At 63.0% G+C, this 230175-nt stretch carries 200 protein-coding genes, 2 other RNA genes, 4 pseudogenes and 1 riboswitch (1 of these 207 cut by a window edge); of the genes and pseudogenes, 83 read left to right on the top strand and 123 right to left on the bottom strand.

Annotated elements, in window-relative coordinates:
- The 3 genes from IB264_RS14635 to IB264_RS14625 all read right to left on the bottom strand — a co-directional run.
- Positions 1–1050, bottom strand: the 5' portion of a protein-coding gene (locus IB264_RS14635) for a multidrug effflux MFS transporter (protein ID WP_025427632.1). The gene continues 165 nt to the left of window position 1, outside the view; 1050 of the gene's 1215 nt are visible here — the first part of the coding sequence; its start codon is at positions 1048–1050; its stop codon lies off the left edge, out of view.
- A gap of 127 nt (positions 1051–1177) precedes the next feature.
- On the bottom strand, positions 1178–1801 hold the full coding sequence (locus IB264_RS14630; RefSeq protein WP_025427633.1) for a histidine phosphatase family protein: 624 nt from the start codon (positions 1799–1801) through the stop codon (positions 1178–1180).
- Positions 1802–2073: 272 nt separating this feature from the next.
- Complete coding sequence (locus IB264_RS14625) at positions 2074–2826, bottom strand: pyridoxine 5'-phosphate synthase (protein ID WP_025427634.1); 753 nt, start codon at positions 2824–2826, stop codon at positions 2074–2076.
- Between the two features lie 457 nt (positions 2827–3283).
- Between IB264_RS14625 and IB264_RS14620 the strand changes: the two genes are divergently transcribed.
- The 3 genes from IB264_RS14620 to IB264_RS14610 all read left to right on the top strand — a co-directional run bounded on the left by IB264_RS14620 (position 3284) and on the right by IB264_RS14610 (position 6373).
- Positions 3284–4396, top strand: coding sequence for a hypothetical protein (locus IB264_RS14620; protein WP_025427635.1), 1113 nt, complete (start codon positions 3284–3286; stop codon positions 4394–4396).
- A 416-nt stretch (positions 4397–4812) separates the two neighbouring features.
- On the top strand, positions 4813–5493 hold the full coding sequence (locus IB264_RS14615; RefSeq protein ID WP_025427636.1) for a MerR family transcriptional regulator: 681 nt from the start codon (positions 4813–4815) through the stop codon (positions 5491–5493).
- 205 nt (positions 5494–5698) lie between these two features.
- The gene (locus IB264_RS14610) at positions 5699–6373 is read left to right on the top strand and encodes a spermidine synthase (RefSeq protein ID WP_025427637.1); all 675 of its coding nucleotides are present in this window, start codon (positions 5699–5701) and stop codon (positions 6371–6373) included.
- A gap of 81 nt (positions 6374–6454) precedes the next feature.
- Here the strand turns inward: IB264_RS14610 and IB264_RS14605 are convergent, their stop codons facing one another.
- Together IB264_RS14605 and IB264_RS14600 are read right to left on the bottom strand one after the other, a co-directional pair.
- Complete coding sequence (locus tag IB264_RS14605) at positions 6455–6814, bottom strand: VOC family protein (protein WP_025427638.1); 360 nt, start codon at positions 6812–6814, stop codon at positions 6455–6457.
- A 39-nt stretch (positions 6815–6853) separates the two neighbouring features.
- Positions 6854–7981 carry an ATP-dependent RecD-like DNA helicase gene (locus tag IB264_RS14600; RefSeq protein WP_025427639.1) on the bottom strand — a complete coding sequence of 376 codons (1128 nt, stop codon included), beginning with the start codon at positions 7979–7981 and terminating at the stop codon, positions 6854–6856.
- A gap of 404 nt (positions 7982–8385) precedes the next feature.
- Here IB264_RS14600 and IB264_RS14595 point away from each other — a divergent pair, with 404 nt between their 5' ends.
- The 4 genes from IB264_RS14595 (at position 8386) to IB264_RS14580 (ending at position 11349) form a co-directional block, all read left to right on the top strand.
- Entirely contained in the window at positions 8386–9474 is a 1089-nt protein-coding gene (locus IB264_RS14595) for an AbrB family transcriptional regulator (protein WP_057211151.1), read from the top strand.
- A 141-nt stretch (positions 9475–9615) separates the two neighbouring features.
- Positions 9616–9987 (top strand): hypothetical protein, encoded by a 372-nt coding sequence (locus IB264_RS14590; protein WP_025427641.1) that lies wholly within the window; start codon positions 9616–9618, stop codon positions 9985–9987.
- Positions 9971–10525 (top strand): RNA polymerase sigma factor, encoded by a 555-nt coding sequence (locus tag IB264_RS14585; RefSeq protein ID WP_192433718.1) that lies wholly within the window; start codon positions 9971–9973, stop codon positions 10523–10525. Before IB264_RS14590 ends, IB264_RS14585 begins: the two co-directional genes overlap by 17 nt.
- Entirely contained in the window at positions 10522–11349 is an 828-nt protein-coding gene (locus tag IB264_RS14580) for an anti-sigma factor (RefSeq protein WP_025427643.1), read from the top strand. Before IB264_RS14585 ends, IB264_RS14580 begins: the two co-directional genes overlap by 4 nt.
- Before the next feature lie 348 nt (positions 11350–11697).
- Here the strand turns inward: IB264_RS14580 and IB264_RS14575 are convergent, their stop codons facing one another.
- From IB264_RS14575 to nthA, 3 genes are read right to left on the bottom strand one after another with little or no spacing between them, the layout of a single operon-like run.
- Positions 11698–12087: a nitrile hydratase accessory protein gene (locus tag IB264_RS14575; protein WP_375154966.1), complete on the bottom strand. Its 390-nt coding sequence runs from the start codon at positions 12085–12087 to the stop codon at positions 11698–11700.
- The gene (nthB, locus tag IB264_RS14570) at positions 12056–12715 is read right to left on the bottom strand and encodes a nitrile hydratase subunit beta (RefSeq protein WP_025427645.1); all 660 of its coding nucleotides are present in this window, start codon (positions 12713–12715) and stop codon (positions 12056–12058) included. Before nthB ends, IB264_RS14575 begins: the two co-directional genes overlap by 32 nt.
- Positions 12712–13356, bottom strand: a complete 645-nt coding sequence (gene nthA / locus IB264_RS14565) for a nitrile hydratase subunit alpha (RefSeq protein ID WP_192433714.1) — start codon at positions 13354–13356, stop codon at positions 12712–12714. Before nthA ends, nthB begins: the two co-directional genes overlap by 4 nt.
- A gap of 346 nt (positions 13357–13702) precedes the next feature.
- Between nthA and IB264_RS14560 the strand changes: the two genes are divergently transcribed.
- The 3 genes from IB264_RS14560 (at position 13703) to IB264_RS14550 (ending at position 16667) form a co-directional block, all read left to right on the top strand.
- The gene (locus IB264_RS14560; RefSeq protein ID WP_025427647.1) at positions 13703–14716 is read left to right on the top strand and encodes a hypothetical protein; all 1014 of its coding nucleotides are present in this window, start codon (positions 13703–13705) and stop codon (positions 14714–14716) included.
- Between the two features lie 188 nt (positions 14717–14904).
- On the top strand, positions 14905–16188 hold the full coding sequence (locus tag IB264_RS14555; RefSeq protein WP_025427648.1) for an SDR family oxidoreductase: 1284 nt from the start codon (positions 14905–14907) through the stop codon (positions 16186–16188).
- The gene (locus IB264_RS14550) at positions 16188–16667 is read left to right on the top strand and encodes a DUF2269 domain-containing protein (protein WP_025427649.1); all 480 of its coding nucleotides are present in this window, start codon (positions 16188–16190) and stop codon (positions 16665–16667) included. The genes IB264_RS14555 and IB264_RS14550 overlap by 1 nt, the downstream gene beginning before the upstream one ends.
- Here IB264_RS14550 and IB264_RS14545 read toward each other — a convergent pair.
- Positions 16659–17252: a LysE family translocator gene (locus IB264_RS14545; RefSeq protein WP_025427650.1), complete on the bottom strand. Its 594-nt coding sequence runs from the start codon at positions 17250–17252 to the stop codon at positions 16659–16661. The two genes, IB264_RS14550 and IB264_RS14545, sit on opposite strands and share 9 nt — an antisense overlap.
- Positions 17253–17529: 277 nt before the next feature.
- Here IB264_RS14545 and IB264_RS14540 point away from each other — a divergent pair, with 277 nt between their 5' ends.
- Entirely contained in the window at positions 17530–18375 is an 846-nt protein-coding gene (locus IB264_RS14540; RefSeq protein WP_025427651.1) for an aldo/keto reductase, read from the top strand.
- A 627-nt stretch (positions 18376–19002) separates the two neighbouring features.
- Here IB264_RS14540 and IB264_RS14535 read toward each other — a convergent pair.
- From IB264_RS14535 to IB264_RS14505, 7 genes are all read right to left on the bottom strand, one after another.
- Positions 19003–19497 (bottom strand): nucleoside deaminase, encoded by a 495-nt coding sequence (locus IB264_RS14535; RefSeq protein WP_025427652.1) that lies wholly within the window; start codon positions 19495–19497, stop codon positions 19003–19005.
- A gap of 472 nt (positions 19498–19969) precedes the next feature.
- Complete coding sequence (gene ilvN, locus IB264_RS14530; RefSeq protein WP_025427653.1) at positions 19970–20542, bottom strand: acetolactate synthase small subunit; 573 nt, start codon at positions 20540–20542, stop codon at positions 19970–19972.
- Positions 20543–20564: 22 nt separating this feature from the next.
- A complete protein-coding gene (locus IB264_RS14525) occupies positions 20565–22343 on the bottom strand; it encodes an acetolactate synthase 3 large subunit (RefSeq protein WP_025427654.1) in 1779 nt (592 codons plus the stop codon).
- A 795-nt stretch (positions 22344–23138) separates the two neighbouring features.
- Entirely contained in the window at positions 23139–24356 is a 1218-nt protein-coding gene (locus IB264_RS14520) for an MFS transporter (protein WP_025427655.1), read from the bottom strand.
- Positions 24357–24611: 255 nt separating this feature from the next.
- On the bottom strand, positions 24612–25145 hold the full coding sequence (locus IB264_RS14515; RefSeq protein ID WP_025427656.1) for an SRPBCC family protein: 534 nt from the start codon (positions 25143–25145) through the stop codon (positions 24612–24614).
- A gap of 421 nt (positions 25146–25566) precedes the next feature.
- Complete coding sequence (locus IB264_RS14510) at positions 25567–25929, bottom strand: hypothetical protein (protein ID WP_244494216.1); 363 nt, start codon at positions 25927–25929, stop codon at positions 25567–25569.
- Between the two features lie 43 nt (positions 25930–25972).
- A complete protein-coding gene (locus tag IB264_RS14505; protein WP_192433712.1) occupies positions 25973–28414 on the bottom strand; it encodes an arylsulfatase in 2442 nt (813 codons plus the stop codon).
- Between the two features lie 216 nt (positions 28415–28630).
- Here IB264_RS14505 and IB264_RS14500 point away from each other — a divergent pair, with 216 nt between their 5' ends.
- Positions 28631–30655, top strand: a complete 2025-nt coding sequence (locus tag IB264_RS14500) for an ATP-binding protein (RefSeq protein ID WP_162174744.1) — start codon at positions 28631–28633, stop codon at positions 30653–30655.
- A 269-nt stretch (positions 30656–30924) separates the two neighbouring features.
- Positions 30925–31326, top strand: coding sequence for a VOC family protein (locus tag IB264_RS14495; protein ID WP_025427660.1), 402 nt, complete (start codon positions 30925–30927; stop codon positions 31324–31326).
- A 29-nt stretch (positions 31327–31355) separates the two neighbouring features.
- Here the strand turns inward: IB264_RS14495 and cax are convergent, their stop codons facing one another.
- A complete protein-coding gene (gene cax / locus IB264_RS14490) occupies positions 31356–32456 on the bottom strand; it encodes a calcium/proton exchanger (protein WP_057211147.1) in 1101 nt (366 codons plus the stop codon).
- 61 nt (positions 32457–32517) lie between these two features.
- Positions 32518–32859 carry a potassium channel family protein gene (locus tag IB264_RS14485; protein WP_025427662.1) on the bottom strand — a complete coding sequence of 114 codons (342 nt, stop codon included), beginning with the start codon at positions 32857–32859 and terminating at the stop codon, positions 32518–32520.
- Between the two features lie 186 nt (positions 32860–33045).
- Here IB264_RS14485 and IB264_RS14480 point away from each other — a divergent pair.
- Positions 33046–34188 (top strand): annotated as a pseudogene (locus IB264_RS14480) (sulfatase-like hydrolase/transferase); the annotation flags it as partial.
- A 166-nt stretch (positions 34189–34354) separates the two neighbouring features.
- On the opposite strand, the gene miaA reads toward IB264_RS14480, so the two are convergent.
- The gene (gene miaA, locus IB264_RS14475) at positions 34355–35266 is read right to left on the bottom strand and encodes a tRNA (adenosine(37)-N6)-dimethylallyltransferase MiaA (protein WP_025427664.1); all 912 of its coding nucleotides are present in this window, start codon (positions 35264–35266) and stop codon (positions 34355–34357) included.
- Between miaA and serB the strand changes: the two genes are divergently transcribed.
- Positions 35265–36152 (top strand): phosphoserine phosphatase SerB, encoded by an 888-nt coding sequence (gene serB, locus IB264_RS14470; protein WP_025427665.1) that lies wholly within the window; start codon positions 35265–35267, stop codon positions 36150–36152. The genes miaA and serB overlap by 2 nt on opposite strands.
- Positions 36149–36724, top strand: a complete 576-nt coding sequence (locus IB264_RS14465; RefSeq protein WP_025427666.1) for a GNAT family N-acetyltransferase — start codon at positions 36149–36151, stop codon at positions 36722–36724. Before serB ends, IB264_RS14465 begins: the two co-directional genes overlap by 4 nt.
- 272 nt (positions 36725–36996) lie before the next feature.
- On the opposite strand, the gene IB264_RS14460 is transcribed toward IB264_RS14465, so the two are convergent.
- Complete coding sequence (locus IB264_RS14460) at positions 36997–37899, bottom strand: LysR substrate-binding domain-containing protein (protein WP_025427667.1); 903 nt, start codon at positions 37897–37899, stop codon at positions 36997–36999.
- A gap of 94 nt (positions 37900–37993) precedes the next feature.
- Between IB264_RS14460 and IB264_RS35145 the strand changes: the two genes are divergently transcribed.
- Positions 37994–38122 (top strand): hypothetical protein, encoded by a 129-nt coding sequence (locus IB264_RS35145; RefSeq protein ID WP_255569857.1) that lies wholly within the window; start codon positions 37994–37996, stop codon positions 38120–38122.
- A 330-nt stretch (positions 38123–38452) separates the two neighbouring features.
- On the opposite strand, the gene IB264_RS14455 is transcribed toward IB264_RS35145, so the two are convergent.
- From IB264_RS14455 to IB264_RS14415, 9 genes are all read right to left on the bottom strand, one after another.
- The gene (locus tag IB264_RS14455; protein ID WP_371412250.1) at positions 38453–39892 is read right to left on the bottom strand and encodes a DegQ family serine endoprotease; all 1440 of its coding nucleotides are present in this window, start codon (positions 39890–39892) and stop codon (positions 38453–38455) included.
- Between the two features lie 466 nt (positions 39893–40358).
- Entirely contained in the window at positions 40359–40745 is a 387-nt protein-coding gene (locus IB264_RS14450; RefSeq protein ID WP_025427669.1) for an ACT domain-containing protein, read from the bottom strand.
- A gap of 5 nt (positions 40746–40750) precedes the next feature.
- Positions 40751–40936, bottom strand: coding sequence for a DUF2065 domain-containing protein (locus tag IB264_RS14445; RefSeq protein WP_025427670.1), 186 nt, complete (start codon positions 40934–40936; stop codon positions 40751–40753).
- A 7-nt stretch (positions 40937–40943) separates the two neighbouring features.
- Entirely contained in the window at positions 40944–41867 is a 924-nt protein-coding gene (hflC, locus tag IB264_RS14440) for a protease modulator HflC (protein ID WP_025427671.1), read from the bottom strand.
- Positions 41864–42961, bottom strand: a complete 1098-nt coding sequence (gene hflK, locus IB264_RS14435; RefSeq protein ID WP_025427672.1) for an FtsH protease activity modulator HflK — start codon at positions 42959–42961, stop codon at positions 41864–41866. The genes hflC and hflK overlap by 4 nt, the downstream gene beginning before the upstream one ends.
- Positions 42962–43214: 253 nt before the next feature.
- Positions 43215–43751 carry a dihydrofolate reductase gene (locus IB264_RS14430; protein ID WP_025427673.1) on the bottom strand — a complete coding sequence of 179 codons (537 nt, stop codon included), beginning with the start codon at positions 43749–43751 and terminating at the stop codon, positions 43215–43217.
- Complete coding sequence (locus tag IB264_RS14425) at positions 43744–44349, bottom strand: glutathione S-transferase (protein WP_025427674.1); 606 nt, start codon at positions 44347–44349, stop codon at positions 43744–43746. The genes IB264_RS14430 and IB264_RS14425 overlap by 8 nt, the downstream gene beginning before the upstream one ends.
- Before the next feature lie 151 nt (positions 44350–44500).
- Positions 44501–45295 (bottom strand): thymidylate synthase, encoded by a 795-nt coding sequence (locus IB264_RS14420; RefSeq protein WP_025427675.1) that lies wholly within the window; start codon positions 45293–45295, stop codon positions 44501–44503.
- 163 nt (positions 45296–45458) lie between these two features.
- Positions 45459–45767, bottom strand: a complete 309-nt coding sequence (locus IB264_RS14415; protein WP_025427676.1) for a DUF2853 family protein — start codon at positions 45765–45767, stop codon at positions 45459–45461.
- Positions 45768–45911: 144 nt separating this feature from the next.
- Here IB264_RS14415 and ssrA point away from each other — a divergent pair.
- The 4 genes from ssrA (at position 45912) to IB264_RS14395 (ending at position 47581) form a co-directional block, all read left to right on the top strand.
- Positions 45912–46275: a transfer-messenger RNA gene (gene ssrA / locus IB264_RS14410) on the top strand.
- 111 nt (positions 46276–46386) lie between these two features.
- A complete protein-coding gene (locus IB264_RS14405) occupies positions 46387–46902 on the top strand; it encodes an SspB family protein (protein ID WP_025427677.1) in 516 nt (171 codons plus the stop codon).
- A 20-nt stretch (positions 46903–46922) separates the two neighbouring features.
- Positions 46923–47132: a DUF4169 family protein gene (locus IB264_RS14400; protein WP_025427678.1), complete on the top strand. Its 210-nt coding sequence runs from the start codon at positions 46923–46925 to the stop codon at positions 47130–47132.
- A 212-nt stretch (positions 47133–47344) separates the two neighbouring features.
- Complete coding sequence (locus tag IB264_RS14395) at positions 47345–47581, top strand: ribbon-helix-helix domain-containing protein (protein ID WP_025427679.1); 237 nt, start codon at positions 47345–47347, stop codon at positions 47579–47581.
- Here the strand turns inward: IB264_RS14395 and IB264_RS14390 are convergent.
- The gene (locus IB264_RS14390) at positions 47561–48445 is read right to left on the bottom strand and encodes a GGDEF domain-containing protein (protein ID WP_025427680.1); all 885 of its coding nucleotides are present in this window, start codon (positions 48443–48445) and stop codon (positions 47561–47563) included. The genes IB264_RS14395 and IB264_RS14390 overlap by 21 nt on opposite strands.
- 401 nt (positions 48446–48846) lie before the next feature.
- Between IB264_RS14390 and IB264_RS14385 the strand changes: the two genes are divergently transcribed.
- Positions 48847–49638, top strand: a complete 792-nt coding sequence (locus IB264_RS14385) for a hypothetical protein (protein WP_025427681.1) — start codon at positions 48847–48849, stop codon at positions 49636–49638.
- 389 nt (positions 49639–50027) lie between these two features.
- Here the strand turns inward: IB264_RS14385 and IB264_RS14380 are convergent, their stop codons facing one another.
- Both IB264_RS14380 and IB264_RS14375 read right to left on the bottom strand, forming a co-directional pair.
- Positions 50028–53765, bottom strand: coding sequence for an AsmA-like C-terminal region-containing protein (locus IB264_RS14380; RefSeq protein ID WP_025427682.1), 3738 nt, complete (start codon positions 53763–53765; stop codon positions 50028–50030).
- A 167-nt stretch (positions 53766–53932) separates the two neighbouring features.
- Complete coding sequence (locus IB264_RS14375; RefSeq protein ID WP_025427683.1) at positions 53933–55339, bottom strand: FAD-binding oxidoreductase; 1407 nt, start codon at positions 55337–55339, stop codon at positions 53933–53935.
- 320 nt (positions 55340–55659) lie between these two features.
- On the opposite strand from IB264_RS14375, the pseudogene IB264_RS14370 reads away from it, so the two are divergent.
- Positions 55660–56096: pseudogene (locus tag IB264_RS14370) on the top strand (DUF1772 domain-containing protein).
- Between the two features lie 76 nt (positions 56097–56172).
- Here IB264_RS14370 and IB264_RS14365 read toward each other — a convergent pair.
- The gene (locus tag IB264_RS14365) at positions 56173–59313 is read right to left on the bottom strand and encodes an efflux RND transporter permease subunit (protein ID WP_025427684.1); all 3141 of its coding nucleotides are present in this window, start codon (positions 59311–59313) and stop codon (positions 56173–56175) included.
- Entirely contained in the window at positions 59310–60494 is a 1185-nt protein-coding gene (locus IB264_RS14360; protein WP_025427685.1) for an efflux RND transporter periplasmic adaptor subunit, read from the bottom strand. Before IB264_RS14360 ends, IB264_RS14365 begins: the two co-directional genes overlap by 4 nt.
- A 316-nt stretch (positions 60495–60810) precedes the next feature.
- Between IB264_RS14360 and IB264_RS14355 the strand changes: the two genes are divergently transcribed.
- From IB264_RS14355 to IB264_RS14340, 4 genes are all read left to right on the top strand, one after another.
- Positions 60811–61632 carry a cyclase family protein gene (locus IB264_RS14355; RefSeq protein ID WP_025427686.1) on the top strand — a complete coding sequence of 274 codons (822 nt, stop codon included), beginning with the start codon at positions 60811–60813 and terminating at the stop codon, positions 61630–61632.
- A gap of 132 nt (positions 61633–61764) precedes the next feature.
- A complete protein-coding gene (locus tag IB264_RS14350) occupies positions 61765–62169 on the top strand; it encodes a carboxymuconolactone decarboxylase family protein (RefSeq protein ID WP_025427687.1) in 405 nt (134 codons plus the stop codon).
- A gap of 135 nt (positions 62170–62304) precedes the next feature.
- A complete protein-coding gene (locus tag IB264_RS14345) occupies positions 62305–64749 on the top strand; it encodes an ATP-dependent helicase (protein ID WP_025427688.1) in 2445 nt (814 codons plus the stop codon).
- 382 nt (positions 64750–65131) lie between these two features.
- The gene (locus IB264_RS14340; protein WP_128090488.1) at positions 65132–65434 is read left to right on the top strand and encodes a hypothetical protein; all 303 of its coding nucleotides are present in this window, start codon (positions 65132–65134) and stop codon (positions 65432–65434) included.
- 34 nt (positions 65435–65468) lie between these two features.
- On the opposite strand, the gene IB264_RS14335 is transcribed toward IB264_RS14340, so the two are convergent.
- The 4 genes from IB264_RS14335 to IB264_RS14320 all read right to left on the bottom strand — a co-directional run bounded on the left by IB264_RS14335 (position 65469) and on the right by IB264_RS14320 (position 68065).
- Positions 65469–65915 (bottom strand): DUF488 family protein, encoded by a 447-nt coding sequence (locus IB264_RS14335; RefSeq protein WP_025427690.1) that lies wholly within the window; start codon positions 65913–65915, stop codon positions 65469–65471.
- Positions 65916–65966: 51 nt separating this feature from the next.
- Complete coding sequence (locus tag IB264_RS14330; protein ID WP_025427691.1) at positions 65967–66428, bottom strand: GNAT family N-acetyltransferase; 462 nt, start codon at positions 66426–66428, stop codon at positions 65967–65969.
- A 190-nt stretch (positions 66429–66618) separates the two neighbouring features.
- Entirely contained in the window at positions 66619–67260 is a 642-nt protein-coding gene (locus tag IB264_RS14325; protein WP_225906331.1) for a cysteine hydrolase family protein, read from the bottom strand.
- A 130-nt stretch (positions 67261–67390) separates the two neighbouring features.
- On the bottom strand, positions 67391–68065 hold the full coding sequence (locus tag IB264_RS14320) for a phosphoribosyltransferase (RefSeq protein WP_025427693.1): 675 nt from the start codon (positions 68063–68065) through the stop codon (positions 67391–67393).
- A 248-nt stretch (positions 68066–68313) separates the two neighbouring features.
- Between IB264_RS14320 and IB264_RS14315 the strand changes: the two genes are divergently transcribed.
- Positions 68314–69558, top strand: a complete 1245-nt coding sequence (locus tag IB264_RS14315; RefSeq protein WP_025427694.1) for a diguanylate cyclase — start codon at positions 68314–68316, stop codon at positions 69556–69558.
- A gap of 107 nt (positions 69559–69665) precedes the next feature.
- Positions 69666–70166, top strand: coding sequence for a CreA family protein (locus tag IB264_RS14310; protein ID WP_025427695.1), 501 nt, complete (start codon positions 69666–69668; stop codon positions 70164–70166).
- Between the two features lie 82 nt (positions 70167–70248).
- Here IB264_RS14310 and IB264_RS14305 read toward each other — a convergent pair whose 3' ends face one another.
- The 4 genes from IB264_RS14305 to IB264_RS14290 all read right to left on the bottom strand — a co-directional run bounded on the left by IB264_RS14305 (position 70249) and on the right by IB264_RS14290 (position 73988).
- Positions 70249–70545, bottom strand: a complete 297-nt coding sequence (locus IB264_RS14305; protein WP_025427696.1) for a hypothetical protein — start codon at positions 70543–70545, stop codon at positions 70249–70251.
- 247 nt (positions 70546–70792) lie between these two features.
- Positions 70793–71257, bottom strand: a complete 465-nt coding sequence (locus tag IB264_RS14300; protein ID WP_018326507.1) for a chemotaxis protein CheW — start codon at positions 71255–71257, stop codon at positions 70793–70795.
- A 2-nt stretch (positions 71258–71259) separates the two neighbouring features.
- A complete protein-coding gene (locus IB264_RS14295) occupies positions 71260–73395 on the bottom strand; it encodes a methyl-accepting chemotaxis protein (protein WP_038577246.1) in 2136 nt (711 codons plus the stop codon).
- Between the two features lie 179 nt (positions 73396–73574).
- Positions 73575–73988: a MarR family transcriptional regulator gene (locus IB264_RS14290; RefSeq protein ID WP_309141651.1), complete on the bottom strand. Its 414-nt coding sequence runs from the start codon at positions 73986–73988 to the stop codon at positions 73575–73577.
- A gap of 148 nt (positions 73989–74136) precedes the next feature.
- On the opposite strand from IB264_RS14290, the gene IB264_RS14285 reads away from it, so the two are divergent.
- From IB264_RS14285 to IB264_RS14270, 4 genes are all read left to right on the top strand, one after another.
- Positions 74137–75336, top strand: coding sequence for an NAD(P)/FAD-dependent oxidoreductase (locus IB264_RS14285; protein WP_025427699.1), 1200 nt, complete (start codon positions 74137–74139; stop codon positions 75334–75336).
- A 64-nt stretch (positions 75337–75400) separates the two neighbouring features.
- Positions 75401–75559, top strand: a complete 159-nt coding sequence (locus IB264_RS14280) for a hypothetical protein (RefSeq protein ID WP_025427700.1) — start codon at positions 75401–75403, stop codon at positions 75557–75559.
- Between the two features lie 186 nt (positions 75560–75745).
- Positions 75746–76345: an SCO family protein gene (locus IB264_RS14275; protein WP_025427701.1), complete on the top strand. Its 600-nt coding sequence runs from the start codon at positions 75746–75748 to the stop codon at positions 76343–76345.
- 155 nt (positions 76346–76500) lie between these two features.
- Complete coding sequence (locus tag IB264_RS14270) at positions 76501–77376, top strand: 50S ribosomal protein L11 methyltransferase (RefSeq protein WP_025427702.1); 876 nt, start codon at positions 76501–76503, stop codon at positions 77374–77376.
- Between the two features lie 66 nt (positions 77377–77442).
- Here the strand turns inward: IB264_RS14270 and IB264_RS14265 are convergent, their stop codons facing one another.
- The gene (locus IB264_RS14265; RefSeq protein ID WP_025427703.1) at positions 77443–79206 is read right to left on the bottom strand and encodes an adenylate/guanylate cyclase domain-containing protein; all 1764 of its coding nucleotides are present in this window, start codon (positions 79204–79206) and stop codon (positions 77443–77445) included.
- A gap of 736 nt (positions 79207–79942) precedes the next feature.
- On the opposite strand from IB264_RS14265, the gene IB264_RS14260 reads away from it, so the two are divergent.
- Entirely contained in the window at positions 79943–81778 is a 1836-nt protein-coding gene (locus tag IB264_RS14260; RefSeq protein WP_025427704.1) for an aminopeptidase P family protein, read from the top strand.
- A gap of 259 nt (positions 81779–82037) precedes the next feature.
- Here IB264_RS14260 and IB264_RS14255 read toward each other — a convergent pair whose 3' ends face one another.
- From IB264_RS14255 to IB264_RS14230, 6 genes are all read right to left on the bottom strand, one after another.
- The gene (locus IB264_RS14255) at positions 82038–82277 is read right to left on the bottom strand and encodes a hypothetical protein (RefSeq protein ID WP_025427705.1); all 240 of its coding nucleotides are present in this window, start codon (positions 82275–82277) and stop codon (positions 82038–82040) included.
- Between the two features lie 228 nt (positions 82278–82505).
- The gene (locus IB264_RS14250) at positions 82506–82820 is read right to left on the bottom strand and encodes an AzlD family protein (protein ID WP_025427706.1); all 315 of its coding nucleotides are present in this window, start codon (positions 82818–82820) and stop codon (positions 82506–82508) included.
- Between the two features lie 3 nt (positions 82821–82823).
- Positions 82824–83543 (bottom strand): AzlC family ABC transporter permease, encoded by a 720-nt coding sequence (locus tag IB264_RS14245; RefSeq protein WP_025427707.1) that lies wholly within the window; start codon positions 83541–83543, stop codon positions 82824–82826.
- 418 nt (positions 83544–83961) lie between these two features.
- A complete protein-coding gene (gene panB / locus IB264_RS14240; protein ID WP_025427708.1) occupies positions 83962–84783 on the bottom strand; it encodes a 3-methyl-2-oxobutanoate hydroxymethyltransferase in 822 nt (273 codons plus the stop codon).
- A gap of 2 nt (positions 84784–84785) precedes the next feature.
- Positions 84786–85661 carry a pantoate--beta-alanine ligase gene (gene panC, locus IB264_RS14235; RefSeq protein WP_025427709.1) on the bottom strand — a complete coding sequence of 292 codons (876 nt, stop codon included), beginning with the start codon at positions 85659–85661 and terminating at the stop codon, positions 84786–84788.
- Positions 85662–85857: 196 nt separating this feature from the next.
- Positions 85858–86244 carry a VOC family protein gene (locus tag IB264_RS14230; RefSeq protein ID WP_025427710.1) on the bottom strand — a complete coding sequence of 129 codons (387 nt, stop codon included), beginning with the start codon at positions 86242–86244 and terminating at the stop codon, positions 85858–85860.
- A gap of 387 nt (positions 86245–86631) precedes the next feature.
- Here IB264_RS14230 and IB264_RS14225 point away from each other — a divergent pair, with 387 nt between their 5' ends.
- Positions 86632–87042, top strand: a complete 411-nt coding sequence (locus tag IB264_RS14225) for a VOC family protein (RefSeq protein WP_025427711.1) — start codon at positions 86632–86634, stop codon at positions 87040–87042.
- Positions 87043–87253: 211 nt separating this feature from the next.
- Positions 87254–87907, top strand: a complete 654-nt coding sequence (locus IB264_RS14220) for a CatB-related O-acetyltransferase (protein WP_198956844.1) — start codon at positions 87254–87256, stop codon at positions 87905–87907.
- Positions 87908–87941: 34 nt separating this feature from the next.
- Here the strand turns inward: IB264_RS14220 and ligA are convergent, their stop codons facing one another.
- The 10 genes from ligA to aqpZ all read right to left on the bottom strand — a co-directional run bounded on the left by ligA (position 87942) and on the right by aqpZ (position 101435).
- Positions 87942–90095: an NAD-dependent DNA ligase LigA gene (gene ligA, locus IB264_RS14215; protein WP_025427713.1), complete on the bottom strand. Its 2154-nt coding sequence runs from the start codon at positions 90093–90095 to the stop codon at positions 87942–87944.
- Positions 90096–90176: 81 nt separating this feature from the next.
- Positions 90177–91139 (bottom strand): hypothetical protein, encoded by a 963-nt coding sequence (locus IB264_RS14210; RefSeq protein ID WP_025427714.1) that lies wholly within the window; start codon positions 91137–91139, stop codon positions 90177–90179.
- Positions 91140–91222: 83 nt separating this feature from the next.
- On the bottom strand, positions 91223–92896 hold the full coding sequence (gene recN / locus IB264_RS14205; protein WP_025427715.1) for a DNA repair protein RecN: 1674 nt from the start codon (positions 92894–92896) through the stop codon (positions 91223–91225).
- A 20-nt stretch (positions 92897–92916) separates the two neighbouring features.
- Complete coding sequence (locus IB264_RS14200) at positions 92917–93783, bottom strand: outer membrane protein assembly factor BamD (protein ID WP_025427716.1); 867 nt, start codon at positions 93781–93783, stop codon at positions 92917–92919.
- 172 nt (positions 93784–93955) lie between these two features.
- Positions 93956–94909, bottom strand: coding sequence for a UDP-3-O-acyl-N-acetylglucosamine deacetylase (gene lpxC, locus IB264_RS14195; protein ID WP_025427717.1), 954 nt, complete (start codon positions 94907–94909; stop codon positions 93956–93958).
- A 337-nt stretch (positions 94910–95246) separates the two neighbouring features.
- Complete coding sequence (gene ftsZ / locus IB264_RS14190) at positions 95247–97016, bottom strand: cell division protein FtsZ (protein ID WP_025427718.1); 1770 nt, start codon at positions 97014–97016, stop codon at positions 95247–95249.
- A 207-nt stretch (positions 97017–97223) separates the two neighbouring features.
- Positions 97224–98555, bottom strand: a complete 1332-nt coding sequence (ftsA, locus tag IB264_RS14185) for a cell division protein FtsA (protein WP_025427719.1) — start codon at positions 98553–98555, stop codon at positions 97224–97226.
- Positions 98552–99457 carry a cell division protein FtsQ gene (gene ftsQ / locus IB264_RS14180; protein ID WP_225906334.1) on the bottom strand — a complete coding sequence of 302 codons (906 nt, stop codon included), beginning with the start codon at positions 99455–99457 and terminating at the stop codon, positions 98552–98554. Before ftsQ ends, ftsA begins: the two co-directional genes overlap by 4 nt.
- 32 nt (positions 99458–99489) lie before the next feature.
- Positions 99490–100416, bottom strand: coding sequence for a D-alanine--D-alanine ligase (locus tag IB264_RS14175; RefSeq protein WP_025427721.1), 927 nt, complete (start codon positions 100414–100416; stop codon positions 99490–99492).
- Positions 100417–100748: 332 nt separating this feature from the next.
- A complete protein-coding gene (gene aqpZ, locus IB264_RS14170) occupies positions 100749–101435 on the bottom strand; it encodes an aquaporin Z (RefSeq protein WP_025427722.1) in 687 nt (228 codons plus the stop codon).
- Between the two features lie 323 nt (positions 101436–101758).
- Between aqpZ and IB264_RS14165 the strand changes: the two genes are divergently transcribed.
- On the top strand, positions 101759–103069 hold the full coding sequence (locus IB264_RS14165) for an MFS transporter (protein WP_025427723.1): 1311 nt from the start codon (positions 101759–101761) through the stop codon (positions 103067–103069).
- A gap of 118 nt (positions 103070–103187) precedes the next feature.
- Here IB264_RS14165 and IB264_RS14160 read toward each other — a convergent pair whose 3' ends face one another.
- From IB264_RS14160 to IB264_RS14075, 18 genes and pseudogenes are all read right to left on the bottom strand, one after another.
- Positions 103188–103634, bottom strand: a complete 447-nt coding sequence (locus IB264_RS14160) for a hypothetical protein (protein ID WP_025427724.1) — start codon at positions 103632–103634, stop codon at positions 103188–103190.
- A gap of 297 nt (positions 103635–103931) precedes the next feature.
- Positions 103932–104906 carry a UDP-N-acetylmuramate dehydrogenase gene (gene murB, locus IB264_RS14155; RefSeq protein WP_025427725.1) on the bottom strand — a complete coding sequence of 325 codons (975 nt, stop codon included), beginning with the start codon at positions 104904–104906 and terminating at the stop codon, positions 103932–103934.
- 2 nt (positions 104907–104908) lie between these two features.
- Entirely contained in the window at positions 104909–106318 is a 1410-nt protein-coding gene (gene murC, locus IB264_RS14150) for a UDP-N-acetylmuramate--L-alanine ligase (RefSeq protein WP_025427726.1), read from the bottom strand.
- Positions 106315–107439, bottom strand: coding sequence for an undecaprenyldiphospho-muramoylpentapeptide beta-N-acetylglucosaminyltransferase (gene murG, locus IB264_RS14145; RefSeq protein WP_025427727.1), 1125 nt, complete (start codon positions 107437–107439; stop codon positions 106315–106317). The genes murC and murG overlap by 4 nt, the downstream gene beginning before the upstream one ends.
- A 3-nt stretch (positions 107440–107442) precedes the next feature.
- Complete coding sequence (gene ftsW, locus IB264_RS14140) at positions 107443–108597, bottom strand: putative lipid II flippase FtsW (RefSeq protein ID WP_025427728.1); 1155 nt, start codon at positions 108595–108597, stop codon at positions 107443–107445.
- A gap of 99 nt (positions 108598–108696) precedes the next feature.
- Positions 108697–110088, bottom strand: a complete 1392-nt coding sequence (gene murD, locus IB264_RS14135; RefSeq protein WP_025427729.1) for a UDP-N-acetylmuramoyl-L-alanine--D-glutamate ligase — start codon at positions 110086–110088, stop codon at positions 108697–108699.
- Between the two features lie 7 nt (positions 110089–110095).
- Positions 110096–111196 (bottom strand): phospho-N-acetylmuramoyl-pentapeptide-transferase, encoded by a 1101-nt coding sequence (gene mraY / locus IB264_RS14130; protein WP_025427730.1) that lies wholly within the window; start codon positions 111194–111196, stop codon positions 110096–110098.
- 236 nt (positions 111197–111432) lie between these two features.
- Positions 111433–112872, bottom strand: a complete 1440-nt coding sequence (locus tag IB264_RS14125) for a UDP-N-acetylmuramoylalanyl-D-glutamyl-2,6-diaminopimelate--D-alanyl-D-alanine ligase (RefSeq protein ID WP_192433710.1) — start codon at positions 112870–112872, stop codon at positions 111433–111435.
- 1 nt (position 112873) lies between these two features.
- Positions 112874–114337 carry a UDP-N-acetylmuramoyl-L-alanyl-D-glutamate--2,6-diaminopimelate ligase gene (locus IB264_RS14120; protein ID WP_025427732.1) on the bottom strand — a complete coding sequence of 488 codons (1464 nt, stop codon included), beginning with the start codon at positions 114335–114337 and terminating at the stop codon, positions 112874–112876.
- Between the two features lie 67 nt (positions 114338–114404).
- A complete protein-coding gene (locus IB264_RS14115; protein ID WP_025427733.1) occupies positions 114405–116153 on the bottom strand; it encodes a penicillin-binding protein 2 in 1749 nt (582 codons plus the stop codon).
- On the bottom strand, positions 116153–116536 hold the full coding sequence (locus IB264_RS14110; RefSeq protein WP_025427734.1) for a hypothetical protein: 384 nt from the start codon (positions 116534–116536) through the stop codon (positions 116153–116155). The genes IB264_RS14115 and IB264_RS14110 overlap by 1 nt, the downstream gene beginning before the upstream one ends.
- Before the next feature lie 7 nt (positions 116537–116543).
- The gene (gene rsmH, locus IB264_RS14105; protein WP_025427735.1) at positions 116544–117569 is read right to left on the bottom strand and encodes a 16S rRNA (cytosine(1402)-N(4))-methyltransferase RsmH; all 1026 of its coding nucleotides are present in this window, start codon (positions 117567–117569) and stop codon (positions 116544–116546) included.
- A 14-nt stretch (positions 117570–117583) separates the two neighbouring features.
- A complete protein-coding gene (mraZ, locus tag IB264_RS14100; protein WP_025427736.1) occupies positions 117584–118024 on the bottom strand; it encodes a division/cell wall cluster transcriptional repressor MraZ in 441 nt (146 codons plus the stop codon).
- A 588-nt stretch (positions 118025–118612) separates the two neighbouring features.
- An RNA gene (gene rnpB / locus IB264_RS14095) (RNase P RNA component class A) lies at positions 118613–119012 on the bottom strand.
- A 97-nt stretch (positions 119013–119109) separates the two neighbouring features.
- Positions 119110–120307 (bottom strand): annotated as a pseudogene (locus IB264_RS14090) (NAD(P)/FAD-dependent oxidoreductase).
- 331 nt (positions 120308–120638) lie between these two features.
- The gene (locus IB264_RS14085) at positions 120639–121166 is read right to left on the bottom strand and encodes a lytic transglycosylase domain-containing protein (protein ID WP_025427738.1); all 528 of its coding nucleotides are present in this window, start codon (positions 121164–121166) and stop codon (positions 120639–120641) included.
- A gap of 228 nt (positions 121167–121394) precedes the next feature.
- Positions 121395–122159 carry an N-acetylmuramoyl-L-alanine amidase gene (locus tag IB264_RS14080; RefSeq protein WP_192433708.1) on the bottom strand — a complete coding sequence of 255 codons (765 nt, stop codon included), beginning with the start codon at positions 122157–122159 and terminating at the stop codon, positions 121395–121397.
- Complete coding sequence (locus IB264_RS14075; protein ID WP_025427740.1) at positions 122156–122863, bottom strand: DnaJ family molecular chaperone; 708 nt, start codon at positions 122861–122863, stop codon at positions 122156–122158. The genes IB264_RS14080 and IB264_RS14075 overlap by 4 nt, the downstream gene beginning before the upstream one ends.
- Before the next feature lie 406 nt (positions 122864–123269).
- Here IB264_RS14075 and IB264_RS14070 point away from each other — a divergent pair, with 406 nt between their 5' ends.
- The 3 genes from IB264_RS14070 to IB264_RS14060 all read left to right on the top strand — a co-directional run bounded on the left by IB264_RS14070 (position 123270) and on the right by IB264_RS14060 (position 126323).
- A complete protein-coding gene (locus IB264_RS14070; RefSeq protein WP_025427741.1) occupies positions 123270–124484 on the top strand; it encodes a pyrophosphate--fructose-6-phosphate 1-phosphotransferase in 1215 nt (404 codons plus the stop codon).
- Positions 124485–124578: 94 nt separating this feature from the next.
- The gene (locus IB264_RS14065) at positions 124579–125214 is read left to right on the top strand and encodes a LysE family translocator (protein ID WP_025427742.1); all 636 of its coding nucleotides are present in this window, start codon (positions 124579–124581) and stop codon (positions 125212–125214) included.
- Between the two features lie 116 nt (positions 125215–125330).
- Positions 125331–126323: a lytic transglycosylase domain-containing protein gene (locus IB264_RS14060; protein ID WP_025427743.1), complete on the top strand. Its 993-nt coding sequence runs from the start codon at positions 125331–125333 to the stop codon at positions 126321–126323.
- 38 nt (positions 126324–126361) lie between these two features.
- On the opposite strand, the gene IB264_RS14055 is transcribed toward IB264_RS14060, so the two are convergent.
- Complete coding sequence (locus IB264_RS14055; RefSeq protein WP_057211116.1) at positions 126362–127717, bottom strand: serine hydrolase; 1356 nt, start codon at positions 127715–127717, stop codon at positions 126362–126364.
- Positions 127718–127781: 64 nt separating this feature from the next.
- Positions 127782–129344 carry a bifunctional diguanylate cyclase/phosphodiesterase gene (locus IB264_RS14050; protein ID WP_057211114.1) on the bottom strand — a complete coding sequence of 521 codons (1563 nt, stop codon included), beginning with the start codon at positions 129342–129344 and terminating at the stop codon, positions 127782–127784.
- 177 nt (positions 129345–129521) lie between these two features.
- Between IB264_RS14050 and IB264_RS14045 the strand changes: the two genes are divergently transcribed.
- The 5 genes from IB264_RS14045 (at position 129522) to IB264_RS14025 (ending at position 135107) form a co-directional block, all read left to right on the top strand.
- Entirely contained in the window at positions 129522–130772 is a 1251-nt protein-coding gene (locus IB264_RS14045) for a DUF3419 family protein (RefSeq protein WP_025427745.1), read from the top strand.
- Positions 130769–131503: a class I SAM-dependent methyltransferase gene (locus IB264_RS14040; protein WP_025427746.1), complete on the top strand. Its 735-nt coding sequence runs from the start codon at positions 130769–130771 to the stop codon at positions 131501–131503. Before IB264_RS14045 ends, IB264_RS14040 begins: the two co-directional genes overlap by 4 nt.
- Before the next feature lie 120 nt (positions 131504–131623).
- Positions 131624–132409, top strand: a complete 786-nt coding sequence (locus IB264_RS14035) for a GH25 family lysozyme (RefSeq protein WP_025427747.1) — start codon at positions 131624–131626, stop codon at positions 132407–132409.
- A 153-nt stretch (positions 132410–132562) separates the two neighbouring features.
- Positions 132563–133756 (top strand): lytic murein transglycosylase, encoded by a 1194-nt coding sequence (locus IB264_RS14030; protein ID WP_025427748.1) that lies wholly within the window; start codon positions 132563–132565, stop codon positions 133754–133756.
- Positions 133757–134168: 412 nt separating this feature from the next.
- Positions 134169–135107 (top strand): DMT family transporter, encoded by a 939-nt coding sequence (locus IB264_RS14025; RefSeq protein ID WP_025427749.1) that lies wholly within the window; start codon positions 134169–134171, stop codon positions 135105–135107.
- A gap of 512 nt (positions 135108–135619) precedes the next feature.
- Here IB264_RS14025 and metF read toward each other — a convergent pair.
- The 4 genes from metF to IB264_RS14005 all read right to left on the bottom strand — a co-directional run bounded on the left by metF (position 135620) and on the right by IB264_RS14005 (position 140758).
- Positions 135620–136561: a methylenetetrahydrofolate reductase [NAD(P)H] gene (metF, locus tag IB264_RS14020; protein WP_025427750.1), complete on the bottom strand. Its 942-nt coding sequence runs from the start codon at positions 136559–136561 to the stop codon at positions 135620–135622.
- A 2-nt stretch (positions 136562–136563) separates the two neighbouring features.
- Positions 136564–137583 carry a metalloregulator ArsR/SmtB family transcription factor gene (locus IB264_RS14015; protein ID WP_192433706.1) on the bottom strand — a complete coding sequence of 340 codons (1020 nt, stop codon included), beginning with the start codon at positions 137581–137583 and terminating at the stop codon, positions 136564–136566.
- A gap of 660 nt (positions 137584–138243) precedes the next feature.
- A complete protein-coding gene (gene ettA / locus IB264_RS14010; protein WP_025427752.1) occupies positions 138244–139893 on the bottom strand; it encodes an energy-dependent translational throttle protein EttA in 1650 nt (549 codons plus the stop codon).
- A 118-nt stretch (positions 139894–140011) separates the two neighbouring features.
- Positions 140012–140758, bottom strand: a complete 747-nt coding sequence (locus tag IB264_RS14005; protein ID WP_081788876.1) for a ribonuclease T2 — start codon at positions 140756–140758, stop codon at positions 140012–140014.
- A 196-nt stretch (positions 140759–140954) separates the two neighbouring features.
- Here IB264_RS14005 and IB264_RS14000 point away from each other — a divergent pair, with 196 nt between their 5' ends.
- Genes IB264_RS14000 through IB264_RS13990 form a run of 3 tightly spaced genes read left to right on the top strand, consistent with a single transcriptional unit; the run spans position 140955 to position 144596 of the window.
- The gene (locus tag IB264_RS14000; RefSeq protein ID WP_025427754.1) at positions 140955–141938 is read left to right on the top strand and encodes an alpha/beta fold hydrolase; all 984 of its coding nucleotides are present in this window, start codon (positions 140955–140957) and stop codon (positions 141936–141938) included.
- Positions 141939–141950: 12 nt separating this feature from the next.
- Positions 141951–142904 carry a DMT family transporter gene (locus IB264_RS13995; protein ID WP_025427755.1) on the top strand — a complete coding sequence of 318 codons (954 nt, stop codon included), beginning with the start codon at positions 141951–141953 and terminating at the stop codon, positions 142902–142904.
- Between the two features lie 45 nt (positions 142905–142949).
- On the top strand, positions 142950–144596 hold the full coding sequence (locus tag IB264_RS13990) for a thiamine pyrophosphate-binding protein (protein WP_025427756.1): 1647 nt from the start codon (positions 142950–142952) through the stop codon (positions 144594–144596).
- A gap of 276 nt (positions 144597–144872) precedes the next feature.
- Here IB264_RS13990 and IB264_RS13985 read toward each other — a convergent pair whose 3' ends face one another.
- From IB264_RS13985 to IB264_RS13975, 3 genes are all read right to left on the bottom strand, one after another.
- Positions 144873–145223, bottom strand: coding sequence for a cupin domain-containing protein (locus tag IB264_RS13985; protein ID WP_025427757.1), 351 nt, complete (start codon positions 145221–145223; stop codon positions 144873–144875).
- Positions 145224–145380: 157 nt separating this feature from the next.
- Positions 145381–145719: a TIGR01244 family sulfur transferase gene (locus IB264_RS13980; RefSeq protein ID WP_025427758.1), complete on the bottom strand. Its 339-nt coding sequence runs from the start codon at positions 145717–145719 to the stop codon at positions 145381–145383.
- Between the two features lie 77 nt (positions 145720–145796).
- The gene (locus tag IB264_RS13975) at positions 145797–146642 is read right to left on the bottom strand and encodes a DUF4432 family protein (protein WP_025427759.1); all 846 of its coding nucleotides are present in this window, start codon (positions 146640–146642) and stop codon (positions 145797–145799) included.
- A gap of 166 nt (positions 146643–146808) precedes the next feature.
- Here IB264_RS13975 and IB264_RS13970 point away from each other — a divergent pair, with 166 nt between their 5' ends.
- Together IB264_RS13970 and IB264_RS13965 are read left to right on the top strand one after the other, a co-directional pair.
- Positions 146809–148236 carry a L,D-transpeptidase gene (locus tag IB264_RS13970; protein ID WP_025427760.1) on the top strand — a complete coding sequence of 476 codons (1428 nt, stop codon included), beginning with the start codon at positions 146809–146811 and terminating at the stop codon, positions 148234–148236.
- Between the two features lie 490 nt (positions 148237–148726).
- Positions 148727–150016: an FAD-binding oxidoreductase gene (locus tag IB264_RS13965; RefSeq protein ID WP_025427761.1), complete on the top strand. Its 1290-nt coding sequence runs from the start codon at positions 148727–148729 to the stop codon at positions 150014–150016.
- 431 nt (positions 150017–150447) lie between these two features.
- On the opposite strand, the gene IB264_RS13960 is transcribed toward IB264_RS13965, so the two are convergent.
- The 7 genes from IB264_RS13960 to IB264_RS13930 form a co-directional block, all read right to left on the bottom strand.
- Positions 150448–151968: a globin-coupled sensor protein gene (locus IB264_RS13960; protein ID WP_025427762.1), complete on the bottom strand. Its 1521-nt coding sequence runs from the start codon at positions 151966–151968 to the stop codon at positions 150448–150450.
- Positions 151969–152257: 289 nt separating this feature from the next.
- Positions 152258–152977 carry a ParA family protein gene (locus tag IB264_RS13955; protein ID WP_025427763.1) on the bottom strand — a complete coding sequence of 240 codons (720 nt, stop codon included), beginning with the start codon at positions 152975–152977 and terminating at the stop codon, positions 152258–152260.
- A gap of 234 nt (positions 152978–153211) precedes the next feature.
- Positions 153212–154360 carry an iron-containing alcohol dehydrogenase gene (locus tag IB264_RS13950; protein ID WP_025427764.1) on the bottom strand — a complete coding sequence of 383 codons (1149 nt, stop codon included), beginning with the start codon at positions 154358–154360 and terminating at the stop codon, positions 153212–153214.
- Positions 154357–155742, bottom strand: a complete 1386-nt coding sequence (locus IB264_RS13945) for an aldehyde dehydrogenase family protein (RefSeq protein ID WP_025427765.1) — start codon at positions 155740–155742, stop codon at positions 154357–154359. The genes IB264_RS13950 and IB264_RS13945 overlap by 4 nt, the downstream gene beginning before the upstream one ends.
- Positions 155743–155828: 86 nt before the next feature.
- Entirely contained in the window at positions 155829–157193 is a 1365-nt protein-coding gene (locus IB264_RS13940) for a glutamine synthetase family protein (protein ID WP_025427766.1), read from the bottom strand.
- A gap of 95 nt (positions 157194–157288) precedes the next feature.
- Positions 157289–158836, bottom strand: coding sequence for an amino acid permease (locus tag IB264_RS13935; protein WP_025427767.1), 1548 nt, complete (start codon positions 158834–158836; stop codon positions 157289–157291).
- A 111-nt stretch (positions 158837–158947) separates the two neighbouring features.
- Positions 158948–159721 carry an N-formylglutamate amidohydrolase gene (locus IB264_RS13930; RefSeq protein WP_025427768.1) on the bottom strand — a complete coding sequence of 258 codons (774 nt, stop codon included), beginning with the start codon at positions 159719–159721 and terminating at the stop codon, positions 158948–158950.
- A 173-nt stretch (positions 159722–159894) separates the two neighbouring features.
- Between IB264_RS13930 and IB264_RS13925 the strand changes: the two genes are divergently transcribed.
- The 7 genes from IB264_RS13925 to IB264_RS13895 all read left to right on the top strand — a co-directional run bounded on the left by IB264_RS13925 (position 159895) and on the right by IB264_RS13895 (position 166502).
- Positions 159895–160773, top strand: coding sequence for a MurR/RpiR family transcriptional regulator (locus IB264_RS13925; RefSeq protein ID WP_025427769.1), 879 nt, complete (start codon positions 159895–159897; stop codon positions 160771–160773).
- 187 nt (positions 160774–160960) lie between these two features.
- Entirely contained in the window at positions 160961–162064 is a 1104-nt protein-coding gene (locus IB264_RS13920; RefSeq protein WP_025427770.1) for an ABC transporter substrate-binding protein, read from the top strand.
- A gap of 282 nt (positions 162065–162346) precedes the next feature.
- Entirely contained in the window at positions 162347–163222 is an 876-nt protein-coding gene (locus IB264_RS13915; RefSeq protein ID WP_025427771.1) for an ABC transporter permease subunit, read from the top strand.
- Positions 163219–164007, top strand: a complete 789-nt coding sequence (locus tag IB264_RS13910; RefSeq protein WP_025427772.1) for an iron ABC transporter permease — start codon at positions 163219–163221, stop codon at positions 164005–164007. The genes IB264_RS13915 and IB264_RS13910 overlap by 4 nt, the downstream gene beginning before the upstream one ends.
- A gap of 4 nt (positions 164008–164011) precedes the next feature.
- Positions 164012–165073 carry an ABC transporter ATP-binding protein gene (locus IB264_RS13905; RefSeq protein WP_025427773.1) on the top strand — a complete coding sequence of 354 codons (1062 nt, stop codon included), beginning with the start codon at positions 164012–164014 and terminating at the stop codon, positions 165071–165073.
- Positions 165074–165267: 194 nt separating this feature from the next.
- The gene (locus IB264_RS13900) at positions 165268–165621 is read left to right on the top strand and encodes a TfoX/Sxy family protein (protein WP_025427774.1); all 354 of its coding nucleotides are present in this window, start codon (positions 165268–165270) and stop codon (positions 165619–165621) included.
- 166 nt (positions 165622–165787) lie between these two features.
- A riboswitch (FMN riboswitch) is annotated at positions 165788–165937 on the top strand.
- Between the two features lie 91 nt (positions 165938–166028).
- Positions 166029–166502, top strand: a complete 474-nt coding sequence (locus IB264_RS13895; RefSeq protein ID WP_025427775.1) for a 6,7-dimethyl-8-ribityllumazine synthase — start codon at positions 166029–166031, stop codon at positions 166500–166502.
- Between the two features lie 240 nt (positions 166503–166742).
- On the opposite strand, the gene IB264_RS13890 is transcribed toward IB264_RS13895, so the two are convergent.
- From IB264_RS13890 to IB264_RS13810, 17 genes are all read right to left on the bottom strand, one after another.
- Complete coding sequence (locus tag IB264_RS13890) at positions 166743–168020, bottom strand: low temperature requirement protein A (RefSeq protein ID WP_025427776.1); 1278 nt, start codon at positions 168018–168020, stop codon at positions 166743–166745.
- Between the two features lie 357 nt (positions 168021–168377).
- Positions 168378–168815 carry an RpiB/LacA/LacB family sugar-phosphate isomerase gene (locus tag IB264_RS13885; RefSeq protein WP_025427777.1) on the bottom strand — a complete coding sequence of 146 codons (438 nt, stop codon included), beginning with the start codon at positions 168813–168815 and terminating at the stop codon, positions 168378–168380.
- Between the two features lie 42 nt (positions 168816–168857).
- Positions 168858–169625 (bottom strand): triose-phosphate isomerase, encoded by a 768-nt coding sequence (locus IB264_RS13880; RefSeq protein WP_025427778.1) that lies wholly within the window; start codon positions 169623–169625, stop codon positions 168858–168860.
- Complete coding sequence (locus tag IB264_RS13875; RefSeq protein WP_025427779.1) at positions 169622–170407, bottom strand: DeoR/GlpR family DNA-binding transcription regulator; 786 nt, start codon at positions 170405–170407, stop codon at positions 169622–169624. Before IB264_RS13875 ends, IB264_RS13880 begins: the two co-directional genes overlap by 4 nt.
- A 104-nt stretch (positions 170408–170511) precedes the next feature.
- Positions 170512–171450, bottom strand: coding sequence for a sugar phosphate isomerase/epimerase (locus IB264_RS13870; RefSeq protein ID WP_025427780.1), 939 nt, complete (start codon positions 171448–171450; stop codon positions 170512–170514).
- Between the two features lie 14 nt (positions 171451–171464).
- Positions 171465–172304, bottom strand: a complete 840-nt coding sequence (locus IB264_RS13865) for a TIGR01459 family HAD-type hydrolase (protein WP_025427781.1) — start codon at positions 172302–172304, stop codon at positions 171465–171467.
- Positions 172301–173587, bottom strand: a complete 1287-nt coding sequence (locus tag IB264_RS13860; protein ID WP_025427782.1) for an FGGY-family carbohydrate kinase — start codon at positions 173585–173587, stop codon at positions 172301–172303. Before IB264_RS13860 ends, IB264_RS13865 begins: the two co-directional genes overlap by 4 nt.
- Complete coding sequence (locus IB264_RS13855) at positions 173584–174636, bottom strand: class II aldolase/adducin family protein (RefSeq protein WP_025427783.1); 1053 nt, start codon at positions 174634–174636, stop codon at positions 173584–173586. The genes IB264_RS13860 and IB264_RS13855 overlap by 4 nt, the downstream gene beginning before the upstream one ends.
- 12 nt (positions 174637–174648) lie before the next feature.
- The gene (locus tag IB264_RS13850) at positions 174649–176181 is read right to left on the bottom strand and encodes a glycerol-3-phosphate dehydrogenase (protein WP_038576262.1); all 1533 of its coding nucleotides are present in this window, start codon (positions 176179–176181) and stop codon (positions 174649–174651) included.
- Positions 176181–177218 (bottom strand): 2-hydroxyacid dehydrogenase, encoded by a 1038-nt coding sequence (locus IB264_RS13845; protein ID WP_025427785.1) that lies wholly within the window; start codon positions 177216–177218, stop codon positions 176181–176183. Before IB264_RS13845 ends, IB264_RS13850 begins: the two co-directional genes overlap by 1 nt.
- Positions 177215–178792, bottom strand: a complete 1578-nt coding sequence (locus IB264_RS13840; RefSeq protein ID WP_025427786.1) for an FGGY-family carbohydrate kinase — start codon at positions 178790–178792, stop codon at positions 177215–177217. The genes IB264_RS13845 and IB264_RS13840 overlap by 4 nt, the downstream gene beginning before the upstream one ends.
- Entirely contained in the window at positions 178792–179916 is a 1125-nt protein-coding gene (locus tag IB264_RS13835; RefSeq protein ID WP_025427787.1) for an ABC transporter ATP-binding protein, read from the bottom strand. The genes IB264_RS13840 and IB264_RS13835 overlap by 1 nt, the downstream gene beginning before the upstream one ends.
- Positions 179913–181031 carry an ABC transporter ATP-binding protein gene (locus tag IB264_RS13830; RefSeq protein WP_057211104.1) on the bottom strand — a complete coding sequence of 373 codons (1119 nt, stop codon included), beginning with the start codon at positions 181029–181031 and terminating at the stop codon, positions 179913–179915. Before IB264_RS13830 ends, IB264_RS13835 begins: the two co-directional genes overlap by 4 nt.
- A 3-nt stretch (positions 181032–181034) precedes the next feature.
- Entirely contained in the window at positions 181035–181892 is an 858-nt protein-coding gene (locus IB264_RS13825; RefSeq protein ID WP_025427789.1) for a carbohydrate ABC transporter permease, read from the bottom strand.
- A gap of 10 nt (positions 181893–181902) precedes the next feature.
- Entirely contained in the window at positions 181903–182826 is a 924-nt protein-coding gene (locus IB264_RS13820; protein ID WP_025427790.1) for a carbohydrate ABC transporter permease, read from the bottom strand.
- Between the two features lie 157 nt (positions 182827–182983).
- Positions 182984–184426, bottom strand: a complete 1443-nt coding sequence (locus IB264_RS13815; RefSeq protein WP_025427791.1) for an extracellular solute-binding protein — start codon at positions 184424–184426, stop codon at positions 182984–182986.
- Positions 184427–184552: 126 nt separating this feature from the next.
- On the bottom strand, positions 184553–185521 hold the full coding sequence (locus IB264_RS13810; RefSeq protein ID WP_025427792.1) for a sugar-binding transcriptional regulator: 969 nt from the start codon (positions 185519–185521) through the stop codon (positions 184553–184555).
- A 32-nt stretch (positions 185522–185553) separates the two neighbouring features.
- Here IB264_RS13810 and IB264_RS13805 point away from each other — a divergent pair, with 32 nt between their 5' ends.
- Positions 185554–185850 carry a hypothetical protein gene (locus tag IB264_RS13805; protein ID WP_057211102.1) on the top strand — a complete coding sequence of 99 codons (297 nt, stop codon included), beginning with the start codon at positions 185554–185556 and terminating at the stop codon, positions 185848–185850.
- Between the two features lie 339 nt (positions 185851–186189).
- Here IB264_RS13805 and IB264_RS13800 read toward each other — a convergent pair whose 3' ends face one another.
- A complete protein-coding gene (locus IB264_RS13800) occupies positions 186190–186993 on the bottom strand; it encodes a LuxR C-terminal-related transcriptional regulator (protein ID WP_025427794.1) in 804 nt (267 codons plus the stop codon).
- A gap of 186 nt (positions 186994–187179) precedes the next feature.
- Between IB264_RS13800 and IB264_RS13795 the strand changes: the two genes are divergently transcribed.
- From IB264_RS13795 to IB264_RS13775, 5 genes are all read left to right on the top strand, one after another.
- Positions 187180–188268 carry an ABC transporter ATP-binding protein gene (locus IB264_RS13795; protein ID WP_025427795.1) on the top strand — a complete coding sequence of 363 codons (1089 nt, stop codon included), beginning with the start codon at positions 187180–187182 and terminating at the stop codon, positions 188266–188268.
- A 71-nt stretch (positions 188269–188339) separates the two neighbouring features.
- Positions 188340–189500 (top strand): spermidine/putrescine ABC transporter substrate-binding protein, encoded by a 1161-nt coding sequence (locus IB264_RS13790; RefSeq protein WP_025427796.1) that lies wholly within the window; start codon positions 188340–188342, stop codon positions 189498–189500.
- 78 nt (positions 189501–189578) lie between these two features.
- Positions 189579–190445 (top strand): ABC transporter permease, encoded by an 867-nt coding sequence (locus IB264_RS13785; RefSeq protein WP_025427797.1) that lies wholly within the window; start codon positions 189579–189581, stop codon positions 190443–190445.
- Complete coding sequence (locus IB264_RS13780; protein WP_025427798.1) at positions 190445–191263, top strand: ABC transporter permease; 819 nt, start codon at positions 190445–190447, stop codon at positions 191261–191263. Before IB264_RS13785 ends, IB264_RS13780 begins: the two co-directional genes overlap by 1 nt.
- A 4-nt stretch (positions 191264–191267) precedes the next feature.
- Positions 191268–192029, top strand: coding sequence for an SDR family NAD(P)-dependent oxidoreductase (locus IB264_RS13775; RefSeq protein ID WP_025427799.1), 762 nt, complete (start codon positions 191268–191270; stop codon positions 192027–192029).
- A gap of 296 nt (positions 192030–192325) precedes the next feature.
- On the opposite strand, the gene IB264_RS13770 is transcribed toward IB264_RS13775, so the two are convergent.
- The 7 genes from IB264_RS13770 to IB264_RS13740 form a co-directional block, all read right to left on the bottom strand.
- Positions 192326–193132 (bottom strand): class I SAM-dependent methyltransferase, encoded by an 807-nt coding sequence (locus tag IB264_RS13770; RefSeq protein ID WP_025427800.1) that lies wholly within the window; start codon positions 193130–193132, stop codon positions 192326–192328.
- Positions 193133–193325: 193 nt separating this feature from the next.
- Positions 193326–194987 carry a urocanate hydratase gene (locus IB264_RS13765; protein ID WP_025427801.1) on the bottom strand — a complete coding sequence of 554 codons (1662 nt, stop codon included), beginning with the start codon at positions 194985–194987 and terminating at the stop codon, positions 193326–193328.
- Positions 194988–195298: 311 nt separating this feature from the next.
- Complete coding sequence (locus IB264_RS13760) at positions 195299–195628, bottom strand: TfoX/Sxy family protein (RefSeq protein WP_025427802.1); 330 nt, start codon at positions 195626–195628, stop codon at positions 195299–195301.
- Positions 195629–195739: 111 nt separating this feature from the next.
- Entirely contained in the window at positions 195740–196837 is a 1098-nt protein-coding gene (locus IB264_RS13755; protein WP_025427803.1) for a DUF917 domain-containing protein, read from the bottom strand.
- 1 nt (position 196838) lies between these two features.
- Positions 196839–198098: a Zn-dependent hydrolase gene (locus IB264_RS13750; RefSeq protein ID WP_025427804.1), complete on the bottom strand. Its 1260-nt coding sequence runs from the start codon at positions 198096–198098 to the stop codon at positions 196839–196841.
- Between the two features lie 8 nt (positions 198099–198106).
- Complete coding sequence (locus IB264_RS13745; RefSeq protein WP_025427805.1) at positions 198107–199486, bottom strand: dihydroorotase family protein; 1380 nt, start codon at positions 199484–199486, stop codon at positions 198107–198109.
- 42 nt (positions 199487–199528) lie between these two features.
- Positions 199529–201067: an aromatic amino acid lyase gene (locus IB264_RS13740; protein ID WP_025427806.1), complete on the bottom strand. Its 1539-nt coding sequence runs from the start codon at positions 201065–201067 to the stop codon at positions 199529–199531.
- Between the two features lie 209 nt (positions 201068–201276).
- Here IB264_RS13740 and IB264_RS13735 point away from each other — a divergent pair, with 209 nt between their 5' ends.
- On the top strand, positions 201277–202473 hold the full coding sequence (locus IB264_RS13735) for a LysR family transcriptional regulator (RefSeq protein WP_025427807.1): 1197 nt from the start codon (positions 201277–201279) through the stop codon (positions 202471–202473).
- 232 nt (positions 202474–202705) lie between these two features.
- Here IB264_RS13735 and IB264_RS13730 read toward each other — a convergent pair whose 3' ends face one another.
- Positions 202706–203743: a GlxA family transcriptional regulator gene (locus IB264_RS13730; protein WP_025427808.1), complete on the bottom strand. Its 1038-nt coding sequence runs from the start codon at positions 203741–203743 to the stop codon at positions 202706–202708.
- Positions 203744–203851: 108 nt separating this feature from the next.
- Here IB264_RS13730 and IB264_RS13725 point away from each other — a divergent pair, with 108 nt between their 5' ends.
- The 9 genes from IB264_RS13725 (at position 203852) to IB264_RS13685 (ending at position 216292) form a co-directional block, all read left to right on the top strand.
- Positions 203852–204754, top strand: a complete 903-nt coding sequence (locus tag IB264_RS13725; protein ID WP_025427809.1) for a 3-keto-5-aminohexanoate cleavage protein — start codon at positions 203852–203854, stop codon at positions 204752–204754.
- Positions 204755–204765: 11 nt separating this feature from the next.
- Positions 204766–206256 (top strand): carnitine 3-dehydrogenase, encoded by a 1491-nt coding sequence (locus tag IB264_RS13720; RefSeq protein WP_025427810.1) that lies wholly within the window; start codon positions 204766–204768, stop codon positions 206254–206256.
- A gap of 277 nt (positions 206257–206533) precedes the next feature.
- Positions 206534–207694, top strand: coding sequence for an acyl-CoA dehydrogenase family protein (locus IB264_RS13715; RefSeq protein ID WP_025427811.1), 1161 nt, complete (start codon positions 206534–206536; stop codon positions 207692–207694).
- A gap of 230 nt (positions 207695–207924) precedes the next feature.
- Positions 207925–209991, top strand: a complete 2067-nt coding sequence (locus IB264_RS13710; RefSeq protein ID WP_025427812.1) for an acetate--CoA ligase family protein — start codon at positions 207925–207927, stop codon at positions 209989–209991.
- Positions 209992–209995: 4 nt separating this feature from the next.
- Positions 209996–210778, top strand: a complete 783-nt coding sequence (locus IB264_RS13705; RefSeq protein WP_025427813.1) for a carnitinyl-CoA dehydratase — start codon at positions 209996–209998, stop codon at positions 210776–210778.
- A gap of 340 nt (positions 210779–211118) precedes the next feature.
- Positions 211119–212708, top strand: coding sequence for an ABC transporter substrate-binding protein (locus tag IB264_RS13700; protein WP_025427814.1), 1590 nt, complete (start codon positions 211119–211121; stop codon positions 212706–212708).
- Positions 212708–213823, top strand: coding sequence for an ABC transporter permease (locus IB264_RS13695; protein WP_025427815.1), 1116 nt, complete (start codon positions 212708–212710; stop codon positions 213821–213823). Before IB264_RS13700 ends, IB264_RS13695 begins: the two co-directional genes overlap by 1 nt.
- Positions 213820–214647, top strand: coding sequence for an ABC transporter permease (locus IB264_RS13690; protein ID WP_025427816.1), 828 nt, complete (start codon positions 213820–213822; stop codon positions 214645–214647). Before IB264_RS13695 ends, IB264_RS13690 begins: the two co-directional genes overlap by 4 nt.
- Positions 214640–216292: an ABC transporter ATP-binding protein gene (locus IB264_RS13685; RefSeq protein ID WP_025427817.1), complete on the top strand. Its 1653-nt coding sequence runs from the start codon at positions 214640–214642 to the stop codon at positions 216290–216292. Before IB264_RS13690 ends, IB264_RS13685 begins: the two co-directional genes overlap by 8 nt.
- 81 nt (positions 216293–216373) lie before the next feature.
- Here the strand turns inward: IB264_RS13685 and IB264_RS13680 are convergent, their stop codons facing one another.
- A complete protein-coding gene (locus IB264_RS13680; protein WP_025427818.1) occupies positions 216374–216715 on the bottom strand; it encodes a PAAR domain-containing protein in 342 nt (113 codons plus the stop codon).
- 173 nt (positions 216716–216888) lie between these two features.
- Positions 216889–217683, bottom strand: a complete 795-nt coding sequence (locus IB264_RS13675) for a helix-turn-helix transcriptional regulator (RefSeq protein WP_025427819.1) — start codon at positions 217681–217683, stop codon at positions 216889–216891.
- A gap of 128 nt (positions 217684–217811) precedes the next feature.
- On the opposite strand from IB264_RS13675, the gene IB264_RS13670 reads away from it, so the two are divergent.
- From IB264_RS13670 to IB264_RS13640, 7 genes and pseudogenes are all read left to right on the top strand, one after another.
- Positions 217812–219401: an ABC transporter substrate-binding protein gene (locus tag IB264_RS13670; RefSeq protein WP_025427820.1), complete on the top strand. Its 1590-nt coding sequence runs from the start codon at positions 217812–217814 to the stop codon at positions 219399–219401.
- Positions 219402–219523: 122 nt separating this feature from the next.
- Entirely contained in the window at positions 219524–221518 is a 1995-nt protein-coding gene (locus IB264_RS13665) for a CocE/NonD family hydrolase (protein WP_025427821.1), read from the top strand.
- 39 nt (positions 221519–221557) lie between these two features.
- Positions 221558–222079, top strand: coding sequence for an HPP family protein (locus tag IB264_RS13660; protein WP_244445412.1), 522 nt, complete (start codon positions 221558–221560; stop codon positions 222077–222079).
- Positions 222076–222643, top strand: a pseudogene (locus tag IB264_RS13655) (TetR/AcrR family transcriptional regulator). Before IB264_RS13660 ends, IB264_RS13655 begins: the two are co-directional and overlap by 4 nt.
- Positions 222644–222776: 133 nt before the next feature.
- Entirely contained in the window at positions 222777–223244 is a 468-nt protein-coding gene (locus IB264_RS13650) for an SRPBCC domain-containing protein (protein WP_371412246.1), read from the top strand.
- Positions 223237–224832 carry an MFS transporter gene (locus IB264_RS13645; protein WP_234907748.1) on the top strand — a complete coding sequence of 532 codons (1596 nt, stop codon included), beginning with the start codon at positions 223237–223239 and terminating at the stop codon, positions 224830–224832. The genes IB264_RS13650 and IB264_RS13645 overlap by 8 nt, the downstream gene beginning before the upstream one ends.
- A gap of 124 nt (positions 224833–224956) precedes the next feature.
- On the top strand, positions 224957–225376 hold the full coding sequence (locus tag IB264_RS13640) for a GFA family protein (RefSeq protein WP_025427825.1): 420 nt from the start codon (positions 224957–224959) through the stop codon (positions 225374–225376).
- A gap of 12 nt (positions 225377–225388) precedes the next feature.
- Here the strand turns inward: IB264_RS13640 and IB264_RS13635 are convergent, their stop codons facing one another.
- Entirely contained in the window at positions 225389–225790 is a 402-nt protein-coding gene (locus IB264_RS13635; protein WP_025427826.1) for an ACT domain-containing protein, read from the bottom strand.
- 232 nt (positions 225791–226022) lie between these two features.
- On the opposite strand from IB264_RS13635, the gene msrA reads away from it, so the two are divergent.
- Complete coding sequence (gene msrA, locus IB264_RS13630; protein WP_038577286.1) at positions 226023–226700, top strand: peptide-methionine (S)-S-oxide reductase MsrA; 678 nt, start codon at positions 226023–226025, stop codon at positions 226698–226700.
- Between the two features lie 43 nt (positions 226701–226743).
- Here the strand turns inward: msrA and IB264_RS13625 are convergent, their stop codons facing one another.
- Complete coding sequence (locus IB264_RS13625; RefSeq protein ID WP_025427828.1) at positions 226744–227667, bottom strand: alpha/beta hydrolase; 924 nt, start codon at positions 227665–227667, stop codon at positions 226744–226746.
- Between the two features lie 160 nt (positions 227668–227827).
- On the opposite strand from IB264_RS13625, the gene IB264_RS13620 reads away from it, so the two are divergent.
- Together IB264_RS13620 and IB264_RS13615 are read left to right on the top strand one after the other, a co-directional pair.
- Complete coding sequence (locus IB264_RS13620) at positions 227828–228736, top strand: LysR family transcriptional regulator (RefSeq protein ID WP_025427829.1); 909 nt, start codon at positions 227828–227830, stop codon at positions 228734–228736.
- Positions 228737–228941: 205 nt separating this feature from the next.
- Positions 228942–230102, top strand: a complete 1161-nt coding sequence (locus IB264_RS13615; RefSeq protein ID WP_025427830.1) for an ABC transporter substrate-binding protein — start codon at positions 228942–228944, stop codon at positions 230100–230102.
- Positions 230103–230175: the final 73 nt, after the last annotated feature.

Here is a 230175-nt window from a genome sequence, read left to right as displayed (position 1 = left end):
GGAGGCGATCAACGATGCGCCGAGGCCCGCAACCTGGCCAAGCGAGCGCATAGCCATGGCGTTCAGGTTGCCGAACAGCACCCCGACTGCAAAGAACGCCGCAAAGCCGAGCACCATCAGCACGGTCAGTGGCGGCCGTCCGCCCCAAAAAATGGATGCCGCCAGCATCATCAGTCCCGCCGTCGCCAGCCCGACAAAACCATAGCGTGCCATTGTCTCCGCCCCAAAGCGCTGCACAAGTTTTGCGTTGAGGAACGAAGCAAGCCCGATCCCTGTGGCCAGCATCGCAAAATACAATGGGAAGGTTTGTCCGATCCCATAGGCATCGAAGAAGAGATCGGCCGCCGTGCTGAGGTAAAGGAGCTGCGCACCGAAGACGAGCCCGGTCGCCACGATCAGCAGCGTCACGCGCCGATTTGACAGGATACGCCGCCCGTTCGACAGCAGAAGCCTCGGACGAAAGGGAATGCGTTTCCCGGCCGGCAATGTTTCCGGTTGCCGCATGACCAGCCACAACCCGAGAAGGCCTGCCACAGCGAGATAGACCACGAAGACGCTGCGCCAGCCGCCGACCGCGATGATACCCTGCGCCAACGTCGGAGCCAGCATCGGCACGAGAATGAAGAGCGTGAACATGAATGACATGACGCGGGCCATGGCATCGCCCTCGAACTGGTCGCGGATCATCGCCCGCGTGGCGATCTTCGGTCCGGAGACGCCGACCCCCTGAAGAAATCGGCCGAGAATCACCATTTCGAGTGAGCCTGCCACCATGGCGATGACCGTACCGAGCGCATAGACGCCAAGGCCCAGAACAAGCGCTTTCTTTCGTCCCATCGCGTCGGAGAGCGGGCCCAGCAGCAACTCTCCGAACGCCATGCCGAGGATGAAAAGCGATATGATGTGCTGGGTAGAGAGCGGCGGCGCAACGCCGACATCGGCCCCGATCTGACGCAAGCCCGGCAACAGCGCATCGATGCTGATGGAGGTTAGCGAGGTCAGAAGGGCATAGAGAGCGATACGCTCGCGGAAACTGGTGGGAGATGTCATTAGCCGCACACAAAGGAAAAGATAGGCTCGACCTATAGCAGTCAAGCCGCAGGTTTGCGCGCGCCAGTCGCAAGACTCGTTCGAGAAACTTTGCTCCTGAAAGTTCAGCGTCTCGGTTTCACGGCGCTCAGGAGTTCAGGTGGGAGGCATCCGCCAGGCTGATGACTGCCCGATTTCGGAAGAAATCGTCCTGGCGCAGATGCGTGATGCTCCCGGATTTTGCCGGGAAACTCAGGAAGCCCGAGGCATCGATCGGTATCTTCATCCACGCGGCAAGGACCAGCGTGAGTGTAAAGCCATGGGTCACGATGATCTGTGTCTCGCAAGGCCGCTCGACGATCGCGTTCACGCAAGGGTAGACACGGGCTGCCACGTCGCGCCGGGTTTCCGCGCCATCGATGCCGCAATGGTAATCGAGCCGGTTGTCGTCCGGCGCCGGGCTATACCGTGCGTCGAGCCACGCCTGGGGTTTGCCGCCCGCCACACCGTAGCTGATTTCCCTGAGATCGGCGGTCTCCGTCACCGGCCGCTGGAAGCGCTTTGCAATGGCAGCCGCCGTCTGCGATGCGCGGCGAAGATCCGAGCTATGGATCTCCACCTCGTTCCCGCCGATGAGGTCCAGCAGCTGCTCGGCAGTTGCCGCCGCGTCCTCGTGGCCGCGAGTTGTCAGGTCGGTGTCGTACCAGCCTCCCACCTTGTCCTCTTCGTGGTGGATGGATTGAGTGTGGGTGACGACGAAAATGTCTTTCATATCGGCAATCTCATGAATTTCGCCTCGTCGGTCCGGTTTTCGCGACACAGCAACTGCATGGCGCGCCTTAAATCGGAATCGATCGACGGAGAAAATTATGCAGAAATTTTAAAATGTTACAGCGCCGCGCGGCGCTGCAAGAGTGAACATTCCGCCATGCCAGCGCTTGCGGAATACGTCGCGAAACTCGCGACGTCCCCATGGGCTCCGCGCCCGCCTGCCGCTCTGAATGGCGCGCCCGTCAGGGACTGCGTCGCCTGCAAATGGTGGCTTCAAACCGTCTGGCCGCAGGCGCGGCGGAAGCGGCGCACGGTTTCGGCCATGCCATACTCCAGCGCATCTGCCGTCAGGCCATGGCCGATCGACACTTCGGCGAGGTTGGGGATGTGCCTGGCGAGCAGCGGCAGATTGGCGACTGTCAGGTCGTGCCCGGCATTGACCTCGAGCCCGAGGCTGGCGGCGATTTCCGCCGTGCGGCCGAGTTCGGCGGCAATCTTTTCCGCCTTCTCGGGGTCGTCATAGCAACCGCCATAGGGGCCGGTATAAAGCTCGATGCGGTCGGCACCCGTCTCCTTGGCAATGCGTAGCGCCTCGGTGTCCTCGTCGCCATCGGCAAACAGCGAAACGCGAAAGCCCTTTTTCTTCAGCCGACCAACGACGCTGCCGAGCAGGTTGTGGTTCTTGCGGAAGTCCCAGCCATGGTCTGAGGTCGCCTGCGCCGGATCGTCAGGTACCAGCGTCACCTGTTCCGGCTCGTGCGTTTCGACGAGGCGTAGAAACTCCTCGTTCGGGTAGCCTTCCATGTTGAACTCGGTCGCTGAGAATTCGTCGTCGATGAGATCGCGGATCGGCTGCAGATCGGAGAAGCGCACATGGCGCTGGTCGGGGCGCGGATGCACCGTCAGCCCGCTTGCGCCGGCTTCAAGAGCAATGCGGCCGAGCGCAGTGACGGACGGCCAGGGAAGATCGCGCCGGTTGCGCAGCATGGCAACGGCATTCAGATTCACGGACAGTTTTGCGGGCATGTCGGAACTTTCCAGAGGCGGGCAATGTCAATGCAATGTTCTACTGCATAATTGTAAAAACAGAAAACAGTTTGGACCAAGATTATGCAGCAATTCCAAAGAGTACGTTCGCCAGCGAAAGTCGGCTCCGGCGTCGCTTGTTTGCCGGCCATGCCTTGACGAAACCTTGACATTAGTGGGGCCTAACATGCAGTGCGTCCAGCAAGACCCATCAACCAAGGCAAAAACCGATGCGGATGTCGGCGATGCAAGGTCGCAAAAGACGCACCGCTACGTTCTGCCACAGGGGACGGTCGCAATTTTGAGTTTATTTCAGATAAATCTCAAATTTGGGGTCAAGCATCCTGACAACAGCTTTTTTTGAGCCTAAATTTCCGAATCATATCGAATTGCGGCAGATCTGCCCTTCGATCTCTTTCATAAAGTTTCGCGACGAATGAACCTGGAGCAACAATTGATGATGGCGGTCGAAAGACCCTGCGACGAGACGATACGGCAAAACCTTCGCCGTATCCTCGAGAGCAAGTCTTTCGCGCGTTCCGAACGCCTGCGCGCTTTTCTCGCCTATGTGGTCGAAAAGGAGATGATCGGCGAAGGCCCGCAATTGAAGGGCTATTCGATCGCCATCGACGTCTTCGACCGCCCTCAGGCGTTCAATGCCGACAGCGATCCGCTGGTGCGGGTGCATGCCGGCAAGCTGCGCAAATTGCTCAAGGCCTATTACGAGACCGATGGCGCCGAGGACGAATGGCATCTGGTCATTCCCAAGGGCACCTATGTACCGGAATACAGCCGCCGGCAGATCGATGCGGCCTGCCCCGCCGAGCCACAGACGCGCCAGCCGAAGCTGACGCGCAAGCGCCTCCCCGGCCAGAAGACGGCCTGGCCGCCGGCACCGTTGTCTTCGCCGCTGGCTGTGCTGTCGGTGCTGCCGCTTTTGTTGTTTGCGCCGCTGCCTTCACCGGAAATGACGATGGACATCGATGCGCAGGCGAAGCTCTTCAACGGCCGCCATTCGATCGAGCGCGTGCTGCCCTCCGTCAACGTCGCCATATCGGGAGACCAGAACGCCGACGTCAAAGCCTTCGCCGTCGCCCTTCGCGCCGCCGCTCAGCGCCACCGGACACTGGCGCGCGCCACCGACGGCGACGCCGGACGGCCGGTATCGCGCAATGCGGCGCTGTCGTTTTCGCTCGAGCTGACCTGGTACGACGCGCCTGCGGCCGGTGTGCGCGTTACGCTCAAGCATGATGGCGAAGGCGTGCCGCTGCGGCAGGATTTCATCACAAGCGAACGATTGAAGAGTGAGCCCGATCTGCTGTTTGAAAGCATGTCGCTGGCATCCGAACTGTTTTCCCTCGATGGCGAGATCTACACCCATGCGAGCGAAGAACAGATCCAGAGCCCGCTGATGGATTGCATGACGGCAACCGCCCAGTATCGCAAGCTGCTGACCCGCGGCAGCTTCGAAAGCGCCTGGTCCTGCCAGCAAAAACTGGCACCGCTGCGCGGCGACGAGCCGCTGTTCATCCTCAGCGCAAACAGCCCACTCCGGGTCATCGGCCACTGACGGAAAACCATGCTGCCTGCGTCCTAAGCGGCCCGCCAGCATGGCCCAAACCAGCACTTCCCCTGCAATATTCAGGACTATTCATATATGTGATTCGCGTATACGGTGTGGCCATGCGTTGGGAATTGGTGCCTGGTTGCTCGTCAGGCAAGCACAATTGTCAGCAGTAGCCGCGCCCTTCGCGGTGTGCCCCAGCCGAGCAGCAGTCGCTATCGTCGACCATCGACGGTTGCATTGGAGCGCGGATCGCTTCCGCTCCGGTCATACCGTGCGATCGCGACGAGTTCCTGATGCCTGCGGCATAATTCCGTAAATCGGCAGCGATATCGGGATCAATTATGCAGCAAATCGAAGCGTGACGGCTGCCTTCGCCCCCTTGAACAGGCGCGCGGCACTGTCAAACGGGGATCATCGATATGCCGCGAGACCACTGGAAGTACGAGGGCGCGCTGGCGGCGCCGGAGCGCACCGGCTACCTGCCCAGACTGCCGCTTCCCCATCACGATCCCTCAAGCCCGCTTGCAATCGCCGATATGGCCGATGCCTTCGGCGTCACCCACCGCACCCTGCATTTCTATGAGGAGAAGGGCCTGCTGACCGCCGCCCGCATGGGGCCGATGCGGGTCTATGGACCGGACCACATCCGCCGCATGGCCGTCATCAACGCCTGCCGTGAAATCGACATGCCGATCGCGGCCATCCAGGAACTGCTCGCTGGTCTTGCCGGCGCCGACGACCAGACAGAGGCCGACCGGCTGTTCAAGGAAGCGCTGTTGTCACGACGCCGGGAACTGGCGGCGCAACAATCCAACCTGCGGCGCCAGATGCAGCGCATCGCCGAACTGCTGGAAAACGAAGCTGAACAGGGCGAGGCCTCGTCCGATGACGCCGAAAACGTGCATCTCTCGCCGATCGAGAGCGAATGCCTCACATTCATGGCCGAAGGTTACCCGGCTGCACGCATCGCCCGGCTGATGGAGATGGATCTGGCCGCAGCGCTGACGCTCGAGGCCGGCATCATCCGCAAGTTCAACGCCCACAACCGCTTCCAGGCCATCGCCAAGGCGGTGCTATCAGGCATGATCGCCGCGGAATAACCAGGCGCGACGCTTCGCGCTATCGGACGTATCTAGCCGAGATCCCGCGCTGGTCACGGGGATGAAGCATCGCGGTGTCGAAATTCCCGTCGCCGAAAAGGGCATCGTGAGGGGGCAATTCTCCCTGGATCATCGACAATGTGATGTCTTCAGCGCCACGCTCATGTTACGAGGCGCTTGAACGATGCAATGAGAGACGACCCCGATGCTTCCCTGGATCCTGCTAGACCGCGCAACCATTCCCGGTGATGGCGACGAGTTGCGCCTGAAGAGCCGCGGCAGCGAATTTTCCATCATGCTCGGCTCGACGGAATTGATGAACAGCCGGCTGAGCGGATCGGAAGAGGCGCTGGCGACGCTGAGCTGTGAGCGGATTGCCTGCCGGAAGAATGCCCGCATGCTGATCGGCGGCCTCGGCATGGGGTTTACCTTGCGGGCCGCATTGGGCGCGCTGCCTGATGATGCCAGGGTGGTGGTCGCAGAGCTCGTGCCAGCTGTCGTCGAGTGGGCGCGCGGACCGATGGCGGATCTCCACCAAGGCACGCTCGACGATCCACGCGTCGACATCCATGTCGGCGATGTCGGCGCGCTGATCCGATCGAAGACCGCCGCTTACGATGCCATCCTGCTCGATGTCGACAATGGTCCGGATGGCTTGACGCGCGCCTCCAACGACAGCCTCTACAACCACACCGGCCTTCGCGCGGCCAAGGCTGCCCTGCGCCCAAACGGCGTGCTTGCCGTCTGGTCATCGGCGCCGGACAGCGCCTTTACGCGCCGCTTGCGCGAAGTCGGCTTTGCCACCGACGAGGTGAATGTGCGCGCCAACGGCAAGCGTGGTGGTGCCCGCCATGTCCTGTGGATGGCGACCAAGCGCTAGCAAAGAGCAGAAAGAGCGGCGCGCGCTTCAGATCCGGCCGCGGCGCGACGGAGCCAAGAAAAACGCCGCGCTATTCGACAGTCACCCGTTGCGAAAAGCGCGGCTTGAGACCGAGATCGGATCGTCGCACGGGTCCTTCGCGTTGGCGAAGACATAGCCATCGGCCTGATGGATGGCCCCAAACACCAGCCCTTCGGCAGCGCAGCGCTCGCAGAAGGCTTCGACGTCTCTCACGTCGAATACCAGCTTGACCAGCGACTGGCCGCGCCGCTGTCCCTTGGCCGCCGGGTGGATCATCAGGTTGGCCCCGCCTTCCCCGCAGATCAGCTCGATGATCCGGTCGCCCGCCTCGTCGCATGCTTGAAAGCCGAAGTGCTTCTCGTAGAAGCGGACGGTCGCCTCGACGTCTTGGGCGTAAATGATGATCCTGTTGATCGGCACTGAAATCTCCCTCGATCGAAGACTTAGGCCTGCCCGTCCTCAGCGAACGATCGTCAGGCGCTCGGCCGCACGGGTGATCGCGGTATAAAGCCAGCGCTCGCGGGTATCGCGAAACGCCCAGCTCTCGTCGAACAGCACGACATTGTTCCACTGCGAGCCCTGCGCCTTGTGCACCGTCAGCGCGTAGCCGAAGTCGAATTCGTCGTAGCGCTTGCGGGTCGACCAAGGAATTTCGCCCTCGACCTCTTCGAAGGCTGCCTTCAGCAGCTTGATCTTGGCGGCACCGCGATCCATGTCGTCGTCCTCAGGGCGGATCATCAGGTTGATGCCGGGCTTCACCGTTTCCTTCGACGAGCTCATGACCTGCCAGAGCGAGCCGTTGAGCAGGCCCTTGGCCGGGTCGTTGCGCAGGCAGACCAGCTTGTCGCCGGATTGCGGATATTCGCTGGTAAAGCCCTTGAGCTCGCGAAGCCGCTGGTTGTAGCGCCGCCGGGTCTTGTTGGTGCCGACCAGCACCTGGTCGGCCTCCAGCACCAGCTCCTGGTTGACCTGCCCGCGGCCGATCACCTGGGTGGTGCCGTAGTCGCCATGCATGATCTCGTTGCCTTCGCGCACCTGCATCGCCAGCCGGATGATCGGGTTGTCGCGGGCCTGGCGGTGAATGTCGGTCAGCAGATAGTCCGGATCCTGATTGGTGAAATAGCCGCCGCCGGTGACCGGCGGCAACTGGCCGGGGTCGCCGAGAACCAGGATCGGCGTGCCGAAGCTCATCAGGTCCTTGCCGAGCGCCTCGTCGACCATCGAACATTCGTCGACGATGATCAGCGCCGCCTTTGCGACCGGGCTTTGCCGGTTGATGGAAAACATCGGCGCGATCGAGGTCTTGCCGGTCTCCTCGTCGGAAACCTCCTCCTCGCCGCGCGGCCGGTAGATCAACGAGTGAATGGTCTTGGCGTTGCTGGCACCCTTGGAGCGCAGCACCTGGGCGGCCTTGCCGGTAAAGGCGGCAAACAGCACGTCGCCATCCACATGCTCGGCGAAATGGCGCGCAAGCGTCGTCTTGCCGGTGCCGGCATAACCGAACAGCCGAAAGAGCTGCGAGCGGCCCTCTTTCAGCCATTGTGAAACGGCCTTGAGGGCCTCGTCCTGTTGCGGAGCAAATTGCATGATCCGAAGTGTCAGGATTCGGGGTGCACAAGCAAGCCCGGATTTCGGGTCGTCGTATCCTGCCGGACGCCCGGCACCCGCGTTTGCAACGACCTCCATCGCGAAATCCCGCACCAGATCAAGGAGCTATCATCGATCTGCCGCGCGCCGGGCTGCCCAGCGCCGCGCCGCAATGGCGCAGGCGTGTCACATGACGGCACCCCCATCCAGTCGTTTCGGCCGCCCGCCCTATCCGCTGTGGCACTTCTGGCCCTGTGGCCAGCCTGCCGCTTGAATGCCTGCGCGCAATGCTGCTAACGAGCGGTTGCGCGGCGGCGAACCGATCCCTGCATGGGCCAGCCCCGACAAACGGATCAGGCGGGCACGAACACGTCAACCGCCTGAGGCAATGCCGGAGAATGCCCTTGAAGCCCGACCAGCCCGCCACGCCCTCGTCTTCGGACCCTGTCGGCATCGGCCGCCTTGCGCCGACGCTGCAATGGCTGCTTCTCACGCTCGTCTCCGTGATCTTTGCGACAGTCCTCGAATTGGTCGGCATTCCCGCCGGGCTGTTGATGGGGCCGATGCTCGCGGCCGTGCTCTTCGGCATGAACGGCGGCACCATCCGCCTGCCCAAGCAGGTGTACTTCTGCGTGCAATTCATTCTTGCAATGATGATCGCCGGCGCGATGACGCCCGGCATGCTCGGCACCTTTTCCGGCAACTGGCCGCTGTTCCTCGGCGTCATTCTCTCCGTCATCGCCGTCAGCACGCTCTGCGGCTGGGTGATCACCCGCATGCGCATCCTGCCGGGCACGACGGCGATCTGGGGCTCGTCGGCGGGTGCCGCCTCCACCATGCTCTTGATGGCGGATGCCTATGGCGCCGATGCGCGCCTCGTCGCCTTCATGCAGTATCTGCGCGTCATCTTCGTCGCCAGCACCGCGACGATGGTCGCCCATCTCTGGGTGACCGGCGCGGAGGCCGAAACCGCAATCGTCTGGTTCGAGCCTGTCTCGATCCTGCCGTTCCTGGCAACGCTTGCCGTCGGGCTCGGCGCGGCCTTTGCCGGCCGGATGCTGCGCGTGCCGGCCGGCGCCTTCCTGCTGCCGTTCCTCGTCGGCGCCGTGCTCAATGTCAGCGGCGTCATGACCACCGAGCTGCCGCAATGGCTGCTGGCGCTCTGTTACGCCCTGCTCGGCTGGAACATCGGCCTTGGCTTCACCCGCTCGATCCTTGCCCACGCGCGCCGCGCACTGGTGCCGACGGTGATCTCAATCGTCGTCTTGATCTCGTTTTCCGGCCTGCTTGCCCTGCTGCTCATCAAGGTCGCCGACATCGACCCGCTGACGGCCTATCTCGCCACCAGCCCGGGCGGGCTCGATTCGATCGCGGTCATCGCCGCTTCGAGCAATGTCGACCTCTCCTTCGTCATGGCGCTGCAGTCCGCCCGTCTCATGATCATCACCATGATCGGCCCCGCACTCGCCCGCTTCGTCGCCAACCGCGCCTGAAAGCGGTGCGGCTCGCCGGCACTTGAAAAAAGTGCGACGATGCAACAATTCCGGGAATAATCCCCGCCCTCCTCGTGTCTCATGTCAGGATCCGCGCGCCTGCGCACTCCGCTAGATTCAAGTTGAGGAAGGAAAGCTCCCATGAGAACGTTACCGCTCGCTATTGCCATTTCCCTTGTCGCCGGCGCCGCCTTTGCGGCACCTCCGGTCAAGACGGTCGAAACGGCAAAGGGCAATGTGCTCGCCGCCGCCAACGGCATGACGCTTTACACCTACAAGGACGACCATGGCGGCGTTTCCAGTTGCTATGACGCCTGCGCGAAGAACTGGCCGCCCTTCACGGTCGAAGGCGATGCCAAGGCGGAAGGAGCCTACACGGTCGTCGAACGCAAGGATGGAGCCAAGCAGTGGGCCAAGGACGGTATGCCGCTGTATTTCTTTATCAAGGACAAGAAGATGGGTGACATTACCGGGGATGGCTTGAAGGGCGAATGGGATGTCGTCAAGCCGTGATGGCGTGAATATGGATGCGGGGGCGAAAAGCCCCGCATCCGACCGGTTCGAGGAGGATGTGCTGGCGCTGATGCCGGCGCTCCGGCGCTATTCGCGCAGCCTTGTGCGCTCGGATCCTGATGGTGAAGATCTGCTGCAGGATTGTGTCGAGAAGGTTCTGGCGCGCCGCGCCCAGTGGCGCGGAGTCAACCTGCGTGCCTGGGCCTTCACCATCATGACCAATCTCAGCCGCAACCGGCACCGGCACACCGCGCTGCACCCGCAGGTCGAGCTCGACGACAACCTCGGCCTCCAGGCGGAAACCCAAGAGAGCGATCCGCTCGAACGCTCGCGGCTGGAACGGGAGCTGAACGGCCTTTCGGCGGAAAACCGCTCGGTGCTGATGCTCGTGGTGATTGAGGGATACCGATACCAGGATGTGGCCGACATGTTGGCCATTCCGATCGGCACGGTGATGTCCCGCCTGTCGCGGGCGCGTCACCAGCTTGCCGAAGCGATGAAGGACGACAACGTGATCAGCATGCGGAGACCGAAATGACGGACGAATTGAACACCGTCTCCGAAGACGACCTCAACGCCTATGTCGACGGCTTCCTGAGCGAGGCGGACCGGGCGCGGGTCGAGCAATGGCTCGAGCGCAACCCCGCGCGCGCCGAGGAGGTCCGCCAGTGGCAGGGCCAGGCAACCGAACTCCGCGCCATGTTTTCGACCTATGCCCGCAGTGACGAGCGCGACCGGGCGTTGCTCGCAGGTACGAGCAGCCGGGGCGCGGCCGTCGCTTCGCGCGATCGCTGGACTTTGCGCCTTGGCGGCCGCATCGCCGCCGGTCTCCTGCTCTTTGGCGCCGGCGCCCTCAGCGGACTTTATGCCCCGCATGTCCTCGCCCCCGAACGTTCAGAACAGGTTGCCCTGGTGACTGAGAGCTTGCCGCGGCAGGCGCAGTCAGCGTTTCTCATCTATGCAAGCGAGGTGCGCCACGCCGTCGAGGTCGGGCCGGACCAGCAGACCCACCTTGCCACCTGGCTCGGCAAGCGGCTCGATCATCCGCTCAACATTCCCGATCTGTCGAAACTCGGCTTTTCGCTCGTCGGCGGCAGGCTGCTACCGGTCAACGGCAAGGCGGGCGCGCTGTTCATGTATGAAGACCCGAGCGGCCAGCGGTTGACCGTGCTTCTCGGCCGCAACCCGGACAACCGCGAAACCAGCTTCCGCATCGACAGCAGCGGCGGCGTCGAAACCTTCTACTGGATCGACGGACCGATCGGCTATGCCGTCACCGGCGAAGTGCCGCGTACGCTTCTGCAACAGGTCGCCGACGAATGCTACCGCCAGTTCGAGAAGCCGGCAGCCGCCAAGAGTTGACGGCGTCAGAGACGACTGCAGCGCTGCCGCAACTGAAAGCGTTTCGAGGTTAAAACCGTCGCCATATCATAACGTTGGCTCAGTTTTCGAAGCATCGATTCACGTTACGTGATGTTCCGTGGAGATGGCCCCTCATCCGGCCTGCCGGCCACCTTCTCCCCGCACGCGGGGAGAAGGAAACTTGTGGCTCGCGGCCACTCCACGTCAGCCATTCGCTGCCGAGGTGCTCGTCAACGACAGATGCCAGGTGGCAACGCTATTGTCGTCCACGTCCCCTCTCCCCGCCCGCGGGGAGAGGGCTAGGGTGAGGGGCAAACCCGCTCGCGTCCCATGAGATATGACAGACCGCTACCGCAGCGGGTCGTTCTCGATCAGGATCGGATGCCCATGCGGCGTCGCCTCGGCCGCGCGCTGCCAGCTCTTCGTCAAGGTTTCCAGCTGCCCGCTGGAGGTGATCGAAAGCTCGGTGACGAGCCGCGACAGCGCCGCCACCCAGCAATCGAAATAGTCGCTGGCATCCGCCTTGCGGCCGGGCTTGTAGAGTTCGGCGGGAAGCGCCTCGGCCCATTCGTTCCAGGAAAAGACGCCCTTTTCGTGCAGTCTCACCGTCATGGCAAAGGCAGACGCCTGCCACAGCTCGGCGAAGACGGGATCGCCCTCGGGCGATTTCGGCAGCTCGGCGGAGGCGGCAAGCGGCGATGTCGTCTTACAGGTGCTCAAGGTAGCTCTCCCAGGCATCGATCGACACCGTCAATGTCGGGTCGGCGCCCTCGCCCCAGATCTCAGCCCCGTCAAACACCACTGTATAGAGCCACTGCGCGCTCTCGCCGCGGCCATGGGCGTTATCATCGGGAAAGACGAAGGAACCCTGCACCGCCTCGATCGTGCCGAGCTTGGCGCGGGCATAGCGCGGCAGCCGCGTATGGGTCGTCGGGTTGAAATTTTTGGTGCGCACCTGTTCGCCGACGACGAAGCGCGGGCGCGTTTCGACCAGCCGGTCGCAAGAGCCGCCCTTGGCAAGCACCGCCGGCACCATGTCGGCCTTCAGCACGCGCTTGGGCTCGGCTCCTTTCTCGAGCATTTGGCCGCCGTCGAGTTCGGCCTGGGTCACGAAACCGTGGCGCTTCAGCAGCGTCTCCAGCGCCCGCGTCCAGATCTCGTAATAGCTCGCCGAGAGATAGGTGGCAGGCGGCAGGTTTTCACGCGCATGCCGGCTCTCGTCGATGGTCCAGGCGCCGAAGGCGCCGCAGGAAAGCGTCACGCCGAGCGCCCGTTTTTCCCATTCGGCGTGAAAATAGGGTTCGTTGGTCTCGGGCGCGACCGGACCCATTCCATGCTGCCCGCCGAGATCGTGCGGCCCGTTCATCGCAGCGCCTCGGTGACAAGCGCAAGCCCGGTACCGATCATGGAATCGCGGGTCACCAAATCGGCAAGCTCTTCCTCGCGGAGCCCCTCTGTCCCCACCGGCCGCTCCGGCACGACGAGATAACGCAGCTCCGCCGTCGAATCCCAGACGCGAATGCGCCTGTCCTCGGGGAGCATCAGCCCGAATTCCGCCAGCACCCCGCGCGGATCGATGACCGCGCGCGAGCGATAGGGCGGCGCCTTGTACCAGACCGGCGGCAGGCCGAGCACCGACCAGGGATAACAGGAGCAGAGCGTGCAGACGACGAGGTTGTGGGTGTCGGCCGTATTGAACACGGCGCGCATGTGCTCGCCCTGCCGGCCGGTATAGCCGAGGCTGGCGATCGCCGCCGTTGCGTCGCCCTTCAGCCAGTCGGCAAATTCGGCGTCGGTCCAGGCCTTGGCAACGACGCGGGCGCCGTTTCGCGGGCCGATCTTGGTCTCGTAGGTCTCGACGATGGCATCGATCGCCGCCGGATCGATCAGGCCCTTCTCCGTCAACACCGTTTCCAACGCCTTTACCCGCGCCTCCATATCGGTGAAATGGTTGTCGTGGTGATGGTCGTGAGCATGGTGATCGTGACCATGATGGTGTTCGGACATTGCCTGGCTCCTCGCAGCACGGCGCCTCGCGGCTGCGCAGATGGCGCCGCTGCCTCCCTGAGGCAATAGTCGTAGCGAATAAACGCCGATTTCGAAATCGATTTTACCAGCGGCCGTGGACCGGAATTGTCACCGTAACAAGTCCGGTTCGACGCGGTTTGCCATCGCTGTCAAAACGGCCCGTTTGATTGCAAGCAATCATCAGGAAACGGCGAAGGCACGATTGCACACCACCTCCGTCACAAGTCTGAAGTTGCGCTAAGGTCTTAGCAAGCGGGGTGATTCGACGCCACGACGCCTTGTGGGCGGAAGGCGGAGGACGGAGCATTGGGGGAACTGGCAGCGCATGACGACACCAATCGAAAGTGCTTTCCCGTCCCGTGCTATCCGCGTCGTTGCGCCCGTCTTTTCCCTCGGCTTCTTTTTCCTCTTCCTGGCACTTTTGCCGTTGCCATTGGCGGTGGGCCTGCTCCGGCTCCCGATCGACGAGATCAGGCGTGATTACGCCATCAGCCGGAACCCCGTTCTCGTCAGCGGCGCAGAGATTTGCTCGGTCGATTGCCTGCCTGGCAGCGGCGAACCCCAGCTCTGCAGCACGCAGGTTCGCTTTCAGCACGATGGTCAGCCCCACGAGCAAATCTTGAACACCCGTTCGGTCGGTCAACCCGGCCTTTGCCGGCACGGCAACATCACAATCGCCGGCGACAGCCCCGAGCATGTCAGCCTCACCCATGATTATCGCAGCGTCATTCGCACGACGGCGCAGCGGCTCATCCTCGGAGCCGGCCTTGTGCTGTTCAGCCTGGTCATGCTGAGCAACGCCATCCCCATTCTCCTTGCCCGCCGCGCCGCCGGCCGGCGGTATTTGCTGAAGCCCATCATCGTCGATCTGAGCGGCAGCCAAATCCTGCGCTACGCCCCGAGCGTTCCCTTTGCGCGCGGTACTATAAAGACAGCCTATACCCGGATGAAGCCAGGCCAGCGCCCACTGTACCTCCGGCCGACGAGCGACGACCGCGCGCTGCCGACAACCCCCTTCGCCGGACATGCCTACCCCGCCCTCGCCGTCATCACCGAAGGCGTCCCGTTACCGATCCTGCTTGACGAGAAACTCACCCGGCTTGAACTGAGCGAGGCCGAGCGCAATCACATTCGAGCGGCAATCGATGAGACCATAGGGGTGTCCTTCGGCGACCTCCTATCCCCCGCGTTCGTCAGGGAAAAACTCATTCGACCGTTGCGGAAAGACAATCCGGTCGATAGGCCACGATTGCCTTCAAAATGGGCATTCCGGCTTGCCATAGTCATTCCGCCAATGCTGCTGCTCGCTGTCTTGTCCATTATCGACCAGTTCTTGTGATAGGTTCGCCCTGCCCCCTGCCGCGTCGGTTGTTGACCTAGCAATCGCAGGCTTGCCCTGGTGCCCGCAGCAGCCTCTGCTGTTGCATGATGCCGGCTCCATCCGAGGCGCGAAGTCGTCCAATCCACCTTCGCTGCTCGATCATTTTTACCCGCCAATTTTCGCTGGCAGCTCTGTAAACTGACGTCATGAAAATTCTGATTCTCGGCGCCACCGGCTTCATCGGCTCGGCCCTCCTCGATCGACTGACAAGCGACGGACATGGGGTGACCGGCCTTGGTCGCAATGTCGCCCGCGCCCGGCTGAAACGGCCGGGAGCGTCATGGATTGCCGCCGACCTTGCTGAGATGCGCAAGGCCGGCGACTGGCTGCCGCTGGTCGAGACGCATGACGTGGTCGTCAACTGCGCCGGCGCGCTGCAGGATGGCCTGGCCGATCATGTCGCTGCAACCCAGGAAGCGGCGATGCTGGCGCTCTATACCGCTGCCAAAAACAAACCGCCGATGCGCATCGTGCAGATCTCGGCGCCGCGCGGCGATGCCGGCACTGACCTCGCCTTTCTCGCCACCAAGTTCCGCGCCGACACGGCGCTTGCGGAAAGCGGCGTGTCGCATGTCATTCTGCGGCCGGCGCTGGTGCTCGGCCGCAATGCCCATGGCGGCTCGGCCCTGCTCAGGGCGCTTGCCGCCCTGCCCTTCGCGATCCCGCTCGTCCACGCGCAAAGCCGCGTCGAAACAGTTGCCCTTAGCGATGTCACCGAGGCGGTCAGCGCCGCCGTCGCAGGTCTCCTGCCCGAACGAAGCGACCTCGTGCTCGGCCACCCAGAGCGGCCACCCCTTGCCGAGCTCGTCGCGCTGCACCGCCAATGGCTTGGCCTATCGCCAGCTAGGATCGTTTCGCTGCCGGCCCCGCTCGCCGCACCCGTCGGGCTCCTTGCCGATATCGCCGGACGGCTCGGCTGGCGCTCGCCACTGCGCTCGACTGCGCTTTCGGTGATGGCCGGCGGCGTCTCAGCCGAGGATGACGCTCACGCCCCGGTGCCGTTTCTGTCGGCCCGCCAAAGCCTTTCGGCTGTGCCATCCGGCGTGCAGGATCTCTGGTTTGCCCGGCTTTATCTTTTGAAACCACTGTTGATCGTCGGGCTGTCGGCCTTCTGGTTGCTTTCGGGGCTGGTCCCGCTCTTTGCCATCGATGCGGCGAGACAGCATTTCCTGCGGTTCCTGGCCGAAGGCCCGGCAACGGCGTTGACGCTGTTGACCTGCCTTGCCGATATCGTGCTCGGAGCCGCGGTGCTCGTCCGCCCGTGGGCGAAACAGGCGCTCTTGGGAATGCTGGCGCTGACCGCCGCCTATCTCGCCTCCGCAACCCTGGCGGAGCCCGAACTCTGGACCGATCCGCTCGGGCCGCTCGTCAAGGTTCTGCCGTCGATCCTGTTGACGCTTGCCACCCTCGCCATTCGGGATGAACGCTGATGTTTCCGGACGACCTCCTGCGCCTCGCCCATGTCATCGGCGCCACCGTGCTCTTCGGTACCGGCGCCGGCATCGCCTTCTTCATGCTGATGGCGAGCCGCACGCGCGATGCGCGGCTGATCGCCCATGTCGCCGGCACAGTCGTGGTCGCAGATACGGTCTTCACCGCCACAGCCGTGGTGTTTCAGCCGATCACCGGATATCTGCTGGCGACAAGCATCGGCTGGTCGCTTGCGGAAGGGTGGATCGCGCTGTCGCTGATCCTCTATGTCGTCACCGGCCTGTTCTGGCTTCCCGTGGTCTGGATCCAGATCCGGCTGCGCAATCTGGCGCAGCTTGCTGCGGCGGAGAACACGCCGCTGCCGCCGGCCTTCGATCGGCTCTATGCCATCTGGTTTGCCTGCGGCTTCCCGGCCTTCTTTGCCGTTGTCGGCATTTTCTGGCTGATGCTGGCAAAGCCGCAGTTCCAGCTATTTTAGCATCGGCCACAGGCTGACGACGAGCAGCACCGCCATGGTGATGTTGAACCATTTGAGCCGTGCGGGCTCCGACAGCCATTGGCGCAGGGCCGAGCCGAAACCGGCCCAGGTGGAGACGCTCGGTACGTTGACGAGGGCAAAGACCAGGCCGACGGCAAGCACGCTGGCGATGTAGCTTTCGCCGCCGGTATAGGTCGCCATTGCCGAGACTGCCATGACCCAGGCCTTGGGATTGACCCATTGGAAGGCCGCCGCCTGCAGGAAGGTCATCGGCACGGCGCCGGCCTTGCCTTCGCCGAGCGAGCGCGAGGTGCCGATCTTCCAGGCGATCCAGACGAGATAGGCACCGCCGGCAAACTTCAGGGTGGTGTAGAGCAACGGTACGGCGTGGAGAAGCGCGCCCAGGCCGAGACCGACGGCGATCAGCAGCGAGAAGAAACCGGCACCGATCCCCAGCATATGCGGGATGGTGCGCACGAAGCCGAAGTTCACGCCCGAGGCAAAGAGCATCATATTGTTCGGGCCCGGCGTAATCGACGTCGTGAGCGCGAACAGAAACAACGCCAGGAGCGTATCGGCCTGCATTATCTTCCTCCACCAGGATTAGGTCAACATAATTGACCTAATCCTGGCAACCAGCCCGGAATTGTCACGGTGACAACATCGGGCGACCACCGGCCTGATAGGACGGAACGGGAGTTGGGTCGAGTTCCGCGCCCGAGATATCGCGACCAGCAACGCGCCTGCGCGCCGAGAAAAGGCACCTCGAAAGACCCGCCGATTGCGCTAGATTGCGACATACGAAACGCTGGGACCCGCCCAACGCTTAATCCCGTCCACGTCCGACCAAGGGGAAAGCCGAATGCACGATCCGATCCCGACCACCACGCTCATCGATGGACGCTCCGTTCCGGTTCTCGGCCAGGGCACCTGGCGCATGGGCGACGAGCGCTCGCGCGCCGCAGAGGAAGTGAAGAGCCTGCAGGCCGGCCTCGACCTCGGCATGACGCTGATCGACACCGCCGAAATGTACGGCAACGGCGCCTCGGAGCGCGTCGTCGGCGAGGCGGTCAAAGGCCGGCGCGACGAAGCCTTCATCGTCAGCAAGGTGCTGCCCTCCAATGCCAGCCGGATCGGCACCGAGGCCGCCTGCGAGCGCAGCCTGAAGCATCTCGGCATCGACCATATCGATCTCTACCTGCTGCACTGGCGCGGCGGCTATCCGCTCGCCGAGACGGTGGCGGCGTTCGAAGCCCTGAAGAAGGCCGGCAAGATCGGCGCCTGGGGCGTTTCCAACTTCGATGTCGACGACATGGAGGAGTTGTTGGCGGTTCCCGGCGGCAAGAACGTCGCCGCCAACCAGGTTCTCTACAATCTCTCAAGGCGCGGCATCGAATATGATCTCCTGCCCTGGTGCCAGAAGCGCGGTGTCGCCGTCATGGCCTATTCGCCGCTCGACGAGGGCCGGCTCTTGCGCAACGCGGATCTCGTCCACATCGCCAAGGCGCACCAGGCAACGCCGGCGCAGATCGCACTCGCCTTCCTGAAAACCCGCCCCGGCGTGATCTCGATCCCCAAGACTGGCTCGGCGGAACGCGCCCGCGAAAACCGCGACGCGATGGACATCCACCTGACCCCGGAAAACCTCGCGACCCTCGACAACGCCTTCCCGCCACCGAAGCGCAAAAGGTCGTTGGAGATGATTTGAGGGCCGACCGTTTAAGGCCCCACTCGGATCTTTCCGGCAGAAATTGGCAGGTTCAGCTCTCATGATGACGGGTCGTGGAGACGCTGGGGACCGGCCAACCCCCCCGTCATTCCTGTGCTTGTCACAGGAATCCAGCCAGCCCAAGTCTTTGGGCTGAAAGGTCTTTTGACCCGACGGACGTCGAGTCGCTGGATTCCGGCACTACAGCGCCGCGCGTCTTATTAGGCGCGCAAAGGTCGCTGTAGCACTTTGAATTGCTGCATGTATCCTTAGGATACATGCAGTGGGCCGGAATGCGGGAGAATGGCGTGCCCCTATCGCGTGTAGGCTGTTTACGGGATTAGCCAACTGCCTGGCCTGTCGAAGTTTCCTGGCGACTTGCACAGCGTTCCGCCCGCCCCTCATCCGGCCCGCCGGCCACCTTCTCCCCGCCTGCGGGGAGAAGGATAGATGCGGCAAACTTGCGCAATTAGGCAGAAACTGCCACCAGACTCCAATCCATTGGACTCATAGGATCGTCGCGATCCAGAGCATTTCCAGGAAAAGTGCGAAGCGGCATTCCGTCAGGAAATGCGTAAAAACAAAGAGATAGGGCGTTTCTGCGACTCCGTTTAAATCGGAAACGCTTTAACGACGAGACCAGTATTCTTCGTGGAGTTTCGCCGCCTCGTCCACAAGCATGGGGCCGACGACTTCCGTTGGGCGCTGACCGGCGGCGAACACGATGTGGCAGGGGAGATCAAGCGTCGGATTTTCCTCGCTCGCGCCTATCTGTTGTTTCATCTCTCTCTCGGACAGGCCAAACACGACGCGCCCTATGCCTGCCCAATAGATCGCGCCTGAGCACATGGCGCATGGCTCCGCGGACGTGTACATCGTGCATCCGGCAAGAAAATCCAAATCATAGGCTTTGCCGGCGCGCGTGGCTAAAAGCCGCTCCGCGTGGGCCGTGCGGTCGCCACCTTCCGAACTGTAGCCGTTGCACTGTTCCAGTAAGACATTGCCGTCACGGTCGGCGAGAATTGAACCAAACGGGTGATCCCCGCCCTCGCGCGAACGCCGCGCCACATCGAAGGCCTTCCGCAAAAGTGTCTCATCATAGGGCCGCTTGCTGCTTGCCATTTTGTGAGCTCCTGAGAATTATCGCGGTTCATTCACCACTAATGTTTCCCCGGTAACGGAACGGGTAATTTGCATTCTCTGCCAGGTAAAAGGATGTCAGCTCCCCAGCGCCGCCTATCTGCCATTCCCCCGATGAACAGATACAAGAATCAATTTGATCTTTTTTGACTTTGGCAGCAAGGCCGATCGAGGTGCGAGCTTGTCAGGGAAGAATCGGGGGGACGGGTGGCAGTCGCCACCTAGAGCATTTCCAGGAAAAGTGCGAAGCGGTTTTCCGTCAGGAAATGTGTCAAAACAGGGAGATAGAGCGTTTCTGCGACTCTGTCTAAACCGGAAACGCTCCAGTTGCGCAAACTCGAAGTTGCACCCCCTCTCCCCGCCTGCGGGGAGAGGGCTGAGGTGTGGGGCAAACACCCCCCGCCTGGCTCAGATAGGCCAGACAAGGGTCACCCCCCTACCCGCTAACCTACAATCACATCCCCTGCGGGCCGCGGTTCATCGCGGCGATGCCGGTGCGGCAGACTTCGATGAGACCGAGCGGCTTCATGATGGCGATGAACTGTTCGATCTTCGACGACTTGCCGGTGATCTCGAACACGAAGTGATCGATATTGGCGTCGATGACGGAAGCACGGAAGGCATCTGCCAACCGCAGGGCCTCGACGCGATGGTCGCCCGAGCCATGCACCTTGACGAGCGCCAGCTCGCGCTCGACCGGGCGGTCATGGCCAAGCGTGCCGGCACGCACGGTGAGATCGACGACCCGGTGGACCGGAACCAGCCGCTCGAGCTGGTTCTTGATCTGGTCGAGCACGTGCGGCGTGCCGCGGGTGACGATGGTGATGCGCGAGAGATGCGCCTGATGTTCCGTTTCCGAAACGGTCAGGCTCTCGATGTTGTAGCCTCGGCCGGAGAACAGGCCGATGACCCGGGCGAGAACGCCCGGCTCGTTGTCGACGAGAACCGAAAGCGTGTGCGTTTCGGCGACTTCGGTTTCCTTGGCGATGAAATAGGCGGAACCGGTCGGTTGAAGGTGTGCGCTCATTTTATTGTTTCCTGTCCCTATCTCAAACCAGCTGGCGGCCCTTGGCGTCGATCGCGTTGGCGACCGCTTCGTCCGTGGCTTCGTCCGGCAACAGCATCTCGTTGTGCGCCTTGCCCGATGGGATCATCGGGAAGCAGTTGGCGAGGTTGGCAACGCGGCAATCGAAGATGACCGGCGCCGGCGTGTCGATCATGCGACGGATCGCATCGTCGAGTTCGCCCGGCTTGTCGCAGCGGATGCCGACACCGCCATAGGCTTCCGCCAGCTTGACGAAGTCAGGCATCGCCTCGGTGTAGGAATGCGACAGACGGTTGCCGTGAAGCAGCTGCTGCCACTGGCGCACCATGCCCATGTACTGGTTGTTGAGGATGAAGATCTTGACCGGCAGGCCGTACTGGACCGCGCAGGACATTTCCTGGATGCACATCTGGATCGAGGCATCGCCGGCAATGTCGATGACGAGGCTGTCGGGATGCGCGACCTGGACGCCGATGGCAGCCGGGAAACCGTAACCCATCGTGCCGAGACCACCCGAGGTCATCCAGCGGTTCGGCTGTTCGAAGCCGAAGAACTGGGCGGCCCACATCTGATGCTGGCCGACTTCGGTGGTGATGTAGGTGTCGCGACCCTTGCTCAACTCATAGAGCCGCTGGATCGCGTATTGCGGCATGATGACGTCGTCGTTGGCGGCATAGGCCAGCGAGTTGCGCGCCCGCCACTTGACGATGCCTTCCCACCAGTCGGCCAGCCGTGTCTTGTCGTCCGCCTTTGTGGCCGCACGCCAAAGCCGGACCATGTCTTCGAGAACCGAGCCGACATCGCCGAGGATCGGCACGTCGACGCGAACGTTCTTGTTGATCGACGACGGATCGATGTCGATGTGGATTTTCTTGGAGTTGGGCGAGAACGCGTTGAGGCGGCCGGTGATGCGGTCGTCGAAGCGCGCGCCGACGCAGATCATGACGTCGCAGTCATGCATCGCCATGTTGGCTTCGTAGGTGCCGTGCATGCCCAGCATGCCGAGCCAGTTCTTGCCGGAAGCAGGATAGGCCCCCAGCCCCATCAGCGTCGAGGTGATCGGGAAATTGGTGAGCTCGACCAGTTCGCGCAGCAGCTGCGAGGCTTGAGGGCCGGAATTGACGACACCGCCACCGGAATAGATGATCGGACGGCGGGCCGTCTTCATCAGTTCGACGGCTTCCTCGATCTTCTTCAGATCGCCCTGCGTCTTCGGCTGGTAGCTCGTCTGGGCCGGAACGGCCGACGGCGGCGTATAGGTGCCGGTCGCAAACTGCACGTCCTTCGGGATGTCGACAACGACAGGACCCGGACGGCCGGACTGGGCGATGCGGAACGCCTCATGGATAACGCGGGCGAGATCGTTGACGTCGCGAACCAGCCAGTTGTGCTTGGTGCACGGCCGGGTGATGCCGATCGTGTCGCACTCCTGGAAGGCGTCCGAGCCGATCAGAGAGGTCGGGACCTGGCCGGAGATGCAGACGAGCGGGATGGAATCCATCAGCGCGTCCTGCAGCGGGGTGACGGCGTTGGTGGCTCCGGGACCGGAGGTAACCAGCATGACGCCGACCTTGCCGGTGGAGCGGGCATAGCCTTCGGCCATGTGGCCGGCGCCCTGCTCGTGGCGAACGAGGATGTGCTGGATATCTTCCTGCTGGTGAATTTCGTCGTAGATCGGAAGCACGGCGCCACCGGGATAGCCGAAGATATGCTCGACGCCATTGTCCTTCAGTGCCTGGAGAACGATCTCCGCGCCTGTCATCTGGTTCTCTGTACCGCTCATTGACTTGCTTCCATCCCTTTTCCCAGTTGGGTGCTTAGCTTGTTTGAAGGCATAAAAAAAGGCCCCGTCAGGAGCCTCGTTTAGCGCATGGGTGGCTACTGCCGGATGGTTACACCATCCTGCCCATGCGCCGTCCCACCACAAGAATAACCGCAAAATTTATCATGGGACGATTTGTTAAACGCAAAAGCCGGAAGCGTCAACGCTTTTTCCGGGAGATATCGGATTGCACGAAACCGGGCCGCCGCCGCCGCAAGCGCCCATGAGGCAACGTCGCGCCATCGCCACCAATCCCTTCCGTTTACCATATCGATCCACTTAAACTTAAGTGGCCTGGGGAAAGATGGCCCGGCTGCATGATGCAGTGCTAAAAAACAAGGCAATGATATGCTTGACCTTTCCGTACTCTCGCCGCTGGTCATCAGCGCTGGCGCCATCTACCTGTTCTTCCGCTGGGTCGTCTTCGACATGAACTCCCACCAATAGAGCGGTTGCGACAGAGCCGGCCCTGCCCGTTCACGGACCAAAGCTCCCTTGATCGCGGCCGAAAGCTCCGCCGACGTCATGCGTTGACCAGCTTAGCCACGAGATCGCCGAGCAACCGTTCCAGTTCCCGGTCACCGTTGGGTTTGCCGACCCGCTGCGTGTCGCGTCATTGACGCGGCCCAGCCCGTCGCTTGCCCGCCTCCGTACACGGGCCGGTCCTCGAACTTCGCCTGGTACCCGGGCGCTGACCGAGCGAGGCGGACCTGATCCAAGCCCTCGCGGCCGTCCACGTGGGCTATCGCCCGATGATCACTGTGCCGGTACGGGCACCGGCACGCCTTTGGGGAATGGCCTGAAGGTCAAGGCGATCAGGAAGGCGCCGAGACCGATGCCCCAGGCACCGATATAGAGCCAGGCGTAGCTGGCGAAGGCGTCATAGATCAGGCCACCGGCCAAGGGTCCGGTCGCCATGCCAAGGCTACCTGCCATGGCCGTGCCGCCAATCACCGTGCCCATCATCCGCTGCGGAAAATTCTCGCGCGCCAGCACCGCATAAAGCGGCATGACACCGGCATAGATGAAGCCGAACAGCACCGCCACCGCATAGAACGCCCCCAGTTCGCTGACGAAGACATAGGCAAGCGCGCCGAACGCCTGGATCAGCAGTCCCAGAACCAGAATGCGCTTGGCTCCGAACCGGTCCCCGAGCAGGCCGAAGGCGACGCGGCCGCCCATGCCCGCGAGCCCTTCGACGCTGTAGATCGAAACGGCAGCTATCATCGGGATGCCGCAGGTGACCGCGTAGCTCACCGTATGGAAGATCGGGCCCGAATGGGTGGCGCAGCAGAAAAAGTTCGTCAGCAGAAGCACGATGAATTGCGGGGACCGGACGGCCTGGCTGACCGACATTGACGATTGCGGCCCGCTATCCATTGCCGAAGCGGTGTTTTCGTCTTCCTGAACCGGCGGGCGGCGCACCAAGAGCGTCGTCGGTATCATCACGGCGGCAACGATGACCGCGATGATCTGCAGCGCCGTTCTCCAATCGTAGATGGAGACGAGCCATGCCGCCAGCGGCGACATGGTCATCGGCGCCATGCCCATGCCGGCAGAAACCAGGGATACCGCCAGGCTGCGATGGGTATCGAACCAGCCGGTGACGCAGGCCATCATCGGCGCAAAGATCGCCGCGGTCGCCGCGCCGACGAGAAGGCCGAAGACGATCTGAAACTCGATGAGCGATGTCGCCCGGCTTGCCAAAAGCAGGCTCCCGGCAAGAATAACCGACCCGATCAGCACGATCATCCGGGCGCCCAGCCGGTCCGAGAGGCTGCCCCAGGCGATGCTTGCCGCCGCCATGGATAGAAAGCCGATGGTCATCGCGCTGGAGACGCCGGTGACGGACCAGCCGGTATCCTGCGAGATCGGCCGAAGAAACACCGGCAGCGAAAACATGGCGCCGATGGCGATGCAGCCCAACAGGCCGCCCGCCGCGACGATCACCCAGCGATATCGGGAATTGTGCATGTGGTATCTCCTCGTACCTCATCTCGACTGCTGTTCTTCAAGCGGCCCGGCTTGCGCCGGCCCGGACGGAAACTCCACGCAAGGCACACACACCGTCCCCTCGGCACAAGGACGCTTCCGGGCTCGGACATCCGACTCGTCGTCGCACTTTTTTTTGCGCGAACAGATTTCTGGAGCACAGCCGGCGTGCGGCATCGGGCTCTCGGAGCGAGAAGCCCTGCATCGCCACACGCCTGTTGTGACCGGCGCTCCCCTTCAGGCAGGCAGCCGTTGGTCGTAGTCTTTCATCAGGCGGTTCCAGCCGTCCCAGAAAGGTTGCGGCTCCGTGCCGTTGGCACGAGCAGCCAGAATGTCGAGATGCATGTGCCAGCCGGCACCGAACATCAGCATGGTGGCGCGGTCGGCAATGCTGCGGTGGGTCACGGTCAACAGCACCCTGTTGCCCACCGTCTCCAGCTCGAAGGAAACGTCACCACTACCGGCCCAGCTTATCGAGAGCTTTCTCGGCGGGTCGAGGTCGGTGATCTGGCTCTGCATCCGATGCTCTTCGGGAAAACCGGCCGGGCGCTCGCCGGGCGGGTTGGTGAGTTCGTCGTTGCGCCAGACGAGTTCGACCGGCGCGCCTACCTTCATCTCCATCTGGCCTGACGCCAACCACTGCTGGCGCAGGTCGCTTTCGGTCAGATAGGCCCAGACTCGCTCGATCGGCCCGGGTAGTAGCCGCGTCATCTTCAACGTGTCCGGTTCACTCAGCACGCCATAGGTGTCCAGGGTCGAAAGGTCGTTCATCTGTCGTCTCCTTTTTGGGTTTGTCGGGCTTGGGTTTGTCGGGCCCGGAAAGGCCGGGCGAGGTTCGATCGGGTCGGCTTTGGTCTGGCCACGGCCGGTCGGGCCGTGGTTTTCCGTTGATGGAGACACGCGCTGGCTCAACGCCCTCTCGAGCCTGTCGAGACGGTCGGTCCAGAAGCGTTCTTGGGCATTCGGCAGGTGGTCGGGGTGAAAGACGAACATCATCTCAGGCACCTATAATTCAACCATTTGGTTGAATGTACGCGCGCACTGGCAAATAGTCAACCGTTTGGTTGAATTACGTTTGCGACAGGACGTATGGTTTCCCGAACTTCCCCGTTATTGCGAACAGGTCAGCCGCCGTGGCCTTCAATCAAGGTTGTCGTCCCCGAGATTCCGCGTCCTGAACTGGGATCTTCGTTCAACGCTCCGGAGCGACGAGCCAAGCGCGCGACAAAAGGATGGAAAAGACGGCATGAAGCGCGACGACCGGCCACAGCAGGACGCCGGTCAGCTCACCGGCGACAGCGAGATAGGCAAGATAAAGCGTCACGGCCACATTGTAGGTCAACATGCCGACCAGAGGCGAATGCCGCCAGCAGGCGAGCCCCAATGCGATCAGGGCGATCCCGGCCACGCGAGCAGCCGACGCTCCCGCGCCGGCCAGGGGCTCGCCGAACAACAGTTCCGCCACAAACGACGGGGCGATGAGTAACGCCATCCCCGTGGCCGCCTCGCTGACGGCGGCGAACATCAGGACCGTTTTCATCGAACTCACCAGCATATACCTTTCATTCAACCATGCGCTTCAAGGCTGCCTGAACAGCCTAAGGCTTCGCTGTTGGCTGCTCGCTCAACTTGAAAGTCAACTTGTCGATTTTGCCGGTGAACCTGAAAGGTGGATCGTAGCGATACTCGATCATCGCGACGCCGGAGCGCGTATCCAGGCCAACATCGAAAGATTCGTCTTCCGGAAACGTGATCGGCGTGGTGTGATCCAGCGAATTCCTTACCACTTCCTTGCCATCCACGGTCAAGATACCCGTGCCACCTTGACCCAGCGCTGGGCCGTCCGACTTGAAGTCAAAGACAATGGTGTGCTTGCCGGCATCCAGTGTGGGCCCTTCCCATGTGGTTCGTTTGAGGTCGAGCAGGTTATAGAGGAAGACGACCTTACCGCTCCCGAATCCCAGTTCTCCCTTGCTCAGGAACAGCCCGTAACCGCCGAACCTCCCACCCTCGGTGACGATCATGCCTTCCGCTCCGCCTTCGGGTATCTCGACTTCGGCCGTGATGCTGTAGGACTTGTCCAGTATTTTCGGCGCAGCACTGGCTGGCACACCGCTTAGTTCGCCCGAATAGGTGAATTCCGCCCGTCCCGCCGTCAGGCTCGGACGAGGCGCGTTCCAGCGGGCGAGCGTGGAGTTATCCAGCGGCAAGACGTCGTGTTTTGCTGCCTCCGAATAAAACAGCGCCTGCATTTCCTTAAGCTTGTCTGGCATCTTGGCGGCAAGGTCGTCGAACTGGGTGGGGTCGTCCTTGACGTTGTAGAGCTCCCATTTGTATCCGGAGATCACATCGGGAGGCGTCTTGGCGCTCAGCTCCCACGGCAGGGTCGCTGGCGTCGTCGCCGCCACCCAGCCGTCGTGATAGATGGCGCGATTGCCGAGCATCTCGAAATATTGGGTCTTGCGCGTGGATGGCGCCTTGGCGTTGGCTTTGTCCCAGGTATACATCATGCTCACGCCATCGAAGGGGCGCTGCTGGATGCCGTTGATCGTGTCCGGCGCTGTGATACCGGTCGCCTCAAGGATCGTCGGCACGATGTCGATGAAATGGTGGAACTGCCGGCGGATACCTCCCGCGTCAACAATGTGGCCCAGCCACGACATCGCCATGCCCTGAGCCGTTCCGCCGAAGTGCGACGGCACCTGCTTCATCCATTTGAACGGCGTGCCCATCGCCCACGCCCAACCAGCGGAGAAATGCGGGAACGTGCGGTCCGACCCCCAGAATTCGTACCAGAGATACTGGTCTTTCACCGGGACCGGAACGCCGTTGAACGTCGTGAACTCGTTCGGCGTGCCGTTGACCATGCCTTCGGCGCTCGCACCGTTGTCGCCGCTGATGTAGATGATCAGCGTGTTGTCGCGTTCGCCCAGATCGTCGACCGCCTGGATGACCCTGCCGATCTCATTGTCGGTATAGGCGAGATAGGCTCCATAAACGTCCGCTTGCTTGATTAAGAGCTTCTTCTGCTCAAGATTGAGGGTATCCCATTCCGGCAGTTCCTTCGGCCAAGGCGTCAGCTTGGCATTTTCGGGCATGATGCCCAGCCGTTTCTGGTTGGCAAAGATGGTCTCGCGAAGCTTGTTCCAGCCCTCGTCGAAGAGATGCATATCGCCGATCTTCTTAATCCATTCCGGCGTGGGATGGTGCGGCGCGTGGGTGCCGCCGGGCACGTAGTAGACGAGGAACGGCTTGTCTGGCGCGATCTCCTTCAACTGCGTCATGTACTGTATGGCATCGTCGGCCATTGCCGTGGTCAGGTTCCAATCGGGCTTGCCCTCGAACGGGTAGATGGCCGTGGTGTTGCGGAACAGGTTCGGTTGCCACTGGCTCGCGTCGCCCCCGACGAAGCCGTAGAAATATTCGAAGCCCATTCCGCTCGGCCATTGGTCGAACGGGCCCGCCTGGCTTGACTGATAGAAGGGCGTGTTGTGGTTCTTGCCGAACCACGAGGTGGCATAGCCATGGTCCCTGAGAATGGTGCCGATGGTGCCGTTCTCCTTGCGGATGATCGAGTTATAGCCAGGATATCCCGTTGCCATCTCACCAACGACACCGAAGCCGGCGACGTGATGGTTGCGGCCGGTAATCAATGCCGCTCGTGAAGGCGAGCACAGCGATGTGGAGTGGAAGTTCGTGAAACGCAGGCCCTCGTTGGCGATGCGATCGAGAGCAGGCGTCGGGACGACGCCACCAAAGGTGCCGGGCGCACCGAAGCCCACATCGTCCGTCATGATAAGCAGCACGTTGGGAGCGCCCTGCGGCGGCGCGATGCGCGGGGCCCACCAGGGCTGCGACTCCGAGGCCTTTTGATTGATCACGCCGCCGAAGCGCGGATCGGCTTGGGGAAGCTGCTTGCCGTCAATCGTGATCGTGGCGTCCGGAGAACCCGGGAGACCTTTGACCTCCTGCGCCAACCCGGGGATGCAACTCATGGCGAGAAAACCTGCGCCCGCAAGCATGCTGTGACAAATTTTCATGAGGAAAATCTCCCGTGGCTCAGGCACACTTTGAATTCATTATATTAGAGTACGCGCATAAATTGATGCGAGCAATGCACCAGCCATGCGTCGCTGGCAGCGTTCGCGCCTGATCGTCGCAGCCAATGCCGAAACCACTTGTTAAATCCCCCGCGCTAACATGAAGGACCGTTGTGCCGGGGTTGTGCGTTGCTGAACAATGATCTTCATTCCTCGATGCGTGCCGGAGAGCAGGATCGCCGCGACGGCTTGAAGCCCGGCAATCGCTTCCTCGGCCGCGTCGTCGCGTGCAGCGGTTCGCGCGCAACCATTGCTGCCGTCGCGGAAAAGGGCGAAACCTCGCTGACGGAACTCTGGTCGGTCGGCCGGCTGATCTCGATCACGGTCGGAAGAAACCGTGTGGTTGCCCTCGTCTATTCCATGCAGACGGCCAGCAGCGAATGGGGCGAAGACACCGACAACACCTTCCGCATCGAGGTCGAGCTGATGGGAGAAGTCCATGTCGGCCCCGGAGGCCGTGAGGAGTTTTCCGCCGGCATCAGCGTGTATCCCTACCTTGGTGCGGTCGCCCATCGCATTCGCACCGCCGATCTCGCCCGCATCTACGATTCCGGCCAGGACGATTGCTGCATCATCGGCAAGCTGACCCAGGACGAAAGCCTCGACGCGACGATCCATGTGCCGTCGATGCTGGCCAAGCATTTCGCCATCGTCGGCACCACGGGTGTCGGCAAGTCGACCGCCGTGACGCTGCTGCTCAACAAGGCGATTGCCGCCGATCCGAAACTGCGCGTGCTGATCCTCGACCCGCACAACGAATTTGCCGCCGCCTTCCCGGAACTTGCTGTCGTCATCGACCCCGATACGCTTGACCTGCCGTTCTGGTTCTTCCGGCTGGAGGAGTTCGCCGAGGTCATTTTCCGTGGCCGTCCCGCCATCCCCGAAGAACTCGACATCCTGCGCGACGTCATTCCCGACGCCAAGAAAGCCTTCAAGGGCAGCGCCGAGTCCGGCCTCGTGCGCCGCCAGACGGAAAAGAGCTCGATTACCGCCGATACCCCCGTGCCCTATCGCATCGCCGACCTCTTGGCGCTGATCGACGAGCGCATTGGCCGGCTCGAAGGGCGAAACGACAAGCCGCATCTGCGTTCGCTCAAGGTCAGGATCGTCTCGGCGATCAACGACCCGCGCTACCACTTCATGTTCTCGTCGAACACGATCTCCGACACGATCCAGGACACGATCGCCAAGGTCTTCCGCATTCCCGGCGAGGGCCGGCCGATCGCCACCTTCCAACTCGCAGGCATCCCGTCGGAAGTCGTCAATTCCGTCGCCTCGGTGCTTTGCCGCATGGCGTTCGAAATCGGCCTTTGGAGCAGTGGCGGCATCCACATGCTGGTCGTGTGCGAAGAGGCACACCGCTATGTGCCCGCCGACCCGTCGCTCGGCTTCCTGCCGACGCGCCAGGCGATCGCCCGCATCGCCAAGGAAGGCCGAAAATACGGGGTCTCGCTCGGCATCATCACCCAGCGTCCGGGCGAACTCGACCCGACGATCCTGTCGCAGTGCTCGACGGTCTTTGCCATGCGGCTCGCCAACGACCGCGACCAGGAGATCATCCGCTCGGCCATTCCCAACTCGTCGATCTCGACCACCAGTTTCATCTCATCGATTGGCAACGGCGAAGCCATCGCCTTCGGCGAGGCGGTCGCCGTGCCCATGCGAATGCGCTTTACCCGCGTCAACGAGGAGCGGCTGCCCCGCGCCCACGGGATTATCGACCGGGTCGACGAGGACGCGCCGCCGACCGTCGACATCCGCTCGATCGTCAACCGCATGCGGGCGATCACCGGCCCGAACATCTCGAATTTCCAGCAGAGCTATCTGGCGGCCGCCACCACCGACGAGCAGGACGAGCGGCTCTGGGCCGCAGAACTGGGCCCCGAGACCCGCGACGAACCGGCGCCTGCCGGCTTCGACGACGATGACGTAGCGGAGATCGAGCCCTATCGCCCCGACATGCTGCCCCGCGCGCCCGAGCCCGGCAATCCGCAGCTCGAGCGTTTCAACCAGATCCGCCAGCAGCTTCTGACCGAGACACCGGAGCCGGCGGCCGGCTATCGCCCGCCGCCACCGACTGATGCCTATGCTGTCCGCCCCGCCACCGAACCGCGACGCGAAGGCTCGCTGCGCGACAGCCTGCTCAAGCGGCCGCTCGGCAGCATCATCCGCAAACCCTGAGACGCGCAGGTGCGCCTCGGCAGGCTTCGGCTCGCGCCGGCCCCTCAAGGCGTTTTCACCCTCCCCACCGGACATCAGCAGATCGGACAGACTTGTGCGCCCCCGCCGCGTGCGGCAAAAGTGCGCCCGCGTTCGCGCCAGCAAAGGCACGGGCGCGTCAAAGGAGCGGGAACCGCAGGGCCGACCTGGCCGTTCTCCAGTACGGGGCCAAGCCGACATCAAAACAGCGCCGCGGCGTGCGGCCAAAACATTCGACGCAGGAGGCAGACATGGTAGCAGCCGTCACCCCTTTCCTGATGTTCCAAGGCAGCAACAGGGCCGAGACCGCGATGGCGCTCTACGTCTCGCTGTTTCCCGATGCCGAGATCCTGTCGATCGAGCGCTATGGCCCTGGCGAACAGGGTGCCGAAGGCAGCGTCAAGGTGGCAGCCTTCCGCCTTGGCGGCCAGACGGTGAAATGCATCGACAGCCCGGTCAGCCACGCCTTCGATTTCACCCCGTCCTTCTCCTTTTTCATCGATTGCGACAGCGAGGAAGAACTCACTCGTCTTTCCACCGCTCTTGCTGAGGACGGCAAGATACTGATGCCACCGGAGGATTACGGCTTCAGCCGGCGTTTCACCTGGGTCAACGATCGCTTCGGCGTTTCCTGGCAGATCAACCTGCCCTGAACAGCTGGGTCCTTTGCCTGCGTGCGAGCTCACAAGAGCTTGGGCGGCAGCAGATACAGCGTCATGGCGAAGATCACATAGACCATGAGCATCAGCACGCCTACGAACCACGCGGCCCGGCCGCTGGTCGTGACGATGAAGGCCGTCATGGTGGAGAGCAGCACCATGGTGACCGCACCCGGCCAGAACTGCAGGTCCATCGGCGTCGGCCCGATGACGTAGCTCAAAAGCACGAGAACGGGAGCAACGAAAAGGGCAATCTGGGCAGCACTACCGAGCGCAATGCCGACGCTCAGGTCCAGCCGGTTTTTGCGAGCGCCGGAAAATGCCGACGCCATTTCGGCCGCCGCCCCCACCAGTGCCACGACGATAAACCCGACGAATGCCGGCGTCATTCCGAACGTCTCGGCCGCCTGCTGCACCGATTCCACGAAGACTTCGCTGACTAGGGCGACCATGACCGTCACGGCGGCCAACGTCGCAAGCGCAACACTCAACGGCCAGGGAGCATCGTCCGAGGTGGCAGCATGCTCGACGCTGCCGAAGAATTCGCGATGGCTTTTCAGGGAGAAGAACAAGCCCAACCCGTATGCGATGATCAGAACGATCGCCAGACCGAAGCTCAACTCCTGCATGAAGTCCGGTGCCGCTGCGAGACTATCGGCCTCGGCCATTGCCGACGGAACGATAAGGGCGATCGTTGCCAGGAAAAGCATGCTCGTCTGCAGGCGGGCGCCGACGCGATTGTAGTCCTGAACGTGGTATTTCAGGCCGCCGAGCAGGAATGAAGCGCCCAGCATGAAAAGCGTGTTGCAGACGATGGCGCCGGCCAATGAGGCCTTCACCAGCGTGTACTGACCAAGCCGCAAGGCGGCCAGCGCAATGATAAGCTCGGTCAGATTGCCGAGTGTTGCGTTGAGAAGGCTGCCGACCGTGTCGCCCGTCCTGGCGGCGACGGCTTCGGTGGCATGGCTCAACAAAGTTGCCAACGGAATGATCGCCAAGACCGAAAGCAGGAAAAGCAGCGTGTGCGCATCGGGTGCGGCACTATGCGCCACCAGCACCAACGGCCCCAGGACCAGGAGCCAGAGGAGCGGAGTGTGCCGAATTTCGTGCCAAAGCTGGCTCATGAGACCCCCAAATGCATCGAGGCTTCTCGACCGGAATGCGGCCGGCGACAGCAAACAAGGCTCAGTCTGGCGAATCTCGCCCGTTGCTATCATCGGCCGTAGTCCTCAGCGCCTGGACACTGACGGCTGCCACGAGGCCGGTGAGCACAATCCCCGTAAGACCGATAAGCAAGGCCAGCACGCGCGAAGACAAGTGGCTCGGCACCAGATCGCCGTAGCCGATGGTAAGACCGGTCACGAAGGTGAAATACAGCGTGTCCATCATCCGCCATTCCTCTATTCGCCCGATCAACAGGCCGCACCCGAGCATGATGCCAAGCATGCCGGACAGGATTGGCCAGACAACGCCAAGCTGGCGATAGAACTCGATGAAGAAGATCCGTCTTGTGCGCTTAGTACCCATCGGACCCTGCCCGAGAAACGAAAGCCGCCATCCCCATGATGGCCGCCTGAAAGACATTTCCAGATAATGCCGACGACCAGATTACCCCTGCAGTCCAGATTACAATTTAGGGTGATCTAATGTGGAGAAATGTCAACTCTGTAACGGTAACGAGGTAGGTCGGCTGCCATCGAGCGGATTTTGCGGTTCCCCGACATGGATCCGAAGCTGCGGGCGATGTTCCAGAAAGTGACCAAAGGCGCTCTGTCAGGCAAAGCGGGTGAAAAAGCCGTGGAAGAGTTCAAGATCAACGGCCAGTACGTCGATACGCCGACGATCAACGGTGCACCGGGTGTTGTCGGTATTCCGTTCTTCGATAGCTACGTCGAGAAGGCCGCCGTTGGCTTCCTCGACGACGCATCCAAATCCGACAAGCCATTCTTTATCAGCGTCAACTTCATGAAGGTGCACCAGCCGAACCTGCCTGCACCGGAGTTCGAGCATAAGTCGATGTCGAAATCGAAGTATGCCGACAGCATCGTGGAACTGGACACCCGCATTGGCCGCATCATGGACAAACTCCATGAAACCGGCTTGGACAGAAATACCCTCGTGTTCTACACCACCGATAACGGCGCCTGGCAGGACGTGTACCCCGACGCCGGTTACACGCCATTCCGCGGCACCAAAGGTACCGTTCGCGAAGGCGGCAATCGCGTTCCCGCCATCGCTGTCTGGCCGGGCAAGGTCAAGCCAAACAGCAAGAACCACGATATCGTCGGCGGGCTTGATCTGATGGCGACTTTCGCCTCCGTCGCCGGCGTCGCCCTGCCGGATAAGGACCGCGAGGGCCAGCCGACCATCTTCGACAGCTATGACATGTCGCCGATCCTGCTCGGTACGGGCAAGTCGGAACGCACGTCCTGGTTCTACTTCACCGAGAACGAACTTTCGCCCGGCGCTGCCCGCGTCGGCAATTACAAGGCGGTGTTCAATTTGCGCGGCGACGACGGTCAGTCGACGGGAGGACTGGCGGTCGATTCGAACCTTGGCTGGAAGGGCGCATCCAAATATGTCGCAACGGTCCCGCAGGTCTTCGATCTTTGGCAGGACCCGCAGGAGCGCTACGACATCTTCATGAACAACTACACGGAGCGCACCTGGACGATGGTCACCATCGGCGACGCGATCAAACAGCTGATGGAAACCTATGTAAAGTATCCGCCGCGCAAGCTGCAGAGCGCGAGCTACTCCGGTCCGATCGAGATCTCGAAATACCAACAATTCCAGTGGCTACGCGATGAGTTGTCAAAGGACGGTTTTAGTATCCCGATGCCAACAGGCAACTGATCACCTATCCCGAAGGTGGTCGCCCGCATAGCCGCGCCGTCGACCGCGGCGCGTCTTGACCACGACACTTCCGCACCAAACGACAAAGCCGCCGAGAATGGCGGCTTTGTCCTGCAAGTCTGAATTTTACACATCGTTATCCGGTGGTGCGATCGCCCGCCGGAACTCAAATAGCCTCGGCAGCATTCTCGATGCGCTGCCAGCTGTCGTCGAGCTGGTTGCGAAACCAGGTCATCTGCCGCTTGGCATATTGCCGGGTTGCGGCGGCGCCGGTCTCGATCACCTCGGCCTCATCGATCTCGCCGCGCAGGAGCGCGGCAATCTGGCTGACGCCGATCGCCTTCATCACGGGCATGGCCGGATCGAGGTTCAGCGCCAAGAGCGCACGCACCTCGTCGATCGCCCCACCGGAGAGCATCATACCGAAGCGGCGGTTGATGCGATCGTGCAGCACCTTGCGATCCGGCAGCACGACAAGCTTTCGCGCCCGTTGCGGATCGATGATCTCAGGGCCGCTCTTCTGCTGGTAGAGGCGGATCGACTGGCCGGTCGCCTCCACCACTTCGAGCGCGCGCACGATACGCTGGCCGTCGCCGGGCTTCAGCGTCTCTGCCGTCTGCGGGTCGCGCGCGGCAAGCTCGGCATGCAGCCCATCCGGCCCCTCTTGCATCAGCCGCTCGCGCAGCCGCTCGCGAATGGCGGCCGGAATTTCGGGCATGTCGGCAAGCCCGCCGGTCAACGCCTTGAAGTAGAGCCCGGTGCCGCCGACGAAGACCGGCAACCGGCCGGTCTTGCGCAGCGTGGCGACGAGCGCTTGCGCCTCGCGCAGCCACGCCCCGGTCGAATAGGCCTGACCGGCAGGCATATGGCCGTAGAGACGGTGTTCGACGCCACCCATATCGGCCTCGTCAGGGCGCGCGGTCAGCACCCGCAAAGTGTCATAGACCTGCATGCTGTCGGCGTTGATGACCACGCCGTCATGCCGGCGCGCCAATTCGACCGCAAGCGCGGACTTGCCGCTGGCGGTCGGCCCGGTTATCAGGATCGCGTCCGTATCGGTTTCAAGGTTGTTGTCCATGGCTCTCGTTGCCACGCTTATCGCCAATCCGTCAAATCCTGTTCTGACGCCAGCGCTCGCGGAAGCCGCCGCTGACGCCGTTAGGGCATCCGGTCTCTACTGGCTCGCCGACGGCGTCGCCTGCGACCTGGCGCTCACCGACGGCACGGACCCCTTTGCCGCCGAGGCGGCGCTGCGCGGCGCGCTGAACGGAACGCCTGTCGATGTCGCCGTCCAGGACGCCGACACCAGGCGCAAGAAGCTTCTGATCGCCGACATGGACTCCACCATGATCGGCCAGGAATGCATCGACGAACTTGCCGCCGAAGTCGGCCTCAAGGACAAGGTTGCCGCCATCACCGCCCGCGCCATGAACGGCGAGATCGCCTTCGAGCCGGCGCTGATCGAGCGCGTCGCGCTGCTGAAGGGCCTGCCTTCGAGCGTCGTAGGCGATGTCATCGCCAGGCGCATCACGCTGACGCCGGGCGGCCCTGAGCTGATCGCCACGATGAAGGCGAAGGGCTACTACACCGCCCTCATCTCCGGCGGCTTCACCGTGTTTACCGGCCCGGTCGCCGACATGCTCGGCTTCCAGGAAAACCGCGCCAATACGCTGATCGAGAAGGACGGCACGCTGACCGGCGAGGTCGCCGAACCGATCCTCGGCAAACAGGCCAAGGTCGATGCGCTCATCGACATTGCCGGCCGCCTCGGCATTTCGACCGACGAGGCGCTTGCCGTCGGCGACGGCGCCAACGATCTCGGCATGCTGCAGCTCGCCGGCACCGGCGTTGCGCTGCACGCCAAGCCCGTGGTCGCCGAACAGGCGAAGGTCCGCATCGACCATGGCGACCTCACGGCCCTTCTCTATCTGCAGGGCTATCGAAAGACCGATTTCGTCAGATGATCGTTTCCGAGACCGAACGCCTGCGCATCCGCGCCTGGAAGGAGGCCGACCGCGATCTCTTCTTCGAGATCAACAATGATGCCGAGGTGATGGCGTTCTTCCCCCATCGCCGCAACCGGGAGGAAACCGACGCGCTGTTCGACCGCGTCGGCCAGGGCATCGCCGAAACGGGGCTCGGCTTCTTCGCTGTCGCGCTGAAAAAAGACGACCGGCCGATCGGCTTCTGCGGCCTCGCCTATACCGACCTCGAGCCCCACCTGCCGAAAGGCACCGTCGAGATCGGCTGGCGGCTCGCCGCCCCCTTCTGGGGCAAGGGCTATATCACCGAGGCAGCGTCCGACCTCCTGCGCTACGGCTTCGACGAAAAAGGCCTTCGCGAAATCGTCTCCTTCGCCGTCCCCGACAACACCCGCTCGACGGCGGTGATGGCGCGCCTTGGAATGCACCGCGACCCCGCACGCGACTTCAACCACCCGCGCATCCCCGCCGACAAACCGCAGCTCGTTCGCCACGTGCTCTACGCAATCACCCGGGCGGAATGGCAGGCACAGCGGGCGAAGGACGTGGCGTGAAAGCGCCGCGGCGCCGGTAAACGGCGGCTTGCGGGTTCATCCGTCAGCCGCTTGCAGTTCATGACGCTGCGCTTGCCCCTCACTGTCCTGCCGGACATCTCTCCCCGCCAGCGGGGAGAGATGCGCAAGCCGAACCCTCTTCGCCAATCCGCAACGTTTGCGCGTTGTCAGTCCGGTCACATCCGAGCCTGCTCCCCGCAGGCGGCGAGAAGGTGCCAGCAGGCGGATGAGGGGCGACCCACCCGGAACATCTCGCAACGCCATCCGAGACGTCACCCCCCGCGCCCTGCCCCCGGATAACTCCGTTCGACCCAAGTGACGAACGCCTGCGCCGCCTCTGACAAAGCGTCGAACCGCCGCGCCACGAGAAAGAAGGCGCCATAGGGCACCGAGACATCGAACGGCTGCAGCAGGCGCCCGGCCGCAAGCTCGTCGCGCACATGGTCGCGATCGACCAACCCGACGCCGTTGCCGCGCAACGCCGCCTGCAGCACCATGGCGCCATCGGTAAAGATCGCGCCCCGCTCGATGCGAACCGGTCCCGCCCCGGCAGCAGTGAACCATTGCTGCCATGCTTCGCGATTGTCCTCGTGCAGGAGCGCATGCTGCATGAGATCGACAGGCATCAACAAGGGCCTGCCGGACCGGGCAAGCTCCGGCGCGATCACCGGGATCATCTCCACCTGCGCAAGCCGTCGCGCCTCGACGCGCGGCCAGGAGGAGAGCTTCAAGCTGTGACGCATGGCGATATCAGCGTCCCCGCTGCGAAACTCCACAAGCCGCGGGTCGGCGTCGATCAACAGGTCGATCTCGGGATGCTCGCTCTGGAACTCCGCCAGATGCGGAACCAGCCAGCAGCCGGTAAGGGACGGTTCGGCACTGACCCTCAGCGTATGGCCAGGCTTGTGCCCGGAGAGCGCCTCCAGGCTGTCTCCCACCATGTCGAAGGCGGAGGTCAGCACCGAAAGCAGCGACCGGCCCTCGACCGTCAGGCTGACGCTGCGGTGGCGCCGCTCAAACAGCGGCCGGCCGATGAGGTTTTCCAGCTCGCGGATCTGTCGGCTGATTGCGGCTTGGGAAACGAAAAGCTCGCCGGCAGCCAGCGTGAAGCTTTCGAGCCGGCCCGCAGCCTCGAAACTCCGCAACGCTGTCAGGGGCAGACGGCCGCGCTTCATGCATAACCTCAAGTCATCCGAAGACAACTGTAAACTCGTTTGAGCCTTTGCGACAAGTGCGTTGAAATGAGGAACCAGAAAGGAGGATCCGGCCATGTACGCCATCCTCGAGACCCTGATCGACGCGCTGCGCCTGATGACCTTTCAGCCCCTGCGGCACGACATACACCGCACCCGACCGGAACGGACCGCCAGCCACGGCGTGCCCTGCGCCAAAGACTGAGGGGGGGGCCGCCGCACCGCTTTCCCCAACGGCGCTGCAGGCGGTACCTCCAAGACAGCGGCCACCGCCCGTCACCACAGTGCCGGACGTAAGACAGGACCTACCAAACATGCAGCAATTCAAAGTGCGACAGCGACCTTTGCGCGTCCAATAAGACGCGCGACGCTGTAGATCGCCCGAAGCGCCACCGCATAATACTGAGCTTCGACCGCTGCCGGTTCAGGGAAGACACCGCCTTGAATCGAAATCTCAGGGATCGGAATCAAGCCGGGAGAGAACGGCGCGATCATCCTGAAAGGATTCAGGAAAAGGCCATCGCGCCACGCCGTCCTATTCCATGCGCACGGTGACGAAGCGCAATTCGCCGGTCTTGTTGGAAAGCATCAGCAGCGCATTGCGCCGGCCGTCGGACTTCAGCTCTTCAACGCGCTCGGAGACGTCGTCAGGCGTATCCATCGCTTCCTGGCCGACCTCGACGATAACGTCACCCGGCTCCACCCGCCGCTCGGCGGCGGCAGAGCCTGCCTGGACCTCGGCGATCACCACGCCTTCGACATCGTCGGCAATGCCGAACTTCTTGCGGCTTTCGGCATTGAGCGTGGTCAGCTTCATGCCGAGCACCGTGTCGGTGGCGGGCAGCTCGGCTGCCGGCGGCTGATCCGTCTTCTTGTCCTCGCCGCCTTCTTCATTGGTGGTTACCGCGGCATTGGCGATGCCCTCGCCATCCTCGAGCCGTCCGAGCGTGACCTTGACCGTCTGCTCCTTGCCGTCGCGGATGATCACCACGTCGACGGCCTTGCCGACGGCACTTTCGGCGACCGCCCGCGGCAGGTCGCGCATCTCGGAGACGTCCTTGCCATCGAACTTGATGATGACGTCGCCGGCCTTGATCTCGCCCTTGGCGATCGGCCCGCCCTCGATAATGCCCGAGACCAGAGCGCCGCGCGGCGAGGCCATCTTCAGGCTTTCAGCGATATCGTCCGTCACCGGCTGGATGCGCACGCCAAGCCAGCCGCGCCGCGTCTCGCCGAAATCCTTCAGCTGCAGCACGACATTGGCGGCAAGCTCGGTCGGAACCGAGAAGCCGATACCGATCGAGCCGCCCGTCGGCGAAATGATCGCCGTGTTGATGCCGATCACCTCGCCCTGCATGTTGAACAGCGGGCCGCCCGAGTTGCCGCGGTTGATGGCGGCGTCCGTTTGGATGAAATTGTCGTAGGGGCCGGCATTGATGTTCCGGCCGCGCGCCGAGATGATGCCGACGGAGACAGAGCCGCCAAAGCCGAACGGGTTGCCGATCGCCATGACCCAATCGCCGATCCGCATCTTGCGGGAATCGCCGAAGGGTACTGCCTTCAGCGGCGTCTTCGGCTCGACCTTGAGCACCGCGAGGTCGGTCTTGGTATCCTTGCCGACGAGCTTGGCCTTCAGCTTGCTGCCATTGGCGAAGATCACTTCGATATCGTCGGCACCCTCGATCACGTGATTGTTGGTGACGATGACGCCGGCGGGATCGATGACGAAGCCGGAGCCGAGCGAATTGACGGTGCGCTGGCGGTTGCCGCCCTTGTCGCCCTGCCCCTTGAAGAACTCGTCGAAGAAGTCCTGATAGGGCGAGCCCTCCGGCACCTGCGGCGTCGGCGCATCGTCGTCGTTCTTGACGCGCTGGGACGTCGAAATGTTCACGACCGCATCAAGCAGGCCGGCCGCAAGGTCGGCGACGGATGCGGGGCCATTGCTCGGCGGGCGAACGGCGGCCGTCTGCGCCATGGCCGCATTGGACAGAAGCAGCGTGGCGGCCAGCGCCAGAGCGCCGAAGGATTTCGATCGAGTGGACAATTCGCGGAGCTCCTCACATTGTCTCGGCGGTGCGGCGCCCTTGAAGGTAGCCGCGTCATGCGATGCTCTGCAGCCCCATGCGCCCGACAAAGAGCAAGGGTCGCTGCAGCGACTTTGATTTGCCGCATAATTTATCCCACGATCGATCCCGATCGGAAGACTTATGCAGCCGGTGACAGCGACGCGATCCGGGGATCACGTTGCACCCGATCTTCCAGTGAAGATACGGCGGAATTCAGAAGCGTCCAGACACGATTTTCTGATCCGCTCGAAAGTGCGGATACGGAGCCTACAGCGCCGCGCGTCAAATATGACGCGCTAAGGACGCTGTAGCACTTCAGGCTCACTGCATAATTTCTCCTTAAATCGAATCCGATTTAAGGAATTATGCAGTAGATCAGATGGTGATCTCGTGCCCGTGCTCTTTCAGCGCCTGCACCGCTTTGTCGAGATCGGAGCCCGGCACGAAGATATAGTCGGTGCTGAAGGTCGAATTGGCAAAGACGCCGATGCCCGCGGCCGACAGCGGCCTGAGCACGGAAGAAAGCACGCCGGGCACGTCGACGCTGAAATGCTGTTCGATACGGAAGCAGCGCCAGCCGAGCGAACTCTGGGTGCTGGAAGGGACGCGCGCGGCGCGACAGACGAGGGTCATTTCCTCTCGCGAGCTGGACACGGTCCAGAAACCCGGCCCCGGCAGCCATTCCGGCATCTGGGAACCGACATTGAGACGGGTGATCGCATATTCGGCATCGACCAGCCGGATCAGCAGTTTATGTGGCATTCGCATTATCCTCGAAGCAACCAGACAAGTCCGACACCGGCGGCAACGGAAAATACCCCGGCCAGTCGAAGCTGATGCTCCGGGACATACGGCAAACGCTTCGCCAATTCCACTAAAACCAAAGGGGCCAGTGCGTACACCAGCCCCTCGATGATCAGGAAAAAAGCAATCCCGGTCAGAAAGTCGGACATTGTCCGCTTAGTTCCCGGTCGCCGGTTGCGTCTCTGTCGCAGCCGGTGCTTTGCCTTCCGAGTCATTGAAATAACGGAAGAACTCCGAATGCGGCGACAGCACGAGCGTCGTGTCCGAGCTACCGATGGACTCCGTATAGGCGGTCATCGAACGGTAGAATTCGAAGAACTTCGGATCGCGCGCAAATGCGTCGGCAAAGGTCTTCGTCCGTTCGGCTTCGCCTTCACCGCGCAGGATTTCCGATTCGCGCTGGGCGTCGGCGACGATCTCGACGACCTGACGGTCGGCGATGGCGCGGCGACGCTGGCCGGCTTCGTTACCGCGGGCACGGATCAGTTCGGCTTCCGCCAGACGCTCAGCCTTCATGCGGTCGAAGGTCTGCTGCGAGACTTCCTGCGTAAGGTCTGTGCGACGGATGCGAACGTCCTCGATGTTGAGGCCGAGCGATTCGGCATCGGTTTTGAGGTCGGCGCGAACTTCGCGCATCATCGATGCACGCTCGTCGGACAGCGCTGCCTCGAAGCCACGCAGACCGTAGACGCGACGCAGCGATGCGTCGAGACGGGTGCGCAGACGTGCCTCGGCAGAATCGCGGTCGCCCGAAACGGTTTCGCGGAAGCGACGGGGATCGGCGATCTTGTAGATGACGAAGGCGTCGACTTCATAGAACTTGCCGCCCGAAACCTGGACGCGGATGTTGTCGAGATCGAAGCGCAGGGCCTGGTCTTCGACATACTGCACGCGATCGGCATCCATGAAGGCGAAGGGCAGCTTGAAGTAGAGGCCCGGCTGGGTCTTGACGTCCTGGATCTGACCGAAGCGAACGACGATCGCCTGCTGGCGTTCGTTGACCACGAAGATCGACGAATAGAGACCGACCAGGACGACGGCGAGCAGGATCAGGATGATTGAAGTACGATTGTTGATCACTGTGCGCCTCCCGACTGTGCCGGCCGACCGATTTCATTCAGCGGCAGATAGGGCACGACGCCCTGCCCGTTCTTCTCGTCGATGATGACCTTCTTCGACTTGCCGAGAACGCCTTGCATCGTTTCGAGATAGAGACGCTTGCGGGTTACATCAGGCGCCTTTGAATATTCGTCATAAACAGAGATGAAGCGCTGGGCCTCACCTTGCGCTTCCTTGACGACGCGGCCCTTGTAGGCGGCTGCCTCTTCGCGGATCTGCGCGCCCTGACCGCGGGCCTTGCCGAGGATCTGGTTGGCGTACTGGTTGGCTTCTTCGACGAAGCGGTCTTCGTCCTGCTCGGCACGCTGCACTTCGTCGAACGCATCGGCGACTTCGCGCGGCGGGGCCGCATCCTCGATCGCCACGGTGTTGACGGAAACGCCGGCGCCGTAGCTGTCCATCGTTGCCTGGATCGTGCTCTTCACGTCGGCGGCGATCGCCTGACGGTTATCGCGGAAAATGTCCTGGGCCGGACGACGGCCGACCACTTCGCGCATCGCGCTTTCGGCGACCTGCTGCAGCGTGTCAGCCGGATTTTCGACGTTGAAGAGGTAGGCCTTCGGATCCGTGACCGAGAACAGCACCGAGAACTGAACGTTGACGATGTTCTGGTCGCCGGTGAGCATCAGGCCGGCATTGGACTGACCGCTGTTGCGGCCGCCGATGTTCTGCTGCTGCTCGGTGATCTTGACGAACTCGACGGTTTCGAGCGGCCAGAAGTGATAGTGCAGGCCCGGCATCGAGATCTCGTCCTTCGGCTTGCCGAAGCGCATTTCGACGCCGCGTTCATCCGGCTGGACGGTGTAGATCGAGTTGATCAGGATGAAGCCGACGATCAGCAGGCCGACGATGGCGAAGATGCCGCCGTTGAAACCGCCGGGAACGACGTTCTTCAGCTGATCCTGGCCACGGCGAATGATCTCTTCGAGATCCGGCGGTCCGCCCTTGCCGCCGCCACGCGGCCGGTTCGGCCCCTGGCCCCATGGCCCCTGATTGCCTCCGCCGCCGCCGCCGCCCCAAGGGCCGCCGCCGCCATTCTGATTGCTCCAGGGCATCAAAACCTCTCTTTTGAATACTGCTCACGCTGAACTGCCGCGCGAATGCACGGACGTCCACGATGTGAACCCGTTATAGGTATGACATGCACCGCTTTCAACGCGATACGCCAGAGTTCACCGTAAATGGTTCAAAATAGTTGACGAATGGCCCATTACGCGCGGCGCGCCAAACATGACGCGCCAAGGACAGCGCTTCAAACTCGCTGCATAACTTTCTCCTTAGATCGATGCCGATTTTAGGAGGCATGCATTAGCGCGTGGCCCGGCGCCGCCACGTCACGAAATGCATGGCATGGCTGTCTTTCTCGCCCTGCGGCAGGTCCTCTTCGAACACCTTGTCGAAAACGTCAGGGTCGATATCCGGAAAGCGAGTATCGCCTTCGACTTCCGCCTGAACCTCTGTGATGTGCAGGATATCGGCGACGCCGATCGATTGCCGGTAGATCTCGCCGCCGCCAATAACGCAGATCTCGTCTGCCCCTGATGCCGACGCTTCGCGCCGCGCTGCGCCCAGCGCCTCCTCCAGCGAATGCGCGACGGTCGCGCCCTCAGCAGTAAAATCTGCGCTGCGGCTGATGACGATGTTCGCTCGGCCGGGCAGCGGACGTCCGATCGAGGCCCAGGTCTTGCGCCCCATGATCACGGGCTTGCCGATCGTCAGCGCCTTGAAGCGCTTGAGATCGGTGGAAAGCCGCCACGGCAGATCGCCGTCGCGGCCGATGACGCCGTTGGCGGCAACCGCGACGACGATGGAGATTTTCGGCTCGTTGGTGCTGGTATCAGTCATGGAACCCATTCGGTTTGCTGTCGATTTCACTTGCCCTGACATAGGCTGCCCGGTCCGTGACCACCCGGATATAGCGGTCGACGACCTCACTCTCGGGCAGGATCTTGCGCATCCATTGCAGTGCGCTGGCCAAAAGCAGGTCGGCGGCGCTCATCGTCGCGCCGAGCAGATAGGTCTGTCGGTTGAGCACGTCGATCACATGGGCGCACATTTCGCTGTAGAGCCGCGCCTGCGCCGGATTGTTGATCGTCGCGCCGGTGATGTGGGCCAGCGCCGTCGGCTCGATCACGCCGGCATAATAGGCAAGCCAGGAGAGATAGGCGCCGCGCTCGGGATGGCCGGGCGCCCGGCCGAGACTGCATTCGGGGTGAAGGTCGGTGAGATATTGTACCACGGCCGCCGATTCCCAGATCAGCGCACCCTTGTGCAAGAGCGCCGGCACCTGCTTGTGCGGATGCGGATTGTTGTCGTCGGGTGCGCCGGTGCCATCCCAGCGGCGGATCGAGACATAGCGGATCTCGTATTCCGCGCCGATCTCCTCGAGCAGCCAGACGATACGCGACGAGCGCGACAAGGGTGCGTGGACGAGCGTCAGCATCGAAACCTCCCGACAGCGCCTCGCCGAACATGATGCGCAAAGGCCGCTGTAACATCTGAACTCCGTAAGAAACGGCAAACCCTCCCGGTCTGCCGCCGTTACGCGAATGCCCGTATCGACCGCCTGCCCGCACCCCCGAGGCGACGACGCCTCAGACGGCGATCGGCGCCTTGATGGTTGAATCAGCTTCGTAGCCGACCAGGGTAAAGTCTTCAAAACGGAACGAAAACAGATCCTTGACGTCTGGCTTGATCTGCATGGTCGGCAGCGTCTTCGGCGTGCGGGCAAGCTGCAGCCGTGCCTGGTCGAAATGGTTGTGGTAGATATGCGCGTCGCCGAAGGTATGGACGAAATCGCCCGGCTTCAGCCCGGTCACCTGCGCCACCATCATCGTCAGAAGCGCGTAGGAGGCGATGTTGAACGGCACGCCGAGGAAGATGTCGGCCGAACGCTGATAGAGCTGGCAGGAAAGCTTGCCGTCGGCGACATAGAACTGGAACAGGCAATGGCACGGCGGCAGGGCCATCTCGTCGACCAGCGCCGGGTTCCAGGCGGAAACGATATGACGGCGCGAGTTCGGATTGGTCTTCAGGCTTTCGACAAGACCGGCGATCTGGTCGATATGCCGCCCGTCCGGCGCCGGCCAGGAGCGCCACTGGTAGCCGTAGACGGGCCCGAGATCGCCGTTTTCGTCCGCCCATTCGTCCCAAATGCTGACGCCGTTTTCCTTGAGATAGGCGATATTGGTCTCGCCCTTCAGGAACCACAGCAGTTCGTGGATGATCGAGCGCAGGTGCAGCTTCTTGGTGGTCAGCACCGGGAAGCCTTGCGAAAGATCGAAACGCATCTGGTAGCCGAAGACCGAGCGCGTCCCCGTTCCCGTCCGGTCACCCCGGTCGGTTCCGCTGGTCATCACATGGTCGAGGAAGTCGAGATATTGCTGCATGGTCTGGCGCCGCCGATTCGTGTTGTCCCAAATTTAGGGTGAAGCCGGCGGCAAACCAATGTCCCGGGGGTGTTTATCCCGCATATTCAGCCGCGCTCAAAGCGGGATCAAGGAAAGTGCGCGCGGTTTTCCGCCTGCATCCCGCCTTCACAATGAACGTGATCTACAGCGTTTGCAGCTTACCGAGGTTCTTGGCCACCAGATAATAGAAGGTCACGCGTGACTTGGATCGATCTGCCGACATCGCCTTCGTCGTCGCCGAAATGGCCGCATCCGCTTCCGCACCCACGACGCCGAGCTTCTTCTCGCACCATTTTTCCCTAACGCGATCGAGTTCCTTGGGGTCCGTGGCCGACACGAGCGAGGAATCCTTGTTGCGCAGTGCAATGCCGAGATGGCGCACGATCTTGTTCACAACAGCTTCGTCGGCGCCGCTGTCATACTTCTGCACATCTGCGAGATAGTCAGTCATGATGCCTCCAGATTGATCTTGCTCGATAAACCGCAGCGCCCTTGCAGGCCGCGTGCAGCAGCCGGAGTTTTTCACGGCTGCCATTCATGTCAAGGCGTTTGGCATGTCAGGGGTTTTGGAAAAGCTGCGATATATCCGTGCTTTCCCCTTTTCTTCAGCGCCGGAAAGACCTATATGACAGATGCCGTCTTCGGGCGGCTATGGCAATAAACGGGCGGTGAAATAAACCCATTGGACCCGGGGGCGGTACCCGGCGCCTCCACCAAAAACCGGTCGAGATTTCGATGACCGGCTTTTGATGGGGGCGAAATAGGATCGACAAGGGCGTAAAGATCGACTTTTTGCTCGGCATTGTACCACCGTTATCGGGCTAAACTTATAGTTGCAAACGACAACTATGCTGAAGCACGTCTCGCTGCCTAACGGCGGTGCGACACTTCAAATCAAGTCCTTCCGGGTAGCACCGTAAGGCGGGGTCCGAAGGCACCTGGCAACAGAAGCCTTCACCTTCTCCCCCGCTTCGAAATGGTCTATAGATGCTTGAATAATTGACTCGTCATATCGAGACGGGCAATGGAAAGCCGACAGTAGAATTGAGTTCGAGAAAGACGGGAATCTCATGGGCCAGGACCACATTCGCTACGACATTCTGGCGCAGGACGCGCTTCGCGGCGTCATCCGCAAGGTGCTGACCGAGGTTGCGGCCACCGGCCACCTGCCCGGCGAGCACCATTTCTTCATCACCTTCCTGACCGGCGCGCCGGGTGTTCGCATCTCGCAGCACCTGAAATCCAAGTATCCCGAGCAGATGACCATCGTCGTGCAGCACCAGTTCTGGGAACTCAAGGTTTCCGAGGCCGGCTTCGAAATCGGCCTGTCCTTCTCCGATACGCCGGAGCGGCTGGTCATTCCGTTCAATGCCATTCGCGGCTTCTACGACCCCTCGGTCAATTTCGAACTCGAATTCGACGTGGCGACGGCCGAAGAGGAAGAGGCCGAATCGGCGGAGATCACCGCCTATCCCGTTCCTGAAACCGATGGCGAAGTGCCGCCCAAGGACCCGGAAAAATCCGGCGACGCCAAGAACGGCGGCGGCTCGGTGGTTTCGCTCGACTCCTTCCGCAAGAAGAACTGAGGCAAGCGAAAGGACGCGGCATGAGTGGTGACGTCGTCAATCTACGCCAGTTCCGCAAGCGCAATGCCCGCGCCGAAAAAGAAAAGCAGGCCGAACAGAACCGCATCTCGTTCGGCCGCACCAAGGCCGAGAAATCGCTGACCGACGCCTTGAATGCGAAGGCGGCAAAGGCCCTCGACCAGGGGCGCCGCGAACCTTCCGGCGATCGACCTGACGAGGCCGAGGACTGAAGCGCCGCGCGCACGAACGGCTGCGGAACGTTTAAAGCGTTACAGCGACCTTTGCGCGTCTAATAAGACGCGCGGCGCTGTAGAGATCGCGACGCGCTTTAGAACGTCGAACCCGGCGCACGACCTGCAAAAAAGCGATTCCGCTTCAATGACTTGCAGCAACGTCCCGAATCAAACCGCCAACGACTTGAATCAATTTGCGAGCTCCGGCGATGATCCGAAAACACTCCGCCACCTTGCACGGCCACCGCACCAGCTTCTCGCTGGAAGATCCGTTCTGGTTGGAGCTGAAGACGATCGCGGCCGCCCGCGCCATGCCGATCGCCCAACTGATCGTCGAGATCGACGATGCGCGTGGCGCCGACAGCAACCTGTCTTCGGCGCTCCGCGTCTACGTTCTCGACTGGATCAAGGCGAATATAGAGCTGTCAGCGGCCAGCGACACTTGACGGCTCTTCGCCTGGCTCATCGCGGCCGCTTCCGAATGTCTCGGTGAAGACGCCTGCAAGCCCCTCGCGCAGCTGGTTTGCCATCGCCCTGATGCCGCCCGGCCGACGCAAATACTCGACCAGGCAAACCCGGTTGCGCCCGGTATTCTTGGCGAGATAGAGCTGGTCGTCGGCGATCTTGAAGACATCCTCATAGTGGGCGGGATAGCTGAACAGCGCCACACCGACGCTGACAGTGACTGGCTCTGCGCCCGGCGCGATCGCCTGCCCGCGCTCGGCCACCGCCAACCGAATTCGCTCCGCCATCGCCCCTATCGTTTCGGGACGGGCATAGGGAACGAAAACGCCGAATTCCTCTCCGCCGAGGCGCCCCGTCAGGCCGCTACCGTCCACTGCCTGGCGCATCTCGGTTGCTATCGCCACCAATGCCTGATCGCCGGCCAGATGGCCGTGGCAATCGTTGATGCGTTTGAAGTGGTCGGCGTCCAGCACCATCAGCGCCGACGTCGGCGGAAACGGCTCGAGGTCCTGATCGGCAAAGAATGCGGTGACATCCGATGTGAAGGCGGCACGGTTGAGACAGCCCGTCAGGCCGTCATAGCGACTGGCCAGCGTCAGAAGATCGTTGGCAAGTGCCAACTGTTGGAGCTTGATGCCGATGAAGGCGAAAAGCGGGATGGCCAGCAGCAGCGGAATGAACAGCGCAAGGCGCATTGAGGTCGCCATCAGCTCGCCGCCGAACGGGACGATGTAGTAATAAGTGATGAGAAGGGCAACGGCCGTGCAGCCGGCAGTGCCTGAAAACGTCCAGTTCATGATCCAGATGATCGCGCGGCGATCAAGGCCCTGCTCCAGCGACTTCATGCCACCCCCCGTTGCAGGCCTCACTGTGAAGGCAGGATGCTAACTCCTGCTCAATCAATCCATTAGGATTTTAGGGGTCTCCCCATTTCAGCGCGCAAAAGCAGGCATTCGGCGCAGGAGCGGGATTGCCTTCACAAACCAGATGCATGCCTCAGCACCCGTCCCTGAACACACCAATCCGGGAAAATTTGAAGCACACGCCGACAGAAACATAGACTTGAGATTGCAACTGTGGCCCATCCCACCGGTTTCTGTGTGCTTGGCGCCACAGCTCGGGCATTTCGGTAACGCTTGATCCGGCAATAAACGCGAATGGGCTTGTTTAGACTGCACTAATTTCAAACAATCATACAGTTGCCAGCGCGCGAGAGTCGCTGGCTGGACAGGAGAGGGAGGAACCCATGAAGCTCTATGCTCGTATCGGTCTGGCCACGTGTTTGACTTTGTCATCGGCCGCCATCGCCAGCGCCGCCGATATCGCACCCCTTCTTGCACCCACAGCCCAACAGCAGGAGACGGAGAGCGGCTGGAAGTTCACCGTTGCACCCTACTTCTGGATGGCGGGCCTGACGGGCGACACCGCCCAGTTCGGTCTCCCTGAGGTGCACATCGATTCAAGCTTCGGAGATATCTGGGACCATCTCGATTTCGCTTTCATGGCGACGGGCGAAGCCCGCAACGGGCCCTACAGCATCTTCGGCGACGTGATCTATACCGACCTTTCCGCCGACGGCCACACGCCGAACGGCATTCTTGCCAATAGCGTCGATGTGAAATCGAAGACCTTTGCCGGATTGCTTGGCGTCGGTTATGCGATCTACGAAGATCAATCGTCCAACCTGGATTTCGTCGGCGGCCTGAAAGTCTGGTCGGTTGATTCGACGCTTTCGTTCTCAGGCGGCCTGCTCAACGGTAGGAAACGCGAAGACAGTGCGACATGGGTCGATGCGGTCGCGGGCTTGCGCGGCGCCTATTACTTCACGCCCGAGTTCTATATGACCGGCTGGGGGCTGGTCGGTGCGGGCGGCGCGGATCTCGACTGGGATGCAGCGCTCGGTCTCGGCTACAAGTTCACGGATACGATCTCAGTCGTCGCCGGCTACCGCGCACTCGGCGTCGACTACAGCGACGACGGCTTCAAGTTCGACGCCGTGCAACACGGACCGATCCTCGGCGTTGCCATCCACTTCTGAACCGGGACGCGGCGACGCTTCGCAATCCTGGCCGAAAGATTCTATGCTCCAATGCGAGCTGGAGACCCAAGCATTTCCAGGAAAAGTGCGAGGCGGTTTTCCGTCAGGAAATGCGTAAGAACAAAGAGACAGAGCATTTCTGCGACTCCGCTTAAACTGGAAACGATCCAAGCGTGATCGTCCGGTGTGAGCACGCGGGCGACAAACCGCACAGCTGCACGCCCGACGGCACGCACAGCTACAGCGACCTTTGCGCGTCTTATTAGACGGGCAAAGGTCGCTGTAGCACTTTGAATTGCTGCCTGTTGTTATCCTTAAATCGAATAGGATTTAAGGAACCATGCAGTAGGCCAACGCCTATGCGGCGCGCAACCGCGATGCCGGCAAGACTATTGCACGGTAATGTCGGGCAAGACGTCGAAATTCAGCCCCTGGCCGCCCGGTTTCTGCGGGCCTTCGACGGTACCTGTATTCGGCTGCGCCTGCGCTGGCGCGCCCAGCTGCTGTTGCTGCTGGCGTTCGCGTTCGGCCTGAGCAGCCTCTTCCGCCGCCTTGCGGGCCGCCTCGGCGCGGGCGGCGAGATCCGCCTTCACCCGCTCCGCCTCGACTGCCGCAGCGGCGCGGCGCCGTTCTTCGGCGATCGCCCGCAGGCGCTCGACTTCACGCTGCTGCGCCTTTGCCTTGTAGAGCTGCACCTCGCGGCGCAGCCGCTGCTTCTCAAGCACGTTGGCCTGCAGCGTCTCGACGCGCCGGCGCTCGCGCTCGAAGGCCCGAAGCGAGAGGAAATTCGAGAGATCGGCAACATCGAGGCTGACGCCTGGCGATGCCAGCAGTCCCGCGAAGCCGAGCCGCACGCGCGGCTCAGCGCCAGCAAGCGCCTCGTCACCCGGACGGAAAGTCATGTCGATGCCGGCATCGATGCGTTCTGCCGCAAGGTCGAGCGACGCCTCGCCGGCAAAAGCTGCGTTGCCGTCGGCGGCCGTCACGTTCTGTGCCCGCAGCACGCCGCCGGCGATGCTGAAGGGCACCTTGACCACACCGACGACCGACTGGCCCGAAAACACCGTCGCCTCCGCCGCCTGGCGGATCGCGTCAGCTGAAATCTCCATCTTCAGCGCATCGGCAGTCGCCATCAACTGCGGCAGGGCGGCGCTGTTGATGCCGTTGAGTGTCACGCCGTTGAAGGTCGCAGTGCCCGAGCCGCTTGCCGAATGCGCCATGGCTTGCGCGTTCGCGCCCGATGCCTCCAGCGCCACGGACAGGTCGAAGGTGCCGGTGGCAACCGGCGCGCCTGCCCGCATCCAGCCCGCCTGCGCCAGATCGCCGCCCTTGACGTCGAGACGCGAGCGCAGGAAGCCGGAACCGTTGGCATTGCCGATCTGCACCCGGCCCTCAAGTTTGCCGCCGAGCCAGTCGCCGGTCGCGTCGGTGAAGGCGATCTCGTCGCCCTTCCATTCCATCTTGCCGACAAAATTTCCAACGGCGCCGTAGAAGCCCGGCCAGAAATTGGCCGCCTGCACATCCAGGGCCACGTTGAGGCCGGTCCAGGCCGCCTGGGCGACCGGCGTTTTCGACAGCGCGCCGGTCGACATGTCCTGAACCTGGCCGAGGATGCCCTCGGCGAGCCAGGCGAGATCGAGCGTTGCAAGGTTGATCTGGCCCTCCGCCTTGCCCGGCACCTTGCGGTCGATCGTCAGCGCGCCTGCAAAGCCGTTGTTATCCGCCTTGCCTTCGACCGTTGTAAGGGCGATCGCCTCCGGTGTCGTCGCCACGTCGGCCGAAACAGAGATCGGCAGGCCACTGCCCGTCTGTGGCAGGGCGATGCCCTGCTGCAGCAGATAAGGTTCGAGGTCTTCCGTCTGCAGCGTCAGCTTGGCCTGGCCCTCGAGGAAATGGTCGCGCGAAAGATCGAAGCTGCCCTTGGCGGCAAGCGCCGTCTTCTCAGTGGTAAAGGTCACCGTGCCATTGGCGTTGGAGCCATCGGTGCTCTGCAGCTTGACCGAGAGGATGCCGTTGGCGTCCGCATCGAATGGCAGCGGATCGAACCCGGCCTGGCCGAGCAGCAACAGCGTCTGCGGGTTTTCGAGCGTCGCTTCGAGCAGCATGCCCTTGCCGGCAAGCGCCTGGGCCATGTCGGGCGCCTGATAGCTGGCGGCGATCTTGGTGCCGTTGGCCGTGCCGAAGATGCCGAAGGTCGCGGGCGCGTTGCCTTCCTTGTTGCCGGCGGTCAGCGTCACGTCGAAGGCGGCGTCCGTGTAGTACGGGCCAGCCTTGGTCAGCCGACGAAGGGCCGGATGATCGACGGCGTGCCGGCCGATCATTTCCAGGAACGGCGTCAGATCGTTGGCCGCGAGCTTCATCTTGGCCGAAATGACGGGCTTTGCGAGATCGCCGCTGGCGCGGCCGGAAAAGGCAAGCTGCGCGCCGGCAAGCGAGCCGATCGCCACGCGCTCGGCCTGTAGCTGGCCGTTCTTGAGCGTCACCACCGCCTGAACGTCGCGGGCATCTTCGCCGAAGGCGGAGAACTCGTCGGCCGAAAGGTCGGCAGCGATCGCGTGCTGCATCAATGTCGAGGTCGAGGCATCGCCGGCGACGAGGCCAGCCAGCGCCTGCAAGGCTTCGAGATCGATGCGGTTGCCGTTCAGCTGCAGCGAAAGGTTCGGCTGCTGCTCGGCGAAGGACTGGCGCTCGAGCCGCCCCTTGAGGCTGGCATCGCCGGCCGCGACTTCAAGGTTTTCGAACTGCTGCAGCGTGTCGGTCAGGTTGACGGTTGCCGAAAAACCCGCGGTCTTCAGCTTGCGGATGGCCGGGTCGACAGAGCCGGCCAGCCAGCTCGCCAGCCCCGACGGCTGGTTGGACGCGAGCAGCAGGTCGCCGCGGAAGGAGCGCTGACCCTTGAGGTTGAGCCGTCCCTTGGCCTCGAGCTGGGTGCGACCGGGCAGAAGCGCCACGACATTGTCGATTACCCATCCGGCGCCATCAGGCTGTACGTCGATGCGCACGTCGCGCACCGTCGTATCGCCGATGACGATCGCCGGCAGCTTCAAACTGGCCCTGCCCGGCACCTGCGGAATGGGAATGTCGGCAGCGATCGCCAGCATCGCTTCCAGCCGCTGGCGCATGGAGATCGCCGGGTCGCGCCCGGTCTTGCCGTTGCTGCCGGAATTGCCGATGCGGCTGACGTCGATCTGCTGGCCGTCGGCAATTAGCAGGAACTTCTGCTCCTTGCCGGTGTCGAGCGTCGCCTCGCCGGTCACCACGTAAGGATCATCCGAAGGACCGACCTCGAAGCGATACTCCGGCACACGGATGCTCTCATTGGTCAGCTGGAAATCGCCGTTGATGCGCAGCGGCGCATGGTCGTCGACTTCTTTGGCCTCGCCCTGCGGGCGGTTTTCGGTCAGCGTGAAGCGGCCGCCGTAAAGCGGCTTGAAGTCGACGATCTTCAGCGCGCCATCGAGCTCGACGCCGAATGGACGCTTGTCCGGCGTCACCCGCGCCTTGAGGCTGAGCGCGCCCGCCTCGTCCACCTTGTTACTGGCAAAGGCAAAACTGCCGGCCTCGCCGTCCAATGCCGCACGACCTTCGACCTTCCAGGGGCCGGCCAGCGACCGGGCCGAAAGATCGGCGGCAAGGTCGGTCACGCGCCGGGTGCGGCCGGTCTGCTCGTCGATGAATTCGATCTCGCCCTGGGTGATCTCTACGTTTTCAAGCACCACCGTCTTGGCGGGGATCGCCGTGCGCGTACCACGCGCCCAGTCGAGCGTACCGTCGGAAAGCAGCCGGACCTTGGCCTTGGGCCGGTCGAGGCGCATGTCGAAGATTAGCGCTTCGCCACTCAGGAACGGCGCAAGCTCCGCGCTCATCGAGAATTGTTCGACCTGGATCAGCGGTTCGCGCGCATCGCTGCCGCCGACACGCACGTCGTTGAGCGTCACGGTCGGGAACGGGATCAGGCGTGCGTCGACGCGGCCGTGCACGACGACGGGTTTGCCCATGATGCGGCTAGCCTCGCGCTCGAATTCCTTGCGGAAACCCGTCCAGTCGATGAACCACGGGGCGATCAGCGCCGCAAAGAGCGCAACAACCACAAGACCGCCGATGGCAACCAGAATTCGCGAAAGCACCGTGCCTACATTCCCATCAAGTTCTCGGGGCGCCTGTCGACGCCGTCTGCGTCCATATGAACGCCAAAGGGACGTTTCCGTCCATTACAATTGCGCGGGCGCGCCCGCCTTTGCCCCAAAGGGGTAGTGGCCGCGCGGCCGCGTGTCCCCTCGCCCGTCGTCTCGCGTCAGGCGAAGATCTTGCCGGGGTTGAAGATATTCTGCGGGTCGAGAGAACGCTTGACCTGCCGCATCAGATCCAGCGCGTCGCCGAGTTCGGCTTCGAGGAACGGCATCTTGCCCTGACCGATGCCGTGTTCGCCGGTGCAGGTCCCGTCCATCGACAGCGCCCGCGCATTCAGCCGCTCGACGAAGGCCTCGGCCCGCGCCACGTCGGCGGCGTCCTTGTCGTCAAACAGCAGGCCGACGTGGAAGTTGCCGTCGCCCGCGTGGCCGACGATCGGTGCCGTCAGACCGTGCTGGGCGATGTCGTCATGGGTCGCCGCAACGCAATCGGCCAGCCGCGAGATCGGCACACAGACATCGGTGGAGAGAATTGCAGCCCCGGGGATCAGGCTCTTCTGGGCCCAGTAGGCGTTGTGCCGCGCCTTCCACAGCCGCGCCCGCTCTTCCGGGTTGGTCGTCCAGATGAAGCCGCTAGAGCCGAATTCCGACGCAATTTCGGCAAAGTGCCGCGATTGCATCTCGACGCTCTCGCTGTTCCCATGGAATTCGACAAAAAGCGTCGGCGTTTCCTCATAGGAAAGGCCGGAGTAGCCGTTGCACGCCTTCATCTGCAAAGCGTCCAACAGCTCGATGCGGGCGACCGGAATGCCGGACTGGATCGTCAGGATCACCGCGTTGCAGGCATCGGCAATCGTCGGGAACGGGCAGACGCCGCCGGAGATGACCTCGGGAATGCCCTGCAGCCGGAGCGTGATCGAGGTGATGATGCCGAGCGTGCCCTCGGCCCCGACGAAGAGCCGGGTCAGGTCATAGCCGGCAGACGACTTGCGTGCCCGATGCGCGGTGCGCACCTCGCGCCCGTCTGATGTCACCACCGTCAGCGCCAGCACATTGTCCTTCATCGTGCCGTAGCGCACCGCGTTGGTGCCGGACGCCCGCGTCGAGGCCATGCCGCCGATCGAGGCGTTGGCGCCGGGATCGATCGGGAAGAACAGGCCGGTGTCGCGCAGATAGGTGTTCAGCTCCTCGCGGGTGATGCCGGGCTCGACCCGGCAATCCAAGTCTTCCGCGTTGACCTCGAGCACCCGGTTCATCCGCATCATGTCGACGGAAATGCCACCGTTCGGCGCGTTGACGTGGCCCTCGAGCGAGGATCCGGTGCCAAAGGGAATGAGCGGCACGGCATTTGCGGCTGCGATCGCAACGATCTCGCGCACCTCGTCGGCACTCTCGGGGAAGACGACGCCATCGGGAAGCTGCGCCGGGATGTAGGTGGTGGTGTGGGCATGCTGGGCACGGATCGCTTCGCCCGTCTGGAACCGATCGCCGAATCGGGCAGCAAGCTGCCCCTTTGCGGTTTCGATCCCGGTTTCGTTTCTCGAGCCAGCTCTGATCGCCTTCAATGCCACGGAAAACGTCCCTTCTTCATGCCATTCGCGCTGCCCCATTCCGACATAGGGGAAGCGCTTTCATTTCAAGGCGCTACTGTGCAAATCGGAATCACTTTGTCCAGACGTTCACGCAGTCTCCGGCAGACTATCGCGTGAAAACGCCGCTGGTGAGACCTGAGTGTCACAAAGCTTTCGCATTGCGACGGATAACGTCGATCAGAATTCCCTCCCGGATCTGCCCTTGAGCCGGCAGCTCTGCGCCCAACGACGACACCTATCGTTGTGCAGCCCCTGACGGTATATACTGAAGGGAGAGAGGAGAAGGTCAAATGCTCGGTCTGCTCGGTCTGCTCGCTTTGTTTACCGCAGCGGTATTCTTCGGCGCCGCCGTCTACATCAACGTCGCCGAACACCCGGCAAGGCTTCACCTCGATGAGCGGCCCTCGCCCAATGGGTGCCGGCCTACCGGCGAGGTTTCGAGATGCAAGCCTCGCTCGCAATCATCTCGGGCCTGCTCGGCGCTGCCGCATGGTGGCAGAGTGACAATGCACTTTGGGGCCTAGGGGCAGCAATCATCATTCTGAACTGGCCCTACACGATCCTCGTCATCATGCCGATCAACCGACGCCTCGAGGCAACGCGGCCGGATGAGGCGAGCGAGGAAACCCGCGCGCTTCTCCGCCGCTGGGCGAGGCTCCACGCCGGCAGGAGTGCGCTGGGCGCGATCGCAGCGGTGGTCTTTCTGATCGCCGCCTGGCTTGAACTTCAGGGTTAGCGCTTTTTAGAGCCAGGGAGCAGCGCGACAGGCGGTCAGCGTTGACATCTTCGCTGCCGACGCTGAGAGCCCGCCGCTATTTCGTTTCGAGCGCGGCCGCCGCTTCCATTTCCTCGTGCAGCTTGCGCTCCTCGTCCGCATGCGGCTTCGTGAGCCCAGCAATGACGAGATAGGCGACCGGCGTGAGATAGAGCGTCACGACCACGGCAAGGCCGAGCCCGCCGACCAGCACCCAGCCGAGCGCAATGCGCGCCTCGGCACCGGCACCGCTTGCCAGCACCAGCGGCACCGCGCCGACGATGGTGGCGATCATCGTCATCATCACCGGCCTGAGGCGAATGTTGGCGGCGTTCTCGATCGCCGTGCGCACATCCTGGCCGCGATCACGCAGCTGGTTGGCGAATTCGACGATCAGGATGCCGTTCTTCGCCATGATGCCGACAAGCATGACCAGGCCGATCTGGCTGTAGATGTTAAGCGTGTTGCCGGTCATGATCATCGCAAAGATCGCGCAGGCAAGCCCGAGCGGCACCGTCGCCATGATGATGAAGCCGCTGATGAAGCTTTCGAACTGCGCCGCCAGCACCAGGAAGATGATGACGAGGGCAAAGCCGAAGGTGATGACGAGGCCGTTGGCGTTCTCGTTGAGGGTGGCAGCCTCGGCCAGCGGCATGATGCGCGAGCCCGGCGGCAGCAGCGGCTCGGCCATCTGCTCGACCATGGTCAGCGCCTCACCGAGCGCCAGGTCGGACTTGAGCCCGGCCGACAGCGACACGGCGCGAAGCTGCGATTCGCGCGAGAGCTGCGGCGCCACGGCGGTTTCCTCGACGCTGGCGATCGTCGACATCGGCACGATCTTGCCGTCGCCGGCTTTCAGAAAGATGTTCTGCAGGTCGGTCGGGTCGTTGACCGGATTGGTCGAGGACAGGAGCTTGACCGGGTAGGATTCGCCGTCGACATAGACATCGACGACGCTGTTGCCGTCGAGCATCGCCTGCAGCGCCCAGGCAAGGCCGCCGATATCGACGCCCATGTCGGATGCCCGCTCGCGGTCGATGGTGATCGAAAGCTGCGCCTGGTTGGCCTCATAGTTCAGCCGCACATTCTCGAAGCGCCCGGTGTCTTCCATCTGGCGCACCAGCTTTGCCGCGGCATCGCCGAGCTTGGTGTAGTCGTTACCAACAAGCGCCACCTGCAGGCCGCTGCCGGCGCCGCGAATGCCGAGGCTGTTGGGCTGCATCGCAAACACCCGCACCGAGGGGATGCGCGCCGTCACCTTGTTGATGTCGGAGACGATCTGCTGCTGGCTGCGGTCGCGCTTGTCCCAGGGGGCAAGCGTCAGCACCATGAAGCCGCTATTGGCCGAACCACCCTGGCCGGAGATCGAGAAGATGTTGTCGATCTCGCCGGATTTGACCAGCGGCTGCAGCCCGTCCTCGATCCGGCGCATCTGCGCCTGCGCATATTCCAGCGACACGCCCTGCGGCGCGTTGATGCGCATCATCACCTGCGAGCGGTCCTCGCTCGGTGTCAGTTCCGATTTCAGCGTCATGAAGCCGATGCCGCCCATGGCGGTGAAGAAGGCGGCAACGACGAAGACGATCAGCGGCGCATTGAGGCAACCGCGCAACGTGACCCGGTAGAATTCCGAAGCCCGTGCCCCGAACCGGCGCATCGGCCCCGGCTTCTCGTTGTGGGCCTCCTTTGTCAGCATGCGCGATGCCAGCATCGGGCAGAGCGTCAGCGACACGAAGGACGAAAGCAGGATCGAGAAGGCGAGCACGAAGCCGAACTCGCGGAAGAGCCCGCCTGTCTGGCCCGGCAGGAAGGACAGCGGCACGAACACGGCCGCAAGCGTCGCGGTCGTCGCCAGCACCGCGAAGAACACTTCGAGCGTGCCGTGCACGGCCGCGGCCCTTGGGCCCAGCCCTTCGGCCCGCCGTCGCACGATGTTTTCCAGAACCACGATCGCATCATCGACCACGAGCCCCGTGGCGAGCACGATCGCCAGCAGCGTCAGGATGTTGATCGAGAAGCCGGCCATGTAGATCGCCGCCACCGTCCCGATCAGCGCGATCGGCATGGTGATGGTCGGGATCAGCGTTGCGCGCCAGTCGAGCAGGAACATGTAGATGACGAGCGTGACGATGAAGATCGCCACGCCCAGCGCAATCTCGACCTCGTGGATGGCGCCGTTGATGAAGACGGCGTCGTCGCTGGTGATCCTGAGCTGCGTGCCCTCGGGAAGAATCTGCGTCTGGATCGTCTCGACGACCTTGCGCACGCCCTCGGAAATATCGACGGTATTGGATTGCGCCTGGCGGATGATGCCGAGGCCGATGCCCTGGCGGCCGTTGGAGCGCAGCGCCGTGGTGCCTGAATCGGGTCCGAGCGTCACCGTGCCGATGTCGCGCAGCCGCACATTGTTGACGAGGATGAGGTTTTCGAATTGCTCCGGCGTCTGCAGGTCGGCGGTGGCGCGCACCGAAATGTCCTGGCTGGCGCTCGTGAGCTTGCCGGCCGGCACGTCATAGGAGGCGTTGGCAAGGGCCGTCCTGAGGTCTGCCACCGTCACGCCGCGCCCGGCAAGCTTGGCTTGGTCGAGGTCGATGCGAAAGATTTTTTCCTGGTCGCCATAGACGGCAACGTCGGCGACGCCCTCGACGGCGGCCAGCCGGTCGCTGATCTCGTTTTCGACGAGCAGCGTCATGTCTTCCATCGACATGGTATCGGAGGTCAGCGCCAGGCGCATGATCGGTTGGCTGTCGGCGTCCGCCTTGACGATGCTCGGCTCGTCCGCCTGGTCGGGCAGCTGGTTGCGAACGCGCCCCAGCGCATCGCGGATATCGTTGGCCGCCTGGCCGATGTCGGTGGTGTCGGAGAATTGCAGCGTCACGCGGCTGCGGCCGAAGGACGAGGTCGAGGAGATGTCGCGGATGCCCTGCACGCGCGAGACCGCACCTTCGACGACCGATGTCACCTCGCGGTCCATGGTCTCGGGTGCTGCACCGTCGAGCGTCGTCGTCACGGAGACGACCGGCTGGTCGACCTGCGGCAGTTCGCGGATCTCGATGCCGTTCCAGGCCGCAAGGCCGGCGACGACGATCAGCGTGTTGACGACCAGGGCGAAGATCGGCCGGCGGATGAAAAGCGCGGTGAAGCCGGTCTTGCCGGCCTCGCGCGCGGTCTGGTGGCCGGGTTCCTTCGCGCCGCTCACTTCCCGTCCTCCGCGACCTTCTGCGCGGCATCGCGGCGCTCGCGCCCGGCAATGCGCACGTCGCCGCCGTCGCGCAGCCGCTGCACACCTTCGGTGACGACTTCGTCGCCTTCGCTCAAGGCCGCATCAACCAGCACCTTGTCGGGGTTGCGCTGGATGATCTTGACCGGAACCCGCTCGCTCTTGTCGGCGCTGACACGCCAGACATAGGAGCCTTCGGAGCTCCACTGGATCGCGAGCGGATCGACGGTCGGATAGGTGTCGCCATCGAATGCCATGGTCACCGAGAAGGACATGCCCGCCCGCAACGTGTCGTCAGGATTTTCCAGCCGCGCCCGCACGCGCAGCGTCCGGCTTGCCTGGTCCAGGCGGTTGTCGATGGCGTGAATGACGCCCTCGAGTTGGCTGCCCGGCTGGGCAATGGCGTGCGCTGTCACCGGCTGGCCGACGACGATCTTGCTCGCAAAACGCTCCGGCACCCAGAAGTCGACGAGGATTTCCGAGCGGTCGTCGACCACGGCGATCGGCGTCGTCGTGGTGACGTAGTCGCCGACATTGACGGTGATGATGCCGACAACGCCCTGCGACGGCGCAACGATATCGCGGCGCTTGAGGTCGAGCTCGGCGGTCTTGAGCGCAAGCTCCGCGGCCTGCATGGCGATTTCGGCGTCGCGCACGTCGACGGCGGTCACCGCGCGCGCTGTGCTGAGGTTGCGATAGCGCTCCAGTTTTTCGCGGGCACTGTCGCGCGTCAGCCGCGCCTGGTCGGCAGCAATCTTCTGGTCGTCGCTATCGAGCTTGGCGATCACCTGCCCCTGCGCCACCTTTTCGCCGGAGCGCACGAGAATTTCGGTGAGGTTGCCGGTGGCCGTCGGCGTCACGGTGACGGAGTGGATCGCCTCGCCGTTGCCGATCGCGTTCAGCCGGTCATTGACGACAGACGTTGCCGAAGGGCGAACCATGACGAGGATGGCGTCGTTGCCGCCCTGCCTGCGTCCGCCGCTGCCTTGGCCGCCCTCGCCCCCAGCGGCACCGCTCTGCTTGGAGATGGCATCGATCAGCGGATGCGAGACACCGATCGCGGCCAGCGTTTCGCCTGCTCCGGGCACGAACCGCACCCAGACGCCGGCACCCACCAAAAGCACAACGGCGCTCACCGCCAGCTGTTTCCAAACCCGCATTCATGTCTCCAAATATGCAAAACGCGCTCCTGCGCGGCACGCGCCGGCGGAACGTTCCGATTTGCCCAGAGTATCGTTGTTCGCACCTTTGTGGGCAACGGCGGAATGCCATCATTACGCAATTGTAATAAAAGCGTATTTGTTGGCGGCATGATGACATCAGCGCCATCGTGCGCCGGCAATCGCGATCGCCGTGTCATTCCATCAAAACGCACGGGACAAAGACCGTTTACAGCGATTTCCTCTGAGGTATCCTGCAACCGCTGGCAGCCATTGCCATCAGGTTTCGACCGCTTCTTGAGAGGGAAGCAAAGACATGTGCGATGCGTGCGTCGTGGAATCCGTAAAGCAGAAAATGTTGTCCCGCCGCAGCTTCTTCAAGGCAGCAGCCGTCGGCACAGCGGGCATCGCCGCCGCGAGCGCCGGTATCGCCCCGCCGGCGCTCGCCCAGGGACACACCGGCGTCACCGACCTCACCCACGAACTCTACGAGGAGTTCCCGACCTTCTTCGGCCAGCAGCAGTTCTTCCGCGAGCAAAAGTTCAGCTACGCCAAGGACAAGTTCAACCTGTTCGAGCTCCGGGTGAACGAACACACCGGCACCCATGTCGACGCGCCGCTGCATTTCTCCGCCGATGGTCTGTCGGTCGCCGAGCTGCCGGTTGAAAAGCTCGTCGTGCCACTCTGCGTCGTCGACATCCGCGAGAAGGCGTCCGCCGATGCCGATGCGCAAATAACACCCGACGACATCAAGGCCTGGGTCGCCGCCAATGGCGACATTCCGGAAAACGCCTGCGTCGCCATGCTTTCCGGTTGGGGAGCGCACCTTGGCACTGACAAGTTCCGCAATGCCGATGCAAACGGCAAGATGCACTTTCCCGGTTTCCACGCCGAGGCGGCGAAATACCTGCTCGACGAGACCAAGGCGGCCGGCATCGCCGTCGACACGCTTTCGCTCGACCATGGCCCCTCGCCTGATTTCGCCACCCACTATGCCTGGCTGCCGGAAGGCCGCTGGGGACTGGAGGCGGCCGCCAACCTCGACAAGGTGCCCGTCAAGGGCGCGACCCTCGTGCTTGGCGCGCCCAAACACCGCGGCGGCACCGGCGGTCCGGCGCGCGTGTTTGCGCTCGTCTAGAGCATACCCAGGAAAAATGCGAAGCGGTTTTCCGTGAGGAAATGCGTACAAGCAAAGAGGGATACCAACCTGCCGATCCGGCGGCGTCCGCCGCCGGACGCCCCCCGATTGACCCTATGACCAGGAGACGTCATGAGCACCATCGCCCCGCCTGCCGATCCGGAATCCGACGCGCGCGTAAAAGCCGTGTTCGACGACATTCGCGCCACCCGCAAATCGGATTTCATCAACAATATGTGGCTGTGGCTCGCCTTCGATGCCGACCTGCTGGAGCAGACCTGGCGCGACGTCAAGGCGGTGATGGCAACGCCCTCCGCGCTCGATCCGCTGGTCAAGGAAATGCTCTACATCGCCGTTTCCGTCAGCAATGGCTGCGGCTACTGCGCCCATTCGCATACGGCTGCCGCGAGAGCCAAGGGCATGAGCGACGCCGAACATGCCGATCTCTTGCGCGTGATCTCACTTGCCGCCAGAACCAACCAGCTGGCGACCGCCTTGCAGGTGCCGGTGGACGCTGCCTTCGACAGGACGGCCTGACGGCGGTGAGCGCGAGAATAAGCGGCTTCGAAATCGCCTGTCTTTCCACAGGCTTGGTGCGGGTGGCGCAGAAAACGGAATAAAAGAAGAACATCCTTTCTGGCCTTTCGCCTCCGAATCACTACATTGAGCCGCATGATGAGTGGTTTCGACGACATTCCCTTCTTCGACGAAGAGCCGGCCCCGCGCAAGCAGCCGCCAGCAACGGGCGGCATCGCCGCGCGCGCCATGGCTGCCCGCGACCGCCAGCAGCGCCCGGATTATCTCTCCGGCCTCAATCCGGAACAGGCCGAAGCGGTCGAATCTCTGGATGGCCCGGTGCTGGTTCTCGCCGGCGCCGGCACCGGCAAGACCCGGGTTCTCACCACCCGCATCGCCCATATTCTTTCCACCGGCCGCGCCTTCCCCTCGCAGATCCTTGCGGTGACCTTCACCAACAAGGCGGCGCGCGAGATGAAGGAGCGCGTCGGCGTGCTCGTCGGCCATGCGGTCGAGGGCATGCCCTGGCTCGGCACCTTCCACTCGATCGGCGTCAAGCTGTTGCGCCGCCACGCCGAGCTGGTGGGCCTGCGCTCCGACTTCACCATTCTCGACACCGACGACGTCGTCAGATTGATCAAGCAGATCATCCAGGCCGAGGGCCTCGACGACAAGCGCTGGCCGGCCAAGCAGTTCGCCGGCATGATCGACGGCTGGAAGAACAAGGGCCTCGACCCGGCGCAGATCCCCGAGGGCGATGCCCGCGCCTTTGCCAACGGCAAGGGCCGCGAGCTCTACGCCGCCTACCAGAACCGGCTGCGCACGCTGAACGCCTGCGACTTCGGCGATCTGCTGCTGCACCCGATCCGCATGTTCCGCAGCAATCCGGATGTGCTGAAGGAATACCACGACAAGTTCCGCTACATCCTCGTCGACGAATATCAGGACACCAACACCGCGCAGTACATGTGGCTGCGGCTTCTGGCGCAGCGCGCCAAGGGCGTGCCGCAGAACGTTTGCTGCGTCGGCGACGACGACCAGTCGATCTATGGCTGGCGCGGCGCGGAAGTGGACAACATCCTGCGCTTCGAAAAGGATTTCCCCGGCGCCAAGGTCATCAAGCTCGAGCGCAACTACCGCTCGACCGAGCATATTCTCGGCGCCGCCGCGCATCTGATCGCCCACAACGAGGGGCGCCTCGGCAAGACGCTGTTTACCGAACGCACCGACCCGGATGACGAGAAGGTGCAGGTGCACGCCGCCTGGGACTCCGAAGAGGAAGCCCGCGCCGTCGGCGAGGAAATCGAACAACTGCAGCGCAAGAGCCACAAGCTCAACGACATGGCGATCCTGGTGCGCGCCTCGTTCCAGATGCGCGAATTCGAAGACCGCTTCGTCACGCTCGGCCTGAACTACCGCGTCATCGGCGGCCCGCGCTTTTACGAGCGGCTCGAGATCCGCGACGCCATGGCCTATTTCCGGCTCGTCTGCCAGCCGGCCGACGACCTTGCCTTCGAGCGCATCGTCAACACGCCGAAGCGCGGCCTTGGCGACACCACCATTCGCACCCTGCACGACTATGCCCGCGCCCGCGACGTGCCGATGCTTGCGGCTGCGACTGACATCATCGAGACCGACGAACTGAAGGCCAAGGCCCGCAAGGGGCTGTTCGATGTCGTCGCCGATTTCCGCCGCTGGCAGAGCCTGCTCGAAACCACGCCGCACACCGAACTTGCCGAGCAGATCCTCGACGAGAGCGGCTACACGGCTATGTGGCAGAACGACAAATCGGCCGAAGCGCCGGGCCGGCTCGAAAACCTCAAGGAACTGATCCGCTCGATGGAAGCCTTCGAGAGCCTGCGCGGCTTCCTCGAACACGTCGCGCTGGTGATGGACGCCGAGCAGAACGAAAACCTCGATGCCGTCTCGATCATGACGCTGCATTCGGCCAAGGGGCTGGAGTTCGACACCGTGTTCCTGCCCGGCTGGGAGGAAGGCCTGTTTCCGCACCAGCGCGCGCTTGACGAGGGCGGCCGCTCCGGCCTCGAGGAAGAACGCCGTCTTGCCTATGTCGGCATCACCCGGGCAAAGCACCGCTGCCACATCTGGTTCGTCTCCAACCGCCGCATCCACGGGCTGTGGCAGTCCACCCTGCCCTCGCGCTTCCTCGACGAGTTGCCGAATACCCATGTGGAGGTGGCCGAGACCGAGCAGTCCTATGGCGGGTACGGCCGCGGCGGCTATGGCCAGTCGCGCTTCGACAAGGCCGATCCCTTCCAGAACAACTACTCCACCCCCGGCTGGAAGCGCGCCCAGCAGAACCGCTCGGATGCGACGCGCGACAACTGGGGCTCGCGCTCCGGCCACGCCGTCGAGCGCATCGGCTACGGCGAAAGCGGCCCGCGCAGCCGCACCATCGATGGCGAACTGGTGGCGAAATCCACCAGCACCGAGCCCTCGCGCTTCACCGTCGGCGACCGCGTCTTCCACATGAAGTTCGGCAACGGCAACATTTCAGCGATCGAAGGCAACAAGCTGACGATCGACTTCGACAAGGCCGGGCAGAAGCGCGTGCTGGATGGATTTGTCGAGAAAGCGTGAGCGCAACGAGTCTGCTAGGCTGGCACATCAGGTGGCAACCAGTTGGGACAACGGACGATTTGGATTGCCGGCATCGGATTCTAAATCGCCCAGGCGGAACGGCCAATATGATTGACACCTCCCGCACCGTCGAAGTCAAAAAATCCTGGCCCCAATTGATAGGAATCCTCGCCGCCGCCGCAGCACTGTCGGCGGCTTCCCTAACAACTGTACTGAACTGGGTGTAGAAGCAGGTTCTGGTCGCTTGTTGTTCGCCCGCTATCTCGGCTCGATAGCTTGGCCCGCTGCATTCCTGGGTGTACTCGTCCTCTACGTTCCGATGCGACGCAGCGTTATCATGTTGTCCCCTCAGGGGTTTAGCGATGCTCGACTGGCTCCGAGCATGATCCCCTGGCCCGCGATCGTCGGCCTCAATCCGATCGAGTATCACAAACAAAAAATGATTGTGTTGACACTCGATCCGAACACGATCGGCCGCCTACATAAGAAAATTGGCGCGAAGATTCGGCGAAGCGGCATGTTTGGAACACCCAAAGGGCTCCTAGTGGTCTCGCACGGCCTTGCCATTACTTTTGCCGAGCTACATTCACTACTCCTTGCCTACCATCGCGACCATGGCCACAAGGCTGATGTTGTTCAAACAGCTTGCGAGTACGGGAGCGTTCATCAAGAGCGTGACGGTTGAAGGAGACGGCACAGCTGCTGGCGACTGTCAGGTCCTACAGATGCTCGACGCGAAGGCGGCCTCCCCAACGATCGTTGAGATATTCGCAGACGAGGGTGCGGTGGCAGCGGTGCGGTTTGTCCTCGGCGCAGAGCAGGCAGGCGCCCTGCAGCGCCTCCGGCTTCACGTGCTGCTCGACCTTGCGCTCCGCCATCAGGTCGAGAAAGTCCCGCGAAAAGGTCTTCCAGTCGCCCTTGTCGGTCTTGTAGGCCTTCATGATCGCCTCGGTGGGCGCAAAAAGCGGCTGGTGCACATAGTCGATACCGCCGATCTTCTTCAGGAAGAACGCAAGGTCATTGGCCTTGGCGAAGCCGGCAAGCTGCGAGGTATTGTGCAGCCGGACATCGACGATCGTCTTGACGCCGGCCTTCTGCAGGCGATCGAAAAAATCTTCCGCCGATGATTTTGTGAAGCCGATCGTAGAAACCTGCACGTTGTCCATCGCGTCCACCCCAGTTGCCCGCTGTCACACAGCCTTCAGCCAAGCTAAAGCCTAGATCATCTTGCGGTAGACGAGAAAGCCTGAACGCTCCGCCACCTTGTCGTAAAGTGCCATCGCTGTGGCATTGGTCTCATGTGTCTGCCAGTAAACCCGCGGCGAGCCGGCCGTGCGGGCGGCCTCGTAGACGCCTTCGATCAATGCCGCGCCAACGCCCTTGCCGCGCGCAGCTTCGCTGGTGAAGAGATCCTGGAGATAGCAGTTCGGCCCGATGGACGTCGTGCTGCGGTGAAAGAGGTAGTGGGTGAGCCCGACCAGCCGTCCCTCGTTTTCGGCCACCAGCGCGTGCATCGGCTCGTAAGCATCGAAGAATCGCGACCAGGTCATTGCGGTGATATCAGGATCGAGCGCCGTTGCACCCGACCTTCCATAAAAGGCGTTGTAACCATCCCAGAGCGGCAGCCATTGCTGGTAATCGCTGCGGACAATCGGGCGGATGCGAACTGCGTCGGTCATATCTCTATCCTGCTGGATCGATGCGAATGAACTATGGGGATGATGGCGTGATGTCTTTCCATTCATAGCCTGCCTGCGCAAGGCGTGCTCAGCCCTCAAGGGGCGAAGGCGCCACGGTCTTCGCGATTGCGAGGACCGTGCACCCACTGAAACAGCCCGAGCTGGAGCGGACCAGCGACAAAGACTGCCGCTACATTCGGCCCTTGGCCATCGCCCCGATGATCTCGTCCACGCCGGTCAGGATCGCGTCGCCCATGAAGGCGATGTTGTCCATCGAGCGCTCGCCGGCCTCGTGGTGGCCGGCGCCGCAGGCATCGCGGATGACGATCGGCACCAGCCCAAGATCGGCGCCATGGCGCACCGTCGGATCGATACCGATTTCGGTTGCAATGCCGCAGATGGCAAACGAGGTCAGTCCGAGATCGCGCAGGATGATGGCAAGGGGCGTGCCCTCGAAGGCCGAGAACGTGATCTTGTCGAGAATGGCCTCATCGTCGCGCGGCGCCAGTTCCGCCACCAGCTCGAAGCCCGGCGTGCCGCGCAGGAACCAGGGCTTGACGGCATCGGGATCGTCCGTGCGCTGCCAGGCCATCGCCTGGCGCATCTGGAACGCGCCCATCAGCGGCTTCGGCATCGACAGATGCCGCAGAAAGATGATGGGATAGCCGCCGGCGCGCGCGGCCTCCAGAACCTTCAGCACCTCAGCCAGGATCGCCGGGCCATTCTTGACCTGATTGGTGATCCCCGCCTGCATGTCATAAACCACCAGCGCCATCCGGTCCGGTCGGCAAAAATCGGCAAGCGTTTTCCCAATGTCCAGTGAAACTGCCATCATTCCCCTCTTCCGGCCCACCTCCTCCGGCGGCCGTCCTCACGCTTCAATCAAGCACCGGGAATGTGGCGCGGCGGTTCCAAGGTTTCAATACGGCCGGAGGCAGATGTTGGCGGTAACAACCTCCGTCTCAAGCGTCATCGCACCCGCCTGCCCTCGCCCTGCTGATCAAGGTCATGACCTCGGCATCCGAGGTCTGCTCGAAGTCGCGGTAATGCAGGCCGACGGCGCGGAAGAAGGCGGGGGTGGAGAGACAGACGATGCCGTCGACCGACGGCCGCAGGCTTGCGAGCGCGCTCGCCGGCGCAACGGGAACCGCCAACAGCAGGCTACGCACACCGGTCCGGCGCAGCGCCTGGATCGCCGCGCGGATCGTGCCGCCGGTGGCAATGCCGTCGTCGACGAGCACCACATTGCGATCCCTCGGCGAATGCGGCTCGCGATCGCCGAGATAGAGCACCCGCCGTCTTGCGATTTCCGCGCGTTGGCGCTCGGCTTCGGCGGCGATGTAGCCGCGCGGCGGCCGCACCAGGCGCACGGCCTCGCGGTTCAGCACCAGTTCCGCCTCTTCGCCATCGACCAGTGCGCCAAGCCCGAATTCCTGATGACCCGGCGCGCCGATCTTGCGCACGATCAGCACCTCAAGCGGTGCGCGGAGATACGTGGCAATCTCGAAGGCAACCGGAACGCCGCCGCGCGGCAGCGCCATGACCAGGGGCTCCGGCGGCGCCTCGACGGCCACCGCCTGCGCCAGCCTGCGGCCGGCGTCGGCCCTGTTTTCGAAGAACACCGGTCCCGTGAACATGTCGCCTCTCCCGGCCCGCAGAAGGCCGCTTGAACCGCCTGGCACCGCGTCACCGCCGACGAAACGCCTGACCATCCGGCAGTTGTCACTCCGCATCGGTGGACAACCGTGTCAATTTCGGCAGTCGCTAAAATTGCAGCGATTTCCGCCGGGTTTCGTTAAGGCGCCAAAGCTACCAATTGACCCCTGCATATTTGGCATTGACGTAAGCCGCCTTCCTCGATTTTAGCACGACAGGCCGTTTCGAAATGAGCTTTCTCCCCGCCCTATCGATCATATGCCTACTGGTGATGCTGCCGGTACTGCTTTCGCTGCAGAAATCATCGATGCCAGGCGCTGCGGAGTTCGCTTCCGGCTGTGCCATGACAGCCATTGCCATGACACTGGTGATGCTGGCCGAGATCCAGTCTCTCCGGCCGCTGCTGCTTGTCGGCTTTGCGTTTCTTGCCATCGCCTGTCTCTTCGTACTCGCCGGGTTCCGCTCGTTCTTCGCTCTACCCAGCTGGAGGCCGGCAATCCTGCCGCTCGGCGCAACGATGGTTGCAACCATCTCGGTTCTGGCTGCGTTCGGCGCTGAGAGTACCGCGGCTCGGGCGCTGATCACGCTCGGCATCGCCGCCGCCGTCTTCGTGGTCGCCTCCATTTCCGTCCTGAGGCTGCGCACAGCGAGCGACCCGACAACACGGAAGGCAATCGTCATCGGTGCCGCCATTGCCAGCGTCACGCTCCTGCAGATCGCCGCGATCTCGCCCCCTTCCCCCGTGAACGAGGCGGGCCCGGCTCCCCTTGTTGCTTGGAACTTTCTGCTGGCTGCGATGTGGCTGCTCTACATGCCCATCCTGTTTCTCGGCGTCATCCTGATGACTCATGACCGCGTCATCGCCGATCTCAAGACCACGATTGCCCGCGACGAGTTGACAGGAGCGCTGTCGCGGCGCGCCTTCATCGAACTTGGCGAACGCATCTTTGCCTCGTGCACGGCGCACGCGCGCCCCGCCGCCTTCCTGCTGCTCGACCTCGACTATTTCAAGCAGATCAACGACCGCTATGGCCATGCGGCCGGCGATGCCGCGCTCGGCCATTTCGCCGACACGGTCACCGCCTGCCTTGCCGGACGCGGCACATTCGGCCGCATCGGCGGCGAGGAATTCGGCGTGGTGCTGTCTGACCATACCGAAGGCGAAGCGTTTCTGCTGGCCGAGGAGATCGGCCGTACGGTCCGCGTCACCCCCGTCGGACGTTTCGGCCAGCCGATCCGATTGACTGTCAGCATCGGCATTGCCAGCGCGGGCCTTGGCGATACCATGACCGACGTGATGATCCGGGCGGACATGGCACTCTACGCCTCCAAGGCCGACGGACGCGACCGCTGCACCATCGCCGGGAGGCTGCAGCCAGACGCCAGCGGTCGCGTGCTTGCCGCTGCCGCCGCACAGCTTCGCGCTGCCGAGGCCTATTCGCTCGCACCGCAACTGCTGCGCGACACCGGCTGATCCGGGAACCTCCGCTCAGCCCGGTTCACGTGTCCACCTTGCGCTGGCCATCTTGCATTGATTGGGGCAGAACCTATGTGAACGGTGCAAACCACCGGAGGAAATTCATGTCCCGTTCGTTCCGCGTCTTGATGCTAGCCAGCCTTGCCGCTTTCGTAACGACAGTCTCTCCCGCCCGGGCCGAAACCGTCGGCGAAGTCGGCGTCGACTGGCTCGGCAACGACATCATCGTCGACGCGGTCAGCGATCCCAAGGTCAAGGGTGTGACCTGTCACGTCACCTATTTCGATCGCGGCGTCATCGATAGGCTGAAAAACGGCAACTGGTTCGAGGATCCATCCAACAACTCGATCGCCTGCCGCCAGACCGGCCCGATCGAGATCGGCGACATCGACCTTTCGAAAGAAGGCGAGGAAGTGTTCCGCTCCGGCTTGTCCTTGATCTGGAAAGACCTGCTCGTCACCCGGATCTATGACCGCAAGAACGACACGCTGATCTATCTTGCCCACTCGCGCGAACTGACCGACGGCTCGGCCAAGATGTCGATCACGACGATCCCGCTCTACGGGCAGACCGTCAACTGGCAGGAAGGCAAGCCGAAGCCCTGACAAAACGAACCCTCCCGGAAGAGTGTTCCAGGAGGGCTTTGTCACCGGCCAGTCCCCACAACTGGCGTCAGGCCATCGATGCTCAATAGGTAGGCGGGACGATACCCTGGTAGTAGTCGCCGTCACCACCCTGATAGCGATCAGTTAACGGCTGCTGGTAGGCACGCGGAACGGTTCTGTAGATACTGCCTGTCGACATCCTATCGACTGGAGCAACGGTGGTGCGCATCGGGGCGACCCTGGCGCGATACTGTGTTCCGGGAGGATTGTTCGCGTCGATGCCCTGATAGTAGCTGTCAGCCAGAACTGGCCCGGCGGCGCCGGCAATGAGCGTTGTTACGGAGAGCGCGGCAATGAGTTTCCTTACAGACATGGTCATAGGTTCAACTCCTGTTTCAAAAATACGGTACCCGGCCTCCGAACAGGTACGCTGCGACAACGCTAAAGTAGTACAACTGTTCCGTCAGCGCTCATGACGTTTTGTCACGATAGCCTCGCCCAAGCGTGAAAATCATGACGCAAGTTTAACTTGACCTGCGGGCTTTCTGACCAACGTGCCACGCGCAAAACGCGAAACGCCCCGGGAAAGCCCCAGGGCGCATCGCCAATCCGCGGCTCGAAGGTGGTCAGGCGGCCTGCGCCAGCTCGTCGGCAATCACCGTGTCGAGGTTGAGGAAGCAGACCATGGTCTTTTCCAGCGCGACAATGCCGCGGCAGAAGGCACGTTGCGCTTCCGGAATGATCTCCGGCGCCGGCTGCAGATCTTCGCTCTTGATGGTCATCATGTCGGATACCTGCTCGACGAGCAGGCCGACCAGCTTGCCGGCAATGTCGGTGACGATGATCGCCGAACGTTCCGACGGTTCGGTCATCTTCATGCCGAGACGGCAGGCCATGTCGATGACCGGGATCACCGCGCCGCGCAGGTTGATGAGGCCGAGCACGTAGGGCGGCGTGTGCGGCATCGGCGTCACCGGCGCCCAGCCGCGGATTTCGCGGATCGCCATGATGTCGATGCAGAATTCCTGGTCGCCCAGATGAAACGAAACGATTTCGAGATAGGCACCGGACTGCTTGATTGCGTTGGACATGATCAGAATTCTTCCCAATTCTCACCGGAGGCCGACGTCGATGGCACGGAGCCCGGTTGGTTGCCGAATGCGCCCGCTAGCTTGCCCATCAGGGCCTTGGCGGGGGATGGAGCTGGACGCGAGGTCGATTTTGCCGAGGCAAGGTTGTGCAAAGGCACCGCCTTGTGCGTGCCCCTGGGTACGAGCCTTGCAGCTGCAGGCGTCGTTGCGGCTGCGATCTGCGTTGAAGCCCGCGTCTGGACAGGCGCTGCCGGCTTCACGGTCGTAACTGGCTTCACGCTCGCGGTCGTCTGCGACGGTGCGTTGGAGCGCATCAATGCTTGGACGGTCCGGCCCTCGTGGAACTGGCCGACGAGTTGCGTCAGCTTTTCCGCGTCCTGCGCCAGCGTGTGGCTGGAGGCGTTGGTCTGTTCGACCATCGCGGCGTTCTGCTGCGTCATCTGGTCGAGCTGGCCGACCGCCGTGCTGATTTCGTTGAGCCCGGTCGACTGCTCACGCGCCGCCATGACGATGGAACTCATGTGCTCGTTGATCCGCGCGACATCGGCGCCGATGCGACCGAGCGCCTCGCCCGTCGCCTGCACCAGCCGGACACCGGTGCCGACCTCGTTGCCCGAGCGGCCGACGAGCGTCTTGATATCCTTGGCGGCGCCTGCGGCGCGCTGCGCCAGCGCGCGCACTTCCTGCGCCACGACGGCAAAACCCTTGCCGGCTTCCCCTGCCCGCGCTGCCTCGACGCCGGCGTTCAGCGCCAGAAGGTTGGTCTGAAAGGCAATCTCGTCGATGACGTTGATGATCGTGCCGATCTCGTTCGAGGCATCCTCGATGCGGGCCATGGCGCTGATCGCCTCGCCGACGATGCGGCCGGATTCCTGCGCATTGGTGCGGGTCTCGTCGACCATGCGGCTCGCCTCTTCGGCGCGCTGGGTCGCGGTGCGCACGGTCACCGTGATCTCGTCGAGGGCGGCGGATGTCTGCTCCAGCGATGCGGCCTGCTTTTCGGTGCGGCGCGCCAGGTCGTCGGCGGCGGTGCGCATCTGGCGGCCATTCGTCTCGATCGAGAGCGCGTTTTCCTTGACGTTGAAGAGCACGTCACGCAGGCGCTCGACCGTCTGGTTGAAATTGCGGCGCAGCGTATCGAGCTTGCCATCGAAGGGGCGGTCGATGGTGACGGCGAGATCGCCTTCGGCAAGCTGCGTCAGTGCCAGGCCGAGGCTGTCGACCGCAGCCTGGATGCGGCGAACCGCTTCGTCGCGCTCGCTTTGCTGCTGTTCGCGTTCCTTCTCGATTTCGCGGCGGCTTGCCGCCGCATTCTGCTCGAGCGATTGCTTTTCTATGGCCGAGGCACGGAAGAGATCGACGGAGCGGGCCATGACGCCGATCTCGTCGCCACGGTCAAGCGCCTCGACCTTGGAGCCGAGCTCGCCCTTCTGGATGCGCTGCATGCTGTCGCGAAGCCCGAGGATGCCGCGGCGCAACGTCGCCCCGTGAAACCAGAGCAGGCCGAGCAAGGTCGCCATGGCGACGAGACCGGCTATAGTCTGCAGCAGAAGCGCATCGGCCGAAACGGCGCGCGCTTCGTCGACCCGCGTCTGAACCAGTTGTGTCGCAGCCTCGGAGAGCTGCGAAAGTGCTTTACCAAGCCGTTCGCCGGCACCGTCGATCGCGTCGTCGATCTTGCCGAATTCTTCCGTCGAAGCCTTGCCTTCGACCAGCGTCTTCAGGTCGACGCCGATTGCCTGGCGAAGTTCGGTGAGATCCGCGTCGAAGGTCGAAAGCGCGTCAGTCCGGCCGAGCAGCGTCGCCAGCGTCTTGATATCCGCCTTGCTGGCTTCGAGAAGGCTAAGCGTGGTTGCGATGCCTGCGGCGCGCTCCGGATGGATCACGCCTTCGTTACGGTCGACGATGGTATCCATGGCGTTGAGCACGAGGTTGGTGGTGGCAAGCCGCATCTCGTCGACGGCGGTCAGGCCGCGCTGCGCGGTGATCGCCCCGTTCAGCGCCTCGTTCGAGCGCATGTCCTCATACCAGCCGACGCCGAGCACGGAGCCGAAGCCAACGAAGGCGGCACCGGCGAGCGTGGCAAGCCGCTGGCTGACGGTGAGGTTCTTTTTCAGGGGCGCAGACGTTGCGGTCATAGGGCAGTCCATGGTCACGGACCTGCCAAAACCAGGCGAAGTCCTCCGTTAAAATCGATGCGGAAAGCCGGGCTCGATCAAACCGGATGACGTCATGTCATGTAGAGGTGAAGCACTTCACCCGCGTTGGCAAAACACTGGCAAACAGACCTTAAGCATTCGCTAAGCCGACCCCCGAATCATGGGGAGAAACGCAGCGCGGCGAGATGCTTTTGCTGGAGCGCGGTCGCCCCTTCGAGAAAGCGCAGCAGAACCGCCTGCTCCTCGGCTGAAAAGGTCGCGAGGAAGCCGGCACCTTCCTCGGCGATCGGCCGGTAATAGGGCGCCGTCAGCATCTCCACTGCATCGGTGTTTTCCACCATCACCTTGCGCCGGTCTTCGGCGCTGCGCGTCCGCTGCAAGAGGCCGCGTGCCTCCATCCGGTCGATCAGCGCCGTCACCGCCGCTGGCGTCAGTCCCGTCTCCTCGGCAATCGCGCCGGCCGGTCGCGGGCCGGCATGCAAGAACGCGAGGCAGCGGCGCTCGGCGGCATTGAGCTGCAGCCGCTCGCCCACCGCCTCGTCATAGGCTTGGGTCGCATCCTGCCAGCGCATCACGGCGCCGCCAATTGCTCGGACGAGTCCGTCCGGCGCCGGGCTTGACGAATTTACTTCGATCATCTAAATATTAATCCATCGTACTTTTCATTCATCGCAACAATATGAACTTCGCTTGCAGCGGACGCAAGCCTTGGAGACGCATATGCCAAAGCAGAATTCCATCGCGATAACAGGCGCCGGCATTGCCGGCCTGTCCCTCGCCATTCGCCTGCGCCAGACCGGCCACTCAGTCCAGATCTTCGAGGCGCGGCCGCGGGAGGCGTCCGGCGAAGGCGCCTTCCTGACGCTGGCGCCGAACGGCATCAATGCGCTGCGCGCGCTCGGCCTTGCCGAGCGTGTCTCTTCCCTCGGCATCCCGACGACCGGCATTGAAATCCTCAACGCCGCTGGCCGACGGCTGGCATTGCTCGATGAGCGGGAAGCCCAACGGCAGGCGGGCGCCGCGAGCATCACCCTGCGTCGCGCCGACCTGCTGGAGGCGCTACGCCAGACAGCGTCGGCGCAGGGCGTCGACATTCGCTATGACCACGCGCTCATCGACATCGAGCGGAAAGCGGACGGCGTGACCTTGCGCTTCGGCAACGGCGAGAGTGCGCATGCGCATTGGCTCGCCGGCTGCGACGGGGTCTGGTCGCGCACGCGGCGCCTCGCATTGCCCGCCTCGCCCGAGCCGCTCTATACCGGGTTGACAGGCACCGGCGGCTTTCTCGATTGTCCTCACGTGCCGTCGAGCGGCGGCGTGCTGCGCCTGATGTTCGGCGAAAGCGCCTTCTTCGGCTACATCAAGGCGCAGGAAGGGCCGGTGTTCTGGTTCGATTCCTTCACGCTCGACGAGGAGACGGCGATCGGCCGGCCGGATCCGGCAGCCCTTGCCGCCCGCACCCGCGCCCAGCACGCCGGCGACGCCGCCCCGGTCCGCGACATCGCCGCGGCCGTCACCTCGGTGCCGCGCGCCTATCCGGTCTTCGACATGGGCCACCTGCCGCGCTGGTTCGACGATCGCGTCGTGCTGCTTGGCGATGCCGCCCATGCGGTCTCTCCCCATGCCGGCCAGGGCGCCTCGATGGCGATCGAGGATGCCGTCGTGCTCGCCGCCTGCCTCACCGCCTATGGCGCGCCGAGCCGGGCCTTCAGGGCCTATGAGACGCTCCGGCGCGACCGGGTGGAACACATCGTCCGCATCAGCCGCCGCCGTGGCGCCAAGAAGCAGGCAAAGGGCCCGGTCGCACTGTTCCTGCGCGATCTTCTCCTGCCGCTTCTGTTGCCCTTCGACGCGAAAACGACCCAGGCCGTCCAGCGCTACCGCGCCGATCTCGACCCGCTGGTGTTGCCGGCCGCCTGAACGCCGATCTCCGGCCCGGCCGGAGATCCCTTCCCCTTGGCGCTCCGGATGCTATGATAGGGTCATGAACACGAGAACGCAGAGATCGATCCGGCTTCCGCTGCTTGCGGGTCTTGCGATGGCGCTTGCCGTCGTGACGCTTCTCGCCTTCCGCGGCTGGATGGCGAACGGCGCCGATATCTTCCTGGCGCTCGCCCAGTCCGGCCTTGCCTGGTGCATCTGAGCTGACGGGCATTACTGCCGGAGGATTTCCAGGAAAAGTGCGAAGCGGTTTTCCGTCCGGAAATGCTTCAACACAAAGAGATTGCCTGCGGCAATTGTCCCATTTGCGTGGCTGCGGCGGAGACGGTATCAAAAGCCGATCAACCTGATATGGCCGGCCAAGGCCCCAACTAAATCGGTAGCACGCATGAAAACCATTCGCATCGCCCTTTGGGCCGCCGTCGTCGTCATGGCCGGCGTTCTCGGCTGGCTGACCTACGAGATGACCCAGTCGAAGCAGCAGGGCGCCTCCGGCCCCTTCGGCGTGCCCTTCACGCTGGTGGCGCAGGATGGCAAGGAGATCACCGAGAAGGCTTTCTCCGGCAAACCGACCGCGCTGTTCTTCGGCTTCACCCATTGCCCGGAGGTCTGCCCGACGACGTTGTTCGAGCTGAACGGCTGGCTGGAAAAGGTCGACCCGGAAGGCAACAAGCTGCAGGCCTATTTCATCACCGTCGACCCTGAGCGCGACACGCCTGAAATTCTCGGCCAGTACGTCTCCAACGTGTCCAAGCGCATCACCGGCATTTCCGGTCCGGCCGACAAGGTGCTGGAGATGGTCAAGGGCTACCGCGTTTACGCCAAAAAGGTGCCGCTCGACGCCGAAAAGCCTGACGGCGACTACACCATGGACCATACCGCCTCGGTGTTCCTGCTCGACGCCGACGGCAGCTTCTCCGGCACCATCGCCTACGGGGAAAACCCCGAAACCGCGATCAAGAAGCTCGAGAACCTCACCAAGGGTTGAGGACCGCTCCTGCCCCAATCGAACATCTTTGCTAGCGCCGGCATCGCCCGGCGCTTTGCGTTTGCCAAGCTTTCATGCTAGCGGCGGGGGCTTGCAGCGGCGCACGTCGGATAGGGCGTGCGGCGATTATGCAGAGCCAGCCGAAGGACAGAGCCTTGAGCGAGATCAGACTTTTCGTCACCACCACCGAGAAGCAGGCGGAAGCCGTGCTCGACCGCATGAGCGAGGTCTTCGGCGAAGAGGATTTTGCCATCGGCACGACGGAAGTCGACGAAAAGCGCGACGTCTGGGAAGCCTCGATCTACATGATGGCGGCCGACGAGGAGAGCGTCAACGAGCGGCTGACGGAGGCGCTTGCCGACGACTTTTCCCATCTTGCCATCGAACGCGAAGTGCTGCCGGATATCGACTGGATCGCCAAGTCGCTCGAGGGGCTGGCGCCCGTGCGCGCCGGCCGTTTCGTCGTGCATGGCTCCCATGACCGCGACAAGGTCCGCACCGGTGAGATCGCCATCGAGATCGAGGCCGGCCAGGCCTTCGGCACCGGCCACCATGGCACGACCGCCGGCTGCCTCGAAGTGCTGGCGACCGTGGCGCGCACCCGCACGGTGCGCAACGTGCTCGACCTCGGCACCGGCAGCGGCGTGCTGGCGATCGCTGCCTGGAAGCTCCTGCATGTGACGGTGCTCGCCACCGACATCGACCCGATTGCCACCCGCGTTGCCGAGGAAAATGCCCGCCGCAACGGCGTCGTCACCGGCATGACCTTTGCGACGGCCCCCGGCTTTCACTCCACCGCCTTCAGCGGCAACGGCCCCTTCGACCTGATCATCGCCAACATCCTCGCCCGTCCGCTGATGAAGATGGCAGCGCAACTGACCGCCAACCTCGCCCCCGGCGGCTCGGTGATCCTCTCGGGCATTCTTGCCGAGCAGCGCTGGAAGGTGCTTGCCGCCTATAACGGGCAGCACCTGCGCCATGTCCGCACCATCTGGCGCAACGGCTGGGTGACGATCCACCTGGAGAAGTGAGGCACGCGTCCGGAGCGACAGCCGCAGGGTTTCTTCGCAAAGCCTGACCTGGTCTCGGTTTGCAGCCTATCCCTTCGCCGGACGGCGGTGGGAGAACTGAGCGATGGATATGCCGGCTTTGCGGAAGCCGTTCAGCCAGAGCTCCGCATCCTCTGACAAGGAGCAAATCTTCGCGGTGTTTCGGGCGTAGACGTCTGCATCGAACGCCGCGGGCATCGCGCGCGTTATGATTGCCGCCTCCTCCGCCCTGCCGAGCTGGGCGAGACAGGCCGCCTGGTTCAATCGGAAGAAATACGGCGGATCGATCAGGGTTCCGTAGGCGGTCAATGCCGCATCGAACCTGCGCGCGAGATAGTAGCAGTCCCCGAGACTGGAGAGGAACGCCGGCGGCAGGAGCGGCTCGAACTTGCAGCCCCGTTCGACAAGCGCCAAGCCTTCTTCATGCATTCCCGCATAGGAAAGGATCATGCCTCGGGCGACAAGGACGTTCATGTCGCGCGGGCTCATCGAGATCGCAATGTCGGAGTAGCGCAGGGCCTCGTCAATTTTCCCGACCAACAGAAAGCATGCAGCAACGCTGGTGAGGACGAATGGATCGTTTCTGTCGGCAGCGATCGCCCGCGCGGCATATTCCTGGCACTCAACCTCAAGCCCGGCATCTGTCGCAGCATCAGGCTCACTGAACCGCCAGTATGCGTAGAGCAATCCTAGCGAGGCGAGAGCGGGCGCATAGGTCGGGTCGACGCGGATCGCCTCCTGCATGTGCCCGCGTGCACCCTGTTCGTCACCGTTGCGCCAGGCAGCCCCTGCCCGGAGCCAGGACCTATAGGCGGAGATATCCGTCGTCGAACTCCTTGCGCGAACGGCCCCGGCCACCTCTTGAAGATTGAAAAACAGGCGACCTATGATCGCATCGACGATTTGATCCTGGACCGCGAAGATGTCCGCCATTTCGCGATCGAATCTCTCGGCAAAGACATGCGCCCCTGTCTGTGTGTCGATCAATTGCACCGAGGCGCGCAGGCGCTGGCCAGCCAGCCGGACACTGCCTTCGAGGACGAATTCCGCACCGAGCTGCCGGCCCACCTCCGCCACGTTCACCGATTGGCCCCTGTAGCTGAACGTGGTGTTTCTGGCGACGACGGAGAGATTCCGGAAGCGGCTCAGCTCGGTGATGATGTCCTCGGTGAGGCCGTCGGCGAAGTAGTCCTGCTCTGTGCTTCCCGACATGTTCGTGAGAGGCAGAACGGCGATGGTGGTAAATTCCCTGCCGCGAGAAAGTGTCGTTTGGAGCAGTGCCCGGGCCGTCTCCATTCCGAAGATCCTGACCGGCGCAGCAATGTTCTTGAGCTGCACCAGTCCGAGGTCTTTCATCACGACGGGGATCTTGCCTCGGACTTCATTGTGCACCTTCTCGGACATGCAGATGCCACCCGGCTCGGCCAGCGCTTCCAGTCGCGCTGCGATGTTGACCCCCTCGCCATAAATGTCTGAACCCTCGCCGATGACATCGCCGATGTTGATGCCGATGCGGAGCAGGATCTCGCTGGGTTCTGGAACACCGGCATTCGCCTCCGCCATCTTCCGCTGAAGCTCGAGCGCGGCCTCGACGACGTCAATCGCGCTGGCGAATTCGACCAGCACGCCGTCGCCCATCAGCTTGACGATGCGTCCTCCATGGGCGCGCACCACCGGGTAGAGCACATGACTTCGCCGCTCCTTCAGCGTCTCATACGTCCCGGCTTCATCGGCTTCCATCATGCGGGAATAGCCGACCACATCGGCGACGAGGATCGCAACAAGGCGGCGGTGGATTGATTTCTCGACCACGCTCCCACGTCTCCTTCGGGTGGCGCACTCTGTTGGGAAACCGAACTCGTCCACAATATCGGGATTGTGACCTTGTGCAAAATCATCTTGTGGCACGTGCTCCATAACGGCGCACGAAAGAGCCGTTGATGTCAGGGTGCCAGCGCCAAAAAGCCAAGCCGAAGAAAAACGAAAAGGCCGCCACGTCTTTCATGACGGGCGGCCCTTCGAAACAAAGGCGATGCCAGGGGCATCGCCTGCTGGTTCGGCTTGAGACCGAACCATGCCCGCGAGCCTGAGGAGGAGGAGCGCTCGAGCGGGCGTCTACCGTTCCGAAATTGACCACCCTTGAGGGAGGAGGAGAACAGAGTGATCAACTATTCTCGGAACTGCAGGCTTTTGAACCACCGGATGTTCGTCCGTGTTCGTTGAGGCGGCTTATAAACTATTATTCCGATAGAGATAGCAGCTTCTTGGCATAGGAGCCATGCAGAAAGCGCATATGTATGGTAAATGAGCAATTGCCCTCTAAAGCATTTCCGATTTATGCGGAATCGCAAAAACGCTCTATCTCTTTGTTTTTACACATTTCCTGACGGAAAACCGCTTCGCACTTTTCCTGGAAATGCTCTGATTCTGTGCACGTCCTGCCGCCGGCATGCCCGGCGGGATCTCGCCTCTTTCCTCCCCATGGACGTTTCCGCTAAGATCGCGCATCTTTCCCGCGGTTCTCCGCCCAATTTACCGGAAATCCCTCATGTTTCAGTCCTTTGAAGTCACCTCCACGCCCCAGTTCGGCAAGGAGCGCACAGAAGCCTTGCGCGCCACCTTCGCCGCCCTCGGCATCGACGGGTTTCTCGTACCCCGTGCCGACGAGTTCCAGGGCGAGTATGTGCCGGCATCGTCGGAGCGGCTTTCCTGGCTCACCGGCTTTACCGGTTCCGCCGGCGTCGCCCTCATTACGCAGCGTCAGGCTGTCGTTTTCGTCGATGGACGTTACGTGACCCAGCTGAAGGAACAGGTCGACGGCCAGGTCTTTATCGGCGGCGATCTCATCGGCGAGCCGCCGCATCTCTGGCTGGAAAATAACGGCACCAAGGGCTTCAGGCTCGGCATCGACCCGTGGCTGCACACAGGCGCTGAAGTGCGCCGGCTGGAAAAGGCGCTTGCCGTCCTCGGCGGCTCGCTCGTCTTCCTCGACCACAACCCGCTCGACCGCATCTGGACCGGTCGCCCGGCAGCCCCGCTCGGCCGCGTCTCCATCCAGCCGATCGAGCAGGCCGGCGAGCTTGCCAAGGACAAGATCGCGACCATCGCTGGCGGCCTCGAAAAGGCCGGTGCCAGCGCCGTGGTTTTGACCGACCCCTCCTCCGTCGCCTGGACCTTCAATATCCGCGGTACCGACGTGCCGCACACGCCGCATCCGCTCGCCCGCGCCATCATCCATGCCGACGGCCGCGCCGAGATCTTCCTCGACAAGCGCAAGACCGGCATCGAGCAGGAAGCCTATCTCACCCAGATCGCCGAGATCGCAGCACCCTCGACCTTCGACGACCGCCTGTCGACGCTCAGTACTGCGGGTGCTGCCGTCATGCTCGACCCGGACCTTGCCTCCTTCGCCATTTCCGAGCTGATCCGCTCCAAGGGCGGCAAGGTCGTCGAGGCCGTCGACCCAGCCCGCCTGCCCCGCGCCCAGAAGAACAGGGCCGAGATCGAGGGCTCGACCCGCGCGCATCTGCAGGATGGCGCCGCGATGGTCGAATTCCTCGCCTGGCTCGACAAGGCCGAGCCCGGCACCGTCACCGAGATCGGCGCTGCCAACCAGCTGGAAGCCGCCCGTGCCACCGTCGGCGAGCGCATGCAAAACCCACTCAAGGACATTTCCTTCGACACCATCTCCGGTGCCGGCTCGCATGCGGCGATCATGCACTACCGCGTGACGACCGAAACCGACCGCGCGATCGAAGCAGGCACCATGTTCCTGATCGATTCCGGCGCGCAATACATCAACGGCACCACCGACATCACCCGCACGGTGGCGGTCGGCGCGGTTCCGGAAGAGCAGAAGCGCTTCTTCACGCTGGTGCTGAAGGGCATGATCGCCATCAGCACCGCGCGTTTCCCCAAGGGCTCGCGCGGTGTCGACCTTGACCCCTTGGCCCGCATCGCGCTGTGGAAGGCTGGCGCCGACTACGCCCATGGCACCGGCCACGGCGTCGGCTCCTACCTCTCGGTGCATGAGGGACCGCAGCGCATCGCCCGGCTTTCAACCCAGGAACTGCTGCCCGGCATGATCCTGTCGAACGAGCCCGGCTATTACCGCCCCGGCGCCTTCGGCATCCGCATCGAAAACCTCATCGTGGTGCAACCGGCCGAAGAGATCGCCGGCGGCGACCTGGCGATGCTCGGCTTCGACACGATCACCTATTGCCCGATCGACAGCCGCCTGGTGCTGCCGGCGTTGCTGACCGACGAGGAACTGGGCTGGTTCAACGCCTACCACGCCGAGACGCGCGAAAAGCTGATGCCGCTGTTGGTGGGCGACGAGACCCGCAACTGGCTGAAGACCGCGACGAAAGCCATCACACGCTGAGTGGGGCATTGCGAAGGGGCTGAAGCGCGTTTCCAGTCCCCAAAGCATGTCGCGCAAAGGTGCGCAGTGGTTTTGCGATAACGACATGCGCAAAAACAAGAGCTTAAAGCGCAACAAGCGAATCCGGGAGAGCGCCCGGCGCTGTAGCAAATTGGGGCGGGATGCGGCCGGAAAACCGCACGCAGTTTTCCTCATCCCGCTCTGACGCCGGCTTTCAAGAAGAAGCACAAAGGCTTGGGGGAAGCCCCGGCTTTTCCTTTCAGATTCCCAACAGTTTCTTGGCCTGGCCGAGCGTTGCCTCCGACGCGGCGTGATCGCCGGCCTTGTGCTGGTCTTCGCCCTGCTTGCGCAGCGCCGTGACCTTCGCCATGTCGGCCTCGGAAAGAGAGGCCGTCGGGATGGCCGCATCGATCGCAGCCATCATGGTGGGGCACTGGTTGGCAAAGGCCGTCGCAGGCGCAAGCGCGAGCAAAAGGGCAATCGAGATCCTGGTAATCATGGTCGCTCCTCCACCACCGGGAGGCTGCAGCAAGTCAAAGTGCAACCGCGACCTTTGCGCGTCAGACAGGGCGCGCGGCGCAGCCGTACCTCTCCGGCAATCAGAGGATGATAATCCAGGACGCGCCCGAAGCCAACGCCGGAGCGTTCAGCGCACCCTGCCCTGCCCGCGCCGTCTTCGACGACACGACCAGCGACAGGGATTGCCCGCACAAAGGCGGTGAGGAACCTACAGGACGAGATGCCGGATCAGCATCACCACCACCCAGCCGATGACGAGCATGCGCAAGGTGGAGAGATTAAGCCCGAGCGCAATGGCGAAGGCGACGAACATCGAGACCGCGACGTCGAAGCCGCCATAGACGAAGGCCGGCGCCACCAGCGTCGTCAGCACCGCCGCCGGAACGGCGTTCAATGCCGATTCGAGCCGCGGCGGGATCTGCTTCATCTGGGTGATGAGCACATAGCCACCGATGCGGGTGATGAAGGTCGCAACGGCCGCCGCGATGATCAGATAGATGAGATTGAGGTGTTGCGGGTCCATGGCTCAGGCCTCCTTCTCGATGGCGACGGGCGGTGCCGAAACCGTCTCGGTCGGCGGCAGGCAGGCGGCGAGCAGCACGCCCGCCAGCGCCCCGATGCTGACATGCCAGGGCGAGCCGACGAGATGCATGCCGGCAACCGACGCCACGGCAGAAACCGCAACGATCGGCAAAAAGCGGTCACGCTTGCGAAAACCCATCACCAGGCCGAGGAAGTAGATCGGCAAGAGCACGTCGAGGCCGATGGCCTTGGGATCGCCGATCAACTGACCGAAGATCGCGCCAAGCAGCGTGTTGAAGATCCAGGGGAAATAGATCACCAGGCCGAAGCCGAGATACCAGGGGAAGGTCACCGGCAGGCCACGCTCGCCGCGCTTCTCGGTCTCGGCATATTGCGGATCGACCAGCAGGAAGAAGGCAAAGAACTTCTGGACCGGGGTGAAATGCCGGATGTATTTGGCGATCGAGGCGGAATAGAGCACGTGGCGGAAGTTGACGGCGAAGACCGAAAGCACCACCAGCCATGGCTGGACATGGTTGCCGAACAGCTCGATGCCGACCATCTGGCTGGCGCCGGCATAAACCGTCGCGCTCATGAACACGGTATCGGCGATGGTAAAACCATTGTCGACCGCAAGCGCACCGAACAGCGCGCCAAAGGGTGACGCCGCTAGCATGATCGGGAAGCCGCCGCGCACGCCTTCCCAGAATTCGTCTTTTCTCATGGAATCCTCCCGCGGCGCCGGCAATGGGCGCCCGCGGCATGCCGTCTTTAATCGGGATCGATCAAGGCCACATGCAGCATTTCAAAACTGCGACAGCGACTGTGCACCTCAAGGCGCGCGCGGCTGTCGTCCTGTGCCGGACAGATAGGCGTTCCCGCCCCGACCAACAATTCAATTGCGCTTATACAATGATTGAATTTTATGATGCCTGACCGCGGCAGGCTTGAACGAAATGCGCACGGGTCGATAAGCGATCGCCGTTTTTTCACCGCCGCCTCGCCACCGACCACCTGGCGGTGGGGCATTTATCCGAAGATCGCTCCCCCAGTGGGATAGGGCGCAAGCCGCATGACCTGCGCCCTCCTGTTCAAAGTCGCCGTGTGCTCGTTGGCGCGGCCAGGTCGTGCAAAGAGATGTGTCAGCGCTTGACCTGGAACGTATGCTCGACACCCGGGAACGTGCGCGCCTTGACCTCGTTGGCGTATTCCTCCGCAGCCTTCGAGATCGCCGGCGCCAGTTCGGCAAAATGTTTGACGAAGCGGGGCTTGAAGTCGTTGAACAGGCCCAGCATATCGTCAGAGACGAGGATCTGGCCGTCGCAGGCCGGCGATGCGCCGATGCCGATGGTCGGCGAGCGCAATTCCCCGGTGATCTCGCGCGCAACCGGCTCGACGGTGCCTTCGACGACGATCGCAAAAGCGCCGGCATCGTCGATCGCCTTGGCGTCGCGGCGGATCTTGGCCACTTCCTTCTCGTTGCGACCGACCGAGCGATAGCCGCCGGTGGTGTTGACGAGCTGCGGCATCAGCCCGACATGGCCGAGAACCGGAATGCCGCGGCTGACGAGGAACTCGACCGTCTCGGCCATCTCGGCGCCGCCCTCGAGCTTCACGGCGCTACAGCCGGTTTCCTTCAAAACGCGTGCAGCACTTCGGAAGGCCTGTTCCTTGGATTCCTGGTAGGAGCCGAACGGCAGGTCGATGACAATGCAGGAGCGCTCCGAGCCGCGCATGACCGCCTGGCCATGGGCGATCATCATCTCGAGCGTGACGCCGACGGTGGTGTCGAGACCGTAGAGCACCATGCCGAGCGAATCGCCGACCAACAGGAAATCGACATGCGGATCGAGCAGCCGGGCAATCGGTGTCGTATAGGCCGTCAGGCTGACGATCGGGCGCTCGCCCTTCAGCGCCTCGATATTGGCAGGGCTCAGGCGGCGTCTGGCAGATTGTACGCTCATTCTCAGGCAACCTTTGCAAAATGGGCGGATTTGGCGGCAATCACGCGGTTGTCGAGCAGCTTCGTCGTGCCGAAGCGCACGAAGAGCAGCAGCAGCACCGGCTTGTCACCGATCTCTTGAATTGTTTCGAGCGTGCCAGGATCGCGCAGCGCCACGACTTCGGGTCGAGCCAGCGGTTCGGCGGAAAGAAAAGCCGTCACGGCCCTTTCCACTTCGACGGCATCGGTGATCCCGGACGCGACCAGCCGCTCGGCCTCGGCAAGTGCCTTCGGCACGATGGCAGCCGCTTCACGCTCAGCGGCGCTGAGGTAGACATTGCGCGACGAACAGGCGAGCCCATCGGCCTCGCGCACCGTCGGCACGCCGATGATCTCCACCGGCTGGGCGAGATCATCGACCATACGGCGAATGATCTGCAGCTGCTGGAAATCCTTCTCGCCGAAATAGGCGCGGTCCGGCTGCACGATGTTGAACAGCTTGGTGACGACAGTCGCAACGCCGGCAAAGTGGCCGGGACGCACGGAACCTTCAAGCTCGGAGCCGAGCTTCGGCACGTCGACCACCGTTTCCATCGGTCGCGGATACATGTCGGACACCCCTGGCGAAAACAGGAAGTCGACGCCGCCCTCTTCCAGCATCGCCTGATCGCGGGCGAGATCGCGCGGATATTTGCTCAAGTCTTCGTTGGGGCCGAACTGCAGCGGATTGACGAAGATGCTGGCAACGACGACGTCATTTTGCCCGCGCGCACGGCGCACAAGCTCCATATGGCCGACATGCAGATAGCCCATGGTCGGCACGAGCCCGACCGTCTTGCCTGCCCGCCGGTATTCGGCAAGGGCTGCGCGCAGCTCGGTGATGGTGGTGATGGTCTTCAAATCCGGACCCTCCAATCCGCGAAGGCGCCGCTAGCGCCCCGCCCCGCGGCCTGTGGCTCTTGGCCCGCTCCGCGAAAAGGCAATTGCACAAAATTTGGCTGCAAACCTCTATCTTGTGCAGCGCAAAAAGACAAACGGAATTGGTGCCGCTGCGAATAGAGCCAAGCCAATTATCGCACGGTCCGGGCGGGCAAGCTCAGCTGTGGGCGGAACTCGGCACCCGCCAGGGCGGATCGAGCCTGTTGGCGCCTGCGAAATAAAGTACGATGCGGTTGCCGGCGGGATCAAAGATTTCGGCTTCCCGCCACAGCCAGCTCTTGTCGGCGGGACTGCTCGCAAACAGGATACCGGCCTCGATCAGCCGGCTGACGGTCAGATCCAGATCGTCGCACTCGAAGTAGACGGTTGTGCCGCTGCCGCCCGCCTCGCCCTGATGCAGCGAAAACGAACTGCCGCCATCCGGGCAGACGAAGCGCACATAATGCGGCCGCGCATCGACGATCGGCTGCAGCCCGAGCGTGCGGTAGAACTCCCACCCCGCATCGAGATCGGGCATCGTCACCGTCACCTGGTTCAAACGCATCGTGTCTCCTCACATCCCGGGCGCCGACAGTCATCGTTGCTCGCCGCACCTCTTCACGAGGTCCGGAGACCATGGAACATCCGCCAGAAATGTGCGAGGTGCAAACGATGCGGATTCAGCATGGACCGCCAAACTCTGATCGGCCTCGTGTGGCACTCGCCGCCGTTCCAGATGTGCTCGCCCATTTCGAGCGCGCCGCCGGCACCTTGCCGAGCGAATTGCCAGTAATCTCGGGTGAACCGGAAATGCTTGAAAACCTATGATTGCACACCACATCAGCGGGGACACTTCGCATTTCTCAAAAAATGTCTGAACGGCTGTCGGCTGCGTGTCACGCCGAACGTCCTAGTTATGTTCAATCAAGAAAATCCCTACGAGGAGCATTCCATGCGCATGATTTTTGTAAACCTGCCCGTCAAGGACCTGAAGGCGTCCCGGGCCTTTTTCGCGGCACTCGGCTATACCTTCAACGAGCAGTTCTCCGACGACACGGCCGCCTGCACGGTGATCTCGGACAATATTTTCGTCATGCTTTTGACCGAACCGAAGTTCCGCGGCTTCATCACCGGCGAGATCAGCGATGCCAGCAAGGGCACCGAGGTCATCACCGCCCTTTCCGCCTCGAGCCGCGCCGAATGCGACGACATGCTCGCCAAGGCACTCGCTGCCGGTGCCAAGCCCTGGAAGCCGGCACTCGACTACGGCTTCATGTACGGCATCAGCTTCCAGGATCTCGACGGCCACGTCTGGGAATTCATGTGGATGGACATGGAAGCCGCCCAGCAGCAGGCCTCCTGATCTGACGCAATCCCCTTGCCTTGCGCCCGCCGCGTTTCGCGGCGGGCGCTTTTTTTTGTCTGATCCGGTGCACGCAACTATGAGCGAGGCTATCGGCCGCAGAGGTTTTGGGGAGAAATTGCCCGAAAAACCGGATAGTTGGGGAACCCATACGTCGAGAAGGCGAGTGAGCCGTCGCTGACGCTTGCAATGAGCAGAATGAGGAAGCCCCATGTCCATGAATGTCGAAGCCAAGCATTGGTCCAAGGTCGAGCTTTTGCACGAGACCGTGCGCAACCCGAATATCCATGTGCGCGGCACCAACAGCTACTACAGCAACGCTTGGACGGGTTCCTTCGAGGAGAGCGTCGTTCGCTACCTCTATGGCGACGACTACAGCCTCAAGGCCTGGGAGCCGCAATGGCCGATCGACCAGTTGCGGATCGGAGACTACGTCGCGATCGGTGCCGAGGCGGTAATCCTGATGGGTGGCAACCACACCCACCGCACCGATTGGGTCAGCCTCTATCCGTTCATCGATATGATTGGCGAAGCCTATATCGGCAAGGGCGACACGATCATCGGCGACGGCGCCTGGATCGGCATGCGCGCCATGATCATGCCGGGAGTCACCCTTGGTGAAGGCGCCGTCATCGCTTCGGGCGCGATCGTCACCAGAGACGTGTCGGCTTACACCATCGTTGCCGGCAATCCGGCCCGCCCCGTTCGCCAGCGCTTTCCCGAAGCAGACATCGAGACGTTGCTCTCACTCGGCATCTACCGATGGGAGAGGTCGAAGTTCGACGCGCTGCGCAATGTCATCTGCGCCGACGACATCGCCGCGCTGAAGGCAGCATCCGAAGCCTACGACGCGGAACAGGCATAACGACAACGCCTGCCAGCGCCCCTGATCGTGGGCATCAGCCCCCGATCAGCGCCAGCCACTCGTCCTCGTCCATCGTCTGCACGCCGAGTTCGCGCGCCTTGTCGAGCTTGGAGCCCGCTCCCGGGCCGGCGACGACGATATCGGTCTTCTTCGACACGGAACCTGCCACCTTGGCGCCGAGGCTTTCCGCCTTGGCCTTGGCCTCATCGCGCGTCATCTTTTCGAGCGAACCGGTGAAGACCACGGTCTTGCCGGCGACCGGGCTGTCGCTCGCAACCGGTATCTCCGCCCCTTCGGGCGTCACTTCGGCAAGCAGTCGCGTCACCACTTCAAGGTTCCTCGGCTCCTTGTAGAACTCGACGATGGCGCGGGCGACGACTTCGCCGATGCCGTCGATACTGTTGAGTTCGTTCCAGGCATCACCCGTAAAGGTGCCGGCTTCGCTCATGGCTGCGCCGAAGGCCTCGTAGGTGCCGTAGGAGCGCGCGAGCAGCTTGGCCGTGGTCTCCCCGACATGGCGGATGCCAAGCGCGTAGATGAAGCGATGCAGCGCGATCGAGCGGCGGGTGTTGATCGCGTCATAGAGCTTGCGCACGCTGACGCGGCCGAAGCCGTCGATGTTTTCGAGCTTTGTCAGCGACGTCTCCTGGCGCTTTTCCAGCGTGAAGATGTCGGCCGCCGTGCGGATCGACAGCGTCGGATCCTCGCTCTCGAAGAAGAACTCGATCTGCTTGGAGCCGAGGCCTTCGATGTCATAGGCATTGCGCGAGACGAAATGCTTGAGATGCTCGACCGCCTGCGCCCGGCAGACGAAGCCGCCGGTGCAGCGGCGCACTGCATCCACCTTGCCGGACTTCTCGTTGATGTCGCGCACCGCATGGCTGCCGCAGACCGGGCATGTCGTCGGAAAACGATAGGGCTCGCTCCCCTCCTTGCGCTCGTCCATCACCACGTCGACGATCTGCGGGATGACGTCGCCCGCCCGCTGGACGATCACCATGTCGCCGATACGGATGTCGCGACCCTCGCGGATCGGTTCGCCGCTGTTGCCGAGCCCCTTGATGTAATCCTCGTTGTGCAGCGTCGCATTGGTCACGACGACGCCGCCGACGGTGATCGGCTCCAGCCGTGCCACCGGCGTCAGCGCGCCGGTGCGCCCCACCTGGATGTCTATGGCCGTCAGCCGCGTAAATGCCTGCTCGGCCGGGAACTTGTGCGCCGTCGCCCAGCGGGGCGAGCGCGAGCGGAAACCGAGCCGCGCCTGCAGGTCGAGCCGGTCGACCTTGTAGACGACGCCGTCGATATCATAGTCGAGATCAGGCCGTTCGCGCTCGATATGGTGGTAATGCGTCAGCAGCTCGTCGGCCGACGAAATCCGCTGCATCAGTGGATTGACCGGGAAACCCCAGGCCTTGAATGCCTCGACCATGCCGAATTGGGTATCGGCAGGCATTTCCGACATTTCGCCCCAGGCATAGGCAAAGAAGCGCAGCTTGCGGCTGGCAGTCACCTTGGCGTCGAGCTGGCGGAGCGACCCGGAAGCGGTGTTGCGCGGGTTGACGTAGAGCGGCTTGCCGAGCGCTGCCATCTCGGCGTTGAGTGCGGCAAAGTCGGACTTCGCCATGTAGATTTCGCCGCGCACCTCGACGATCTCAGGAGCGCCGGCCGGCAGCGTCTGCGGGATCATGCCGATGGTGCGGATATTGGCGGTGACGTTTTCACCTGTTGTGCCGTCGCCACGGGTCGCCGCCGTCACCAGCCGCCGGTTCTCGTAGCGCAGCGACATCGAGAGGCCGTCGATCTTCGGCTCGGCGGTAAAGGCGATCGAATTATCCGGCAGCTGCCCGAGGAAGCGGTAGACCGAGGCGACGAAATCGCGGGCGTCCTCGTCGGAAAACGTGTTGTCGAGCGACAGCATCGGCCGGGCATGAACGACCGGCTGGAAGGTAACGGATGGCGCTGCCCCCACCTTCTTCGATGGGCTGTCCTCGCGCGCAAGCGCCGGAAACTGCGCCTCGATCGCATCGTTGCGCCGCTTCAGCGCGTCATAGTCCGCATCCGTGATCTCCGGCGCGTCGTTGCCATGATAGAGCGCGTCGTGCCGGGCAAGCTCGGAGGCGAGAAAGGCCAGCTCCTCGGCGGCTTCCGTTTCGTTCAGCTTCTCGACGGGTTTCAGTTCACTGGACATGCGCGACGACTCCGGATTGGGAGTCGTTTTTTAGAGCAACTGTCGGGAAAGAAAAGAGCGGCCGTTATCGGTCTCCCCTGATCATCCGGCCGGAGCGACACTTGGCTCGACGTCGGCGCAGCGGCGGATCTCCAACTCACACCAGCGCTCGTATCGCTTCTGGTAGCGCGCGCGTATCCCTTCCAAATCCTGCCGGTGGACGCCGCGTCTGGTGTAGATCCATTTGCCTTCCGCAAGGCCGCGCATGACGCGACCAACCGGATCGAGGCCGAACATTTTCAGGATGGCGGCGCCGCCCTTGTCCCAGCCGATGCCATAGAGGTCGATACCTTCGGGCGGAAACTCCTGGTACTCCAGGATCGCCGACACCGTCGCCCAGACGAGGATGCCGTTCTGCCGCCGGCGTTCGCTGCGCATGGAATCGAGCAGGTAGCTGAGATTGAGGATGGTAGCGAGATAGACCACCTTGGCCTTGCGCGCCTTCGGATGGACAAGCAACCCGTTGGCAAGCAGGTCGTCGAAGCCATAGTCACCTTGCAGGAACAGCTTGAAGTGCTTCTTCTCGAAGGCGTAGTAGTCGGTGAAACCGTAGATATTGTCGTCGGAGTCCTGCAGGCAGATCAGGCTGTAGGGATCGGAGAAGAAGGCTTTCATATCCTCCTCCGGATCGATCGCGTCGCTCTGAAAGACGTCCTGCGCCTTGCGGATGACATCATAGGCAACCGCCGTCGATGGCGGGACACGCACCAGGTACGGGCGGTCATCCTCAGCGCTGGAGCGCAGAAACCCGAGCGGTGCGGCGCCATCGTCCTTCTCGTCCGGCAGTTCGATGCTGCGCGCGCCGCGAAGTCGCGCGACCAGATAGGGGATGAGCGCCGTGCCGGCCACCACCGCCAGGATGCCGATCACCCCCAGCTGTTTGTTGGCTTCCTTCATCGTCAGGATGTAGCCGACGAAGGCGAGAGAATAGAGCAGGATCAGTTCCGGATGCTTGCGCATCTGGTCCAGTCGAAGCTGAATTCGCTGCTGGAGCTGTTCCCACATGCCAAAGCTCGCATATCCGCGCAACGCCTAATAAAGACACGCGCTCGACCGGGAGACAACTTGGCGAGAAGGCGTAGCGGGCACTAACCGTTGCCGGAAAGCAATCGGGCGGCGGCCGCCCTCGCCTCTTCGGTGATCGAGGCACCGGCGAGCATGCGGGCGATTTCCTCGGTGCGGGCCTTGTCGTCCATTCGGGCGACGCGGGTCGAGATCATCTCGGCCTTTTCGGTCGATGGTCCCTTGGAGATCAGCAGATGCGTCGCCGCGCGTGCGGCAACCTGCGGCGCATGGGTGACCGAAAGCACCTGCACCGTGCCGGAAAGGCGCTTCAGTCGCTGGCCGATGGCATCCGCGACCGCGCCACCGACTCCGGTGTCGATTTCGTCGAAGACGAGGGTCGGCGCCGAGCCGCGGTCGGCAAGCGCCACCTTCAGCGCCAGCAGGAAGCGCGAAAGTTCGCCGCCCGAAGCCACCTTCATGATCGGCCCCGGCCGGGTGCCCGGATTGGTCTGGACATGGAATTCGACCAGATCGATGCCGTCGACGGTCGGCTGGGCCGCATCGCTCTGCACTTCGACCATGAAGCGGGCACGTTCGAGCTTCAGCGCCGGCAGCTCGGCCATGACTGCAGCAGACAGCGCCGACGCCGTGTTCTGTCGCTTGTCGGACAAGGTGCGCGCCGCAGCGTCGAAAGCCACCCGTGCCGCAACAACCTGCATGTCGAGTTGCTTCAGCTTCTCCTCGCCGGCATCGAGGTCGGCCAGGTCGGAAATCATCCGCACCGCCAGCGCCGGAAGCTCGGCGACCGGCACGGAATATTTTCGGCTGGCGCCACGAAGCGCAAACAGGCGCTCCTCCACCCGCTCCAATTCCTTCGGGTCGAATTCGGTGTTGCGCAGCGCTCGCTCGACGGCCATTTGCGCATCCGAAAGCTGGTTCAGCGCGGCATCCAAGAGCTCGACGGTTTCTTCCAGCAGCCCCGGCGCCTCATGGCTCTTGCGCTCCAGCCGGCGCACCAGCGAGGCAATCAATGGAACCGGCGAGCCGTTGCCGTTGAGAAATTCGGAGGCTTCGTTGATGTCGCCGGCGATCCGCTCGGACTTCATCATCCGCGCGCGCTTTTCGGCAAGCTCGTCCTCTTCGCCATCGCGCGGGCTGAGCTTTTCCAGTTCTTCGACAGAGGAGCGCAGATAGTCCGCTTCGCGTGCTGCCGCCTCGACGCGCTCGCGATGCTTCTTCAGTCCGCGTTCGGCATCTTTCCAGGCGCGGTAGAGGCCGGAGACCTGCTCTGCCTCGTCGGTCGTGCCGCCAAAGGCGTCGAGAAGCGTGCGGTGCGCGTCGATATCGACAAGCGCGCGGTCGTCATGCTGCCCGTGGATTTCGACCAGTGTCTGGCCAAGTTGCCGCATCAATTGAACGCTGACCGGCTGATCGTTGACGAAAGCCTTGGTGCGGCCATCGGCCGACTGCACGCGACGGAAAATCAGATCGCCATCATCGTCGACGCCGTTGTCACGCAGCATCAGCCGTGCCGAGTGCCCCATCGGCACGTCGAAGACCGCCGTCACCTGGCCCTTGTCCGAGCCGTGACGCACGAGCGAGCCGTCGCCGCGCCCGCCAAGGGCCAGCGACAGGCTGTCGAGCAGGATCGATTTTCCGGCACCTGTCTCACCGGTCAACACGGACAGGCCGGCCTCGAACGCCAGATCAAGCCGTTCAATCAGGACGATATCGCGGATCGAGATCTGGGCGAGCATCCGGGGTCAAATCTTCCGTGTCAGGCGCCGATCAGCTTCTTGCCTGCGCGCGCAATCCAGGAATTGCCGCTTTCGCGAGGCTCGAGGCCACCCGACTGCAACAGCTTGAAGGAATCACCATACCACTGGCTGTCCGGATAGTTGTGTCCGAGAACGGCGGCAGCGGTCTGCGCTTCGGAGGCCACGCCCATTGCGTAATAGGCTTCGACCAGACGGGCCAGTGCTTCTTCGACCTGGTTGGTATTGGGATACTTCTCGACGACGGTGCGGAAACGCGACACGGCGGCGAGGTATTCCTTGCGCTCGAGATAATAGCGGCCGACCTGCATTTCCTTGCCGGCGAGCTGGTCGCGGGCAAAGCGGATCTTCGCCTGGGCATCCTCGACATATTGCGAGTCCGGATACTTGTCGACGACGGCCTGCATCGCCTCGATCGCCTTAAAGGCCGGCTTCTGGTCCTGCGTCACGCCCGGGATCTGCTTGGTATAGGCAAGCCCCTGAATGTACTGCGCATAGGCCGCATCTTCCGACTGCGGATAGAGGTTCAGGTAGCGCCCGGTGGAATTGATCGCCTCCTGGTACTGGCCGTTGCGATAGCTGACGAAGGCGTTCATCACGAGCGCCTTGCGCGCGTATTCGGAGAAAGGATGCTGCCGGTCGAGCGCTTCGAACTTGCGCGCCGCTTCCGTGGTCTTGCCGGCATTGAGGTTGGCGAGACCCTGGTTGTACAGCACCTCCGGCGGATCGGTCTCGGCCGTCAGCTTGGTGATGTCGATATCGGGATCGTTCTGGCAGGCGGTAATCAGGGCGCTGCCGGCAACGGCCGCGACTACCACGGCGAACACACGCGCTGACTTTTTCAAATCAACAGAAACTGCAAGAACCATCGGATATTCCCGTTCCATTCTGCGGGCATCGACCCCGCCAGACATGCGCTTTTAGAGCAAGTTGCCTCAATGCCGCAACGTCATGATCGGTGATTCATGCAAATTTATGGCGGCGCCGACATGAAAATGCCGGCCTTTCGGCCGGCGACTGGAGGAGAGTGTCTTTTTGTTGTTATGCGGACCAGGGCGCGAAGCCCGGAACTGCAACCGCAACCATGTCGCGCGCACGGGTGCGCTGACGTGGCGTGGCGGTTTCGACGACCTCGTAGGCCGAGGGATCACTGAGCAGAGCCTTGAGCACATTTGCGTTCATCTTGTGACCACCGCGATAAGAACGGTAGCAGCCGATAAACGGTGCGCCGGCAAGCGAAAGGTCGCCAACGGCGTCGAGCGTCTTGTGGCGCACGAATTCGTCCGTATAGCGAAGGCCTTCGACATTGATGACCGAATCGTCATCGGAGATCACGACCGAGTTTTCCAGCGACGAGCCCAGCGCGTAGCCGGCAGCCCAGAGGCGCTCGACGTCGCGCATGAAGCCGAAGGTGCGGGCACGCGACAGTTCGCGCTTGAACACCGAAGGCGTCATGTCGCCCTTCCAGGCCTGGCGACCGATCAGCGGGCAGTCGAAATCGATCTCGACCTCGAAGCGCATACCGTCATAGGGCGTGAATTCCGACCAGGACGCACCTGATTCGATCCGCACCGGCTTGATCACGCGGATGTAACGACGCTTGACCGCCAGCGCGCGAACGCCCACCTGCTCGATCGCATCGATGAAGGGTTCGGAGCTGCCGTCCATGATCGGCATCTCGGCGCCATGAACCTCGATGGTGAGGTTGTCGAGGCCGAGCGCGTAGATGGCGGCCATCACATGCTCGATGGTTGCGATCGAGGTGGCCGGCGACATGCCGAGAACGGTGCAGAGATCGGTGTTGCCGACCTGCGAGGAAACCGCCTTGAACTCGCTCAGGCGGCCGTTGGCGAGAACGCGCTGGAAAACGATGCCCGCATCGGCTTCGGCCGGATGAAAGGTGATTTCCACCTCGGCGCCCGAATGAACGCCAATTCCCTTGAGCGTTACCGGGCTAGCAATCGTGGTCTGAAATCCGAGCAGTTCGATTCCCATTCTCGTCGTCACTTTCAATACCTATGGCCATAAGGCCCAAACATCAGGCGGATGCAGCGGTTTTCAGGGCGCAAGAAAGGCGCCCGAGAGTTTCGGCCCAAAGGCCGGAACTCTGCGTTTCGAACAGACAGCGCGTGATCGAATCGCATGCATCCCCAATTCCGAGCTTGAAAATAGTGGTTCTGAGGCACCATTCCAAATCACTGTTCGTTTCGTTTTGTTACGCATCTGTAACACGCCGTTCGACGCCGGCAACCTATTGAAAGAATGCTAGAAATACAAAAATGCCCGGGCGGTAGCCCGGGCATTCGGCAAGGTGAAGGAACGGGCCTTCAAATCAGTTCGATTGACGGCGCAGGAACGCCGGGATCTCGAGCTGATCATCTTCGTGCGAGCGCGCCTGCGGTGCGGCGCGACCGTGATCGTCAAGCTGGCCGCGACGCGGCGCATAGAGGCTGGCCTCCGGCGAAAGCGGACGGCGCTGCTGGGAAGCCGCACTCGGCGCACCGGCCGTCATGTCGGCGTTGACGCTGGGGCTTTCCCTTTCGCGCAGGCCGAGCGAGCTGGTGATGCGGTTGAGAAGACCCATCGGGCCGCGCTCTTCCTGCAACTGCGGCGCCGGCTGGGCGCGCTGGTCCATCTCGGCCTTTACGACGGGCGGGAAGTCCTCGACCTTCGGCATGCGAACCGGCTCGGCCTGCTGGCGCACCACCGGAGCGATCGGCTCCTGGCGCTGAACCGGCTGCGGCTGGACCTGTGCGTGAACCGGCATTTCGACCGGACGCTGAACTGGAGCCGGCTGGCGCATGACCGGAGCGGCTTCTACCGGTGCGGCACCGGCAAAGAGCTTGCTCTGGGGACGAAAGTCGTCGTGAGCCTGCTGCATCGGAGCCGGAGCCTGGGTGGCGGCGCGGGTTGCGATGTCGAGTTCGCGTTCCATTTCCGCTTCGCGGATCGCAAGCGCGATCTGGTCGACGGAGTTCTGCTGCTGCACCGGCTGGGCGACCGGCTGCTGGACCGGAGCGGGCTGGTGCTGGGCAACCGCCGGCTGCTGTGCCGGAATGGCTGCGGACGGACGGATGATCGGCTTCTGCGCTGCTACCGAACGAAAGTCGGCCGAACGACCGGCTACCTCCGCGGCCGTGCGATCGATACCGGTGGCAACGACCGATACGCGGATCAGGCCTTCAAGTTCTTCGTCGAACGTGGCGCCGAGGATGATGTTGGCGTCCGGATCGACTTCTTCGCGGATGCGGGTCGCAGCTTCGTCGAGTTCGAACAGGGTCAGGTCGCGACCACCGGTGATCGAGATCAAGAGGCCCTGTGCGCCCTTCATCGAGGTTTCGTCGAGCAGCGGGTTGGCGATCGCAGCTTCGGCAGCGGCCATTGCGCGGCCCTCGCCCGAGGCTTCGCCGGTGCCCATCATGGCGCGACCCATTTCGCGCATCACCGAGCGGACGTCGGCGAAGTCGAGGTTGATGAGGCCTTCCTTGACCATGAGGTCGGTGATGCAGGCAACACCCGAATAGAGGACCTGGTCGGCCATCGCGAACGCATCGGCAAACGTCGTGCGGTCATTGGCGATGCGGAAGAGGTTCTGGTTCGGGATGACGATCAGGGTGTCGACCGACTTCTGCAGTTCGGCGATGCCCTGGTCGGCGAGCCGCATGCGGCGCTGGCCTTCGAAATGGAAAGGCTTGGTGACGACGCCGACAGTCAGGATGCCCTTGTTGCGGGCGGCCTGCGCGACGATCGGGGCTGCACCGGTGCCGGTGCCGCCGCCCATGCCGGCGGTGACGAAGCACATGTGGGTGCCATGCAGGTGATCGATGATCTCATCAATGCACTCTTCAGCAGCCGCGCGGCCGACTTCCGGCTGCGAGCCGGCGCCCAGACCCTCGGTCACGGCGACACCCATCTGGATGACCCGTTCTGCCTTGGTCATGGTCAGCGCCTGCGCGTCGGTGTTGGCAACGACGAAGTCGACGCCTTCAAGACCCGCTGTGATCATGTTGTTGACGGCATTGCCGCCGCCGCCGCCAACACCAAAGACGGTGATGCGGGGCTTCAGCTCCGTGATATCCGGCTTCTGCAAGTTGATAGTCATAGTACCCGTTCCTTCTGTTTTCTGGCCGCCTTGCCGAGCCGACCAAATCCTTGAAATTCCAACTTTGTCTTCGTCCGGCATCGTCCCTGTTCGGTGCCGGCCGTACTCCGCGCATAACCCCGAAAATCGTCTGCGATTTTCGGAAAGGCTTATGCACGTCACAAACCTTAGAGCGCGCTTTGCACGTCCATCCGGACGCGCGGCGCTCTAAAAACTTTCCTTCAGCCACTGGCCCATGCGGGCGATGCGGCCGTTGCCGTTGCCGATCGACGAGAACATGCCGCCCTGGGCCGCATGCGTTTCGAGGTCGGCGACCTGCGGATAGATCATCAGACCGACGGCCGTGGAGAACGCCGGTCCCTTGGCAGCAGCCGGCAGCCCGGAAACTCCGAGCGGACGGCCGATACGAACATTGCGCGCCAGGATGCGGCGTGCCGCTTCCGGCAGGCCGGTCAACTGGCTGGCGCCACCCGTCAGCACGATGCGCTTGCCGACGATCGGGCTGAAGCCCGAGCGCTGGATGCGGTCGCGGATGAGCTCCAGCGTTTCCTCGATGCGGGCGCGTACGATCCGCGACACCAGAGCGCGCGGCACGTGGGTCGGCTGGTCGCGGTCGTCCTCGCCGATCGGCGGGACCGAGACGATGTCGCGCTCGTCGGCGCTGTTGGGCAGGGCCGAGCCGTGCACGACCTTCAGCCGTTCGGCGTCTTCGATGCGGGTCGAAAGACCGCGCGCCAGGTCCGTCGTCACATGGTGGCCGCCGAGGCTGACCGCGTCGGCGTGAACCAGCTTGCCCTCGGCAAAGACCGAGATCGTCGTCGTGCCGCCACCCATGTCGATCGCGGCGCAGCCGAGTTCGACTTCGTCATCGACAAGAGCCGCCAGACCGCTGGCATAGGGCGTCGCAACGATGCCCTCGACCGAGAGATGCGCTCGGTTGACGCAAAGTTCGAGATTCTTCAGCGCCGCCCGCTCCGCGGTCAGCACGTGCATGTCGACGCCGAGCACGTCGCCGAACATGGCGAGCGGATCGCGGATGCCGCGCTCGCCGTCGAGCGAGAAGCCAGTCGGCAGCGAATGCAGGATGGCGCGGTCGGAACGCAGCGATTGCTGGCCGGCGGCCGACAGCACTCTCTTCAGGTCGCTGGCATCGACTTCCTGGCCACCGAGGTCGATGGTCGCGGTATAGACGTCGCTCTGCAGGCGGCCTGCGGAAATGTTGACGATGAGGCTGTCGATGGTGAGGCCGGCCATGCGCTCGGCCGCATCGACGGCGAGCCGCACGACGCTTTCGACCGCATCGAGATCGGCGACGACGCCGTTCTTCACGCCGCGGGATTTCTGGTGGCCGATGCCGATGATCTCGACGCTATGCGTGCGGTTCGGCAGGATCTGGCTTTCGGCGCGCGGCGTCAGCCGGCCGATCATGCACACGATCTTCGTCGAGCCGATATCCAGCACCGAGACGACATGAGACCGCTTCGAAGAAAGCGGCTTCAGGCGCGGCAGGCCAAAGCTGGAGGAACCGAACAAACTCATATCCGCCCCTCTTTCTTTCTCTCCGTCTCCTGCGCCTTCAGCATCTTGTCCCTCGCCTTCAAGGCAACTTCGCGCCGGGTGACCGCATCCGGCGTCAATTGAACTGTGGTTCGATCTTCCAGCCGCAGATCGACTGCGGCGATGTCGCGCTCGAGCAGCTGGTGCTCGCTTTCCATCTCCGACAGAACCTTCATCGCACGGGCGACATCGTGTTCCGGCAGCTTGACGACGATGCCGTTGTCGAGGCGCAGATCCCAGCGACGGCCGGCGACGCGCACGAAGGCCCTCACCCGCGAGCGAATCTCCGGCCAGCGGGAAAACTCGTCGTAGAAATCGGCCGCTGCCGTCTCGGCGTCGCGGCCGACGAACAGCGGCAGGGCTGCAAACTTGTTGTCGCGCAGCGGCGCAATCGCGCTGCCGCTGCGCTCGATCAGCGACAGGTCGGAGCCGTGCTGCCAGATGCCAAAGGCCTTGCGCTCGGTGAGCGTGACTTCGATCGTGCTCGGATAGACCTTGCGAACCGTAACGCCCTGCACCCAGGGCAGTTCGGCGATCAGCTTGCGCGCTTCGATGATGTCGAGCGCCACCAGCGACGTCGTGCCGTCAAGGCCGAGCTGCTGCAGGATATCGATCTCGGAGGTCTGCTCGTTGCCGGAGACGCGCACGTCCTCGATGGCAAAGCCGGCCGCCGTCGTCGATGCCTGCGCGACGTTCTGTGTATGGCCGCCGAGCGACATGCCGTAAAAGCCGGTGGCGGCGAAAAACGCGACGGCAGCGATCGTGCCGGTATGGGCTGGAAAGCGGACGCGGCCGCTGCCGAGGCTGACCAGGAAGCGAACGGCCTTGCGAAGCGGCCGCGGCAGAACGCGTGCGCCATCCGCCTCGGCAGCAACTGCGCCCAGCGGGTCACGAACTCTCTTGCCCCTTTTGCCCCTTACCGCAAGCACGAAGCGTCCTCCACCATCCAAGTCAGAAACTCGCCAAAACCAAGGCCAGCATGCTGAGCCATCTCGGGCACCAGGGAGGTTGGGGTCATGCCGGGCTGGGTGTTGATTTCCAGCCAGATCAATTCGCCTTCACCGGAGGTACGGTCGTCGAAGCGAAAGTCGGATCGGCTGACGCCCCGGCAACCGATTGCCTGATGCGCCTTCAATGCGAGTGTTTGTATTTTTTGGTAAATATTTGGTGAAACCTGTGCCGGAATGACGTGTTGCGAGCCACCTTTTACGTATTTGGAATCATAATCGTAGAAGGCGTGGCCCTGCGGGATGATTTCGGTGACGCCAAGCGCCTTATCGCCCATGACGCCGCAGGTGAGTTCGCGGCCGGCGACATAACGTTCGACCATGATTCGGTCGCCATAACGCCACTCGCTCGAGGTAACGACCTGCGGCGGATGCGACTGATCTTCCTTGACGATGACGACGCCGAAGCTCGAGCCTTCGCTGACCGGCTTGACGACGTATGGCGGGCGCATCGGATGTTTCGGACCAAAGCCCCGGCGATCCATCACCAGCGCTTCGGCAACCGGAACACCGGCGGCGGCGGCCACGTGCTTGGCCTGCGCCTTGTCCATGGCGAGTGCGGAGGCCAGAACGCCAGAATGGGTGTAGGGAATTTCCAGATATTCAAGAATGCCCTGGATCGTGCCATCCTCGCCGAACGGACCGTGAAGGGCGTTGAAGGCGACGTCCGGGCGCAGCGCGGCCAGAACCGAAGCGACATCGCGCGCGACGTCTACACGCGTAACGCGGAAACCTTCCGCTTCCAGAGCATCGGCGCATGCAGCCCCGGACGACAGGCTCACCGGTCGCTCCGAAGAAAATCCGCCCATAAGGACAGCTACATGCTTGCCGTTCATTCATACCCCCGAAAATACGTCACTATCGCAACGCTTGCTTGCGCCTGGCTGAATCCGGCAACGCGAGTCACCGGTGGCCATCGGAGGCACTAGAACGGCATTATAGTTAATGAACCGTTTACTTTTATTAACCTTAGTCGGGAAACGATCGGCAGCCGTGCTCGAAAACGTTGCGATTACAACGCTTTCTGGCACGAAATCAGCGCGTTGGCGCGGCCTGTTTACACAAAACACAAACCGCTAAAAAATGAAGGCCCCGCACCAATTCGGTGCGAGGCCTTAACGATTGGCGGTATTTTCGGCTTAACGATCAGTCGTTTTTGCCGAAGCGATTAATCGTCTTCACCGACGATTTTCCAGACGATTCCCGCGATCGCGGCGCCGACGATCGGAGCCAGCCAGAAGAGCCAAAGCTGCGAAAGCGCCCAGTCTCCAACGAATAGCGCCTGCCCTGTGGAGCGGGCCGGATTGACCGATGTGTTGGTGACCGGGATCGACACCAGATGGATCAGCGTCAACGCCAGGCCGATGGCGATCGGCGCAAAGCCTGAGGGCACGCGGCCATGGGTGGCACCGAGAATGATGAACAGGAAGAAGAAGGTCATCACCACTTCCATCACCAGCGCGGCCGTCAGCGAATAGCCGCCGGGCGAATGTTCGCCATAGCCATTGGCGGCAAAGTCGCCGAGCTGGAAGTCCGCCTTGCCGCTGGCGACGACGTAGAGCACGGCTGCAGCGACGATCGCGCCCAGCACCTGGGCGATGATGTAGCCGATGAGGCTGGAGGCTGGGAACTTGCCGGCAACGGTCAGACCAACAGAAACGGCCGGGTTGAAATGGCCGCCGGAAATGCCGCCGACGGCATAGGCCATGGTGAGAACGGTGAGGCCGAAGGCGAAGGAAACGCCGAGCAGGCCGATCCCAACAGCCGGAAACGCAGCCGCCAGCACCGCACTGCCGCAGCCGCCGAAAACGAGCCAGAATGTACCGAGAAATTCCGCAGAAAGCTTCTTGAACATGCATTCGCTCCCGAAAACCGAAGCTGATCGCTTCAATCGCCCAGAGTTTGCCACATTTTGATTCCGGTCAACCCCGGTTGTGACAGGGATGTCATCGCCCGCAAAACACGAAACCGCACGCCGGGCCTTCACTTGTCTGCCTATTTTAGGAGCAGCCGTGCCTATGATTCGCGCGAGCCATGCACCCTCGGAATAATGCTGCGCCACCCCTCGGATTCGTTCGCATTTCTTACGAATTCAGGGTTTCAACATGCGGAAACTTGCGTTAAGACGCCCCGACCGCCTCCCAAGACGGCATGACATCCATATCAGGAACGACAACAATGACAGACGCGACAACCTCCCTGTCGCCGAAGGATAGCGCGTTGCAGACGCCGGCAGTGAACTCCCCTGCCCGGGTGCTGTTCGCCAGCCTCGTCGGCACCACCATCGAATTCTTCGACTTCTACGTTTACGCCACCGCAGCGGTGCTCGTATTCCCGCATCTCTTCTTTCCGACGTCCGACCCGACATCGGCCATGCTGCAATCCTTCGCCACCTTCTCCATCGCCTTCTTCGCCCGCCCGTTCGGCGCAGTGATCTTCGGCCATTTCGGCGACAAGGTCGGCCGCAAGGCGACGCTGGTCGCAGCGCTGATGACCATGGGCATTTCCACCGTCGTCATTGGCCTCTTGCCGACCTACGCGTCGATCGGCGTCGCGGCCCCGCTCTTGCTCGCCCTTTGCCGCTTCGGCCAGGGCCTCGGCCTCGGTGGCGAATGGGGCGGCGCCGTGCTGCTCGCAACCGAGAACGCGCCCGAGGGCAAGCGCACATGGTATGCCATGTTCCCGCAGCTCGGCGCCCCGATCGGCTTCATCCTGTCGGCCGGTACCTTCCTCATCCTCGGCGAAGTCATGACAGATGAGGCCTTCCTCGCCTGGGGATGGCGCGTGCCCTTCATTGCCAGCATCCTGCTGGTTATCGTCGGCCTCTATGTCCGCCTGAAGATCACCGAGACGCCGGAATTCCAGAAGGCGATCGACAAGCACGAGCGCGTCCAGGTTCCGATCGCGCAGATCTTCCGGTTCCACAAGCGCAGCCTCGTGCTCGGCACCTTCGTGGCGCTTGCCACCTTCGTCTTGTTCTACCTGATGACGGTGTTCTCTTTGTCCTGGGGCACGGCCAAGCTCGGCTATTCGCGTGAGCAGTTCCTCGTCGTGCAGATGACCGGTGTCGTCTTCTTCGGCCTGATGATCCCGGTCTCGGGCATCCTGTCGGACCGCTACGGCCGCCGCCTGGTGCTGATCATCACCACCATCGGCATCGGCGCCTTCGGCCTGGTCATGGCACCGCTCATGGCCGGCGGTCTCGGCGGCGCCTTCCTGTTCTCCATCCTCGGCCTCGGCCTGATGGGGCTCACCTATGGTCCGATTGGCGCAGCACTCGCCGCCCCCTTCCCGACCTCGGTGCGTTATACCGGCGCGTCGATGACCTTCAACCTCGCCGGCATCTTCGGCGCGTCGCTCGCGCCCTACATCGCCACCTGGCTTGCGACCAACTACAGCCTCGACCATGTCGGCTACTATCTGCTGGGGGCCGCTGCGATCACGCTCGTTTGCCTGGTGCTGTCGACGGAAGAAGAGGTTTCGGCCTGATTTCTGTTGCGCCTCGCCACACACGCGGCCTGTTCCACAAAAAACGAAAGAGCCGCAGCGACAACGCTGCGGCTCTTTCCGTGGGCCAGTTCTGGTAGCCAAGTCTCCGACCAGTTGCCTAGTCCGAACTTGCTCCGATGAAGATAGTTGCAGTTGCATCCGTTCTGAAGAGAAACGCGAAGTCCCAAAACACGGGATAGGCGGGATGCCCGTTGCTAAGCCAGAAGGTCTCGATTGTTGCTGATGTCTTGACCATCGTGTCGACCTGCGCCTTGAGCAGCTCAACTAAGGAAGTGAATTGTCCGGATTTAAGTGCTGTACTTGATGGACCAGCGCTAGAGTCACCAACATACAGCACGGCTTCCATAACCTCCGGCCACACCGACCCACTTTGTACTTCTTCTATTCCGCCCAACACAGCTCCTGTCCCCAACACCATCTGAACAATTGCAGTTGAATCTATCTGGCTCCCCAGTTGCACCTCGTACAACTTCAGAAAAACGGAATAATTTGTTGAACCAGCATTCAAAATGGCAGCGATTTTTCCCAGAGTTCCCTGATCCATTGTTAGTCCAGACGTTAGAGTATGCGGAAGTTAGCAGGTGCCAGCTTGGTTGCGGCACGTCATGACAAGTTGGCTTTAGCCCGCGACCCTCGTTGCCAGCAAGCTCTGATCTTGTCTCCCTGAATCCAATTTCCTGGATCCAGCCTCCGCGCAAAGATGCCGACCTGGACCCGTGGATGCGAGGATCAAGCCCAAGCATGACGGCGAGAGAAAGAGACTCCGGCTGAGGACGCCAGAAAAGCGAAAAGGGCCGCAGCGTTGCCGCTGCGGCCCTTCATAAAACTATTCCCATAAGCCTCAGGCGATGCCGCGGCCGAGGAATTCCTTGATCTCGTAGCCCGGCATGAAGGTACCGATGCGCTTGATTTCCCACTCCAGCCGAACACCGGAATGTTCGAGCACGCGGTTCCGCACGGTTTCGCCGAGATATTCGAGCTCGTAGCCCGTCGCCTGACCGGTGTTGATCATGAAGTTGCAATGCAGCGGCGACATCTGCGCGCTGCCAATCATCATGCCGCGGCAACCCGCTTCGTCGATCAGCTTCCAGGCCGAATGTCCCTCCGGGTTCTTGAAGGTCGATCCCCCCGTCTTTTCGCGAATCGGCTGCACGGTTTCGCGGTGCTGGCGCACGGCGTCCATGTCGGTGCGGATCTTGTTCTTGTCCTCGGGATAACCTTCGAAGATGGCGTGCGTGAAGATTAGGTCCTTAGCCGCCGCGGAATGGCGATAGCCATAGCCCATGTCGGCATTCGACAGCACATGCGTATTGCCCTGACGATCGACCGCGTGCACCTCGACGACGCGCTCGCGGGTCTCCGAGCCGTTGGCGCCGGCGTTCATGCGCAATGCGCCGCCGATCGCGCCAGGAATGCCGTAGTAGAAATAGAAGCCGCCGATGCCGTTATCGAGCGCCATCGCCGCAATGTTCTTGTCCGGGCAGATCGCGCCGGCCTTGATGCGGTTCTCGCCGACGAGTTCGAGATCGCCAAAACCCTTGGCCGAAAGCCGGATGACGACACCAGGAATGCCACCGTCACGAACCAAAAGGTTCGAGCCGACACCCATGACCATGACGGGTACATCAGCCGGAACCAGCTTCAGGAAGGTGATGAGATCGTCAGTGTCGTGCGGCTGGAACATCAGCTCGGCAAGACCGCCGGCGCGGAACCAGGTCACGCGATCCATCGGCGCATCGGGCGTGATGCGGCCGCGAACGGCGCTGACTCCGCTTCCGAGTGCTTCGAGTAGTTTCTGACCGTTGACCTGTTTCATGCTCAATTTCCTGAAATGTCTGCGAGTTCCCGTGGCAGGGCAGCGGCCCAGTAGGTGATGCTGCCAGCCCCCAAGAGAACCACAAAATCACCCGGCTGCGCAATCTTGCTGACAACCGGCGCGATTGTTTCGGGTCCGACCACATGCCGGGCGTCGCGATGACCGCCGGCCTTGATGCGGTTGACGAGCTCTTCGGCGTTGACGCCGTCGATCGCTTCCTCCCCGGCCGCATAGACAGGCGCGATCAGAACCGTGTCGGCGTCGTTGAAGCAGGCTGAAAAATCTTCGAACAGGCTCGCAAGGCGCGAGTAGCGGTGCGGCTGGTGCACGGCGATGATGCGGCCCTGGCATGCCTCGCGCGCCGCCTTGAGCACGGCCTTGATCTCGACCGGATGGTGGCCGTAGTCGTCATAGATGCGCACGCCGTTCCAGTCGCCGGTAAAGGTGAAGCGCCGCTTGACGCCGCCGAAGGAGGCAAGCCCCTTGGCGATCGCCTCGGGGCTGACGCCGAGGCGCTGGGCGACCGCGATCGCGGCCGTGGCGTTCGACACATTGTGGCGGCCGGGCATCGGCAGGCGCAGATCCTTCATCGAGATCACCTGGCCGGTGCGGCGACGGCGGATCTCGATATCGAAGACGGAAGTGGCACCGTCCATGCGGATGTTGAGGAAACGAACGTCGGCCTGCGGGTTTTCGCCGTAGGTGATGACCTTGCGGTCCTCGATCTTGCTGACCATGGTCTGCACTTCGGGGTGATCGAGGCAGAGCACGCCGAAACCGTAGAATGGCACGTTCTCGACGAACTGGCGGAACGCGGCGCGCACGGCGTCGAAATTGCCGTAGTGGTCGAGATGCTCAGGGTCGATGTTGGTGACGACGGCGACATCGGCAGGCAGCTTGAGGAAGGTGCCGTCGGACTCGTCGGCCTCGACCACCATCCACTTGCCCTCACCCATGCGGGCATTGGTGCCGTAGGCATTGATGATGCCGCCGTTGATGACGGTCGGGTCGAGCCCACCGGCATCGAGAAGGGCAGCAACCATCGAGGTCGTCGTCGTCTTGCCGTGGGTGCCGCCGATGGCGATCGCATTGCGGAAGCGCATCAGCTCGGCCAGCATCTCGGCGCGGCGCACGACCGGCAGCAGTTTTTCACGGGCGGCGATCAGTTCGGGATTGTCCTTCTTGATCGCGGTCGACACGACGACCACTTCGGCATCGCCGATGTTCTCGGCCTTGTGGCCGACGTAGACCTCGATGCCCTTTTCGCGCAGCCGCTGGACATTGGCGCTATCAGACTGATCGGAGCCCTGCACCCGGTGACCGAGATTGTGCAGCACCTCGGCAATACCGCTCATGCCGATACCGCCGATACCGATAAAATGAACCAGACCGATCGTCTTCGGCATTTTCATGAGCGCTTTTCCTTGAATGTCTCGACTGTCAAACCGCTGGCAATAGCCTCTACCATCGATGCAAGCAAGCGCGCGGCGTCCGGCTTTCCGGTTTCGCGCGCATTGGCGGCCATCTGCGCCAGCGATTGTGGATTGGCCATGGCCTCAGCAAGAATGCCGGCAAGGCGCTCGGCGGTCAGCTCCGCCTGGGCGATCACCTTTGCGCCGCCCTTGGCGGCAATCGCCGCGGCATTGGCCGCCTGATCGTGATCGAGCGCATAAGGATAGGGAACGAGGATCGCCGGCCGGCCGATGACCGCAAGCTCGGAAACCGTCGAGGCGCCCGAGCGGCAGATGACCAGCTGGGCGCCGGCGATGCGCTCGGCCATATCGGTGAAGAACGGCGAGACCTCGGCGGGAACGCCGAGCTTCTCATAGGTGGCGATGACGCCGTCGCGATCTTCCGGACGCGCCTGCTGCGTCACCGTCAGCCGCTGGCGAAGTGCGTCGTCGAGACGGCAGATCGCCTGGGGGATCGCCTTCGAGAAATATTGCGCGCCCTGGCTACCGCCGAAGACGACGAGATGGAACGGCGCTTCGCCCGCCGCCGCGACATAAGGCACCTTGGCAGCATCGAGCACGGCCGGACGCACCGGGTTGCCCGTCGTCACCGTCTTGGCGGCAAAGGTACCGGTGCCCTCGGGCAGGAAGCCGCCGGCGATCGCCTTGACGCGGGAGGCGAGCGCCTTGTTGGCACGACCCATGACAGCGTTCTGTTCATGGATCATCGACGGCACGCCCATGCCGGTTGCCGCCAGCAGCGGCGGCACGGTCGGGTAGCCGCCGAAACCGACGACGGCCTTCGGCCGCAGCCGGGCGATCAGCCGGCGCGCGGCACGCATGCCGGTCCAGAGCGTCCACAGCGAGCGCACGACATGAATGGGGTTCTTCGAGCCGATGGTTGCCGACGGCACCACATGCACCTCGTCTGCCGGGAACTTGCCGGCGAAACGCTCGGCGCGACTGTCGGTCACCAGATGCACCGAATAGCCGTTGGCCTTCAGCTCATGGGCGAGCGCCTCGGCCGGGAACAGATGGCCGCCGGTACCCCCGGCGGCAAGAAGGATAATGCCTTTGGTCATTCTTTACTCCGCCGGCACGCCAATGCCGGACCGAAACAGGCTACGCTCCACGGCGCGCTTCTCTGGGCGATGGCGCGTGAGCGCCAGGATGAAGCCGGCGGTGACGCAGATCGCCACCATGGACGAGCCGCCATAGGAGATCAGCGGCAGGGTCATGCCCTTGGCCGGAAGCAGTTCGAGGTTCACGCCGATGTTGATCATCGACTGGATGCCGATCTGCAGCACGAGGCCGGCAACGGCGAAGCGGTTGAAGTCGTTGCGCTCGCGGAAGGCGTGGTTGAGGCCGCGCAGCACCAGGAAGGCGAAGATCATCACGATCAGCATGCAGAAGACGATGCCGAATTCTTCAGCCGCCACCGAGAACACGAAGTCGGTGTGGCTATCGGGAATGATGCGCTTGACGATGCCTTCGCCCGGACCGCGGCCGAACCAGTCGCCGCGGATGATCGCCTCGCGCGCCGTGTCCATCTGGAAGGTATCGCCCTCCCCGGTCAGGAATTTGTCGATACGGCCGGCCACGTGCGGCAGCATGGTATAGGCGACGAAGAAGCCGCCGAAGGCAGCGCCGGCGAGCACGATGATCCACAGCCACGGCATGCCGGCCATGAAGAACATGCCGCCCCAGACCGCGGTCGTCAGGATCGTCTGGCCAAGGTCGGGCTGGGCGACGAGCAGCGCGCCGACAATGCCGAAGAGCAGGATGGCAAAGAGATTGCCGGGAATTTCCGGCTGGCGCGCATGTTCCGAAAACAACCAGGCGCAGACGACCACGAAGGCTGGCTTCATGAATTCCGAGGGCTGGATGGAAATGCCGGCGATTGAGATCCAGCGCATCGAGCCCTTGACCTCCTGGCCGATGAACAGCACCAGCACCATCATCGCGAGCGACACGCCGAGCAGGATGATCGCGGCGCGGCGCACCTGCCTCGGCGACAGGAAGGAGATGGCGACCATCACCACCAGCGACGGCAAGAGGAAGACGGCGTGGCGCTTGACGAAGTGGAAGCTGTCGAGGCCGATGCGCTCGGCGACCGCCGGGCTTGCCGCAAACGACAGCATGAAGCCCACGCCCATCAACAGGATGAAGGTCGCCAGGAAGAACCTGTCGATCGTCCAGAACCAGTCGGCCACAGGGCCACGTTCGGCTCGGCTTACCATCTGTCAGTCCCCTTTATCAGGCGCGCCTGCGCCAAACGTCCGAAACCCCGGCATCACCGCCACCCGTCGCGCGCCGGATGGGCGCGCGGACGGCGAGCGTCAGATCAGCATCGTCACGCCCTGCAATGCCTTGACGTGCGTCACGAAGGCATCGCCGCGTATTTCAAAGTTCTTATACTGGTCGAAACTTGCGCAAGCCGGGGATAACATCACCGCCGACGCGCCTTTGTCATCGTGCTCGGCATCTGCTGCGGCATGCGCCACGGCCTTTTCCAGCGTGCCTGAAATCTCGAAGGGCACCGCCTCGCCGAGCGTTGCGGCAAAGGCCGGTGCGGCCTCACCGATCAGGTAGGCCTTGACGATCTTCGGGAAGAACGGCGACAGCGAAGTGATGCCGCCCTCCTTCGGAAGGCCGCCGGCGATCCAGTAGATGCGCTCGTAGCTCGACAGCGCCGGGGCCGCTGCATCCGCATTGGTCGCCTTGCTGTCGTTGACGAATACGACAGCACCCTTGCGGCCGACCGGCTGCATGCGATGCTTCAAGCCGGGGAAGCTTTTCAGCCCCTGGCGTATCTCGTCTTCGCTGACATCGACGGCAAGGCATGCGGCGATTGCCGCGGCAGCATTCTGCGCATTATGGCCGCCGCGCAGCGTCTGGATGCCATCGAGATCTACGAAGAGCCGCGACGTTCCGCCGTGCGCCTCAAGGACGCGCGAGCCTTCGGCATAGATCCCGTCGGCCAGAACATGCCGGCGCGAGATGCGAACCACCTTGGTGCCCGCCCGCTCGACGCGATCGGCAATCAGTGCGCAGAAGCTGTCGTCGACACCGACGATCGCCGTGCCGCTGCCGGCCACCAGCCGCTCCTTGATATCGGCATAGTGCTGCATGGTGCCGTGCCGATCGAGATGATCGGGCGTGAGATTGAGCAGGATACCGGCCGTCGGGTTGAGCGTCGGCGCCAGATCGATCTGGTAGGACGAGCACTCGACCACATAGAAGCGGCCGGCCTTCGGGGGCTCAAGCGTCAGTACGGCCGTGCCGATATTGCCGCCGAGCTGGGTGTCACGGCCGCTTTCCCTCAGGATATGGGCGATCAGCGCCGTGGTCGTCGATTTGCCGTTGGTGCCGGTAATGGCGATGAACGGGGCATCGGGCGCCTGCGCCCGGCGCTCGCGCACGAAAAGCTCGACATCGCCGATGATCTCGACGCCAGCGGCATGCGCGAGGTCGACGGTCCAATGCGGCTTCGGATGGGTCAGCGGCACGCCGGGCGAAAGCACGAAGGCGGCAAAGGCACGCCAGTCGATGCCGTGCAGGTTCGCTGTCGGCACACCCGCCTCGCCGGCCTTGGCGACGCTGTCGGGATTGTCGTCCCAGGCCGTCACCTCGGCGCCGCCGGCGACGAGCGCCTGCGCAGTCGCCAGCCCCGAACCACCAAGCCCGAAAAGAGCGACCTTCTTGCCCCTGAATGTGCTGACCGCGATCATCGTCCGCTCACCGCAGCTTGAGGGTGGACAGGCCGACCATCGCAAGGATGACGGCGATGATCCAGAAGCGGATCACGACCTGGCTTTCCGTCCAGCCCTTCTTTTCGAAGTGGTGGTGGATCGGCGCCATCAGGAAGACGCGGCGCCCGGTGCGCTTGAACCAGAACACCTGGATGATCACCGACAGCGTTTCCATGACGAACAGGCCACCGATGATGATCATGACAAATTCATGCTTGACCGCGACGGCAACGGTGCCGATCAGGCCGCCGAGCGCCAGCGAACCGGTATCACCCATGAAGATGGCGGCGGGCGGCGCGTTGAACCAGAGGAAGCCGAGGCCGGCGCCGATGACGGCGCCGAGGATGACGGCGAGCTCGCCCGTGCCGGGCACGAAATGGATCTGCAGGTAATTGGCGAAAACGGCGTTACCGGCGAGATAGGCGATGAGGCCGAAGGCGGCCGCCGCGATCATGACGGGCACGATGGCAAGCCCATCGAGACCATCCGTCAGGTTCACGGCATTGCCGGCGCCGACGATGACGAAGCCACCGAACAGCACGAAGAAATAGCCGAGATTGATCACGAGGTCCTTGAAGAACGGGAAGGTGACCGAGGAGCCGAAGGTCGAGCCGGCAGCACCGCCCGAAAGCGACGCCTGCATCATGAAGAACACGGCAATCGCGGCGATGATGAACTCGAAGCCGAGACGCGCCTTGCCGGAAAAGCCTTTGTCCGACTGCTTGGTGACCTTGAGATAGTCGTCATAAAAGCCGATGGCGCCGAAACCGAGCGTGACGAGAAGGGTCGAGACCACATAGACGCTGGAAAGATCGGCCCACAGAAGCGATGACACGACGATGCCCGCAAGGATCATCAACCCGCCCATCGTCGGCGTGCCGGCCTTCTTGAAATGCGTCTGCGGACCATCGGCGCGGATAGGCTGACCCTTGCCCTGACGGATGCGGAGGGAGGCAATCATGCGCGGACCGAAAAGGAAAACGATCAAGGCCGAAGTGAAAAGCGCTGCACCGGTACGGAACGTGATGTAGCGAAAGAGATTGAAAAACTGAAAGTGGTCCGCCAGTTCCACGAGCCAGATGAGCATAAGGGACCTTTCCCCAAAGGTTTAAAATCGGACACCGTCCAACAGAATCATCTGAAAAACGATACGCGCTTGTATGCGAAAGTGTTAGGCCGCGCTGCCTAACCCAAGGCTGTATCCACCGCCGCCAGCATCGGCGACGACCACTACAACGCAGCGCGCCGCTTGAGGCACGCGAAGATCGTTGTCGTCATTTGGTCGACTGCATCATTGCCGCTGAACCGCTTGCAGTCCGGCAATCACGCAGTTGCTTCGTCCCCCTCGGCCTCGGGCTCCGGATAGGCTTCGATCAGCGCATGCACGATCTTGCCGCAGCCCGTGCCCTTCGAAGACTTGATCATCACCACGTCGCCGGTCGCAACCGCGCCGAGTGCATAGGCCTTCAGTTCGTCCACCGTTTCGCGGTAGACGACGGAGATTTCCGGCGGCAACGCGTCGCGCAGGTGGGCCATCAACGGCCCGGCAAGCCAGACATCGGTGATGCCGGCTTCGACGAGAGGTTTGGCGAGCGCGGCATGAACGCCGGCGGCGTGTTCGCCCATCTCCAGCATGTCGCCGAGCACGGCGATGCGGCGCCCGCCCGGCGCCGGTGCTGAATCCTGCAGCAGCGAAATCGCCGCGCGCATCGAGCTCGGATTGGCGTTGTAGCTCTCGTCGATCAGCGTCAGTGTGCCCGCGCCGATCAACAGTTGGTGCCGGCGGCCCCTGCCCGTTTCGGCCTGCATCGTCGCCAGCGACGAGGCGGCGTAGTCGACATCGGCGCCGACCAGCTTCACCGCCGCGAGCACGGCCAGCGCGTTCTCGGCGATATGACGTCCAGGAGCGCCGATGGTGATTTCCATCGTCCGGCCGCCAAGGGCGGCCCAAAGCACTGAACCGTCCGCCGCACCGGCAAACTCGACGAGGCGGAACTCCGCCTTCGGGTTGACGCCGAAGGAGTGGATATAGCTGACGCCAGCCGTACCCGCGGCCTTTTCGAGCAGCTTGTACTGGGCACTGTCGTGGTTGATGACCGCGTGGCCGCCATTGACGACGCCCTCGAAGATCTCGGCCTTGGCCTCGGCGATCTGGTCCAGGCTGTCGAAGTTTCCGAGATGAGCGGCAGCGATGCTGGTGACGATTGCCACATGCGGGCGGACCATCTTCGTCAGCGGCCGGATCTCGCCCGGATGGTTCATGCCGATTTCGAAGATGCCGAAATCGGTGGCCTCGGGCATGCGCGCAAGCGTCAGCGGCACGCCCCAATGATTGTTGAACGAGGCCACGGAGGCGTGCACGCGCCCTTGCGGCACCAGCACGTGCCGCAGCATCTCCTTGGTGGTGGTCTTGCCGACGGAACCGGTGACGGCGATGATCTTCGCAGCACTGCGGTCGCGCGCCGCGCAACCGAGCCGAATCATCGCTTCAAGCACGTCGTCGACGACGATCAGTGGCGCGCTGAGGCGGCCGAGCGCCGGCAGTTTGCCTTCGCTGACAACGAGGAGTGCGGCGCCATTGGCGAGCGCAAGGCCCGCATAGTCGTGGCCATCGACCCGGTCGCCCTTGATCGCGAAGAAGGCTTCGCTCTTGCCGACCGAGCGGCTGTCGATCGATATGCCGCTTACTCCTTCGGGCAGGTTTCCAACCGGACGGCCGTTCATCGCGGCCAGAAGATCGCTGCTTGTCCAGAGCCAGTTCAAATCACAGACCTCCCAATGCCTTGCGGACTTCCGCATGATCCGAGAACGGCAGCGTGACGGAACCGACCGTCTGGCCTTCCTCATGTCCCTTGCCGGCGACGATCAGCGTGTCGCCGCTTGTCAACATGCCGACGGCGGCACGGATCGCTTCGGCGCGGTCGCCGATTTCGGTTGCACCTGGAGCCGCAGCCATGATTTCCGAGCGGATCACCTCAGGCACTTCCGAGCGCGGATTGTCATCCGTGACGATCACGACGTCGGCAAGCCGCGTGGCGATCTCGCCCATGATCGGTCGCTTGCCCTTGTCGCGGTCGCCGCCGCAGCCGAAGACCACGATAACGCGGCCCGTCGTGAACGGCCGCACCGAGGCCAGCACATTTTCGAGCGCATCGGGCTTGTGGGCATAGTCGACATAGGCAAGCGCGCCGTCCCTGGTCTGGCCGACCAGTTCGAGGCGGCCGGAGGCACCCTGCAGCTTTTCAAGCGCGGAGAACGCCGCCTTGGCGCTGATGCCGGTGGAGATCGCAAGTCCCGCCGCGACAAGCGCGTTGGCAACCTGGAAATCGCCGGCAAGCGGAATATGGATTTCGAAGATGTCGTCGCCGACATGCACTTCGGCCGACTGCTTGTGGCGGAAATGTTCGACCCGCTTCAGCGAGATGAATTCGCCCTTGCGGCCGACGGTGCGCACGTCGAGCTTGGCCTTGCGGGCAGCCGCAATCGCCTGTTCCGACCACTGGTCGTCGGCAAAGACAACCGCGGGCGCGCCCTTCGGCAGTAACGCTTCGAACAGCCGCATCTTGGACGCCATATAGTGCTCGACCGTCGGATGGTAGTCCATGTGGTCGCGGCCGAGATTGGTAAAGGCCGCAGCCGAAAGCTTGACGCCGTCGAGCCGGCTCTGGTCGAGGCCGTGGCTGGAAGCCTCCATCGCCGCATGGGTGACGCCGGCATCTGCGAGTTCGGCAAGAAGCTTGTGCAGGGAAACCGGATCGGGCGTGGTGAGAGAACCGTAGTCGTTGCGGCCGGGCGCCACCACGCCTGTCGTGCCGATCATCGCGGCAGCAAGGCCCGAATGCGCCCAGATCTGCCGGGTGAAGGAGGCGACCGAGGTCTTGCCGGCCGTGCCCGTCACCGCAACCATCGTCTCAGGCTGGCGACCGTAGAACGCGGCGGCGGCGCGCGCGAGAAAGGCGCGCGGGTTGCCGAGCGAAAGAACGGGTGCGGAGGATCCATCAGGCTTGACGCCGGATTCAGCGACGACGGCAACGGCGCCGCGCGCAAGCGCGTCGACGATATAGCTGGTGCCGTTTGCCTTGGTGCCGGAGACGGCGACGAAAAGATCTCCTGGCTGCACATGCCGGCTGTCGGCCGTAATGCCGGCAACCTCGATCTGCGAGGAAGCGCCATCCAGTTGCGCAGAAAGTTCAGGGAAGCTCGTTCCCGCCAGGTCTTTTATCTTCATGAACCGCACGTCTCACATCGCTCTCAATTCGCCGGAATCGCGAATCGTCCGCATTCTCATTTCATGCCTAATAAGACACAAGCATGGCAGAACCATCTTCTCCGAACTTCGGTTCGACGCCGAGAAGCGGTGCGGAGCGGCTGATGATGTCGCGAACCATGGGCGCGGCATTCGAGCCGGCGGTCCGTCCGCCGCCTTCGCCGGTCTTCGGCGCGTCAATGAAAGTCAGCACGATGTACTTCGGATTGTCGATCGGAAACGCTGCGAGAAAGGCGTTGAAGTTCTGGTCGCTGGCATAGCGGCCGTTGACGACCTTGTCGGCCGTGCCGGTCTTGCCGCCGACGTTGAAGCCCGGCACCTGCGCGCGCTTGCCCGAACCGGCGATGCCGTTCCAGCGAAGCAGAAAGCGCATGTCGTCGCTGGTGCTTTTCTTGACGACCGTCGTCGCCAGTTCATCGGCCTGCTCCTGCGAGCGTGGCAGGAAGGTCGGCGGGATCAGCTTGCCGCCGTTGACGAGCGCGGCACCTGCGACAGCCGTCTGCAGCGGCGTCGTCGAAACGCCGTGGCCGAAGGAGATGGTGATCGAGTTGATCTTCTTCCATTCGCGCGGCTGGCTCGGGGATTTGACTTCCGGCAGCTCGGTCGGCAGCTTCGACAGCAGGCCGATCCGGGTCAGAAATTCCTTGTGGCCGGGAATGCCGATCAGGTCGGCGATCTTGGCGGTGCCGATGTTCGACGAATACTGGAAGATTTCCGGAACGGTCAGCACCCGGCGCTTGCCGTGGAAGTCCTTGATGGTGAAGCCGCCGATGCGGATCGGTGCCGAGGCGTCGAAGCTGTCGTTGAGCGTTACCTTGCCGGAATCGAGACCCATGGCGATCGTGAACGTCTTGAAGGTGGAGCCCATCTCGAACGTGCCGTTCGACATGCGGTTCATCCAGCCCTCTTCGGCACCTTCGGCCGGCTTGTTCGGGTCGTAATCGGGGACCGACGCCAACGCCAGCACTTCGCCGGTATTGACGTCGAGCACCACGGCCCCGGCGGCCAGCGCCTGGTAGTTCTTCATGCCGGCATCGATGACGTCGCGCACGATGTTCTGCACCCGAACGTCGATCGACAGCTTGACCGGCTCGAGCTTGGCATCGCTGGTCATGCCGATGGCGGCGAGATCGGCGAGCCCCTGCCCGTCGATGTAGCGCTCCATGCCGGCAACACCGCGGTTGTCGATGTTGACGTGGCCGAGAACATGGGCGGCGGTCGGGCCGCCCGGATAGAAGCGGCGCTTTTCCGGCCGGAAACCGACGCCGGGAATGCCGAGCGCCAGGATTTCGCTCTGCTGCTTCGGGGTCAATTGGCGGCGCAGCCACTGGAAGCGCGATTTCGACTTCAGCTTGTTGTAGATGTCGCGGGCGTTGAGATCGGGCAGCACGGTTGCAAGCCGCTCGACCGCCTCATCCGCATCGACGATCTTGTGCGGCTCGGCATAGAGAGAGACCGTGCGGATGTCGGTGGCGAGGATCTCGCCGTTGCGGTCGAGAATATCCGGGCGCGAGGCCATCAGATTGTCGGCGCGGCCGATACTCGAAACCGTCTCCGGCTGCGCCATGCCGTATTGCACCAGGCGGCCACCGATGACCGCATAGACGATGCCGAAGCTGGCGATGATGATCGCCACGCGGTTCTTCGCCTGATTGGTGGTCTTCTTGCGTGTGCCCTGGAAGGTGACGTTGAGCTTGGCCTCGGCCGGCAGGTTGTTGCCGCCTGCGGAGAAATGCGCCTTGCTCTTCAAGACCATGATGCGGGAGAGAAACGACATCAGCGCGCCACCGAACCTGTTGCGATATTATCGGTCTTTTTCTCCGACGCCTTGGCGGCGGCGAGCTTCTTTTCTTCTTCCGTCGGCGGCACGTCGGCCTTCAGCATCGGCAGCTCCTGCGGGCGCACGAGTTGCGTCGACGGCGTCGGTGCCAGTTGCAGATCAGCGCCGAAGGCGCCAACCAGACGTTCCAGCCGGTTCGGCTGCGTCAGCAGCGCCCAGTCGGCGCGCAGAAGGTCGATCGTGTCTTCTTCCAGCTTGATGGCGGCATCGAGCCTGCGCACCTCTTCCAGCTTGTTTTCGGCACGATGCTTGATCGTGTAGGTGACCGTGGCGGCTGCCGTCATGACGACGATCAGGACTATGTCGAGTGTTCGCAGCATATCTCTCTCAGCCCCCCAACCGTGCAAGGCTCGCCAGTTCCGGCAGATTGAAAATGGATAGATCGTTTCCCGGCGATGGCGCTTCCGTGCGGATACCGGCTCTGAGCTTGGCAGACCGGGCGCGCGGATTGAGGGACGCTTCTTCCTCGCTGGCGGCCACCATAGGCTTTCCAACTGGTGTGAAGGTTGCCGCACGCGCGGTCACCAGTGGCAGATGGCGCGAACCCGCAGCCTTGCCCGAGCGATCCTGGAAGAAAGCCTTGACGATCCGGTCTTCGAGCGAATGGAAGGTGACGACCACGAGACGGCCGCCCGGCTTCAGCGCCCGCTCGGCGGCAAAAAGCGCCTGGGCGAGTTCGCCGAGTTCATCGTTGACGAAGATGCGCAGCGCCTGGAAGACGCGGGTTGCCGGATGGATCTTGTCCTTGGCCTTGCGCGGAGTGACGATTTCGATCAACCCGGCGAGATCGCGGGTGGTTTCGAACGGCGTTTCGGCCCGGCGCTTTTCGATGGCGCGGGCGATGCGGCCCGACTGCTTTTCCTCGCCGAGGAAACCGAAGATGCGGATGAGATCGGAAACCTTGGCCCGGTTGACGACGTCGGCGGCAGAAACGCCGGCTGCCGACATGCGCATGTCGAGCGGGCCCTTCTTCTGGAAGGAGAAGCCGCGCTCGGCCTCGTCGATCTGCATCGACGACACGCCGATATCGAGCACCACGCCGTCGAGACTGCCGGCGGGCGCATGCTCGGCGAGCTGCGAAAAACGGGAGTGAATGAGCTTGAGCTTACCACCCGCGGCCGCAGCCATCGACTGGCCCGCGGCGATCGCCGTCGGATCGCGATCGAGCGCGATCACATCGGCGCCAGCATCGAGGATGGCGGATGCATAACCGCCGGCACCAAACGTGCCGTCGAGAATGACCTTGCCGGGGGCCGGATCGAGCGCCGCGAGAACCTCGCTCAGGAGGACGGGAATGTGACGGACCGGTCCGCCATCGGCTTCAGAAGTTCCTCCGCCTTGTTCCGTCACCATTCCGCCTCTCCATTCTATTCCGGACGCAACCCCCGTGATTTGCGCCCTTCCCGGGCCGCCGCTTGCGCCTTTGCAAAGGCCTGCGGCTCCCAGAGCTGAAAATAATCGCCCCGCCCGACGAACATCACGTCGGTCGAGATACCGGTGAAGTCGCGGATGAAATCCGTCACCATCAACCGACCTTCCGGATCGAGCTTGACGAAGACCCCGCCCCCGTGAACGAGCAGCGACATCTCGTTGGCCGCCGGAGAAAAAGGATCCTCGGCCGCCATCTGCCTCTCGAACCGATCCAGGAGCTCCGGCCCACCGACGCTGATCGCCGGAAAGACGAAATCCTGGAAGCAGTATAGCTCTCGAACGCCTCCATCCGACAGCACGGAACGAAACGCCGAAGGCACGGACACCCGCCCCTTTGCATCGATCCGATTGGTAGCATTTGACAAGAAGCGGTTCATGACGCGAAACGGCCGCCCAAGACTGACGGGCCATTATCATCGACCCGCGGGAACACTCGACCACACCCACAAAACGCCCCCGCCGGACACCAACATGTCCGCCCATCTCCCGAAGCCGGGAGACACTGGAATTTTGCGATGACGGGCCACGACGCGGCCCTTGCGCAGTACCATTATGGGATATCATGGGACCATATGGGCGTCAATGGGATTGGCTCTTGAACAGCTGGGTAGCTGATCAAATATTGATAGGTTGTTAAGTTTAACGAAGGGTTACGAAAGCACCCCCGATGCCTCGCAATGCGACGGCCAAACGGCTTCAAATCGTTGGGAAATCGGAATATCAGCAAGATTGCAGCCAAGCGGGCGGACGGCGCTGCGGCCATGGTTTTCGCGTCCTAGCTGGCACAAAGAGCAAAGGACGTCAGCCGAACTTGCGCTGCCCAAAGCCTCGCTGCTGCTAAGAGCATCGCCGTCTACTGCATGTATCCTTAAATCGTATTCGATTTAAGGATACATGCAGCAATTCGAAGTGCTACCGCGACCTTTGCGCGTCTAACAAGACGCGCGGCGCTATAGAAGGAAGAAATCGCCAGTTGGCCTGTAAGCCGGGTTCTGTATGGCCCCATTGCCCGAAGACAACGGAACGTGGCAGCCATTCATCTGGGACTACGTTTGCACGCAGCCTCTTGCAACCCACCCGGATGACTGGCCCGGAAACAGGCTGGACGCTTGCGCGCCCGCGTCATCCCTATTCGGTCTTGCTCCCGGTGGGGTTTGCCGTGCCGTCCATGTCGCCATGTCCGCGGTGGGCTCTTACCCCACCCTTTCACCCTTACTCCGCAAGCGGAGCGGTTTGCTTTCTGTGGCACTTTCCCTGAGGTCGCCCTCGCCGGACGTTATCCGGCACCGTATTTCCGTGGAGCCCGGACTTTCCTCCCCCCGCGGCCTTTCGGCACTTGCGGAGCGCGGCTGCCCGGCCAACTGGCAGGCGGTCCTTAACCGACCGGGAAGCCGAGCGCCAGAGAAAAACGGCGATCTCGACGTTTCGGCTTTGGCACGCCGCCACACTTTTACTTCAGTGCTTAGCGGAACGAGACGGCGAAATCCGTTTCATAGGCCGGATCGTCGATCCGACCATCCATCACCAGCTTGGCGCCAAGCCGACCGATCTCGTCGGAGCTTTTCGCCGCCTGGCCGTTACCACCCGTGACGACGGCAATACGATCGCCGCCGGCAAAGCCGATATAGGGAAAGCCGTGGCGGGTGAACGACGTCACGCAGGGGCGGAAATGCGTCGAAGCGGGCTTGAAGCCGGGCATCACCTCGGCGAGCAATCCGCCCATGTGTTCCGCTGCTCCGGCGCCGGCGCTGCCCCGGAACCACGCCCGCACCTCGGGCTCGCTCTTGAGAATGCGGTCGGTCGGATCGCCGCCGATCTTGATGTAATGCTTGCCGTCGGCATAGGCGACCGGCGGCAGCAGGTAGTAGCTCTTCGCCTGCTCCGGCGACGCACCGATCAGCGATCAGCGATGGCATATGGTCATAGGTTGGCAGATCGTCAGCCGCGACCTCCGCGAAGAACACGGTGCGCGCCTTGACGACGAGGTCGATCGGTCGGGGAAGAAGCGTGTCGGAACGGGAAAACCCGCCGGCGGCAACGATCACGCGTCCCGCAGTGAGTGTTGCGCCCTCTGTCGTCGTGACGACGACGCGGTCGCCGGCCTCGGATACGGACGCCACTTCGCTGCGGACAATCCGGGCGCCGGCCTTTTCCGCACAGATCGTCTGCGCCAGAACGAGCGCATGTGGATTGATGTAGCCGGCCCCTTGCGCCTCGTGGATGCCGGCAAAGCCCTGGGGGAAACGGAACCAGGCAAAGCGTTCGGACAGTGCATCTTCGTCCAGAAGCGGCGCCTCGACGCCGAGCGCGTCGCGAGCCTTGGCGACCTTCTCGATATAGTCGTAGCTTCCGCCCGGCGCCGGGCCGGCGATCAGGCAGCCGACTTCCGCATAGAAATCGATGCCGCTTTGCCCGGCGATCTCTCTGTAACGGTCGATGGAACGCTTGGCGAGACGCGCCCAGACGGGATCGTCGTCGATCGTGCGGGTGATTCGGGCATTGTCGTAATGGCTGGAAAAGACGCCGCCGTGATTGGCCCAGTCGCTGGGCTCGTCCGGCCCGACCAAGGCCACCCGTGCGCCGGAAAGCGCCAGGTACCGTGCTGCGGCCGCCCCCATCATGCCCTTGCCGACAATGATGAAATCAAAGCTTTCCGACATGTCCGTCCCCATCATCTCGATCAGGCGGAGATAGCATGTCAGTGCAGTTATGACACTGCGGGGGCATCACATTTCGAAGATCGCCGGAACGCGAGACCTGTCCGGCTGGAGCATCTGCCACCGCTCAAGGACGGTCAGCGGATGATGCTCGGTATTCGATAGAATACAATGCCCCTTACTGCATAATTCCTTAAATCGGATCCGATTAAGGACGAAATTATGCAGCAAGTTTAAAGTGCTACAGCGACCTTTGCGCGTCTAATAAGACGCGCGGCGCTGTAAAACATGCTTTGCGCGCACGACCTGGTGCGCGCCATACGGACGGCATCACTTAGTCGATGATGCTCTGGACCTTGCCGCAGTAACGCTTGGAGACCGGGTTCATGCGCTTGGCAGCGTGGCCGGCATTGTACTTCAGGATGGTGCCGCAGGTGGTGCCGCCGGAAAGCTCATGCGCCACAGCAAGATACTTCATGCCGAACTTGATGTTCGTTTCGGGATCGTAGAGACCCTTGGAGGAGCCGGAATAGCCCATCATGCGCGCCGTCGCCGGCTTGATCTGCATCAGGCCGATTTCGCCGGCACTGCCGCGCGCCATGGCATTGAAATTGCTTTCGACCTTGACCACCGCATGGGCCAGGTCCGCCGGAACGCCGTACTGCTTGGCGTAGGACTGGATCAGGATTGTGTACTGCGTGCCTTCTAAGATTTCCGGTTTCGGGTAACCTGTCGTCCGTGTAACTGACTTGAGGGATGAGGTCTTGATGGTCTTGTCGATATTCCCCGCATACGACGTACCAATCCCGGCGAAGAACATGCCAAAGCATGCCGCCACCGCAGCAACAGACGATATTCTCATGTAGTTTGAAGTCTCCGGTCTGGGGAATGGGCGGCACGGCGCACCCCGCCGTTCAAGCCTCACTTCCCGATCGTTTCATTGACAGGAAATGAGCGTTGCGCCCTGACGTTCCCTGCAGTTCCAATCAGCGGCAAATGAATGCCGCATCATGGTAAACATGTGGCAACGCAGCAAATTTGTGCGACAAAAGACCGGGAAAGCTAATTTAGCACGCAAAAATTTTGCGCGTCAGGCACCAAACTGCGGTAGTCCCGCAAGCAGACGGTGCAACGTATCGAGGGTCGAGATATCGGCGATGCCGTCGACCCTTTCCTGGCGAAAATGCCGTTGGAAGGCGGCGACGGCGCCCTCGGTTTTTTCGCAGAATTCGCCAGTGACTTCAATGCCGTAACCATAGAGCGACAGCATGGACTGGATCGCCTCGACCGGTTGGCCGTGATCGCCGCGCTGAAAAAAGCGACCGCCGCCGATCGGCGCCGGCTCCACCCAGTGCCCGACGCCCTCGCGATGCAGGCGATCCCACGGAAATTTTTCACCCGGATCGACCTTGCGAATTGGCGCAATATCGCTGTGTGCGAGGACCCGTTCCGGGGCGATCGACCACCGTTCGCCACAGTCCCGACACAATTCGACGACCGCAGCGATCTGTTTTTCGGGAAAATCCGGTAGCCCGCCGGGGTGACCGGCGTTGGCGATCTCGATGCCGATCGAGCAGGAATTGATGTCCGTCTCGCCCTTCCAGAAGCTTTTGCCCGCATGCCAGGCCCGCAGCGTCTCCGGCACGAGCTGGTCGACGCGACCGTCCTCGTGGACGAAATAGTGGCTCGAAACCTGGCTTTCCTGGCGGCACAGCCATTCGAGCGCAGATTTCACCGTCGGCATCCCAGTGTAGTGAAGCACGATCATATCGGGCACCCGCGCATCCGCACGGTCGCCGAAGTTGGGCGACGGCATGAAACGTGCACCCGAGTAGTCGCAGTATTTCGACGTCATGCGGCGCGGCGTTCTCTCTCGATCGCCTCATAGGCGGCGTTCAGCGCGGCCATGCGGTCATTGGCGATCGCATGGAACTCTTGCGGCACGCCACGCGCAACCAGCATGTCCGGATGGTTCTCGGACACCAGCACGCGGTAGTGCTTGCGGATCTTAGCAAAGTCGTCCTTGGGCGAAACGCCGAGCACCTGATAGGGATCGCGGCCGTCGCTGTGCACGTGGCGCGCCATGATCCGTTCGAAATGCGCTTCGTCCATGTGGAAGATCTCGGCGACCCGCATCAGGAAGGCCAGTTCCTTTTCATGCACCGCGCCGTCGGACTTGGCGATGTGGAACAACCCGTCGATGATGTCTTCCAGGATCGGGCAATTGCTCTCGCAGGACGAGCAGAGCGACGCCATCTTCTCGGCATAGGCTTCGAAACCGGCGACGTCCTGGCGCGCGAGGTTATAGAGACGGGCAACATTCTGGGCCTGATCGGCGGGAAACTCGAAGATATCGCGAAAGGCCGAGACCTCCGCCTCGGTCACGACGCCGTCGGCCTTCGCCATCTTGGCCGAAAGCGCGATCATCGCCACGGAGAAAGCCACCTTGCGCCGGGTTTCCGGGTCGCCTTCGAACAGTGTGCGCACGGCCTCGACCACACCGGCAAGTGCGTTGCCGGTGGCGGTGACGATTTTGAGGAGGCTATCCCAGAATGACATGCACGATTTTCCTGTCTCTCCAGCCTATAGCATGGACTATTGTGGTGGCAAATTGCAAGCGGTGGCCTGCGGCGAACCACGGGAATGACGAATTTGTGATGGCCCCTCACTATTGTCAATCCGTTGCGGTAACGTTGCGCCAGCGCGAGGGTTCCCATCTGTTCCCTGGGGAACAGGTCAGCACCTTCGGGAAGAGGCTCAACCCCCTGCCCCACAGCGGGTTGGCGCCGAGCCTGCCTCTTGCCGCCGCGGTTTGCGCGGCATCATGTCCACGGTCGTTTTCGAGACCGAGGCGACAAAACCCAAGCACTTGCCGACCGGACATCCACAGACCTGTCATTTAACTTCCATCGGATTTACGCTAGAGAGGCCCCACCAATTGCATGCCGAATCCCGAGGAGGAAACATGGCCAAGAAGAAAGTCGCAATGCTGACGGCCGGCGGGCTGGCGCCTTGCCTGTCATCCGCCGTTGGTGGCCTGATCGAACGCTACACCGACATCGCGCCCGACTACGAGCTGGTGGCCTACCGCTCCGGCTACCAGGGCGTGCTGCTTGGCGACCGCATCGAGATCACCAGGGACATGCGCGAAAATGCGCATATCCTGCACCGCCACGGCGGCTCACCGATCGGCAACAGCCGCGTCAAGCTCACCAACGCTGCCGACTGCGTCAAGCGCGGCCTGGTCAAGGAGGGTGAGAACCCGCTGCGCGTCGCTGCCGAGCGCCTCGCCTCCGACGGCATCGGCATCCTGCACACGATCGGTGGCGACGACACCAACACCACCGCCGCCGACCTTGCCGCCTATCTCGGCGCCAATGGCTACGACCTGACGGTCGTCGGCCTGCCGAAGACGGTCGACAACGACGTGGTGCCGATCCGCCAGTCACTCGGCGCCTGGACGGCCGCCGAACATGGCGCCCGCTTCTTCGATCATGTCAGCAACGAACAGAGCGCTGCCCCGCGCACGCTCGTCGTCCATGAAGTCATGGGCCGTCACTGCGGCTGGCTGACGGCGGCAACCGCCCGCTCCTATGTCCAGATGACTGAGGACAAGCAGTTCGTCGACGGCTTCATGATGAACAAGCAGCTGAAGAACATCGACGGCCTCTACCTGCCCGAGATCAAGTTCGACCTCGAGGCCGAGGCCGAGCGGCTGCGCGCCGTCATGAACCACTCGGGCTTCGTCACGCTGTTCGTCAGCGAAGGCGCCTGCCTCGACGCGATCGTCGCTGAGCGGGAAGCTGCCGGCGAAACCGTCAAGCGCGACGCCTTCGGCCACGTGAAGATCGACACCATCAATGTCGGCAACTGGTTCTCCAAGCAGTTCGCGGCCCTTCTCGGCGCCGAGCGGTCGATGGTGCAGAAGTCGGGCTACTACGCCCGCTCCGCGCCGGCAAACGTCGACGATCTCCGCCTGATCCAGAGCATGGTCGACCTGGCGGTCGAAAGCGCGCTTAACAAGGTCTCCGGCGTCACCGGCCACGACGAGGATCAGGGCGGCAAGCTGCGCACCATCGAGTTCCCGCGCATCAAGGGCGGCAAGCACTTCGACACCTCGACGAAGTGGTTCGGCAACGTCATGGATGTCATTGGCCAGAAGTGGCAGGCGGAAGACTGATCAGAGATCTCTGATTAACAGTTGACGGCTCCGCGCCTTGGTGGCTCCCTCCCGAGATCAGTCTCGGAAAGCCCTCAAGCGCGGAGCCTTTTTCATGTCGTTCGAACACTGGTTTGCCTTTGCCGCTGCCTCTGCAGTGCTGCTCGCCATTCCCAGCCCGACCATATTGCTCGTCATTTCCTATGCGCTCGGCCATGGCCGCAAGACGGCGGGCGCGACGGTTGCCGGCGTGGCGCTCGGTGATTTCACCGCCATGACCGCATCGATGCTCGGGCTCGGCGCACTGCTCGCCACCTCCGCTGCGGTCTTCACCGTGTTGAAATGGGTGGGGGCCGCCTATCTCGTCTGGCTCGGCATCCAGCTCTGGCGGGCACCGGTTGCCGGAAGCGAAGGTACCGGTGAGCATGCGCCCGCCAAGGAACGGCCGCTGCGCATCTTTTTCCATGCCTATGCCGTCACCGCACTCAACCCGAAGAGCATCGTCTTCTTCGTCGCCTTCCTGCCGCAGTTCCTCGATCTGTCGCAGCCGCTCTTTACCCAGATGGCGATTTTCGAGGTAACGTTCCTGACGCTCGCCATCCTCAACGCAAGCCTCTATGCAGCGCTTGCGACCGCCGCCAAAAGCACGATTTCGAAGCCGAATATCAGGCGGATCGTCAACCGCACGGGCGGCTCGCTGCTCATCGGCGCCGGGCTTCTGACGGCAACCATGAAGCGGGCGTCGGCCTGAAATTCGCTCGTGCGCTTGCTGCGCGACGCCCCATGGGTTAATGGAGATTCACGCATGGCGGCTAATCGCCGTTGATTTGCCGGGGCTGCGGGGCCCAGAAGCACGAAAGTGACAGCATGCCGAAATTCCGTATTTCCCTTTCAAAACAGACGTTTGGCGTGGCAGCTATTCTGTCGGCGACACTCGTCTCCGGGTGCTCGACTGTCGAGCATACCTCGGTGGAAGAGCTTACGGCCGTGCAGACGGTCACCCCGCTTGCAAAACCCGGCAGCGAAATGACGGCCTATGCCCTTCCGACACCGGATGGCGCGGCAACCGCGGCATCCGCTGCCCTGTCGGCACAAACGGCCGGCATGGCAACCACCTTTCCCGTCGGCACTGATCTCGCGCAGGCCGCCGGTCCGGCACCGACGGTCGTCGCCGTTCCCGGCGGCAAGCCGGGCGCAGCGCAGGCCGTCGCCATGGCGACGCCGGTAGCAGCTTCTGCCAATGCCGCTGTCCTGCCGGAAAGCGCATCCGCCCTCGTCTCGCCGAAGACGAGCCGCGTCCAGGATCTTCCCGTTTCGACGCTTGCCGTTGCTGCCGCGATGGAATCGGACTTCGACACCGGCGAGCCCGTCGGCCTCGAAACGCTCGTCGCCAACCGCATGATCGTGCCCACCGAAAAGCCGAAGATGGGCGTGATCGGTTCGAGCGTCGCCGCCGTTGCCAGCGTCATTCCCGATTCGATGAAGCTGACCAAGGCGCCGACCAGCTCGCGCCCGGAACTCGACAAGCTCATCAAGCATTACGCCGACCTCAACGGCATTCCCGTCGAGCTCGTGCACCGCGTCGTCAAGCGCGAGAGCAACTACAACCCGCGCGCCTACAGCAAGGGCAATTACGGTCTGATGCAGATCCGCTACAACACCGCCAAGGGGCTCGGCTACGAAGGCCCGGCCGAAGGCCTGTTCGATGCGGAAACCAACCTGATGTATGCGACCAAGTACCTGCACGGCGCCTGGATGGTTGCCGACAACAAGCACGACGGCGCGGTCAAGCTCTATGCCAGCGGCTATTACTACCACGCCAAGCGCAAGGGCCTGCTCGAAGAACTCGGCATGAAATAACGACGCCGGATCGTTTTGGTGAACGTTTCAGGAGGCGCTCAATCGAGCGCCTCTATTATTTTGGCGTTGAGCTGCTGCACGTCGTAACCACCGCGTGACGGCGTCAGCCCCAGGCGCACGACCGCAAGGCGAAGCGAAGGCACCAGCAAGATCGCCTGCCCGTCATGCCCGAGCATCCAGAAGGCATCGGCAGGAAAGACGCCTGTGCCGGCGCGAACCCCATTCTCCTGCAGCCACACCTGGCCCGCGCCATATTCGCCGCCGGATGCCTTGGTCGGCGTCCGCATGAAAGCGACATAATCCCTAGGCAACAGCCCCCTACCCTTCCAGTTGCCGTCCTGAAGCAGGAATTGCGCAAAACGCGCCCAGTCGCGCGCCGTTGCATACATGTAGGACGATCCGACAAAGGTGCCGCTGGCATCGGTCTCGAGCACCGCACTCGTCATCCCGAGCGGCAGGAACAGGGCATCGCGCGGATAGGCAAGCGCTGCGGCGGGGTCGTCGAAGCTTTGCATCCAGAGCCGCGACAACAGCGTGCTCGTGCCGCTGGAATAGCTGAAGGTCGAGCCCGGCTTCGATGTCGCCGGCTTGGCTGCGGCGAAGCCCGCCATGTCCCTTTCGAGATAGAGCATGCGCGTTACATCGCTGACATTGCCGTAGCCCTCGTTGAACTCGAGGCCGCTCTCCATTCCCATGAGGTCGGCAAGCCTGATCTTGGCGCGCGCGTCGCCGCTCCATTCCGGCAGCAGGCCGGCGCGCGTCACGTCCATGTGCCCTTCGGCGACGCGCATGCCGATCAGCGCTGATGTCACCGATTTGGTCATCGACCAGCCGAGAAGCGGCGTCGAGCGATTAAAGCCCGCGCCGTAGGTCTCGGCAATCAGATGTCCGTCGCGCACCACCGAGATCGCGCGCATGCCAGGACCGGCAAGGTTGCCATCCTCGATCAATGCCTGAACGGCCGGATCGATATCCGCCTTGTCGCCGTCCGGCCAGGAGACATCGGCCGATCGGGCGATGTCAGGCGTCGACGGCTCCACCGCTGGAGCCAGGGCAGCGAGATCGTCGTCGGAAACGTTGGCGCAGCCGAGCCCTGGGCGATAGACCGCATGGGCCGGGGCGGCAAAGCCGAAGATGCGGGCAGACACCAGCCGCTTCTCCCGGTCGACCGAGACGCTGATGAATTTCAACAACGGATGGCCCGGCGCCTGGACGTCGTCGGCAAGCACCGCCTGCCCGTCACGCCCGGCGATGAAGACATTCGAGCAGACGATCTTGGCGGCGTAGCCATCGCCGACCTTCAGCAGCCCCGGCGGCGCCACGGCCAGCCACCCACCGACGCAGGCAATGGCCACGACAACAGCAGCCCCGACAGTTTTCAATACGCGTGCCATCGCATTCTCCCGTCTGACGCGAGAGAGAGAAGCAGCATTTGAACGAAAGGAAAAGCCCTTGCCTTTATGCGAGCCGACGGGCGTCTTCGCCGTCCCTATCGCGCAACAGGGCTGAGAGGTCGCGCGCGGGCAATGCCGGGGATATCCATGGCCCCCAGGCTTCTACAGCGCCTGCGGTGCGGGCGCAGTCCATTTCGCTTTCCCTGGCGATGCCGCGCACCGCCATCGGCAGCCGCAGCACCTGCCCTGTCTTGACGAGGCAGGCGAGCAGCGCGACGCTGCGCTCGCTGCCATGCGACCTGCGGATCGCCGGCAAATCCACAGTCAGTTGGTCCGGCTTAAGCTCCCCGACAAGGTTGAGCGGCAGCGAGGCAGCAGCGCCACCGCTCAGCGCGATGCGCACGCCGAGCGCACGCAGACCGTGCAGATTTTCACTGATCAGCCCCATATCGCCGGTCGAGGACGCTTCTGCCACCTCGATCGTCAGCCGGCCGGGCGCCAGTCCCGCCTCGTCCAGGCACGCCTTGATATGGCCGAGGAAATCGCGATCCCGCAGTTGCAGCGCGAGGGGTGCCACCGTCAGGCCGACCGGCGATGGCCAGCTCGCCGCCTGCCTGCAGGCCTGCCGAAGGGCCCAGTTGCCGACCGAGAGTGCCAGTGCTCCCTGTTCGAGCGGCTCAACAAAAGCCTCCATGTCGATGACGCCGCGGACCGGGTGCAGCCAGCGCAGCAATGCTTCGAAGCCGCGGATGGCGCCGCTCGCTGCACCGGCGATCGGCATGTATTCCAGAAAGAATTCCCGCTGGGCGACCGCGCGGGCAAGGTCGCGCTCGGCCTCGGCGCGCATTTCCGCGGCTCGCGCAAGGTGCGGCGCGTAGATGACATGGCTGTTACCGCGCATTTCCTTGGCTTCGTAGAGCGCCAGGTCCGCCCGCTTCAACACGGAGCCGGTCGACAGGTCGCCTGGTTCCAGGAACGTAACGCCGATGCTGCAGCCGGATGCCACTTGGCCGTCCGAAAGATCGAACGGCGCGTCGAACAGCGCCTTCACCCGGCCGGCAAGCGCCGCGACCTCGGCATCCGACGGAGAACCCGGACCAAGCAGCACGAATTCGTCGCCACCGAGCCGATAGACCGTCGCCTCGCCGGAAAACGCCCGCCGCAGCCGAGTGCCGATGCCGCTCAGCAACCGGTCACCGGCATCATGGCCCATCGTGTCGTTGACCGCCTTGAACCGGTCGAGGTCGATGAGCAGCAGCGGCCTGCGCTCGAATGCCGTGCCATCGGAGCGAAGCGCGCGAAGCACATCGGCCTCCAGCGCCGAGCGGTTTTCAAGCCCGGTCAACCGGTCGCGGTGAACCTCGTTGCGCAGCCGCCGCTCGGCGCGGCGCGCGGCGCGCAACTCGCGCTCCAGCCGTCGTGAATAGGACCAGCGGTAGAAAGAGGCACCGGCGACGAAGGGCATGACGCCCGCCGCAAGTGCTCCGGAAAAATTCCAATGTGTAAAGGATCCATCCGTGAACAACGTTTCCGTGGTCAGCCAGATCGCTGGAAACAGTGCCCCCAGTGCCGTGCCGGCAGCTGCAAATCGCTGCTCGGGCTTCGGCAGAAACGTTCTTAACATCATGTCGACGCCCCCCGAATATAGGGAGGAGCTAGCACGCCAGGGTTTAATGAATTCTTATGGGTGAAAAATCGTAGTCGGCATTTTTTGTGCGGCGCAGCAGCTGTGAAAAAACCCGTCATCAAAGTGTAGCCGAGTCACTTTAGAAGCGGCTAAGTTTCAACTGGATGAGCGGCAGAGATGACCGAACTTGCCCCTGACGTCGGCTTTGGCAGAAAAAATCCCAAGCTAAAAAACGCCCTCCTGCAACACAAGACCCTTTCGCTTGCCGGCCTGTCCGAGCGCCTGTTTGGCCTGCTCTTCTCCGGCCTCGTCTATCCGCAGATCTGGGAAGACCCAATCGTCGACATGGAAGCAATGCAGCTTCGCCCTGGACACCGCATCGTCACCATCGGTTCCGGCGGCTGCAACATGCTGACCTACCTGTCCGCCGGCCCTGGTCGCATCGACGTGGTCGATCTCAATCCGCACCACATCGCGCTCAACCGGCTGAAGCTTGCCGCCTTCCGCCATCTGCCTGCTCACAAGGACGTTATCCGGTTCCTGGCAACGCAGGGCACGCCATCGAACGTGCAGGCCTTCGACCTGTTCATCGCCCCGAAGGTCGATCAGGCCACCCGCAGCTACTGGAACGGCCGCAGCGTCACCGGGCGCCGGCGCATCGGCGTCTTCGGCCGCAACATCTATCGCACCGGCCTGCTTGGCCGCTTCATCGCCGCAAGCCACATCCTGGCGCGACTGCATGGCGTCAATCCGGAAGAGTTCGTCCAGGCCAGCTCCATGCGCGAGCAGCGCCAGTTCTTCGACACGCGACTGGCGCCGCTGTTCGAGCGCCCGTTCATTCGCTGGATCACCAGCCAGAAGAGCTCGCTGTTCGGCCTCGGCATCCCGCCGCAGCAGTTCGACGAGCTGGCGAGCCTGAGCAACGACAAGTCGCTTGCCTCCGTGCTTCGCCACCGCCTGGAAAAGCTGACCTGTCATTTCCCGCTCAAGGAAAACTACTTCGCCTGGCAGGCCTTCGCACGCCGCTATCCCCTGCCGCACGAAGGCGAGCTTCCGGCCTACCTGCATGCCGGCAACTACGAGACGGTCCGCGATCGTGCCGAATGCGTCGAGGTCCACCACGCCAATTTCACCGAGCTTCTGGCGAAGAAGCCGGCAGGATCGGTCGACCGCTACGTGCTGCTCGACGCCCAGGACTGGATGAACGACCAGCAGTTGAACGATCTCTGGACCGAGATCACCCGCACCGCAGACGCAGCCGCGACAGTGATCTTCCGCACGGCCGCTGAAGAGAGCATCCTTCCCGGCCGCCTCTCCACGGCTTTGATGGAGCAGTGGCACTATGATGCCGAGACATCGCTGAAGCTCGGCAACGCCGATCGCTCGGCCATCTATGGCGGCTTCCACATCTACCGGAAGAAAGCATGAGCGGGGTGGAGCACGCCGAGATCAGCCACCAGCGGCGCATGGACCAAATGTATCGCTATCAAAGGCACGTCTACGATCTGACGCGGAAGTATTATCTCTTCGGCCGCGACACGCTGATCCGCGAGCTGAACGCGGGCGCGGGCGCCTCCGTGCTCGAAGTCGGGTGCGGCACGGGGCGCAACCTCGCGCTCATCGGAACGTGCTTTCCCAAGGCCCGGCTCTTCGGCCTCGACATCTCCGCGGAGATGCTGGCCTCGGCGGAAACCAAGCTCAGCCGCCGCGGCAGTTCGGCGGCCACGCTGCGCATCGCCGACGCCACCAGCTTCCAGCCCCAGCTTTTCGGCGAAACCGGTTTCGACCGGATTGTCATCTCCTACTCCCTGTCAATGATACCGGACTGGCAGGGCGCGATCGAAGCGGCGATCGACGCGCTGAACCCCGGCGGCTCGCTGCATATTGCCGATTTCGGCCAGCAGGAGCGGCTGCCGGCAAGCTTCCGCCGCCTGCTGCGCGGCTGGCTGACGCGCTTCCATGTGACCCCGCGCGAAACACTGTTCGAGGTGCTGGGAGAGCGGGCAAGACGCGACGGCGCACAGCTCGAGCGCCGGGCCATCGGCCGGGGTTATGCCTGGCTTGCGGTCTACCACCGCCCGGCCGTAACAGCGGCGTCAGTGACAAATCCGGCCGCTGCACGGCTTGGCGACCGAAGTGCTGCCGCAATTCCCGCTTGAGCTAACTCAATTTTTACGATGATATGGTGAAAATGAGGTTCACGCCTCACTGGGGGACATCACCATCATGAAAGCCATCGTGTGAGGCAGGATCGTCGTTCGTTTCGAAACAGGACCTCCATGCGCCGGCTTCTTCTGGCACTGCTGCCCATTGCCACTCTCCTTTCCGCCTGTTCGTCGACCGACTACGATCTGTTGCAGACCGCATCGATCCCGCCGCGCTTCAGCGATACCGACCCGCAGGATTTCGGTGGCCGCACGCCGCACCACCACAACATCCACGGCATCGACATCTCCAAATGGAACGGCGATATCGACTGGATGAAGGTGAAGAATTCCGGCGTCTCGTTCGCCTTCATCAAGGCGACGGAAGGCAAGGACAGGGTGGATACGCGCTTCAACGAATATTGGCAGCGCGCTCGCGCCGCCGGCATTCCCTATGCGCCCTATCACTTCTACTATTTCTGCTCGACCGCGGATGCCCAGGCCAACTGGTTCATCGCCAATGTGCCGAAGAGCGCCGTCTACCTGCCACCGGTCCTCGACGTCGAGTGGAACGGCGAATCCAAGACCTGCCGCCACCGCCCATCGCCGGACGAGGTCCGCGTCGAGATGAAGCGCTTCATGGACCGGCTGGAGGCCCATTACGGCAAGCGGCCGATCATCTATACCTCTGTGGATTTCCACCGCGACAATCTCGTCGACCAGTTCAAGGAGCACCACTTCTGGGTTCGCTCCGTCGCCAAGCATCCGGGCGAAGTCTATGTCGAGCGCCGCTGGGCATTCTGGCAATATACCAGCACCGGCGTGATACCGGGCATTGACGGCACCACCGATATCAACGTCTTTGCCGGCTCGGCCAAGAACTGGAAGAATTGGGTCGCCGCCGTTTCCAAGCCGGGATGACGACAGCCACGGTTCTGTGCAGAAGCGCGGCAAACCGACCCATTTTCTTCTTTCCGTCATAATGCTCTGAGAGAGCAGCAGCAGATTGCATCTTTGGTACATTGACCGCCAGCGGCGGCGCTTCGCGCCCTGCGGCGACAGAAAGGAATTATGATGATCCTCAAAGCCCGGCATGCTCTTGCATCCGTCGCGCTCCTCGCGCTGACAGCCTCCCCCGTTCTCGCGCAAGCGCCGGCATGCGGCGGCGATCTTGGCGCCTTCCTGCAAGGCGTCAAGGCGGAGGCGGTCGCCAAGGGCGTTCCGGCCGACGTCGTCGACCGTGCGCTCGCCGGTGCCGCCATCGACCAGAAAGTGCTGAGCCGCGACCGCGCCCAGGGCGTGTTCAAGCAGACCTTCACCGAATTCTCCAAACGCACCGTCAGCAAGTCGCGGCTCGATATCGGCGCGCAGAAGATGAAGGAATATGCCGACGTCTTCGCCCGTGCCGAAAAGGAATACGGCGTGCCGGCCCCCGTCATCACCGCCTTCTGGGCGATGGAGACGGACTTCGGCGCCGTTCAGGGCGACTTTAACACCCGCAATGCGCTGGTGACCCTTGCCCATGACTGCCGCCGGCCGGAAATGTTCCGCCCGCAGCTCATCGCCGCCATCGAGATGGTTCAGCACGGCGACCTCGACCCGGCAACGACGACAGGCGCCTGGGCCGGCGAAATCGGCCAGGTGCAGATGCTGCCCGAAGATATCATCGCCTATGGCGTCGATGGCGATCGCGACGGCCACGTCAATCTCAAGAAGAGCTCGCCGGACGCAATCCTGACCGCCGCAAAGTTCATCCAGAGCCTTGGCTTCAAGGCCGGCCAGCCGGCGATCCAGGAAGTCAGCGTTCCCGAGCAGTTGCCTTGGGAAAAGACCGGCCTGCAGCCGGGCATGAAGGCGAGCGACTGGTTCGCGCTCGGCGTCAAGCCGCGCAACGGTGACACCGCCTTCGGCAATCTCGAAGCCTCTCTGGTGCTGCCGCAGGGCCGCAAGGGCGTCGCCTTCCTCACCTACCCCAACTTCAACGTCTATCTCGAGTGGAACCAGTCGTTCATCTACACGACTTCGGCTGCCTATTTCGCGACCCGCCTTGGCGGCGCCCCGACCTATGAGGGCGGCAATCCGGAACCGGGCCTCGACGACACCGGCATGAAGGCGCTGCAGGCCAAGCTGCAGACCCTTGGCCACGACGTCGGCAAGGTCGACGGCATCCTCGGCTCGGGCACCCGCGCAGCATTGCAGAAGGAACAGCTGCGTCTCGGCCGTCCCGCCGACGGCTGGGCAACCCTGGAACTGCTGAACTCGCTGTAAACGCGATCTTCCGGCCGGATTTTGGCCGGGCGACCATTCGTCTGTCCGCTTCGATCGAAACCGGCCGAAGTGGACAGACGTTCTCCCTTATCGAACGATCCTACAGCGCCGCGCGTCTTATTGGACGCGCAAAGGTCGCTGTCGCACTTTGAATTGCTGCATGTCTTTGTCCTTAAATCGAATAGGATTTAAGGAAACATGCAGTAGACATCGATGCTTGGCGCTTTCGCGCACCGCGGATGGCAAGAAGTGGGTGGTGCACTTCAACGCGCCGCGCTAGATCTGTGTGACGCCTTTTCATGCAGCCTTTCAGACGCCGGAGGCATGCAGCGGAGAAAGCGCCCAATTCGATTGCGCATCCCGACTGGTCGATTTGACCGACAGCGGCCGCGCAGAAAGCGCGAGCAGACCCATGAACGCACTAGGACAGACCGGCAGCCAGCAGATGACGATGCGGACCTGGGCGCTTCTCGCCCTGCTTGGGCTCATCTGGGGCGGATCGTTCTTCTTTGCCCGTGTCGCCGTCGCGCACGTGCCGCCGTTCACCCTGGTGTTCCTGAGGCTCGGCCTCGCCGCCCTGGCGCTGCATCTCTACATCCGCAGGCGTTTCGGCATCTATCAGGCGCTCGCCAGCCGCTGGCGCGAATTCCTGCTGATGGGCCTGATCAACAACGCCATCCCACATGCCTTCATCTTTCTCGGGCAAACCCAGATCGGCGCCGGCTTGGCGGCGATCCTGAATGCAACCACGCCGGTCTGGACCGTGATCATCGCCAACATGGCGACCGACGACGAGAAACTCAGCTCCGCCAAGATCGGCGGCTGTTTGCTCGGCCTCGCCGGCACCATCGTGCTCATCGGGCCAAGCGCCATCGCCGGGCTTTTCGGCAACGCCAGCAGCGTGCCGCTCTGGGCGCTGATGCTGCCGGTGCTTGCCGCCGTCAGCTATGGCCTGGCGGCAACCTATGGCAAGCGCTTTCGCGGCCTTGCCCCGCCGGTCACCGCGGCCGGCCAGTTGACCGCCTCGACGCTGATGATGCTGCCGGTCGCAGCCCTCGTCGATACGCCCTGGGCCCTGCCGATGCCGCCGCTTGACGCGACGCTTGCCATCCTGGCGCTGGCGCTCGTCTCCACCGCCTATGGCTACATCCTGTTCTTCCGCATCATGGGCGAAGCCGGCGCCACCAACGCCTCGCTGGTCACGCTTCTCGTCCCGCCAAGCGCAATCCTGCTCGGCTATCTCTTTCTGGGTGAGACGCTGCAGCCAGCGGATGTGGGCGGTATGGCGCTGATTGCCGCCGGCCTTGCCGTTTTGGACGGCAGGATCTTGCGGATGAAGCGCGCCGCATAAGAGGAATCGAACAAGCCGGATACGGCAGAAAGCGTGCCCTTTAGAAGCACTCACGCACGGTTACAAGCGTTTACATTAACCTTCCGGCAGTGATTGTGAAAAAAATGTGGCGGCATAAAATGCGATTTAATTTCAAAACATTAGCCCTGTTGACAAGGCAATTGTGATCACGCGTTTTCGCACTGCAGCACAAGTTTCCCTTTCAAGCGCCGTTAATTCGCCCTATGTTTTAACCGTCAGCGCAAGGAGGGTCTTCGATGGGACTTACACATTCGTTGAATGTCCTCATGATTAGTGCAGCGTTCGTATTCGTGGCCACAATGCTCTTCATCTGAAGTCAGGCCGCTGAGAGTCCAAACCGAAATAGGGACTTTAATTTTCCGGAAATCCAATTTGCGGCAGAAATTTTTGGGCTAGATCGACAAGAGCAATCTGCCCCGACGCTGCAGGAAAAAAGAAAGCGCATGAAGGACACCTTCATGCGCTTTCGCTTTTTCGGATTGTTTTGCGTTCTACGCCGCCGCACCGGCAAACGCCTTCAGCGAGATATCCTCGCCCCGCGACGCCTCGTCCGCACGCTCGAACCCGACGAGATCGCAGACGGCCGTGATCAGCGGCGAACGGTTCATCGTATAGAGGTGGAAGTCCCTGACGCCGCGGCGGGCAAGATCGACGATCTGCTCGGCAGCAATATGCGTCGCCTCCTTGAAGCGCTCGGCCGGCTGGCCTTCCAGATGCGAAAGGCGGGTGACGATCACCTCCGGCACGCTGGCGCCGCAAAGACCGGCGAACTTCTGCACCTGACCGAGATTGTTGATCGGCAGGATGCCGGGCACGATCGGGATCTCGATGCCGGTCCGGCGGACGCGCTCGAGGTAGCGCTCGAAATCGTCGTTGTCGAAGAAGAACTGGGTAAGCGCCCGCGTCGCGCCCGCATCCACCTTGCGCTTCAGCATGTCGATGTCAGCCGCCACATCAGGGCTTTCCGGGTGCTTTTCCGGATAGGACGACACAGAGATTTCGACGTCACCACGATCGCGAAGCGCCCGCACGAGGTCGGAGCTGCTCTCGTAACCACCGGGAAAGGGCTGATAGGTGCTGCCGATGCCGCCCTGCGGATCGCCGCGCAATGCGACGAAGTGCCGAACGCCGAAAGCGAGAAATTCGTCGATAACAGTGTCCACCTCGGCCTTCGGCGCGCCGACGCAGGTCAGGTGCGCGGCCGTGTTGGCAAAGCCCTTCTCCTCGATCATCCGTCTGACTGTTGTCAGAGACCGCGCCTTGGTCGAACCGCCGGCCCCATAGGTGACAGTGACGAAGGCGGGACAAAAGACCGAGAGATCTTCCGCAGTCTGAAAGAGCTGTGCTTCCATCTCGTCGGTCTTGGGGGGGAAATATTCGAAGGAAAGCCGCAGATTGCCGCGCTCGGCGGGATAAAGCGTCTGTGCCGTCATTCTCAAATTCCCCCTGCTTGCATGCGCTGATGTGGCGCTTCGCTCTCCTCGACGGCCCGCTGATCGCGCGCAAGCCAGATCGTCACCGTCAGTTTTCCTCCGTCCGTGCCTTCCGGCGACAGATCGGTCGTCTTTTCCAGGGCGAGCCCGGCCTTTGCCAGCCAGTCGGTCATCGCCTGATGCGAGAAGCCAAGCCGCGCATGGGCATGCTCGTCGCGTAAGTGCTCCAGCCCGTGCGGCGCAAAATCGATGATCACCAACCGCCCGCCCGGCGTCAGCATGCGTGCCGCCTCAGCGATCGCCGCTTCCGGCTGATCGAGGAAATGCAGCACCTGGTGGATGGTGACGAGATCGAAGAACTGGCCATCAAGCGGCAAGTTGAAGATATCGCCGTGGCGGATCGACGCCTTGGTGATGCCGGCGCGGTCGAGATTGGAGCGGGCAACGGCCAGCATGTCGCGACTGGCATCGATGCCGATGCCGCGCCGATAGAGCCCTTCGAACAGTTGCAGGATGCGCCCTGTGCCGGTGCCAAGATCCAGCAGGCTCTCGACCGGCTCGTCGCCAACCATGTCGCGCAGTGCCGTCTCCACATCCCGCTCGCTGACATGCAGGCGCCGAAGCTCGTCCCAGCCGGCCGCGTTGCGGCTGAAATAGGCCTGCGCCTTTTCGGCCCGCGCTTTCTTCAAGGTGACGAGCCGGGATGCATCGCGCGACAGAACTGCGTCGTCGCCGGTGGCGGATGCAAGCATCGCCCTGACCAGCGACACGCGGGCGCCCTCCTGGCGAAGGCGGAAATAGGCCCAGGCGCCTTCCTGATAGCGGTCGACGAGTTCGACCTCGGCCAGGAGCTTCAGGTGCCTCGAAATGCGGGGCTGCGATTGTCCGAGAATTTCGGTAAGATCAGTGACGGTGAGATCCCCAGCGGCAAGCAGCGCGAGAAGGCGCATGCGGGTCGGCTCACCCGCAGCCTTCAGCACATCCACCAGCGCGTCGAGACCAAGCTCGCTCTGATCCGCCATATCATTCCCCATCAACACATAAAGATATGTTTATGTGATTTGCGGATGTAGCGCAAGCGGATTTGCGCGAAGAGACCAAACTATGCCGCTCCAGGAACAGGATTTTCCACCGTTTCGACACGCAAACGGGCGAAGCTTGCGCTCCGCCCGTTGACGATGCCTTTGCGGCGTGGCGTGCCACTGACCCTGCCCTGCGCTCTCCGCCTCGCGGCCCGCTCCCGCCCTTGACCGCGGATGCCCACAGTCTCAACGCAGCGCAATGTGGACGACGCATCCAAAGAAGCGGTTTCAACGAGAGGGCCAGCGGCAAGGGTCACGCACCGCAGCGTCCATGACGCATTCTATGGAATGGTTGGCGGGAGAGCGTATCGCCCGAACCAGCCATCGGTTCGGGATACGACATATGAAAGCAGGCGGCTGAGACTGGCGCGAAACGAGACGGGGCAGGATGCCGCAACGTCAAAGCTGTGGCATGCCTTCTCCCTTAAATCGTTTCCGAGCCAGGGCTGAAAGCACGTCACCCAAAGGTGCGCTGCGGTTTTGCGATAACGAAATGTGCAAAACCAGAGCTTACGGCGCAGCAAGCGAATCCTGGAAATCGCTACGCTTTGAGCGGGGCGCACGTCGCGCAAGCCGAGGCTCACGCGACGTGCCAGAGTGTTAGCGCGTCAGGCGCTTGTAGGTGACGCGCTTCGGGTTGACCGAATCCGGGCCGAGGCGACGGATCTTGTCCTTCTCGTAGTCTTCGAAGTTGCCTTCGAACCATTCGACCTGGCTGTCTCCTTCGAAGGAGAGGATGTGGGTCGCCAGACGGTCGAGGAACATGCGATCGTGGCTGATGATAACGGCGCAACCGGCGAAGTTTTCCAGCGCGATTTCAAGTGCCGCCAGCGTCTCGGTGTCGAGGTCGTTGGTCGGTTCGTCGAGCAGCAGCACGTTGCCGCCGTTCTTCAGCATCTTGGCGAGGTGAACGCGGTTGCGCTGACCACCCGAAAGATTGCCGACCTTCTGCTGCTGGTCGCCGCCCTTGAAGTTGAAGGTCGAGCAATAGGCGCGCGAGTTCATCTCGTATTTGCCGAGCTTGATGACTTCGGCACCACCGGAGATTTCTTCCCAGACGGTCTTGTTGCCGTCGAGCGCGTCGCGGCTCTGGTCGACATAGCCGAGGTGCACGGTTTCGCCGATACGGATCGAGCCGCTGTCGGGCTGTTCCTGGCCGGTGATCATGCGGAAGAGCGTCGTCTTACCGGCACCGTTCGGGCCGATGATGCCGACGATGCCGCCCGGCGGCAGCTTCAGCGACAGGCCGTCGATGAGTAGGCGGTCGCCGTACCCCTTGGTGACGCCGTCCATTTCAATGACCACCTGGCCGAGACGCTCGCCGACCGGGATGATGATCTGCGCGTCGCCCGGACGCTGGTTTTCAGCGGCGTTGACCAGTTCGTCGTAGGAGCGGATACGCGCCTTGGACTTGGCCTGACGGGCCTTCGGGCTGGATGCGATCCATTCCTGCTCGCGGGCGATCGCCTTCTGGCGGGAAGCCTCTTCGCGGCCTTCCTGCTGCATGCGCTTGGCCTTGGCGATGAGGTAGGCCGAATAGTTGCCCTCGTAGGGAATGCTGCGGCCGCGGTCGAGTTCGAGGATCCAGCCGGTGACGTTGTCGAGGAAGTAGCGGTCGTGGGTGATCATCAGCACGGCGCCGGGATATTCGCGCAGGTGCTTTTCGAGCCAGGCGATCGTCTCGGCGTCGAGGTGGTTGGTCGGTTCGTCGAGCAGCAGCAGGTCCGGCTGCGACAGAAGCAGCTTGCAGAGCGCAATACGGCGCTTTTCACCGCCCGAAAGACTTGTGACGTCTGCATCACCCGGCGGGCAGCGCAGCGCTTCCATGGCCATTTCGACCTGGCTCTCGAGATCCCACAGGTTCTGGCTGTCGATGATGTCCTGAAGCTTTGCGCCCTCTTCCGCCGTCTCGTCGGAATAGTTCATCATCAGCTCGTTGTAGCGCTCGACGATCGCCGTCTTGGCGGCAACGCCTTCCATGGCGTTTTCGAGCACGGTCTTGGTCGGGTCGAGCTGCGGCTCCTGCGGCAGGTAGCCGATGGTCGCACCTTCGGCGATCCAGGCCTCGCCGGTATATTCCTTGTCGAGGCCGGCCATGATGCGCAGCACCGTCGACTTACCGGCACCATTCGGGCCGAGGATACCGATCTTCGCGTCCGGATAGAACGACAGATGAACGTTCTCCAGGACCTTCTTCGCGCCATAGGCCTTATTGAGCCCGGCCATATGATAGATGAACTGACGTGCCATAAAAGAATGCTCCGCATGGGAAGGAAATTTGCCCGCTATGTAGGCGAATTAGTGCAAAGGGGCAATCGCCAAAGGCGTTTGCCCCCGCCTATCCCATGCCGGAGCGCCTTGTCAGCCGCTATCCGCGGCCTGCCGCGTCAGCAATGCCCTTGGCACATTTGAACTCCGTCGGCCCCGCCGCCTGGATCAGCGGCGCGAGGCTGGATTTGCCCGAAACGTCTCCCGTCAAGCCGATCGTCAGGCCGGTGATGACGCTGCGTCCCGCGACCGTCTGGCAGCGCATGCGCACCCGGTCGCCGGCCCCTGCGCCGAAGCTCTGGTCGAAAGCCTGCTTGATCGCCTTCTCATCGAGTTCCGAGCCGATACGCGCCCGAAAGAGCGCGCCGACGGCGGACCGGTTGAGCTCGTCGAGCATATGCAGTTGCGTGGCGAAATAGTCGTCGACCGGTGCCGTCTGGCAGGTGCCGCTGCGCAACCATTGGTGACGATCGAGGCCGGATTGAACGCCCGGCATGGCGACCAGCAGCCGCGCCGCCGTATCATCGGCCATGGCGAGCTTCGGCAGATCGAGCCAGTCGCCCTTGCGGTCCTGGGTGCGCATCTCGGCCGCCACCCCGCAATAGCTCTTGCGCAAGGGCCAGAGCCCGTGCAGCGACAGGTTCGTGGCATCGAAACGTTCGGCCGTCTGGTTGGCGAATTCCTTGCGTTGCGGCCGCGTCTCGCAGAAGCCCGGCTGCCAGCTGACGGCAAGCACATATTCCGTGCGGCCCGAGGCGCCTTCCGCCGCGGCATCAACCTTCTCTTGCGCCAAGGCAAACGAGGATGGAGCAAGCAGCATTGCCAGCGCCATCGCAACAATTGTCATTGGACTTGATACCGCTTTACTCCAACATGCCATGACACTCTCCCGATAAAACAAAACGGGAACAAATATCGCTGTTAATTACAGGTCCGCGAAATCGCTTGTGACCTCATGCGTAACGATCAACAAGCAGCGATTGCCTTTCCCCTGTAAATCGATTTGATATCGGCAGAGTCTGACGATTGGTCCGGGAGAAGGCATGTTCGGGCAGGTGAGGACGCATCAGAGCCCGACAGGCGCTATCTTGAACTGGCGCCATTTTCCGGCAGCTGCCGACGCGCGTGGCATTCTTCTTGTCAGCCATGGCCTTGCCGAACATTCCGGCCGCTATGCCCGTTTTGCCGAGGCGATGGCCGGCCACGGCTTTCACGTCTATGCCCACGACCATCGCGGACATGGCGCGACGCGCGCGCCGGATGCGCCGCTGGCCATGTTCTCGAACAGCTCAGGTCTCGACAAGGTGTTTGCCGACATCAGGGCCATGCGCACGCTCGCCACCGCCGCCCATCCGGGCGGCCTGCCGGTCATCCTCTTCGGTCACTCGATGGGCGGGCTGATCGCGCTCAACGCCGCCGAGACCGATCCAGGTCTCTACGATGCACTCGCCGTCTGGAACTCGAATTTCCGCCCTGGTATCGCCGGGCGCGGCGGCCAGTTGATCCTGAAGATCGAAAAGGCGCTCAAGGGCTCGGATGTGCCGAGCCCGCTGTTGTCGAAGCTCACTTTTGGCGCCTGGGGTCAGGCGATCAAGGATCGCAAGACCGATTCCGACTGGCTGTCGCGCGACGAGGCGGAGGTGGCCAAATATATCGCCGATCCGCTGTGCGGCTTCGACGCGACGGTGTCGCTCTGGCTGGATCTGATGCGGCTCGCCTTTGCCGGCGCACGGGCCGACCGGCTGGCGCGCCTGCCCGCCGGCCTGCCTGTTCATCTCGTCGGCGGCAGCGCCGATCCCTCGACCGAAAACGGCGGTGCCGTCCGCTGGCTCGGCGAGCGCATGAAGGCGCGCGGAATGACGGATGTATCGGTAACGATCCATGAGGGCATGCGCCACGAGACGCTCAACGAAATCGGCCGTGAGAAGGCAACAGCGGAGTTTGCGGCCTGGTGCCAATCGGCCGTCGGCAAATCTTCTGTCGGCCATTCTGTTGCCGCCAAGGCTGTGGCCGGCAAGAGGACCTGACCCGACATCATCATGGCAGACATGTCCCTCCCCAAGACCTCCAACGCCAATGACCGCATCTCCTTCGGCCTGACGCTGATGGTCCTTTCGGTGCTGTTGTCGCCGCTGATCGACATCTTCGCCAAGCTCGCGATCTCGACAGTACCGTCGGCACAGATCACCGCCGTGCGCTTCATCCTGCAGGTCGTCTTCATCCTGCCGATCGTGCTCGTGCGCGGCAGCCTGTTCGACCTCACCTGGCGCAAGACCGGGCTGCACGCGCTGCGCGGCGGCCTGCTTGTCGTCACCATGCTGTCCTTCATCACCACGCTGAAGGTAATGGAGGTGGCCGACGCCATCGCCATCTTCTTCGTCGAGCCGATCATCCTCACCATCCTCGGCAGCATCTTCCTCAAGGAGACGATCGGCTGGCGGCGCTACACCGCCTGTGCCGTCGGTTTCCTCGGCGCGCTCCTTGTCATCCAGCCAAGCATGCAGGAGGTGGGCCTGATCGCGCTGCTGCCGATCGTCGCCGCCTTCGGCCTGGCGGTGTTCCTGCTGGTGACGCGCATGGTGGCGCAGAATGAGGACCCGTGGTCGATGCAGTTCCATGCCGGCATCTGGGGCGGTCTCTTCTGTCTCGTACTGCTCTGGCTCGGCGAAGGCAGCGGATCTGGTATCTTCGACCCGGTCTGGCCCGAGGGCAACACCTGGTTCTATCTGCTCGGCGTCGGCGTCACCGCCACTATCTCCGGCGTGCTTGGGGTCTATGCCTATCGCTCCGCCCCCGCCTCGGTGCTGGCGCCGCTGCAATATCTCGAAATCGTCTCGGCGACGATCTTCGGCTGGCTCGTCTTCGGCGACCTGCCCGACGCGCTGAAATGGCTGGGCATTTCCATCATCATCGGCTCCGGCCTCTACATCATCTGGCGGGAACGCCGGGTCGACAAGACCGCGAGCATCGCTCCGGTTTCGCCGGCGATCTGAAAACAAGTGATCTGAAAACAAAAGAATGACTATCGGGAGGAAAGCATGAAAACTGGAGGTCAGCTCGTCGTCGACGCGCTCGTCGCCAATGGCGTCAAACGCATCGCCTGCGTACCGGGGGAAAGCTATCTGGCGGTGCTGGATGCGCTCTACGACACCGACATCGATGTCGTCGTCTGCCGCCAGGAGGGGGGCGCTGCAATGATGGCCGATGCCTGGGGGCGGCTCAGCGGCGAGCCCGGCATCTGCATGGTAACGCGCGGCCCCGGCGCCACCAATGCGTCGGCCGGCCTGCATGTGGCCCGGCAGGATTCGATCCCGATGATCCTGTTCATCGGCCAGGTCCAGAGCGAGGCTCGCGAGCGCGAAGCCTTCCAGGAGATCGAATATCGCCGCGCCTTCACCGAGGTCGCGAAATGGGTCGGCGAGATCGACGATCCCGCCCGCATTCCCGAATTCGTCACCCGCGCCTTCGCGGTCGCGACCTCAGGCCGGCCGGGCCCGGTCGTGCTGACGCTTCCCGAGGACATGCTTACGCGCAGCGCCGAGGCGCCAGCGGCAAAGCCCTACCAGCCGGTCGAGGGCCATCCGGGTCCGTCCCAGATCAAGCAGCTCGGCGCGCTGCTCGAAGGCGCCAAGCGCCCGATCGCCATCCTCGGCGGCACGCGCTGGACGGCTGACAGCGTCGCCGAATTCCAGCGCTTTGCCGAGCGCTGGAGCCTGCCTGTCGGCTGCTCCTTCCGCCGCCAGATGCTGTTCGACCACCTGCACCCCAACTATGCCGGCGATGTCGGCATCGGCATCAACCCGGCGCTGGCAAAAGAGATCAAGGAAGCTGATCTGGTGCTTCTGGTCGGAGGGCGCTTCTCCGAAATGCCGTCGTCCGGCTATACGCTGATGGATGCGCCCTATCCGCGCCAGACGCTTGTCCATGTCCACCCCGATGCATCCGAACTCGGCCGCGTCTATCGGCCGGAACTGCCGATCGCCGCCAGCCCCCGCGATTTCGTCACAGCACTCGAAGGGCTCGCGCCAGCGGCCGAGCCGGTGTGGTCGGCACGCACCAGGGCGATGCATGAAGGTTACCTCAAGTGGTCGACACCGCCGGAAACCGGCCCCGGCGACGTGCGCATGGGCCCGATCATGAACTGGATCGAGGCGAACACACCGGAAGACACCATCTTCACCAACGGCGCCGGCAACTACGCCACCTGGGTGCATCGCTTCCACCGCTTCCGCAGATACGCAACACAGGCAGCCCCCGCCTCCGGCTCCATGGGTTACGGCCTGCCGGCAGCCGTTGCCGCCAAGCATCTGCACCCGGATCGCGAAGTCATCTGCTTTGCCGGCGACGGCTGTTTCCTGATGCACGGTCAGGAATTCGCAACTGCCGTGCGTTACCGCCTGCCGATCATCACTGTGGTTGTCAACAACGGCATCTACGGCACGATCCGCATGCACCAGGAGCGGGATTATCCCGGCCGCGTCAGCGCCACGGACCTGACCAATCCTGACTTTGCCGCCCTTGCCCGCGCCTATGGCGGCCACGGCGAGACGGTGGAAAAGACTGAGGAGTTTGCCGATGCATTCCTGCGCGCCCGCGCCAGCGGCAAGCCGGCGATCATCGAGATCAAGCTCGATCCGGAAGCCATCACCCCGACGCGCACGCTGAGCGAAATAAGGAAAGGCTGAGCGGAACGGGCAGGTTTTCCTTCGAGCACGCTTCAATCACGGCGCCGACGCGCCGTGGCTGGATTCCTGTGACAAGCACAGGAATGAGGGCATGGAACTGTTGCGGCCAACCGAGCCCGTTTCCGACGTGATCGCACATCTCCGCAAACGCGGCATGCGCGCTGCGACACCTCCTAGCGCTCCCTCATTCCTGTGCTTGTCACAGGAATCCAGCTGCGTCGTGTCGACGACGCAGGGAGGTGGCGTCCTCCTCTATACTGAGTTGCCGCTTCTTGCTTATTCCAGCCACTCCGTCGCAAACGCACCGGTCACATGCAGGTCGGTGGTTTCCAGGCGCCCAGGTCCGAGGTTTTCGAACTTGTGCGGCACGTTGGCCGGCGCCACGACGATCTGCCCGGCTTCTGCCTCGATCTTGCGATCGCCGACGGTAAACAGCGCGCGGCCGGTGCGGATGATGAAGGTCTCGGGATAGGGATGACGGTGCAGCTTCGGCCCGCCGCCAACCTTGTCGGTGGTATAAAACATCACCGAAACGTCGGCGCCATAGGAGCCGCCCTGGAACTCGCCCTGCCAGACATCGGGCTTTTCAGCCCACTGCTCGCGTTCGATCAAATGTATTCCCGTCATGCCATATCCTCCGCCGTTCGTGTATCCGAACCGCGGTCGAGCCGGCGCGTCAGGTGCGCATTCCCTGGGGCATGCATCCCTTGGGGGCTATGTGGACCCGAGGACACATCGTCGCAAAGGGCGCACGAAGTGCGCCCTTATGCTGCGGTAGGCCGGCTCAGCCGCGAATATGCTGTGTCTGCTGGAAGACCGCCGTCGAGCGAGCGCCGGAGCGGCAATAGCCGAGCATCGGGCGCTGGAATTCGTCAAGCGCGTCGACCATCTTTTGGACCGCATCCGCCGTCACGCCCATCGGGCCGACCGGGATGTGCATGGTCTCGATGCCCAGCTCCTGCGCGCGCGCTGCGATGGAATCGAAGGTCGGCTGGTCCGGCGCCTCGAAATCGGGGCGGTGGCAGACGATGGACTTGAAGCCAAGCGCCTTGATCTGGTCGAGGTCTTCGACCGTGATCTGGCCGGAAACCGAGTATTCATCGTTGATCGGGCGGATGTCCATGGTCGCTTAATCCCTGCAAAAAACCTTGGCCACTGATGTAGGCGCGGTGCCCGCCGGCGTCAATTCCAATCGCTCAGTCAGGAGACACCGAAGGCAAGCGCATAGGTCTGTGTCTGCCCGGGCTCGAGCAGTTGCAGCTCACCGGCAGCAGCAAGCTCCGGCCGCTTGGCGAGGCGATGCGACGCAGGCTCGATGCTGATGACATCGGCCGCACCACGCTGACAGCGCCACATCTGCAAGTAAGGCAGCGTGTCGGCGCGAAAGCGCACCGCCAAGCACTTCCCGCCCGCACCGACCAGCGGCGAAAGCGCCACTTCGGACCAGCCGTCGGCCCCGACGCTGGCCGGGATGCAGAAATGCGCGCTCTCGCCCTCGCCGAAGCGCCAGGCCCGTTCACCCTCGGCAAAAGAGGGACTGGTTATGCGGGTCGCGTCGCCGACCAGTCGGCCGGCAATATTGAGGTGGTACATCATCATCGGCGGAAAGGCGCCGGCGCCGGTGTTGGTGAGCCGGTCTTCCAGCATCACCTCATGTCGGTCCGCATCCACATGCCAGCGCCGTTCCAGGAGCGCGTGGCCGCCATCGGCAAGATTGACCTCGACGGTGGCGATGCAAAGCGTGGTGTCGGCGGACATGTGCGTGTGCTTGACCGGCGTGCCGGCAAGCGAACCGTGCAAGGGATAGCGCGTGCCTTCCCCGCGGCCGGCAATCGGTTCGGGATGGCGGATGTGGTCTGGTCCGCAGGTAAAGAGAAAACCGGCGAGTGCCCGGTCGATGCGCGGGTCGCCATCGGAGGGGATCGCGGTACCCGGCGAAAGATCGACGCCATCAACGACGAAGGCGGCGATATCGAGTGCCGACAGACGGTCGAACAGCAGATGATTCTCCTGTTCGTTATCGGGTGCATCAAATCTCGTTCGCATGCACCAGCCTCCAGTCCAACTCACGGGAATCACAGCGATCACAAAGACATGATAGCCGACAGGGGCTGTTTTTCATCGGTTGAAAGCTGCTAAGGGTGCGCCTAGATAGAATTTAACCGCTTATTCATGATGAATTCACTTTTTTCACATTAACGTCGAAATCCAAATGTACCGCGCCACATCAACCACCATGAGAACAGGTTTTATCGTGACGTCAGCGACCCGCACCGGCCTCTCGCTCCTCGCCGCAGCCGGCTTCCTCGCCGTGGATCTTGCATCCGCCTTTGCTCAGGAAGGTTACGGCCGCAATCGCCGCGGCAATGGCGACGTGATGCTGGTGACGCCGGAAGGCGAAATTCTCGACTATATGCCGGGCCCCGATGAAGTGCGCACCATGCGTGACCGTCGCGGCCGCACCGTGCTGGTCGACAACTGGGGCAACGTGGTCGCAACCGTAGTACCGTCCGACGGCTATCGCGCCTATCGCCGCCAGGGCGACGTCGATGTCTATTCCAACCGCCGCAACGGCGACCGCGGCTACGGCTATTCCGAGCCGGGCGATGTCACCGGATCCATTCAAGACTATCGCGATCCGGCCTATCGCGACGTGGTGCCGCCCTCGGTCGAGCGCAACGACCTGCCCAACAGCCTGCCCGGCCTGATCGACGGCAGCGAAGAGGCGGCGATCGATCCGCAATATGAGCAGCCATTGCGGCAGTCCATGCCGCCGGCCATATCGGTCAAGTCCAAGTCGCGCGCCGAAATCACCGCGCTGCAGGTCTTCCTCGACCGCGAAGGTTTCTCGCCCGGCGTCATCGACGGCAAGATGGGCTCGAACGTCACCAAGGCGATCGAGGCCTGGCAGCAGTCAACCGGCGAAACGCTCGATCCGAACAACACCGAAGATATCCTCGAGCGCCTGCGCATGAACGGCGGCCTGCCGATCACCAGCTATACGATCACGGCCGCCGATGCCGCAGGCCCCTATGTCGCCTCGATCCCCGACGACTACGCCCACAAGGCGATGCTGCCGCACATGTCCTTCACCGCGACGACCGAAATGCTCGGCGAGAAGTTCCACATGGACGAGACCTATCTGCGCGAGCTCAACCCAGGCGTGGACTTCACCATTCCGGGCACGATCATCAAGGTCATCAATCCCGGAGAAAACCGCAAGGAAAAGGTCGCGCGCATCGTTGCCGACAAGGCCCGCAAGCAGGTTCTGGCCTATGATGCCGCCGACAAGCTCGTCGCCGCCTACCCGGCAACGATCGGCTCGTCCGACACGCCCTCGCCGTCAGGCATCGTCAATGTCGAGCGCATCGCGCTCAATCCCGGCTACACCTACAACCCGAAGATCAACTTCAAGCAGGGCAACAACGACAAGATCCTGACGCTGCAGCCGGGGCCGAACGGCCCGGTCGGCACGGTCTGGATCGCGCTCTCGAAGCCGACCTACGGCATTCATGGCACGCCGGAGCCCTCCAAGATCGGCAAGACCCAGAGCCACGGCTGCGTTCGCCTGACCAACTGGGACGCAACGGAACTTGCCAAGATGGTGAGTGTCGGCGTCACGGTCGAATTCGCAGACTGAGGCATCAGCCGCTCGATACATCCCGCAGAAAACGATCAAAGCCCGGGTACCACCCGGGCTTTCTTCTTTGCCGACCGTGGCAAGCGTTGCCGCGTAGGAGCCCCGGTGGAATTGACTGAAATCGCAGCTTTTTTCGCATCCCGTCCCCCAATTGGGGGAGTGACAGCGACATGTCTCCGTTGAAAATGAGCTTGCCTGATCGATGACGTCATCGGTCAGGTTATTTTCATCGGAACCCATAGGGCCGGTGCGGCGGACCGCCGACCCGGCAAAGACATTTACACCCGACTACTCCACCGACACGACCCAGACCGCGGCCGCCCACGAACCGGCTGCGGTCATTTTTTTGCGGACGCCCCACAGTCAACCTTCATGACCTCATGAAACCCCTCATGACCTCATGAAACATTGTCATGAGAATTTTCGAGGCGATGGCCCTATCACTTAGCCACCTCTAAATTTCAGGCCCTTGACCGAAGGAATGTCCGCGATGGCGACCGAGCGCACCTTGCCCAACCTCTGGCATGCGACGGCACCGGCAGCGCCGGACACGCGCCCGCTTGCCCGCGACCTGACGACAGATGTCGCCATCATCGGCGGCGGCTTCACCGGTCTTTCGGCTGCACTTCATCTCGCGGAAAAAGGCGTCAAGGCCACGGCGATCGAGGCGAAGATGATCGGCTTCGGCGGCTCCGGCCGCAATGTCGGCCTCGTCAATGCCGGCATGTGGGTCAAGCCCGACGATCTGATCGCGACGCTGGGGCTCGAGGCCGGCAACCGCCTGCTCGGCGAACTCGGCGACGGCCCGGCAATGGTCTATGCCCTGGTCGAGAAGCACGGCATCTCCTGCGAAGCCGTCCGCAACGGCACCCTGCACATGGCCGTCGGCGCCGAAGGCTTGAAGGATATCAGCGACCGCGAGACCCAATGGAAGAAGCGCGGAGCGCCGGTCGAGGTTCTCTCGGCCGAGCGATCGAGCGCGCTCTCGGGCGCTGAAGGTTTCTCCGGTGCGCTTCTCGATCGTCGCGCCGGCACGATCCAGCCGCTTGCCTATGCCCGCGGCCTTGCCCGTGCGGCCCTTGCCGCCGGTGCCGAGATCTATACCGACACTGCGCTCGTCGGCGCCGAACGCAAGGGCGAAACCTGGGTGCTGAGAGCCGGCCAGAACATCGTCAGGGCCAAGCAGGTGATCCTCGCCACCAATGCCTATGGCGGCATGTTTGCCGAGACCCCGTGGCAGGAACACACGCAGGAACTGACGATCCTGCCCTACTTCCAATTCGCCACCAATCCGCTGCCGGAAAAGGTCGCAAGCCGCATCCTGCCGGAGCGCCAGGGCACATGGGATACGGGCCTTGTCATGACCTCGTTCCGCATGGACCAGCAGAACCGCCTGATCTTCGGTTCGATCGGCCGGCTCGATGCGATGGCCGAGGGCACGCACCGCGCCTTCGCCGCCCGCTCCGTGCGCAAGCTCTTCCCCTATATCGGCGATTTCCGCTTCGAATACTGGTGGGACGGCCGCATCGGCATGACGACCAACAACCTGCCGGCCATGCATACGCTGGCGCCGAACGTCGTCTCCGTCAGCGGCTACAACGGCCGCGGCATCGCACCCGGCACCGTCTTCGGCAAGGCGCTCGCCGACCACGTCACCGGCCAGACCTCCGCGATCCCGCTTGCCGAAACGCCTGTGACGCCCGACACCTGGCGCAGCGTCAAGTCCGCCTTCTACCATGCGGGCGCACAGGCCAAGCATCTGGTCGACCGCCGGTTCTGAGCGGTTTCGTCAACGCGCGACGAGACATCCCTTGCAGACATCGAAGATGGTGAACTCCGTCTGAGACGGGCGCCATGTCGACGCACGTTCATGCGCAGGTGGCACCCCATCCTCCGTCTTCCTCGGGCTTGACCCGAGGATCCAGGGCCTGCCACGCGAAATTGGCATGTGCTTTCGTGGAACTGCAGAACGGGATCCTCGGGTCAAGCCCGAGGATGACGACCGGAGAAGTGAAGCCCGGGGACGGAACGTCACGAAGACAAGCTCGGGGCTGACTGAGTGGTCAAAACTTACCATGATCACAGCGGACGCCGAAATTCCTACGAACTTCGCCGGCGATCCAAGTGCGCTCATAAAACTCTGGCTATAATAGACAGCGCCCCGGACCGGGATGATCCGAGGCGCTATTGCCCATACTGCGATACGTGGGCTCAGGCCGCGCGGCGATAACCGGACGCGGTGCCGACGTGAACCTGGGTAGACGTCTGGAACGCCTTCAGCTTCAGCGCGATCTGTTCTGATTCCACCGTCAGCGCCTGGCTCGCGGCATTGGCTTCTTCAACCATGGCAGCATTCTGCTGGGTGATCTGATCCATCTGGCCGATCGCCGTATTGACCGCCTGCAGGCCGGTGGCCTGTTCCGCCGTGCTGGCGCGGATGTTGCCGAAGACCGAGCTGACTTCGACCACCTGCGAGACGATCTGCTGCAGCGACTGGGCGACCTGGTTGACCGAGCTGACGCCATCATCCACCTGGCCGCGCGACTTGGCGATCAGGCCCTGGATGTCCTTGGCCGCATCGGCGCAGCGCTGGGCGAGCGCCCGCACTTCCGAAGCGACAACCGCAAAGCCCCTGCCCGCCTCGCCGGCACGCGCCGCCTCGATGCCGGCGTTGAGCGCAAGCAGGTTGGTCTGGAAGGCAATCTCGTCAATGACGTCGACGATGCGGGCGATGCTCGCAGACGAGGTCTGGATTTCCTGCATCACCTCAATCGCGTGGCTGACCACCTCGCCGCTCCGCTCGGCATTGGCGCGGGCGGCAATCACCGTCGAGTTCGCCTGATCGGCGCCTTCGGCCGTCTGCTTGACGGTGCGCGTCACCTGTTCGACGGCAGCGGCCGTCTCCTCGAGGTTTGCCGCCTGGCGTTCGGTGCGCTTGGCGAGATCGTTGGCTGCTGCCGCAATTTCCTTGGCGCTCAGATGGATCTGGCTGGCGCCGGCCTCGATGCCGCCGATCGCGCGGGCAAGCTCGCTGATCGCATGGTTGAAGTTCTCGCCGAGTTCCTCGTAGGCAACCGGCAAATCGGCGGCGATGCGCGCCGTCAGGTCACCGTCGGAGATCTTCTTCAGGGCAACGCCGAAGGTCTGGCTGACGAGCTTGCGTTCGGTCGCCAGTACCTCTTCCTGCACCGCGCGCTGCTTCGTGACGTCGGAGGCGTCCATATAGACCGAGATCGACAGGTCCATGTCGAGGAACATGCCCTTGACGAGGCTCGAAAGCATCGCGCTCATCTCTTCCGCCGAGGTCGTCTGGCGCGAAAACAGACCGCCCTTTGGCCAATTCGCTTTGACGATCTCCGTGATCAGATGTTCGGCGATCAGCGCGTAGCCGCCGATATACCAGCGCGGCTCCAGCCCGATACGGGCGTGCACCTGGCCGATGGTGCGGACCTTCGCGCCATATTCGTCGTTGAAATTGGCGTCGGCGATGTTGGCCCAGTGGCCGACCTGCGCGCCCTTGGCGCGGTTGATGTGCGCATCCGACGAGAAGAAGCGGTTCGTCTCCGGCGTCTTTTTGACCCGGGCGTAAAACTTGTCGAGCGCCGGCGCCAGCTCCTTTTCGAGGATCGGCTTCAGGGCCTTCAGGCTCGCCTTGGCGGCATCGTCAAGCGCCATGAAATTGAGACGACCGGCAATGTCTTCCTTGCCGGCAGCGACGTGTTCCGTTTTCATGCGCGATTTCCCTGCATGCTCTTGCTGGATCATGGAAGCTGGACGGGAGACCAAGCGAGAAAGGTCGAATCCACAATCCTTGCCGCAATCATGGCGGCTACCTGCACCCTCGCAAACCGCCATAAGGTGCAATCGCTTTCCACCAGCACTGGTATAAGCCCATGGTAAAGGAAGCCTTACGGGCAACAGCCTTTTCGGGTGGTCGCAACGCGATTCAACCGGAATTGACGAACATCAATTCCGGTTATGGCAGTCTTCAAAGCGGCTAACTTCGTATGCCGATCCCTGATCAGGCCGCGCGCCGCGTCGCCCAGGATGGTGCACGCGAAGCCCAGGAGCGGCGCGCCCTCACCGGCGTCAGAGCCTGCACTTCCTTGGCAAGCGCAGCTGCATTTTCGCGGGCCTTGTCGAGGTTGCTGACGCGGGTATCATCCATCGACTGAAGCGTGCCGCCGCAGTCGAAAATCTCGCGATAGGCAACGCGCTCGACGATCGGCGTGTCGAGCACGGAGACGCCGCGCGAAGCAAGCAAAGTCTTGATGGTCTGCAGCGCCCGCGTCGTCACCAGAGAATTGACCCGGGTGAGAACGACGGAATGGTTGATGCGCACACGCGACCTGTCCTCGATCTGGCGGATGAGCTCGAGGATCTGCACGGCACCGCGCGCATCCATCGCGCAGCCCTGCACCGGGATCAGCACCTGGTCGGAAAGAGCGAGAGCCAAAGCGACGATCTGATCCTTGGCGCCGGCGAGGTCGATGATGATGTAGTCGGCTTCGTCCTTCATTTCCCGGATATGACATTCCAGCGATGCCGGCGTGATATGCGAGATGACGGAGAGATTGGCGATCTGGCCGGAGTTTTCCGCCCAGCTGGTGATCCAACGCTGCGGATCGGCATCGAGGACCACAACACGGTGTCCCTGTCTCGCCAGTTCCGTCGACAGGATCAGCGCCGCCGTCGTCTTGCCCGCGCCGCCCTTTGCATTGGCGAATGTGATGACCGCCATCTTCTTCCTCATTCTGTCCTGTGTTCCGTGGCCTGCCCAACCGATGCTTCGCCGGGCAATGCCGCTTAATAGAACCTTTCAGAACATGGTTAACGAATTGGAAATTTTCGTTGGCGAAGATTAACCCCCGCCCTGCCCAATCCGCAGGCAGGGCGCGAAAAAGCCCGGAAAACCAATGGTTTCCCGGGCCGAAGAAAATTAACGGTCAGTTACTTTAGAGCGACTTGCCGGCGGTCAAATGCACTCCCTGAACAGCTTCTTGGCCGCATCGAGCGTCAGTTCAACCGGGTTGCCGCCGGCGGTCGGATCGACGATCGCCATTTCCGACATCTCGTCGATACGGTCGGTGCCGACGCCGAGTGCGGAAAGCTTGTCGGGAACGCCGAGTTCCTCGCGCAGCTTCAGCACGTAGTCGTAGAAACCGTCGAAGCCACCGGAAATGCCGAGATAGGCGGCCGCCCTGACGATCCTGTCCTCGATCGCGCTGCGGTTGAAGCGCAGCACCGGCGGCATCACCACGGCATTGGTCATGCCGTGATGGGTGTTGTAGATCGCACCGACCGGATGCGACAGCGAATGGATCGCGCCGAGCCCCTTCTGGAAGGCGACGGCACCCATGGCGGCCGCGCTCATCAGGTTGGCGCGTGCTTCGATATCGGTGCCGTCCTTGTACGCGCGCGGCAGGTATTCCTTGACCAGGCGCATGCCTTCAAGCGCGATACCGGCCGACATCGGATGGTAGAACGGCGAAGAATAGGCTTCCAGGCAATGGGCAAAGGCGTCCATGCCGGTGCCGGCGGTAATCACTTTCGGCATGCCGACCGTCAGTTCCGGGTCGCAGATGGTGACGGCTGGCAGGAACTTCGGGTGGAAGATCACCTTCTTCACATGGCTGGCGGAGTTGGTGATGACGCTGGCGCGGCCAACCTCTGAGCCGGTGCCCGCTGTCGTCGGCACCGCGACGATCGGCGCGATGCCTTCGACGCTCGCACGTGTCCACCAGTCGCCGACATCCTCGAAGTCCCAGACCGGGCGGCGGCTCTGGCCGGCCATGAAGGCCACGCACTTGCCGAGATCGAGGCCGGAACCGCCGCCGAAGGCGACGACGCCATCATGGCCGCCGTCCTTGAACGCCTTGACGCCGGCGGCGAGGTTGACGTCATTCGGGTTCGGATCGACGTCGGCGAAGATCGCCCGGCCAAGGCCGTTGGCCTCGAGGATATCGAGCGCATTCTGCGTGATCGGCATCGGCGCCAGGCCACGGTCGGTGATCAACAGCGGCTTCTTCATGCCGACAGCCTTGCAATGTTCGGCAAGCTCCTTGATCCGGCCGGCGCCAAACTTGATGGCGGTCGGGTAGCTCCAGTTCGCGGTGATCGTCATGCTGTGACTTTCTTCAGATGGTAGGATTTCGGACGGGTAAGGTTCTGGAAGCCGATGACCGAAAGCGAGCCGCCGCGGCCGGTTTCCTTGACGCCGGTCCAGCACAAGGCCGGATCGAGATAGTCGGCGCGGTTCATGAAAACGGTGCCGGTTTCAAGGTCGCGGCCGATGCGCGAGGCGCGGTCCGCATCCTGGGTCCACAGCGACACGGTCAGACCGTACTGGCAATCGTTCATCAGCTCGATCGCCTGGCTGTCGCTCTTCACCTTCATGATGCCGACCGCCGGACCGAAGGTTTCTTCGCGCATGAAGGCCATCGAGTGATCGACATCAACAAGCACCTGCGGCGCGAGATAGGCGCCGCCATCATCCTGCGGGAATAGTTTCGGATCGACCAGCGCCTTGGCGCCCTTGGCGATCGCATCGGCGATCTGCTCGCGCACAGTTGCGGCGAAGCGCTTGTGCGCCATCGGGCCAAGCGTCGTTTCCGGATCGAGCGGGTTGCCGAGCTTGTAGTTCGACACCCAGGCAACCGACTTCTCGACGAAGGCGTCATAGAGCGATTCATGCACATAGATGCGCTCGATGCCGCAGCAGCACTGGCCGGAATTGAAGGTAGCGCCATCCATCAGCGTGTCGACGGCCGCATCGAGATCGGCGTCTTCCATGACATAGCCCGGATCCTTGCCGCCGAGTTCGAGGCCGAGACCGGTGAACGTTCCGGCGGCCGCGCGCTCGATCGACCGGCCGCCTTCGACCGAGCCGGTGAAGTTGATGAAGTCGAAGCTTTTCGCCGCGATCAGCGCCGCCGTCGTCTCATGGTCGAGGAAAACGTTCTGGAACACGTCGGCCGGAACGCCGGCCTCGACGAAGGCGCGCACCATGCGTTCGCCGACGAGGATCGTCTGGCTGGCATGCTTGATGACCACCGTGTTGCCGGCCATCAGCGCCGGCGCGACCGTGTTGATCGCGGTCATGTAGGGGTAGTTCCACGGCGCGATGACGAAGACCACGCCATGCGGCTCGCGCTCGATACGACGGCCAAAGCGGTCGCTCTCTTCGACGAGGATCGGCTTCAGCGCGTCGGCAGCAATCGAAGCGACATAGTTCGAGCGCTCGTTGAAACCCTTGAACTCGCCGCCGTGGCGCACCGGCCGGCCCATCTGCCAGGCCAGTTCCGGCACGACCTCGTCGACCATCTCGTTGAGACGGGCAACGCCTGATAGTACCAGGTTGACGCGCTCGTCCAGCGGACGGCGGGCCCAGCTCTTCTGCGCCTGGCGCGCGTGGGCGACGGCCTGCTTGGCCATTTCCAGCGGCAGCGCCGGGCGCTCGGCATAAACCTCTCCGTTCACCGGAGAAATACACTTGATCATGCTCATGATCGTCTTCCTGCTTCCATTTCGAATGACGGCGTAGCCGGCCCTTGGTACCGGACCGGCCACTGAGATCTAAGTTTCCGGCCTTGTCAGGCCCGCTCGAAGCCGCGCGCCACTTCCCAGTCGGTGACGCGACGGTCGTATTCTTCCTGCTCCCACTCGGCCGCGCGGACATAGTGGTCGATGACGTCGTCGCCGAAGGCGGCACGCAGCATCTTGGACCCCGTCAGCGCCTCGGTGGCGGCGCGCAGGGTGCGCGGGATCTCGCGCACGTTCTTGCCGCCGTAGGCATCGCCGACGAAGGGCGCTTCCAGTTCCATCTTGCCTTCGATACCGGAAATGCCGGCCGCGAGCAAAGCCGCGAAGGCGAGATAAGGGTTGAGATCGGAGCCGCCGACGCGGCACTCGATGCGGATCGCCTTGGTGTCTTCACCGCAGAGGCGGTAGCCGGCCGTGCGGTTGTCCTTGCTCCACACCGCCTTGGTCGGCGCGAAGGTGCCGGCCATGAAGCGCTTGTAGGAGTTGATGTAGGGCGCGAGGAAATAGGTGATCTCGCTGGCGTGGCTGAGCAGGCCGGCCACATATTGGCGCATCTGCTCCGACATGCCGTATTTGCCGTCCTTGTCGAAGAATTTCGGCGTCTTGCCGTCAGGGCTCCACAGCGACTGGTGGATATGCGAGGAGGAGCCCGCGGCCGAATAGTTCCACTTGGCGAGGAAGGTGATCGCCTTGCCGCGCGACCAGGCAATCTCCTTGCAGCCGTTCTTGATGATCGCATGCCGGTCGGCCATCGTCAGCGCGTCGGCATAGCGCACGTTGATCTCTTCCTGGCCGGCGGACGCCTCGCCCTTGGAATTCTCGACCGGGATATCCGCGCCCTGCAGGCCGTTGCGGATCGCCCGCATTACATCCTCTTCCTTGGTGGTCTGGAAGATGTGGTAGTCCTCGTTGTAGCCGCTGACCAGCTGCAGGTCGCGATAGCCGGACTGGCGCGCGTCGTCATAGGTCTGATCGAACAGGAAGAATTCGAGCTCGCTCGCCATGAACGCCTTGAGGCCCATCGCCTCCAGCCGCGCGATCTGCTTCTTCAGGATGGCGCGCGGTGAATGCGGCACTTCGGCATGGGTGTGATGATCGAGCATGTCGCACAGCACGAGTGCGGTGCCTTCGAGCCACGGAATGCGCCGCAGCGTCGAAAGGTCCGGCTTCATCGTGTAGTCGCCATAGCCCTTCTCCCAGCTCGTCGCCTTGTAGCCGGAGACGGTCTCCATCTCCATGTCGGTCGCCAGCAGGTAGTTGCAGCTATGCGTTTCCTGCCAGGCGCTGTCGACGAAATACTGCGCGTGGAAGCGCTTGCCCATCAGCCGGCCCTGCATGTCGACTTGGCAGGCGAGAACCGTATCGATGCGGCCGGCGGCGACATCCTCTTTCAATTGCTCGAACGAATAGCTCATCAAATTTCATCCCATGTTTCGGCAAGCGGCCGTTCCCGTGGCCGCAAAAAGAAAGGCGGAAGCTGCAGATGCGCTCCCGCCCATTTTATTATTGGTTAGACTTGGCCGACCGCCTTTTCGGCAGCGGCGATTTCCGCCTGGCGGCGAGCCACTTCATCGCCGATCGGCGGACCGCGGAACCGGCGGTTTTCCAGGCCGAACCAGATGATCGCAGTCAGCGCCAAGAAGCCGACGGTGATGTAGAGCGCCCAGTCGTTTGGCGGCTGGATGCCGAGAACGAAGATCAGCACCATGGCGATGATCGAGAGCACCGCGAAGAGCTTGAACATGCCCTCGCCCAGGTTCCACGGACCCATCTTGTCCCACTTCGACGTACCCCAGGCGAACAGACCGAGCGTGATCGGGATCGCGAAGGAGAAGAACAGGAAGATGACGGTGCACGATACGACGATCGTATAGACCGGCGTTTCGCCGATCGAGACCAGCGACGAGCCCCAGACGAAGAGCACGGAGAGGATCGAACCGGTCCAGATCGCAGCCACCGGCGTGCGGTAGCTCGGGCTGACCTTGGCCAGAGCCTTGGACGCCGGCAGGCCGCCGTCACGCGAGAAGGCGAAGATCATGCGCGAGACCGACGTGACGGTTGCCAGGCCGCACAGCCACTGGCTGACGAGGATGGCGAGGTAGAGCACGTCCTTGATCACAGGGTGAACCTGCGCGTCCATTGCCCAGAAGAACACGTTCCAGCCCTGCTTGGCGGCTTCGTCCATGTTCGGCAGCATCAGCACGAAGGAGCAAAGCATGATGTAGCCGAACAGCGCCGACCACAGCACCGACGAGACCATGCCGCGCGGCACGGATTCTGCCGCCTTTACGGTTTCTTCCGAGGTGTGCGCGGAGGCGTCGTAGCCGGTGATCGTGTAGATCGGCAGCAACAGGCCGAGCAGGAACACCCAGGTGCCCGAGGTCGCCGGCCATACGTTTCCACCCGTCTCGCCGGAATAGTTGGAGAAGGTGAAGAGGCGGGCGATGTCGTAGCTGTCGGCGACGGCAAGGCACACGAGCGCAAGCAGGATCGCCGTTGCGAAGATCAGGTAACCCGAGAAGTCGGTGAGCTTGGCCGTAAGCCCGATGCCCATGTGGTTTACCAGCGCCTGAGCGCCCGTGATGACCGCAAGGAAGATGATGCGGGTGAGCGTCGTATCCGCAAGACCGAAATACGGCGTGCCGAACGAGCCCATGAAGAAGTAATAGGTGCCGACGTTGATGGCGCCGAGAACGGTGACGAGACCGAGCAGGTTGAACCAGGCGGTTACCCAGCCGGTGAAGCGGTTGCCGAGGATCGAGCCCCAGTGATAAAGGCCGCCGGCCGTCGGATAGGCCGAGCTGATCTGCGCCATGGCGACGGCAAAGACGAGCGAAATGAAGCAGCCAAGCGGCCAGCCGATGCCGATTGCGGCCCCACCCGCACCCGACGTCGCCTGCGCCAGCGAGTTGATGCCGCCGGAGAGAATGCAGATGATGGAGAATGAGACCGCGAAGTTCGAGAACTGGCTCATTCGCCGCTCGAGCTCCTGGGCATAGCCCATCGAATGCAGGACCTGCATGTCCTGCTTTTTGTCGAGATCACTGTAGTCTGACATTTTTCTTCCCCTGATTTCTTCAGACCCGACCGCCCCATTGCAGCAGGGTCCCATCACCACCTGCCCCGGCAAGCCGGAACAGGACCGCGGCAAAGCCGCTCCCCAGGGTCTTTATTTTGCTGAAAGCGCTGCCACGCCTTTGCTGAGCAGCCCTTCCAGATAATCGGCCATGACCCTCTGGCCGATCTCGTTTCGAATGAGATCGTTGCGGATCTCGATCATCACATTCGGCAGCCCGTTGTGGACGCCGTATTCGATCAGACTGTGCGTAACGCCGTCGGCCGGCCCGTAAGGCTCGTTGCGGCGGATATCGTAGGCGACCTTGCCCCTGGTTGCGAAGGTCAGCATCTGATCGGCGAGCCGGCTGTCGGCATCATGCAGGATGCCCACTTCGACGGAACGCGGCTTGCCGAAATAGACGGGCGTGAACGAATGCATCGTGACGACCACCGGCGGTCGGCCTTTGGCCTTGCGCTCGGTCACGAACTGGCTGATGGCGTCGTGAAACGGCAGGTAGATCTCGTCGACCCGTGCCCGGCGCTCCTCCTCCGCCATGTCGCGGTTGCCCGGAACCTCATAGACTTCGCTGACGGCAGGCATGGCGCCGTCGGCCTCCGGCGGGCGGTTGCAATCATAGGCAAGGCGCGAAAAGCGCTGGTAGATCAGGACCGCGTCGAGCTTGCGCGACAGAAACTCTGCAACCGCGAGCGCGCCCGGGTCCCAGGCAATGTGGCTTTCGAGCGCCTGCGGCGAAAGGCCGAGCGAACCGAGACGCTCCGGCACCCGGCGCGACGCATGTTCGCAAACGAGAACGATATCGCCTCTCCCGGCCGCGTTCTCGATCGCAACCGGATCGCCATCTGTATCGGTCAAAAGTCGCGTCAACACCGGCATCCCCTCTTGCCCCGTTAGACGTTCGTTAATGAAAAGATTTGTTCAGAGATTAGCGAGTGTCAATCGAAATCTGAAACGATCTCTTCAAAATTGCGATTGACTCCAATTGTGACAGCGATGTTTAATCTGTCACAAACTGGCGTTAGACCAGTTCAGGGGAGACTATGACTAGCAAGGCGACACCCACGACGGTGTCGGATGTGATCAACGCCCACTTCGCCGCGCTGACCCGCGCGGAAAGACAGTTGGCAGAGACACTTCTCGACAACTATCCCGTATCGGGACTCGGTTCGATCACCACGGTCGCCGAGAACGCCGGCGTATCGACTCCGACCGTCGCCCGCATGGTGCAAAAGCTTGGTTTCAAAGGCTTTCCCGATTTCCAGTCGCGGCTGCACCAGGAGCTGGAAGCCACGATTTCCAACCCGATCACCAAGCATGACCGCTGGGCCGCAAGCGCGCCGGGCACCCACACGCTCAATCGCTTTGCCGATGCCGCCATGAACAACATGCGCGAGACGCTGGCGCAGATCGAGCCGCGCGAATTCGACGAGGCGGTCGCCCTTATCGCCGACCGCAAGCGCAACGTCTATCTGCTTGGCGGCCGCATCACCCGCGCCGTTGCCGATTATCTCTTCACCCATCTGCAGGTGATCCGCCCTGGTGTCACCGAAATCGCGTCGAATGCCAGCGCATGGCCACACTACGTGCTCGACATGCGCCACGGCGACGTGCTGATTCTCTTCGACATCCGCCGTTACGAGCAGGAAATGGAGACGCTGGCGAAATCGGCGCGCGAACGCGGCGTCGAGATCGTCCTCTTCACCGATCGCTGGAGCTCGCCGGTGGCAAAATCCGCCTCCAAGGTCTTCCGCTCGCAGATCGAGGTGCCCTCGGCCTGGGACAGTTCAGTGGTGATCCTGTTTCTGGTCGAGGCCCTGATCGAGGCCGTCCAGAGCACCAACTGGGACGCAACCCGCGACCGGATGAAGACGCTAGAGGGATTGTTCGATTCGACCCGCATCTTTCGCAAACCGGTTTAGGAGGAGTGGCCGGCACGTTCACGGAATTTTATGCACGTGTGTTTCAGTGAAGGCGCCGTGTCGAAAAAAGAATTGTTCTTCCAACGACATGCGCGGCGCGAACAGACAGATCGCTGTCACACAAGTTTCATCGCATCTCTTTAACAGCATCGCCGAAATTGACTGAAAACCCATAAGGAGAACGCCAGTGATTTCAACGACTCAACGCCTGCTCTCGCTTTCCACCGCCATGCTTCTGGCAACGACGGCCATCGCCGCTGCCGAGCCGAGCGAAGAGCTCATCGCCGCCGCCAAAAAGGAAGGCTCGCTGACCACCATCGCACTTCCGCACAACTGGTGCGGCTATGGCGACGTCATCGCAGGCTTCAAGGCCAAGTATGGCCTGGAAGTCAACGAGCTGAACCCGGATGCCGGTTCGGGCGACGAAATCGAAGCCATCAAGGCCAACAAGGGCAACACCGGCCCGCAGGCGCCTGACGTCATCGACGTCGGTCTCTCCTTCGGTCCGTCGGCCAAGGCCGAAGGCCTGATCCAGCCCTACAAGGTCTCCACTTGGGATTCGATCCCGGATTCGGCCAAGGACGCCGAAGGTTACTGGTACGGCGACTACTACGGCGTTCTCTCCTTCGTGGTGAACACCGACATCGTCAAGGACGTGCCGAAGGACTGGGCCGACCTGAAGAAGTCGGACTACGCCAACTCGGTCGCCATGGCCGGCGACCCGCGCGCCTCCAACCAGGCGGTTCAGGCCGTCTACGCCGCCGGCCTCGCCGCTGGCGAAACCGATGCCGTCAAGGCTGGTGAAACGGGCCTCGGCTTCTTCGCCGAAGTCAACAAGGCCGGCAACTTCGTTCCGGTTATCGGCAAGTCCGCCTCGCTCGCGCAGGGCTCGACCCCGGTCGTGATCGCCTGGGACTACAACGGCCTTTCCTGGCGCGACAGCCTCAACGGCAACCCGCCGGTTGAAGTCGTCGTTCCGGCTTCGGGCGTCGTCGCCGGCGTCTACGTCCAGGCGATCTCGGCCTACGCGCCGCACCCGAACGCGGCAAAGCTGTGGATGGAGTATCTTTATTCCGACGAAGGTCAGCTCGGCTGGCTGAAGGGCTATTGCCACCCGATCCGCTTCAACGACCTCGCCAAGAACGGCAAGATCCCGCAGGAACTGCTCGACAAGCTGCCGCCGGCAGCAGCCTACGAAAAGGCTGTCTTCCCGACGCTCGAAGAGCAGGCCAAGGGCAAGGAAGCGATTACCACCAAGTGGGATAGCGTCGTCGGCGCAAACGTGCAGTAATATCCATGACTTCCGCCTCTCCGCGCCTCGGCGCGGGGAGGTTTCCCTAAAGCGCGTCACGATCACCAGGATTCGCTTGCTGCGCTTTAAGGTCTTGTTTTTGCGCATGTCGTTGTCGCAAACCGCAACACGCTTTTGCGCGACATGGTTTAATCTCGTGCACAATTCCTTAGCTCGGTATCGATCTAAGGAATTTTGCAGCAAATCAAAGCGCTAAGGCGATCTTTGTGCGTTCATGCGGACGCGCAAAGGTCACTGCAAGCCTCGGGACAGAAAGCCTATATGAGCACCGCTTCACCGACCTTGATCAGCAAGCGAGCCGTCATCGACTGGCTCGGCATTGCCCCCTTCATGCTTTTCGCGCTGCTGTTCCTGATCATCCCGACGCTTTATCTCGTCACCGGCGCGTTCCTGACGCCCGATGGCAGCTTTACCTTCAAGAACATCGGCGATCTGTTCACGCCCTCGATCCTCAGCGCCTACTGGATCTCGATCCGGATCTCGATCGCGTCCTCGATCGGCGGCGCGCTGATCGGCTTCTTCCTCGCCTGGGCAATCGTGCTCGGCGGCGTGCCGACCTGGATCCGCTCGGGCCTCCTGACCTTTTCGGGCGTCGCCTCGAACTTCGCCGGCGTGCCGCTCGCCTTCGCCTTCCTCGCGACCCTCGGGCGCACCGGCCTCGTCACCGTCTTCCTGCGCGAATGGTTCGGCTTCAATCTCTATTCGACCGGCTTCAACCTGCTGTCGTTTTTCGGATTGACCATCACCTACATGTATTTCCAGATCCCGCTGATGGTGCTGATCCTGACGCCGGCGCTCGATGGTCTGAAGAAAGAATGGCGCGAAGCCTCTGAAATCCTTGGCGCCTCGACCTGGCAGTACTGGCGCATGGTGGCGCTGCCGATCCTGTGGCCGAGCCTGCTCGGCACCACGCTCCTGCTGTTTGCCAACGCCTTCGGCGCGATCGCCACGGCCTATGCCTTGACCGGGTCCTCGCTCAACATCGTGCCGATCCTGCTCTATGCGCAGATCCGCGGCGACGTGCTGCACAATCCGAACCTCGGCTATGCGCTGGCGCTCGGCATGATCGTCATCACCGGCATCTCGAACGTTCTCTATATCTGGCTGCGTATGCGCGCCGAACGGTGGCAGAAATGAAAGCACAACGTCTCGGCGCCTGGATCGCCATCGCCATCGGTGCAAGCTACTTCATCATCCCGCTGCTGGGCACGCTGGAATTCTCGCTGCGCATGCGCCGCGGCGAATACTCGTTCGACGCCTATCGCTCGGTCTTCTCCGACCTGCAGTTCCGCGAGACCTTCGGCTATTCGATGATGATGGCCGTGTTGACCATCGTCTTCGGCATGCTGCTGGTGGTGCCGACCGCCTATTGGGTCCGCCTTCGCCTGCCGCAGGTGCGCCCGATCATCGAATTCATCACCCTTCTGCCGCTGGTCATCCCGGCGATCGTCATCGTCTTCGGCTATCTGCGCCTCTACAACTCCTCGTCGTGGATCCCGCTGACCGGCTCGATCTCCGGCACCAATGCGCTGTTGATGTTCTCCTACATGACGCTGTCCCTGCCCTACATGTACCGGGCGGTCGATACCGCGATGCGGGCGATCGACGTCCGCACGCTGACGGAAGCCGCCGAAAGCCTCGGCGCCAAATGGCCGACGATCCTGTTTCGCTGCATCTTCCCCAACGTCATGAGTGGCGTGCTCTCCGGCGCCTTCATCACCTTTGCGATCGTCATGGGCGAATTCACCATGGCCGCGCTGCTCAACCGCCCGGCCTTCGGTCCGTACCTGCAGCTCGTCGGCGCCAACAAGGCCTATGAGCCTTCGGCGCTCGCGGTCATCGCATTCGCCATCACCTGGCTCAGCATGGGTCTGATCCAGCTCGTTTCCCGCATCCAGAAATCCGCTCCGGCCAAGGCTTGATCACATGGCATTCCTGACACTGAACAATATCCAGAAGTCCTTCGGCCCGGTTCAGGTCGTGCACAACTTCAACATGGTCATCGACAAGGGCGAGTTCGTTTCGTTCCTAGGCCCGTCAGGCTGCGGCAAGACGACGATCCTGCGCATGATCGCCGGCTTCGAGACGCCGTCGGGCGGCACGATCACCATCGACAGCAAGGACCAGGGAACGCTGAAGCCCAACCAGCGCAACATCGGCATGGTGTTCCAGGCCTATGCGCTGTTTCCCAACATGAACGTCAACGACAACGTCGCCTTCGGCCTGAAAGTCGCCGGGGCGCAGAAGTCGGAGATCGATACACGCGTCAAGCAGATGCTGAGCCTGATCAAGCTCGAGCACCTGGCCGACCGCTTCCCCTACCAGCTTTCCGGCGGCCAGCAGCAGCGCGTGGCGCTCGCGCGCGCCCTCGCCGTCAAGCCGCAGGTGCTGCTGCTCGACGAGCCGCTGTCGGCGCTCGACGCCAAGATCCGCGTGTCGCTGCGCGAGGAAATCCGCCAGATCCAGCAGCAGCTCGGCATCACCACTGTCTTCGTCACCCATGACCAGGAAGAAGCCCTGTCGATCTCCGACCGCATCGTCGTCATGAATTCCGGGCGAGCCGACCAGATCGGCACGCCGTTCGAGATCTACAACACCCCTGCGACCCGATTCGTCGCCTCCTTCGTCGGCACGCTCAACATCATCGAAGCCAAGGTCGCCGACCCGGCCGCCGGTGCTGTCACCATCGGCAACCAGCAGGTGTCGCTGAAGGAGCCGATCGCCGGCATGAAGGGTGGCGACAACATTTCGCTGGCGCTGCGCCCGGAGGCAGGCTCGATCGCCGACAGCGCCAGGGGCGACACCGCGCTGACCGGCGAGGTGGTTTCGACCAGCTTCCTCGGCTCGGTCATCCGCACCAAGCTGCGCATCGGCGGCGACGTCATCTCCTTCGACATGTTCAACGACCCCGGCCTGACGCCGCCGGCCTTCGGCTCGAACGTCACGCTCCGCTTTGCCGCCAAGGACCTGCTCGTCATCCGCGAGTAGATCTCCAGCGTCCCCCTACAGCGCGTGAGTCTTGTTACGCGCAAAGGTCGCTGTAGCGCTTTGAAGTGCTGCATGTTTTTATCCCTAAATCGAATAGGATTTAAGGAAACATGCAGTAGCTGCCTTGCACATGCCGTGGAGAGATTGCCTGAACCGTCGAATGAAAAACAGCGCATTTTGCACCGGCGGCCGCCATGACTAAAGCGCAGCCGAGTGCGTTCGTCACCCATATCCACGAAGAACTCGCGGATATCGGTCCCGTTGACATAGGCCGCTTCTTCGGCGGTTGGGCCTATCTTGTCGCTGATCGCCAGTTCGCCATCAGCATCAAGGATCGCCTCTATTTCAGGGTTGATCAGCCCCTGAGAGATGCGCTTCTCAGCGAAGGATGTCAGCCGTTCACCTACAACAAGGGCGGCAAACCGGTGGTCGTGCACCGCTACTACGAAGCACCGGTCACTTGCCTTGATGACAGGCAGGCGCTGCTCCATTGGTCCGCACGCGCGATCGCCGCCGAAGACGAAGCCCCGCGTCGCGTCCGCAGATAAATGTCTCGTGGCGGCGACGCGGCACGCGGCCGAGGTCAGACTACGGCGGCTCCCGACGGGAACAGATTTGTCCGGGAGCGATACGGCACGGAAAAAATCTGTCGCGATTTCCCGGATTTTCGTCGCGTCATGCGTTTGACCAGGCACGGCCGATCTATATAGTCGCTCTTGTTCTCAGGGCGGGGTGAAACTCCCCACCGGCGGTAGCGATCGAAAGATCGAAGCCCGCGAGCGCTTCGGAGGTCTACTTCGGAGGTCAGCAGATCCGGTCAGATTCCGGAGCCGACGGTCACAGTCCGGATGGAAGAGAGCAAGCAGGAACGTGGACCCCACACCGGGGTTTCGCGCGCGTGCATGTTCGCCCGACGGGAAAATTGGAAACGCCAAACCCTGGAAGGCTTGAGACCATGACTATTCTTTCCCACCCCACCGCCAAGATTGCGATTGTCCGTGCCCGCTGGCACGCCGACATCGTCGACCGCTGTGTCGATGCCTTCGTCGCCCAATGGACGAAGTTCGGCGGCAGTGCCGCCGACGTCGAGATCTTCGACGTGCCAGGCGCGCTGGAAATCCCGCTGCACGCGCAGAAGCTTGCCAGGACCGGCCGTTACGCCGCGATCCTCGGCACCGCCTTCGTCGTCGATGGCGGCATCTACCGCCATGACTTCGTCGCTGGCACGGTGCTCGACGGTATGATGCGCGTCCAGCTCGATACCGACGTGCCGGTGCTGTCGGCCGTGCTGACGCCGCACAATTTCCAGGAAAGCGCGCCGCTGATCGCCTTCTTCCGCGAACACTTCGTCGCCAAGGGCGAAGAAGCCGCCAATGCCTGCGCCCAGATCCTCGACGCCCGCGCCAAGCTGGCGCTGCTCAACGCCTGATCTGCTGGCGGGCCGCAAGCCCGCGCCGTATCCGGCCGCCACCCCTCATCCGGCCTGCCGGCCACCTTCTCCCCGCCTGCGGGGAGAAGGCTAGGGTGAGGGGCAAGGCTCGCTCAGCGCTCCGATGCGCAACCATCGAGCCGCTTCGCGGCGCCTGCTTGAATCAACCTCTGAACCACCTGAATCAAGCCGCCAGCAACAGCCGGCAAACCGCTGTTTCGAATAGCCAATTCCCGGCGTTCAATGCACCGGCTCTGCCTCATCAAGGCACCGTTCCAGCGCCGCCATCCGGTGGCGATGACCGACCGCCTCGAAACCGACGACGGTCACGAACGGCGCAAACATCAGAATGATCAGGCAGATCGCCATGTCGACGCCCGCCATCGCGGCCGCGATCGACGCCGCAAGCAGCAGCATCGTGCCGGCGAGCAGCCAGGCATGAAGCGGTTCCGACTGCCGCAGCAGATAGGCATACATGCCGTAGACCAGAGCGATATAGGCCGCGACCGGGACCGCCACCGTCAACACGGTCGCAAGCGACCCGATATGCGCCTTGTGCTCGATGTAATAGGCGGCGACATGCAGGCCCGCACCGGTCGCAACGATCGCGGCGAAAATGAACATGTGACCATAGCCCCAGACGAAGGAGCGTCTGCGGTGCACGTGCAGGACCTCGGCACTCGGCAACAGGAAATAGATCCACCACATGCCGAAGGTAAGCCCGGTGCCCGCAAGGCAGACGAGCGCCACGTCGAGGTTCCAGCCCTCCCCATCCACCACCGCCGTGATCGAGGCGACCGTGCCGACGACGCCTTCTCCGAGCGCGATGATTGCCAGAAGGCCGTAGCGTTCCGCAATATGGTGGGCATGCCAGGGCGTGCCGCCATGCCGCGTCTCGGCGATATAGGGCCCGAGCATCTCGATGACGGTGAGCGCCACGACCATGGCGAAGGTGACAACGATCGAGAAGTCGACGAAGATCTGCACGACCCAGCCGAGTTGCGCAACCGTGATCGCTACCACATAGGTCATGCAGGCCTGCCGTCGTGCCGGATCTTGGCCGGCGGCGCGCAGCCACTGGAAGATCATCGCCACCCGCATGACGACGTATCCGAGCACCATCACGCCATTGTCGAGATGGGCACCCTCGTCGACCGAGCGGAACATGGCGGGAAGGCCGATCGCCAGGATCAGCACGCCGACCATCTGCACCATGGTCACGCACCGGAACACCCAGTCGTCGGTGTCATAGGCGGAAGCAAACCAGGTGAAATTGATCCAGGCCCAGCAGATGGCGAAGCTGGCGAAGAAGAAGCCGATCAGCCCCGCCTTGAAATGTCCTTCGGCCATCAGATGCGCAAGCTGCGATGCCGCAAGGCTGAAGGCGATGACGAAGGTCAGGTCGAACAGAAGCTCGAGCGTCGTGGCTGTGCGGTGGTGTTCGTGCGTGTCGCGGCCGCTCATGCGCGCCAGGCGGTGGCTTCCGGCATGCGGCGGTGTCGTTGGGGCGTCGGGCATGGGGCGGCATTCCTCGCTGACGTGACGATATGCAAGCATGTTCAAATATTTACAGAAGCTTCGTCAAGCCGGCAGTGCCCCGGCGGTCTGCCAAAACACCCGACAGCGCCGCGCCTCAAACATGACGCGCAAACGACGCTGAAACGAATTAGGCAGTGGCAAATCAGGAAAAGACGCCCGGCATCTCTGCCGGGCGTCTCGCCGCGATGCGCGAGGGAGGATCAACGTGCATTGCGGTATTAGAGCATTTCCAGGAAAAGTGCGAATCGGCTTTCCGCCAGGAAATGCGTAAAAACAAAGAGATAGAGCGGGTCTGTGGCTCCGTTTAAACCGGAAACGCTCTAGCAGTTGGCTCGCTTACTTCGCCGCGTCGAGACGATCGATCGCGTCGACATTGCCGGCCGACGGGCCGTTCGCGTCGAATTCGGAGGCGAGCCAGGTATCAACGATCGACTTCGCCAGCTCCGGCCCGATGACGCGCGCGCCCATGGTGATGATCTGTGCGTTGTTCGACTTTGCCGCCCGCTCAGCGGAATAGGTGTCGTGGGTCAGCGCGGCGCGGATGCCCGGCACCTTGTTGGCCGAGATGCAGACGCCGATACCGGTGCCGCAGAACAGGATGCCGCGCTCGTTGTCGCCATCGACGATGGTCTGCGCCAGCTTCTGCGACAGGTCGGCGTAGAAACCGGACTGGCTGAGGTCGCTGACTTCGAGGTCGGCCTTGCCCTTGAGATGGGCGGCGATGACGTCGAGCAAGGGCTTGCCGGCGCTGTCTGCTCCGATTGCGATCTTCATGATTGTTCCTTTCCGTCTTGTTGATCTGCGGGGTACGAGGGCTCAGATCGCCTTCGAGACGCGCTGCAGAATGTCGAGATAGCCATTGACGTCCCAGGCGGAGCGGCCGATGAACAGGCCGTCGATGTGCCCCTGGGTGATCAGTTCTTCGCAATTGCCGGGATTGACGCTGCCGCCGTAGAGGACGGGAACGCGCACGCCGAGCGCGCCTTGCGCCACGTCGGCGATCCGCTTATGGCGCTCGTCGGCATAGTCTGATGTTGCCGGAATGCCGTTGACGCCGATGGCCCAGACCGGCTCGTAGGCGAGCAGGATCGTCGCCTTGCGCGCGTCGCCTTCCAGCAGTTCCAGCGCGCCTTCAACCTGCCGCTTCAGGACGGCATCCGCCTCGCCCGCCTCGCGCTCGGCGAGCGTCTCGCCAATGCAGATCAGCGGCACCAGGCCGTGGCGCACCGCCGCTGCCGTCTTCAGGCCCACGGTACGGTCGGTCTCGCCGAAGTGCTCGCGCCGTTCGCTATGGCCAAGCTCGACCACATCGAGGTTGCAGTCCCTCAGCATCACCGGCGAAACCTCGCCGGTCCAGGCGCCGGCGTCGTCCCAATGCATGTTCTGCGCACCGACCTTGACGCCCGTTTGCACGAGCCGTTCCTTGACCTGTCTGACGGCGGTAAAGGGTGGAATGACGAAACGCTGGATGCGCTCGTCGCGCGCTCCGTCCGCTGCGGCCAGCCTCTCGGCAAAGACCATGGCCTCCGCCAGCGTCTTGTTCATCTTCCAGCTTGTGCCCACCCAGAGCTGCGGCTTGTTCATGCTTTCTCCGATGCTTTTCGATTGTCGACCGTCACCAGGGGGATTCCGGCCTCGCGGAGCGTCGCGGCATGCTCATCCGCCACCTCGGCGCCGGTCAGCACCGCATCGAAGGCGTCGAGCCCTGTCAGGAAATGCAGGGCGGAACGCCCGAACTTGTCGTGATCGACCATGAGATATTTGCGCGCCGCCGACTTCACCATCAGCCGCTTGGCCTGCACGACCTCCTGGTCCTGGTGGAAGGCTGCCGTTCCCGCGACTGCGGAGCTGGAGAGGAAGGCGATATCGACGCGCAGCGAGCGCAGCGCCTCTTCGGTGACGATGCCGAAAAAGCCGTTGAACTTCTTGCTGTACTGGCCGCCGAGCGCGATGACGTTGATGCCGGGCGCACCGGACAGACCGGTGATGACGCCGAGGTTGTTGGTGATGACGGTCAGCGGCCTGATGTCCCTGATGCAGCCGGCAATCGCGCCGGCCGTCGAACTGTCGTCGATGAGGATGCTCTGCCCCGGCTCGATCAGGCTCGCCGCATATTCGGCAATGCGGTTCTTCTCGGCGGCGGCAATCTTCTCGCGGTAGCGGAAATCGCTTTCGAACTGCGGGCTCGACTGGATCGAAGCGCCGCCATGCACCTTGCGCAACAGGCCAGCCTGTTCGAGATCGTCGAGGTCGCGATGCACCGTCATCTTGCTGACGCCGAAACGGAGTGACAGATCCTCGACGGACGCCGTGCCGGCCTCCATCAAAACATCCATGATCGCCTGTCGCCTGTCTTCCGGCTTCATCGTCATCCGCCTCGATCCCGATGCCGCGAGAGCGCGACATCACACCTGAGAAGATAACACCTTTATGTTATATTTCAATCTAGCTAATGATACTTTGTGATATTTCAGTGTGATTTTGATGATCGGTTGAACCCGGTATCGATGTAGGGCTCCCAGAACTCCACGGATTCGCGGATCATCTCCACAACGTTGTGGTCGGTCGGTTCCCGCTCGCGGAAGGACAGCTCCAGGCAGATCTCGTTGTCGGTGCCGCCGCCGGCCTTGACCGCATCGATCAGCTTCTCCGGCGTGATGCGGCCATCCCGGTTGTAGGCAGCGGTAAACGGCCAGTGCCCGCCCTTGTTCATCGACGACTGCTTGATGTGGATGATCGGCGAGCGCTCGGGAAATGCGCCCGCCCAGGCATAGGGGTCGATGTCATCGGGGTCGTCGGAGGTGACGTCGCCATGGTCGATATCGACCATCATCTTCATTGGGAGCGGCAACTCCGCCTCGGCGAGCCGCCGGTCGAGCGAGCGGCACTCGGCGATCGTGTGGCCGAACTCGCGCCCGACCGACATCGGCTCCCAGAACACATAGGAAAGACCGGCCGCCTTGCCGTGTTCCGCCACGTCGCGCCAGCAGTCGATGGCGATCTTCATCATCTCCTCGCGCCGGGCCGGGTCGTCATAGTCCCTCAGCGTGAAGATCGCAAACTGCGTGCCCATGCCGGATGCGCCAAGCTCGGCGGAGATATCGGCAAAGGTCTTGAACCAGTCGACATAGTAGCGTCGCACATCCGGGTCGGGGTGGCCGAAGTGGTTGAGCCTGCCATAGGGCCCGGTCATGCCCGAGGTGATCCTGACGCCGGTGCGGCTAAGCGCTGCCCTGAACTGACGGATGGTCTTGGAGATCGTTGCCGCCGGCCAGCCCGGATTGACGAACTCATGCGTCAGCTGCACGTAGCCGATGCGGATCTGCTCCCCGATTGTCTCGATCAGATCATCAGGCTCGGCAAAACGATTGACCAGCGGATTGGTGTTGAGCGACAGCGTGAAAGCCAAGACCGTACTCCTGACTACCAGAGAAATTTCGGGAGGATGAAATCGGGCGTGGCGCCATGCTCGGCAAAGAGTTTTTGCCGCTCCTTGTCGGAGGCATGCTCCAGTATCCCGGTGGTCACCAGCGCCGACTCAAGGCCGGCACTTGCCGCCCCGGCGATATCGTGTTCGATGCTGTCGCCGATTGCGCAGACGCGCGACGGATCGGGATGACCGAGAAAGTCGAGGGCAAAATCGTAGATGTCGGCGAATGGTTTTCCGATCCAGCGCACCGTGCCGCCGAGTTCCTCGTAAAGCTCCGCAATCCGCCCAGCCCCGAAAGCCATTCCGCTCTTGGTCAGCATCACCTTGTCGGGGTTGGTGCAGAGGCACGGCACGCCGCGCCGTGCCGCAGGCGCCAGCAGCGCCTCATAGTGCGACAGCGGCAGGACATCGCCTTCGCTCGCAGCCAGAAGCACGAAGTCCGCATCCGCGCCATCTTCGGTGCGCTCGAGGTCGAGCCCGGTGAGCGGCGACAGATCGCCGTCGCGGCTGACCAGCAGGCACTTTTTCGGAGGCCCGCTTGCCTGCCCGCCTTCCTTTTTCAGGATCTGCCACGCCACTTCGCCCGAGGTCAGGAACCAGTCCCAGCTGCCGGCGACGAAGCCGAGATCGACGAGACGGCGGTCGTTTTCCGCCGAGCGCTTGCCGGAATTCGAGAGAATGATGATGCGCTTGCCCTGATTCTTCAGCCGCACCAGCGTTTCGGCAGCACCAGGATAGGGCCTGCGGCCGTCGCGCAGCACGCCGAACTGGTCGATCAGAAAGGCGTCATAACGATCGGCGATATCGCCGAGGCCTGAGATGACAGTACTCATAACACACCTGCCTGTCTTGCACCGGCAAGCGCCAGCCGCGCCGTGCCGGCTGCGGCCTCTTCCGAACGTACCGTCAGGAACGGCACGCCGAGCTTGCGCGCGCGGATTGCCGACCACGCCGCATTTCTTGCACCGCCACCGACGGTGCGTATGGAACCGAGCTTGGGTCCGCCGAACGATGTCAGCCTGTGATAAGCAAGGCTTTCGATACCGGCGATGCCTTCGAAGATTGCCTTCAGAAACATCGCGTCATCCTCGGGTCGCGGCGTCAGGCGTGGCTCAAGATTCGGATCGGCGATGGGGAAGCGCTCGCCGGGCTTCGTCAGCGGGTAATAGTCGAGCCCGCTATCGACAGCCGGATCGATGCGGGCGGAAAGCTCATCGATGCGCTCTGCGGAAAAATACTCGGCCAGAACAACGCCTCCCGTATTCGATGCGCCGCCCGCCAGCCACATGTCGCCGATCCGGTGGCTGTAGAGGCCATATTCCGGGGCAAACAGCGCCCGGTCGGAAAGCACCTTCACCGTCAACGTCGTGCCGAGTGCGCTGACGCCATCGCCCGGACGATCGGCACCGGTCGCCAGAAACGAGGCACAGCCATCGGTCGTGCCGGCGACTAAAATGACATCCGGCGTCAGGCCGAAGGCTTCGGCTGCGGCCGCCGATATCGTCGCAACCGGCGCACCGGCCGGCAGCACCTCCGGCAGGAGATCGATGCGCGCGCCAGTTCGTGAGATCCACTCCGGCCAGCACCGCGCCACCGGATCGTAGCCGGTCTTCAAGGCATTGTTCTCGTCGGAAACGTCGTAGAGCCCGGTAAAATGCCCGGCGAGCCAATCGGCCTGATGGATGACACGGAAGACATCCGGCACCGATTGGAACAGCAGCACCTTGGCAAGACCGGAGGTTGCCCCGTGGGCGGCACTTTCCTTCGGTGCATGGGCGGCAATTGCGTCCAGCATCGTCCGGTCGGAAACCGGATCGTTGTACATCATCGGCGTGGCAAGCGGCGCACCGTCGGCGGAAACGGGCAGCATCGTGCCCGAGGTTCCGTCGATGCTGATGGCGCGGATCCGTCGACGATCGACCGCCTCGAGCACCTCGCCAAGCGCCGCCCGCACCGCCTTCCACCAGCCGACCGGATCGCGGTGGTCATCGGAAAAAGCGGCGAGCTTGGCCGCACCAGAGGCGACGATCGTGCCGTCAGGCACCATCGCCACGGAGCGCGCGCCCGACGTGCCGATATCGATGCCGACAACAAGGGCGTTCTGATCTCCACTCATTGCAGCGCCTGCCCTGCCCGGTTGAGCTTCTGGCGATATTTCTCCGCGTCCCAGCCGAGCAGTTCGGCGTTCTCGGCATCGCTCAGATAGCGAAGACGCCCATTTGCGGGAATGCGGGCCGTCACGTCGGCAAGGCAGCGCGCCATGGCGAGCGCGCCTGCGGAAATGGTCTTCTCGACCAGTACCCCCTTGCCGGGAAACAGCAGAAGCGGCGGCAGGGTTTCGCCACGTTCATTCCTGGCGGTCTCGATCGAAACGGCGGTTTCGCCCGGCGCGGCGATGACGGACCCCTTGCCGAGGAAGATGACATGGTCGGGATAGAGGCTGCCGCCGGCAGCAATCCGGCAGCTTTCGAGGTCGGTTGCGACCGCATGCAGTCGTGCGTCGTCGGGCAGGCAATAGCCACTGTCGACCGCAAGGCGGGACAGTGCCGCGAGATCGGCTGATGGCGCCGCCCGTCGCTGCGTCGTCAACCGGCGGGAGACCTCGGTCAGAAGGATTGCCGCATCGGCGACGGTCTCGGCGGCAACTGCAAGGCCGTGATTGCCGAGGATCAGCACCGACGTCTTCTCCTGCAGCCGCTCGGCGATCGCCTTGGCAAGCGGCAGCCCCGGCCGCGCATAGGGTACGAAGACATGCGGGATACCCGTCAGGCGTTCGGCAGCGATGGCCGCACCGATCGTCTGCACGGCGGTCGCGATGGTTTCGACGCAATGGACATGGATCACCACCTTCTGCGGCATCAGCGCATGTACCGTCGTCTCGATCGACGGCCTGAGGCCGGAAGGGTTCATTTCGGAGATGACGAAGTCCTGGGCTTTCTCGGCCGCGGGATCCATGCGATCCAACGCTTCGAGCAATGGGTCGAGCGCCACCGGCACCATGACGTCGCGCTGGCGCGCATGGGCAAGCCAGAGGCCGGAGGCCTTGATCCAGAGCGTGCCGACCTCCTTGATCGACGTGTTTCCGCCCGCCCCCTGCACCAGCAGCGGGTCGGCGCCGACCCGCGCCGAGATATCAAGCAAGGCCTCCAATTCCAGACTGCGCATTCCCACTCTCCTTCAGGCCGCCACTTGCTGGCGTTCCAGCCAGCCGGCGAAAGCCAGCCTCTCGGCCTGTGTCATGTGCAGGCCGTGTTTCGTCCGCCGTTCCAGTAGGTCTTCAGCCGTCGACGCCCATTCGTTGTCGATCAGGAAGCGCGCCTCGCGCTCGCGAAACAGCGGGCTGAAGACAGCGCCGAGGTCTTCGAGCGATTTGGCATTGCCGATCAGATCGTGCGTGCGCGTGCCGTAGAGCCGCGCGTAATGCTTGGCGAGGTCGGCCGTCAGCCAGCGATAGCGCGCCTTGAGATCCCCAAGAAACTGCTCGAAATCGGCATTGGCCATGTCGCCACCCGGCAAATGCGCCTTGGCGGTCCAGGCCGCACCCATCTCAGGGAAGAACGGTTTCAGCCGCTCGAGCGCATGTTCCGACAGCTTGCGGAAGGTGGTGATCTTGCCGCCGAAGACGGAGAGAAGCGGCGCCTGGCCGTTGGCCGCATCGACCTCGAAGATATAGTCGCGCGTCACCGCCGACGGGTTTTCGGCATTGTCGTCATAGAGCGGACGCACGCCGGAGAAGGAGTGGACGATATCGTCTTCGGTCAGTTGCTGCTTGAAGTAGCGGTTCACCGATTTCAAGAGATAGGCGATCTCGTTGCCATCGGCGGATACGTCCTCGGGCCGCCCCTCATAGGGGATATCCGTCGTGCCGATCAGCGCCAGGTCGTTCTGGTAGGGGTTGATGAAGATCACCCGCTTGTCCGGGTTCTGCACCAGATAGGCCTGCCGCCCCTCCCAGAATTTCGGCACGACGATATGGCTGCCCTTGACCAGTCGCACACTGCGGCTGGAATTGAGCCCGGCGATCCGGCCGATGACATCGTTGACCCATGGCCCCGCTGTATTGACCACGCAGCGCGCCTTGACCTCGGATTTCACGCCGGTGCGCAGATCCGTCATCTCCACCTGCCAGAGGCCGTCGACGCGACGAATGGCGCTGCAGGCGGTTCGGGTCAAGACGCGCGCGCCCTTCTTCTGCGCATCGAGTGCATTGAGCACAACGAGCCGGGCGTCATCGACCCAACAGTCGGAATATTCGAAGGCCTTGCGATAGTCCCGCTTGATCGGCGCACCCTCAGGCGCAGTGCTGAGATCAAGGCTGCGGGTGCCTGGCAGACGCTTGCGGCCGCCGAGGTGGTCGTAGAGGAACAGTCCGAGCCGCACGAGCCAGGCGGGCCTGTCGGCCGGATTGTGCGGCAGCACGAACCGCATCGGCCAGATGATGTGCGGCGCGGATGAGAGCAGCACCTCGCGCTCGATCAACGCCTCGCGCACCAGCCGGAACTCGTAATATTCGAGATAGCGCAGCCCGCCATGCACCAGCTTGCCCGAGCGCGAGCTTGTGCCTTGCGCCAGATCGTCCTTCTCGCACAAGAGGACCGAGAGCCCTCGCCCGGCCGCATCGCGCGCGATCCCCGCACCGTTGACGCCGCCGCCGACGACAAAAAGATCATATATTCCGGTCTCGGAACCCACGTTCTTGCCTCCCGTCATCAGCACGGATTGACCGGCGGCAGGCCGGCGATGTAGCGGCGCACCTCTTCGGCAGCCATCTCGGCGGCGTAGGTGACGGTGCGAACAGAAGCGCCGGCGATATGCGGCGTCAGTGTCACGTTCGGAAGCTGGAGCAGTGGCCAGTCCTCCGGCACCGGTTCGACAGAGAAGGTCTCGAGCATGGCCGCCGACAGGTGGCCGCTCACAAGGTTCTCATAGAGCGCGTGGTAGTCGCAGAGCGGCCCGCGCGCCGTGTTGACGAAGATTGCACCGGGTTTCATGTTCGCGAAGGTCTCGGCATTCATCATGTTCCGGGTTTCCTCGGTGACGCGCGGGTGCAGCGTCACAAGGTCGGAGCGCGACAGGAGGTCGTCGAGCGCCACATGCTCGACGCCGGCGTTGAGATCGTCGGCGCTCAGCTGCACATAGGGGTCATGCACCAGAACCTTTGTGCCGAAGGCCCGCAGCAGCCGCACCACCTTGGTGCCGATGTTGCCGTAGCCGATGACGCCGACGGTCATTTCCGAAAGCTCACGGCCGGTGCGGTCGGCGCGGTAGAGGTCGCCGCGCCACTCGCCCTTGCGTAGCGCCTCGTGGCCGGTGCGGATCAACCGCGTCTCGGCGAGGATGGCGCCGAGCGTGAACTCGGCAACGGCGCTGGCATTGCGGCCGGGCGTATTGACGACGCTGATACCGGCGTCGCGTGCCGCCGACATGTCGATATTGACGGGCCCGCCACGCGAGACGGCAACGAGCTTCAGCCCGGGAAGCGACGTCAGCATGCCGCGCGAGAGCGGCGCAAGCTGCGTCACCAGGATTTCCGCGTCGCCGATGAATTCGACGATATCGTCCGCCTTCCCCAGATATTCCTTGAGACCGTCCATGCCTTCGACGGCGTAACCATGCTCCATCGGCACATCCGGCCAGGGCAGCTCGAGGGTGCGGATCTCATGGCCGTCGCCGCTTGCTTCGACGATCTTGTCGCGAAACACGTCCGGCAGCATGAACCGGTCGCCGATGATGGCTATCTTTTTCATTTCAGTTCTTCCTGTTGTGATCCCGAGGCAGCATCCTGGGAAAGTGCGTGCCACACGGGTCGAAGCGCGATGCGCGACTGCTGGTAGGAGGGGAAGAGGCCGTCGTAACGGCGCGCAAGCGCCGCGTCGGCGGGCTCGGCAGCGCGCTGATGCGGCGACACCCAGTCACGCACGCATTCTGCCATCGAGGGGTAGATACCGAGGGAGACGGCCGCGATCATGGCTGCTCCTGCCGCCCCCGCCTCCTCGCGCTCGCTGGTCTGGACACTGGCCCCGAGCGCACCACCAAGAATGCGCCGAAGCGAGGCGCTACGTGCGGCACCGCCGGTCAGCCGGATGCGGCCCGGAAGCGGCCCCATCTCGGCGTAGCAATCGCGCGCGGCCATGGCGAGCCCGTCGAACACCGCCTTCACCATGTCGCCGAAGCCGTGGGTGATCGAAAGCCCGACGAAGGAAGCGCGCGCCGAAGCGTCGACGAAGGGCCCGCGCTCGCCCGCATCCGAAATATAGGGCTGGAACAGGAGCGACGTATCCTTGGCCTCCGCCAACCAGCCGTCGACATGGGACAGAAGCTCGCCCTTGGTCTTTTCGACGCCCATGCCTTTCAAGAGGCCGCCGGCGACCGACAGGATCCAGTCGATGTTGAGCGTTGCCGCCATGTTCGACTGCATCTGCGCATAGGTGTCCGTGATCGGCATGCACATGGTGTAGCCGGTGAGATCACGGTTGAGCCGCACGTCGTCGGCGCTCGTGGCAAGGCGCATGTGCATGCCGGTCGAGCCGATGATCGAGCAGCCGGTGTCGGTGCCTGGATCGTAGAGCCCGGCGCCAAGTGCCGTGCAGACGACATCGACATAGCCGAGCACCACCGGTGTGCCCGTGGGAAGACCGGTGGCGCCGGCTGCCTCCGACGAAAGCAGGTGGTGCGACGTTGCCCCGTCGACGATCTCTGGCAGGAAATGCTTGAGCTTCTGAAGGCCGAGAAAACGGATGACGTCGTCGTTGTAGCTGCGGGTGCGGAAGTTGCCGAAGGTGAAGTTGGCTTCGGAGGGATCCGTGGCACGCATTTGCGTCAGCTTGAAGTAGAGCCAGTCCTTGCAGTGAAACGTGGTTGCAACACCGGACAGCATTTCCGGCGCGTTGTCGCTCATCCAGCGCAGCTGCGCGCCTTGCTGGCACGCGGCAAGCCCGGAGCCGGTGCTGGCGAAACGCTCGACATCGCCGCTGTCGCCACGTAGGCGCTCCACCGTGTCGCCAGCACGCGCGTCGAGCCAGAGCCAGCCTTTACCGATGGGATCGCCCGCTCTGTCGATCATCCAGGTGCCGTCGCCCTGCCCGGTCACCGCGATCGCCGCAACACGGCCAGCGAGGTTCTCGACCCTGGCCGAAAGCTCGGTCAAGGTGGTGACCGTGTCGGTCCAGGTGCGATTGAGGTCCTGCACGCTGCCGGTCCTGCCGACCGCCTCGTACGTGTTCGGCACCGATGCCATGGCAAGCTGCCGCCCACCAAGGTCGAAGGCCACCGACTTGATGACCGACGTTCCCGCATCGATGCCGATGAGGATGTCGCGCATCAGGCAAGCTCCACGCCGTGGCTGATCGCCTTGCCGCTGTCACCGTCGAACACATGCAGGCTCGACGGATCGAGGTGGATGCCGATCGGCTGGCCGACGGCAAGTTCGGTGCGGTCATGCTCGACCAGCACCATGGTGCCGCCGGCAAAGTCTGCCGCGATATGCGTCTGGTCACCGAGCCATTGGTTGACCGCCACACGTCCGGAAACTCCGTCGGCGCTGCGGCGCACCGCATATGGCCGGATCCCGAGCACCACCTTCTGCCGCTTCATCAGCGCGTCGCGCACGGCATGGGAGAAATCCGACGCCGGATATTCCAGCCGCACGCCGTCCCTGAGGCCGAAGGCGACCTTGGCGTCCGAACCGGTGACACTCGCCTCGAACACGTTCATCGGCGGCTCACCGACGAAGGTGCCGGTGAAGAGGTTCGCCGGACGCTCCTTGATCTTCTGCGGCGTATCGAACTGCTGCAGCACGCCGCCTTCCATCACCGCGATGCGATCGGCAAGGGCATTGGCTTCTGTCTGGTCGTGGGTGACGAGGATCGCCGTCAGTCCGCGTTCCTTGATGTAGTGCTTGATGCGGCCGCGCAGCACGGCGCGCAGCTGCGGCTCGAGCTGGCCCATCGGCTCGTCGAGCAGGTGCAGGTTGGCATCACGGATCAGCGCCCGCCCCAGCGAGGCGCGCTGCTGCTGGCCGCCGGAGATCGAGCTCGGATAACGCCCGAGAATATCCTCGATCTCGAGCAGCTTGGCGATACCAGCCACCTTCTCGTCGACGACGCTCTGCGACAGCTTGGACGCCTTGAGCGCAAAGGCGATGTTCTCGCGCACCGTCAGCGGCGGATAGAGCGAATAGCCCTCAAACGCCATGGCGACGTTGCGGCGCACCGGCGCAGACGTCTGGACTTCGCGTCCGCCAAGCGAGATCGTGCCGCGCGACACCGCCTCGAAACCGGCGATCATGCGCAGCGTCGAGGTCTTGCCGCAGCCGGACGAGCCAAGCAGCGCGATGATCTCGCCCTTCCGGACGTCCATGTTGAGCTTCTTGACGGCGTGGACGCCGTAATCGACCGGACCATAGAACTTATCGACGTCCCTGATCAAAAGAGCGGTGTCGTTCATGCCGCTTCTCCATTGCGCTTGGATGCGATGTCGGCGCGCGGCAGAAGCCGGCCGCTCGCCTTGTCGAAGAGGAAGGCGTGGGCACCGTTGACGGCGATATGGGCCGGTCCTGCCACCGGTCCAGGCGTTCCGGCCGGACGCGACACGAGGATTTCACGGCCGCGCGCGGTCATCGCCAGCGTCACGGTCTTCTCGTTGAGCGGCGTTTCCGCCTCCACCGTCACCGGGATGGCGCCCGGCGCCGATGCTTGGACAAAGACGATGCTTTCCGGGCGCAGACCGAGAACACAAGGTTTGCCCGAGACATCGCCGTCATAATCGGCAAGCCGCACCCGGACGTTGGAGAGTTCGACGAAGACACCGTCACCGCTCTTCTGCGGCGCCACGTCCAAAAGATTGATCGTCGGATCGCCGAAGAGCCGCGCGATCTCGATGTCGGCGGGTGCGTTGTAGATTTCCTGCGGCGTACCGATCTGGCGGATGCGCCCCTGCGACATCACCGCGATCCGGTCGCCGAGCGCCATCGCTTCCTTGTAGTCCTGGGTCACGTAGACGACGGTAGCACCTTCTGCTGCCAAAAGGCGCGGCAGTTCCAGCCGCATCTCGAAGCGGAGTTTCGCGTCGACATTGCGCAACGGGTCGTCGAGCAAAAGCAGCGGCGGCGAGCCGACCAGCGCGCGGGCCAATGCCGTGCGCTGCTTCTGGCCGTTGGAAAGCGCCTTCGGGTGATGGCTCAGTACATGGTCGATCTTCAGGAGCTTGGCGACCTTTTGCACGCCCGCGGTGATCGCATCCTTCGACGACCGCGTCGCCGTCAGCGGGCTGGCGATATTGTCGAAGGCGCTCATGTGGGGAAAGAGCGCGAAGTTCTGGAAGGCCATGCCGACACCGCGGTGTTCGGCATCGACATCGGTCATGTCCTCGCCGCCGATCAGCACCCTGCCCTCGTCGGGCTCGATGACGCCGGCGACAAGGCGCAGCAGCACCGTCTTGCCGGCGCCGGACGGGCCGAAGAGCACCAGGCGTTCGCCATTGGCGACATCGAGCGACAGGTCGTCGAGAACCGTCTGGCTCTTGTAGCGCTTGACGATGTTTTTTAGGTGAAGCGTCGTCATGTCTTACCCTTTCACCGCGCCAAGCGACAAACCTTCGACGAGGTAACGCTGGGCGTAGAGTGCGAGCGCGAGCGTCGGCGTGACCGAGAGAACGATGGCCGAGGCTATCTGCCCGTATTGGATGCCTGAGGATGTGACGAAGGCAAGTGCGCCCACGGTCACCGGCTGCTTGTCGGCGGAGGCCAGCACCAGCGCGAAGACGAAATTGTTCCAGGCGAAGATGAAGGCGAGCAGGCCGGCGGCAGCGATACCGGGACCGGCGAGCGGCAGGGCGATCTTGCGGAAGGTCGCAAACCAGGAATGGCCGGCGATGCGGTAGGCATATTCGACGTCGGCCGAGATATCCTCGAAGTAACCACGCACGATCCACAGGATCAGTGGCAGGCAGATCAGCTGGTAGACCCAGATCAGGCCGAAATAGGTGTTGGAAAGGCCGAGCCACTGGAAATATTGGGTCAGCGGCAGCAGCACCAGCAGCGGTGGCGCGAAGCGGAACGACAGCAGCGTGAACGCGATGTCTTCCGAACCCCTGAACTTGTGCCGGGCAAAGGCGTAGGCCGCGGGAACGCCGAGCACCAGCGCCACCGCAACGGAAGCGACCGACAGGAAGATCGAGTTGCCGAGGTTGCGCATGAAGGCGATGTCGAGCGTACCGGCGGCCGTCTGCAACTTGCCGGTGATCAGCGCCGCATAGTTGGATAGTGTCGGCGAGAACACGATCGATGGCGGAATGGTCAGGATCGTCTCGTTCGTCTGGAACGACATCAGGAAGATCCAGAAGATCGGGAACATGAAGAAGACAACGACGAGCGTCAGGGCGACAGCGCGCAGGACCCGTTCGATGGGAGACGTGGTTTCCATGTGAACCTCCTTACGCTTCGCCGCGGGCGCGTTCGCGCAGGCGCAGCCAGTTCTTGATGAAGACGTTGGAGAGCGTGTAGGTGATCGCCCACAGGATGATCAAAAGCGCTGCCGAACGGCCGACATTGGTCGACTGGAAGAAGTTGAGATAGGCCTCGACCTGAAAGACGGTCAGCGTGTTGCCGGGGCCGCCTTGCGTCATCGCATAGATGATGTCGAACTGCTGGATACTGTCGAGCAACCGGAACAGCGTCGCCGTCAGGATATAGGGCGTCAGCATCGGCAGGGTGATGCGGAAAAAGACGAAGCTTCGCGGCACGCCGTCAAGCGCCGCCGCCTCGAAAGGCTGGGTCGGCAGCGACCGAAGGCCGGCCAGAAGCAGGATCATGATGAAGGGCGTATAGACCCAGATATCGACGAGGATGACGGTCAGGAGTGCCGTGTCGGGCGAAGAGGCCCAGCGGAAGTCATGCAGGCCGATCAGGCTTGCGAGGTAGCTGAGGATGCCGAAACTCGGATTGGTCATCAGCTTCCACATCAAAGCGGCGAGCGCCGGCGCAATCATCAGCGGCAACAGCAGCATGATCGAGATGAAGTTGTTGATCGTTGAGCGGCGCTGCAGCAACAATGCGATGCCGAGACCGAGCAGCAGTTCCAGCGTCACGGTGATCCCGGCATAGAGCAGCGACACCTTCAGCGTGTTCCAGAAGGCCGGATCGGTGACGAAGTTCAGGTAGTTTTCGCCCCAGTTGAACTGACGCGCCCAGGGCTGGCTCAACCTATAACGCTGGAACGAATAGATAACCGCCGTGAAGAAGGGGATGAGAATGCCGATGCACACGAGCAGCGCCGGCAGGCTCAGCACATAGGGAAGCATCTTCCTGCTGATCCTGAAACCTGACGCCGGTTTGCGGAGTGTTGCTGTTGAAGCCATGTGGAGCTCCGTTCTCTAAAGTCTTGAAGAAAGCACGCGGCACGCGAGGTCGAGCCCCGCGCCAGTCCACCGGCATCTCAGGTTGGTTTGGGCGGCCTTAAGCCGATCTCGCGGGATGCCCGGCGCCGAATGCGCCGGGCATCGCTTGGGAGGCGTATCAGCCGAGACCAGCTTCCTTCAGCTGGCGATCGATGCTTTCGACGAGCTGGTCGAGACCTTCATCGACCGGTACCTGCTTGGCGACCATCTTCTGCAGCGTCGCCGCCCATTCGGTGGTGACGTCGAAGAACAGCGGCTGCGGCGTGAACTTGATCGAGGCGCCGGCGGCCGAAGCGTCGAACATTTCGACATAGCCCGGATACTTGCCGTTCAGCTTCTCGCGGAACATCTCGTCCTTCCAGATCGACTGGCGAACGGGATCGACGAAGTCCATCTTGGTGGCGCCGAACAGCGCGTGCTCCGGACCCGACGCCCACTGCAGGAAGTACCAGGTGGCGTCCTTGTCCTTGGAGAAATTGGACATGGCGAGCGACCAGATCCAGATGTTTGGCGTCGAGGCCGTGGCTTCCGGGTTGGCGGCAAAGGCGGCGTAGCCGAGCTTGCCGGCCATCTTGTTGTCGCCGCCGTTCATGAAGTAACCAAGGCAATCGGCGTCGAAGATCATCGCCGATGCGCCGGCACCGAGATCGGCGCCGACCTGATACCAGGTATAGGTCGACCAGTCCTTCGGGCCGCTTTCCTGGATCATCTGCACGAACTTGGTGTGATAGGCCTTGGACTCGGCCGTATTCATCGCTGCCGACAGCTTACCGTCGGCTGAAACGTTCAAGTCCTTCTGGTTGAAGTTGGCGTAACCGGACAGGAAGCCCGGATGGATCGTCGCCCAGGAGCGCGAACCTCTGACGCCGATGCCGTAGATGCCGCCGATGTCCTTCTGCAGCTTGGCCGCGACCGCGATCATGTCGTCGAGGTTCTTCGGCAGCTCGACGCCGGCCTTGTCGAACATCTCGCGGTTATAGGTGATGTTGTTCTGTTCGAACGCCCACGGAATGCACCATTGCTTGGCGTCTTCCGAACCGAGCGCCCCGCCCGGCTGACCGTTCCAGGCGCAGGAGTTCTTCACGCCGGCGAGGAAATCGTCCCAGTTGTAGTTCGGGTTGGTCTTGGTCGGATCCTTGATCCATTCGTTGAGGTCGGCGATCCAGCCGGCCGGACCATAGGTCCAGGTCATGTAGGCGCCGGTCATGAAGGCGTCGTATTCGGACGAGCCCGACGAAAGCGCTGCCGTCACCTTGTCGAAATAGACGTCCTCCGGGAACACGTCATAGGTGACTTCGATACCGGTCAGATCCTTGAAGGCCTGAAGGTTGGCAATCATCGCGTCAGCATAGGGATGCTTGTTCAGAAGCAGCTTCAACGACTTTCCGGAATGCGCCTTCCAGTCGAAATCGGCGGCCAGCGCCTGGGTCGACATCATGTTGAAGAGCGTGCCGGCCGAACCGGCCGCAATCCCGGCAGCGCCGAGACCCTTGAGCATGCCGCGACGATCTACCTCTCCGCGCAGAAACGCGCTGATGAGGTCTTTCTCCTTCTCGTACATAAGTCTTCTCCTCCGTTGCGGGTATGATTGCATCATGCGATCACCGGCTACCCGGCCGGTATTCCTCCCCCGAGGCGTTAGAGCGACACCTCCTCGCCCTCGCCTCTCGACTTTGTCAGGCACTCCTCATTTTCCGTCGGCGGCCAGCGCCCGAGCGGTCTTTTCGTCGGTGATGAGGCCGCTCAGCAGGCCGCTGCCAAGCACGGCACGAATGGCAGGCGTCTTGATCTTGCCGCCGGCGACGGCCACCGTGCGCCGATCCTTCAGGTCGTCGCGGCTGAGCGTGAAGGTGCGGTTCGACAGCGTCGTCTCGATCGGGCGACCATCCTCGTCGAAGAAGTGGCCAAGCAACTCGCCCTTGCCCCCGCCCCTCTGAATTTCCTCGATCTCGCTCATCTCGATCATTCCGGTCGAAACCAGCGACGCCTCGCGCTCTGCCGTGCCGATGCCAACCAACAAGAGGTCGGCGGTCTTGGCGAGATCGAACACTTCGCGCACGCCGCGCTGGCTGAAGAGCACGTCGCGATCCTCGACGGTGTTGGCGAAGAACGGCACGGGCATGACATAGGCTTCCGCGCCGGTACGCTCGGCCAGCCGGTGGATCACGTCATGCGGGTTTGCCGAGAACTTGCGGGTGAGACCGCCGAGCAGCGAGACGAAACGGGTGTTATTGCTGGTGGTGCGCGGCAGATACTCGACACAAGCAGCAAGCGTGCGGCCATGACCGACGCCGACGAGCGCAGTTTCGCCGCGTTCGATCTCGCGCTTCAGGAACTGCGCGCCAGAAATGCCGAGCGCCTTCAGCGGCAGATCGTCGGCATCGAAGTCGGGAACGACCTCGCAGTAGTCAAGTCCGTAGCGCGCGGAAAGCTTCTGCTCCAGCTCGACGCATTCCGACACTTCGCCATCGATATAGACCTTCACCAGGCCTTCCTGGTTGGCCTTCATGATCAGGCGGTGGGCTTTCAGTGACGTCAGCCCCAGCCGCTTGGCAACCTCGGCCTGGGTCAGACCGCCGGCATAATGCAGCCACGCGGCGCGCGTCGCCATGCTGGTTTCGTCGTCGCGAAGGTTTGCACCACCGATGATCGCCATCGTCTCCACCCAGGTTCGTTATGTTGCAACGCATGATACCTTTTGCATTGCATGATATTTTTATCTCGTTGCTGAAAGAAATTTCATGCCGTGAAAAAAATGTCAAGCAAGTACGTGCGCGGTGCGTTCATGGTTTGTGGATCGCGGCGAATGACGAGGAGAAAGGACTGGCCGACGAGCGTGCAATGGGCCGAGAATCGATGGCGATGGGACTGCTGCCGCTGGCGGGCATAGGGAGGGCCGAGGGCGCATCGAGACGCCTCATCCCTGTGCCTGTCATAGGGATCCAGCCAACCCAAGGCCTTGGGCTGGAAGGTCTTCTGACCTGACAGACGTCAGGTCGCTGGATTCCGGCACAAGGCCGGAATGAGGGAGAATGGGATGCGCCGCACCTCCAACACAGCCATTCTCAGCCGACGCTTCACACTTTGGCAGTTCTCTGGGAACGCCAAGGGTGCAAAAACCTCCTCATCCCTGTGCCTGTCACAGGGATCCAGCCAGCCCAAGGCCTTGGGCTGGAAGGTCTTTTGACCCGACAGACGTCAGGTCGCTGGATTCCGGCACAGGGCCGGAATGAGGGGCGACGGGGATACGCCGCCCGTCAAGCAAGAGCGCGCTCTTAGAATTTCGCCAACACGCCCCCCGAAAGACTGGTGTGGCGCTGAACCCTACTGGCCGAGATTGCGCAGGTAGAGGGAAAGAAGCTGCGTCTGAGAGGAGATGCCGAGCTTACGGTAGACGTTGCGGCGGTGGACCTTGACCGTGCCGGTCGAGATCCCAAGCTTCAGGCCGATCGATTCCGACGAATGACCCTGCAGCACGAGTTCGATGATCGAGGCTTCGCGCTCGGTCAGATTCAGGTGCTGCCAGACGCCGTCCGCGGGAGGGTGCGCCGACTTTCTCCGGCTGCGGCCGGTCTTTGCCAGCGCCGTGTCGAACCGGCGCCCGAGGTCGGCCCAGTGGTGGCGCACAAGGGCGGAGACCAGCGGCTCGACCTTCTTCAGCAACGCGAATTCCGCCGTGCTGAACGGGCCTGTCGCCTCGCGCCGCATCAGCGAAAGCACGACGGTGATCTGCTCGCTGATCGGCACGAAGAAGCCGACCTCCTCCGCCAGTCCCGTCTGCACGTAATAGGTCCGATAGTATTCGCTGGAGAAGAACCGGTCCGGCGCCCGCTCCCGCATGCGCCAGACACCCGGCTTGCCCTCGCAGGCCGCGTGGTAGAACGGATCAAGCAGATAGGGCCCGGCCTGGTAGAGGCTGACGAATAGAACATGGTCCTTGGCATTGAAGGTACTGTAGAGGTCGATCGGCCGTTCCTTGCCGCGATAGGCGAAAACCACGACATAATCGAAGGTCATCAGCGTCGACATCAATTGCCGATAGGCCGCACCCACAGCCTCGTCGTCCATGGTCGCACCGTCGACCATGGGCGCCAAGACCTGAAATAATCCCTCGAGATCGATGCCCAAACCGCTCTCCCGCCGATCCGGCCCTGTTCCGGGGTATACTCCTCCCACAAGCCAATTCGCGTTGAAATACCTCTCTCGGGGTATATACCGGCACCGGGCGCTTTGACTAGGCTGCCTGTCAATGACGGTGGAGCGCGGGGGCATCAGAGCCTTGGCGGTATCCGACAACAACCGCAGGGAACAGACGTGACATCCGCTTCGACGAACGACATCGAATTCCGTTCGGTCGCCAAACGCTATGGCAGCGTGACCGCCGTTTCGGACATCAACTTCGCGGTGCCCCGGGGGGCCTTCATGGCGCTGCTCGGACCTTCCGGCTGCGGCAAGACCACCTGCCTGCGCATGATCGGCGGCTTCGAGCAGCCGAGCGAAGGCACCGTCTATATCAACGGCGAGGCGATGAACGGCGTTGCCGCCTATCGGCGCCCGGTCAACATGGTGTTCCAGCACTATGCGCTGTTCCCGCATCTCGACGTCGAGCAGAACGTCTCCTATGGCCTCAGGCAGATGCGGCCGCGCATCGCCAGTGCCGAGATTTCGCGCCGCGCCCAGGAGGCGCTGGAGATGGTCCGGCTCGGCGGCTTCGGCAAGCGCCGGATCCACGAAATGTCCGGCGGCCAGCAGCAGCGCGTCGCGCTCGCCCGCGCCATCGTCAACAAGCCGAGGGTGCTCCTGCTCGACGAGCCGCTGGCGGCACTCGACAAGAAGCTGCGTACCGCCATGCAGATCGAGCTGCAGACCCTGCAGCGCGAACTCGGCATCACCTTCGTGCTCGTCACCCACGACCAGGAGGAAGCGCTGTCGATGAGCGACTTCGTCTGCGTCATGAATGCCGGCCGCATCGTCCAGGTCGGGCCGCCGCAGGAAATCTACGATCGCCCTGCAAGCCTGTTCGTCGCCGATTTCGTCGGCAAGACCAACCGGATCGCTGCCACCGTCGACAATGGCGGCGCCTCCATCCTGTTTGCCAACGGCACGCGGTTTGCCGCCCCGGCCACCACGACACCGAGCGCCGGTGCTGCCATGGTCGCGTTGCGCCCCGAGGCGATCAGCCTGAAACGCAATGGTGCTGCCGCCACTGCCGCCCTCACCGGCACCGTCACGCACCGCATCTTCCTGGGATCATCGGTCGAATACTCCATCGATGTCGATGGCCTCGGCGATTTCCTCGTCACCGCCGACCGCCGGGCGCTCGGCGACAGCGATCTCGTCGAGCCCGGCGACAAGGTCGGCCTCGCCTTCGATCCGAATGCGCTTCACGTCTTTCCGGCCTGAAATGTGTTTCCGGCCCGACCCGGCCGCCCCCTGAGCCTTGCATGAACGTCAACGATAAAGGGAACAGCGTCATGACCAAATGGTACAGAGAAAATGCCCCGATCACCGCCGAGCAATTGGCCGACGAGCTGATGCGCCTGAAGCGCGGCTCGGTCACCCGCCGCCACTTCCTCGGCGTCACCGGCCTTGGCCTTGCAACGGCGGTTCTGGCGCGCCAGCCGGGCCTCTTCAATTCGACGGCCTTTGCCGGCGATCTCGGCACGCAGATGTCGATCGCCACCTGGCCTAATTATCATGATCCTGCCACCTTCGAGGCGTTCCAGACGGCAACCGGCGTTGCCGTCGAGGTCAACGTCTTCGGCTCGAACGAGGAAATGCTCGCCAAGCTCCAGGCCGGCGGCACCGGCTGGGACCTGTTCGTGCCCACCAACTACACCATCTCCACCTATGTGAAGCTCGGCCTGATCGACGAACTCGATCTCTCCAAGCTGCCGAACTACGACGCCTCGACCGAGACCGCGCGCTTCACCAACGAGGGTGTCGTCGACGGCAAGACCTATGCCGTGCCGAAGAACTGGGGCACCACGGGCATCGCGCTCAACTCCAGCAAGATCAAGACACCGGTGACCAGCTGGAAGGACTTCTTCGAGATCGCCATGACCGAGGCCGACGGCCGCGCCATGGTCCACGACTACCAGCTGACCACCATCGGCAATGCGCTCGTCTCGCTCGGCTATTCCTTCAATTCGACCAAGCCGGAAGAGCTCGCCAAGGCCGAGGAACTGCTGATCAAGGTCAAGCCGCACCTCTACGCCATCAACAGCGACTACCAGCCGTCGATGCGCGCCACCGACGCCTGGATGACGATGTGCTGGACCAATGACGGCGCGCAGCTCAACCGCGACATGCCGGAAATCCAGTTCGTGCTCGGCAAGGACGGCGGCGAAATCTGGTCGGACTTCTACGCCATCCCGAAGAGTGCGGCCAACAAGGCGGCCGGTTATGCGCTGCTCAACTACCTGATGGCACCGGAAAACGCCGTCAAGGAACATATCGCCAATGGCGCGCCGACCACCGACAGCCGCGTGATGAAGCTGCTGCCGGCCGACGTCACCGGCAACAAGATCGTCTATCCCGACGAGGCCTCGCTGACGCCGCTCGAATTCGGCGCCGCGGTAACCTTGACCGATCCGGGCCGCGCCGAGCTGATGGCGCGGTTCAAGTCAGCCTGATTGAAACTTTGACGTGACCGCCCCTCATCCTCGCGGTGAGGGGCCGAAATGCCAATGAAACTTGACGGATCAACTCACATGCCCGCGGCAACGAACACGAAGAGAAACCTGGTGACGGCAGCGCTGGTGGCGCCGGCGGCGGCATGGCTGATGATCTTTCTGGTCCTGCCGTTCATCGCCATGCTGGTCTTCGCCTTCGGCGAGCGCGCGCCCGAAGGCGGCTATCAGGCGGCGTTCACCTTCGCCCAGTTCGCCAGGCTCCCGACCCGGGCGGCCGCCTTCTGGAACACGATGGTGCTGGCGCCGGTCGGTGCGCTGCTCTGCCTGCTGGTCGCCTACCCCGTCGCCTATTATCTCGCCGTCAAGGCGGACCCGCGGTACCGCCTTATCCTCGTGTCGCTGGTGGTCGTACCCTTCTGGACGAGCCTGCTCGTTCGCACCTATGCCTGGATGTATATCCTCGGCTCGCGCGGCATTCCGAACCTGCTGTCGATGATCGGCCTTGAGGATGTGCGCCTGCTCAATACGCCGGGCGCCGTGCTGCTCGGCATCGTCTATGGCTACCTGCCGCTGATGATCATGCCGATCTATGTCAGCCTCGAAAAGCTCGATCGCCGGCTGCTCGAAGCCTCCGCCGATCTCGGCGCGAGACCCGTCTCGACCTTCTTCGGCGTCACCCTGCCGCTGTCACTGCCGGGCGTGATGACGGGCGTGGCGCTCGTCACCATCCTGCTGCTCGGCGAATACCTGATCCCGCAGCTTCTCGGTGGCGGCAAGGTGTTCTTCATCGGCAACGCGCTGGTCGATCTCTTCCTGCAATCTCGAAACTGGCCTTTCGGCTCGGCGATCGCCGTGACGCTGGTGGCCGTGGTCGTGGTCATCCTGATGGTGGCGATGCGCATCGCCTTCAGGGTCGCCGGCACAAGACAGGTGGATCTCGTCTGATGCGCGCCTTCATCTCCTCGGTCTATATCTTCCTCTACGCGCCGATCGCGCTGGTCGTCCTGTTTTCGTTCAATGCCGGCCGCAGCGCCAGCGAGTTCACCGGCTTTTCGACCGCATGGTACGGCAAGGCGCTCGGCAATACCTTCCTGGTCTCGGCGCTGCAGAACAGCCTGATGATCGCCTTTACCAGCGCCACCCTTGCCGCCATCTTCGGCACCATGGCCGCACTCGGCATGGAGCGGCTGGCGCCGCGCAACCGGGCGATCTTCGACGCGCTCTTTGCCGCGGCCATCGTCGTGCCCGGCGTCGTCATCGGCATCGCCACGCTTGTGGCGCTCGTCGCCGTCTTTTCCTTCGTCAATCCGGCGCTATCCGCCATCTGGCCGGGCGACCAGCCGCCACAGCTCGGGCTCGGCTATGGCTCGATCATCGCCGCGCACGGGCTGTTCTCGATGGCGCTCGTTACCATGATCGTGAAAGCTCGCATCGCCAGCCTCGGGCGCGATATCGTCGAGGCATCGAGCGATCTCTATGCGACGCCGCTCACCACCTTCCGCCTGATCGTGCTACCGCAGATCCTGCCGTCGATCCTGGCGGGTTTCCTGCTCGCCTTCACCTTCTCCTTCGACGATTTCATCATCGCCTTCTTCGTCGCCGGTTCGAAGACGACGCTGCCGATCTACGTCTTCGCTTCGATCCGCCGCGGCGTGACGCCGGAAATCAACGCGATCGCGACGCTGGTGCTCGTCGCCTCGCTGCTCCTGATCCTGACCGCCCGCATCCTGATGCGGGACAAAAAACCGAAATCCGGGGAGTGAACAGATGATCCTGAAAGACCGGGTCGCGATCGTGACCGGAGCGGGCTCCGGGATCGGTCAGGCGGGCGCTGCCATCATGGCGCGCGAGGGTGCGCATGTCGTCGTCGTCGACCGCAGCCCCGAGGCCGGCAGCCTGACCGTCGACACCATCCGCGCCATGGGCGGCAAGGCCGAGGCCGTCACCCTCGACGTTACCGACGATGCAGCGCTTGCCGACGGCATCGCCGATATCCTCTATCGCCACGGCCGCATCGATATCCTGCACAATCACGCCGGCGCGCAGGTTGCCGGCGATCTTGAAGAGGTCGAAGTCTCCGGCTTCGACCGCTCGTGGAACCTCAATGTGCGTGCGCATTTCATGGCCGCCCGCCTGGTCATGCCGTCGATGAAGGCCGCCGGCCGCGGCGTCATCGTCAACACCTCGTCATCGTCGGGCGTGCTCTACGACCGCGAGATGATCGCCTACACCACCACCAAGCATGCGGTTATCGCCATGACCAAGCAGATGGCCGGCGACTACGCCCGCCACGGCATCCGCGTCAACGCGCTCTGCCCCGGTTGGGTCGATACGCCCTTCAACGACCCCTTCATCGCCCAGATGGGCGGTCGCGGCGCGATCGAGGCCTACATCCGCGAAAAGGTACCGCTCGGCCGCTGGGCAAGCGTCGACGAAATCGCCGAGTCGATCCTGTTCCTGGTGTCCGACCGATCGTCCTACATGACCGGCCAAATCCTGGTGGTCGATGGCGGCGAGACGGTGGTGTGACGTCCGGACGCTGAGGTACCCACCAGGCCTCGTTGTGAAGGCGCCGCCGCCCCACTCGCCTCATTTCCGCGCTGGCTCGGAGCGTTTTCCTCGCGTCCCTGGTGTCTGTGGTGCGCGAAGCGCTTCCTCCTTTCCCTCATTTCTGTGCTTGTCACAGAAATCCAGCCACGGCGCGTCTGCGCCGTGAAGGACTTGTGCCAGACGCCGGAACGAAGGAGCCTCTGGCGCCGCCGACGCGGCGCCGCTGGATCTCTGTGACAAGCACAGAGATGAGGTCGGCAAATGTTGACGCCCTATCACACCTCCGGAACAATACCCCGGCATGCCCAGGCCACTGCCGCAAACGACCGGGGGCCGTCGGGTTGGCCAGCCTCATAGGCGGCCTTCACGGCTGCATCGATCTTCACCCGCTGGGCTGGCTCTAGTGCCGAGACGTATTTGCCGAGAGGTCCCTCACCCGCGGAGATCGGCTGCCAGAAATCTGCGAACGACTGATAGTCCATCCGGATCATAAGCGACGTCTGCTCGATATCCACGAGGCCATGCGCCGCGAAGCTCTGTATCATCTCTCCGGGCCGCATCATCGGCTGGAAACAATAGCGGGCGCGTACCTGATCGGCATTTTCATCGAGCATCGCCGCCGTATCGAGCACCATGCGCATGCCCGGCAGACCGCCGAAATGATCCCAGACCACGGCCGCAACCACGCCGCCCGGCCGCACCACCCGGCGCATTTCGGCGACGGCCTTTTCCGCTTCAGGTACGAAATGCAGGACCAGCAGCGCCAGCGCCCGGTCGAAATAATCATCGGCAAAGGGAAGCGCGCAGGCATCGGCCTGCTGGATCCTGATCCTCGGATCGGTGTTCGCCTTGATCGCCGCTTCGACGAAGACGGGCGAAAAGTCGATCGCCGTGATCTCACGGAGATCTGCCGCATGCGGCAGCGCAAAGGTCAGGCTTCCGGTACCACATCCGACGTCGAGGATCCGCTCGCCATCTGCAAGGCCTGAAAAGTTGATAAAAAGCGGCGCGAGCTGTTTGCTCCAACGCCCCATCAGTTGCTCATAGCCAGTCGCACTTTGAACATTGAAGCTTGATGTCATGATCGCCCCCAAGCAGCAAAGCCAGCATTCTACCGCGTTTCCATAAATCGTATTCGATTTAAGGAAACATGCGGCAATTCAAAGTGCTACAACGACCTTCGCGCGTACGCGCGGCGCTGTAGCTCGCGCACTGCTCGATACCAAGGCGTCGACGATCCTCTCGGAGAGACGGTGGCAAGACGCCGGCCCCTGGCTATGTCAGGGCAATGTGCCCGATGCCCTTGGCGGCGATCTCCTCAAAACTCTCGTCGTAGCCGGCATCGGCGTAGCGGATGACGCCGAGTGCGGTGTCGTTGGTGAGCGCATGGTCGAGCCGCTCGTCGGCAGCTTGCGTGCCGTCGGCCACCACCGTCACGCCGCAGCTCGTCATGTAGCCGGCATAGCCGCCGCCGCCCGAATGCACGACGACGAGATCCGCCATCGAGGAGCAGAGCAGCATGGCGTCGAGCAGCGGCCAGTCGGCGATCGCGTCCGATCCGTCCTTCATCCGCTCGGTCATGATGTTGGGATGCGCCATGGCGCCGGCATCGAGGTGGTCGCGCGAAAAGGCGACTGGTCCCTTCAATTCGCCCGACGCCACCAGTTCGTTGACGCGACGGGCCAGCGCTGTGCGCTCACCATGGCCGAGCCAGGCGATGCGCGCCGGCAGGCCCTCGAACGGGATGTGCTCGCGTGCAAGCCTGATCCAGTTGGTGACGATCTTGTTGTCCGGGAACATTTCGAGTAGCAGGTCGTCGATGCGCGCGATGTCGCTCTCCTCGCCGGACAGAGCCATCCAGCGGAAGGGGCCGATGGCGCGGGCAAAGAGTGGGCGCAAATAGGCCTCGGTGAAGATTGGAATGTCGAAGGCGTTGGTAACGCCGCCCTCGCGCGCCTGGGTGCGGATGAGGTTGCCGTTGTCGAAGACTTCCGCGCCCTTTTTCTGAAACTCGAGCATCGCCGTAACATGCTCGACGATCGAGGCGCGGCTTGCGGCCATCAGCTGGCCCTGGCCGTCGTCACGCAGCGATTTCACCTGATCGACCGTCATGCCCTTCGGCACGTAGCCGTAGACGAGGTCGTGCGCCGAGGTCTGGTCGGTAACCACGTCGGGCACGATGCCGCGCCGGGCGATTTCCGGGTAGACCTCGGCGGCGTTGCCGATGAGCCCGACGGAGAGCGCCCGCTTGTCCCGGACCGCCGCATCGATCATCGCAAGTGCCGTATCCAGATCCGGTGCGATCTCCTGGAGGTAGCCGATCTCCCGGCGCTTCTTCGCCCGCTCCGGGTCGATATCGACGCAGAGGATGGCGGCGCCCGCCATGCGGCCGGCAAGCGGCTGCGCGCCCCCCATGCCGCCGAGCCCGGCCGTCAGCACGAAGCGGCCGGAAAGATCGCCGCCGAACCGCCGCTCGGCAATGCGCATGAAGATCTCGTAGGTGCCCTGGATCACCCCCTGGCTGCCGATATATTGCCAGGCCCCGGCCGTCAGCCCGCCCCAGCAGATCAGCCCCTTGCGTTGCAGCTCGTAGAAGACTTCGGCCTTGGCCCATTGGCCGACGATGTTGCAGTTGGCCATGATCACCAGCGGCGCCTTGGCATGGGTCTTGAGCAGCCCGACCGGCTTGCCGGACTGGATGATCAGCGTCTGGTCCTCGTCCATCTCGATCAACGTCTTGACGATGGCGCGGTGCGCCGGCCAGTTGCGCGCGGCCTTGCCGAGCGCGGCATAGACGATGAGGTTGTCCGGATCCTCGCCGACAGAAAGCACGTTTTCGAGTAGCCGCAGCAAGGCCTCCTGCCGCCAGCCCTTGGCGCGCAGCACCAGTCCGCCGGGGATCGGAAAGTTCGGGTGACGGGGGTTGGCCTTGGGCATCGTCTCGTTCCTCTTCGTTGTCGCGAGGCAGCTCGCTGCCCCTCACCCTAACCCTCTCCCCGCAAGGGGAGAGGGGATTGTTCACAGCTTGCGGCGAACATCGCGTGCGAAGCCGCTATGGTCCATCGCCCACAGGCCGGGGGCGTAAACGGCTCCCCTGCTCGCTGCCAACGCGCCATCTCATCACAATCGTGCCTCTCCCCTTCTCGGCGAGAAGAATAACCACGGCTTGCCGCCCCGGGTCGCAACGACGTCGCCTCTCCCCGCCTACGGGGAGAGGTTAGGGTGAGGGGCAAAACCACTCTCTGCATTCACTTCGGCGGCAACGTTTCGACGAAGGCAGTCGCCGCATCGATGAGCCGCTTGCGCACGGCGTCGTCGCCATAAGCGTCTGCCCCGGCCCGCACCCAGCCATGCATCGCGCGGCCGTTCATCACCATCAGTTCGACATCGGACAGCGCCAGCGCCCAGCCGTCATTGCCCTTGCCGAGCCGCACCAGCATCGATCCTTCGCGCGCGCCGCAGAGCAGGTTGCCGTTGAGCAGAAACGCCCAGCCGCCGAACATCGCCTTTTCCGACAGCCCCGGCCGCCCGGCGATCTCGTCCTTGATCAGTTCCTCAAGTCCCGCATCCCGCGCCATGACCTCTCTCCCCTGGCGTTTCCTGTGCACACGAAATCTGGAAACGCTTTACCTCATTGTTCTCTTGCATTTCCGGACGGAAAACCGCTTCGCGCTTTTCCTGGACATGCTCTACGACCGCCCGGCCAGAGCGTAGCGGGCGAGCTCTATGCCCATCGCCTTTTCGACCGAGGGGTAGACCGTCGGGTCGAGCACGCTGGACGCAAGCGGGATCACCGACTTCGGCACATGCAGCACGAAGATCGTCATGCCGACCCGCAGTTGGCCGACGCTCAAGGGTTCGCCCTCTGATGACAACGTGGTGATGACGTCAGGGAAGGTGGCAAGCCTCCGGCCTTCCGCAGAGTCAACCGCCATGTATTCATTCATCACGTGCAATACCGTTGAGTCAGCCCCCTTCCCCAGCGTCACCGTGCCGATGTCGAAGGCCTCCTTGGTGTAGGTGACCGACTTGTCGGTGATCGTGCCTTCGGCAAGGATCGCGCCATTGGTCGTCTTGACGATCGCATCGATCACCGCGCTGCCGCCCTTGGCTTCCGCCGCGATGATCGCCTCGCCGAGCGCCAGCGCCAGCGAGATGCCGCCGAGCGCCGCATTCGCCTTGACGTAGGACGCGCGGACCGGATTGCGGCACGAGGCGATGAAACCGCCGGACATGTCGGAGGCGGTGCGCAGGATCGGCGAGACCTTGGCGGTCGCGCCGCGGACCACCAGCTCGATATAGCGGTTCTCGTCGCGATTTCCCCCGACGGCGGTCTGGATCATCTGTTCAGGCGACCCGGCAAGGCCGATCGAGCCCATGTCGCCGGTCGGGTGCGCCCGGATGTCGCCGACCGCATCGACCACCTTGGTCCCGAGGATCGCCGATGGCAGCCAGCCATTGAGCGTCGAGGACTTGCCGTTCTGGCCGATGATCAGGCCCGAAAGCTTCTCGCCGAGCGCCTCCTGCAGCAGTTGCACCGCCTTGACGTAGTCGACGCCGCGCATTTCCCAGGGGGTGGTCGAGGCCGGCGCGCCGATGGCGGCTGCTGTCGCCACCCAGTCGTCGGCATCAAGCTCGTCGACCGACACCAGTTCCGGTTTGCCGATCGAGACCGCGGCATAGCCGAGCATGCGGCCGTGATCGGCCCAGCCGCCGCCGCCGGCGGCATAGACGGAGCCGCCCTTGACCGCAGCTTCGACATCCTTCTCCGTCAATATCCGACCCATCTCAAACCTTCTCCTGCAATTGTTTGTCGAGCCTTCTGACGGCATCGAAGAGCACGGCAGTGCCTAGCGCGATATCGTCGTTCTCCGCCCACTCGTCCGGGGCGTGCGAACGACCGCCCCGGCACGGAATGAAGATCATCGCCGAGCGGGTGATGCGCCCCATCCACGCGGTGTCATGCCCGGCTCCGGAGGCCATGCGCCGGTGGCGGGCACCGATCTGGCCGCAGCTTTCCTCCAGCGTCGAAAGCAGCAGCGGATCGCCGGGTGTGGGATGATTGTCGGAGATAACATTGGCGGGCGCGATGGTCACGCCGGCCTCACCGGCAACGCGCGCGGCAAGCGCGCCCAGTTCGACGATGAATTTCTCCATCTGCGGCTGCAGTTCGGCACGTGCATCGATCAGCAACCGCGCCCGCGACGGCACGACATTGGCGGCGTTCGGTTCGATCGAGAACTCGCCGACGGTCGCGGTGAAGTGTCCCTCGCCCTTGGAGAATTCGGTTGCCAGCGCCTCGATTGCCAGCACCAGCCGGGAGGCTGCGACAAGCGCATCGCGCCGGTGGTCCATCGGTGTCGTGCCGGCATGGTCGGCCTGCCCTTCGACGATGATCTCGATGCGGGTGATGCCGGAGATCGCTGTGACGACGCCGATATCCAGGCGCCCGGTCTCCAGCACCGGCCCCTGCTCGATATGCAGTTCCAGAAAGGCCTTGATGTCGGAACGCTTGAGCGCTGGCAGCCGCGACGGATCGCCGCCAACTTCGACGATGCCCTGCCGCAGGCTCAGTTCGCCCTGCACCCGGCTCAGCCAGCCATCCGGCAGGATGCCGGCCATGCCGCGGCTGCCGACGCAGGAAACGCCGAAGATCGACACTTCCTCGGCAAGGAAATCGACGATCTCCAGGTCGTGATCGAGTTCGATGCCGCCGTCGGAAAGCGCGCGCGCCACTTCAAGTGCCGCGGCGACGCCGGCAATGCCGTCGAAGCGACCGCCCTCCGGCACCGTGTCGGAGTGGGAACCAAGCATCAGCGTTCCGAGCGCGGACTTTCGCCCCTTGCGCCGGCCGATGAGATTGCCGGCCGCATCGATGCGCGTCTCCAGCCCCGCCGCACGAAAGCGGCGATCGAGGAAGGCGCGGCCCTCCAGAAACAGCGGCGTGAAAGCCCGGCGGGTATAGGGCCGATCCGGCTCCGTGATCCCCGCAAGCCCGTTGACGATGCCGGCGATCCGGCTGGCATCCACCGGCAGATTGGTCTTGATGCTCGTGCTCATCGGGCCTCCTGCAAAGGCAAAGTCTGCAGCGGGCGAACGAAGGCGCCGGTGCCAGGCTTGGCGACGACGGCGCGCCCGTCAAAGGCAAGCGACCCGCGCAGATAGGTGGCAGACACCCGCCAGGGCAGCCTGATGCCGTTATAGGGCGACCAGCCGACGACGTTGTGACCGCTTGTCGCCGCATCATAGGTATAGGGCTCGGGCGTCATGACGATGATATCGGCGCCCTTGCCGGCCTCCAGCGCGCCCTTCTGGTGGTCGAGCCGGAAATGCCGCGCCGGGTTCAGCGTCATCAGCTCGGCCGCCCGCGTCAGCGGGATGCCGCGCTCAAGCGCGCCCTTGACGAACAGCGGCACCATGACCTCCAGACCCGGCACGCCGGAGGCATTGGCGAGCATGTCCGGATTGGTCTTGCGATCCTCCGACCAGCTGACATGGTCGGTCGAAACCATCGTCACCGTGCCATCGGCCACATGCCGCCATAGCTTTTCCACCTCGGCACGCGGGCGGATCGGCGGATTGATCTTCGCCTTGCCGCCAAGCCGGCGAACGTCGTTCTCCTCGTCGAGCGTCAGATAATGGATGCAGCATTCGATCGTCGCCGCGTGGCCCTGGCGCCGGTAGGCGTCGGCAATCTCGTAGCCGCGCCCGAGCGAGCAGTGGACCACATGCGCCGGGCATCCGGTCGAAGCACCCGTTTCGTAGATCTGGTTGGTCGCCAAGAGCTCGGTGAGCGGCGGACGGGAAAGGCCATGGGCGCGATAATCGGTGATCCCAGCGGCCCTGACCTTTTCGATCGCGCCGCGCACCGCCTCGTCGTCCTCGTTGTGCACCCCGGCTGTAAGCCCCGTCGGCGCGATCGCGCGAAAGCAATCCTCGAGCAGCGCTGCGGGAATGCGCGGAAAGCGCTTGGGGTCGGTGCCGAAGGTGGAGAACTTGAAGGCGGCAACGCCGGCCTCGACCATTTCGAGGATGCGGGCCGGCCCCTCCTCGGGGTCGACCGTGCCGTAGAGGGCGAAGTCGACCCGCGCCTGCGGGCTCGCATGGGCGACCTTGCGCCCAACGGCCTCCGCCGAGCAGACGAGATTGCCTTCGTCATAGGGCATGTCGACGATCGTGGTCACACCGCCGGCCGCGGCCGAGCGCGTCGACCAGACGAAATCCTCCTGGTTCTTCTGCGACAGCGAATGCACCTGCGCGTCTATGGCGCCGGGAAGGATCATTGCGCGTCCGAGATCGTGGCGTTCACGGGCAGCCGGTGCCACCCCCTGCCCGACATGCACGACCTTGCCATCGCGCACGGCCACATGTCCGCCTTCGACGATCCGGTGCGGGAGAACGATGGTGCCTTTCAGGACAAGATCGAAATCGGACATCGTGTTCTCTCCATCGGATCAGCCTTGTTGGATCAGCCTGGATCACTTGCTCAGCGCAAAGAAGTCGTCGAACTCCGGCATCGGCGCCATGGTGACGAAGGTGCGCAGCAGGTCATGGCAGGTAAACGCGCCTTGCAACGCCTCGATTTCCTTCGATAGCGGCCGGTCCTTCAGATAGATCGGGCTGATCGAGCGGGTGCGCTCATGCGCGAGCTTGACGATGCCGTGTGGCGCATCGCCGACAAGATCGATCGCCTGCGACGACAGGATCGCCTCGATCGCCGCCAACTGCCGCAGATCGCGCACCTGGGTTTCCATGCGCTCGACGATCAAAGGCAGGAAGGTCGCCTCTTCCTCCAACCCGCCGGCAACGACGATCGACTGGGCCGAAAGCGGCACCGCCATCGACTGCACGCGCATGTAGAGCTCGACCGCAAGCTTCATCAGCGGGCCGAGGCCGGTGGCGATTTCGCCCGGCGCCACCAGATTGACCGGCAGGTTGCGGCGCCCGCCGTTCGACAGAAGGATGCAACGGTTGAGCACGTTGCGCGCCACATGGGAAAACGCGATTTGCGCCGTTTCGACATAGAGCGTCGTGGTCAAGGGCAGCGAAGCACCCGAGGCATGCACCTGGCCGCCGAGCACCACCGGATTGTCGTCGGAAAGATAGGTCGCCTCGACCAGACGGCCGGCGGCAACCAGCAGCGTATCGACAACGGCGCCGAACACCTGTGCGGTCATGCGCAGGCTCAATGGGTCATGGATCGCCGTCGGCAAGGGCCAGTCGGAAACGCCCGATTGGCCGTAGAGCCAGGAGCCGACCAGCGCCTCGCCCCGCGTCGACAGCGTCGCGGCCACCCGCCACGGATCAGCCGAAGCGCCAAGCGCCTGCGACGACATCACGCCGGTCACCAGCAGCACGCGGATGGCCGCTGCCGCCTCGCGCAGCACGTCGGCGGCCGCCGAATAGGCAATCGCATTGACGCTGAGTGCCGCAAGCGCGTCGCGCGGCCGCATCACCAAAGGCGTCAGCCCGGCATCGGCAAGCGCCGTTTCGGCCGGAACCAGCCGGCCGCGATGATAGGCTTCGCCGACCCCGGTCAGAACGGCCGCGATCTGCCCCATCAGGCCGATATCGGCGCAGCCCATCGAGCCGTGCCGACGCACTGCCGGGATGATGTCGTGCTCGATGAGTGCGAGGAAGGCGTGGATCAGCTCGGGGCTGCATCCGGTATGCCCGCGCATCGCGGTGTTGCAGCGAATGGCGATGGCCTTGCGCACGATCGGCACCGCAAAAAATTCGCCGGTGCCGAAATGATGGGCACGCACCAAGGAGGTATTGAACTCCGCCAGATCGTCCGCCGTCCAGAGCCGGTCCTTCATCGAGCCGACGCCGGTGTTGGACCCGTAGACCGGCAGGCCGAGCGCGATGCGATCGGCGATCACCTTGTGGGCAGCCGCCACCCGCTCCATGCCGCCCTCGTCCGCGACCGGTCGCGCCGCACCCGAGCCGATTTCCTCGAGCGTCGCGAAGTCGAGCGGTTTTCCGCAGAGAACGATGGACTTGACCTGTTGCAGCATGCCTCGAGAACCTTACCACGCGATCCGCCTCGACGCCGAAACGATGCGTGGATGCAAAGACTTGATGCGATCCCGCCTCTATGGGCGAGGGATCGTCTGCCAGCATGCTATGCGTTTTGTTCGCTCTCGTGATATATCCCAAATCCGGAACGGCCGATGCCAAATTCTGAACATGGTGGCACCGACGATGCCGGCGGAGAACTTACGCAATGGATATCGCCACGATCCTGCTCGTCGAGGCCGTCATGCGCGAAGGCGGCATAAGGCGCGCCGCCACCTTGAGCAGCCGTGCGCCGTCGAGCGTCAGCGCCGCCGTTCGCCGCTTCGAACAGGCCGTTTCGATCCCGCTTTTCCGTCGCGACGGCGGCCTCGTGGCCCTAACGCTGGAGGCCCGTGCACGCCAGGCCGATGTGACCGAAGCAAGCGCCACAATCCGGGCGCTGCTGACTACGGCTAGCGGCGAACCACCGACTGCGATCCCGCCTGTCGGCCTCGTCGCCCTCGACCGTTTCGTCCGGATCGCCCGGGCCGGCAGCATCCGGGCGGCCGCCCGCACCCTCGGCCTTGGCCAGCCGCAACTGACACGGCAGATCGCCGACCTCGAACGTCATCTGCAATGCCGGCTGCTCGGGCGGTCCCATGGCGGCATCGTCTGCACCCCGACAGCCCTCGGCATCATCCCTGAAGTCGAACGCCTGCTCGACATCTGGGCGCGGCTGACGCGCGCTTCGGCCGACCGGTTCCGCCGCGACGTCACCACCTGGCGCCTCGGCGCGGTCATGCCGCTCGGGCCGGAAAGCGAGATTGCCCGCATGCTGGCGGCGCTGACGGCCACTTGGCACCGCTCCCGCCCGCGGCAATCGCTGTTCATCTCCAGCACCACCGCCGACGAGCTTCTCGCCGGTCTCAAGAGCCGGCGCTTCGACGCCGCCCTGCTCGATATCGCCGGCATTCCACCAGATTTCGACGGCCGTCTCGTGTCCGAAACCGCACTGGTGCTCGCCGGTCCGGCACCGGCCCTTTCGGAAATGGGCGGCGATCTCCCCCGGCTGCTCGCCACCTGCCCGATCGCCGTTCCGAGCGTGCGAAGCGGCCTGCGCCGGGAGGTCACCCGCTTTCTCGATGACACGCTCACGGAGCATGAGCACCGCCGCGTGACACTGGTCGAGGTCGATTCCATCCCCGTCATCATCAACCTGGTCAGCCACCATGGCTATCTCTCGGTGCTGCCGGAAACCTCGCTGTCGCGGGTCCAGCGCCCACCCGCCATGATCCGGCTAGGGCCGCTCTACCGCCAGTCGCTGACGCTCATCTGGCCGCGCGGCGCCTTTTCCAGCGAGGTCGGCGACCTGATGATCGGCATGATGAAGACGGGTCCGCAGGCAGCGACAGCCTCGCCAGCGTAATCGGGATCGCCGGAATCAGTTCTTCACGATCTGCCGTCAAACAGCTGAAACGACTCAGGAATACCGCACCGTTGAATCAGCTCATGAGGTGCATCGTCGCCTCAAAGCCGGTGTCTCCACCTGAGCAGCTAAAGCGCGTCGCGATCTTTCGGATTCGCTTGCTGCGCTTTAAGCTCTTGTTTTTTCGCATGTCGTCATCGCAAAACCGCTGAACACTTTTGCGCGACGTGCCTTAGGGATGTCCAGTCGCCTTGGCCTTGCCGATCGCACCCTCCGGCGAACGGCCGCGATCCTCGGCTCCATGGCCAAGCTTCAGCCGACGACGCGTCTCGCTCGGGCTCTCGCGGTAATGGGCGCGGTAGCTGCGCGAGAAGGATGATGACGAATTGAAGCCGGTGATCGCGGCGATGTCGGCAAATTCCATGCGCGTCTCGATCACCTTACGCCGCGCCGCATTAAGGCGCAGCGCCAGGTAATGTTCGTGCGGCCCCACCCCCATCGTGTCGCGAAACAGGTCCCGCAGGTGCCGGGCACCGACGCCGATGCGGCGGGCGAGCCGCGCGAGCGTCAAAGGCGCCTCAACCGTTTCCTCCATCAGCTTGACCGCGGCGCCGACACGGGGGTCGAGGATGCGCATGTTGCCGATCGCCGGCATCTGCAGGAGGTCGCCGCGGGTGCGCTCCTGTTCGTAGATGAACAGGCGCGACACTTCGAGCGCCAGCGAATAGCCGTGCGCCCGGCGGATCAGCTCCAGCATCAGGTCGAGCGTCGGCAGGGAGCCGCCGGTGGTGATGCGCTTGCCGTCGATGACGAACCGTTCGCGCACCATCGTCACCTGCGGATAGGTGGCGGTAAAATCCTCGAAATCCTCCCAGTGGGTGGTGGCTTTGGAATTGTCGAGCAAGCTGGTTTCGGCAAGCAGCCAGGAGCCGGATTCGATGCCCGCCATCAGCTCGCGATGGCGCGCCGTCTGCGACAGCATCATCTTCAGCTGCGAGGTGGCGCTCCGCTGCCAATTGTAGCTCGACAGGATGAAGAGCGGCGCCGTTTCGCGCTGTGGTCGGAAAGCGCCTGCAACCGGAATGGGGATGCCGCTCTTGGTTTCGATCGGCTCGCCGTCAGGGCTGTAGAGCGTCCAGCTGTAGAGCGGCCGGCCGGCGATGCGGTTGGCAGCGCGCATCGGCTCGATCACCGAGGCAACGAGGATCAGGTTGGTCTCCGGCAACACCAGGATGTCGGCGTGCTGCACCTGCGAAACGCTCTGATCCATTCGCAAACTTCTCCTTATCGTTGCCGATAATGTACAAGATAGAACCGATTATGAAAAGCAGAGCCGCCGTTCTTGGCTCGTAATGGCTTTAATAAAAGGGAGACTGCAATGCCGCTCAGCATGAACCGCGAGGTATTCATCACCTGTGCCGTCACCGGCGCCGGAGACACCGTTTCAAAGTCCAGCCACGTTCCGATCACGCCAAAGCAGATTGCCGATGCGGCGATTGAAGCCGCCAAGGCGGGTGCTGCCGTGGCCCACTGCCACGTCCGCGATCCGGACACCGGCGCCCCTGCCCGCAGGCTCGATCTCTACCGCGAAGTCACCGACCGCATCCGCTCCGCCGATGTCGATGTCGTGCTCAACCTGACAGCCGGCATGGGCGGGGACCTGGTTTTCGGCAATGTCGAAAGCCCGTTCCCGGTCAACGAAAAAGGCACCGACATGGCCGGCGCCACCGAGCGCGTTGCCCATGTCGCCGACTGCCTGCCGGAAATCTGCACGCTCGACTGCGGCACCATGAACTTCTCGCTCGGCGACTATGTCATGACCAACACGCCGTCGATGCTGCGCGAAATGGCGCGGCAGATGACGGCGCTCGGTGTCCGCCCCGAGATCGAGGCCTTCGACACCGGCCACCTCTGGTTCGCCAAGCAGCTCGCCGAGGAAGGGCTGATCGAGGATCCGGTGCTGATCCAGCTCTGCATGGGCATTCCGTGGGGGGCGCCTGATGACCTCAACACCTTCATGGCCATGGTCAACAACGTGCCGGATAACTGGACCTTCTCTGCCTTCTCAATCGGCCGGAACGCGCTTGCCTACCCGGCAGCAGCAGTCCTTGCCGGCGGCAACGTCCGCGTCGGCCTCGAAGACAATCTCTATATCGGCAAGGGCCAGCTCGCGACCAACGGTCAGCTCGTCGAAAAGGCAGTCGGCCTCATCGAGGGCATGGGTGCCAAGATCATCGGGCCGGATGAGGTCCGCAAGAAACTGAAGCTGACGAAGCGCTGAGCGGGGATATCATGAGCCTTATAACGAAAGCAGCCTGCGTCGGTGGCGGCGTCATCGGCGGCGCCTGGGTAGCGCGGTTTGCGCTTGCCGGCATCGATGTGAAGATCTTCGACCCGCATCCGGAGGCAGAACGCATCATCGGCGAAGTCATGGCCAATGCCGAGCGCGCCTATGCGATGCTGACCATGGCGCCGCTGCCGCCGAAGGGAAAACTCACCTTCTGCAAAAGCATCGAGGAAACGGTCAAGGACGCTGATTGGATTCAGGAAAGCGTGCCCGAGCGGCTGGAGCTGAAGCGCGGCGTCATCACTCAGATCGATGCCGCCGCAAGACCTGACGCGCTGATCGGCTCCTCCACTTCGGGGCTGCTACCATCCGACCTGCAGGCCGAGATGAAGCACCCCGAGCGCATGTTCGTGGCGCACCCGTATAACCCCGTCTACCTGCTGCCGCTCGTCGAACTCGTCGGCGGCAAGAAGACGTCGAAGGCGACGATCGAGCGCGCCATGCAGGGCGTCGAACAGATCGGCATGAAGGGCGTCGTCATTGCCAAGGAGATCGAGGCCTTCGTCGGCGACCGTCTGCTGGAAGCGCTCTGGCGCGAGGCGCTGTGGCTGATCCAGGATGACATCTGCGATACCGAGACGCTCGACAATGTCATGCGTTACTCCTTCGGCATGCGCTGGGCGCAGATGGGTCTGTTCGAGACCTACCGCATCGCCGGCGGCGAAGCCGGCATGCGCCACTTCCTTGCCCAGTTCGGCCCCTGCCTGAAATGGCCCTGGACCAAGTTCACCGATGTCGTCGATCTCGACGATGCGCTGGTGGAGAAGATCGGTGCACAGTCGGACGCGCAGGCCGCCGGCCGCTCGATCCGCGAGCTCGAGCGCATCCGCGACGAAAACCTCGTCGGCATCATGCATGCGCTGAAATCGGGCAATGGCGGCGAAGGCTGGGGCGCCGGCAAGCTGCTTGCCGACTTCGAGGCGAAGCTCTGGGCCAACGCCAAGAAGCCTGAAGCCGATCTCGGCGACGTCAAGCCGCTGCACATTCTCGACACCAAGGTCAGCGCCGCCTGGGTCGACTATAACGGCCACATGACCGAGCACCGCTATCTCCAGGTGTTCGGCGATACCTCCGACGGCCTGCTGCGCCTGATCGGCGTCGACCTCGACTATGTCCGCGACGGCCACAGCTACTACACGGTCGAGACCCATATCCGGAACCTCGGCGAGGCCAAGCTCGGCGATGCGCTCTATTCGACCTGCCAGCTTCTGTCGTCGGACGAGAAGCGCCTGCATCTCTTCTCGACGATCTACAATGCCGAAACGAAGGAAGCCATCGCAACCGCCGAGCAGATGATGCTGCACGTCGACAGCAAGGCCGGCAAATCGGTCGCTGCCCCAGCCAAGGTCCTGGACAAGCTGAAGGCGATCACCGAGGCCCACGCCGGCCTGCCGACGCCCGAAGGTGCCGGACGGTTCGTCGGCCAGAAGCGCTAACGGACGGCTCCTTCGACGTGGAAGGGGCAGTCTTTGCGGGAAAAGTCGGGCGACGGCCGCCCCTCATCCCGCTGCCGCGACCTTGTCCCCGTCAACGGGCGAAGGAACATGCTGCAGCCGCTCGCCCCTGTCTTCGGCAGTAGGAGCGCAGTCGCAAAGCGTCCCCTCTCCCCGCCTGCGGGGAGAGGGTTAGGGTGAGGGGCAGGCAACCGCGCATGCCAGCGGCCGATGGGGAGATCGGCCAGAGGGCAGGCAGATAAATTGCGAGGGAGAACACATGAATTTCGCACTGACCGATGAACAGCAGATGATCGTCGACACGGTCCGCAGCTTCGTCGAGACCGAAATCTATCCGTATGAGGACGAGGTCGAGCGCACGGGTATCGTGCCGCCCGAACTGGGCCAGGATATTGCCCGCAAGTGCAAGGAAATCGGCTTCTTCGGCTGCAATTTCCCCGAAGAGGTGGGCGGCGCCGGTCTCGACCATACGTCCTTCACGCTGGTCGAACGCGAGCTCGGCCGCGGCTCGATGGGCCTCACCGTCTTCTTCGGCCGCCCTTCGGGCATCCTGATGGCCTGCAACGACGAGCAGCGCGAAAGATACCTGCTGCCGGCGGTCAAGGGCGACAAGTTCGACGCGCTCGCCATGACCGAGCCGGATGCCGGCTCCGACGTGCGCGGCATGAAGTGCTTTGCCCGCAAGGACGGCGACGACTGGATCGTCAACGGCACCAAGCATTTCATCAGCCATGCGGACATCGCCGATTTCGTCATCGTCTTCATCGCAACGGGTGAAGAGGACACACCGCGCGGGCCAAAAAAGAAGATCACCTGCTTCCTCGTCGACCGCGGCACGCCCGGCTTCGAGATCCGCAAGGGTTACAGCTCCGTCTCCCACCGCGGTTACAACAACTGCATCCTGACCTTCGACGACTGCCGCCTGCCCTCCGCCCAGATCCTCGGCGAAGTACACAAAGGCTTCGACGTCGCCAACGACTGGCTGTTCGCCACACGGCTGACGGTGGCTGCGACCTCGGTCGGCCGCGCGCGTCGCGCCTTCGATTACGCGCTGAACTACGCCGCCGAGCGCAAGCAGTTCGGCAAGCCGATCGGCGCCAACCAGGGCGTCTCCTTCAAGCTCGCCGACATGATCACCGAGATCGACGCCGCCGATCTGCTGACGCTTTCGGCCGCCTGGCGCCTCGACCAGGGCCTGCCCTCCAACCGCGAGATCGCCTCTGCCAAGGTCTACGCCACCGAAATGCTTGCCCGCGTCACCGACGAGGCGATCCAGATCTTCGGCGGCATGGGGCTGATGGACGACCTGCCGCTCGCCCGCTTCTGGCGCGACGCCCGCGTCGAGCGCATCTGGGACGGCACCTCCGAGATCCAGCGCCACATCATCAGCCGCGACCTGCTGCGGCCGCTCGGAGCGTAACGAATGATCGAGCGGCGCTCCTCCCCACCCCTCATTCCTGTGCCCGTCACAGGAATCCAGCAGCGGCACGTCCGTGCCGCGATTGACCCTTTGACGAACACCAGACCCGACACCGCCTCCAAGGCAGAAACACTCTTCACCGGCTTGCCGATGCAAGACGGCTGGATTCCTGTGACGAGCACAGGAATGAGGGCGTCGCGAAACACAGGAACGTGGGAGTGTCTGATTAGATGACCCAAACACCCCGTTCCCTCGACAGGCTGATCCGACCAAAATCCATCGCCGTCTTCGGCGGCAAGGAGGCGCGGCGGGTCATCGAACAATGCGACAAGATGGGCTTCGCCGGCGATATCTGGCCGGTGCATCCGAGGGAGGACCAGATCCTCGGACGCAGGTGCTACCGCTCGGTCGCCGACCTTCCCGGAGCACCGGACGCGTCCTTCGTCGGCGTCAATCGGCAGCTCACCATCGACATCATCGCGGCGCTTTCGGCGCGCGGTGCCGGCGGCGCCGTCTGCTATGCCTCGGGTTTTCGCGAGGCGGCAAGCGAACTCGATGACGGCAACGACATGCAGGAAGCGCTCGTTGCCGCTGCCGGCGACATGCCAATCGTCGGCCCGAATTGTTACGGCTTCATCAACATGCTCGACGGCGCCCTGCTCTGGCCCGACCAGCACGGTATGCAGCGCGTCGAAAGAGGCGTTGCCGTCCTGACGCAATCCTCCAACATCGCTTGCAACATCTCGATGCAGACGCGCGGCCTGCCGCTCGCCTATCTCATGACCGCCGGCAACCAGGCGCAGACCGGCCTGTCCGACATCGCCTGCGCCGTGCTGGAAGATCCGCGCGTCACTGCCGTCGGCCTGCATATCGAGGGTTTCGACAGCATTGCAGCGCTCGAGCGGCTGGCAACGCGCGCCCGTGAACTCGGCAAGCCGGTCGTGACTTTGAAGGTCGGCAAGTCGGAGGCAGCCCAGCTTGCCACGGTCTCGCACACGGCCTCGCTTGCCGGCAACGACCGGGTCTCCTCCGCACTTCTCGCCCGCCTCGGCATCGGCCGCGTCGACACGCTGCCGGCGCTGCTGGAAACGTTGAAGCTGCTGCATGTCGCCGGCCCGCTCGAAAGCAGCGAGATTTCCTCGATGAGCTGTTCGGGCGGCGAGGCCTCGCTGATGGCGGATGCCGGCGTGCGCTATCGCGTCAACTTCCGGGCACTGAAGGAAGAACAGCGACGCCCCCTGAAGGAAAGCCTCGGCGAGATGGTGACGATCGCCAACCCGCTCGACTACCACACCTTCGTCTGGGGCAACCGCGAGAAACAGACGACCGCCTTCAGCGCGATGATGAAGGGCGGCTATGCGCTCAACCTGATCGTGCTGGACTTCCCCCGCCAGGACCGCTGCGACGCGGCCGACTGGGTGACGACCTGCGACGCGGTGATCGATGCGGCAAACGCGACCAGCGCCCGCGCCGGTATCGTCGCCAGCCTCGGCGAAAACATGCCGGAACAGACGGCACTCTCTCTGATGGCTGCCGGTGTCATCCCCTTCTTTGGGATCGACGAGGCGTTGGCAGCCGTCGAGACCGCTGCCGGCATCGGCGCGGCCTGGGCCAGACCCGCACCGCCGAAGCTCCTGAACGGCGGCGTTTCAGGCGGTGGCAATGCCATCACCCTTAGCGAACATGAAGCCAAGACCGAGCTTGCGGCTTCGGGCCTTAAGGTTCCGCCGGGCACGACCGCATCGACGCCGCAAGAGGCCGCCACGGCAGCCGAAAGCCTCGGTTTCCCCGTCGTGCTCAAGGGGCTGGGCGTCGCCCACAAGACCGAGGCCGGGGCCGTCAAGCTGAACCTTGCAAGCAGTGCCGAGGTGCTTAGCGCCGCGGAAGGCATGGCTGCCGTGGCATCGGGTTATCTCATCGAGAAGATGGTGGCAAAACCCGTGGCCGAACTCATCATCGGCGCGATGCGCGATCCCGTCGCGGGCCCGGTGCTGACCATCGGCGCCGGCGGCATCCTCGTGGAACTGCTGGATGATTCCGCAATCCTGACGCTGCCGACGACGCCGGAGCTGATCCGCGAGGCGATCGACGGACTGAAGATCAGGAAGTTGCTCGACGGCTACCGCGGCGGACCGAAGGGCGATTTCGCGGCCCTTGCCGACGCTGTCGCCGCTGCGGCATCCTATGTCGTTTCAAACGCTTCAAACCTCGAAGAACTCGATATCAATCCTTTAATGGTGTTACCGGAAGGCCATGGAGCCATCGCCGCCGACGCCCTGATCCGCCGGAGGAACTGACGCCATGACCGGACCGATCCTTACCCGCCGCGAAGGCGGCATTCTCGAAGTCACGATCGACCGGCCGAAGGCGAACGCCATCGACCTGAAGACCAGCCGGGTGATGGGCGAGATCTTCCGCGACTTTCGCGACGACGACACGCTGCGCGTCGCCATCATCACCGGGGCCGGCGAAAAATTCTTCTGTCCGGGATGGGACCTGAAGGCGGCGGCGGCCGGCGATGCTGTCGATGGCGACTACGGCATCGGCGGCTTCGGCGGCATGCAGGAACTGCGCGATCTCAACAAGCCTGTGATATCAGCCGTCAACGGCATCTGCTGCGGTGGCGGCCTCGAAATCGCGCTTTCCACCGATCTGATCCTCGCAGCCGAGCACGCCACCTTCGCGCTGCCGGAAATCCGCTCCGGCACCGTCGCCGACGCCGCCTCGATCAAGCTGCCGAAGCGCATCCCCTATCACATCGCCATGGACATGCTCCTGACCGGCCGCTGGCTCGATGTCGTCGAAGCCAACCGCTGGGGCTTCGTCAACGAGATCCTGCCCGCCGACAAGCTGATGGCGCGCGCCTGGGAGCTCGCCCGCCTGCTCGAGAGCGGCCCGCCGCTCGTCTATGCCGCCATCAAGGAAGTGGTGCGCGCAGCCGAGGGCGAGACCTTCCAGGCGACGATGAACAAGATCACCCGCCGGCAGTTCAAGACTGTCGACATTCTTTATTCGAGCGAGGACCAGCTGGAGGGCGCAAAGGCGTTTGCCGAGAAGCGCGACCCGGTCTGGAAGGGGCGCTGACAGACGCTGCCACGGGCGGCGCAGGACTGACGACGGGCCGGTGAACCGGCAAAGCGACGTCACGGAACGTGTGGGGTCTCCCGCGCGCCGCCGAAGGCCTATCCATAAATGTAGCTTATGGAAATGAATTATAATTTAGGACGTTACAAGGTGCAATCGAGCGATTAGGCTTATCGATCTGAAGCCAAGAGCGTCCGCCCGAGAAAGGAGAAACGAGGCAAGCGAAGACAAAAAATGGGCCCAAACGGCCGATCCGAAAGCCATCCGCAAGGTGGCGGTACGCAGCAATCTCTACCAACCACAACGAACGGCGAATGCCGACACAGAAGGGAACAGGGGAATGAGCGATTACAAGGATTACCTCACACGACAGGTCATGCTCGGCAGGATGAACCGGCGTGAATTTCTCGGACGCGCGGCTGCAGCCGGCATCCTCGCATCGACGGCAGGAACACTGTTTGCCACCAGCGCCGCGGCCCAGGAGCCGAAGCGCGGCGGCCATCTGAAACTCGGCCTCGAAGGCGCTGCCGCGACCGACTCGAAAGATCCGGCCAAGGCACTCTCGCAGTTCATGTTCGTCGTCGGCCGCAACTGGGGCGACATGCTGGTCGAAAGCCATCCGACCACCGGCGCACCCGTGCCGGCGCTCGCCGAATCCTGGGAGCCATCTGCCGATGCCTCGACCTGGACCTTCGCCATCCGCAAGGGCGTGAAGTTCCACGACGGCAAGGAACTGACCATCGACGACGTCATCAAGACGCTGCAGCGCCACACCGACGAGAAGTCGGAGTCCGGCGCGCTCGGCGTGATGAAATCGATCGAGGAGATCAAGGCCGACGGCGACAAGCTGGTGCTGAAGCTGACGGAGGGCAATGCCGATCTGCCGCTGCTTCTGTCCGACTATCACCTGATCATCCAGCCGAATGGTGGCATCGACGCTCCCGACGCCATGATCGGCACCGGACCCTTCAAGGTGGCGAGCTTCGAGGCCGGCGTTCGCGCCACCTTCGAGCGAAACACCGACGACTGGCGGACGGATCGCGGCTTTGTCGATTCGGTCGAGCTGATTGCAATCAACGATGCCACCGCTCGCATCGCGGCCCTTTCCTCCGGTCAGGTCCACTTCATCAACCGCGTCGATCCGAAGACCGTCAATCTCCTGAAGAAGGCGCCGACCGTCGAGATCCTGAACACGTCCGGCCGCGGCCACTACGTCTTCATCATGCACTGCAACACTGCGCCGTTCGACAATATCGACCTGCGCATGGCGCTGAAATATGCGATGGACCGCGAGACCATGGTCGAGCGCATCCTCGGCGGTTACGGCAAGGTCGGCAACGACTTCCCGATCAACGACACCTACGCCCTCTTCCCCGAAGGCATCGAGCAGCGCGCCTATGACCCCGACAAGGCGGCCTTCCATTACAAGAAGTCCGGCCACAGTGGCTCGGTGCTGCTGCGCACCTCCGACGTCGCCTTCCCAGGCGCCGTCGATGCGGCCGTGCTCTACCAGGAAAGCGCGAAGAAGGCAGGCATCGAGATCGAGGTCAAGCGCGAACCGGGCGACGGCTACTGGACGAACGTCTGGAACGTCCAGCCGTTCTCCACATCCTACTGGGGCGGGCGCCCGACCCAGGACCAGATGTATTCGACAGCCTATCTGTCCACCGCCGACTGGAACGACACGCGCTTCCTGCGCCCCGACTTCGACAAGATCCTGCTCGAGGCACGCTCCGAACTGGACGAGACCAAGCGCAAGGACATGTATCGCACCATGGCGATGATGGTGCGCGACGAAGGCGGCCTGATCCTGCCGATGTTCAACGACTTCGTGAACGCCTCCACCAAGCAGGTGAAAGGCTACGTCCACGATATCGGCAACGACATGTCGAATGGCTACGTCGCGACCCGCGTCTGGCTCGACGCCTGATGATGGAAAGCGGACCGATGACTGGTCCGGTTCCGACGGATGGGACCGCGGATGGAGCACATCCGCGGTCTGCCGATCTTTCCGGTGTACCAGCAAAACCCAACCCCGCCGACGCCCAGGGCGAACTCGGTGGCACCTTCAGGCGGCGCTTTATCTTTCGCCGTCCTCTCGCGGCGCTGATCCTTCAGCGCCTCGGCCTGAGCGTCGGCCTGCTCTTTGCCGTGTCGCTGATGATCTTCGGCGGCATCGAGGCGCTTCCCGGCGACTTCGCCACCACCTATCTCGGCCAGTCGGCAACGCCGCAGGCGGTGGAAAACATCCGCAAGGACCTCGGCCTCGACAAGCCCTGGAGCGAGCGTTACCTCTCCTGGCTCGGCGGCGCCGTGCAAGGCGACTTCGGCACCTCCTGGGCCAGCAAGAACTCGGTCGGGGAACAGATCGGCAAGCGTCTCGGCAATTCGCTGTTCCTCGCTTTCTTCGCCGCGCTCGTCTCCGTGCCGCTTGCCGTCGGCTTGGGCATGCTGGCGGTGCAGTTCCGCAACCGGCTGCCGGACAAGATCATCAACGTCGTCTCACTGGCGGCCATCTCGCTGCCCGAGTTCTTCGTCGGCTATCTCCTGATCATGTTCTTCGCCGTCAAATTCGGCGTCGCCACCTTCCCGGCGACGGTCTATGACAGCATGACCTTCAGCGAGCGGCTTTCGGCGATCGCGCTTCCGGTCGCAACCCTCGTGCTCGTCGTTCTCGCCCACATGATGCGCATGACCCGAGCGGCGATCCTCAACGTCATGTCGTCGGCCTATGTCGAGACGGCCGAACTCAAAGGGCTTGGCATGTTCCGCATCATCGCCCGCCACGCCGCTCCCAATGCCGTGGCACCTGTTATCAACGTCATCGCGCTCAACCTTGCCTATCTCGTCGTCGGCGTCGTCGTGGTCGAGGTGGTGTTCGTCTATCCCGGCATGGGGCAATACATGGTGGATGCCGTGACCGTGCGCGACATGCCGGTCGTGCAGGCCTGCGGCCTGATCTTCGCGGCTTTCTACATCTTCCTCAACATGGCGGCCGACATTATCGCCATTCTCGCCAACCCGAGACTGAGGCATCCGCGATGAACCTGAGATCCATCCCCCTTAGCGCCTGGATCGGCATCGCCGGCATCGCCATTGCGATCTTCTGCGCCCTGTTCGCCCCTGTCATCGCCCCCTTCGGCGAACGCGAGGTCGTCGGCGACGTCTGGCTTCCTTCCGGTGGCGACTTCCTGCTCGGCACCGACAATCTCGGGCGCGACCTGCTGTCGCGCCTGATCTACGGCGCCCGCACCACCATCTTCGTGGCGCTGGCGGCAACCGTGCTGTCCTTCTCGCTCGGCATGATCCTCTCCTTCACCGCCGCGGTCATGGGCGGGTTCGTCGACCAGTTCTTCTCCCGCTTCAACGATCTGATGATGGCGATCCCGACGCTGATCTTCGCCCTCGTCGTGCTGGCGGTGCTGCCGCAGCATCTGTGGATCCTGATCCTGGTCATGGCCGTGCTCGATTCCACCCGCGTGTTCCGCATCGGCCGCGCGGTCGCGCTCGATGTCGCGGTCATGGAGTTCGTCGAGGCGGCCAGACTAAGAGGCGAAGGCAGCGTCTGGATCATCTTCCGCGAGATCCTGCCCAACACGTTGTCGCCGCTGCTTGCCGAGTTCGGCCTGCGCTTTGCCTTTTCCATCCTGTTTCTTTCCACCCTCTCCTTCCTCGGCCTCGGCATCCAGCCGCCGGCCGCCGACTGGGGCGGCATGGTCAAGGACAACAAGGATGGCATCATCTTCGGCATATCAGCTGCCCTGATCCCGGGTGCTGCGATCGCGACACTGGCGATCTGCGTCAACCTCGTGGTCGACTGGCTGATGAAGAGAACCTCCAGCCTGAAAGGAGGGCGTGGCGATGCCTGAGGCTTCACCTGACAAGAACACGCTTCTTTCCGTCAAGAACCTGAAGATCGAAGCGACCAGCTATCCCCCGGGCGAGCCACCGAAAACCGTGACCCTGGTCGAAGGCGTTTCCTTCGACCTCCAGAAGGGCAAGGTGCTTGGCCTGATCGGCGAATCCGGGGCCGGCAAGTCGACCATTGGCCTGTCGGCGCTCGCCTATGGCCGCGGTGGCGTGCGCATCACCGGGGGCCAGGTGCTGCTCGACGGCAAGGATATCCTGCCGCTCGACAAGAACGGCATCCGCTCGATCCGCGGCGCCCGCGTCTGCTACGTCGCACAGTCGGCGGCCGCCGCCTTCAACCCGGCGCACCGGCTCGGTGATCAGGTGATCGAGGCATCGCTTCGCCACGGCATCATGAACCGCGAGGAAGCAAAAAAGCGTGCGCTCTACCTGTTCCAGGTGCTCGGCTTGCCGAATCCGGAAAGCTTCGGCGAGCGTTATCCTCACCAGGTTTCCGGCGGTCAGTTGCAGCGGGCGATGACCGCTATGGCGCTCTGCCCCAACCCGGAGCTGATCGTCTTCGACGAGCCGACGACGGCGCTCGACGTGACGACCCAGATCGACGTGCTCGCCGCGATCAAGCACGCGATCGAGGAAACGCACACCGCAGCCCTCTACATCACCCATGACCTTGCCGTTGTCGCCCAGATCTCCGACGACATCATGGTGCTGCGCCACGGCAAGACGGTGGAGTACGGCACCACCAAACAGGTGATCGAGGCTCCGGCCGAAGACTATACCCGGGCACTGGTCAGCGTACGCCAGACCAAGCGCGAAGAAGCGCCGGACCAGACCGGCACGCAATTGAAGATCGAGCATATCAGCGCTGGCTATGCCAACGGCTTCAAGGTGCTGCACGACGTTTCCATGCATCTGCCCAAGGGCCAGACGTTGGCGATCGTTGGCGAAAGCGGTTCCGGCAAGTCGACGCTGGCGCGCGTCATCACCGGCCTCTTGCCGCCGACCGAAGGGCGCATCACCTTCGAAGGCAAGGAACTGCCGCGCGCCTTGAAGGGCCGCAGCAACGACGAACTGCGCCGCATCCAGATGATCTACCAGATGGCCGATACGGCGATGAACCCGCGCCAAACGGTGCGCGACATCGTCGGCCGACCGCTGTCCTTCTACTTCGGCATGCATGGCGCCAAGAAGACGGCGCGGGTCAAGGAACTGCTCGACCAGATCGAGATGGGAACGAAGTTCCTCGATCGCTATCCGGCCGAGCTTTCCGGCGGCCAGAAGCAGCGCGTCGCCATTGCCCGGGCGCTCGCCGCGGAGCCGGAACTCATCCTCTGCGACGAGCCAACCTCGGCCCTCGACCCGCTGGTGGCCGAAGGCATCCTGAATCTGCTTTTGAAGCTTCAGGAGGAAACCGCTGTTTCCTATGTCTTTATCACCCACGACATCGCCATCGTCCGGGCGATTGCCGACAGCGTCGCGGTGATGCATCGCGGCCGGCTGGTGCGTTTCGGCCCGAAGTCCAAGGTGCTGGCACCGCCCTTCGACGACTATACCGACCTGTTGCTAAAGTCCGTTCCCGAGATGGAAATCGGCTGGCTGGAGCGGGTGCTGACGACCCGCCGCATGGAAAGTGCGGGCAACTGAGGGCCAGCGCCGAAAGTGCCTACGTAGTCCCCTCTCCCCGCCTGCGGGGAGAGGGCTAGGTTGGTCAAGACGATCCAGCCGTCACTTCACCTTGCAATCGACATCGCCCAATCGTTGCGCCGCTTCGCCCTCAAAGGTCACCGACGGCTCCGCCTTGGCGGTGCAGTCGCCGGTGGCGCCACTGCCTGACCGGAAATGCGCGACCGGCTGCCCTTCGATCATGATGCTCGGCACCACCTCGTAAAGCTCCGGCGGACAGTTGGCGACGTCGGAGAGCCGAAGCGCCGGCTGGCCGCCGATCATGACGCTGGTGGAGCCGGAAAGCGCGCAAGCCGGGATGGGCGGGCGCGCATCTTCGGCGGCAGACGGCATGGCCGAGACCGCGAGCAGAAGTCCAGACATGGCGATATCTGCAGATTTCATCAGCTTCTCCTTCGACGGTGCAGACGCGGAATGCAACGCAATCTAGAGCATGTCGCGCAAAAGTGCGCAGCGGTTTTGCGATAACGACATGCGTAGAAACAAGAACTTAAAGCGCAGCGAGCAAACCTGGAGATCGCGATGCGCTTTAAGTCGGCAACGCCGCGCACGCTATCTCAATAATCGGTCGGCACCGTCAGCACGTCGGCATCAGGCGTTTCGAGAAAGGCCCTGACCGTCGAGGGCATCTGCTGCGAGCCTGTGGCCAGCACGCCGCAGCGCGACAGCATCTGCCGGATATCCGGCTCCTGGCCGAGGGTGCGCCAGATCATCCGCGAGGCATAGGGCAGGTTTTCCTTGCGCCAGGAAACGCCCATGGTCGTGCCGCGCAGATAGACGCGCTGATGCACTTCGAACGGCATCAGGATCGTCTGCGACAGCATCGGCTGGCGCCCGACGCTGCGCTCGGCGATGAAGATGCGATTGCGCCAGAAGGTGACGAGGCCGACATATTTCGAAAACTGCTGGATTTCGTTGGCGGCATCGCGGATGCGCTCAATCGACTTCACCCGGATCGATCCGCTCTCCTCGTGAATGCGGGCGCAGGAACAGACGACGCGGCCGGGCCACGACGGCGAGAGATGGTAGGTCTGGTAATAGCCGATATGGCGGCGAAGCCCGGCCAGATCACCGGGAAATCCTTCAAGCAGCAGCCCGGCTTGCGAGCGGTCGCGATCGGGCCTGACCATGCGGGCTTCGAACAGTTTCGACGACAGGGAAAAGTCCTGCGCCTGCAGCCCGAAGAAGCTGGCGATGCGCGCGACATTATGCGCCGACGGCCGCGCCTCGCCACTGATGTAGCGGTTGAACTGCTGACGGTTGATGCCGATCTCGCGACAGATCTGCGAGATCGATCGCCGCGTCGCGCAGGCGAAACGAAGATTGGCGGCAAAGTTGTCGGCGTCGTGCACGAGCGGCTCCCAGCGATCCGGAACAGATAGCGTAAAGTCGCGTAAATCAGCGTCAAGTCGCGAAATTGTGCAACCCGCCGCAGCCGTTAGGTTTTCCCTTGAAACAACACTTCAGAGGGAACCTGCATATGAGCGAATTCACCAAGCGTCCCGACGGCCTCATCGTGCCGACAGGCATCAACCGCCGCGGCTTCCTGGCGGGCACCGCGGCCCTCGGTCTGGCGGCAGGCTTGGGCGGCACGATGGTTGCGGGCGATGCACGCGCCGAGGAGCCCAAGCGCGGCGGTCACCTGAAACTGGGCCTGAAGGGCGGCGCCACCACCGATACGCTCGATCCCGCCGGCTATAGCGGCTCGGTGTCCTTCGTCATCGGCCACCTCTGGGGCGACACCCTGGTCGAATCCGATCCGAAGACCGGCGCGCCGCTGCCGGCACTGGCCGAATCCTGGGAGCCCTCGGCGGATGCGTCGCAATGGACCTTCAAGATCCGCAGCGACGTCAGCTTCCACGACGGCAGCAAGATGACCATCGCCGATGTCATCGCCACGCTGAAGCGGCATTCGGACGAAGGCTCGAAATCAGGTGCGCTCGGCTTGATGCGCTCGATCAAGAACATCGAGGAAAAGGCCGGCGCGCTGGTGCTGACACTGACCGAAGGCAATGCCGACCTGCCGCTGCTTCTGACCGACTATCACCTGATCATCCAGCCACGCGGCGGCGTCGACAATCCCGCCTCGCCCATCGGCACCGGCCCCTACAAGCTTGCAAGCTATGAAGCCGGCCTGCGCTCGACCTTCGAGAAGAACGCCAATGACTGGCGCCAGGACCGCGGCTTCGTCGACAGCGTCGAAATCATCGTGATGAACGACACGACCGCGCGCATCGCCGCGCTTTCCTCCGGCCAGGTGCATTTCATCAACAACATCGACCCGAAGACGGTGCCGCTCCTGAAGCGTGCGCCGCGCGTCGAGATTCTCCGGACCGCCGGCAAGGGCTTCTACAGCTTCCTGATGCATTGCGACACGGCGCCCTTCGACAACAACGACCTGAGGCTCGCACTCAAATATGCGGTCGACCGACAGGCGATTCTCGACCGCGTTGTCGGTGGTTTCGGCACGCTCGGCAACGACTATCCGGTCAACGAGAACTATGCGCTGGCGCCCGAGGGCATCGAGCAGCGCGCCTATGACCCCGACAAGGCCGCCTTCCACTTCAAGAAATCGGGCCACGACCGGCCGATCCTTCTGCGCACCTCGGATGCCGCCTTCCCCGGCGCCATCGACGCCGCGGTTCTGTTCCAGGAAAGCGCCAAGAAGGCCGGTATCGAGCTCGAAGTGCGCCGCGAGCCGGAGGATGGCTACTGGACCAATGTCTGGAACGTCCAGCCGTTCTGCGCCTCCTACTGGGGCGGCCGGCCGACGCAGGATTCACGCTACTCCACCTCCTATCTCTCCAGCGCCGAGTGGAACGACACGCGCTTCAAGCGCGAGGACTTCGACAAGCTCCTGCTTCAGGCCCGCTCGGAGCTCGACGATGCCAAGCGCAAGGAGATGTACCGTACGATGGCGATGACGGTGCGCGACGAGGGCGGCCTGATCCTGCCGGTGTTCAACGACTACGTGAACGCCGCTTCCGCATCGCTGAAGGGTTTCGTCCACGACATCGGCAACGACCTTTCGAACGGCTATGTTGCCAGCCGCGTCTGGTTCGACAGCTAAGAACACGGTTTCGCGTACGGAAGTGCGTAAAAACAATGCGTTAGAGCATTTCCAGCAGAAGTGTTTAGCGGTTTTGCGTCTGGAAACGCGTAAGAACAATGAGAGTGAGCGGAACAACCGATATGTCAGAGCGTGAATTCACCCTGATCGAGAACGAGTGGATCCGATTGAAGGACGGCACGCGGCTTGCCGCCCGCATCTGGATGCCGGATGGCGCCGACGCTGAGCCGGTGCCGGCCGTGCTCGAATACCTGCCCTACCGCAAGCGCGGCGGCACGAGTCTCCGCGATGAATCGACCTATCCGGTCTTTGCCGCCGCCGGCATTGCCGGCGTGCGCGTCGACATTCGCGGCTCGGGCGAATCCGATGGCGTCATCGATGGCGAATATACGCCGCGCGAGCTTTCCGACGGCTGCGAGATCATCGAATGGATCGCCGCCCAGCCGTGGTCGAATGGCAAGGTCGGGATGATGGGCATCTCCTGGGGCGGCTTCAACTGCCTGCAGGTGGCAGCCCTCAAGCCGCCGGCGCTGAAGGCGGTGATCTCGATCGCCTCGACCGTCGACCGCTACAACGACGACATCCATTACAAGAATGGGTGCCATCTCTCCGCCCAGCTTTCCTGGGCGGCGACCATGCTTGCCTATCAATCGCGCGCGCCCGACCCTGCGATCGTCGGCGACCGCTGGAAGGAGATGTGGCTGGAGCGCCTGGAGAACGAACCCTACTTCATGGAGGAATGGCTCGAGCATCAGCGCCGCGACGCCTTCTGGCAGCACGGCTCGATCTCGGAGGATTTCGGCGGCTTCGACACTCCCGCGCTCGTCATCGCCGGTTGGGCCGACGGTTATCGCAACACGCCGCTGAAAGCCGTCGAGGGCCTCGGCGCAAAGGCCAAGGCGCTGATCGGCCCCTGGGTGCACAAATATCCGCATTTCGCCTGGCCAAAGCCCCGCGCCGATTTTCACGGCGAGGCGATCCGCTGGTGGAACCGTTGGCTGCGCGACGAAAAGAACGGCGCCGAAGGCGGACCGCAGGTGCGCGCCTATATCCTCGACGGCCCGCGCCCGGCCGTCCGGCGCGACAACGACCCTGGCCGCTGGGTCGCCAAGGACGTCTGGCAAAAGCCGGAGATGCAGGTTCTCGGCATCACGCTCGACGGCAGGCTTTCCACCGACGCCAAAGATATGGGCACCGGCGAGGTCTATCTGAAATCACCGCTCGATACCGGCACGGCTTCCGGCGAATATTTCACCCTGAAACCCGATGCCGAAATGGCCGGTGACCAGCGCATCGACGATGCCGGAGCGCTGACCTTCGAAACGCGGCCGCTGCTGGAGGCTGAAGACTATCTCGGCCAGCCAAGCCTCTCGGTCGATGTCACCTGCCCGGCCGACACGGCCAACCTTGTCGCCCGCATCGTCGACGTGCACCCGGATGGTACCGCCACCCGCATCGCCTTCGGCGTGCTCAATCTGGCGCATCGCGACGGCAATGCCGAACCGCGGGCAATGGAAAAGGGTCGCCGCACGCGGATCACACTGGTGCTCGACGCCTGCGGCTATCGCGTGCGCGCCGGCCACCGCATCCGGCTGTCGCTGTCGACGTCCTACTGGCCGATGATTTTGCCGCCGCCTGATGATCCCGGCCTCACCATCGACGCAGCGAGCCTGACGCTTGCCCTTCCGCTGCTCGGCCAGCACAACGAGGTCGTCGTGCCGGAGCCGGAAAATCCGGATCCGCTGCCGAAATACATCGAGCGGACGGCCGGCAGCACCAGCCGCACCGTCGAACGCGACATGACCAACGGCGTCACCCACTATCGCATCTACGAGGATGGGGGCTTGAGCGAGCATCCGGATACCGGGCTCGCGACGCAGGACATCCGCGACGAGACCTGGTCCATCGCTCCCGACAATCCGCATTCGATGATCGGCACCTCGACCTGGACCTGCATTTCCAAACGCGAGGGCTGGTCGGTGCGCACGGTCTCGACCTCGGTTCTCACCTGCGATGCCGACGACTGGATCACCGAAGCCAAGATCGTCGCCTATGAAAACGACGCGCCCATCTTCGAGAAGAGCTTTGCCAAGCGGGTCGCACGCGACCTGATGTAACACCGTCTTGGCTCCAAAAGCGTATGACTGCACCAATCGGTGAACATTTTACTGATAGTTACAGTCGTGCGCCATTTCTTCAATTGCCACCAACCTGCCGTCCATATCGGCCGCGGCCTCGTTGCCGGCATGGGTGGCCTCGTGGCCATCGCCGCCGTCGGCGCGCTCACCAATATCGTCGGCGAACCGCTTCTGATGGCGCCGTTTGGCGCCAGCTGCGTGCTGATCTTCTCGGTCGACGGCAGCCCGCTCTCCCAGCCCGCCAATGTCGTCGGTGGACATTTCATCGCGACGCTGGTCGGCCTCGTCATGCGCGCAGTCTTCCCCAATGAGTGGTGGGCGGTCGGCCTTGCGGTCGGTGCTGCGATCGCGCTGATGGCAGCGCTGCGCATCACCCATCCGCCGGCGGGCGCCACTCCGCTCGTGGTCTTTGCCAGCGACCCCGGCCTCGACTTCCTGCTTTTCCCCGTTCTGACCGGCTCATTGGTGCTGGTTGCGGTTGGAACGCTGTTTCATCGTTTTGGCAAGGTCGAGTATCCGCTGCCGAGGAAACCCGCATGAGCCGCGTCGTCGCCGAGCGCCAGGACGTCATCGCCACGCTCGCGGAGGTCTTTCGCGAACACGGCTATGATGGCGCGAGCCTCAACCTGATCACCGAGAAGACCGGGCTCGGCAAGGGCAGCCTCTATCACTTCTTCCCTGGTGGGAAGGAGGAGATGGCCGAGGCGGTGCTTGGCGACATCGCCCTATGGTTCCAGACCAACATATTCGACCTGCTGCGCAACAGCGAAAGGCCGGCGGCTGCGATCGACGACATGTTTGCCTCCGTCGACAGCTACTTTCGCCGGGGACGCCGCCTCTGCCTGATGGGCGTCATTGCCCGCCAGCGGCGCCCATGATCGCTTCTCCGTCGAGCTCACCCGATACTTTGCCGATTGGCGGACTGCCCTCGCCGAGGCGCTCGGCCGCCAGGGTATCGCCGAGAACGAGCGGCAGGCGCTGGCCGAAGAAGTGATCGGCGGCATCCAGGGGGCACTCATTCTTGCCCGCAGCCTTGGTGACGCCGAAGCTTTCGGCCGCGTGCCCCTCCGCCTTAAGGGCCGATGCACCCTGTCGCATAACTGACAAAAATCAGATCTCAGGCCTCGGCCGCCTTGACAATTCCCCGCGCGCCCAGTTATTAACCATCAAGTTAAATAACTTTCAGGTTAAAGAACGGCCGCGCCAAGCGACAGCGCTGGCTGCGGGAGGAATTGTTATGGCAATGACCAGTGAAAACGCATCGCGCGAACACAGACTGAGCCTCGAAATCACCAGGATCTTCGATGCGCCGCGCAGCCTGGTGTTTAGGGTATGGTCAACGCCCGAGCATGCCTTGCGCTGGTGGGGACCGCGCGATTTCAGCCCGCACTCGCTGACGATGGATTTCCGCCCCGGCGGCGCCTGGCGCGCCTGCATCCGTTCGCCGGAAGGGCGCGACTATTGGATGGGCGGCGTCTATCGCGAGGTGATCGAGCCGGAGAAACTCATCTTCACCTTCGCCTGGGACGAAGAAGGCAAGCCGGGTGCCGACACGCTGATCACCGTTTCATTCGTCGATGTCGGCGGCAAGACCCGTCTGACCTTCCACCAGACCCCCTTCGACAGCGTCGACGAGCGCGACTCGCACCAGGAAGGCTGGGGCGAGTGCCTCGAAAGACTGGAGGAGTATCTTTCCGATGTCTGAGACAATGACCACCGCGGACAACACACCGGGCCCGAAGGCCACGCGGCGGGAGTGGATCGGCCTTGCCGTCCTCGCCTTGCCCTGCATGCTCTATTCGATGGACCTGACGGTCCTGAATCTCGCGGTGCCGCAACTGACCGAGCAGCTGAAGCCATCGGCCTCGCAGCTCCTGTGGATCGTCGATATCTACGGTTTCATGGTGGCGGGCTCTCTGATCACCATGGGCACGCTTGGCGACCGCATCGGCCGGCGCCGGCTCTTGATGATCGGCTCCATCGCCTTCGGCATCGCCTCGGTGCTGGCCGCCTTCGCCTGGAGCGCCGAAACGCTGATCCTCGCACGTGCTGTCCTCGGCGTCGCAGCAGCAACCTTGGCGCCCTCGACGCTGTCGCTGATCCGCAACATGTTCCTCGATGACAAGCAGCGCACGCTGGCGATCGGCATCTGGATCGCCAGCTTCTCCGCCGGCGGCGCCATCGGCCCTGTCGTCGGCGGGCTGATGCTGTCTCAGTTCTGGTGGGGTTCGGTGTTCCTGCTCGCGGTGCCTGTGATGATCCTGCTTCTGATCCTCGGTCCCATGCTGCTGCCGGAGTTCCGCGATCCGAATGCCGGCCGGCTCGATTTCATCAGTGCCGGACAGTCGCTGGTTGCCGTGCTGTCGGTAATCTATGGCATGAAGCGCATCGCCGAGGACGGTCTCGACGTCACCGCCGTGTTCTTCATCCTGCTCGGGCTGACCGTCGCCATCCTGTTTGCCCGGCGCCAGAGCCGGCTTGCCGATCCGTTGATCGACCTCGCCTTGTTCAGGACCCCGGCTTTCAGCGCCGCCCTCGGCGTTAATATTCTCGGCCTGTTCGTCGGCTTTGGCGCCTTCCTGTTCGTGGCGCAGTATCTGCAGCTCGTGCTCGGCCTGTCGCCCTTCGTCGCCGGTCTCTGGTCGGTGCCGACAGGGGTCGCCATGGTGCTCGGTTCGATCCTGGTTCCGTCGCTTGCCGCCCGCTATGCCGCCTCGAACCTGATTGCTGCCGGCTTCGTGCTGACCGCCATCGGCTTTGCGATCTGCACCCAGGTCGAAACGACGAGCAGTCCGCTGCTCGTCACGACGGGCCTCGTCGTTCTCTGCCTCGGCTTTGCGCCAGTGGGCACGCTGACGACGGACCTGATCGTCGGCTCCGCCCCGCCGGAGCGCGCCGGCGCTGCATCGGCGATCTCGGAGACGAGCTTCGAGTTCGGCGGTGCGCTCGGGATCGCCGTGCTCGGCAGCATGCTGACATCAGCCTATCGCACCCGCATGGACGCCGTGATCGTCACCGGCCTTCCGACTGAGACCGTGGAGGCCGCACGCCAGACGCTTGGCGGCGCCGTCGCCATCGCCGAGCAACTTCCGGGCGAGCAATCCGAACGGCTGCTCAATGCCGCCCGCGACGTGTTCACCAATTCGTTTGCCTTCACCGCATCGATCTGCGTGGCCCTGTCGCTGCTGACGGCACTGCTCGCCTTCCTGCTCTTGCGCAAGGCAACCGGTGACGGCGCCGACAGCGATCCGGCAATTGCCGACGAGGCGGAGGCCTCGGTCAAAGCCGGATAATAACCGGCGTCCGCACAACGGACGCCAACACATAAATCGCATCAACGTTCAACTCGCCAGCGTCGTTTCCCCGGTCGAAAGACCAGGGACAGCCGACGACTGTCCAAAGACAGGAGCCCGTCCGATGAAAAAGCGCTATCGCGGCAGCTGCCACTGCGGCACCGTTGAGTTCGAATGCCAGCTCGACCTTGCCGAAGGCATCCGCCGCTGCAATTGCAGTTTCTGCGCCAAGACGCGCATGCAGAAATCCTTCGCGCTGCGCGACGAGTTTGCCATCACCAGGGGCAAGGAGGCGTTGACGAGCTATCGGGCGGAGCCTTCGAACTGGCGGGAGGGCGACGTCGATCACTACTTCTGCAGCCGCTGCGGCATCCGGCCGTTTTCGCGCGGCTATCTCGAGGATTTCCTCGGCCATTTCTACGCCGTCAACGTCGCCTGCGTTGACGGCGTCAGCGACGAGGAACTCGGCACGGCACCGATCATCTACGAGAACGGTCGTCACGACGACTACGAAAACCCGCCGCGCGACATCCGCTTCATGTGATCGCCGAGGCGATCAGGCCGGGCTCAATGCCAGCAGCGCCTCGAGCGCACGCTCGGCATCGGCCTCCGGCACGAAGATGTGGTCATGATAATAGGCGGCCACGACGTTGGCACTGATGCCCTCCCGCGTCAGCGCCGTCGCCACCGCCGCCGTCAGCCCGACCGCCTCAAGCGCCGAATGCACATTGAGCGTGATGCGGCGAAGCAGCGGACCATAGGAAAGGCCGGCCGCATCGGCAGCATGACGCTCCAGGATCAGCGTCAGCCCCTCGTCCTCGCGATAGGTGGCAAGCGGCTCCACCGGCATGTAACGCTGCGCCTCGTCATGGGGCACGGTGCAATAGACATAGGTCTGCGGAAACAGAACCGGCGCCATCGTCGCCAGCAGCTTCGTCAAATCCGTTTCGCCAGCCATCACCCCTCCTCTAACCTTCCACAGTCCCCGCTATGCGGGATCAAGTCGCCAATGCAGCGGTAGCGGATCGTCACATTGCCGTGAAGCACGCTCTTGCGATTTGCATTCGGCCGGGTCCGCGAAAAACATGGGTTCACACGGCCGCCGCCCGAACGCGGCAGAGGAAGCAACCATGTCTTCGACACGCAACATTCTGCCGTTCGCTCCGGCTATCAACCACCATCTCTGGCTGATGGCTCCGGCACTTGCCATCTGCGCCGCCCTTTCGATTGCGCCCTCAGCCCGCGCCGCCGAACCGGCCGTATCCATTCCCCCGCCGTCGCTGGATGAGAAAGCGGCCAGCGGTCCGGAAACGGCGGTATTTGCCGGCGGTTGTTTCTGGGGCGTCCAGGGCGTCTTCCAGCATGTGAAGGGCGTGACCAACGCTGTCTCGGGCTATGCCGGCGGCAGCCGCGACACGGCGTCCTATGAGGCGGTCAGCAATGGCGACACCGGCCACGCGGAATCGGTGGAAGTGACCTACGATCCGAGCCAGGTCAGCTACGGCAAGCTGTTGCAGATCTTCTTCTCCGTCGGCCACAACCCGACGCAGCTGAACTATCAGGGGCCGGATCACGGCACGCAGTATCGTTCGGCTCTGTTCGTTGCCACGCCGGAGCAGAAGAAGATCGCCGAGGCCTACGTCGCCGAGCTCGGAAAATCAGGCGTCTTTCCGACCGAGATCGTCACCGAGATCGCGCCGCTGAAGGGCTTCTATGTCGCGGAGGGCTACCATCAGGATTTCCTGACGCGCAACCCGACCTATCCCTACATCGTCTACAACGACATGCCGAAGATCGAGAGCCTGCGCAAACTGTTCCCGCAGAGCTTCCGCCCCAATCCGGTGCTGGTGTTCAAGGCGAAGAGCTAGCGCGTTTCCGCCCGCAATTGCGCTCCGGTGAAAACTGGAGCGTTCAGCCGGTTCCGACAAGCACCGCAATACCTTCGGCCAAGCGCCGAAAGCCTTCGCGCGCACCCTCACTCATGTGCCGTGCCCGCAGCCAGGCGTGGATCATCTGCGGCTCTTCGCGAAAGGTGACGTTGACGCCGGCCGTCGCAAGCCGCGCGGCATAGAGGCGCGCGTCATCGCGCAAGGGGTCGAAATAGGCACCAGCGATATAGGTCGGCGGTAAGCCGGAAAGATCCTTCTCCGCCAGCGGCACCGCAAACGGGTCGTCGGCCGGCGCCTGCAAAATCTTTCGGTAGTAGCTGGTATCGGCAGTCGTCAGTCCCGGCGCATCGGACATTTCGAGATAGGAACCGGAAGCCAGGTCACCGCCGAGGCCAGGATAGATCAGCGCCTGCCCGACGATACCAGACACCCCGTCCGCCCGGGCCTTCAACACGATGCCTGCGGTCAGGTTCCCGCCGGCACTGTCGCCGACGACCACCACCGGTCGGCCATCGGCCACCAGGAAATTCAAGACCGCGTAGCAATCCTCGAAGGCGGCTGGCCAGACGTGGTCGGGCGCCAGCCGATAATCAACCGACACCAGTTCTGCCCTTGCGAAATCGGCAAGCTCGGCGCAGATGGCGTCATGGCTGTCGAGCGAGCCGACGACCCAACCGCCGCCGTGAATGTAGTAGATTCGGGTGTCGGTCGAAACGCTCGCCGGCCGATAGCGCCGGATCGGGATCCGGCCGTCGACAAGCTCGTCCTCGCGCGTCAGCCCCGCCGGCGACGGCGCGTCGAACTCTGCGCAGAGCGCATCGTACCATTTGCGCTGCTGTTCGATCGACGCATCGACCGCATCGGCGGGATAGAATTCTTCGCAGCGCCGGTGAAAGGCGAGGATGCCCTCCTCCGTCGGCATCGGTTTCGATACAGCCTGATCCAAAGTCCGCCTCCCTGATCTCTCCGGCGGAAGTCTAGCAGCAGGCCGCCGGTCTTCTATCCGGAAACCGACATAACCGGACAAATCCCGCCGCAGTTGCGTTGTCGGGGACGATCTCTTGGCAGCGCTTGCAAGCGCGCCTCCACAACGATTAACTGCACGGATGGCCTTCACCTTCAGACAGTTGCAGTATTTCGTCGCCGTTGCCGAGCAAGGCTCGATCACGCGGGCGGCGCAGAACCTCTCGATCTCGCAATCCTCGATCACCGAGGCGATCAAGGAGCTTGAAGGGGACCTCGGCGTCGAGCTGTTCGACCGGCATCCGCGCGGTCTTTCGATCACCCACAACGGCCATCAGTTCCTGCGGCATGCGACCAAGATCCTCTCCGATGTCTCCGACGCCCGGCGCAGTTTTTCCGACAGCCGCGAGGAAACCGGCGGCAAGCTCAATCTCGGCGTCACCTCGCTGGTTGCCGGTTACGTCCTCTCCGACCTGCTCGCTCGCTATCGCCGCGCCTGTCCCGGCGTCGATGTCAGTGCCATCGAGGACAACGGCTCATATCTCGAACACCTGCTGATCGGCGGCGAACTCGACGTTGCCGTCATGGTCATTTCCAACCTGCGCGACCGCATGGCGCTGCAGGCTGAGATTCTCGAAACCTCGCCCTATCGCCTCTGGCTGCCGATCGGCCATCCGCTTGTCAGCGCCGACATCATCTCGATCAGCGATATCGCCAAGGAGCCGCTGATCATGCTGACGGTGGATGAAATCGAGGAGAACACCGGCAAGCTGCTGTCGGCGCTCGGCGCCCGCCCGCATGTCGCCTTCCGCACCCGCTCGGTCGAAGCGGTGCGCAGCCTGGTGGCGACTGGCGCCGGCATCGCGCTCCTGCCCGATCTCGTCTACCGCCCCTGGTCGCTTGAAGGCGACCGCATCGAGAGCCGCGACGTCTCCGGCGCCCTGCCCGTCGTCCAGGTCGGCATGGTCTGGCGCAAGGGCTCCAGCCTGCCGCAATCGGCCCGCGATTTCGTCGGCATAGCCGAAGCGCTTCGCAGCGCCCGGCCGCGCTAAAAATCCCGGTGCGATCCAGAACCACGAGTAAAATCATGTAGCTACTCGGCATTTGCCGGGCACGTTGGAGCCTTGACACGGCCCTGATATCGGTAAAACCGATAGCGGCATTCTGATTAATGAATTTGCGAATGCGGAGAAATCAAGGCACGTTTCAATCTGGGAACGAAGCCGTAAAATGCGGCTCAAAATTGGGAGAATTCAGATGAAGCAGATCCTGAAATCCTGCACCGCGCTGACGTTGTCGCTCGGCCTCGTGGCGCCCGCCTTGGCGCAGGAGCCGCTGAAGGAACTGGGCAAGGGCGAAGGCGAACTGTCGATCGTCGCCTGGGCTGGCTACATCGAGCGCGGCGAGACCGACAAGAACTACGACTGGGTCACCGATTTCGAAAAGCAGACCGGCTGCAAGGTCAGCGTCAAGACGGCCGCGACCTCCGACGAAATGGTGGCGCTGATGAACGAAGGCGGCTTCGACCTCGTCACCGCCTCGGGCGACGCCTCGATGCGGCTCGTCGCCGGCAAGCGCGTCCAGCCGATCAACACCGATCTCATCCCCAGCTGGAAGACGATCGACGAGCGCATGCAGAACGCGCCCTGGCACACGGTCAACGGCGTTCACTACGGCACTCCCTATGTCTGGGGTCCGAACGTGCTGATGTACAACAAGGATGCCTTCAAGGGCGAAGCGCCGAAGAGCTGGAACGTCGTCTTCGAGGAAATGAACCTGCCCGACGGCAAGTCCAACAAGGGCCGTGTCCAGGCCTATGACGGCCCGATCCATGTCGCCGACGCCGCCAACTACCTGATCAAGCACAAGCCCGAGCTCGGCATCAAGGATCCCTACGAACTCAACGAAGACCAGTACAAGGCAGCGCTCGATCTGCTGCGCACCCAGCGCACGCTCGTCGGCCGCTACTGGCACGATGCGATGATCCAGATCGACGACTTCAAGAACGAAGGCGTCGTCGCCTCCGGCTCCTGGCCGTTCCAGGTCAACCTGATGGAAGCCGAAAAGCTGCCGATCGCCTCAACCATCCCGGAAGAAGGGGTCACCGGATGGGCTGACACCACCATGCTGCACGCCGAAAGCGCCCATCCGAACTGCGCCTATATGTGGATGGAGCATTCGCTGTCGCCAAAGGTCCAGGGCGACGTCTCTGCCTGGTTCGGCGCCAACCCGTCCGTCGGCGCAGCCTGCAAGGGCAATGACCTTCTGACCGACGCCGGCTGCAAGACCAACGGCTACGAGGACTTCGACAAGGTCAAGTTCTGGAAGACGCCGGTGACGAAATGCGCAAGCCAGGGCGAATGTGTGCCTTACCACCGCTGGGTCTCCGACTACATCGGCGTTATCGGCGGTCGCTGAGCCGCCACGACCATATCGCAAGCATCGCCCCTCACCCTGACCCTCTCCCCGCACGCGGGGAGAGGGAACGCCC

The organism is Ensifer sp. ENS11 (assembly GCF_014851895.1).
Classification (GTDB): domain Bacteria; phylum Pseudomonadota; class Alphaproteobacteria; order Rhizobiales; family Rhizobiaceae; genus Ensifer; species Ensifer canadensis.
This window is presented reverse-complemented; position numbering and strand designations above follow the sequence as displayed.

What these genes read in the sequence shown, in the direction of transcription:
- IB264_RS13915 (WP_025427771.1), top strand. Translation starts at nt 162,347, where the DNA reads ATGAGCACCGCTTCACCGACCTTGATCAGCAAGCGAGCCGTCATCGAC.
- IB264_RS14040 (WP_025427746.1), top strand. Translation starts at nt 130,769, where the DNA reads ATGAGCGGGGTGGAGCACGCCGAGATCAGCCACCAGCGGCGCATGGAC.
- IB264_RS14285 (WP_025427699.1), top strand. Translation starts at nt 74,137, where the DNA reads ATGCCAAAGCAGAATTCCATCGCGATAACAGGCGCCGGCATTGCCGGC.
- IB264_RS13960 (WP_025427762.1), bottom strand. Translation starts at nt 151,968, where the DNA reads ATGAAAACGGAACACGTCGCTGCCGGCAAGGAAGACATTGCCGGTCGT.
- IB264_RS14610 (WP_025427637.1), top strand. Translation starts at nt 5,699, where the DNA reads ATGCTTCCCTGGATCCTGCTAGACCGCGCAACCATTCCCGGTGATGGC.
- IB264_RS14385 (WP_025427681.1), top strand. Translation starts at nt 48,847, where the DNA reads ATGAAGCTCTATGCTCGTATCGGTCTGGCCACGTGTTTGACTTTGTCA.
- IB264_RS13975 (WP_025427759.1), bottom strand. Translation starts at nt 146,642, where the DNA reads ATGCGAACGAGATTTGATGCACCCGATAACGAACAGGAGAATCATCTG.
- IB264_RS13970 (WP_025427760.1), top strand. Translation starts at nt 146,809, where the DNA reads ATGTACCGCGCCACATCAACCACCATGAGAACAGGTTTTATCGTGACG.
- IB264_RS14065 (WP_025427742.1), top strand. Translation starts at nt 124,579, where the DNA reads ATGTCGTTCGAACACTGGTTTGCCTTTGCCGCTGCCTCTGCAGTGCTG.
- IB264_RS14575 (WP_375154966.1), bottom strand. Translation starts at nt 12,087, where the DNA reads ATGCCTGGGAGAGCTACCTTGAGCACCTGTAAGACGACATCGCCGCTT.
- IB264_RS13940 (WP_025427766.1), bottom strand. Translation starts at nt 157,193, where the DNA reads ATGAGCTATTCGTTCGAGCAATTGAAAGAGGATGTCGCCGCCGGCCGC.
- IB264_RS13650 (WP_371412246.1), top strand. Translation starts at nt 222,777, where the DNA reads ATGGCAATGACCAGTGAAAACGCATCGCGCGAACACAGACTGAGCCTC.
- IB264_RS13665 (WP_025427821.1), top strand. Translation starts at nt 219,524, where the DNA reads ATGTCAGAGCGTGAATTCACCCTGATCGAGAACGAGTGGATCCGATTG.
- msrA (WP_038577286.1), top strand. Translation starts at nt 226,023, where the DNA reads ATGGCTCCGGCACTTGCCATCTGCGCCGCCCTTTCGATTGCGCCCTCA.
- IB264_RS14360 (WP_025427685.1), bottom strand. Translation starts at nt 60,494, where the DNA reads ATGCGGGTTTGGAAACAGCTGGCGGTGAGCGCCGTTGTGCTTTTGGTG.
- IB264_RS14515 (WP_025427656.1), bottom strand. Translation starts at nt 25,145, where the DNA reads ATGAACGACCTTTCGACCCTGGACACCTATGGCGTGCTGAGTGAACCG.
- IB264_RS13780 (WP_025427798.1), top strand. Translation starts at nt 190,445, where the DNA reads ATGCGCGCCTTCATCTCCTCGGTCTATATCTTCCTCTACGCGCCGATC.
- lpxC (WP_025427717.1), bottom strand. Translation starts at nt 94,909, where the DNA reads ATGGGAATCGAACTGCTCGGATTTCAGACCACGATTGCTAGCCCGGTA.
- IB264_RS13880 (WP_025427778.1), bottom strand. Translation starts at nt 169,625, where the DNA reads ATGAACAAGCCGCAGCTCTGGGTGGGCACAAGCTGGAAGATGAACAAG.
- IB264_RS14275 (WP_025427701.1), top strand. Translation starts at nt 75,746, where the DNA reads ATGAAAACCATTCGCATCGCCCTTTGGGCCGCCGTCGTCGTCATGGCC.
- mraY (WP_025427730.1), bottom strand. Translation starts at nt 111,196, where the DNA reads ATGCTCATCTGGCTCGTGGAACTGGCGGACCACTTTCAGTTTTTCAAT.
- IB264_RS14405 (WP_025427677.1), top strand. Translation starts at nt 46,387, where the DNA reads ATGGGCCAGGACCACATTCGCTACGACATTCTGGCGCAGGACGCGCTT.
- nthA (WP_192433714.1), bottom strand. Translation starts at nt 13,356, where the DNA reads ATGTCCGAACACCATCATGGTCACGATCACCATGCTCACGACCATCAC.
- IB264_RS13770 (WP_025427800.1), bottom strand. Translation starts at nt 193,132, where the DNA reads ATGACATCAAGCTTCAATGTTCAAAGTGCGACTGGCTATGAGCAACTG.
- IB264_RS14055 (WP_057211116.1), bottom strand. Translation starts at nt 127,717, where the DNA reads ATGGCACGCGTATTGAAAACTGTCGGGGCTGCTGTTGTCGTGGCCATT.
- serB (WP_025427665.1), top strand. Translation starts at nt 35,265, where the DNA reads ATGGCTCTCGTTGCCACGCTTATCGCCAATCCGTCAAATCCTGTTCTG.
- IB264_RS14350 (WP_025427687.1), top strand. Translation starts at nt 61,765, where the DNA reads ATGAGCACCATCGCCCCGCCTGCCGATCCGGAATCCGACGCGCGCGTA.
- IB264_RS13700 (WP_025427814.1), top strand. Translation starts at nt 211,119, where the DNA reads ATGAGCGATTACAAGGATTACCTCACACGACAGGTCATGCTCGGCAGG.
- IB264_RS14520 (WP_025427655.1), bottom strand. Translation starts at nt 24,356, where the DNA reads ATGCACAATTCCCGATATCGCTGGGTGATCGTCGCGGCGGGCGGCCTG.
- IB264_RS14320 (WP_025427693.1), bottom strand. Translation starts at nt 68,065, where the DNA reads ATGTTCACGGGACCGGTGTTCTTCGAAAACAGGGCCGACGCCGGCCGC.
- murB (WP_025427725.1), bottom strand. Translation starts at nt 104,906, where the DNA reads ATGAAACAGGTCAACGGTCAGAAACTACTCGAAGCACTCGGAAGCGGA.
- IB264_RS14505 (WP_192433712.1), bottom strand. Translation starts at nt 28,414, where the DNA reads ATGAAAATTTGTCACAGCATGCTTGCGGGCGCAGGTTTTCTCGCCATG.
- IB264_RS13670 (WP_025427820.1), top strand. Translation starts at nt 217,812, where the DNA reads ATGAGCGAATTCACCAAGCGTCCCGACGGCCTCATCGTGCCGACAGGC.
- IB264_RS14080 (WP_192433708.1), bottom strand. Translation starts at nt 122,159, where the DNA reads ATGACGTCGAAATACTGCGACTACTCGGGTGCACGTTTCATGCCGTCG.
- IB264_RS13875 (WP_025427779.1), bottom strand. Translation starts at nt 170,407, where the DNA reads ATGAAGCCGGAAGACAGGCGACAGGCGATCATGGATGTTTTGATGGAG.
- IB264_RS14535 (WP_025427652.1), bottom strand. Translation starts at nt 19,497, where the DNA reads ATGGCAAGCAGCAAGCGGCCCTATGATGAGACACTTTTGCGGAAGGCC.
- IB264_RS13890 (WP_025427776.1), bottom strand. Translation starts at nt 168,020, where the DNA reads ATGCCCGACGCCCCAACGACACCGCCGCATGCCGGAAGCCACCGCCTG.
- IB264_RS14425 (WP_025427674.1), bottom strand. Translation starts at nt 44,349, where the DNA reads ATGCTGACGCTCGTCCACGCACCCTTGTCGCGCTCGTCGCGTATCGTC.
- IB264_RS14630 (WP_025427633.1), bottom strand. Translation starts at nt 1,801, where the DNA reads ATGAAAGACATTTTCGTCGTCACCCACACTCAATCCATCCACCACGAA.
- IB264_RS13825 (WP_025427789.1), bottom strand. Translation starts at nt 181,892, where the DNA reads ATGGAAACCACGTCTCCCATCGAACGGGTCCTGCGCGCTGTCGCCCTG.
- IB264_RS14455 (WP_371412250.1), bottom strand. Translation starts at nt 39,892, where the DNA reads ATGGCGCAGACGGCCGCCGTTCGCCCGCCGAGCAATGGCCCCGCATCC.
- ftsZ (WP_025427718.1), bottom strand. Translation starts at nt 97,016, where the DNA reads ATGACTATCAACTTGCAGAAGCCGGATATCACGGAGCTGAAGCCCCGC.
- IB264_RS13745 (WP_025427805.1), bottom strand. Translation starts at nt 199,486, where the DNA reads ATGTCCGATTTCGATCTTGTCCTGAAAGGCACCATCGTTCTCCCGCAC.
- IB264_RS14460 (WP_025427667.1), bottom strand. Translation starts at nt 37,899, where the DNA reads ATGAAGCGCGGCCGTCTGCCCCTGACAGCGTTGCGGAGTTTCGAGGCT.
- IB264_RS14260 (WP_025427704.1), top strand. Translation starts at nt 79,943, where the DNA reads ATGTTTCAGTCCTTTGAAGTCACCTCCACGCCCCAGTTCGGCAAGGAG.
- IB264_RS14510 (WP_244494216.1), bottom strand. Translation starts at nt 25,929, where the DNA reads ATGCTGGTGAGTTCGATGAAAACGGTCCTGATGTTCGCCGCCGTCAGC.
- IB264_RS13715 (WP_025427811.1), top strand. Translation starts at nt 206,534, where the DNA reads ATGAATTTCGCACTGACCGATGAACAGCAGATGATCGTCGACACGGTC.
- IB264_RS13710 (WP_025427812.1), top strand. Translation starts at nt 207,925, where the DNA reads ATGACCCAAACACCCCGTTCCCTCGACAGGCTGATCCGACCAAAATCC.
- IB264_RS14495 (WP_025427660.1), top strand. Translation starts at nt 30,925, where the DNA reads ATGGTAGCAGCCGTCACCCCTTTCCTGATGTTCCAAGGCAGCAACAGG.
- IB264_RS13735 (WP_025427807.1), top strand. Translation starts at nt 201,277, where the DNA reads ATGGATATCGCCACGATCCTGCTCGTCGAGGCCGTCATGCGCGAAGGC.
- IB264_RS14330 (WP_025427691.1), bottom strand. Translation starts at nt 66,428, where the DNA reads ATGACCGACGCAGTTCGCATCCGCCCGATTGTCCGCAGCGATTACCAG.
- ftsA (WP_025427719.1), bottom strand. Translation starts at nt 98,555, where the DNA reads ATGAGTTTGTTCGGTTCCTCCAGCTTTGGCCTGCCGCGCCTGAAGCCG.
- IB264_RS13990 (WP_025427756.1), top strand. Translation starts at nt 142,950, where the DNA reads ATGAAAACTGGAGGTCAGCTCGTCGTCGACGCGCTCGTCGCCAATGGC.
- IB264_RS14550 (WP_025427649.1), top strand. Translation starts at nt 16,188, where the DNA reads ATGTTTCCGGACGACCTCCTGCGCCTCGCCCATGTCATCGGCGCCACC.
- IB264_RS13855 (WP_025427783.1), bottom strand. Translation starts at nt 174,636, where the DNA reads ATGCGCAGTCTGGAATTGGAGGCCTTGCTTGATATCTCGGCGCGGGTC.
- IB264_RS14225 (WP_025427711.1), top strand. Translation starts at nt 86,632, where the DNA reads ATGCGCATGATTTTTGTAAACCTGCCCGTCAAGGACCTGAAGGCGTCC.
- IB264_RS13900 (WP_025427774.1), top strand. Translation starts at nt 165,268, where the DNA reads ATGACTAAAGCGCAGCCGAGTGCGTTCGTCACCCATATCCACGAAGAA.
- IB264_RS14070 (WP_025427741.1), top strand. Translation starts at nt 123,270, where the DNA reads ATGGCCAAGAAGAAAGTCGCAATGCTGACGGCCGGCGGGCTGGCGCCT.
- cax (WP_057211147.1), bottom strand. Translation starts at nt 32,456, where the DNA reads ATGAGCCAGCTTTGGCACGAAATTCGGCACACTCCGCTCCTCTGGCTC.
- IB264_RS13725 (WP_025427809.1), top strand. Translation starts at nt 203,852, where the DNA reads ATGCCGCTCAGCATGAACCGCGAGGTATTCATCACCTGTGCCGTCACC.
- IB264_RS14255 (WP_025427705.1), bottom strand. Translation starts at nt 82,277, where the DNA reads ATGATTACCAGGATCTCGATTGCCCTTTTGCTCGCGCTTGCGCCTGCG.
- IB264_RS14620 (WP_025427635.1), top strand. Translation starts at nt 3,284, where the DNA reads ATGATGGCGGTCGAAAGACCCTGCGACGAGACGATACGGCAAAACCTT.
- IB264_RS14420 (WP_025427675.1), bottom strand. Translation starts at nt 45,295, where the DNA reads ATGCAGCAATATCTCGACTTCCTCGACCATGTGATGACCAGCGGAACC.
- IB264_RS14175 (WP_025427721.1), bottom strand. Translation starts at nt 100,416, where the DNA reads ATGAACGGCAAGCATGTAGCTGTCCTTATGGGCGGATTTTCTTCGGAG.
- IB264_RS14085 (WP_025427738.1), bottom strand. Translation starts at nt 121,166, where the DNA reads ATGAGAATATCGTCTGTTGCTGCGGTGGCGGCATGCTTTGGCATGTTC.
- IB264_RS14305 (WP_025427696.1), bottom strand. Translation starts at nt 70,545, where the DNA reads ATGACCATGTCTGTAAGGAAACTCATTGCCGCGCTCTCCGTAACAACG.
- IB264_RS14325 (WP_225906331.1), bottom strand. Translation starts at nt 67,260, where the DNA reads ATGGCAGTTTCACTGGACATTGGGAAAACGCTTGCCGATTTTTGCCGA.
- IB264_RS14450 (WP_025427669.1), bottom strand. Translation starts at nt 40,745, where the DNA reads ATGCCACATAAACTGCTGATCCGGCTGGTCGATGCCGAATATGCGATC.
- mraZ (WP_025427736.1), bottom strand. Translation starts at nt 118,024, where the DNA reads ATGAACCGCTTCTTGTCAAATGCTACCAATCGGATCGATGCAAAGGGG.
- ilvN (WP_025427653.1), bottom strand. Translation starts at nt 20,542, where the DNA reads ATGAGCGCACACCTTCAACCGACCGGTTCCGCCTATTTCATCGCCAAG.
- IB264_RS13845 (WP_025427785.1), bottom strand. Translation starts at nt 177,218, where the DNA reads ATGAAAAAGATAGCCATCATCGGCGACCGGTTCATGCTGCCGGACGTG.
- IB264_RS13885 (WP_025427777.1), bottom strand. Translation starts at nt 168,815, where the DNA reads ATGAAGATCGCAATCGGAGCAGACAGCGCCGGCAAGCCCTTGCTCGAC.
- IB264_RS14210 (WP_025427714.1), bottom strand. Translation starts at nt 91,139, where the DNA reads ATGTGGGAACAGCTCCAGCAGCGAATTCAGCTTCGACTGGACCAGATG.
- nthB (WP_025427645.1), bottom strand. Translation starts at nt 12,715, where the DNA reads ATGAACGGGCCGCACGATCTCGGCGGGCAGCATGGAATGGGTCCGGTC.
- ettA (WP_025427752.1), bottom strand. Translation starts at nt 139,893, where the DNA reads ATGGCACGTCAGTTCATCTATCATATGGCCGGGCTCAATAAGGCCTAT.
- IB264_RS14345 (WP_025427688.1), top strand. Translation starts at nt 62,305, where the DNA reads ATGATGAGTGGTTTCGACGACATTCCCTTCTTCGACGAAGAGCCGGCC.
- murC (WP_025427726.1), bottom strand. Translation starts at nt 106,318, where the DNA reads ATGAAAATGCCGAAGACGATCGGTCTGGTTCATTTTATCGGTATCGGC.
- IB264_RS13935 (WP_025427767.1), bottom strand. Translation starts at nt 158,836, where the DNA reads ATGTCAGACTACAGTGATCTCGACAAAAAGCAGGACATGCAGGTCCTG.
- IB264_RS14625 (WP_025427634.1), bottom strand. Translation starts at nt 2,826, where the DNA reads ATGCCCGCAAAACTGTCCGTGAATCTGAATGCCGTTGCCATGCTGCGC.
- IB264_RS13790 (WP_025427796.1), top strand. Translation starts at nt 188,340, where the DNA reads ATGACCAAATGGTACAGAGAAAATGCCCCGATCACCGCCGAGCAATTG.
- IB264_RS14465 (WP_025427666.1), top strand. Translation starts at nt 36,149, where the DNA reads ATGATCGTTTCCGAGACCGAACGCCTGCGCATCCGCGCCTGGAAGGAG.
- panB (WP_025427708.1), bottom strand. Translation starts at nt 84,783, where the DNA reads ATGAGCGTACAATCTGCCAGACGCCGCCTGAGCCCTGCCAATATCGAG.
- murG (WP_025427727.1), bottom strand. Translation starts at nt 107,439, where the DNA reads ATGACCAAAGGCATTATCCTTCTTGCCGCCGGGGGTACCGGCGGCCAT.
- IB264_RS13760 (WP_025427802.1), bottom strand. Translation starts at nt 195,628, where the DNA reads ATGGCGCGGGATGCGGGACTTGAGGAACTGATCAAGGACGAGATCGCC.
- IB264_RS13830 (WP_057211104.1), bottom strand. Translation starts at nt 181,031, where the DNA reads ATGACGACGCTTCACCTAAAAAACATCGTCAAGCGCTACAAGAGCCAG.
- IB264_RS14245 (WP_025427707.1), bottom strand. Translation starts at nt 83,543, where the DNA reads ATGAGAAAAGACGAATTCTGGGAAGGCGTGCGCGGCGGCTTCCCGATC.
- IB264_RS14395 (WP_025427679.1), top strand. Translation starts at nt 47,345, where the DNA reads ATGATCCGAAAACACTCCGCCACCTTGCACGGCCACCGCACCAGCTTC.
- IB264_RS13785 (WP_025427797.1), top strand. Translation starts at nt 189,579, where the DNA reads ATGCCCGCGGCAACGAACACGAAGAGAAACCTGGTGACGGCAGCGCTG.
- IB264_RS14200 (WP_025427716.1), bottom strand. Translation starts at nt 93,783, where the DNA reads ATGGTTCTTGCAGTTTCTGTTGATTTGAAAAAGTCAGCGCGTGTGTTC.
- IB264_RS14250 (WP_025427706.1), bottom strand. Translation starts at nt 82,820, where the DNA reads ATGGACCCGCAACACCTCAATCTCATCTATCTGATCATCGCGGCGGCC.
- miaA (WP_025427664.1), bottom strand. Translation starts at nt 35,266, where the DNA reads ATGGACAACAACCTTGAAACCGATACGGACGCGATCCTGATAACCGGG.
- IB264_RS13965 (WP_025427761.1), top strand. Translation starts at nt 148,727, where the DNA reads ATGGCGACCGAGCGCACCTTGCCCAACCTCTGGCATGCGACGGCACCG.
- IB264_RS14120 (WP_025427732.1), bottom strand. Translation starts at nt 114,337, where the DNA reads ATGAAGATAAAAGACCTGGCGGGAACGAGCTTCCCTGAACTTTCTGCG.
- IB264_RS14445 (WP_025427670.1), bottom strand. Translation starts at nt 40,936, where the DNA reads ATGTCCGACTTTCTGACCGGGATTGCTTTTTTCCTGATCATCGAGGGG.
- IB264_RS13815 (WP_025427791.1), bottom strand. Translation starts at nt 184,426, where the DNA reads ATGTACGAGAAGGAGAAAGACCTCATCAGCGCGTTTCTGCGCGGAGAG.
- IB264_RS13895 (WP_025427775.1), top strand. Translation starts at nt 166,029, where the DNA reads ATGACTATTCTTTCCCACCCCACCGCCAAGATTGCGATTGTCCGTGCC.
- IB264_RS14165 (WP_025427723.1), top strand. Translation starts at nt 101,759, where the DNA reads ATGACAGACGCGACAACCTCCCTGTCGCCGAAGGATAGCGCGTTGCAG.
- IB264_RS14590 (WP_025427641.1), top strand. Translation starts at nt 9,616, where the DNA reads ATGAGAACGTTACCGCTCGCTATTGCCATTTCCCTTGTCGCCGGCGCC.
- IB264_RS14400 (WP_025427678.1), top strand. Translation starts at nt 46,923, where the DNA reads ATGAGTGGTGACGTCGTCAATCTACGCCAGTTCCGCAAGCGCAATGCC.
- IB264_RS35145 (WP_255569857.1), top strand. Translation starts at nt 37,994, where the DNA reads ATGTACGCCATCCTCGAGACCCTGATCGACGCGCTGCGCCTGATGACC.
- IB264_RS14430 (WP_025427673.1), bottom strand. Translation starts at nt 43,751, where the DNA reads ATGACTGATACCAGCACCAACGAGCCGAAAATCTCCATCGTCGTCGCG.
- IB264_RS14615 (WP_025427636.1), top strand. Translation starts at nt 4,813, where the DNA reads ATGCCGCGAGACCACTGGAAGTACGAGGGCGCGCTGGCGGCGCCGGAG.
- IB264_RS14580 (WP_025427643.1), top strand. Translation starts at nt 10,522, where the DNA reads ATGACGGACGAATTGAACACCGTCTCCGAAGACGACCTCAACGCCTAT.
- ftsW (WP_025427728.1), bottom strand. Translation starts at nt 108,597, where the DNA reads ATGGTAAGCCGAGCCGAACGTGGCCCTGTGGCCGACTGGTTCTGGACG.
- IB264_RS13955 (WP_025427763.1), bottom strand. Translation starts at nt 152,977, where the DNA reads ATGGCGGTCATCACATTCGCCAATGCAAAGGGCGGCGCGGGCAAGACG.
- IB264_RS14045 (WP_025427745.1), top strand. Translation starts at nt 129,522, where the DNA reads ATGACCGAACTTGCCCCTGACGTCGGCTTTGGCAGAAAAAATCCCAAG.
- IB264_RS13995 (WP_025427755.1), top strand. Translation starts at nt 141,951, where the DNA reads ATGGCAGACATGTCCCTCCCCAAGACCTCCAACGCCAATGACCGCATC.
- IB264_RS13905 (WP_025427773.1), top strand. Translation starts at nt 164,012, where the DNA reads ATGGCATTCCTGACACTGAACAATATCCAGAAGTCCTTCGGCCCGGTT.
- IB264_RS13720 (WP_025427810.1), top strand. Translation starts at nt 204,766, where the DNA reads ATGAGCCTTATAACGAAAGCAGCCTGCGTCGGTGGCGGCGTCATCGGC.
- IB264_RS13705 (WP_025427813.1), top strand. Translation starts at nt 209,996, where the DNA reads ATGACCGGACCGATCCTTACCCGCCGCGAAGGCGGCATTCTCGAAGTC.
- IB264_RS13925 (WP_025427769.1), top strand. Translation starts at nt 159,895, where the DNA reads ATGACTAGCAAGGCGACACCCACGACGGTGTCGGATGTGATCAACGCC.
- IB264_RS13805 (WP_057211102.1), top strand. Translation starts at nt 185,554, where the DNA reads ATGATACCTTTTGCATTGCATGATATTTTTATCTCGTTGCTGAAAGAA.
- IB264_RS14415 (WP_025427676.1), bottom strand. Translation starts at nt 45,767, where the DNA reads ATGACTGACTATCTCGCAGATGTGCAGAAGTATGACAGCGGCGCCGAC.
- IB264_RS14115 (WP_025427733.1), bottom strand. Translation starts at nt 116,153, where the DNA reads ATGTCGTTTCTCTCCCGCATCATGGTCTTGAAGAGCAAGGCGCATTTC.
- hflK (WP_025427672.1), bottom strand. Translation starts at nt 42,961, where the DNA reads ATGCCCTGGAGCAATCAGAATGGCGGCGGCGGCCCTTGGGGCGGCGGC.
- murD (WP_025427729.1), bottom strand. Translation starts at nt 110,088, where the DNA reads ATGATCGCGGTCAGCACATTCAGGGGCAAGAAGGTCGCTCTTTTCGGG.
- IB264_RS14500 (WP_162174744.1), top strand. Translation starts at nt 28,631, where the DNA reads ATGCGTGCCGGAGAGCAGGATCGCCGCGACGGCTTGAAGCCCGGCAAT.
- recN (WP_025427715.1), bottom strand. Translation starts at nt 92,896, where the DNA reads ATGCTCGCCCAGATCTCGATCCGCGATATCGTCCTGATTGAACGGCTT.
- IB264_RS14300 (WP_018326507.1), bottom strand. Translation starts at nt 71,257, where the DNA reads ATGTCCAACGCAATCAAGCAGTCCGGTGCCTATCTCGAAATCGTTTCG.
- IB264_RS13810 (WP_025427792.1), bottom strand. Translation starts at nt 185,521, where the DNA reads ATGGCGATCATCGGTGGTGCAAACCTTCGCGACGACGAAACCAGCATG.
- IB264_RS14110 (WP_025427734.1), bottom strand. Translation starts at nt 116,536, where the DNA reads ATGCTGCGAACACTCGACATAGTCCTGATCGTCGTCATGACGGCAGCC.
- IB264_RS13620 (WP_025427829.1), top strand. Translation starts at nt 227,828, where the DNA reads ATGGCCTTCACCTTCAGACAGTTGCAGTATTTCGTCGCCGTTGCCGAG.
- IB264_RS13695 (WP_025427815.1), top strand. Translation starts at nt 212,708, where the DNA reads ATGATGGAAAGCGGACCGATGACTGGTCCGGTTCCGACGGATGGGACC.
- IB264_RS13755 (WP_025427803.1), bottom strand. Translation starts at nt 196,837, where the DNA reads ATGGGTCGGATATTGACGGAGAAGGATGTCGAAGCTGCGGTCAAGGGC.
- IB264_RS14335 (WP_025427690.1), bottom strand. Translation starts at nt 65,915, where the DNA reads ATGGACAACGTGCAGGTTTCTACGATCGGCTTCACAAAATCATCGGCG.
- IB264_RS14555 (WP_025427648.1), top strand. Translation starts at nt 14,905, where the DNA reads ATGAAAATTCTGATTCTCGGCGCCACCGGCTTCATCGGCTCGGCCCTC.
- IB264_RS13645 (WP_234907748.1), top strand. Translation starts at nt 223,237, where the DNA reads ATGTCTGAGACAATGACCACCGCGGACAACACACCGGGCCCGAAGGCC.
- aqpZ (WP_025427722.1), bottom strand. Translation starts at nt 101,435, where the DNA reads ATGTTCAAGAAGCTTTCTGCGGAATTTCTCGGTACATTCTGGCTCGTT.
- IB264_RS13850 (WP_038576262.1), bottom strand. Translation starts at nt 176,181, where the DNA reads ATGACGGGAGGCAAGAACGTGGGTTCCGAGACCGGAATATATGATCTT.
- IB264_RS14525 (WP_025427654.1), bottom strand. Translation starts at nt 22,343, where the DNA reads ATGAGCGGTACAGAGAACCAGATGACAGGCGCGGAGATCGTTCTCCAG.
- IB264_RS14015 (WP_192433706.1), bottom strand. Translation starts at nt 137,583, where the DNA reads ATGGCGGATCAGAGCGAGCTTGGTCTCGACGCGCTGGTGGATGTGCTG.
- IB264_RS13680 (WP_025427818.1), bottom strand. Translation starts at nt 216,715, where the DNA reads ATGAAATCTGCAGATATCGCCATGTCTGGACTTCTGCTCGCGGTCTCG.
- IB264_RS13820 (WP_025427790.1), bottom strand. Translation starts at nt 182,826, where the DNA reads ATGGCTTCAACAGCAACACTCCGCAAACCGGCGTCAGGTTTCAGGATC.
- IB264_RS13840 (WP_025427786.1), bottom strand. Translation starts at nt 178,792, where the DNA reads ATGCGCGACATCCTCATCGGCATCGATGCGGGAACGTCGGTCATCAAG.
- IB264_RS14390 (WP_025427680.1), bottom strand. Translation starts at nt 48,445, where the DNA reads ATGAAGTCGCTGGAGCAGGGCCTTGATCGCCGCGCGATCATCTGGATC.
- IB264_RS14025 (WP_025427749.1), top strand. Translation starts at nt 134,169, where the DNA reads ATGAACGCACTAGGACAGACCGGCAGCCAGCAGATGACGATGCGGACC.
- IB264_RS14035 (WP_025427747.1), top strand. Translation starts at nt 131,624, where the DNA reads ATGCGCCGGCTTCTTCTGGCACTGCTGCCCATTGCCACTCTCCTTTCC.
- IB264_RS14230 (WP_025427710.1), bottom strand. Translation starts at nt 86,244, where the DNA reads ATGCGTTTGAACCAGGTGACGGTGACGATGCCCGATCTCGATGCGGGG.
- IB264_RS14485 (WP_025427662.1), bottom strand. Translation starts at nt 32,859, where the DNA reads ATGGGTACTAAGCGCACAAGACGGATCTTCTTCATCGAGTTCTATCGC.
- IB264_RS13740 (WP_025427806.1), bottom strand. Translation starts at nt 201,067, where the DNA reads ATGCTGCAACAGGTCAAGTCCATCGTTCTCTGCGGAAAACCGCTCGAC.
- IB264_RS14315 (WP_025427694.1), top strand. Translation starts at nt 68,314, where the DNA reads ATGAGCTTTCTCCCCGCCCTATCGATCATATGCCTACTGGTGATGCTG.
- IB264_RS13950 (WP_025427764.1), bottom strand. Translation starts at nt 154,360, where the DNA reads ATGACGATCACCGCGAACTGGAGCTACCCGACCGCCATCAAGTTTGGC.
- IB264_RS14545 (WP_025427650.1), bottom strand. Translation starts at nt 17,252, where the DNA reads ATGCAGGCCGATACGCTCCTGGCGTTGTTTCTGTTCGCGCTCACGACG.
- IB264_RS13765 (WP_025427801.1), bottom strand. Translation starts at nt 194,987, where the DNA reads ATGCCCAAGGCCAACCCCCGTCACCCGAACTTTCCGATCCCCGGCGGA.
- IB264_RS13945 (WP_025427765.1), bottom strand. Translation starts at nt 155,742, where the DNA reads ATGAGCATGATCAAGTGTATTTCTCCGGTGAACGGAGAGGTTTATGCC.
- IB264_RS13980 (WP_025427758.1), bottom strand. Translation starts at nt 145,719, where the DNA reads ATGGACATCCGCCCGATCAACGATGAATACTCGGTTTCCGGCCAGATC.
- IB264_RS13865 (WP_025427781.1), bottom strand. Translation starts at nt 172,304, where the DNA reads ATGAGTACTGTCATCTCAGGCCTCGGCGATATCGCCGATCGTTATGAC.
- IB264_RS13910 (WP_025427772.1), top strand. Translation starts at nt 163,219, where the DNA reads ATGAAAGCACAACGTCTCGGCGCCTGGATCGCCATCGCCATCGGTGCA.
- IB264_RS14290 (WP_309141651.1), bottom strand. Translation starts at nt 73,988, where the DNA reads ATGCGCTGGCAGGATGCGACCCAAGCCTATGACGAGGCGGTGGGCGAG.
- IB264_RS14075 (WP_025427740.1), bottom strand. Translation starts at nt 122,863, where the DNA reads ATGTCATTCTGGGATAGCCTCCTCAAAATCGTCACCGCCACCGGCAAC.
- ligA (WP_025427713.1), bottom strand. Translation starts at nt 90,095, where the DNA reads ATGTCCAGTGAACTGAAACCCGTCGAGAAGCTGAACGAAACGGAAGCC.
- IB264_RS13640 (WP_025427825.1), top strand. Translation starts at nt 224,957, where the DNA reads ATGAAAAAGCGCTATCGCGGCAGCTGCCACTGCGGCACCGTTGAGTTC.
- IB264_RS14355 (WP_025427686.1), top strand. Translation starts at nt 60,811, where the DNA reads ATGTGCGATGCGTGCGTCGTGGAATCCGTAAAGCAGAAAATGTTGTCC.
- IB264_RS14600 (WP_025427639.1), bottom strand. Translation starts at nt 7,981, where the DNA reads ATGCAATTTGCTCCGCAACAGGACGAGGCCCTCAAGGCCGTTTCACAA.
- IB264_RS13835 (WP_025427787.1), bottom strand. Translation starts at nt 179,916, where the DNA reads ATGAACGACACCGCTCTTTTGATCAGGGACGTCGATAAGTTCTATGGT.
- IB264_RS13985 (WP_025427757.1), bottom strand. Translation starts at nt 145,223, where the DNA reads ATGACGGGAATACATTTGATCGAACGCGAGCAGTGGGCTGAAAAGCCC.
- IB264_RS13775 (WP_025427799.1), top strand. Translation starts at nt 191,268, where the DNA reads ATGATCCTGAAAGACCGGGTCGCGATCGTGACCGGAGCGGGCTCCGGG.
- IB264_RS14160 (WP_025427724.1), bottom strand. Translation starts at nt 103,634, where the DNA reads ATGGATCAGGGAACTCTGGGAAAAATCGCTGCCATTTTGAATGCTGGT.
- metF (WP_025427750.1), bottom strand. Translation starts at nt 136,561, where the DNA reads ATGACGGCACAGACGCTTTATCCCGCCGAGCGCGGCAATCTGCGGCTT.
- IB264_RS14280 (WP_025427700.1), top strand. Translation starts at nt 75,401, where the DNA reads ATGAACACGAGAACGCAGAGATCGATCCGGCTTCCGCTGCTTGCGGGT.
- IB264_RS14005 (WP_081788876.1), bottom strand. Translation starts at nt 140,758, where the DNA reads ATGACAATTGTTGCGATGGCGCTGGCAATGCTGCTTGCTCCATCCTCG.
- IB264_RS14310 (WP_025427695.1), top strand. Translation starts at nt 69,666, where the DNA reads ATGTCCCGTTCGTTCCGCGTCTTGATGCTAGCCAGCCTTGCCGCTTTC.
- IB264_RS13615 (WP_025427830.1), top strand. Translation starts at nt 228,942, where the DNA reads ATGAAGCAGATCCTGAAATCCTGCACCGCGCTGACGTTGTCGCTCGGC.
- IB264_RS14540 (WP_025427651.1), top strand. Translation starts at nt 17,530, where the DNA reads ATGCACGATCCGATCCCGACCACCACGCTCATCGATGGACGCTCCGTT.
- IB264_RS14585 (WP_192433718.1), top strand. Translation starts at nt 9,971, where the DNA reads ATGTCGTCAAGCCGTGATGGCGTGAATATGGATGCGGGGGCGAAAAGC.
- IB264_RS13860 (WP_025427782.1), bottom strand. Translation starts at nt 173,587, where the DNA reads ATGAGTGGAGATCAGAACGCCCTTGTTGTCGGCATCGATATCGGCACG.
- IB264_RS14560 (WP_025427647.1), top strand. Translation starts at nt 13,703, where the DNA reads ATGACGACACCAATCGAAAGTGCTTTCCCGTCCCGTGCTATCCGCGTC.
- IB264_RS14295 (WP_038577246.1), bottom strand. Translation starts at nt 73,395, where the DNA reads ATGACCGCAACGTCTGCGCCCCTGAAAAAGAACCTCACCGTCAGCCAG.
- IB264_RS13635 (WP_025427826.1), bottom strand. Translation starts at nt 225,790, where the DNA reads ATGGCTGGCGAAACGGATTTGACGAAGCTGCTGGCGACGATGGCGCCG.
- IB264_RS14060 (WP_025427743.1), top strand. Translation starts at nt 125,331, where the DNA reads ATGCCGAAATTCCGTATTTCCCTTTCAAAACAGACGTTTGGCGTGGCA.
- IB264_RS14030 (WP_025427748.1), top strand. Translation starts at nt 132,563, where the DNA reads ATGATCCTCAAAGCCCGGCATGCTCTTGCATCCGTCGCGCTCCTCGCG.
- IB264_RS14340 (WP_128090488.1), top strand. Translation starts at nt 65,132, where the DNA reads ATGATCCCCTGGCCCGCGATCGTCGGCCTCAATCCGATCGAGTATCAC.
- IB264_RS14050 (WP_057211114.1), bottom strand. Translation starts at nt 129,344, where the DNA reads ATGATGTTAAGAACGTTTCTGCCGAAGCCCGAGCAGCGATTTGCAGCT.
- rsmH (WP_025427735.1), bottom strand. Translation starts at nt 117,569, where the DNA reads ATGGTGACGGAACAAGGCGGAGGAACTTCTGAAGCCGATGGCGGACCG.
- IB264_RS13690 (WP_025427816.1), top strand. Translation starts at nt 213,820, where the DNA reads ATGAACCTGAGATCCATCCCCCTTAGCGCCTGGATCGGCATCGCCGGC.
- IB264_RS14220 (WP_198956844.1), top strand. Translation starts at nt 87,254, where the DNA reads ATGTCCATGAATGTCGAAGCCAAGCATTGGTCCAAGGTCGAGCTTTTG.
- IB264_RS13685 (WP_025427817.1), top strand. Translation starts at nt 214,640, where the DNA reads ATGCCTGAGGCTTCACCTGACAAGAACACGCTTCTTTCCGTCAAGAAC.
- IB264_RS13730 (WP_025427808.1), bottom strand. Translation starts at nt 203,743, where the DNA reads ATGGATCAGAGCGTTTCGCAGGTGCAGCACGCCGACATCCTGGTGTTG.
- IB264_RS14000 (WP_025427754.1), top strand. Translation starts at nt 140,955, where the DNA reads ATGTTCGGGCAGGTGAGGACGCATCAGAGCCCGACAGGCGCTATCTTG.